The 211,175-nt window shown below is 37.1% G+C and carries 154 protein-coding genes and 2 tRNA genes; 79 read left to right on the top strand and 77 right to left on the bottom strand.

Annotation, left to right across the window (positions count from 1 at the left end):
- Positions 1-503: 503 nt before the first annotated feature.
- Positions 504-1,331 (top strand): methyltransferase domain-containing protein, encoded by an 828-nt coding sequence (locus MR062_RS11625; protein WP_242204414.1) that lies wholly within the window; start codon positions 504-506, stop codon positions 1,329-1,331.
- A 199-nt stretch (positions 1,332-1,530) separates the two neighbouring features.
- On the opposite strand, the gene MR062_RS11620 is transcribed toward MR062_RS11625, so the two are convergent.
- Positions 1,531-1,992: a nuclear transport factor 2 family protein gene (locus tag MR062_RS11620; RefSeq protein ID WP_242204412.1), complete on the bottom strand. Its 462-nt coding sequence runs from the start codon at positions 1,990-1,992 to the stop codon at positions 1,531-1,533.
- A gap of 148 nt (positions 1,993-2,140) precedes the next feature.
- On the opposite strand from MR062_RS11620, the gene panB reads away from it, so the two are divergent.
- The 4 genes from panB to MR062_RS11600 all read left to right on the top strand — a co-directional run bounded on the left by panB (position 2,141) and on the right by MR062_RS11600 (position 5,802).
- Positions 2,141-2,959: a 3-methyl-2-oxobutanoate hydroxymethyltransferase gene (gene panB / locus MR062_RS11615; protein WP_242204410.1), complete on the top strand. Its 819-nt coding sequence runs from the start codon at positions 2,141-2,143 to the stop codon at positions 2,957-2,959.
- A gap of 113 nt (positions 2,960-3,072) precedes the next feature.
- Positions 3,073-3,585 carry a hypothetical protein gene (locus MR062_RS11610; RefSeq protein ID WP_242204408.1) on the top strand — a complete coding sequence of 171 codons (513 nt, stop codon included), beginning with the start codon at positions 3,073-3,075 and terminating at the stop codon, positions 3,583-3,585.
- A 119-nt stretch (positions 3,586-3,704) separates the two neighbouring features.
- The gene (locus MR062_RS11605) at positions 3,705-4,397 is read left to right on the top strand and encodes an RluA family pseudouridine synthase (RefSeq protein WP_242204406.1); all 693 of its coding nucleotides are present in this window, start codon (positions 3,705-3,707) and stop codon (positions 4,395-4,397) included.
- 28 nt (positions 4,398-4,425) lie between these two features.
- A complete protein-coding gene (locus MR062_RS11600; RefSeq protein ID WP_242204404.1) occupies positions 4,426-5,802 on the top strand; it encodes an aldehyde dehydrogenase in 1,377 nt (458 codons plus the stop codon).
- 3 nt (positions 5,803-5,805) lie between these two features.
- Here MR062_RS11600 and MR062_RS11595 read toward each other — a convergent pair whose 3' ends face one another.
- The 4 genes from MR062_RS11595 to MR062_RS11580 all read right to left on the bottom strand — a co-directional run bounded on the left by MR062_RS11595 (position 5,806) and on the right by MR062_RS11580 (position 8,957).
- Positions 5,806-6,606: a sensor histidine kinase gene (locus tag MR062_RS11595; protein ID WP_242204402.1), complete on the bottom strand. Its 801-nt coding sequence runs from the start codon at positions 6,604-6,606 to the stop codon at positions 5,806-5,808.
- Positions 6,607-7,295: 689 nt separating this feature from the next.
- Positions 7,296-7,799: a hypothetical protein gene (locus tag MR062_RS11590; RefSeq protein WP_242204401.1), complete on the bottom strand. Its 504-nt coding sequence runs from the start codon at positions 7,797-7,799 to the stop codon at positions 7,296-7,298.
- A 71-nt stretch (positions 7,800-7,870) separates the two neighbouring features.
- Positions 7,871-8,497, bottom strand: a complete 627-nt coding sequence (locus MR062_RS11585) for a CPBP family intramembrane glutamic endopeptidase (RefSeq protein WP_242204399.1) — start codon at positions 8,495-8,497, stop codon at positions 7,871-7,873.
- 1 nt (position 8,498) lies between these two features.
- Entirely contained in the window at positions 8,499-8,957 is a 459-nt protein-coding gene (locus MR062_RS11580) for an Lrp/AsnC family transcriptional regulator (protein ID WP_242204396.1), read from the bottom strand.
- Between the two features lie 157 nt (positions 8,958-9,114).
- On the opposite strand from MR062_RS11580, the gene MR062_RS11575 reads away from it, so the two are divergent.
- Positions 9,115-10,338: an aminotransferase class I/II-fold pyridoxal phosphate-dependent enzyme gene (locus tag MR062_RS11575; RefSeq protein WP_242204395.1), complete on the top strand. Its 1,224-nt coding sequence runs from the start codon at positions 9,115-9,117 to the stop codon at positions 10,336-10,338.
- Between the two features lie 260 nt (positions 10,339-10,598).
- Here MR062_RS11575 and MR062_RS11570 read toward each other — a convergent pair whose 3' ends face one another.
- Positions 10,599-11,621, bottom strand: coding sequence for a metal-dependent hydrolase (locus MR062_RS11570; protein WP_242204393.1), 1,023 nt, complete (start codon positions 11,619-11,621; stop codon positions 10,599-10,601).
- A 97-nt stretch (positions 11,622-11,718) separates the two neighbouring features.
- Here MR062_RS11570 and nhaC point away from each other — a divergent pair, with 97 nt between their 5' ends.
- Both nhaC and MR062_RS11560 read left to right on the top strand, forming a co-directional pair.
- Positions 11,719-13,206 (top strand): Na+/H+ antiporter NhaC, encoded by a 1,488-nt coding sequence (gene nhaC, locus MR062_RS11565; protein WP_242204389.1) that lies wholly within the window; start codon positions 11,719-11,721, stop codon positions 13,204-13,206.
- 106 nt (positions 13,207-13,312) lie between these two features.
- Entirely contained in the window at positions 13,313-13,951 is a 639-nt protein-coding gene (locus tag MR062_RS11560; RefSeq protein WP_242204388.1) for a peroxiredoxin, read from the top strand.
- Positions 13,952-14,137: 186 nt separating this feature from the next.
- On the opposite strand, the gene katG is transcribed toward MR062_RS11560, so the two are convergent.
- A complete protein-coding gene (gene katG / locus MR062_RS11555; protein WP_242204386.1) occupies positions 14,138-16,315 on the bottom strand; it encodes a catalase/peroxidase HPI in 2,178 nt (725 codons plus the stop codon).
- Positions 16,316-16,513: 198 nt separating this feature from the next.
- On the opposite strand from katG, the gene tpx reads away from it, so the two are divergent.
- The 6 genes from tpx (at position 16,514) to ribB (ending at position 23,695) form a co-directional block, all read left to right on the top strand.
- Positions 16,514-17,017 carry a thiol peroxidase gene (gene tpx / locus MR062_RS11550; protein WP_242204384.1) on the top strand — a complete coding sequence of 168 codons (504 nt, stop codon included), beginning with the start codon at positions 16,514-16,516 and terminating at the stop codon, positions 17,015-17,017.
- A gap of 10 nt (positions 17,018-17,027) precedes the next feature.
- Complete coding sequence (locus MR062_RS11545) at positions 17,028-17,396, top strand: diacylglycerol kinase (protein ID WP_242204382.1); 369 nt, start codon at positions 17,028-17,030, stop codon at positions 17,394-17,396.
- A 94-nt stretch (positions 17,397-17,490) separates the two neighbouring features.
- On the top strand, positions 17,491-19,875 hold the full coding sequence (locus tag MR062_RS11540) for a DNA translocase FtsK (protein ID WP_242204380.1): 2,385 nt from the start codon (positions 17,491-17,493) through the stop codon (positions 19,873-19,875).
- A gap of 3 nt (positions 19,876-19,878) precedes the next feature.
- Positions 19,879-20,520, top strand: coding sequence for a LolA family protein (locus tag MR062_RS11535; protein ID WP_242204378.1), 642 nt, complete (start codon positions 19,879-19,881; stop codon positions 20,518-20,520).
- 9 nt (positions 20,521-20,529) lie between these two features.
- Positions 20,530-22,518 (top strand): LptF/LptG family permease, encoded by a 1,989-nt coding sequence (locus MR062_RS11530; RefSeq protein ID WP_317235814.1) that lies wholly within the window; start codon positions 20,530-20,532, stop codon positions 22,516-22,518.
- Between the two features lie 16 nt (positions 22,519-22,534).
- Positions 22,535-23,695, top strand: coding sequence for a 3,4-dihydroxy-2-butanone-4-phosphate synthase (gene ribB / locus MR062_RS11525; RefSeq protein ID WP_242204376.1), 1,161 nt, complete (start codon positions 22,535-22,537; stop codon positions 23,693-23,695).
- 48 nt (positions 23,696-23,743) lie between these two features.
- Here the strand turns inward: ribB and MR062_RS11520 are convergent, their stop codons facing one another.
- Together MR062_RS11520 and MR062_RS11515 are read right to left on the bottom strand one after the other, a co-directional pair.
- Positions 23,744-24,949 (bottom strand): DegT/DnrJ/EryC1/StrS family aminotransferase, encoded by a 1,206-nt coding sequence (locus tag MR062_RS11520; RefSeq protein WP_242204374.1) that lies wholly within the window; start codon positions 24,947-24,949, stop codon positions 23,744-23,746.
- A 173-nt stretch (positions 24,950-25,122) separates the two neighbouring features.
- Entirely contained in the window at positions 25,123-25,752 is a 630-nt protein-coding gene (locus MR062_RS11515) for an NAD(P)H-dependent oxidoreductase (protein WP_242204372.1), read from the bottom strand.
- 158 nt (positions 25,753-25,910) lie between these two features.
- Between MR062_RS11515 and MR062_RS11510 the strand changes: the two genes are divergently transcribed.
- A tRNA-Ser gene (locus MR062_RS11510) sits at positions 25,911-25,995 on the top strand.
- A gap of 59 nt (positions 25,996-26,054) precedes the next feature.
- Here MR062_RS11510 and MR062_RS11505 read toward each other — a convergent pair.
- From MR062_RS11505 to MR062_RS11490, 4 genes are all read right to left on the bottom strand, one after another.
- Positions 26,055-29,483 (bottom strand): VIT domain-containing protein, encoded by a 3,429-nt coding sequence (locus tag MR062_RS11505; RefSeq protein ID WP_242204371.1) that lies wholly within the window; start codon positions 29,481-29,483, stop codon positions 26,055-26,057.
- A 130-nt stretch (positions 29,484-29,613) separates the two neighbouring features.
- Positions 29,614-29,775 (bottom strand): hypothetical protein, encoded by a 162-nt coding sequence (locus MR062_RS11500; RefSeq protein WP_242204369.1) that lies wholly within the window; start codon positions 29,773-29,775, stop codon positions 29,614-29,616.
- A gap of 125 nt (positions 29,776-29,900) precedes the next feature.
- On the bottom strand, positions 29,901-31,892 hold the full coding sequence (locus MR062_RS11495) for a TonB-dependent receptor (protein ID WP_242204367.1): 1,992 nt from the start codon (positions 31,890-31,892) through the stop codon (positions 29,901-29,903).
- A 165-nt stretch (positions 31,893-32,057) separates the two neighbouring features.
- A complete protein-coding gene (locus MR062_RS11490) occupies positions 32,058-32,435 on the bottom strand; it encodes a hypothetical protein (protein ID WP_242204365.1) in 378 nt (125 codons plus the stop codon).
- Between the two features lie 249 nt (positions 32,436-32,684).
- Here MR062_RS11490 and MR062_RS11485 point away from each other — a divergent pair, with 249 nt between their 5' ends.
- From MR062_RS11485 to MR062_RS11455, 7 genes are all read left to right on the top strand, one after another.
- The gene (locus MR062_RS11485; RefSeq protein ID WP_242204364.1) at positions 32,685-33,989 is read left to right on the top strand and encodes a TolC family protein; all 1,305 of its coding nucleotides are present in this window, start codon (positions 32,685-32,687) and stop codon (positions 33,987-33,989) included.
- A 60-nt stretch (positions 33,990-34,049) separates the two neighbouring features.
- The gene (locus MR062_RS11480) at positions 34,050-35,126 is read left to right on the top strand and encodes an efflux RND transporter periplasmic adaptor subunit (protein WP_242204362.1); all 1,077 of its coding nucleotides are present in this window, start codon (positions 34,050-34,052) and stop codon (positions 35,124-35,126) included.
- A 202-nt stretch (positions 35,127-35,328) separates the two neighbouring features.
- Complete coding sequence (locus MR062_RS11475) at positions 35,329-38,523, top strand: efflux RND transporter permease subunit (protein ID WP_242204360.1); 3,195 nt, start codon at positions 35,329-35,331, stop codon at positions 38,521-38,523.
- Positions 38,524-38,532: 9 nt separating this feature from the next.
- Positions 38,533-38,838: a hypothetical protein gene (locus MR062_RS11470; protein WP_242204358.1), complete on the top strand. Its 306-nt coding sequence runs from the start codon at positions 38,533-38,535 to the stop codon at positions 38,836-38,838.
- 19 nt (positions 38,839-38,857) lie between these two features.
- The gene (locus tag MR062_RS11465) at positions 38,858-39,043 is read left to right on the top strand and encodes a YgaP family membrane protein (protein ID WP_242204357.1); all 186 of its coding nucleotides are present in this window, start codon (positions 38,858-38,860) and stop codon (positions 39,041-39,043) included.
- Positions 39,044-39,218: 175 nt separating this feature from the next.
- Positions 39,219-40,784: a hypothetical protein gene (locus MR062_RS11460; protein WP_242204355.1), complete on the top strand. Its 1,566-nt coding sequence runs from the start codon at positions 39,219-39,221 to the stop codon at positions 40,782-40,784.
- A 121-nt stretch (positions 40,785-40,905) separates the two neighbouring features.
- A complete protein-coding gene (locus tag MR062_RS11455; protein WP_242204353.1) occupies positions 40,906-41,532 on the top strand; it encodes a helix-turn-helix domain-containing protein in 627 nt (208 codons plus the stop codon).
- A gap of 77 nt (positions 41,533-41,609) precedes the next feature.
- Here MR062_RS11455 and glyA read toward each other — a convergent pair whose 3' ends face one another.
- Complete coding sequence (gene glyA / locus MR062_RS11450; protein ID WP_242204352.1) at positions 41,610-42,881, bottom strand: serine hydroxymethyltransferase; 1,272 nt, start codon at positions 42,879-42,881, stop codon at positions 41,610-41,612.
- A gap of 193 nt (positions 42,882-43,074) precedes the next feature.
- Here glyA and fahA point away from each other — a divergent pair, with 193 nt between their 5' ends.
- From fahA to MR062_RS11435, 3 genes are all read left to right on the top strand, one after another.
- Positions 43,075-44,358: a fumarylacetoacetase gene (gene fahA / locus MR062_RS11445; protein WP_242204349.1), complete on the top strand. Its 1,284-nt coding sequence runs from the start codon at positions 43,075-43,077 to the stop codon at positions 44,356-44,358.
- 101 nt (positions 44,359-44,459) lie between these two features.
- Positions 44,460-45,647: a hypothetical protein gene (locus MR062_RS11440; protein WP_242204347.1), complete on the top strand. Its 1,188-nt coding sequence runs from the start codon at positions 44,460-44,462 to the stop codon at positions 45,645-45,647.
- Positions 45,648-45,700: 53 nt separating this feature from the next.
- Positions 45,701-46,756 (top strand): glycosyltransferase family 9 protein, encoded by a 1,056-nt coding sequence (locus MR062_RS11435; RefSeq protein WP_242204344.1) that lies wholly within the window; start codon positions 45,701-45,703, stop codon positions 46,754-46,756.
- A 1-nt stretch (position 46,757) separates the two neighbouring features.
- Here the strand turns inward: MR062_RS11435 and MR062_RS11430 are convergent, their stop codons facing one another.
- Positions 46,758-47,795, bottom strand: a complete 1,038-nt coding sequence (locus MR062_RS11430; protein WP_242204343.1) for a beta-1,6-galactofuranosyltransferase — start codon at positions 47,793-47,795, stop codon at positions 46,758-46,760.
- Positions 47,796-47,852: 57 nt separating this feature from the next.
- On the opposite strand from MR062_RS11430, the gene glf reads away from it, so the two are divergent.
- Complete coding sequence (glf, locus tag MR062_RS11425) at positions 47,853-48,959, top strand: UDP-galactopyranose mutase (protein WP_242204341.1); 1,107 nt, start codon at positions 47,853-47,855, stop codon at positions 48,957-48,959.
- Positions 48,960-49,133: 174 nt separating this feature from the next.
- A complete protein-coding gene (locus MR062_RS11420) occupies positions 49,134-49,862 on the top strand; it encodes a glycosyltransferase family 2 protein (protein WP_242204339.1) in 729 nt (242 codons plus the stop codon).
- A gap of 3 nt (positions 49,863-49,865) precedes the next feature.
- Here the strand turns inward: MR062_RS11420 and MR062_RS11415 are convergent, their stop codons facing one another.
- The gene (locus tag MR062_RS11415) at positions 49,866-50,633 is read right to left on the bottom strand and encodes a Kdo domain containing protein (protein ID WP_242204338.1); all 768 of its coding nucleotides are present in this window, start codon (positions 50,631-50,633) and stop codon (positions 49,866-49,868) included.
- Between the two features lie 51 nt (positions 50,634-50,684).
- Positions 50,685-51,446 carry a DUF5672 family protein gene (locus tag MR062_RS11410; protein WP_242204337.1) on the bottom strand — a complete coding sequence of 254 codons (762 nt, stop codon included), beginning with the start codon at positions 51,444-51,446 and terminating at the stop codon, positions 50,685-50,687.
- Between the two features lie 73 nt (positions 51,447-51,519).
- Between MR062_RS11410 and MR062_RS11405 the strand changes: the two genes are divergently transcribed.
- The 6 genes from MR062_RS11405 (at position 51,520) to MR062_RS11380 (ending at position 56,413) form a co-directional block, all read left to right on the top strand.
- A complete protein-coding gene (locus tag MR062_RS11405; protein WP_242204336.1) occupies positions 51,520-52,080 on the top strand; it encodes an L-threonylcarbamoyladenylate synthase in 561 nt (186 codons plus the stop codon).
- A 29-nt stretch (positions 52,081-52,109) separates the two neighbouring features.
- Positions 52,110-52,484, top strand: a complete 375-nt coding sequence (locus tag MR062_RS11400) for a GxxExxY protein (protein WP_242204335.1) — start codon at positions 52,110-52,112, stop codon at positions 52,482-52,484.
- Between the two features lie 164 nt (positions 52,485-52,648).
- Positions 52,649-54,067, top strand: a complete 1,419-nt coding sequence (locus tag MR062_RS11395) for a CCA tRNA nucleotidyltransferase (protein ID WP_242204334.1) — start codon at positions 52,649-52,651, stop codon at positions 54,065-54,067.
- Positions 54,068-54,526 (top strand): GNAT family N-acetyltransferase, encoded by a 459-nt coding sequence (locus MR062_RS11390; RefSeq protein ID WP_242204333.1) that lies wholly within the window; start codon positions 54,068-54,070, stop codon positions 54,524-54,526.
- A gap of 206 nt (positions 54,527-54,732) precedes the next feature.
- On the top strand, positions 54,733-55,755 hold the full coding sequence (locus MR062_RS11385; RefSeq protein WP_317235810.1) for a COX15/CtaA family protein: 1,023 nt from the start codon (positions 54,733-54,735) through the stop codon (positions 55,753-55,755).
- A 145-nt stretch (positions 55,756-55,900) separates the two neighbouring features.
- Positions 55,901-56,413, top strand: coding sequence for a plasmid pRiA4b ORF-3 family protein (locus MR062_RS11380; protein ID WP_242204332.1), 513 nt, complete (start codon positions 55,901-55,903; stop codon positions 56,411-56,413).
- A gap of 3 nt (positions 56,414-56,416) precedes the next feature.
- Here the strand turns inward: MR062_RS11380 and MR062_RS11375 are convergent, their stop codons facing one another.
- Entirely contained in the window at positions 56,417-57,478 is a 1,062-nt protein-coding gene (locus MR062_RS11375; protein WP_242204331.1) for a hypothetical protein, read from the bottom strand.
- 244 nt (positions 57,479-57,722) lie between these two features.
- Between MR062_RS11375 and MR062_RS11370 the strand changes: the two genes are divergently transcribed.
- The 9 genes from MR062_RS11370 to uvrB all read left to right on the top strand — a co-directional run bounded on the left by MR062_RS11370 (position 57,723) and on the right by uvrB (position 85,337).
- A complete protein-coding gene (locus tag MR062_RS11370; protein ID WP_242204330.1) occupies positions 57,723-58,619 on the top strand; it encodes an ABC transporter ATP-binding protein in 897 nt (298 codons plus the stop codon).
- Between the two features lie 9 nt (positions 58,620-58,628).
- Positions 58,629-59,453: an ABC transporter permease gene (locus tag MR062_RS11365; RefSeq protein WP_242204329.1), complete on the top strand. Its 825-nt coding sequence runs from the start codon at positions 58,629-58,631 to the stop codon at positions 59,451-59,453.
- 26 nt (positions 59,454-59,479) lie between these two features.
- The gene (locus MR062_RS11360) at positions 59,480-62,839 is read left to right on the top strand and encodes a T9SS type B sorting domain-containing protein (protein ID WP_242204328.1); all 3,360 of its coding nucleotides are present in this window, start codon (positions 59,480-59,482) and stop codon (positions 62,837-62,839) included.
- A 3-nt stretch (positions 62,840-62,842) separates the two neighbouring features.
- Positions 62,843-65,317: a T9SS type B sorting domain-containing protein gene (locus MR062_RS11355; protein ID WP_242204327.1), complete on the top strand. Its 2,475-nt coding sequence runs from the start codon at positions 62,843-62,845 to the stop codon at positions 65,315-65,317.
- Between the two features lie 124 nt (positions 65,318-65,441).
- Complete coding sequence (locus MR062_RS11350; protein WP_242204326.1) at positions 65,442-70,352, top strand: T9SS type B sorting domain-containing protein; 4,911 nt, start codon at positions 65,442-65,444, stop codon at positions 70,350-70,352.
- Positions 70,353-70,659: 307 nt separating this feature from the next.
- The gene (locus MR062_RS17685; protein ID WP_242204325.1) at positions 70,660-74,232 is read left to right on the top strand and encodes a T9SS type B sorting domain-containing protein; all 3,573 of its coding nucleotides are present in this window, start codon (positions 70,660-70,662) and stop codon (positions 74,230-74,232) included.
- Positions 74,233-74,341: 109 nt separating this feature from the next.
- Complete coding sequence (locus MR062_RS11340; RefSeq protein WP_242204324.1) at positions 74,342-77,800, top strand: lectin-like domain-containing protein; 3,459 nt, start codon at positions 74,342-74,344, stop codon at positions 77,798-77,800.
- A gap of 266 nt (positions 77,801-78,066) precedes the next feature.
- Positions 78,067-83,184, top strand: a complete 5,118-nt coding sequence (locus MR062_RS11335; RefSeq protein WP_242204323.1) for a T9SS type B sorting domain-containing protein — start codon at positions 78,067-78,069, stop codon at positions 83,182-83,184.
- A gap of 149 nt (positions 83,185-83,333) precedes the next feature.
- On the top strand, positions 83,334-85,337 hold the full coding sequence (uvrB, locus tag MR062_RS11330; protein ID WP_242204322.1) for an excinuclease ABC subunit UvrB: 2,004 nt from the start codon (positions 83,334-83,336) through the stop codon (positions 85,335-85,337).
- 43 nt (positions 85,338-85,380) lie between these two features.
- Here the strand turns inward: uvrB and MR062_RS11325 are convergent, their stop codons facing one another.
- Positions 85,381-85,782 carry a TerB family tellurite resistance protein gene (locus tag MR062_RS11325; RefSeq protein WP_242204321.1) on the bottom strand — a complete coding sequence of 134 codons (402 nt, stop codon included), beginning with the start codon at positions 85,780-85,782 and terminating at the stop codon, positions 85,381-85,383.
- Positions 85,783-86,161: 379 nt separating this feature from the next.
- Between MR062_RS11325 and MR062_RS11320 the strand changes: the two genes are divergently transcribed.
- Entirely contained in the window at positions 86,162-86,404 is a 243-nt protein-coding gene (locus MR062_RS11320) for a DUF1456 family protein (protein WP_242204320.1), read from the top strand.
- A gap of 33 nt (positions 86,405-86,437) precedes the next feature.
- On the opposite strand, the gene MR062_RS11315 is transcribed toward MR062_RS11320, so the two are convergent.
- Together MR062_RS11315 and sucC are read right to left on the bottom strand one after the other, a co-directional pair.
- Entirely contained in the window at positions 86,438-86,782 is a 345-nt protein-coding gene (locus MR062_RS11315) for a hypothetical protein (protein WP_242204319.1), read from the bottom strand.
- Between the two features lie 139 nt (positions 86,783-86,921).
- Entirely contained in the window at positions 86,922-88,112 is a 1,191-nt protein-coding gene (gene sucC, locus MR062_RS11310) for an ADP-forming succinate--CoA ligase subunit beta (protein ID WP_242204318.1), read from the bottom strand.
- A 206-nt stretch (positions 88,113-88,318) separates the two neighbouring features.
- Between sucC and lysA the strand changes: the two genes are divergently transcribed.
- The 10 genes from lysA to MR062_RS11260 all read left to right on the top strand — a co-directional run bounded on the left by lysA (position 88,319) and on the right by MR062_RS11260 (position 102,117).
- Complete coding sequence (lysA, locus tag MR062_RS11305; RefSeq protein WP_242204317.1) at positions 88,319-89,554, top strand: diaminopimelate decarboxylase; 1,236 nt, start codon at positions 88,319-88,321, stop codon at positions 89,552-89,554.
- Positions 89,555-89,710: 156 nt separating this feature from the next.
- Positions 89,711-90,154 carry a MarR family winged helix-turn-helix transcriptional regulator gene (locus tag MR062_RS11300; RefSeq protein WP_242204316.1) on the top strand — a complete coding sequence of 148 codons (444 nt, stop codon included), beginning with the start codon at positions 89,711-89,713 and terminating at the stop codon, positions 90,152-90,154.
- Between the two features lie 12 nt (positions 90,155-90,166).
- Entirely contained in the window at positions 90,167-92,575 is a 2,409-nt protein-coding gene (locus MR062_RS11295) for a 3-hydroxyacyl-CoA dehydrogenase/enoyl-CoA hydratase family protein (RefSeq protein WP_242204315.1), read from the top strand.
- 53 nt (positions 92,576-92,628) lie between these two features.
- Complete coding sequence (locus MR062_RS11290) at positions 92,629-92,979, top strand: four helix bundle protein (RefSeq protein WP_242204314.1); 351 nt, start codon at positions 92,629-92,631, stop codon at positions 92,977-92,979.
- Positions 92,980-93,014: 35 nt separating this feature from the next.
- The gene (locus tag MR062_RS11285; RefSeq protein WP_242204313.1) at positions 93,015-94,205 is read left to right on the top strand and encodes an acetyl-CoA C-acyltransferase; all 1,191 of its coding nucleotides are present in this window, start codon (positions 93,015-93,017) and stop codon (positions 94,203-94,205) included.
- Between the two features lie 33 nt (positions 94,206-94,238).
- A complete protein-coding gene (locus MR062_RS11280) occupies positions 94,239-94,559 on the top strand; it encodes a four helix bundle protein (protein ID WP_242204312.1) in 321 nt (106 codons plus the stop codon).
- Positions 94,560-94,631: 72 nt separating this feature from the next.
- A complete protein-coding gene (locus MR062_RS11275; protein ID WP_242204311.1) occupies positions 94,632-96,443 on the top strand; it encodes an acyl-CoA dehydrogenase family protein in 1,812 nt (603 codons plus the stop codon).
- Between the two features lie 114 nt (positions 96,444-96,557).
- Positions 96,558-98,204: a M1 family metallopeptidase gene (locus tag MR062_RS11270; RefSeq protein WP_242204310.1), complete on the top strand. Its 1,647-nt coding sequence runs from the start codon at positions 96,558-96,560 to the stop codon at positions 98,202-98,204.
- Positions 98,205-98,207: 3 nt separating this feature from the next.
- A complete protein-coding gene (locus MR062_RS11265) occupies positions 98,208-98,777 on the top strand; it encodes a YdeI/OmpD-associated family protein (RefSeq protein ID WP_242204309.1) in 570 nt (189 codons plus the stop codon).
- A 103-nt stretch (positions 98,778-98,880) separates the two neighbouring features.
- Positions 98,881-102,117 (top strand): WD40/YVTN/BNR-like repeat-containing protein, encoded by a 3,237-nt coding sequence (locus tag MR062_RS11260; RefSeq protein WP_394800534.1) that lies wholly within the window; start codon positions 98,881-98,883, stop codon positions 102,115-102,117.
- A gap of 54 nt (positions 102,118-102,171) precedes the next feature.
- Here MR062_RS11260 and MR062_RS11255 read toward each other — a convergent pair whose 3' ends face one another.
- Positions 102,172-102,849 (bottom strand): Crp/Fnr family transcriptional regulator, encoded by a 678-nt coding sequence (locus tag MR062_RS11255; RefSeq protein WP_242204308.1) that lies wholly within the window; start codon positions 102,847-102,849, stop codon positions 102,172-102,174.
- A gap of 108 nt (positions 102,850-102,957) precedes the next feature.
- On the opposite strand from MR062_RS11255, the gene MR062_RS11250 reads away from it, so the two are divergent.
- The 8 genes from MR062_RS11250 to MR062_RS11215 all read left to right on the top strand — a co-directional run bounded on the left by MR062_RS11250 (position 102,958) and on the right by MR062_RS11215 (position 111,679).
- Positions 102,958-105,333 (top strand): heavy metal translocating P-type ATPase, encoded by a 2,376-nt coding sequence (locus tag MR062_RS11250; protein WP_242204307.1) that lies wholly within the window; start codon positions 102,958-102,960, stop codon positions 105,331-105,333.
- Between the two features lie 65 nt (positions 105,334-105,398).
- Positions 105,399-105,584 (top strand): cbb3-type cytochrome oxidase assembly protein CcoS, encoded by a 186-nt coding sequence (gene ccoS, locus MR062_RS11245; protein WP_242204306.1) that lies wholly within the window; start codon positions 105,399-105,401, stop codon positions 105,582-105,584.
- Positions 105,585-105,593: 9 nt separating this feature from the next.
- On the top strand, positions 105,594-107,786 hold the full coding sequence (gene ccoN / locus MR062_RS11240; RefSeq protein ID WP_242204305.1) for a cytochrome-c oxidase, cbb3-type subunit I: 2,193 nt from the start codon (positions 105,594-105,596) through the stop codon (positions 107,784-107,786).
- 4 nt (positions 107,787-107,790) lie between these two features.
- Entirely contained in the window at positions 107,791-107,976 is a 186-nt protein-coding gene (locus MR062_RS11235; RefSeq protein WP_242204304.1) for a CcoQ/FixQ family Cbb3-type cytochrome c oxidase assembly chaperone, read from the top strand.
- Positions 107,977-108,062: 86 nt separating this feature from the next.
- Positions 108,063-108,986, top strand: a complete 924-nt coding sequence (locus MR062_RS11230; RefSeq protein ID WP_242204303.1) for a cbb3-type cytochrome c oxidase N-terminal domain-containing protein — start codon at positions 108,063-108,065, stop codon at positions 108,984-108,986.
- 70 nt (positions 108,987-109,056) lie between these two features.
- Positions 109,057-110,481 (top strand): cytochrome c oxidase accessory protein CcoG, encoded by a 1,425-nt coding sequence (ccoG, locus tag MR062_RS11225; protein WP_242204302.1) that lies wholly within the window; start codon positions 109,057-109,059, stop codon positions 110,479-110,481.
- A gap of 48 nt (positions 110,482-110,529) precedes the next feature.
- Complete coding sequence (locus tag MR062_RS11220; RefSeq protein ID WP_242204301.1) at positions 110,530-110,976, top strand: FixH family protein; 447 nt, start codon at positions 110,530-110,532, stop codon at positions 110,974-110,976.
- A 1-nt stretch (position 110,977) separates the two neighbouring features.
- On the top strand, positions 110,978-111,679 hold the full coding sequence (locus MR062_RS11215) for a sulfite exporter TauE/SafE family protein (protein ID WP_242204300.1): 702 nt from the start codon (positions 110,978-110,980) through the stop codon (positions 111,677-111,679).
- Between the two features lie 514 nt (positions 111,680-112,193).
- Here MR062_RS11215 and MR062_RS11210 read toward each other — a convergent pair.
- The gene (locus tag MR062_RS11210) at positions 112,194-113,024 is read right to left on the bottom strand and encodes a universal stress protein (protein WP_242204299.1); all 831 of its coding nucleotides are present in this window, start codon (positions 113,022-113,024) and stop codon (positions 112,194-112,196) included.
- Between the two features lie 85 nt (positions 113,025-113,109).
- Positions 113,110-114,474 (bottom strand): oxygen-independent coproporphyrinogen III oxidase, encoded by a 1,365-nt coding sequence (gene hemN / locus MR062_RS11205; protein WP_242204298.1) that lies wholly within the window; start codon positions 114,472-114,474, stop codon positions 113,110-113,112.
- Positions 114,475-114,713: 239 nt separating this feature from the next.
- On the opposite strand from hemN, the gene MR062_RS11200 reads away from it, so the two are divergent.
- Complete coding sequence (locus MR062_RS11200; protein ID WP_242204297.1) at positions 114,714-115,301, top strand: superoxide dismutase family protein; 588 nt, start codon at positions 114,714-114,716, stop codon at positions 115,299-115,301.
- Positions 115,302-115,629: 328 nt separating this feature from the next.
- Here the strand turns inward: MR062_RS11200 and MR062_RS11195 are convergent, their stop codons facing one another.
- The 6 genes from MR062_RS11195 to MR062_RS11170 all read right to left on the bottom strand — a co-directional run bounded on the left by MR062_RS11195 (position 115,630) and on the right by MR062_RS11170 (position 119,174).
- Positions 115,630-116,301, bottom strand: a complete 672-nt coding sequence (locus MR062_RS11195) for a Crp/Fnr family transcriptional regulator (protein WP_242204416.1) — start codon at positions 116,299-116,301, stop codon at positions 115,630-115,632.
- Between the two features lie 189 nt (positions 116,302-116,490).
- Complete coding sequence (locus tag MR062_RS11190) at positions 116,491-116,922, bottom strand: DUF5606 family protein (RefSeq protein ID WP_242204296.1); 432 nt, start codon at positions 116,920-116,922, stop codon at positions 116,491-116,493.
- 55 nt (positions 116,923-116,977) lie between these two features.
- A complete protein-coding gene (gene def / locus MR062_RS11185; RefSeq protein ID WP_242204295.1) occupies positions 116,978-117,568 on the bottom strand; it encodes a peptide deformylase in 591 nt (196 codons plus the stop codon).
- Positions 117,569-117,729: 161 nt separating this feature from the next.
- Positions 117,730-118,311, bottom strand: coding sequence for a T9SS type A sorting domain-containing protein (locus MR062_RS11180; protein ID WP_242204294.1), 582 nt, complete (start codon positions 118,309-118,311; stop codon positions 117,730-117,732).
- Positions 118,312-118,407: 96 nt separating this feature from the next.
- Complete coding sequence (gene ruvX, locus MR062_RS11175) at positions 118,408-118,818, bottom strand: Holliday junction resolvase RuvX (RefSeq protein WP_242204293.1); 411 nt, start codon at positions 118,816-118,818, stop codon at positions 118,408-118,410.
- Positions 118,819-118,916: 98 nt separating this feature from the next.
- Positions 118,917-119,174: a hypothetical protein gene (locus MR062_RS11170; RefSeq protein WP_242204292.1), complete on the bottom strand. Its 258-nt coding sequence runs from the start codon at positions 119,172-119,174 to the stop codon at positions 118,917-118,919.
- A gap of 308 nt (positions 119,175-119,482) precedes the next feature.
- Between MR062_RS11170 and MR062_RS11165 the strand changes: the two genes are divergently transcribed.
- From MR062_RS11165 to MR062_RS11155, 3 genes are all read left to right on the top strand, one after another.
- Entirely contained in the window at positions 119,483-120,298 is an 816-nt protein-coding gene (locus MR062_RS11165) for a 2,3,4,5-tetrahydropyridine-2,6-dicarboxylate N-succinyltransferase (RefSeq protein WP_242204291.1), read from the top strand.
- Between the two features lie 429 nt (positions 120,299-120,727).
- The gene (locus MR062_RS11160) at positions 120,728-121,174 is read left to right on the top strand and encodes an acyloxyacyl hydrolase (protein ID WP_242204290.1); all 447 of its coding nucleotides are present in this window, start codon (positions 120,728-120,730) and stop codon (positions 121,172-121,174) included.
- Between the two features lie 37 nt (positions 121,175-121,211).
- Positions 121,212-121,907, top strand: a complete 696-nt coding sequence (locus tag MR062_RS11155) for a phosphatidylethanolamine N-methyltransferase family protein (RefSeq protein WP_242204289.1) — start codon at positions 121,212-121,214, stop codon at positions 121,905-121,907.
- A 62-nt stretch (positions 121,908-121,969) separates the two neighbouring features.
- Here MR062_RS11155 and MR062_RS11150 read toward each other — a convergent pair whose 3' ends face one another.
- The 4 genes from MR062_RS11150 to aroC form a co-directional block, all read right to left on the bottom strand.
- Positions 121,970-122,791: a sulfurtransferase gene (locus tag MR062_RS11150; RefSeq protein ID WP_242204288.1), complete on the bottom strand. Its 822-nt coding sequence runs from the start codon at positions 122,789-122,791 to the stop codon at positions 121,970-121,972.
- A 6-nt stretch (positions 122,792-122,797) separates the two neighbouring features.
- Positions 122,798-124,123: a dicarboxylate/amino acid:cation symporter gene (locus tag MR062_RS11145; protein ID WP_242204287.1), complete on the bottom strand. Its 1,326-nt coding sequence runs from the start codon at positions 124,121-124,123 to the stop codon at positions 122,798-122,800.
- Positions 124,124-124,241: 118 nt separating this feature from the next.
- The gene (locus MR062_RS11140; RefSeq protein WP_242204286.1) at positions 124,242-124,784 is read right to left on the bottom strand and encodes an acyl-CoA thioesterase; all 543 of its coding nucleotides are present in this window, start codon (positions 124,782-124,784) and stop codon (positions 124,242-124,244) included.
- Between the two features lie 129 nt (positions 124,785-124,913).
- Entirely contained in the window at positions 124,914-125,972 is a 1,059-nt protein-coding gene (aroC, locus tag MR062_RS11135; protein WP_242204285.1) for a chorismate synthase, read from the bottom strand.
- A gap of 188 nt (positions 125,973-126,160) precedes the next feature.
- Between aroC and MR062_RS11130 the strand changes: the two genes are divergently transcribed.
- Both MR062_RS11130 and MR062_RS11125 read left to right on the top strand, forming a co-directional pair.
- Positions 126,161-127,012, top strand: a complete 852-nt coding sequence (locus MR062_RS11130) for a UDP-2,3-diacylglucosamine diphosphatase (protein WP_242204284.1) — start codon at positions 126,161-126,163, stop codon at positions 127,010-127,012.
- Between the two features lie 355 nt (positions 127,013-127,367).
- Entirely contained in the window at positions 127,368-127,871 is a 504-nt protein-coding gene (locus MR062_RS11125) for a hypothetical protein (protein WP_242204283.1), read from the top strand.
- Between the two features lie 77 nt (positions 127,872-127,948).
- Here the strand turns inward: MR062_RS11125 and bshA are convergent, their stop codons facing one another.
- From bshA to MR062_RS11085, 8 genes are all read right to left on the bottom strand, one after another.
- The gene (gene bshA / locus MR062_RS11120) at positions 127,949-129,085 is read right to left on the bottom strand and encodes an N-acetyl-alpha-D-glucosaminyl L-malate synthase BshA (RefSeq protein ID WP_242204282.1); all 1,137 of its coding nucleotides are present in this window, start codon (positions 129,083-129,085) and stop codon (positions 127,949-127,951) included.
- An 84-nt stretch (positions 129,086-129,169) separates the two neighbouring features.
- Positions 129,170-132,130 (bottom strand): glycoside hydrolase family 3 N-terminal domain-containing protein, encoded by a 2,961-nt coding sequence (locus MR062_RS11115; RefSeq protein ID WP_242204281.1) that lies wholly within the window; start codon positions 132,128-132,130, stop codon positions 129,170-129,172.
- Between the two features lie 126 nt (positions 132,131-132,256).
- Positions 132,257-133,480, bottom strand: a complete 1,224-nt coding sequence (gene serB / locus MR062_RS11110; protein ID WP_242204280.1) for a phosphoserine phosphatase SerB — start codon at positions 133,478-133,480, stop codon at positions 132,257-132,259.
- Positions 133,481-133,632: 152 nt separating this feature from the next.
- The gene (locus MR062_RS11105) at positions 133,633-134,118 is read right to left on the bottom strand and encodes an ABC transporter ATPase (protein WP_242204279.1); all 486 of its coding nucleotides are present in this window, start codon (positions 134,116-134,118) and stop codon (positions 133,633-133,635) included.
- Positions 134,119-134,215: 97 nt separating this feature from the next.
- Positions 134,216-135,007 carry a (Fe-S)-binding protein gene (locus tag MR062_RS11100; protein WP_242204278.1) on the bottom strand — a complete coding sequence of 264 codons (792 nt, stop codon included), beginning with the start codon at positions 135,005-135,007 and terminating at the stop codon, positions 134,216-134,218.
- Positions 135,008-135,216: 209 nt separating this feature from the next.
- Entirely contained in the window at positions 135,217-136,530 is a 1,314-nt protein-coding gene (locus tag MR062_RS11095) for a (Fe-S)-binding protein (RefSeq protein ID WP_242204277.1), read from the bottom strand.
- A 9-nt stretch (positions 136,531-136,539) separates the two neighbouring features.
- Positions 136,540-137,475: an MlaD family protein gene (locus MR062_RS11090; protein ID WP_242204276.1), complete on the bottom strand. Its 936-nt coding sequence runs from the start codon at positions 137,473-137,475 to the stop codon at positions 136,540-136,542.
- Between the two features lie 52 nt (positions 137,476-137,527).
- Positions 137,528-138,628 (bottom strand): N-acetylmuramoyl-L-alanine amidase, encoded by a 1,101-nt coding sequence (locus tag MR062_RS11085; protein WP_242204275.1) that lies wholly within the window; start codon positions 138,626-138,628, stop codon positions 137,528-137,530.
- 321 nt (positions 138,629-138,949) lie between these two features.
- On the opposite strand from MR062_RS11085, the gene MR062_RS11080 reads away from it, so the two are divergent.
- From MR062_RS11080 to MR062_RS11070, 3 genes are all read left to right on the top strand, one after another.
- Positions 138,950-141,598 (top strand): putative LPS assembly protein LptD, encoded by a 2,649-nt coding sequence (locus tag MR062_RS11080; protein ID WP_242204274.1) that lies wholly within the window; start codon positions 138,950-138,952, stop codon positions 141,596-141,598.
- 77 nt (positions 141,599-141,675) lie between these two features.
- The gene (locus tag MR062_RS11075) at positions 141,676-142,056 is read left to right on the top strand and encodes a RidA family protein (RefSeq protein ID WP_242204273.1); all 381 of its coding nucleotides are present in this window, start codon (positions 141,676-141,678) and stop codon (positions 142,054-142,056) included.
- A 616-nt stretch (positions 142,057-142,672) separates the two neighbouring features.
- Positions 142,673-143,713, top strand: coding sequence for a GMP reductase (locus MR062_RS11070; RefSeq protein ID WP_242204272.1), 1,041 nt, complete (start codon positions 142,673-142,675; stop codon positions 143,711-143,713).
- Positions 143,714-143,812: 99 nt separating this feature from the next.
- Here the strand turns inward: MR062_RS11070 and MR062_RS11065 are convergent, their stop codons facing one another.
- The 9 genes from MR062_RS11065 to MR062_RS11025 all read right to left on the bottom strand — a co-directional run bounded on the left by MR062_RS11065 (position 143,813) and on the right by MR062_RS11025 (position 159,709).
- On the bottom strand, positions 143,813-145,228 hold the full coding sequence (locus tag MR062_RS11065) for a fasciclin domain-containing protein (protein ID WP_242204271.1): 1,416 nt from the start codon (positions 145,226-145,228) through the stop codon (positions 143,813-143,815).
- A gap of 186 nt (positions 145,229-145,414) precedes the next feature.
- Positions 145,415-146,020: a pyridoxamine 5'-phosphate oxidase family protein gene (locus tag MR062_RS11060; protein WP_242204270.1), complete on the bottom strand. Its 606-nt coding sequence runs from the start codon at positions 146,018-146,020 to the stop codon at positions 145,415-145,417.
- A gap of 21 nt (positions 146,021-146,041) precedes the next feature.
- The gene (locus MR062_RS11055; RefSeq protein WP_242204269.1) at positions 146,042-146,989 is read right to left on the bottom strand and encodes an NAD(P)H-dependent flavin oxidoreductase; all 948 of its coding nucleotides are present in this window, start codon (positions 146,987-146,989) and stop codon (positions 146,042-146,044) included.
- A 186-nt stretch (positions 146,990-147,175) separates the two neighbouring features.
- The gene (locus MR062_RS11050; RefSeq protein WP_242204268.1) at positions 147,176-149,725 is read right to left on the bottom strand and encodes a phosphocholine-specific phospholipase C; all 2,550 of its coding nucleotides are present in this window, start codon (positions 149,723-149,725) and stop codon (positions 147,176-147,178) included.
- Positions 149,726-149,864: 139 nt separating this feature from the next.
- Positions 149,865-151,505, bottom strand: a complete 1,641-nt coding sequence (locus MR062_RS11045; protein ID WP_242204267.1) for an alkaline phosphatase family protein — start codon at positions 151,503-151,505, stop codon at positions 149,865-149,867.
- 81 nt (positions 151,506-151,586) lie between these two features.
- Positions 151,587-153,407 carry a LamG domain-containing protein gene (locus MR062_RS11040; protein ID WP_242204266.1) on the bottom strand — a complete coding sequence of 607 codons (1,821 nt, stop codon included), beginning with the start codon at positions 153,405-153,407 and terminating at the stop codon, positions 151,587-151,589.
- A gap of 11 nt (positions 153,408-153,418) precedes the next feature.
- Positions 153,419-154,909 (bottom strand): SusD/RagB family nutrient-binding outer membrane lipoprotein, encoded by a 1,491-nt coding sequence (locus tag MR062_RS11035; protein WP_242204265.1) that lies wholly within the window; start codon positions 154,907-154,909, stop codon positions 153,419-153,421.
- Between the two features lie 5 nt (positions 154,910-154,914).
- On the bottom strand, positions 154,915-158,334 hold the full coding sequence (locus MR062_RS11030) for a SusC/RagA family TonB-linked outer membrane protein (RefSeq protein ID WP_242204264.1): 3,420 nt from the start codon (positions 158,332-158,334) through the stop codon (positions 154,915-154,917).
- A 208-nt stretch (positions 158,335-158,542) separates the two neighbouring features.
- Positions 158,543-159,709 carry a FecR family protein gene (locus tag MR062_RS11025; RefSeq protein ID WP_242204263.1) on the bottom strand — a complete coding sequence of 389 codons (1,167 nt, stop codon included), beginning with the start codon at positions 159,707-159,709 and terminating at the stop codon, positions 158,543-158,545.
- 105 nt (positions 159,710-159,814) lie between these two features.
- Between MR062_RS11025 and MR062_RS11020 the strand changes: the two genes are divergently transcribed.
- Positions 159,815-160,408, top strand: a complete 594-nt coding sequence (locus MR062_RS11020; protein WP_242204262.1) for an RNA polymerase sigma factor — start codon at positions 159,815-159,817, stop codon at positions 160,406-160,408.
- Positions 160,409-160,557: 149 nt separating this feature from the next.
- Here MR062_RS11020 and MR062_RS11015 read toward each other — a convergent pair whose 3' ends face one another.
- The 14 genes from MR062_RS11015 to MR062_RS10950 all read right to left on the bottom strand — a co-directional run bounded on the left by MR062_RS11015 (position 160,558) and on the right by MR062_RS10950 (position 179,892).
- A complete protein-coding gene (locus MR062_RS11015) occupies positions 160,558-161,853 on the bottom strand; it encodes a TRAP transporter large permease (protein ID WP_242204261.1) in 1,296 nt (431 codons plus the stop codon).
- On the bottom strand, positions 161,853-162,317 hold the full coding sequence (locus MR062_RS11010; RefSeq protein ID WP_242204260.1) for a TRAP transporter small permease: 465 nt from the start codon (positions 162,315-162,317) through the stop codon (positions 161,853-161,855). Before MR062_RS11010 ends, MR062_RS11015 begins: the two co-directional genes overlap by 1 nt.
- A 2-nt stretch (positions 162,318-162,319) precedes the next feature.
- The gene (locus MR062_RS11005; RefSeq protein WP_242204259.1) at positions 162,320-163,300 is read right to left on the bottom strand and encodes a TRAP transporter substrate-binding protein; all 981 of its coding nucleotides are present in this window, start codon (positions 163,298-163,300) and stop codon (positions 162,320-162,322) included.
- Positions 163,301-163,319: 19 nt separating this feature from the next.
- The gene (locus tag MR062_RS11000; RefSeq protein WP_242204258.1) at positions 163,320-163,988 is read right to left on the bottom strand and encodes a bifunctional 4-hydroxy-2-oxoglutarate aldolase/2-dehydro-3-deoxy-phosphogluconate aldolase; all 669 of its coding nucleotides are present in this window, start codon (positions 163,986-163,988) and stop codon (positions 163,320-163,322) included.
- 148 nt (positions 163,989-164,136) lie between these two features.
- Positions 164,137-165,183: a PfkB family carbohydrate kinase gene (locus tag MR062_RS10995; RefSeq protein WP_242204257.1), complete on the bottom strand. Its 1,047-nt coding sequence runs from the start codon at positions 165,181-165,183 to the stop codon at positions 164,137-164,139.
- Between the two features lie 582 nt (positions 165,184-165,765).
- Positions 165,766-167,586, bottom strand: coding sequence for a T9SS type B sorting domain-containing protein (locus MR062_RS10990; protein WP_242204256.1), 1,821 nt, complete (start codon positions 167,584-167,586; stop codon positions 165,766-165,768).
- A 283-nt stretch (positions 167,587-167,869) separates the two neighbouring features.
- On the bottom strand, positions 167,870-168,487 hold the full coding sequence (locus tag MR062_RS10985; RefSeq protein ID WP_242204255.1) for a hypothetical protein: 618 nt from the start codon (positions 168,485-168,487) through the stop codon (positions 167,870-167,872).
- 37 nt (positions 168,488-168,524) lie between these two features.
- On the bottom strand, positions 168,525-170,099 hold the full coding sequence (locus tag MR062_RS10980) for a sulfatase family protein (RefSeq protein WP_242204254.1): 1,575 nt from the start codon (positions 170,097-170,099) through the stop codon (positions 168,525-168,527).
- Between the two features lie 251 nt (positions 170,100-170,350).
- Positions 170,351-171,934 carry a beta-N-acetylhexosaminidase gene (locus MR062_RS10975; protein WP_242204253.1) on the bottom strand — a complete coding sequence of 528 codons (1,584 nt, stop codon included), beginning with the start codon at positions 171,932-171,934 and terminating at the stop codon, positions 170,351-170,353.
- A 38-nt stretch (positions 171,935-171,972) separates the two neighbouring features.
- Positions 171,973-172,650, bottom strand: a complete 678-nt coding sequence (locus tag MR062_RS10970; protein ID WP_242204252.1) for a DUF6250 domain-containing protein — start codon at positions 172,648-172,650, stop codon at positions 171,973-171,975.
- A 10-nt stretch (positions 172,651-172,660) separates the two neighbouring features.
- Entirely contained in the window at positions 172,661-174,118 is a 1,458-nt protein-coding gene (locus tag MR062_RS10965; protein ID WP_242204251.1) for a sulfatase family protein, read from the bottom strand.
- Between the two features lie 2 nt (positions 174,119-174,120).
- Complete coding sequence (locus MR062_RS10960; RefSeq protein WP_242204250.1) at positions 174,121-177,201, bottom strand: chondroitinase family polysaccharide lyase; 3,081 nt, start codon at positions 177,199-177,201, stop codon at positions 174,121-174,123.
- A 5-nt stretch (positions 177,202-177,206) separates the two neighbouring features.
- On the bottom strand, positions 177,207-178,709 hold the full coding sequence (locus tag MR062_RS10955; protein ID WP_242204249.1) for a sulfatase family protein: 1,503 nt from the start codon (positions 178,707-178,709) through the stop codon (positions 177,207-177,209).
- Positions 178,702-179,892 carry a glycoside hydrolase family 88 protein gene (locus tag MR062_RS10950; RefSeq protein ID WP_242204248.1) on the bottom strand — a complete coding sequence of 397 codons (1,191 nt, stop codon included), beginning with the start codon at positions 179,890-179,892 and terminating at the stop codon, positions 178,702-178,704. The genes MR062_RS10955 and MR062_RS10950 overlap by 8 nt, the downstream gene beginning before the upstream one ends.
- A gap of 443 nt (positions 179,893-180,335) precedes the next feature.
- Here MR062_RS10950 and MR062_RS10945 point away from each other — a divergent pair, with 443 nt between their 5' ends.
- Positions 180,336-182,222 carry a beta-N-acetylhexosaminidase gene (locus MR062_RS10945; protein ID WP_242204247.1) on the top strand — a complete coding sequence of 629 codons (1,887 nt, stop codon included), beginning with the start codon at positions 180,336-180,338 and terminating at the stop codon, positions 182,220-182,222.
- A gap of 512 nt (positions 182,223-182,734) precedes the next feature.
- Here MR062_RS10945 and MR062_RS10940 read toward each other — a convergent pair.
- The 11 genes from MR062_RS10940 to MR062_RS10890 all read right to left on the bottom strand — a co-directional run bounded on the left by MR062_RS10940 (position 182,735) and on the right by MR062_RS10890 (position 204,375).
- Complete coding sequence (locus MR062_RS10940) at positions 182,735-184,366, bottom strand: RagB/SusD family nutrient uptake outer membrane protein (RefSeq protein WP_242204246.1); 1,632 nt, start codon at positions 184,364-184,366, stop codon at positions 182,735-182,737.
- A gap of 10 nt (positions 184,367-184,376) precedes the next feature.
- Positions 184,377-187,676 (bottom strand): SusC/RagA family TonB-linked outer membrane protein, encoded by a 3,300-nt coding sequence (locus MR062_RS10935; protein ID WP_242204245.1) that lies wholly within the window; start codon positions 187,674-187,676, stop codon positions 184,377-184,379.
- Between the two features lie 156 nt (positions 187,677-187,832).
- Positions 187,833-189,005, bottom strand: a complete 1,173-nt coding sequence (locus tag MR062_RS10930) for a FecR family protein (RefSeq protein ID WP_242204244.1) — start codon at positions 189,003-189,005, stop codon at positions 187,833-187,835.
- A gap of 88 nt (positions 189,006-189,093) precedes the next feature.
- Positions 189,094-189,627, bottom strand: coding sequence for an RNA polymerase sigma-70 factor (locus MR062_RS10925; protein WP_242204243.1), 534 nt, complete (start codon positions 189,625-189,627; stop codon positions 189,094-189,096).
- 145 nt (positions 189,628-189,772) lie between these two features.
- Entirely contained in the window at positions 189,773-191,275 is a 1,503-nt protein-coding gene (locus tag MR062_RS10920; protein ID WP_242204242.1) for a LamG-like jellyroll fold domain-containing protein, read from the bottom strand.
- A gap of 173 nt (positions 191,276-191,448) precedes the next feature.
- Positions 191,449-192,582, bottom strand: coding sequence for a T9SS type A sorting domain-containing protein (locus MR062_RS10915; RefSeq protein ID WP_242204241.1), 1,134 nt, complete (start codon positions 192,580-192,582; stop codon positions 191,449-191,451).
- A 565-nt stretch (positions 192,583-193,147) separates the two neighbouring features.
- Positions 193,148-194,095 (bottom strand): DUF5017 domain-containing protein, encoded by a 948-nt coding sequence (locus MR062_RS10910; RefSeq protein ID WP_242204240.1) that lies wholly within the window; start codon positions 194,093-194,095, stop codon positions 193,148-193,150.
- A 25-nt stretch (positions 194,096-194,120) separates the two neighbouring features.
- A complete protein-coding gene (locus MR062_RS10905; RefSeq protein ID WP_242204239.1) occupies positions 194,121-195,761 on the bottom strand; it encodes a RagB/SusD family nutrient uptake outer membrane protein in 1,641 nt (546 codons plus the stop codon).
- A gap of 10 nt (positions 195,762-195,771) precedes the next feature.
- Positions 195,772-198,960 carry a SusC/RagA family TonB-linked outer membrane protein gene (locus MR062_RS10900; RefSeq protein ID WP_242204238.1) on the bottom strand — a complete coding sequence of 1,063 codons (3,189 nt, stop codon included), beginning with the start codon at positions 198,958-198,960 and terminating at the stop codon, positions 195,772-195,774.
- 223 nt (positions 198,961-199,183) lie between these two features.
- Positions 199,184-203,302 carry a hybrid sensor histidine kinase/response regulator transcription factor gene (locus tag MR062_RS10895; protein WP_242204237.1) on the bottom strand — a complete coding sequence of 1,373 codons (4,119 nt, stop codon included), beginning with the start codon at positions 203,300-203,302 and terminating at the stop codon, positions 199,184-199,186.
- Between the two features lie 50 nt (positions 203,303-203,352).
- Entirely contained in the window at positions 203,353-204,375 is a 1,023-nt protein-coding gene (locus MR062_RS10890) for a LacI family DNA-binding transcriptional regulator (RefSeq protein WP_242204236.1), read from the bottom strand.
- Positions 204,376-204,693: 318 nt separating this feature from the next.
- On the opposite strand from MR062_RS10890, the gene kduI reads away from it, so the two are divergent.
- From kduI to MR062_RS10870, 4 genes are read left to right on the top strand one after another with little or no spacing between them, the layout of a single operon-like run.
- The gene (kduI, locus tag MR062_RS10885) at positions 204,694-205,536 is read left to right on the top strand and encodes a 5-dehydro-4-deoxy-D-glucuronate isomerase (protein WP_242204235.1); all 843 of its coding nucleotides are present in this window, start codon (positions 204,694-204,696) and stop codon (positions 205,534-205,536) included.
- A 20-nt stretch (positions 205,537-205,556) separates the two neighbouring features.
- Positions 205,557-206,348: a gluconate 5-dehydrogenase gene (locus MR062_RS10880; RefSeq protein WP_242204234.1), complete on the top strand. Its 792-nt coding sequence runs from the start codon at positions 205,557-205,559 to the stop codon at positions 206,346-206,348.
- Between the two features lie 10 nt (positions 206,349-206,358).
- On the top strand, positions 206,359-207,534 hold the full coding sequence (locus MR062_RS10875) for a DUF4861 family protein (RefSeq protein ID WP_242204233.1): 1,176 nt from the start codon (positions 206,359-206,361) through the stop codon (positions 207,532-207,534).
- 4 nt (positions 207,535-207,538) lie between these two features.
- A complete protein-coding gene (locus MR062_RS10870; RefSeq protein ID WP_242204232.1) occupies positions 207,539-208,240 on the top strand; it encodes a DOMON domain-containing protein in 702 nt (233 codons plus the stop codon).
- A gap of 164 nt (positions 208,241-208,404) precedes the next feature.
- Here the strand turns inward: MR062_RS10870 and MR062_RS10865 are convergent, their stop codons facing one another.
- Positions 208,405-210,339 carry a DUF4955 domain-containing protein gene (locus MR062_RS10865; RefSeq protein ID WP_242204231.1) on the bottom strand — a complete coding sequence of 645 codons (1,935 nt, stop codon included), beginning with the start codon at positions 210,337-210,339 and terminating at the stop codon, positions 208,405-208,407.
- Positions 210,340-210,608: 269 nt separating this feature from the next.
- On the opposite strand from MR062_RS10865, the gene MR062_RS10860 reads away from it, so the two are divergent.
- The 3 genes from MR062_RS10860 to MR062_RS17750 form a co-directional block, all read left to right on the top strand.
- Positions 210,609-210,693 (top strand) — tRNA-Leu (locus MR062_RS10860).
- Positions 210,694-210,717: 24 nt separating this feature from the next.
- Entirely contained in the window at positions 210,718-210,969 is a 252-nt protein-coding gene (locus MR062_RS10855) for a GIY-YIG nuclease family protein (protein ID WP_242204230.1), read from the top strand.
- Positions 210,970-211,001: 32 nt separating this feature from the next.
- A partial coding sequence (locus tag MR062_RS17750; RefSeq protein ID WP_394800535.1) for a GIY-YIG nuclease family protein occupies positions 211,002-211,175 on the top strand: 174 nt, incomplete at its 3' end.

Below are 211,175 nucleotides of genomic sequence, written 5' to 3'. Positions count from 1 at the left end.
ACAATAATAAAAGAAGGCATTCCTTTTTAGGAAATAAAACTATAAGAGAATTTGAATTAGATATGTATAACCAGAAACAGGCAGCTTAGTCATTCAACTTAAAGTCCATTTTTTTGTTGCAAGTCCACATAAAGAATTGGTAACCAAAGCAAACAACAATTGGGCTAAACTAAATAAAGCATAATAAATACTAATTCTGAAAAGGCATTTGAAAAGGCATCAAGTGCCTTTTCTTATGAAAAGACTTTAGATGACAAATAAATCAGCAAGAACTATATCCATACAGCTGGAGTAAGAATGATTTTTGGAGCAGCTTTTAGCATTGTACTGCTTAAAAAGGAAGCACAGCAGGTAACAGCATATATAAAAAATTGCTTGTAAATGATTAATTCATTGGCATTTTCATATATTTAAGGTCAGCTTGAGGCTGAAAAATTCATTCCATTTACACACAACTTACATATATATAAACGTTGACAACAATTAGCTAAAACAATAAAAACATGGAGAATTTAAACCAAGTCATTGAGAGACATTATCTTAAAGAAGGTCTATTTGAAGATATATTAGGTCGATTAATGGACCAAGGACTTGACCTGAATTCGGTTAACCGGAGTGATATTGCAGGAGTAGATGAATTTCATGTAAGAGGCGCAGCTGTTTCCAAAGAACTTGCGCAAGCAACTAATCTTAACGGACTTGAAGTACTAGATGTTGGATGTGGACTTGGCGGTCCATGTCGTATGATGGCAGATGAATTTAATTGTAATGTCACTGGTATTGATCTTTCTAATGAGTACATTAGAACAGCCAGAGCGTTATCTAAGTTGGTAAAACTTGACCACAGGACGAAATTTGTAGTTGGTAATGCCACAAACCTTCCTTTTGACGATAGCTCATTTGATGTAGTTTGGACACAACATGTTCAAATGAATATCCCCGACAAGAAAAAATTCTATTCAGAGATCAAACGAGTTTTAAAACCCGGTGGACATTTTCTTTACTATGATATATTCAAAGACAATGATATAGAAGTTGAATATCCTATGCCTTGGGCTTCCTCTGCCAATCACAGTTTCTTATTCAAAAGTAATGCAATGAACGACATCCTAAATGAACTGGGATTTGAGAGGTCGGTAATTACAAATCAAACCAAAGCTGGAATAGACTTCTTTGAGGCACTTGTAACTAAGTTAAAAGCGTTTGGACCACCTAAAATAGGATTAAATGTTCTTATGGGTGAAAGTACCAAACCCAAGCTATTAAACCTCTTGAGCCACTTGAAAAGTGAAGCATTAATGCTTGAAAGCGGGATTTATAAAAAAGCGTAACTGTTGGTAATAAGGGTTCCTATGAAATCAAATTGTAAAATGATTTATAGGGATAATGGAATAAGCCCCCTATAGAGTTTATACCCAGATTTGAGGATGAAATAAATTTAATCTCCAAACCTGAACTTAATAACAAATCTTTTTCGAATTTAGTGGAGTCCTAAAATGGGATAGGCTACAGAAAATAGTTAATCAAAACCTACTCCACCCCACAGCCCTTCTTACGCCGTGTATCAATCAAATAAATAATTTTCCATTGTGTGCCGTCCTTAAACAACTGGAAAGAATTCACGCCACAATGGTTAAATTCACCATTAAACCAAAACTCATAAGGTGTCCAGGCATTGGCCATATTGCCATCTACCTGTATGCTATAATCCAACAAACGTTCGTCCCATTTTTGGTCGGCAGGTCTCTTGGCTATAGCATCAACAAGTTTTTGCAACTCATCGGTCACCAAAACATCCTGTCCTTCCTTGTTTCTGTAGGCCGTTTGCAATAAGACCTTATCCATCATAACTGACTTCATTAACGTGGTGTCTCCTTTATGGAAACCTTCAAAAAAAGTATCGACTGTTTTACGAACTTCAAACGTTTCACCTTCCTGACCAAAAACCGCAGAGGTAATAGCCAATATTAAATAAACCAATATACGTTGCATGATGATGTGTTTTTATCTAAAGTAATACAACTGTTCCAACTGCCTTGTGGTTTAAAGAAAAGTTTAACAGTATCTACTTAATTTATTACTTTTACAAACTGAACTCATTTAAACGTTTTGGGTTCTCCATATAAAACTAACTAAGCAAATGTCTACAGCAAAAAAGGAATACAAACGCATTACAGTAAAGTCATTAGTGGATATGAAAGCCAACGGCGAAAAAATATCCATGCTTACCGCTTACGATTACACGATGGCGAAAATTGTTGACGGTGCTGGAGTTGATGTCATTTTAGTGGGGGATTCGGCCAGTAATGTTATGGCGGGACACGAAACCACGCTCCCCATTACGTTGGACCAAATGATCTATCATGCGTCATCTGTAATCCGTGCAATAGACCGGGCCTTAATTGTAGTAGATTTACCTTTTGGAAGCTACCAAAGCGACCCTAAGGAAGCCTTACGTTCTGCTATTCGTATTATGAAAGAAAGTGGTGCCCATGCCGTAAAATTAGAAGGTGGCAAAGAAGTAAAAGAATCCATAAAGCGTATTTTAAACGCGGGAATTCCTGTTATGGGACATTTGGGACTAACCCCACAGTCCATCTATAAATTTGGTACGTATACGGTTAGGGCCAAAGAAGAAGAAGAAGCCAAACGCCTAAAGGAAGATGCTTTAATGTTAGAAAAAGCAGGGTGTTTTGCTATTGTCCTTGAAAAAATTCCAGCTGCTCTTGCCAAAGAGGTTGCCGAAAGTGTTTCTATCCCCATTATTGGTATTGGTGCCGGTAATGGTGTAGACGGCCAAGTATTGGTGCTACACGATATGCTGGGCATGACCCACGAATTCCACCCGCGTTTTTTACGACGTTATATGAACCTGTTTGAAGATATGACCAAAGCCATGCAGCAATATGTAGCCGATGTAAAAAGCATGGACTTCCCCAATGATGAAGAACAATACTAATAGTATTGATCATCTAAAAACCCACTTTTTTCAGAAGTGTAAGCTAGCTAACACTTTAAGAGCATAAGATTTAATAATTTTGAGATTAGTACTAATCTTAAAAGCTATTAATTATGAAAAAAACAATTGCTTCCCTCTTATTATTAGGCATATTTATTGCTTCCACAGGATGTTCAAATGAAAACACGGAAGCTATCCCAACCTCTGAAGCCAATAATTTGGCGCTTCTCCAATATTTGACCGACATATCGTCCAATGCCACAGCCACGAGCAAAACAAATTCCAATGCTAAATCTGAAAATTCACCGCGTCAACGACCTCCAATTTGGGCAGACTGCATAGAATATACAGGTTTGGTAGTACCTGCTACATTTAAACCCAGTAGCGGTAATTTTGACGAGCTCTATATGATGCCGGGCGGCATGTTTTATGGTGGGCTTCCCTTAATTTCAGATTCTAAACCAGGTGACCAAGATTATAATGGCGGCCGTTGGCATATGAACCTTTTAAAAGAAGGAGTTGACGCTAGTAAATATGCTGAAGCATGCAACGAAGAAGCTTTAGATTTAAACGATTTTGAATCTATAGACATGTATTTTGAGTGCCCTTTACTTCCAAAAAGATAAATAAATCATACTTGTAAATTAACGGGAATGCGCAATGCATTCCCGTTTTTGGTTTTATATAACACATAATTGAATCCTAATTGGTAAATTGCCAATAAATTTATAGTCTCATTCTTTCTATGAAAGTTAAATCCAATCCATCTAACCTTCAAATATTATACGAAGACAATCATATTATAATTGTAAACAAACGTGCCGGAGATATTGTTCAAGGCGATAAAACTGGAGACACGCCGTTAAGCGATATCGTTAAGCATTACGTAAAAGACAAGTACAGCAAACCAGGCAATGTGTACTTAGGTGTCGTGCATCGGTTAGACCGCCCCACAACTGGCCTCGTTATTTTTTCTAAGACCAGCAAGGCCCTACCCAGATTAAATAAATTATTTCTTTCGAAAGACATCAAGAAAACGTATTGGGCCATCGTTAAAAACGAACCACCAAAGCCTCAAGGCACATTGGTTCATTGGCTAAAAAAGAATCCCAAGAACAACAAATCCACAGCTTACCAGAATGAAGTTAAGGATAGCAAAAAAGCGGTCCTTCATTATAAAACCCTTAAGCAATTGGATAATTATGTTTTACTTGAAATTAATTTGGAAACTGGCAGGCACCATCAAATCCGTTCACAACTTTCCAGTATAGGATGCCCCATAAAAGGCGATTTAAAATATGGCTTCGACCGAAGTAACAAAGATGCCAGCATTCATCTTCATGCCAGACATATCGAATTTATGCATCCCGTAAAACAAACTCCTGTTAATATTTTGGCTCCGCTACCAAAGGATCCTGTTTGGGATGCCTGTCTGTAAATTTTAGTATCTTTAAAAAAACACCTTGATGACCATACCAGAAATCGTTTCGCTACAAAAAGCGTTTTTTGAGTCTCAAAAAACAAAAGATGTCAACTATAGGCTTCAGCTTCTAAAAACATTGAAACAAGAAATCCTTGTAAAAGAACAGGATATATATAATGCACTATACAAAGACTTTAAAAAATCGCCTTTTGAAGCTTTTCTAAGTGAGTTTGGCTTAGTGGTTTCTGCTTTGGATTTAGCCATTAAAGATGTAAAAAAATGGTCTAAACCTAAACGTGTAAGACCTTCATTATTAACATTTCCTTCAAAAGACTATATTTATAAAGTACCCTATGGAACGGTATTAATAATTGCGCCGTGGAACTACCCCTTTTTATTAGCTCTAGAACCATTAATCATGGCCATAGCAGCAGGCAATACTGTGGTAGTAAAGCCTAGTGAACTTACGGAGCATACTTCGAAAGTCATTACCAAAATTATTGAAAATGTTTTCCCTAAGGAAATAGCCATTTCCATTGAAGGCGGTGTGGAAACCTCAACTGAATTATTAAAACAGCATTGGGGTTATATTTTCTTTACCGGTAGTACTTTGGTTGGAAAAATGGTTGCGGTTGCAGCAGCAAAACACCTAACACCAGTTACCCTTGAACTTGGAGGAAAATCGCCCTGCATTATTGACGATACTGTCGATTTGAAATTAACCGCCCGCCGATTGGTTTGGGGTAAACTCTTAAATGGCGGACAAACATGCATAGCTCCAGATTATGTCATTGTAAAATCCAATATTAAGACCTCGTTTATAGCAGCCTTAAAAGCTGAAATCATTAAACAGTATGGAGAAAACCCAAAAAATTCACCTGACTTCCCCAGGATTATAAACCAAAGGCATTTTTTGCGTTTAAAACATTTACTGGCTGGTACAGATGTTGTTTTTGGTGGTGATACAGATGAAGAAACCCTTTATATATCTCCCTCTTTAGTTAATGAACCAGAACTGGACAGCGCCATCATGTCTGATGAAATTTTCGGTCCCATATTACCCATTCTGTCTTTTGAAACCGAAAAAGATATTGAACGCATTATTCATAAGCTTGAAAATCCTCTAGCGCTATATGTGTTTTCAAAAAACAAAAAATTCACCAAAACCATAATAAACAAATACAGTTTTGGCGGTGGCGTTGTAAACGATGTATTGACACACCTAGGCAACCACAGGCTTCCTTTTGGTGGGATTGGCTCCAGTGGTATGGGGCAATACCATGGCATACATAGCTTTAACACTTTTACTCACCAAAAATCAATTATGAAAAGGGGTACATGGCTAGACCCTGCTTTACGCTACGCACCCTATAAGAACAAGTTTAAAGTATTAAAAACCTTTTTTAAGTATTTTGGATAACACCTAAACTAAAGGATATGTAATCTCAAGAGTAACGCCTCCATGGGGCTTGGAATCGATATCCAAATTAGCATGGATTAAAGCGGCCCTACTTTTCATATTAATTAAACCAGAACCTTTTTCTATTGTATCGACATCAAATCCTTTACCATCGTCTTTGGCTATAATAAGGAGTTCGTTGGGTTGATAATCCAAAGTAATACTTACATTTTTGGCTTCGGCATATTTAACCGAATTCGACAAAAATTCCTGTAAGATCCTAAACAAAATAATTTCGTGCTTGTTGTTATTAAATGCCCTTTTTTCTCCAATAATTTGAAACGTAGCGGTTTCAAACTTCATCTTTTTCAATCGGTTTAACTCATTGGTTATCGATTGCTCAAACCCCAAATTTAAGACCACATCGTTATTCAATGTTCTTGAAAGCGCCCTTACTTCATTAAGACTATCCTTTAAGGCATCTGCAGTATCTTTAAACTTATCCTTAACCTCATCGGCAACCTGCATCTTTAAAATACTCAATTGCATATTGGCAAAAGACAGCATCTGCCCTATATTATCATGCAACTCCCAACCTATATTCTTAAGGGTTTGTTCCTGGGTTTCTGTTTGGGCTTGTGCTATTTCTTCTTCAAATGCTTGTTGTTGCTTGATGCGATCTAATAGTAATTTGTTTTTTCGTTTTTGAAATACAATAAAAAATACAATTACCAGTGTTGTAATGATAACTAAAACAGTAACCATATACACCAACAAATAACGCTCTGAAGCTGTACTTACTAGTCGTTCTCCGGTCTGCACCATATAAAAGCAAAGGTATAAGTTAAATACATGAATATATTAGCAACTAAATAAATCTCCCATTTTAGGAATATGAAGTTCCAATCCCTATGGGAGTTATAAATATCATAAAATACCAAAGGCGTAATTATGAGCCACCAAATAAAGATAGCACTACTAATATAAAAATTCAATGATCTATAGAATGTAAGGATTTTATCGCTCGTAAGTATTTCGATGAAGTAAAAAACGGTACACAAAAAAATAATCATCGCCCCCATCACACTAATAATAGGAAAAAAACGTAAAAAATAATCATCCCAATGACACAATATATATACTAATGAAAACACAAAGAACAAGACAGATATGTACTTTATAATATATTTAAACTTTTTATTGGTTAAAACTATAGTGTAATAAAAAGCAAAAAATAAAATAGCTCCTATTTTCCAATACATTGTTGACCACCAAAAATTCCTGACCAACCGTGTACCCTGTAAAAAATTAAAAAAACCGTCCCCTTTTATATAGTTAACATAACTACCTGCAAAGTCACAAATGGAAAGGTATATCAAAAACCATATAAAATATTTAGCAACTGTATGTCTGTATTTATTATAACATAACAAACCAGTAACAGCTGCTAAAATTTCTATACTAAAAGTAATTGAATTTTTATATGCTAATAAAAAATCGTTCATTTAAAATTTTCAAGGATATCCAGTATCTCCTCCAGTACCATCGTTTAAAGGAGATACAGGCACATCTTCATTTCCCCCTTGTAAACCTATATTTAAACTGCTAGCTTCAGACGTAGATTTTTTACCCGTTGGCACTATAAACATGGTGGTTAAATTTTTCTTGGACTGTCCTGCATTAGATCCATAAACCCCTAAGTACACCCTAATACCAGACATGTTATACCCCAAACTATCCGATTGGGATTTGGCATAGGCTAAATAGTTTTCAATATCGTCCAATGCCCACCACGTAGAGCGGTCGTCATGGTTTCTACCTTGTTGTTTTGCGGCAGAATCTACGGCTGCTTGTCGGTATTTAGTCCAATTATTGTTCAATTCCTTGGCCTCATTGATGGAAATGACCCCGCTGGGCTTCATTACCTTCATTTCCTTTTCTAATTGTCTCGGACAATAAAAATATGTTAATACGGCCCCAATGGCAAACCCTAAAAGTATGTACCCCAATTTTTTCATAATTATAAAGTTTTAAAAAAGATTTTTAAAAGTACTAAAAAAGATTTTAACTGTAAGATTTTATTTTAAACTTAATCAGGAAAGCCTAACATACTTCCCATGCCAACCGTAAATAACCAGCTCCCATAAATAGCATGCTCTATAGAAACCAATAGTGTAGACCTTGTTTTATAGTAGGTTAAAGCAAATAGCAAGCCTCCTAAAAACGTTAATATTAAAACCAAAAGATTTTTAAAAAATACATGTCCTAAAGAAAACACCAAGGCGTTAACCACTATTAAAACGTTTTTATTGGTTAAAATCGTTTTATATCTGTTAAAAAAAAATGTCCTATAAACAATCTCCTGTGGGTACACCGAAAAGACACTATATATAAAAAGGATCAAAAACCAAAATTTAGGTTTTTCTAGCAATACATAAAAAAGTACATCTTTATTGGTAATCCAGACAAAAAAAGTGGTCAGCGCAGAAATAATTATGAGTTTCACTAAGGTTTGCTTCCAAAACAAAATCCAATTTAAACCTATAGCCACTTTAAAGGCTATCTTTTCATGCCTTAAGAGTATATAGCATATATATATAAAACCACAAATACCTATACTTAGCTTAAGCCAAGCCGAATAATTAAAGGTAAAGCCAATGGGCAATACCATAAAAATGATAAAAAACTCTATTATTTTATAGCGTAATGAATCCATCTTAAAAACCAATAACTGTAGAATGTTTTACTTCATTAATAACAAACATGCTATGGGTGCTACCTATATGGTCTATGGTTGTTAGCTTTTTTACCATAAACTCCCTAAAAGCAACCATATCTTTTACTATAACCTTTAATAGGTAGTCGTAATCACCACTTATATGATAACACTCTAAAACCTCATTTAAGCTTGCCACTTCTTTTTCAAACTTTATCACATAATCCTGGGCGTGTTGCACCAGTTTCACATGGCAAAATACCATAAAAGCCTTATCAACTTTCACTTTGTTCACCAATGCCACATAACCACTAATAAACCCCTCCCTTTCTAGTTTTTTTATGCGTTCGTATACCGCTGTAACCGAAAGGTTTAATTTATTGGAAAGTTCCTTATTGGTCTGTTTGCTGTCCTCTTGTAAATATTCCAGTAACTTTTTATCGATAGTATCAAAAACCATAATTGAAAATTTTTCTATTAATCACCTAATTAATCACAAATTACAAAATTTAAATCTAATTTTTAAACATAATATAGTTTTATTATCTACATTATAACAACATTATTGTTTTTTATTCATATTCTAAGGAATTTTGTACTACCTAAACACTTCAATCATGGCTTTTAAACCCGCAAACAGCATTCAGGATTTACAATATTTTGGTGAATTCGGAGGTGTAAATCCTTCCATATCAGATTCATCAACCTATACTTTTTTATCGGCAAAAACCATGTTCGACACCTTCGAGGGCAATGCCGATGGCTGCTATCTATATTCGCGCCACTCGTCGCCTTCCAACTTGTATTTAGGAGAAGCCCTAGCAGCCATGGAAGGCACCGAAACTGCCAATGTATCTGCCTCTGGAATGGGTGCTATTACTCCTGTTTTACTTCAACTTTGCGGTTCTGGCGACCATATTGTTTCCAGCAGAACGATTTACGGAGGCACCTACGCCTTTTTGAAAAATTTCACGCCACGATTCCATATTAAAACCTCCTTTGTTGATATAACCAATCTCGAAAAAGTCGAAGCCGCCATAACCAAAAACACCAAAGTATTATACTGCGAAACCGTTAGCAATCCACTATTGGAAGTAGCCGATATTAAAGGTTTAGCCAACCTGGCTAAGAAATACAATATAAAATTGGTTGTAGACAATACCTTTTCACCCCTATCCATTTCGCCAGTGAAGCTAGGAGCAGATATTGTAATACACAGTTTAACCAAATTTATAAATGGCTCTAGCGATACCGTAGGTGGCGTTGTTTGTGGATCCCAAGAGCTAATAAACCAGTTACGCAATGTTAACGACGGTGCTTCCATGTTGCTTGGCTCTACCATGGATAGCTTGCGAGCGGCCTCTATTCTAAAAAACCTAAGAACATTGCATATAAGAATGCAGCAACATAGTAAGAATGCACTATACTTGGCCGAAAGATTTGAAACGGACGGATTAAAAACCGTATATCCAGGATTGCCATCGCACCCCTCACACGAACTGTTCAAAAGCATGATGAACGAACAATACGGCTTTGGTGGCATGCTTACCATAGATGTAGGATCCCTTGAAAAAGCCAATGAGCTTATGGAACTCATGCAGCATAGAAACCTGGGCTACCTAGCAGTAAGCTTAGGATTTTACAAGACCTTGTTCAGTGCGCCTGGGACTTCAACATCTTCCGAAATTCCAGAAGAAGAACAAAAGGCCATGGGATTAAGTGACGGTTTGATACGCTTCTCAATCGGGTTGGATGCCGATATTGAACGCACCTACCAAGTAATGCGCAACTGCATGGAAGAACTGGGTGTTTTAACCAAACATTCAACATCTAACATTTAACCTTTTTGGGCGTTCCCGTCGCTACATACCTGCAAGGTTAAAAAGATACCTTGCAGGAAACGCTCTGGTCGGGCTTTACGTTATATCCCTGACGAAAGCAAAGCTTTGTCAGGGGATGCCACTGCAATCCCTAACGCAGACCAAAACCACAAAATCAACCCACTAACATCTAACTTAGTACTTGATACTTTGTTCTTTATACTTGATACTTCGTACTTTGTACCATCAAGCATCCAACCTCCAATATCAAGCTTCCATCATCAAATCCCCTTAGCCCGTTTCCAAATAGCTTGCATGGCCTCACTAATTTTTTCAGTATTACGCTCAAAGGGCTTCATGTTCAATCGGTTGTTTTCATGGTAAAGCACAAAACTAAAAACACACGAATTAGGATCGTTTTCATCTAAAAGCGGATACCTTAAATCGCTGTATAGGTAGGCATCAGCACTCACTTTATAAATACTATAATACCCATTGCTAAACCAGGACAAACGCTTAACATCTCTATATTCCGAAGGAACTAAATCGCGTTGCTTAGGCAGTGTTATAAAATGAGCAAACCTATTATTGGTATCAAACAAGGAGTAATTGGCAATAAGGTAAGCCTCTTCAGTTTCGGCTATGCCATACCAAAGTACATTAGTAAAAATAGCTGGTTGCACCGTAAAACGCTTAAAAGACACACCTCTTTCTTTTAAAGAAGCTTTAAACGTATAATCAACATAAAGTTTATTACCTATAGTGAACAGCATATAAACCGAACTTATACCAACACCCAATTTCAACCACAAGCGTCTTCGATTGGAAGACCTTTTAAAAAACATTAAAACAATTACACAAACTAAAAAAGGCAGGGTATATAAGGGGTCAACGACCGCAATATTATTAAAAGCAACCCGATTATTGGAGAACGGCGCCAAAATTTGCGTTCCATAAGGTGTAAAACAATCTAAAATGGGATGTGTAAATAAGGACCAAAAAAATAAAAGTATCCAATTCTTTAGAGTCGTAGTACCCAAACGCCTTCCCGAATCATACAACCTATAAACCAACCACCCCAAGCCAAAAGCGGCTAAAACAGCAAAGAAAAATGAATGCATAAATCCACGATGGAACAACATGGCATCAATATTATTACCATGAATCCAACTGCCCACATAAACATCTAAATCTGGAATGGTCCCTCCTATAGCCCCAAACAACAAGGCTTTGTTCCCTATTTTCTTTCCTAATACAGCCTCGCCACAAGCGGCTCCTAAAACAATTTGGGTCAACGAATCCATATAACACCCTGTAAATTAAGACACAAATGTACACAATAGCACAGCATTTGCATAGCTTATACGAAAATCGTAACATTACCAGATTAAAATTTATTTCATGCAAGACAACAATAACATTTCCTCATTTGAAGCCAACGACCAAAGGATTATTGAGAACAAAGAGCTAAACCTACTGGAAGCTTTAATACCTGTAGTTATTCTTATGGGGTTGCTGGCCTATAACATCTTTTTTGTGGAAGATCAGGAATGGTTCGGCACTTATACCAATCAAATCATTCTTATAATGGGAGGTGCCGTGGCTGCGGTAGTTGGATTTTTCAACAGGGTATCTCTAAGCTTGATAATTAAGGAAATATGGGAAAACCTAAAAAGTGTCTTTGTTCCTATTCTAATTTTGTTTTTAGTCGGGGCCTTGGCGGGCACCTGGCTAGTAAGTGGGGTTATTCCTGCTATGGTTTATTATGGCTTACAAGTGCTTAATCCTGCCATTTTTTTACCTGCTTGCGTTGTTATTTGCGCATTAATATCTATAGCTACAGGTAGTTCCTGGACTACTTCGGCTACGGTAGGCATTGCCTTGGTTGGTATTGGAACCGCATTGGGCATACATACAGGAATGATCGCGGGTGCCGTAATTTCCGGCGCCTATTTTGGTGATAAAATGTCGCCGTTGAGCGATACAACAAACCTTGCTCCAGCTATTGCCGGAACAGATTTGTTTACCCATATAAGATACATGACCATTACCACGGTCCCAACTATTATAATAACACTAATTATATTTGCTATACTAAGTGCTGCAACAGAAACTTCTGGGAGTGCAGATTTAAGTAATATATTGGAAACAATACATAACACCTTTAATATTACGCCTTGGTTATTTTTAGTCCCTTTGGCTGTAATTGCTTTAATTTTAATGAAGACAAAGCCCTTAACCGCCCTTACAGTAGGTGTTGTTTTTGCTGCTATTTTTGCCTTCATCTTCCAAGCTAATATTTTGAATAGTCTGGGGGATTCTAAATTAGGTTCTGTTTTAACTTCAGTATTAACGGATACCCAAATAGCGACAGATAACGAAAAGCTTAACGAACTCTTTTCTGCCGGTGGTATGAAAGGTATGCTTTGGACCATTTACCTTATTGTTAGTGCCATGATCTTTGGTGGTATAATGGATGGTATTGGAGCTTTGGCAAGGGTAACCAAAGCTTTGCTTACGGTGGCAACATCAATATTCGGATTGTTTGCTAGTACCGTAATTAGCTGTCTAGGTTTAAATGCCATTGCTTCAGATCAATATTTGGCCATTGTAATCCCTGGGAAAATGTTTAAAAAAGCATTCGACGATAAAGGTTTGGCGCCAGAAAACCTAAGCAGAACACTTGAAGATTCTGGCACCGTAACTTCAGTATTAATTCCCTGGAATACTTGTGGCGCCTATCAATCTGGTGTTTTGGGAGTAGATACTTTGTCGTATGCCGGATATGCTTTTTTCAATTTTTTGAGTCCGTTTACCACCTTACTCTTTGCCGCTCTTCACATTAAAATTAGGCACCTAAAAGGCGAACTAAAAAGCAAATTGACATAAACTATAACCTCATAAATTTTTAAAATAATAAGTTATTGCCATTCTTTGGGCATTATCTATCTTTGCGGCTGTTTAAAATTTATATAACTTATAAAACAATTAAAAAATGGCAGTATTAGTAGGTAAAAAAGCACCTCAATTTAATGCTCAAGCTGTTGTAAATGGCGGCGAGTTTGTAACTAATTTTTCATTAGATCAATTCATTGGGAAAAAACACGTTGTGTTATTCTTTTATCCAAAAGATTTCACTTTTGTATGCCCAACCGAATTGCATGCTTTTCAAGAAAAATTAGCTGAATTTGAAGCTAGAAACACTGCAGTTATAGCCGTTTCTACAGATACAGAACAATCACACTATGGCTGGTTACAAGTTGATAAAAACCTGGGGGGAATTAAAGGAATTACATATCCTTTGGTTGCCGACACCAATAAAACCATTGCTGCTAATTACGATGTATTAGCGGGTGATACGTTCTACGATGAAGAAGGTTTGCTACAAGCAGAAGGCGAACTAATAGCGTATCGTGGTTTATTTTTAATAGACAAAGAAGGTGTCGTGCGTCATCAAATTGTAAACGATTTACCTTTAGGAAGAAATGTAGATGAAGCATTACGTATGGTTGATGCCTTACAGTTTGTTGAAGAAAACGGTGAAGTTTGTCCAGCCAACTGGAACAAAGGAAAAGTGGGAATGCAAGCTACCCATGAAGGTGTTGCTGATTTCTTAGAAAAACACGTTAACTAAGCTTTCTAAAAACAATAAATGAAATAATTCTTGAAATTATTTTATTTAGATTCCCGTTTTCACGGGAATGACAATATCAACGGAAACCTCAAGGAGCTGCCTCGAGGAATTCTTTTTCAATTAAAAAGCCTGCTGAAAGTTGTTCAGCAGGCTTTTTTTTGTTTAACACAATTTATTAATCAAAACTTAATCTAAGTCAAAACGATCGGCGTTCATTACTTTAGTCCATGCGGCCACAAAATCCTTAACAAATTTTTCTTTGTTGTCGTCTTGCGCATAAACTTCAGCATATGCTCTTAATATAGAATTTGAACCGAATACCAAATCAATTCGCGTGGCCGTCCATTTGGTTGCGCCAGTCTGTCTCTCGTTAATTTCATAAAGGCCACCACCAACGGGTTTCCATTGGTATGACATATCTGTTAAATTAACAAAAAAGTCATTGGTCAAAGCGCCTTCATTATCTGAAAACACCCCATGTTTAGTACCTCCATAATTTGTTCCCAATACACGCATACCACCTAACAAGACTGTCATTTCAGGTGCGGTTAACCCCATAAGCTGTGTTCTGTCCAGCATCAATTCTTCTGGACTAACCACGTAGTCTTTTTTCAACCAATTTCTAAATCCATCTGCTAACGGCTCTAATGGTGCAAATGATTCGGCATCGGTCATAGCTTGGGAGGCATCACCCCTACCTGGAGCAAAGGGTACACCAACATCCATACCTGCATTACTAATAGCTTTTTCAATACCTACATTCCCTGCCAAGACGATGGTATCGGCAACACTAATACCAAATTCAGCAGCAATAGGTTCTAATGCCGAAAGCACATTTGCTAAACGCTCTGGTTCATTGCCTGCCCAATCCTTTTGCGGAGCCAAACGAATACGAGCCCCATTGGCACCACCTCTAAAATCGGAGCCTCTAAAAGTTCGGGCACTATCCCAAGCTGTAGACACCATATCGGAAATAGAAAGGCCAGAAGCGGCAATTTTAGCTTTTACGGCTTCTACATTGTAATCCTTTTTGCCTTTGGGAACTGGGTCTTGCCAAATTAAATCTTCCTTTGGCACATCTGGACCAAACCAACGATCTTTAGGCCCCATATCGCGATGGGTCAATTTAAACCAAGCTCTTGCAAAAGCATCAGAGAATGCATCAAAATCGTCCTTAAATTTCAACGAGATTTCTTTATATACAGGATCCAGCTTCATGGCCATATCAGCATCAGTCATAATGGGGTTCTGAGGCGTTTTCATATCTTCTACATCAACAGGCATATTAGAAGCTTCAATACTAACCGGTTCCCATTGCCAAGATCCTGCAGGGCTTTTTCTGGACTCCCATTCATGATTAAACAACATTTCAAAATAGCCATTATCCCATGTGGTTGGATTTGCGGTCCAAGCACCTTCCAGGCCACTTGTAACAGCATCCCTTCCCTTGCCTGTTCCAGTTGGATTAGACCAACCAAAACCTTGTTCCTCAACAGCAGCACCTTCAGGATCGGCTCCTAAAATACTGGCATCACCATTACCATGGGCTTTACCAACGGTGTGTCCGCCAGCGGTTAAGGCTACGGTCTCTTCATCGTTCATAGCCATCCGTTTAAAGGTCTCCCGTACTTGCGCTCCCGTTTTTAATGGATCGGGATTCCCATTAACGCCCTCGGGATTTACATATATTAATCCCATTTGCACAGCTGCCAATGGATTTTCCATAGTTTCTGGGCTATCTACATTTTCATAACGCTCATCGCTAGGTGCCAACCATTCCTTTTCAGCACCCCAGTAAACGTCTTTTTCTGGCCCCCAGATATCTTCACGACCAAAAGCAAAGCCATAGGTTTTGAGTCCCATACTTTCGTAAGCAATATTTCCGGCCAGAATAATTAAGTCTGCCCAACTAACCTTATTACCGTATTTCTTTTTAATTGGCCAAAGCAAACGTCTCGCTTTATCCAGGCTCACATTATCTGGCCACGAATTAAGCGGCGCAAAACGTTGGTTGCCCGTTCCTCCACCGCCACGACCATCTGAAATCCTATAAGAACCCGCTGCATGCCACGCCATTCGAATCATCAACCCGCCATAGTGCCCCCAATCGGCAGGCCACCAATCTTGACTGTCTGTCATTAAATCATTAAGGTCCTTTTTAAGGGCATCAACATCCAATTTCTTTAATTCCTCATGATAATCAAAATCGTTACCCAATGGGTTGGTTTTGGTATCATGCTGATGTAGGATATCAAGGTTTAATGTATTAGGCCACCAATCTGTAACCGACCTTTCCGTAGCCGTATTTGCCCCATGATGAAACGGGCATTTACCTAATCCATTAGATTGCTTATTATTCTCCATATCTTGAATTTTATTTGTTTGTGAATACCTTAAAAATAACAATTAATCACCAAAGATTTTTTAAAATATATTTTTATATGTTATATTAAAATTGACAAAACCTATTAGGACTTAACTTTTTGAATAATTTTTCAAAATAACCAACACAAACAATTTAATATTCTTATTTTTAAATCCTAATTTTAAATATGTATAGAAATGGCAATATTATCTTTAAAAGGAACCCCAATTAACTCAAAAGGAGAGTTACCTAAGGTTGGGGACAATGCCCCTGATTTTGAATTGGCCGCAGCCGATTTATCAAACAAAACATTAAATGATTATAAGGGGCATAAGGTTATTATGAATATCTTTCATAGTATAGACACTGGTACTTGTGCTGCATCGGTAAGAGCGTTCAACAAACAGGCGAGCGCATTAGAAAATACTAAAATCTTGTGCATTTCTAAGGATTTGCCTTTTGCCATGTCAAGATTTTGTGGTGCTGAAGGCATTGATAATGTAGAGACTTTATCCGATTTTCGTGACGGCAACTTTGGAGAAGCTTACAATTTAACCTATATCGATGGTCCTATTCGCGGACTTTTGGCAAGGGCCATTATCATTCTTGATGAAAACGGGAAAATCATTTATACACAACAAGTTCAAAGTGTAACCGAAGAACCTAACTACAATGAGGCCTTAGAAGCTTTACGCTCTTAATAAGAGATGAATGTCTAAAAAAGAGTCCTTATTAGTTAACAGGTTAAAAAGTATTAAGTATGCCTACAAAGGCGCCTTTTTACTTCTTAAAAAAGAATCCAGCATTAAAATACAGGCTTGTATTGCGGTATTAATGACTGTGCTTGGATTCTTTTTTAATATTTCACCAACCGAATGGATTATCCAGTTTTTAGCTATTGGTATGGTTATGAGTATTGAAGGCATAAACACTGCTATTGAAGAAGTTGCTAATTTTATACACCCAGAATATCATAGCAAAATAGGTTTCATTAAGGATATTGCTGCCGGTGCTGTATTTATAGCTGCCGTTTTTGCTTGTGTTATTGGCTTAATAATTTACCTGCCAAAGATTTTTTAAAATACTAATGCCTTTAGGAGAAACGTTAGTAATTTGTATTTTTGTTGCAGTCTAAAAACAATAGTTTTTAACCCAATTTGAATTGACCCCTTTAATGGCCAAGAAAAAAACTAAAATCAAAAAAACACCTAGAAAAAAACTAAAACTTCCTAGTTTTAAGTTATCCAGTCAGCAAAAACTTGTCTTTGGTAGTTTTTTGGTGCTTTTTGGAATATTGCTCTTTATTGCTTTTCTCTCGTTTTTCTTTACTGGAAAAGCCGATCAAAGTACGATTTCAGAATTTATGTCGCGTGACGCCAAAGCAGAAAACTGGCTTAGTAAAACTGGGGCTTGGTTAAGCGACTTTTTTATACATCGTGGCTTTGGCATAGCTGCCTTTATCTTTTCTGGATTAATCTTTCTATCGGGGGTTTATGTCCTTATGGACATTAACAAAACCAAATTAAGAAAACACTGGTTTTGGGGAACGCTAATAGTCTTATGGCTATCTGTTTTATTTGGGTTCTTCTCCAATGCAAATGATATCCTTTGTGGCACTGTAGGGTATGAAATCAATACCTTTTTACAAGATTATATAGGAAAAATAGGTGTTATCCTCCTGCTCTTATTTGGTTTGATTACTTACCTAGCCATTCGCTTTAAAGTTACTTTTGAAAGCTTTACAAGGCTATTCAAAACTGCAAAGAAGAATATTACAGACGACTTTTCTGAAATAAACGATGATAGCTATGTCCCTATAGATAATAATCTTTCTGAAGAGGCGGAAGCCATTAAATCGGCTTACGAATTAAATTTGGATAATGACAATGCTTCAGTAAAAAAAGAGCCAGAAAGCAAAACCATTGAAGCCCCTCTAGAAGTTAATGTTGCTGAAGAGGAAAGTGATCATGAAGAAATAGAGATTACCGTTGAAAGCGTTAAGGAGGAAAGCTCTGAAACTGATAACCTGGCCAACAAACTGGTTGAGGATTTTGGTCTATACGACCCTACATTGGAACTGGGGAATTACCAATTTCCACCATTGGATTTATTAAAAAAATATGATACTGAAGGCATTAAAATAAACCAGGAAGAGCTTGAGGAAAACAAGAATAAAATTGTTGAAACCTTAAACAATTACAAAATTGGTATTGCGAGCATTAAGGCAACCATTGGTCCAACAGTAACCCTTTACGAAATCGTTCCTGAAGCTGGGGTTAGAATTTCCAAAATTAAAAACCTAGAAGACGATATAGCCCTATCGCTTTCAGCATTAGGTATCCGTATTATAGCACCTATTCCAGGAAAAGGAACCATTGGTATAGAAGTTCCCAATAAAAATGCGACCGTCGTGTCCATGCGTTCGGTGATTGCCTCCAAGAAATTTCAAAATTCCGAAATGCAATTACCTATCGCTTTAGGAAAAACTATTAGTAATGAGACTTTGGTGGTCGATTTGGCGAAAATGCCTCACCTGCTTATGGCTGGAGCTACTGGACAAGGAAAATCGGTAGGTTTAAATGCTGTACTTACCTCCTTACTTTACAAAAAGCATCCAGCAGAGGTTAAATTTATTTTAGTTGACCCCAAAAAAGTAGAGCTTACCCTATTCAACAAAATTGAACGCCATTATTTAGCAAAACTTCCCGATAGCGAAGATGCCATTATTACAGACAATACTAAGGTAATTAATACACTTAACTCCCTTTGTATTGAAATGGACAACCGCTACGAATTGTTAAAAAATGCCATGTGTAGAAACATTGCGGAATATAATGCCAAGTTCAAAGCTAGAAAATTGAATCCGAACGATGGACATCAGTTCTTACCTTATATTGTGTTGGTTGTAGATGAGTTTGCAGACTTGATTATGACCGCCGGGAAAGAGGTTGAAACTCCTATAGCACGCTTAGCACAATTAGCACGTGCCATTGGCATCCATTTGATTATTGCAACGCAGCGTCCGTCTGTAAACGTTATAACAGGTATCATTAAAGCGAATTTCCCTGCACGTATAGCCTTTAGGGTGACATCAAAAATAGATTCAAGAACTATTTTAGACGGCTCTGGTGCCGACCAGCTTATTGGTCGCGGTGACATGCTGTATACCCAAGGCAACGATTTAATCCGTGTACAATGTGCGTTTGTGGATACCCCTGAAGTAGAACGCATCACCGATTATATTGGTGCCCAAAAAGCATATCCAGAGGCCTATCAATTACCAGAATATATTGGTGAAGAAAGTGGCACAAGTCTTGATATAGATATTTCCGAAAGAGATGCGCTGTTTAAAGAGGCCGCTGTAGTTATTGTAACCGCACAACAAGGTTCTGCTTCTTTATTACAACGAAAACTAAAATTGGGATACAATCGTGCTGGAAGACTTATAGATCAACTGGAAGCTGCCGGTATTGTGGGTCCTTTTGAAGGCAGTAAAGCAAGGCAAGTGCTTATCCCTGATTTAGCTGCTCTCGATAATCATTTAGAAAATGAAATTTAAAAAATGAAAAAGATTATAATCGTATTATGTGTAGTAATGACTTCTATTGGTTTTTCACAAACTGCCAATGAAGCAAAAACTTTGTTGAATGACGTTTCAGAAAAAGTAAAAGGCTACGACAATATTTCAATTGATTTTAAATATGTCCTTGAAAACACGGCCGAAAACGTAAGACAAGAAACACGAGGTGATGTGGTCATGCAAGGTAACAAGTACGTATTGAACATATTGGGCATTACCCGTATTTATGATGGCAAAAATACCTATAACATAAGCCCAGAAGATGAAGAGGTAACCATATCTTCATCAAATGGCGATGAAGAAGACAGCATTACACCTAGTAAAATGCTGTCCTTTTATGAAGAAGGATACACATACAAAATGGACATTGTTCAAAATGTAAAAGGCAGGAAAATTCAATATGTAAAATTGTCTCCCATAGATTCCAATTCAGAAATAAAAAGTATCCTGTTAGGTATCGATGCCCAGACCAAACATATATATAACCTTATTCAAATTGGGAATAACGGTACAAAAACAACACTTACCGTTAATTCTTTTAAAACAAATGAACCCATATCAAAAAGCTTATTTACCTTTGACATGAGCAAATACAGCGATTATTATATCAATAAATTAGATTAGGGTTTTCCTGTGAAAATATTAGATCGTTACATACTAACCTCCTACCTTAAAACATTTATCAGTGTGTTTTTAATACTCATACTGATTTTTATTTTACAGACTATTTGGCTTTATATTAAAGAATTGGCAGGTAAGGACCTAGACATCATTGTGGTCATTAAGTTTATTTTTTACTTTTTACCTAAGCTTATTCCTTTGGTACTGCCGCTAACCATACTTTTGTCATCCATAATGGTTTTTGGTAATTTTGCCGAAAACTATGAGTTCGCAGCCATGAAATCTACCGGTATTTCATTACAAAGGGCCATGTCCGGGCTTAGCGTATTTATAGTTATTCTTGGATTTACTACATTTCTCTTTGCTAATAATGTTATTCCTTGGGCAGAATTCAACTCCTACAACCTACGTAAGAATATAGCAAAGCTTAAGCCCGCCATGCTTTTGGCCGAAGGTCAATTTAATGCTGTGGAAGGCACACCCTATAACATAAAATTTGCTAAAAAGACAGACGACAACCACATTGAGGACGTGGTTATCCATATAAAAGGTGGAAACAATAGAAAACTAGCCACTAGAATAAAAGCTAGAAATGGGGTTTTTATTGGAAACGAAAAATCTGAAGTTTTAAAACTTATTTTAAGTGATGGCAACTATTATAATGACATTACAAAGAAAAAAACATCAGAAAATAAGAAGCTTCCCTTTGCCAAAAGCACCTTTGATACCTATACTATTAATATTGACCTAAGCGGAATGAATGATGTGGATATGGAAGACAAATCACTTTCAGACCGATATAACATGCTTAATTTAGGCGGTCTGGACAAAGCAATGGATTCTCTTTCCCAAAAACGTCAAACGGAGCTTAACGACTTTTCCAAATCGCTTTACCAACGTTCCAGCATCCAAAATTTAAACAGGCACTTACCTGATATAGCTAAACAAAAGCAACCTAAAAAAACTATCAATTTAGATAGTTTGTACAGTGGTCCTATTTTAGATTTATTTGATACTAAAGCGAAAAACCAGATCGTAAATACGGCTTTAAACGCTGTAAACAGTACAAAGCAAATAATAACGTCCAAAGAGGTCTTCATTAAAAATGAAAACATCATCTATAAAAAACACATTGTTTCTTACCATGAAAAATTGGCTTTAGGCTTTGCCTGTATAATTCTGTTTTTTGTAGGCGCACCGCTTGGCGCTTTAATTCGCAAAGGTGGTATAGGACTACCTATGGTTATAGCTATACTCTTGTTTTTAACCTATCACTTTATAGGTATTTTTGCTACCAATAGTGCCAAGAGCGGGGAATTCAACCCTATTTTAGGCAGTTGGTTTTCCACCTTAGTCATGCTTCCTTTAGGTGTTTACTTAACCATACGCGCTACTGCAGATAAAGGGCTGTTTGATATGGATAGTATTATAGAGCCCCTAAAGAAAGTATTCAAATTAAAAGAAAGAAACAGCGTAGATTATACGTTTTTGAATAGCTATAAAACCGATCAACTTGTTGATACTATAAACAACTATGAAAGCTTAGGGCACGATGAAAACACAAGATACGAAGCCATTAAAGTGTTTGAAAGCCGAGGGCTAAGCATTCAGGATATTCGTGAGCAAGGAGTAGCTATTGACAAACGCTTTGATACCTCAAAGAACATCATAAAAAATTATAACGAACACTCAAAGTTCACTACGGTGTTATATAGTATTGGTGTTATTTTACTTGTGCTGTTCTTTGTATTTAGAAACAATAAGCTACCATCATTGGCATCGGCTTCCATACAATTAAGTATAATATCTTTATTTCTTTACTTAATTTACTACATTAAAGCCACCTTAAATTTATTTACATTTTACAAGCACATTAACAAAAAAGCACCAAACATTATATTACTCATATTAGGCGCTCCTTTATATATGGTTACTTTTCCATTTAATCGAGTTAAAATAAAAGAGCTCTTAAAATTAAATGGCTTAAATAGTTTAAAATAAGCCATATCTTTGCACCATGATTTTTGAAGACACTATGACCACAAAAGCTACAACCATTAAATTAGATGCTATTCACGATGCCATTGATGATATTAGAAACGGTAAAGTCATTATTGTAGTCGATGATGAAAATAGGGAAAACGAAGGGGACTTTGTAGCTGCTGCAGATAAAGTAACACCGCAGATGATAAACTTTATGGCCATGCATGGTCGAGGACTTATATGTGCACCGCTTACCGAAACTCGTTGTAAAGAACTGGAGCTTGATATGATGGTTAGGAACAATACCGATCCTATGGAGACTGCCTTTACTGTGTCGGTAGATTTAAGGGGTAACGGTGTTACCACAGGCATTTCGGCAAGCGACAGGGCAAAAACCATAAAAGCACTTATCGATCATAGCACCAAACCATTTGAATTGGCAAGACCAGGACATGTCTTTCCGCTGGTTGCTAAAGAAGGAGGTGTATTAAGACGTACCGGACATACTGAGGCCGCTATAGATTTTGCGCGCTTGGCTGGATTAAATCCTGCTGGGGTTATTGTGGAAATCATGAATGAAGATGGTACAATGGCAAGATTACCACAACTTATGGAAGTGGCCAAAACCTTGGATTTAAAGATTGTTTCCATTGAAGATTTGGTAGCCTATCGTATGCAACACGATTCGCTAATTGATAAAAAAGAGGATTTTGAAATCGAAACACGGTTTGGAAGTTTTAGACTAAGAGCATACAAGCAAACCACTAATAATCAAGTACATATAGCCTTAACCAAAGGACAATGGAAAGATAATGAAAAAGTGCTTACGCGGATAAATTCCACATTGGTTAACAATGATATTTTAGGTACACTTACCAATACCGTAGACGACCAATTAAAAGCCATGTTTAAGGTTATAAATGATGAAGGCAAAGGCGCTATTATCTTCATCAATCAAGAATCGCAATCCATGAACATATTAAAGCGTTTGGCTTACCTAAAAGAAAATAAAGTGCCCCATAAGGTTACTAAAGCACCAAGGGTCAATATGGACTCGCGCGATTTTGGTATAGGCGCACAAATACTCCATGACCTTAACATTCATAAACTACGTTTAATCTCCAATACCGAACAAACCAAACGTGTAGGTTTGATTGGTTACGGCTTGGAAATTGTGGAGTATGTGAAGTATTAATTGCATTATAGGTTAATTGTACATTAACAATCAACCTATAACCAATTTTTACCTGCTTTGCTTGAGTACAGATACAATAGCTTCACCCATTTTTACAGCTCTTTGTCTCACTTCCTCTTCGGTCCAAGAGAGTTTTATCAAACAGGAAATGTTTCGGGAGATATAATCATCAGATTGCTTGAACGTCTTGCTCTTTAGATATTCAAGCCCTTCCTTTACTTCTTTTGAAATAGGGAATAATGATTTTAAATCCTTTAAATGTTCCCATTTACGTATGTAATGCCAATTGTTATTATAATAATGAAAGCATCCATCTATCCCAGCTTCTTTAAAGGCCAACATGACTTTATTGGATATTTCCAAATTAGGCAAAAAGAAATTTAAAAAAGCATAACTCTCTTCACCTCCCTCAGGAACAGTTCTAAAAGTAACCTCAGGTATTTGTGACAGGGTCTCCCTTATAATATTGAAATTTCGCTTTTGAATGGCTAAAAACTCAGGTAGCCGTTTTACTTGGGCCAAGCCCACTGCAGCGTGCAATTCTGAAATACGGAAATTATATCCTAAAAACGGATGTGTTTCCGCTCCCCTATCATTTCCAACATGGTCATGCCCATGATCGCTATAATGGTCGGCATTGGTATGATAATTTTCATTATTGGTAATTACCGCGCCACCTTCACCGCAGGTTATGGTTTTTACAAAATCGAACGAAAAACAACCCAAATCGCCAATGCTACCCAAGGGTTTACTGTTATAGGTCCCTCCTATGGCCTGGCAAGCATCTTCTACCAAAAGGAGTTTGTGCCTGCTACAAACAGCCTGCAGAGCATCCATACGCCCCATGCTGCCACACATTTGTACTACCATAACCGCCTTGGTCTTTGCGGTTATAGCCGCTTCAACTGCTTTGGGGTCTAATGCCAAGGTATCATCAATATCCACTAAAACAGGAATAGCCCCCAGCATCATGATGGCTTCAAAACTGGCCACAAAAGTAAAGGTGGGCATAATCACCTCATCTCCAGCTCCTACTCCTGCCGATGCTAATGCCACCGTAACCGCAGCTGTACCACTAGAGACCAGCTGTACGTGTTTGGTTTGCAAAGTGCTTTGCAATTCTTTTTCCAGTGCTTTGGCCTTCCAATGGCCATTGCGCATTCCATCGAACCCGTAACGCATTAATACACCGCTATCTAGAACATCATTAACTTCGTTTCGTTCCAATTCTCCAAATAATTCAAATCCTGGCATAATTTTATGTTGTTATTTTTTTGTGTTAGCCCTCCCTATCGGCAAGCATGGATTGAGGTTCATCGACTGTACTAAGCATAAACTCCAAGCCCTACCTTCTTGGTGCCCGAGGTGTCACACTGAGTTTACAAAAGTGTTCTCGAAGGCACCAAATGAGAGTGCTAAATATTTGTTTATAATTCAATTACAGTTTCCTCTATGGGTTTGCGTACCTTTTTAAATGACGAAAACATATCGTCTTCGGCTCTATAGCCCACCGGCAATAATAATACAGATTTTAATCCAAGTGCCTTTAATTTAAGTGACTCATCAAGCTTATCTGGGATAAACCCTTCCATAGGCGTTGCATCTATTTCCTCTATGGCGCAAACCGTCATAAGGTTTCCTAAAGCAATATAGGCTTGATTTTTAGACCATTGCCGACGCTCTTCCACAGTCATCTTTTGCATCATATCCATAAGGCTTTTTCGGTAGGGCTCTAAAATTTCGCTAGGCGTTTCCCTAATATCCTCTATATTTTTGTAATAGTCGTTCACATCATGATCCTGTATATTATCTTGAATACAGATGACTAATAAATGGGAGGCTTCCAAGACCTGCTTTTGCCCATAAGCATGCGCTACCAAAGGCTCTCGCTGACCTTTATCGCCTACCACTACTAAGCTTATAGTCTGTAACCCAAATGAGGTTGCTGTTAAATTGAAGGCCTCTTTTAATATCTGTAGTTTTTCACTGGACAGGACTTTATTGGTATCAAACTTTTTGGTAGCGTAACGCCATTTTAACTTTTCGATAGTACTCATTTGCTCGGTAAAATTTTTACAAAAATAAGATTTGTAGTTTCTTTTTTCCAAGAATATACTACTTATTAGTGAGTCAAATATTTTTTTTAAAATTTGAACAAAAACTTATCTTTTTATTTGAAAGAATTAAAAAAGGGTTCTATATTTGCAACCGCTTAGGAGGAATGGCAGAGTGGTCGAATGCGGCAGTCTTGAAAACTGTTGAGGGTCACACCTCCGGGGGTTCGAATCCCTCTTCCTCCGCTTAAACCCTAGTAACAATTGTTACTAGGGTTTTTTATTTGGTGAGTGGTATGGTTGCTCTAAATTTTATTAACTATTAAATTTCCAACTTCAATTTCATCTTCCTCTTTGTCCAATCTAATAATAATGGTTTCCTTTTGCTCATTAGGTTTAGCGTAATTGGTAAATAAGGTCACTTTAAGTACAGTTGGCCCAGATATTTTTTGAACGCTATCGGCAAAATAATCCACCATAACTTTGTAATTGCCCTTTATCGCATTTTTGAGTAAGAATGATTCTGGTCCATAACCTTCTGTTAAATCTTCAGACATTCTTCCTCCTATATTGGTTTTGGAATGGCTATAATATGCTTTTTCTCCATTCGGATCAATGACCCACAAATCAATATCAGTGTCATTATGGTTCCAATCAATTACTACCCTTACATCCATTGGCATTTTAGTAAATTCCTTTTGAAGCGCTTCACTCAAATCAAGTTCATTGCCATATTTGGATACCAGCCGATTCAATTCGATAAAAGCAATATGTTCAATCCCATAAAAGCGTTCTTCTTCATCCTTTTCTAATAAGCCTCCATTGTAAATCTTGTACAATAAGTCAAAGCTTTTTTGCACATCTCCCGTATATTCATACGCCAATGCCAAATCCCTGTAAGACTGAGGTTCTTCTGGCCTTAATTCGAGTACTTTTTCATATACAACAACGGCTAAATTATATTGTTTGAAATATTCTAATTTATATGCCAAAGCACGCATTAACTCATGGTTGTGAAACTCTACCTCGATAAGGTTAGTTAATATCCTAATTGCTATTTCTGGTGCTTTTTGTTGATCGAAGAAATCTGCAACATCCAAAAAGAATGAAGGACTATTGGAATATTTGCCGCGTAAATCCAAATATGTTTTATAAGCTGATTCAATTGTTGATTCTTTTTCCAAAATAGGAATATAGGGGGTATCTGGATTCCATGGCTTTAGTTCAATCTTTTCTGAGATTTCCTGATTTAATTTATCAATAGCCTCCCGATTTTTTTCTTTACCATCTTTAGTTACTATGATAATTAAACCATTACTGGCTCTCGAACCATATAGCGACGAAGCTGCTTCGCTATTTAATGTTTGGATGGATTCTATATCCTCGGCCTTTAAGTTGGTTAATGGATTCATTTCTGAAACAACACCATCCATAACATAAAGAGGTGAATTATTGACTATAGACGTATTGCCTCTTATTGTAATTGAAGAATCATTTGATTCTTTTGTTACATCCACTCCAGCTACACGTCCACTTAAAGCTTGTGCAACCACAGTTGTAACTGAAGCCGTAACATTAGATTTTTTTTGAACACCGTAACCTATAATTACAACCTCATCAAGTGTTGCGCTATCCTCTTCTAATTTGATATTAATGTCATTATTATGACCTACTATAATATTTTTTGGTACAAATCCGATATATGAAATTTCCAATTCATCATTTTCTTCAGCATTGATGGCGAAATTACCGTCAAAATCTGTTTGTGCTCCCCGTGAAGTTCCTTTTACATAAATATTTGTACCTGCTAACGGAATTCCAGATGCATCTAAGACTTGCCCCCGAACAACACGCTTTGTAGAATCTACATAAGTTCGGTTTCTTGCTTGATTTGCTGAACCAGTATTTAAAGCATGAGGAACGTCCTGCTGTCTAGTTTGGTTTAGGTTACTATTTCGCTCTACTTGATTTTGCCCAACCTTTGTAACCATTGAAGTCTCTAATGGAAATTTAGAGGCATACCACTTTTTGATGTCTTCATAATCCATGAATAAAGTCTCCCTTCTATCTTGAATTTCAGTTTTTCTTTCTGCTTCAACCATCTCCAATTCTTTAATCCTTTGCTTATACCCTTGCTTGAGCTCCTGTGGTGGTTCTATACGGTAGCGCACATAATCTTCCAATCTGTCCAGAATGAGCATTGAAGTATAATCTGAAATAAGATGGTATTGTTTCGCATGTTTTATAATAAGCTCTTTATTCTGCTTTTTATCATGATTGAGGGCTTTGAGTTTTTGTTTGGCCCATAGTTGTTTTACCAATTTGGAACTTTCGGTTGTTCCTAAGACAACAGGTACTCTCTGCATTATCTTCCCTCCATATCCAAATAATAGCTCTATAGTTGTGTTCTTTGAAAACCTTCCTGTTATAGAAAAATCATTATTGACGTTAGTATTCTTATTTGGGTAAATCTCTGTAATGGATGTATTATCCTTAATCCCCAAAAATTGGAAGGTTTCATGTCTTAAAAGCTTAAGCGCCTCCTGATGGGCAAGTCGGACTAGATTAATATAGCTACCTCCAGTGTTAGTGGCTAAGGAATTAAGATAGCTATGGTTGGCTGAAACTACCGAATTAACAGTATAAATAGTACTTTCATAAGTACTTGATTGTGTCCCTAAATTTGACAAACCATCTGTAAACAACAGAGTTTCACCTACATTAGGCACTAAACTTCCAATGAGGTTAAATGAAGTACCTCCATCATATGTAACAGCTTTGATATGCTCTTTTAGAGCACGCCATTTCCCATTTTTTATATTAAATGAAGTATTTGAATGAACCGCACTACTAAAGCTTACAAAAGTTATATCTACATTTTGAAGGTAGTTGATATAATTACCTAATAGCTTTAATTCTTCTTCTAAATTTCGGTTTCGCATGGAATAAGAAGCATCCCAAAGAATGTTTATGGATTTTGGTTTCTGCTTTAACTTTTGGTTTGAAGTAAGTCTCTTATTGATATAGAAATAATCATTGTAAGTCAGTATAGATTCCTGACCTAATTTACTGGGTATCCCAATAATTACAGGTTTATTTGGGGCGAACTCTTTGTCCTTAAAATGAGCCTTATAAATATTACCCTCTTTTCTGAAAAAGAAATTGTCATAACCCTTATTTTTGATTGTTGGTGTTCTATTGGCATATACGTCAATAGTCATTGAAAATTGATCAATCGTCTCATTGATACCTAAAGGTAATTCATAAATAAGCTCTTCATTGGAAGTGAACAACTCTTGTTCACAGGTAATGACAATATGTTTATATGACTTTGGCAAGATTGGATAAACTCTGGTTTTATAATTATTGCCCTCCGTTTTTTCCAATAAACCGGGATCTATATTTTGCCTCACCCTACTTTCATAAGCTACTCTGGCCAATTCCTTTTCTACGACTACAGCCTCACGCAATTTTCCATTAACATCCATAGCAAAACGTGATACGGCTTGCCCCTCTCCCAAGGGAAATACTAATTCACCTTCTAAAGTTCTGTCCAATCCATTATAATACCTCATGTCGTAGGTTGTGGTCGCAAAATTTCCTGTGATGTTGACTGTGACGGTTAAATGAGATAGCTTTAAACTACTGGAGTCACTTAAGACTACCTTAGGAGATTGTTGGGGAAATGCTAATGTGATTGCAAAGGCAAATAGGAAGTGGACAGTTAGTTTCATAGTTATGTTGATTTATTGAAGTAAATCTCAAAATAACCAAACAGAAAAAAAAGGAATAATGAGTAAAGTGCTTATTTCGATGAGTGAACTAAACATTCCAATTAAATATAAACAATAAGTCTTTAACTTTTTAATTTCCTTTTCTAGAGCTTGAAGTGGGTTTAACCTCTTCGTCTAAAATTTTAAGCACTATATTCTTTAGTAAATCATACTCGAAATTTTCATTAATAAACACAAATGTATAATGCCTTCCATTTTTATCCATGCCCACAGCATATTTTGGTCCACCCATTTCAACAGAAATTGGAGAATTTTCAGTTTGTATAGTAAATTCGGTTTGACCGCTTTCCTTATTATGAGGCTAAAAAAAAGGAACGCGCAGAGCGTTCCTTTCTTAGTTAATCGCAGAACTACAGCTTAAAACATATACTGTAAGAAAGCTGAAAAATTACGACCAGGCTCGGTAATAGGTATCCTTCCAAAATTGGTTTGATTGGTAAACGAAAAGTTTAAGTGGTTGTGATACGCTTCATCGAATGCATTAATAACAGCAACACCTAAAGTAATCCCTTTTATTGGCTTAACGCCCAACCTTACATCTATAGTTTGATAACCATTTGTTTCGGTCTCTCCAAAACTCTTGGAGATGTTTTTTTGCTTAGACACTAAATTATACTGTACATTGGCCCAAAGTTTCTCTTTTTTAAAGCCTAAAATCAGTTTAGAATTAAATGGTGGCGTTAAAGGTAAAGACTCTTTTAAATCGTTATTCTTGGCATAGACGTAAGCGCATTCAGCTTTAAGATAATAATCCTTTAAAACATTAACTTGCATGGTAGCTTCCAGACCGGTTTTATAAGCGTCGTCCAAGTTTTGGAACACTTTTGTATGTCTAGGTTCTGCCATGGGCATATACTTTCGGTTTAAACTTTCGTCAACAATACCAACGATATAATCTTCGAAAAACGCATAATAAAACGATGCAGAATATTTAAAATTATGAGTGATGTCCTTGCCTTTAAACCCTATTTCGAATTGGTTGTTAACCTCAGCCTTTAAATTGGGATTTCCCATATACTCATAGGGGTCCTGCCCTACCGTAAAATGGTTAATAAACCGTTCCACCATATTGGCTGAACGTACCCCCCGGCCATAAGCCGCTTCAAGCGTAAACAGTTCCGAAACCAATGTTTTAACCGATATCGTACCGCTTATATTATGTTCTGTACGTTTGCCTAAGTCATACATCGCTTCAAAATCGGCTTCGGGATCTTTTATATTGGAAGTTACTTGATCATAACGCACACCAGCAGTCATTACTGTATTGGGCTTTATACTATACTTAGCCTCTGTAAAGACTCCTAAATCGGTAATGTATGAATCCTGCCAAACCTTATCATTAAAAGTCATTGGCATCGGTACTGGCATACCGTTCATCATTTTAACCAAACGGGTCCTGCCACCGTCTCTAGCGATATGCAAGGCATCGACACCCGAAAATACATTTAGCTTTTTTAAAGGTGTCCAGTTAAGCTCCATTTTACCTCCAGTGGTTGTGGCTTCAATTGCCGATGTGGCCTCCATCATCATAAATATAGGTCTATAGATATTTGTCATAAAATGATCCACAAAACTGTAATAGGCTTTGGCAGTAAAAGCCTTACCTATATTACCTATATCATTCCATTTATAATCCAATGCTATAATACTGGTATTGTCATATTCTGAATCCATTGGCAAAGCCGCATGAAATATATCACGCCCAAAAGATTGTCGCCAATGGGCTTGCAGACGTTGGTTATCGGTGAAGTTAAGGCCTAGTTTCACGCCATAATCCGTACTTCGGAATGACGACGGAATTTCAATATCGTTACCATCTTTATAATTGCCAAAATCCCTATAGCCTGCATTGGCTATAACATCATATTTAGGTTGAATGTACTGCAACTGAATCATATTGACAAGCGAATTGCCATTGCTTTCGTAACCTACCGAGGCTTTACCATGAAAACCACTAGCTTCATAATCCGGTTTTTGACTTACCATGTTAATAACGCCTCCAAAAGTAGCGCCATAACGCACAGTATAGGGGCCTTTTATAATTTCTATTTTGGTGATTTCTTCAGGTATAATATGGGTGGTAATTGGATCCATGCGGTTGGGACAGGCATGCATTGCTTTTGTCCCGCCATCGTATTGTATGTTTAACTGTTCCGATTGAGCCGCCCTAAACGAAGGGTCTATAGCGTAATTGCCTCGCTTTATCGAAGAAAAGCCGTTGATATTGTTAAACAAATCAGCCACATTTTTAGGCTGTACAACTGCTTCTTCATATTTATTGGAAGTTACCGTGAGCGTAGGATCCGATTTTAAGTTTCCCGTTACAATAACTTCGTTTAGTTTAACCATTTTGTGTTTAGTTGTGTCTTGAGGTGTCGTGTTTCTATTTTGACCATAAGACATCGCTGAAATTAGCACGCACAAATACGCACTATAACATGTTTTCATCTATAGTAATATTATAATTTAACTTAATAGGGTTTAGGTAAAAGTATACCTCGCTAAGATTATAAATTACGCTTGTGGGGGATGGAAACAATCTTCAAGATTGTTATAAGAATACAAATTTTTATAAGCAAAGATGGATTTGCTTTTCACTGCTTCATCAAAATTTATCACAAATTCTGAAGTTGCAAGGTAGTATAAAAGCAGTTCTTTAAAATCTATAATGGACTCTGGTGTTTTTTGGTCTTTGTCTTGCGATTTGGACACTTTCATTAAATGGCATTTTCCATTACAGGCCATCTCTGGCTTGTCCTTGTTCTCACACAAGGCTTCAATAAACCCCATTGGATCAATTTTATAGTATGCATAAGTAATGGACACCCTTAAACTATTACATAGAATAAGTGCGCTTAATCCCATCATCACTATAAAAAGTCCTTTTTTCACGGGGCAAAAATAGGCTATAATATCAATTTAAAAAGTGATGTTTGTCACATTATTAAAATATTTTTTAGGTAACTAAAATGGGGGTTTTGTTTCTGAAATTTATCATGATTTCAAAATTAAGAACTTGTTTTAACAACTACAGATTGCCTTAAATCCTCTAAAATGTAAGACACGCTTCTTCATTGGGTAACATTTGTTACCAAACACTCTAACCGCTAGAACTACTTTTGCTACGTAAAATTTAAAATAATGACTCTTAGAACACACATCATCATATTTTTTATTGGCACTTTGGCATTACATGCCCAAGAGGTTAAACCTATTAGTAAAGCAGAAGTGCTTCATACGGTTTCTGAAAACAATACGGCTATTAAAATCTCCATAGAAGAATTTAAACAAGCCCGTGCCGATTACAGGCAGACCAATGCTGTTTTCTTACCGAACATTACGGCTAGCCATACAGGTATTGCTACAACCAATCCATTAATGGCCTTTGGTTCAAAACTCAATCAAGAAATTGTAACACAAGCCGATTTCAATCCTGCATCATTGAACGATCCATCACAGATACAAAATTTTGCTACCAAGTTAGAGATACAACAACCATTAATAAATATAGACGGTATCTACCAACGCAAAGCCGCGAGGTCTAAAATGGAAGCCATGTGGCTTAAAATAGAGCGTCAACAAGACTATATGGCTTTTGAAGTCGACAACGCCTACATGCAATTGCAATTGGCCTATAAAGCGGTGGATGTATTGGAGCAAGCTTTAGAAGCCGCAAAAGCAAATAAGGACTTAGCTGATAACAGTTTTAAACAAGGTTATTTACAGCACGCCGATGTGTTAAATGTTGAAGTACGGCTAATTGAAGTTAAAAACCAATTGCAAATAGCCAAAAGCAATGTGCAAAATGCCTCTAACTATCTATCGTTTTTAATGAATGATGACTCCTTTGTGACTTATAGACCAACAGACCATTTAAACATCGATACCTCATTAACTGAAAGCAAAACCATTTCGGAAAACCGTAGCGACATTAAAGCCATGCAATTGGCTACCGATGCCTACAAGGCAATGCACAAGGCCGATAACATGGCATTCTTACCACGCTTAAATGCATTTGGCAGTTATGAAATGTACGACCATACTATTTTCCAAGCCAATGCTAATGGCTATCTGTTTGGTGCCAAATTGAGTTGGGATTTATTCCAAGGCTCCAAACGTTTGGGGAAAGCCCAAAAAAGTAAAGCTGAATTTGAAAAATCGAAATTGGAATACAACCAATACCTATCACAGAGCAAACTGGAATTCAACAAGACCAAACGCATGCTTTTTGATGCAGAAAATAAGCTCACCTTATCGGAATTGGCTTTAAAACAATCGGAAGAAGCCTTAAGAATAAGGACCAACCGCTTTAAAGAAGGTTTGGAAAAAACATCGGACCTATTAATGGCCGAAACACAATATGCCCAAAAGCAATTAGAATATTACCAAACCATTTTTGAATACAATTACACACAAGCCTACCTGAAATTTTTAACTAAAGAATAACCTGTCGACCCATTAATCGACATTCACATAAAAACACTTAAAACAATTAAAAATAAACGTATGAAAATAACATATAGCATCTTAACCCTTTCCATAAGCTTAGTTTTAGCCAGCTGTGGTAGTAAAGACCAAAAGTCAGCAAATGATGGTTTGCAAACCATTCCGGTTACCATAAACCAGGTTGCCTCTAATGACCATAGCCCCTTTTTAGTGGTAAGTGGTAAGGTTCTGGCGAAAAACAGTGCCAATCTAAGCACTAGAACGATGGGATTTGTAAACAGTGTTCCTGTTAATATTGGTGATAAAGTACAAAAAGGACAGTTATTGGTGGCCATTAACAATGCCGATTTACAAGCCAAACAGGCACAAGTTAACGCTAGCATTATTGAAGCTACGGCAGCCTTTAACAATGCCGAAAAAGACTATTACCGTTTTAAAAACCTGTTTGCAGAAAACAGTGCCTCACAAAAAGAGCTCGATGATATAACTGCTCATTTTGAAATGGCCAAAGCACGCTTGGAAGCCGCTAAGCAAATGAAAAACGAAATCAACGCCCAATTTGACTACACCAATATAAAAGCGCCATTTAGTGGGGTGGTAACCCATAAAACGGTTAAAAAAGGCGATATGGCCAACCCTGGACAACCTTTAATTTCTATTGAAGCTCCTGGAGAATTTGAAGTAATGGCCCTGGTTCCAGAAACCGAAATTTCTCAAATTACTAAAGGCACTCAAGTAGACGTTTCCATAAAGTCCATTAATGCGACCATTACGGGAAAAGTTACAGAAGTAAGTACTTCGGCCAGTCAAACTGGTGGACAATATTTGGTTAAAATTGATATCGATGAAACCAAGGCCAACTTGTTGTCTGGCATGTTTACAGCGGTAAGGTTTCCTATAGAAAAAAAGGAACAAAACCAGATGGTATTAGTTCCCACTGAAGCTATAGTAACCCAAGGCCAGTTATCGGGTATTTATACCGTAAGCCAAAACAATACAGCCATTTTACGTTGGTTACGTTTAGGCCGAACTTTTGGCAATGACGTTGAAGTATTGTCCGGCTTAAATACCAGTGAAGCCTATATCGTTTCGGCGGAAGGAAAATTGTACAACGGCGTTAAAGTTAGTATTCAGTAAACCATTAAAAAATGCGTTAAGGATAGCAGTGGTATCCCCTGACAAAGCTTTGCTTTCGTCAGGGATATAACAGATAGCCTGTTAAAACGCCCAAAAATAAAGATACAAAATGAAACATCCATGGCTAAAAATTATACCCCTTACCGGAATGATAATTTGGATGTTACATGTAACATTAAAAAACAACAAATAATATTAATACATGAAAGAAGGTATAGCTGGAAAAATAGCCAAAGTCTTTATGAATTCAAAGCTAACGGTACTCTTAATGATTGTTTTTATGGTCATTGGGGTGTACAGTTCGTTTTTAATTCCGCGTGAGGAAGAACCTCAAATTGATGTGCCTATGGCCGATATCTTTGTGGGGTACCCCGGAGCAAGTCCAACCGAAGTGGAATCGCGTGTTATAAAGCCTTTGGAACAATTGATTTCGAATATTAAGGGCGTTGAATATGTGTATTCTACAGCCATGAAGGAACAGGGCATGGTAATCGTGCAGTTTTACGTAGGCGAAGATATAGAGCGCTCTTTCGTTAAACTATATAACGAGATTAACAAGCATATGGACCAAATGCCTGAAGGCGTTACGTTTCCATTAATTAAAACCCGTGCTATTGATGATGTACCTATATTGGGCCTCACACTTTGGAGCGAAACATACGATGATTACCAATTGGGACTACTGGCCCAAGAACTGGAGACTGAAATTAAAAAAGTAAATAACGTTTCCACAACGCACAAAATTGGTGGTAGGGAGCGTCAAATTCGAGTGGTCTTAGACAAGGATAAAATGGCCTCTGCAGGGTTGGATTTTTTATCGGTTTCTGAAATGATAAAAGCCAACAATACCCAATTAAATTCGGGGACTTTCGATAAAAATGATACTGAGTTTATTGTAAATACAGGCAAATTCTTAGAAACACTTACCGATGTAGAAAACTTGGTGGTTGGCACACAACAGAACCAGCCCATTTATTTAAAACAAGTCGCCCAGGTTATTGATGGCCCAGAGGTTCCACAAAACTATGTGAGTTTAGGGTTTGGACAAGCCAGTGATAAAGCCCCTCAATACCAATCGGAATACCCTGCCGTAACCATTTCGGTAGCCAAACGAAAAGGGGCCGATGCCATGAAAATAGCCGATGTTATTATAGATAAAGTCGAGCACTTACGTAAAACCTTGATCCCCGATGATGTCCATGTAGAAACGACAAGAAACTATGGTGAGACGGCATCACATAAGGTATCGGAATTGTTATTGCACCTTATAGGGTCTATTATTGCTGTAACTTTTGTAGTTATGCTAGCTATGGGCTGGCGCGGTGGCTTGGTTGTATTTCTATCTGTCCCCATCACTTTTGCATTAACGCTCTTGAGCTATTACATGCTAGATTATACGCTCAACCGAATTACCTTATTTGCTTTAGTGTTTGTAACTGGTATTGTTGTGGACGATTCCATCATCATCGCAGAAAACATGCACAGGCACTTTAAAATGAAACGCCTACCCTTTAAACAAGCGGCGCTATATGCCATAAACGAAGTGGGGAATCCAACTATCTTGGCAACGTTTACCGTTATTGCTTCTGTTTTACCTATGGCTTTTGTGTCTGGATTAATGGGACCTTATATGGCTCCTATGCCCATTGGTGCTTCTATCGCCATGATATTATCACTCTTTGTCGCCTTGACCATTACCCCTTACCTGGGCTATATTTTCTTGCGTGAAAAAGACAAGAAAGGCGCTGAAGAGGAAGACAAAAAACCCTTGGAAGAAACTCGTTTGTTTAAATTATATGAAAAATTGGAGCGTCCCTTAATTGAAAGCCGTGCTAAACGCTGGTTATTCTTAGGCTCTACATTTGTTTTGTTATTAGGCTCTATGGTCCTATTTTTCACCAATTCGGTGGCTGTAAAAATGTTACCTTTCGATAACAAAAATGAGTTTCAAGTGGTTATCGATATGCCCGAGGGCACAACCCTTGAACGTACTGCCGTGGTTACCAAAGAAATTTCACAATATTTATCCACACGACCAGAAGTTGTTAACTATCAAAATTATGTTGGTACATCAGCTCCCATAACCTTTAACGGTTTGGTACGTCACTACGATTTACGGGGCGGAAGCAATATGGCCGATATCCAAGTTAATTTGATAGATAAAGGTGAACGCTCGGCCCAAAGTCATGATATCGCTAAACTTTTGCGTCCGAACATCCAAAGGATAGCTTCAAAATTCAATGCCAATGTAAAAATTGTTGAAGTGCCACCTGGACCTCCTGTACTGTCCACTATTGTAGCAGAAATTTATGGTCCGGATTATGACAAACAGATTGACATAGCCCATCAGGTTAAATCCATTTTAAACCAAACAGATGATGTTGTAGATATCGACTGGATGGTAGAAGCAGATCAAGTTGAATATCAGTTTACAATCGACAAAGAAAAAGCCATGCTATATGGCGTGGCTCCCAAACAAATAGCCTACACCATGAATATGGCCTTGGCTAACCGCCCCATTACCACGCTTTACGATGAAGATGCCGTGAACCAAATTGGTTTGGTTTTAGCATTGGATGAAAAGGAAAAATCGACCATTACAGATATTTCACAATTAAAAGTAAAATCGCAACAAGGTGGCTTAGTCCCTATTGCAGATTTAGTAGACATTGCAGAAACCACAAGTGCAAAAAGCATTTACAGAAAAAATCAAAAACGTGTGGTATACGTCATGGCCGATATGGCTGGCAAACTAGAAAGCCCTGCTTATGCTATTTTAGGCATGGAAGAAAAGTTAAAAAACATCCCGTTACCACAAGGTTTTACGATTAATGAAATGTATTTGGGGCAACCCGATTACGAAGATAACTTTACCGTAAAATGGGATGGTGAATGGCAAATTACCTTAGAAGTATTTAGGGATTTAGGCATAGCCTTTTTAGGTGCCATCATTCTAATCTACATATTAATTGTTGGTTGGTTCCAAAACTTTAAAGCACCTGTGGTGATGATGGTAGCCATACCATTATCATTAATAGGTATCATTCTAGGTCACTGGTTAATGGGCGCCTTTTTTACGGCAACATCTTTTATTGGTATGATAGCCTTAGCCGGTATCATGGTAAGGAATTCGGTATTGCTTATAGACTTTATCAATCTACGGTTGGATGAAGGCATTCCATTAAAGCAAGCAGCCATAGAAGCAGGAGCAGTACGTACAACCCCTATTTTATTAACTGCAGGAACCGTTGTAATTGGTGCCTTTGTAATCCTTTTTGACCCGATATTCCAAGGTTTGGCCATTTCACTAATGGGTGGCACCATTGTATCTACCGTATTGACCTTATTGGTAGTGCCGTTGGTATATTATATGATTGAACGTAAAAAATATAAATAGATAACAACCATGAAATTAGTACTAGTCACCGCTGTAGAAGCATTTAGAAAAGACGTTATTAAACTCTTTAAAAATGCCAACATAGAATCCTTTAGCGAATCTGAAATAGATGGCTATAAAACACCAAATGCAGTAATGGTATCGTCAAACTGGTTTGGAGGGGAACGCACAGGAAATGAGTCTGTCCTATTTTTTTCATTTACGGATGGAGTTCAAATAGACCGTCTTTTCGAATTAATTAAAGCATTTAATAATGCATTAGAAACTAACAACCCCATTAGGGCCATTGTAGTTCCAATAGAAAAATCAATATAAACTTTAAATATTCAAAATCATGTTAAACAGGTATATCAGAGCCATAGCAGGCACATTTGTTATTATAAGCGTACTATTAGCCATGTTTGTAAATCAAAATTGGTTATGGTTTACACTATTTGTAGGAGCCAATTTATTGCAATCGTCTATTACAAAATGGTGTTTAATGGAAACTATTTTGCTGAAGCTAGGCGTTAAAAAATAGAATTTTACGTTAATAGCTCTTAAAGAGGTTGTTTGATTCTTCAAATGGCCTTTTTTCATTTCTATAAAATAAAACTACTAACTCGAAAGCGACTCTTATACACAAATATCTTCTCTTAAATACTAAATTCTAATCACAAAAGTTATATTTTTAGCCTATAATAAATGCTATTTAAATGAAAAAATACTGCTACGTTATATTCACCATAATATTTTTAACCCTTTGGAGTTCCTGTAGAAAAGATTTTGAATTCTCGCCCAGTAAAGGCAATCTTGGATTTTCTAAAGACACTGTTTACCTAGACACGGTATTTACAAACATTGGTTCGAGTACATACAATTTAAAGGTATATAACAGAAGTGATGAAGATATTTTCATTCCAACGTTAAGACTAGGCTTGGGGGAATCTTCTGCATACCGTTTGAGTGTTGATGGTATTACCGGCAAAACCTTTGAAAACGTAGAAATATTAGCCAAGGACAGTCTATATATTTTTGTTGAAACGACCATAGATATTAACAATTTACCAAACCTTGACGGCTCCTATTTATATACCGACCAAATTGAATTCGATTCGGGTTCCAATCAGCAAAAAGTGGAATTGGTTACCCTAGTAAAAGACGCAATTTTCATCTATCCCAATAGGGATAACACTACCAAAGTTATTGAAACCTTAACGTTAAATATTGGAGGGGAAACCATTGAAACAGAACTTCAAGGACGTGAGTTACTCCCCGAAGAGCTTACCTTTACCAACGCAAAGCCTTATGTTGTTTATGGCTTTGCTACTGTACCCGAAGGCGAAACCTTAACTGTTGAAGCTGGGGCCCGCGTGCATTTTCATGATAATTCGGGCATAATTGTATCCAACAATGCATCGTTGCATATTAACGGCAGCTATAGTACAGACCAAGACCTCTTGGAAAATGAAGTCATTTTTGAAGGCGATCGCCTGGAACCGGAGTTCTCTGATGTTCCAGGTCAATGGGGCACCATTTGGTTGGTTGATGGCAGTGTAAATAATATCATCAATTACGCGACAATTAAAAATGCACTCGTTGGTATTTTAAGCGACGGCAACCCAAATGAAGCCAATAATAAGCTTTCCATTACCAATTCCCAAATCTATAACTCTGGAAGCTTTGGTATTTTAGGACGAAATACATCCATTGAAGCCGAAAATATGGTGATTAACAATGCAGGGCAATCGGCTTTTGCCGGAACATTTGGCGGCAAATATAATTTTACACATAGCACCATAGCTAATTATTGGAACAATGGTTTTAGGAGTTACCCTTCTGTACTATTGAGTAATTTTATTGTAGACGAAGATAATAACCCAATAATTACAGATTTAACCGAAGCCAATTTTAACAATTGCATTATTTACGGTAATGATAACCCCGAAATATTGCTTGATGAGATTGAAGATGATGCCGTAAATTTCAATTTTAAATTCACCAATTGTTTGATTCGTTTTAAAGACGACAACAACAACTTTACAGGGCCTAATTATGATCTTTTGGATACCAACCATTATGAAGGCAATATCTTTAATGAAGACCCGCACTTTAAAGACCCTAGCAACAACCAATTGATTATTGGAGAAGAGTCGGCTGGAATAGGTAAAGGTTTGGCTGCTTTTGCCACACAAGTACCTTTTGATATTTTAAATGTCGACCGAACCAGTTCACCAGATTTAGGGGCTTATCAGCATATCACTTTTCCTAAAGCAAATTAATGCTCTGTAACGTCCTTAAAATCTAATAAAAATCAATGAATGCCGTGTAATTGACGTAAGAAAACCGTTATAAAATTAATCTTCTTTAATTATTTTAGACACCAAACAAAATACTATCAATATGTCCGACATAGGAAATAAAATTAAAGAGGCCAGAAAAAGAAAAGGAATATCACAAGATCAACTAGCAGAATTGACTAATATCAATTTAAGAACAATTCAACGCATTGAAAACAATGAAAGCACTCCTAGGGAAAAAACCTTAAATTTAATATGTTCTGTATTAGATTTAAATATAGCTCAGCTTCTGGATTCTGAAAAGCAAATTGAGAAAAAGCAACTTGTAATACCCGCAATACTGACTTTATTAATATTTTCTAGTTCTTTACTAAAATGGTTTTCTTTTAGAGCTACAACTGGTAATAAAACTGTAATAGGAAAGATTCTAAATACAACTGGATGGGACGGGAGTCTTTCAGTTCGAAATATTGTAATTTATAATTGGCTAGTTAGTATTTGTGCTATTTCCATTGGAGCCATCTTAATATTAACTATCCTAAACATTATAAAAAAAGATATTCTATTTATTACAGGACAATTATTAGTCATCTTAATATATATCATTTTTTATATTCTTGTTAGTATAAATCATAGCAGTCTGCAATTACAATATGGCTTGTTCCTTACTATAGCTGCAACTGTAGGGCTGAGTGTTTTATATTTCAGAATGGAAAAACATATCGCTTAAATATTACACTAATACTTAATAAAAACAAAAATCCTGCAATTATGCAGGATTTTCTATTTTGAATATTTTGAAAGCTGTTAAGCAAACAATGGCTTATCTTTCATCATATCGTTTACTTTCTCTCTTACCGCCTCTAAAACAGCTTCATCTTCATGGTTTGTTACAACCTCGTCAATTAAATCAGCAATAACGCTCATATCACTTTCTTTAAGTCCGCGTGTGGTTACTGCAGCAACACCTAATCGAATTCCAGAAGTTACAAATGGTGACTTATCATCGAAAGGCACCATGTTTTTATTTACGGTGATATCGGCTTTTACCAATGCTTCTTCGGCTTCTTTACCAGAAATGTCTTTATTACGTAAATCGATCAACATACAGTGGTTATCTGTGCCTCCCGAAATAATATTATAATCTTTAGCAACTAAAGCTTGTGCTAAAGCTGCTGCATTGTGCTTTACCTGTAATTGGTATTCCAAGAAGTCGTCACTTAAGGCCTCACCAAAAGCGATGGCCTTAGCAGCTATAATATGCTCTAATGGCCCTCCTTGGTTTCCAGGAAATACTGCGGAATCCAATAACGAAGACATTTTTCTCAACTTTCCGCTTTTTAAGGTAATACCAAATGGGTTTTCAAAATCCTCGCCCATCATAATCAGACCTCCTCTTGGCCCTCTTAATGTTTTATGCGTAGTTGTTGTTACTATATGACAGTGTGGGATAGGATCATTTAAAATACCCTTGGCTATCAATCCTGCTGGATGTGAAATATCGGCCATTAAAATAGCACCTACACTATCGGCGATTTCTCTAAAACGCTTAAAATCGATATCACGGGAATAAGCTGAAGCACCGGCTATAATCAATTTAGGTTGCTCCTTGGTCGCTATCTCTTGTATTTTATCGTAATTCAACACACCTGTTTCCTGCTCTACACCATAAAATACAGGGTTGTACAATTTACCAGAAAAGTTAACGGGCGACCCATGGGTAAGGTGTCCACCATGCGATAAATCGAATCCTAAAATCTTATCCCCTGGTTTTAAACAAGCTGCAAAAACAGCTGTATTGGCCTGGCTTCCAGAGTGCGGTTGTACATTTACATAAGCAGCTCCAAACAGTGCCTTTGCCCTATCTATAGCTATTTGCTCTACTTCATCAACCACTTCACAACCACCATAATAACGTTTACCTGGATAGCCTTCGGCGTATTTATTGGTTAATACCGATCCTGCAGCTTCCATTACTTGGTCGCTCACAAAATTCTCTGATGCAATAAGTTCTATGCCATGAAGTTGGCGTTCTTTTTCAGCTTGGATAAGTTCAAATATTTGTTCGTCGCGTTGCATAAAATTTGATTCTAGTTAAATATTCGGCAAAAATAACAAATAGATTAGTTAAATACATCAAAAAACATATATTTACCCTTAAGTTTTAAACCATTTTATTAACTATTGCATTAAACCTTAATTTTAGCCGTTTTTTTTAAAAAAATTATGTAGGTTTGATTAGAATTTTACAAATACAAAACACTAAATAAATATGCCTATATCAGCAAATAATCCAGATAGAACCTCATGGTTACATGTCGATAAAAATTCAGATTTCCCCATTCAAAACATTCCTTTTGGTGTATTCCTAACACGCGATGACATTATAACCATAGGAACCCGTATAGGAGATACTGCTATCGATTTGGGAGCTTTGCACCAATTAGGCTATTTTGATGGCATTCCTTTGACTGATGATATTTTTCTTCAGGACACCCTAAACGATTTTATTGCCGATGGCAGAAAAACATGGCGAGCGGTTAGAAACCGTATCGCTCAAATTTTTGATGCCGAAAACAACACGTTAAAAAACAATAAACAGCATAAGGAAATTGTATTGTTTAGACTCGATGAAATTGAAATGCAATTGCCTGTGCACATTGGTGATTACACCGATTTTTACTCCAGTATAGAACACGCCACAAATGTAGGCACCATGTTTAGGGATCCAGACAATGCCTTACTGCCAAACTGGTTACATATCCCTGTGGGATATCATGGTAGGAGTTCTTCAATAATTCCTTCTGGAATTCCGGTACATAGGCCACAAGGTCAAACCTTGCCAAATGGTGCTACCGAACCAGTTTTTGGCCCTAGTAAATTAGTGGATTTTGAATTGGAGATGGCGTTTATAACGACAGATGCCAACGATTTAGGTGAACCAATTCCCGTTGAAGAAGCTGAAGAATACATCTTCGGATTGGTATTATTCAACGACTGGAGCGCTCGTGATATTCAAAAATGGGAGTATGTGCCCCTTGGTCCTTTCTTAGCCAAAAATTTTGCGTCTTCCATTTCGCCTTGGATAGTAACCTTAGACGCATTGGAACCCTTTAGAGTTGAAGGGCCTAAACCCATCAAACCACAATTGGATTACTTGAAATATAAAGGCAAGAAAAGTTTCGACATTAATTTAGAAGTCGCCATACAACCCAAAGGCGCTAAAGAACAAACCGTTAGTAAATCTAACTTTAAATACATGTACTGGAATATGGCACAGCAATTGGCACACCATACGGTTAATGGTTGTCCTGTAAACTCTGGTGACATGATGGGTAGTGGTACCATTTCAGGGCCTACTCCAGATTCATATGGCTCTATGCTAGAACTTACCTGGAAAGGTGAAAAGCCCCTAAAAATGAAAGACGGTACCGATCGTAAATTTATTAACGATCATGATACTGTAATTATGAGGGGCTATTGTGAAAAAGACGGTACTCGTATAGGCTTTGGAGAAGTATCAACAAAATTACTTCCCGTTTTTAATAAAAAGTAAACAACTGATTTCCAGTGACATAAACCAAATTTAGTATTTTTTCCTATTTTTGGCATTACTATTGGAATATCTATTCCTATGTAAACCAAAATCCTTAACCTATGCAAAAAATTTTACTTCTCACTTTGTTGGTCTCCCTTTTTGCTTGCAGTACACGTAAGCAAGTCGAAAAGGCGGTTAGTTATGGTAATTATGACGAAGCTATTGCTACCTCAATAAAAAAGCTAAGTACAAGCAAAAATTCTAAAAGAAAGCAAGACTATATCATCGCTCTTCAAGACGCCTATACTAAAGCTACCCAACGTGATTTAAGTACCATAGACCATCTAACTAAAGACAACAACCCTGAAATATACAGGGCTATTTACGAACTTTATTTAGACCTCCATTCCAGACAGGAACTTATAAAACCGCTTTTGCCGCTCTCCGTAAATGGCAAAACCGTATCGTTTAAGTTCAATAACTATAGCAATGATATTATAGCGTATAAAGAAAAAACTTCCGATTATCTATATGAAAAAGGCATTAAACTTCTTGACCAAGAAGACAAAGCTGTTATTCGGGAAGCATACAATACCTTACAATATGTTGAAGACATTAACCCCAACTACGAAAATACAAGGGAATTATTGCTAGAAGCCCATGAACGTGGAACGGCATATATAATCGTGACCATAAACAATGATACACAACAAATTATTCCACAACGGTTAGAAGATGATTTGCTAAGTTTCGATACCTATGGCATTAACAATTTCTGGAGTGTTTATCATGCCCAGCAAGCCGATGACATCAATTATGACTATGCTATGGAACTTAACCTTAAGCGCATCAATATATCTCCTGAACAAATTACCGAGCGTATCTTAGAAAGAGAAAAAGAAATTGTTGATGGGTGGACCTATAAACTGGATGCTAAAGGCAATGTTTTAAAAGACAGTTTGGGCAATGATATTAAAGTGGACAAAATAATAAACGTTAAGTGCCGCTTAAAAGAAGTCAAACAATTTAAATCCTCACAGGTTATAGCCGATGTCGTTCATATTGATTTAAAGACCAAACAAATATTAGATTCTCATACCATAGATAGTGGTTTTGTTTTTGAATATTTTTATGCCTCTGCCCGTGGTGATTTACGTGCGCTCAATAAAGAAGACAAAAAACTATTGGAAAATAGGCGTATCCCTTTTCCCAGTAACGAGCAAATGGTTTATGACACAGGCATGGATTTAAAAATGAAACTTAAAAAACATATCTTAGCTTTAAATCGTAGTTTTTTTAATTATTAAAATGAGCATAGACCTATACTCAAAGAGCTCATCCGTTATTAGGTAATAAACTTGTGAAAATTTTAATTATACAGCAAAAAATGATTGGTGATGTGCTTACAAGCAGCATTTTGTTTGAAGCCATTAAATCACAATATCCTCAATACGAGCTTCATTACCTAATAAACTCCCATACTTATCCTGTGGTACAGCATAACCCTTATATTGATAAGTTTATTTTTTACACCCCCGAAATTGAACAAAGTAAAGTAGCTTTATTAAAGTTTGCCCATACATTACGAAAAGAAAAATATAACGTACTTATTGATGTTTATTCAAAATTATCAAGTAATCTCATTACCCTTTTTTCTGGAGCCGGCACCAAGATATCTAAATATAAACCCTACACCTCTTTACTGTACCATCATGCCATTAAATATGATAAAAGCTCCAATCCCAAACAAGGATTAGCAATTATAAATAGGCTACAATTATTGATGCCCCTAAATATTTCAACCGAAATAAATTACAGTCCAAAAATTTACTTAACACAAACTGAAAAAGAGCAAACAAAAGCGTTTTTGGAATCGCATCAAATCAATATTGATAAACCGCTAATTATGATAAGTATTTTGGGAAGTGGTTTACTTAAAACCTACCCTTTTGAGTATATGGCGAAAGTTTTAGATTTTATTGTAGAAAACAAAAAGCAGGTTCAAATTTTATTTAATTATATTCCTAGGCAAATCGATGAAGCCAAAACCATATACAATTTATGTGAACACAGTACACAAAAAGCCATTCACTTTGATGTATATGGAAAAAACTTACGGGAATTTTTAACCATTACATCTTTTTGTAACATGCTTATAGGTAATGAAGGTGGTGCCGTTAATATGGCCAAAGCATTAAAAATACCAACCTTTGCTATATTTTCTCCATGGATAGACAAAGCAACATGGAACCTTTTCGAAAACAAAAGCAATATGGGTGTTCACTTAAAAGATTTTAAACCGGAACTATATACTGAACCTGAAAAAAAATACAAGAAGAATGCTTCAAAATATTACCAAGAACTTACGCCTGAATTATTCTATCAAGATCTTAAAACCTTTTTAAGCAACAACTAAATCATAAAACTTCTAAAGCTTTCCTTACTGCTGTTTCTACAAACCACCCTTTCTTCACTTTTTCCTGTACTTTTAAAACATTACTTTTCATCTCCCTATACTCTGATTCAGATAAATCTTTTAAAATAGAATTTAAGTCTTTTAAGTCTGATACTACAATACCTAATTTGTTTACCAAAACAAATTGTGCAATAGCTGCTTTATCCCAAACAATAATTGGCAAACCACATAGTAAGTACAATGATGTTTTGTGTGGATTGTTATACTTTAAATACTCTCCTAAACTCCCACTACATGAAACTGTTGACACGCCATCCCATACCAAACCAAAATCTGCTTCTATTTTATAGGCAATTTGATCTGAAGGAAAAGCCCCTTGATAAAAAATAACCGATTGTTCCTCCTTTACTTTTCGCTTATTGGGGTTAAAACCAACACCATATAACTTTAATTTAAATTTACTATTATCCAAACAGTCTAAATCAAACAAATAAGAATTCTTACCATTACCAAAACCTCCAGCATAAGCAATTTCATATTTATCTTTAATGAAAACTTCTTGGTTTTGAAGTGGTTTGTTTTTAGCTACATAATCAAAAACTCCTAAAACGACAATAGGTATATTTGTGCCCTGTTCTAAAAACCAAGTCTTCATAGATTCATTATGTACTACAATAACATTAGAACTTATAATTTTAGACAGCTCCTTTTCAACATCTTTAACTCTTCCTTTTAAAACTCTAACATCATGTACAATGGTAATTATTTTACACCCCTTCAACTTTGAAAAAAATGTAATGTACCTTCTAAATTTATTATTGGGATATTGGGTGCAGATAATCGACTTAAAAGGCAACCTTATTAAGGCCTTTGTAATTCCAAAAAAATTCTTACCTGTTCCTATTGCAGAACTAGGAATAGATGACTGTTCAAAACCTAAATTCTTAAACCCTATATTATTTAAAGAAAATTCACAATCTGTTTTTGCTTTACCAGCTGCGTTAAACAAAGATTTGTAATTTCTAGAGATATAATACATTTGTTTGAAATTTTATGATGTTTTAAAATAGTATAGCTTTGCAAAAAAATAAAATGTATGCAAAAATATGATTTTTTAATTGTTGGCGCTGGTTTATTTGGTTGTGTATTTGCACATGAAGCTAATAAACTGGGTAAAAAATGTTTGATTATCGACAAAAGAGATCATACTGGAGGCAATGTCTATTGCGAAAACGTAGATGGTATTAATGTTCATAAATATGGCGCCCATATATTTCACACCAATGATAAAGCTATTTGGGATTATGTTAACCAATTTGCAACATTTAATAATTATGTAAATTCGCCTGTTGCAATATCTAAAGGGAAACTATATAATTTACCCTTTAATATGAATACATTTTATCAATTATGGGGAACTCAATCGCCTGAAGAGGCCAAAACCATTATCAATAAGCAAATTGAAAAATTTGGTGTTAAAACTCCAAAAAATTTAGAAGAACAGGCACTTTCTCTTATTGGCAAAGACGTTTATGAAGTTTTAATAAAAGAATACACCGAAAAACAATGGGGTACAAAACCTACAAGTTTGCCACCTTTTATTATAAAACGTCTACCTGTAAGATATACGTTTAATAACAATTACTTTAATGACAAATACCAAGGGATTCCTATTGGAGGGTACAATAAAATTATTAAAGGGCTTACAGAAGGCATTGAAGTAAAAACCAATATAGATTTTTTCGAGCAACGTAAAGAATTAGAATCTATTGCAAAAAAAATAGTTTATACTGGTAAGATAGATGAGTTTTTCGATTATAAATTTGGCAATTTGGAATATCGCTCTTTGCGTTTTGAAAATATACGGTTAGAAAAAGAAAACCATCAAGGTAACGCCGTTATTAATTATAATGATACAGACGTCCCTTATACCAGAATTATAGAACATAAACATTTTGAATTCGGAACCCAACCAAACACTATAATAACGAAAGAATATCCCGAAAAGTGGACTCCAGAAAAAGAAGCTTATTACCCCATTAACAATAATGAAAATCAAAAAAAATATGAACTCTATAAAAAGCGCTCCCAAACAGAAACAAATGTAATTTTTGGAGGTCGATTAGCGGAATATAAATATTATGATATGCATCAAATAATTGCTTCAGCATTACAAAAAGTAAAGAAAGAATTAAAAAAATAATAAGTCTTAGTTATATCTCTACCAGGTTTAATTTATTTTATAAAAAACAACTATTTTTACCCAACGTATGTTTACCTTATAGATAATTTTATTTATAATATAGGCCTACCTATTACTTAGCAGACCTTCTAAATCGATTTAAGTTTGAGTACTCCAAAAAAAATTTCTGCACTAATGATTACCTTTAATGAAGTAAACCATATAGATGCTGCTATTGAAACCATAAATTTTGCTGATGAAATCATAGTTGTTGATTCGTTTAGTAATGATGGTACCTACGAAAAGTTAAAATCATATAAAAATGTAAAAACGATACAACGGAAATTTGTCAATTTTACAGACCAAAGAAACTATATATTAAAGCAGGCCAAATATGAATGGGTTCTTTTTATTGATGCCGATGAACGTATTCCTGAAGCTTTAAAAAAAGAAATTATTGAATATGTTAATACGCCACATGAGATAGTAGGTTTTATGTTCAGGCGCCTCTTTTACTTTAAACAGAAGCGAATTCGGTTTAGTGGCTTTCAATCAGATACAACCTACAGATTATTTAAAAAGGATTGCGTAAAGTATATTGAAGACAAGATTGTTCACGAAATGCCCATATTAAATGGAGAAAGCAAAGTGCTTAAAAACAAAATGTTACATTATTGCTTTGATAGTGCTTTACACTACAAGTCCAAAATGGAACATTATGCCAAATTAAAAGCACTTGAACTACACAAGAAGGGAAAGAAAGCCTATACGTTTCATTTTTTGTTTAGGCCCCTTTACAAATTTATAATGAATTATTTTTTTAGGCTTGGGTTTTTAGACGGAAAAGAAGGGCTAACAATATGCTATTTAAGTGCTTATGGTGTGTATTTCAGATACCAAGAATTAAAGAAATTATCAAATTAAAAACTAGTTAGACTTCCAAAATTTTAATTGTTTTTTAAGGCGTTTCTTCCTATGGAACCTGTATTGAAAATCTTCAGTCTCTTTCCACATAAGATCAACTATGGCATTATAATCTTCACCCGTGCATTTAGCATATTCATCACTCATCACCTCTACCATGGATTTGTGAATGGTTAACCTAGAAAAATTCTTAATACGGGTTTCAAAATCTAATGCGCCAAATGTCATTCGATTTAAGTCTACCAGATAAAAATCATAACTATTGCCATTCTTTTTTATTAGGGTATTACCTGGTGAATGGTCTAAAAACAGTACGCCTTTTTCGTGTAGTTTATGGGTAAATCTAGTAAATGCCCTAAGAATGGTCTCATGATCTGGAAAACTTAAATCGGTAGTTAGTTCTCTATAAGTAAGATCGTAGTCCTGATGTTCACTTATATAGTAGCTCTTCCCAAATAAAAAAGGAGACGCAAATTCATAATAAGCTATGGGTTGTGGTGTTCCTATAGTTAATTCTTGCAATTTGTTGGCGTATTCAAAAGAACGCTGTGCTTTGCTTTTCCTAAAAAAATTATAGGCTATTCTGTTTATAATATTTGGAACCTTAAAAGATTTAACATTTATAGTTATTCCTTCCAGTTCAAATAATTTTAAAGCATTCCTATCTTGATTTCCAAAGGGAATGCCTTGAGTTGAAAAGTTTTTAATAATAGCATTTAAAAACTTTTCATTAACAATAAAACGCTTATGTATTTCTTTTTTACTAATCATCTACATTCTGTCATAGTTCATTCGAAGCTTAATTATAAACATGAAAGTGTATTAATTGATTTTTGTTTCCCAAAATTCTTTCACCTTAGGCTTTTCAAAGCCATGGCAACCAAAAGGAAGCATATTATTATTAAGTTCAAAACCTATTTCAGGTTTCCTGTCCACAGCAAAAGCTACCGCTTCTTGATAATTTGGGATTGTAAATTCATCAATTAATGTTGGAACTTTAATCGACCAAAATACATCTTCCATAATCCAAAAATCATCCTTTTTCCTTTTAAGATTTTCCCTTATTTCCTCTTTTAGTTCTTGGGTAACTTCTAAACAACTGCTTATACGCCTTAAAGAAAACCCCCCATTACCAACTTTAAAGAATATTATATTACGCTCCTTTTTTTTCTTTGAATGAAATAGTTTAAAAAATCTATTCAACAATGTATTTCTAGATGCTAACCACGGAGCTCCAATATAATCATACCCTTTCAAACACCACGTTTCTAATTCATCTTTAAAAACATAAGCATCCAATTGGTATATCAAAATATATTCACTGTCCACAAATCGGCTATAAAAATCTTCAGAAAGCATTAATGCATTATAACTAAAAACATCCTTAAAATAAAAGTCATCGAAAGTCTCAACACTTATAAGGCCATTAAAATCAATACTTGAAGAGTCCAGTGCTTTAGGCTGAACAAATACAATAGGATAATCCCCCAATACCTTAACACATTGGTTGAGTGATTTCCGTTCACCTTCGGTTAAATCAGTTTTATAAATTGGGATTACAACTTTTACTAAATTTTTCTCCATTTTCAATTGTAATTTGTTCAAGCTTCTGTATTTATACAGTAAATTTGCAAGGCTGCAAATATAAGGTAAAACTATGCAAAACGAAATTAAAAAAGCTTTAGCCGTACTTAAGGAAGGAGGGCTCATTCTCTACCCTACAGATACCGTTTGGGGTATTGGTTGTGATGCTTCGAATCCTGAAGCCATAAAAAAAGTTTACCAACTCAAACAACGCGAAGACAGTAAGGCTCTTATTTGTTTGGTTGCAGACGACAGAATGCTAAAAAAATATGTAAAGCAAATACCTAGCGCTGCTCTGGATATTATTGATATAGCTGATAAACCAACCACAATAATTTATGACAATGCCCAAAATTTAGCCAGCAATTTAATTGCAGATGATGGCAGTATTGCCATTAGGGTACCAGACGATGAGTTTTGTTATCAACTATCCAGGAAATTCAATGCTGCCATCGTTTCTACATCGGCCAATATTAGCGGTGAGCCTACCCCAAAATCGTTTAAAGAAATAAGTCCGGCTATTTTAAAAGGTGTAGACTATGTTGTAGATTTGCACCGTGAAAAAATGTGTACTAAACCTTCATCTATCATTAAACTAAGCAATAATGGTATTGTGAAGATCATAAGAAAATAAGCTTAGATTAGCCACGAATACACGAATAAATGTCTAAAATTATATACAAGGATGAGAGTTATGCTATAGTTGGGGCTCTGTTTGAAGTATATAATAACTTAGGGAGTGGGTTTTCTGAGATTGTTTACAAGGATGCTTTAGAATATGAATTGAACTTATTGAACATCCCTTTTACTAGAGAAAAGGAATATGCTGTAAGCTATAAAAACTCATTACTGAAGCATAAATTTTATGCTGATTTTGTGGTTTTTGACAAAATAATTCTTGAAATAAAATCTGTTGAAAACATTAATGATAAACATGTTGCACAATGTATAAATTATTTAAAAGTCTCAAATTGTAAACTAGCCATATTAGCTAATTTCCATAAAGACTTACTAGACCATAAAAGAATTGTTTTATAAAGTTAACTTCAAAATGAAAACAGCCTCGAATACACAAGTAATTTATGTGACAAACCAGTCATATTGTTTTGAAAATTATTCGTGAATTAGTGGCCATTGAAAATAAAACTTTGAATTGAAAATAAAAAACAGCCACGAATACACGAATACACGGCAATAAAAAAATGAACCACAAACAAGCCTTAGAACATCCCATATTCAAAATTATTTCCCAATCGGCAAATGCACTTAACGTTGAGGCTTATGTTATTGGTGGATTTGTACGCGATTTTATATTAAACCGTGACAATGCCAAAGATATTGATGTTGTAGCGGTTGGCGACGGCATTCAACTCGCCAAGCAAGTAGCCAAGAATTTACCTAACAAACCCAAGGTGCAGATATTTAAAACTTATGGTACCGCTATGCTTAGGCTTAATGATATGGAAATTGAGTTTGTTGGTGCACGTAAGGAATCCTATACCGAAGACAGTAGAAATCCTGCCGTAGAAAATGGCACATTAGAAGATGACCAAAACCGTCGCGATTTTACCATTAATGCACTGGCCTTAAGCTTAAACCCCTCTAATTTCGGGGATTTATTGGATCCTTTTAATGGTATTCAAGATTTAGAAAGCAAAATCATAAAAACGCCCCTAGATCCAGACATAACCTATAGCGATGACCCTTTGCGTATGTTACGTGCCATTAGGTTTGCTACCCAATTAGGGTTTAAAATTGAAGATAAATCACTTAAAGCTATTACCAAAAATAGTCATCGTATTAAAATAATAACCAACGAACGCATCGTTACCGAACTGAATAAAATACTTGAAAGCCCAAAACCTTCAATAGGATTTTTATTGCTGGAAAAAACAGGGCTTTTACAATATATTTTACCAGAACTTACCGCTTTAAAAGGCATTGATGAAGTTGAAGGCCAAAGACATAAAGACAATTTTTATCACACCTTAGAGGTTGTTGATAACATCGCTAAGCACACAGATAATTTATGGTTACGATGGGCTGCACTGCTACACGATATTGGCAAAGCTCCAACAAAAAAGTTTAGCAAAAAAGTGGGTTGGACATTTCATGGGCATGAGTTTGAAGGTTCTAAAATGGTATACAGACTTTTCAAAAGGTTAAAAATGCCTTTGAATGATAAAATGAAGTTTGTACAAAAAATGGTATTAATGAGTTCGCGCCCCATTATCCTGGCCCAGGACATTGTAACAGATTCTGCAGTACGCCGTTTGGTTTTCGATGCTGGAGATTATGTAGATGATTTAATGACGCTTTGTGAAGCCGACATTACCACCAAAAATCCAAGGAAATTCAAAAAGTACCATAACAATTTTAAGATTGTACGTGAGAAAATTATTGAAGTTGAAGAACGTGACCATGTTCGCAATTTTCAACCGCCAATTTCTGGTGAAGATATTATGAAAACCTTTGGTTTAAAGCCTTCCCGTGAAATAGGCATTATAAAAGAAAGCATAAAAGAAGCTATTTTGGAAGGTGATATACCCAACGAATATGATGCCGCATACCAACTTATGCTTAAAGAGGGTAAACGCTTAGGACTAAAAGTTACAAATTAGATGGTTAACATTGTAAGAACAGATGCTTCGAACAACGATTTTATTTATTTAGTAAAACAACTAAATGAATACCTAAAAGTAGTTGATGGTGAAGACCACGGTTTTTATAATCAATATAACAATATAGACGTTATTAAGCATGTTGTTGTTGCCTATAACAATGGCAAAGCCGTTGGCTGTGGCTCTTTTAAAAATTTTGATAAACAAACCGTTGAAATTAAACGCATGTTTACGCTTCCCGAATCCAGAGGCCAGCAAGTTGCCACTCAAATATTGGGAGCATTAGAACTTTGGACAAAAGAATTAGGCTATAGCCATTGTATTTTAGAAACTGGAAAACGACAGGTGGAAGCGGTTTCTTTTTATAACAAAAATAAATACCAGATTATTCCAAATTTTGGACCTTACAAAGGCATATCCAACAGCATATGCTTTAAAAAAGAACTGTCTGGGGTTTAGTATTGAGAACAAAGTATTTAACGGGATGTTGTTCTTTAACTGATGGGGCCGCGTTAGGGATTGAAGCGGCATCCTTTTTTGAGGAACGAGAAAAAGATATAGCGAAAAGCCCGACCGGAGCATTGGACCTGCAAGGTTTTAGAACCTTGTAGGTTTAATGCGTAGGGAACGCTAAAAAAGTTAGAAAAATTAATATTTGTGAATTCGTGGAAACAAAAAAAGACAACAAAAAAGTAATCTACTGGTTGCTAACGGGCTGCTTCCTTATCTTTATTATGGTGGTTATAGGTGGGGTTACCAGATTGACCCACTCGGGCCTGTCCATTTCCAATTACAAACTCATTTCTGGTGCCATACCTCCTATGAACGAAACCGAATGGCAAGCTGCTTTCGAGCTCTATAAACAATATCCCGAATACCAAAAACTGAACAACCATTTCTCGTTAGAGGATTTTAAGGACATTTATTTTTGGGAATGGTTGCACCGCTTAATTGGTAGGCTTATTGGATTGGTCTTTTTTATACCTTTTTTATATTTCCTAATTAAAAAACAACTCACCAAGCCAACCATAAAGAAAGCCATTATCCTTTTGGGACTAGGTGCTTTTCAAGGATTTTTAGGTTGGTATATGGTTAAAAGCGGACTCGTGGACAGACCAGATGTAAGCCATTACAGGTTAGCCGCGCACTTAACCACGGCCTTTGTTACATTTGCCTATACCTTTTGGGTTGCTTTAGATTTAATCTACCCTGTTAGACAGACCGTTCATAAAGGATTCCGCAATTTAATCCGATTTGGATTGGCCATATTACTCCTTCAAATTATATACGGTGCTTTTGTTGCTGGTTTAGATGCAGGCTTTATCCATAACCACTGGCCTATGATGAGTGAAGGTAAATTTATGCACGAAACCGTATATATCGAGCATGAACCACTCTATAAAAATTTTATTGAAGGCAAAAGTGGGGTTCAGTTTGTGCATAGAATATTAGCCTTTGTCGTTTTGTTTAGCATTTTGTTCATTTGGTTTAAATCGAAAAAATTGCAATTAAACAGTGTACAAAGCAGTGGTTTAAAAGCGCTTCTAGCTTTAGTTGGCCTACAGTTTTTATTAGGTATTTTTACCATATTGTTGCAAGTCCCTGTATGGTTAGGGGTAGCCCATCAAGTTGGCGCATTTTTCTTGTTAAGTGCAATGACATTTACCCTTCACCGCTTTAGTAAATAGTATAAAAAACCTACATTTGCAAAACCAATTCATAGGATAGGATTGGTATAGTAATTAAGCAATAGGTTAGCTAACGTTATTAAGTTTTTAAAGCAATAGAAAAACAAAACAACACTAACAACTTAATAACCAATAACTTTTAATAATGATTTATAGATTTAGGGTAATACTAGATAACGATACAGAAGAGGATATCTTTCGCGATTTAGAAATACGTGAGGACGACACGCTTGAAGATTTGCATAATATCATCACACAATCCTTTGGATTTGATGGTACAGAAATGGCTTCGTTCTATATTAGTGACAACCAATGGAACCAAGGCGAGGAAATATCGCTTTTCGATCTAAGTGATGATGGTTCGGCTCGTTTAATGAATGAAACCAGAATTAATGATGTTGCACACGAAGTATCCCCAAAACTTATTTATGTATACGATTTTTTAAGCATGTGGACCTTTTATGTGGAACTTGCCGAAATCGTTGAAGAGGCAGAAGGCTATGATTACCCTAACCTAATGTTTGTTCAAGGCCAGGTGCCAGATACCGCCCCAGAAAAATCATTTGAAGCCGATGATGATGACGATTTCAATGAGTTTGAAGATGGATTGGATGTCGACGATTACGACCACCTAGACTTTGATGAAAACTGGAATTAAAACTTACCTCAAACTTTCCAGCTTTACATTTTCATAGTTTCTAATTAAAAACTCTAAGGCATGCTTTAGTATTTGCCCCATGTTTTCAGAGCGCTTGAAATTTACATCTTTGGTATACTGAAAAATTTTCATTTTCAATAAATCAACATTGTCTTGAGTAGAAATAGCATCGGTTTCCATACAGTCTATCAACTTGCCTATTCTATTTTGAAAGCTCTTTAAGCGCTTAACCAATATTGAACGCTCTTCTGTTTTATATTGGTCTATAGAAAGTTTCTGTATGGTTGAAGAGACCAATTCTACCATTTTTAAATTTTCTTTAAAAAACTGGGGCCTGTAAATGTTAAATTTACCTTCATAGCTTTGTTGGTCAAAATCGATAGCCCTAATTTTATAAACCACATGGTCAAAATCGTGGGTAGGCACAATGACGTAGTTGTAAGAACGCATATCGCCCAAAAGCCTAATCATACAGCGCTCATTAAACTTAACGAACTCCTTAGCTATTTGTGCTTTTTCGGATTTACTACAATTAGGAAGCATTTTTTTTATAAACTCATCACCAGGCACTCCAGCAATATGCTCTTCGATTAGCGTATTCTTATATACCAAAAAATTTAAGTTATACGGCGAGAGCATATGTTCCAGCTCCAGCCCATAAACCCTTGAAGCATCTGCAGATTTTACATAAAAATAAGTGTAGTTGTCATTTAAAATATTTCTAATCTTAATTCTAAATGGCTTAGAGTTCCCAAACGTGCAAAAATCAATAGCATCAACATTTAAAAACGGAATGGTATTAATATTCCCATCAGAATGCAGTATACTATAAATCTTTTTCAACGATAAGTCAATTTCTTCCCTTTCAAACTCATTATAATACACCCTTAACCAAAGCGTGTCATTTCCCTCTTTATCGTATACCACTAACCCACCTTGAAAGCGCAGTAAGTCATCATAAAAAATAGGTATTCTAACATCCCTATCATATCTTATAAGATAATTATGCAACTTTTGCGAAACAGGGTATGATGGTTTCTTTTTAGATATCTTTAAATCCTCCATAATCTATTGCTTATTCAAATTTACTACTTTTATCATTACTGCTATAGGGGTCTTCTAAAAATCTGAAATACAAGGTTTGCAAAAAATTAAAGACTGAGCTTACCAATTGTAAATGAATATTTTAATTTTGAAACCTAGCAGACTTTGGGTTTTTAAAAGTTCCCTGTAACAAAAACAAGTAACTGTCGTCATACTTTCAAAACCAATCACACTGAATTTACTTCAGAAAAAAATTAAACTACATTTGGAACCCATTCTAACAATCAACAATCTCACCAAAAAATTTGGCTATTTAACAGCTGTTAAAGATTTGTCGTTTACCATAAACAAAGGCAACGTTTATGGCATTTTAGGGCCTAACGGAAGCGGAAAATCTACAACCCTTGGCGTCGTTTTAAATGTCGTAAATAAGACCTCTGGTGATTTCCATTGGTTTGATGGTAACACCACAACCCACGACGCCTTAAAAAAGGTAGGGGCCATTATTGAACGTCCCAATTTTTACCCTTACATGTCTGGATACCAAAATCTAAAGTTAGTTTGTAAAATTAAGGGGGTTGATTATAGTAAAATAGAAGAAAAGCTAGAAGTTGTGGGCCTTTTAGACCGTAAGGACAGTAAATTTAAAACGTATTCCTTGGGTATGAAACAGCGTTTGGCCATCGCCTCTGCCCTATTGAACGAGCCCGAAATTTTAATATTGGACGAACCTACAAACGGTCTGGATCCTCAAGGTATCCATCAAATACGGGAGATTATAAAACAAATTGCTGCCAAGGGCACAACCATTCTATTGGCATCACATTTATTGGACGAAGTTGAAAAAGTATGTTCCCATGTGGTCGTACTTCGTAAGGGCGTTAAATTATATTCCGGTCGTGTGGATGAAATGATTTCCAGTCATGGTTTTTTTGAGTTAAAATGTAATAAACAGGATGAACTACGTACTTTTTTAGAAAACAATCCTGCATTTGGCAAGATCAAAATTCAAGACGATTTAATTACAGCTTTTTTAAATGAACCTCTAAAGTCCGAAGATTTTAACAAACAACTATTCGACAAAGGCATCGTACTAACCCACCTTGTACAACGCAAGGAAAGCCTGGAAGAGCAATTTTTACAATTAACGGACAAAAACTAAACCACCATAATGCTACGACTTTTAAACCTAGAACTACAAAAACTGCTTTTAAACCGAACGAGTAAAATACTCATTTTCATATCGTTTATTTTGCCGTTTTTTGTGATATTACTATCATCATTAAAAATAAATGTATTTGGGTTCTTTACTTTGGAATTGGGGGAATTGGGCATATTTAATTTCCCCGTAATTTGGCATTTAACTACGTTTTTTGCCTCCCAATTTAAATTCTTTTTTGCTATTGTGGTTGTAAGCATGATAGGTAACGAATACAGTAATAAAACCATAAAACAAAACCTAATTGATGGCTTGAGCAAAAAGGAATTTATACTTTCTAAATTTTATACCATCGTTTTCTTTTCATTGGTCTCAACCGTTTTAATTGGCTTAATTTCTCTGTGTATCGGCTTATATTATTCTAGTTATAATGAGTTTGGTATCATCATGCAGGAAACCAACTTTTTACTAGCTTATTTTATAAAATTAGTGGGGTTCTTTAGCTTATGTTTGTTTTTTGGAATGCTCATTAAACGGTCTGCCTTTGCATTGGCGTTTTTATTCATTCTTTATATTTTAGAATGGATAGCTTTTGGACTAATGAGTTGGAAAATGGATTCGGATATAGCTGAAAAAATCCAGAATGTCTTTCCTTTAAAATCCATGTACAAGCTAATAGACCAACCCTTTCAACGAATAGCTATGTCTAAGTTTCCAGACAAGGCCGATTTAGCGTACGACTACGCTGTACATTGGTATGAAATTGCTATTGTACTTGGGTGGACAACGCTATTTGTCTTTTTATCGTATAGATTATTAAAAAAGCGAGATTTATGATATATTTGATGGCTTTGCCATGAAATATGAAAAATATTGCGATATTATTAACAATATGCCTATTTGGCTACTATTCTTTTTCACAGGATGAAGCTTCTAATTGGTACTTTGGTTCAAATGCAGGCATACGTTTTAATCCAGATGGCTCTACCACAAACCTTAACAATGGGCGCTTAAACACTATCGAAGGTTGCGCAACCATTTCAGATAGCAATGGTAACTTATTATTTTATACAGATGGTATTACCGTTTGGAATAAACTGCATAATCCCATGCCAAATGGCTATGGTCTTTATGGTGATCCGTCAAGTTCACAATCGGCTATAGTAGTTCCCAAACCCAATGACCCCAACATATATTATATTTTCACTGTAGATACAAGTAACGGACAAAATGATCCCGACAGAGGGTTTAACTTTTCTACGGTAGACATGAGCTTAAATGGTGGTTTGGGTGACGTATTGGGTACTTCAAAAAATTACAATTTACTTCAGGACAGTTCAGAAAAAATAAGTGCCGTATTAAAAGACTGTGATACCAAGTCTATATGGGTAATTACCTTGGCTTCTTCAACAGGAGCTTCAGAAGAAAACCCTATTTTTAACACATTCTATGCTTATGAGATATCAAGCACCGGTGTAAGCACTTCTCCAGTAAAATCTCAAGTAAATGTACCTATAAGCGATTATAGAGGATATCTTAAATTATCACCAGATGGTACCAAACTGGCTTGTGCCAACGCATCTTCTGGGTTATATATTTTCGATTTTGATACTGCAACTGGCACGGTTAACAATCCAACAGCGTTAACTATTAATTTCAATCCTGGTGGAAAGCCTCAAGTTCCTTACGGCGTTGAATTTTCACAAAGCAATGAGCTTCTATATGTAACGGCCTATTATGAAACACCTAGGGATGAATTCAACAATCCTTCCAGCCAATATGGTTCGTTGTTGCAATACGATTTAACAGCTCCAAATATTAATGCTAGCGAAACCGTTATAGACCACAGGCAAATGTATCGTGGTGCACTACAATTAGGCCCTAACGGCAAAATATACCGATCCATGAGTGCAACCTATGGGCTCGGTTCTCCTTACCTTTCGGTAATTAATAATCCAAACGCTAGAGGTGCAACCTGTGATTATAGACATAATGCCGTTGCGCTAAGTAGGACTTCCAGACAAGGCCTACCTCCTTTTATAGCATCCTTTTTTGCTGAAAAAATAAACATTACACAAAAGACAATTAATATTACGTTTTTACCACTTTGTATTGGAGAAAATTACACACTAAAAGCCGATGATATCCCAGGAGCTACCTATACCTGGACCAAGGATGGGACAATTTTACCCGATAACAATTTTGAGTTAATTATTTCCCAACCAGGAGAATACAAAGTTGTAGTTGAAACTATCGATGGGGATTGTAACGCTTTAGAGGGCGAAGCCCTTGTAAGTTATTTTGACCCTCCCATAGCTAACCAGCCCAACGATGCATTAATTTGTGATGATGACAATGATGACACTTATGCCTTTGACCTAACCACAATAAATTCAGAAATTTTAGGATCTCAAGACCCCACTGTTTATGAGGTTAAATATTTTAGATCACAACAAGATGCCGATTTAAATCAGAATGAAATAAAAAATCTATTCAATGCGACAAGCACCCCTCAAACCATATTCACAAGAGTTGGCCTGTTTGAGAACAATACTTGCTTCGATACATCCATATCCTTTACGGTTCAGGTGTATAAAACACCTATCATAAGCGCGATTAAGGATTTAAAGGCATGCGACAATGAAACACCAACAGACCCAGATACTTCCAATGGATTGACCGATATCGATTTACATCAAATAGATGCTGACATCCTAGGCCCCCAGAATAGTTCAGATTATACCATTACCTATCATAAAACCACAAGCGATGCACAAAACAGAACAGGAGTATTAAACTATGCTTACACCAACCAAACCGCTTTCGATGAAACCATTTATGCTAGAATAGAAAATAAACTGCATACGGACTGTTATTCGATTTCAGATCCTATTCACTTAATTGTGGATCCGCTCCCCGCTTTTTCAAATACGACACTTATACAATGTGATGAAGATGGCGTTGTAGACGGTCGTACAATTTTCAATTTATTTGAAGCAAAAGGGGAGTTGACTAACCAACTTCCCAATAGGTCTGTTTGGTTTTATACAAATATTAAAGATGCCGAAAATGGTACCAATGAAATTCAGAACCCAATTAATTTCCAAAACACAAATAACCCTCAATCAATTTATGTTCAAGTAGTTAATAACACTACACTATGCTTTGAAGTTGCAGAACTTATTTTGGAAGTTTCTACAACTCGAATGGATGATTATGTTGCACCTGCGCTTTGTGATGAAGTTGGCTCTGAAGATGGGATAAACGAATTCAATTTAACCGATATAGAAGCAGACATGCAAGCCCTTAATGGCTTTACCTATCCCATTACCTTTTACGAAACTTATAACGACGCCCTCCTGGAACAAAATGTTTTGGAGATGTCCTATACCAACACCACCCCCTATTCACAGACCATTTATGCCAGAGCCGAAAATAACAATGCATGCTATGGTATTAGTAAAGTCCTGTTAACGGTAAACAAACTCCCCAATATTGAGACCGAGGCGCTCACCTATTATTGCCTAAACACTTATCCTCAAAAAATAACTTTAAATGCTGCTGTATGGAACGATTCACCAAGTAACTATACTTATAAATGGTCTACTGGCGAGGACACCTATGAGATCCAGATCAACGACCTTGGTACCTATAGCGTAACCGTAACCAATGCCAATGGATGCTCCAAGGACAGGACCATTACCGTTGAACCCTCAAACATTGCCACCTTCAATGCCACCCCTTTTGAAGTTAAGGATGCCTCTACAAACAATACCGTTACCGTTTTTGTCTCGGGTGAAGGCATCTATCAATATGCCCTATACGACCAATATAACCAAACCATCTATAGGGATTACCAAGACAGCGACCGTTTTGAAAATGTGTTCCCCGGCATCTATACCGTAAACGTTAGGGACATCAAAAACAATTGCGGAACGGTACAACAACAAGTTTCCGTTATAGGCTTTCCCAAGTTCTTTACACCCAACAACGATGGTGTACACGATACTTGGCAAATCTATGGTATATCCGGTATGTTCCAGCCCAATTCCAAAATCTTGATATTTGACCGCTTAGGAAAACTTATCAAGGAACTGGATCCTTTGGGCGAAGGTTGGGACGGTTCCTTTAAAGGCAACATGATGCCAACCGACGATTATTGGTTTGCAGTGACCCTACAGGATGGACGTATTTTTAAAAATCATTTTACATTAAAAAGATAACTATTGAAGTATTTTCACGAATTTTTATTCTTAATAGCATTCTTAGCAATCCCCAAATCTATCAATGCACAACTTCCAACAGACTGTACAAATGCAGTAATTGCCTGTGGTAATTCAAATATAAATCTCGATGTAAGCGGTGTAGGCACTCAAGAATTAAGTGGTTCAAACACCTGTTCAAGTCAGGAGAACAATAGTGTTTGGCTAAAAGTTACATTAGTTACCAGTGGTACCTTGGGGTTTACGCTTACCCCAAATAGCACAGCAATCTCTGAAGATTATGATTTCTTTGTTTTTGGCCCCAATGCCACTTGCGGTAATTTAGGGCAAGCCATACGATGTTCTACAACAAACCCTCAAGCTGCTGGGCAAGGCAATAACTTAACAGGAATGAATAGTGCTTCTACCGATATATCTGAAGGCCCTGGCGCAGACGGAAATAGCTTTGTAAAATGGTTGGATGTACAAGCTGGTGACACCTATTTTATAGTTATTGACAGGCCTATAGGCAACAGTCCATTTAGCCTTGAATGGACTGGCACAGCTGAGTTTTCAGAAGCACCTACCGATGAATCCATTAATGCTGGTACACCATTAAATTTAGAAAGTTGCGATGTTACCCTGCCTTTTAATGATGGCTTTACAGAATTTAATTTAGAAGAGAATACAAGTACCATTAAAGGGTCGCAAACCGATATAGCTGTGACTTATTATGAATCGGCTAGTGATGCCAATATTGGAATCAATAAACTCAAATCACCTTATATAAACAATAAAAATCCACAAACCATATATGCCCGTATTACAAATACAAAAACAGGTTGTTTTGAGCTAACGGATTTCACCCTAAACGTAAACCTCGGCCCAAGTTATACACCACCTACCGATTATGAACTTTGTGATAATTTAGATGATGGCAATGATACTAACGGTCAAGTGGTATTCAATCTCGATTCTAAAACTCCAGAACTATTAAATGGTCAAGATCCATCAAACTTCAATGTATTCTATTATTTTTCAAAAGCTGAAGCAGAATCAAGAGGCACACCACTCCCTAACATGTACTATAATTCAACCCCATTTAACCAGCAACTATTTGTTAGGATTGAAGATGTCTTAAATCCAGATTGCAAAAGCATAACACCTTTAAATTTAATAGTTCATCTTAACCCCGAAGCTTTTAACGCTAGTTTGTTGCAGTGTGATGAAGATGGCCTAAAGGATGGATTCACTACTTTTAACCTTAGTGAAGCACACGACGACCTAGTTGGCAATTTGCCTAACCATACAACTTTCTTTTATTTGGATAGCAACGATGCTGCCTCAAATAACACCAGTAATGCTCTACCTCCAATTGGTTTCAACAACACCGAAAACCCACAAACAATCTATGTAGCGGTGGTTAATGATGATACTGAATGTTTCTCTACCACCAAATTAGTACTGGAAGTTAGCATCACAGATATTGGCAATACGGCACTTTACGAATGTGATGACGACGGTATTGAAGATGGGTACCATACTTTTAATTTAAACGATGCCATAAATAATCTAACTCTGGGATTGCCTAACAATCTTAATATTACTTTCTTCGGAACACTTGACGATGCCCTTCTGGAACAAAATGTATTGGAGATGTCCTATACCAACACCACCCCCTATTCACAGACCATTTATGCCCGTGCCGAAAATGACAATGCATGCTATGGTATTAGCGAAGTCCTGTTAACGGTAAACAGGCTACCAGACATCGAGACCGAGGCGCTCACCTATTATTGCCTTAACACCTACCCTCAAAAAACAACTTTAAATGCAGCTGTATGGAACGATTCACCAAGTAACTATACTTATAAATGGTCTACTGGCGAGGACACCTACGAGATCCAGATCAACGACCTTGGTACCTATAGCGTAACCGTAACCAATGCCAATGGATGCTCCAAGGACAGGACCATTACCGTTGAGCCCTCAAACATTGCCACCTTCAATGCCCACCCTTTTGAAGTTAAGGACGCCTCTACAAACAATACCGTTACCGTTTTTGTCTCGGGTGAAGGCACCTATCAATATGCGCTTTACGACCAATACAACCAAACCATCTATAGGGATTACCAAGACAGCGACCGTTTTGAAAATGTGTTTCCTGGCATCTATACCGTAAACGTTAGGGACATCAAAAACAATTGCGGAACGGTTCACCAGCAGGTTTCCGTTATAGGTTTTCCCAAGTTTTTTACACCCAACAACGATGGGGTGCACGATACTTGGCAAATCTATGGTATATCCGGTATGTTCCAGCCCAATTCCAAAATCTTGATATTTGACCGCTTAGGAAAACTTATCAAGGAACTGGATCCTTTGGGCGAAGGTTGGGACGGCTCCTTTAATGGCAAGGTAATGCCTACCGACGATTATTGGTTTGCCGTTACCCTACAGGATGGACGCATTTTTAAAAATCATTTTACGCTAAAGAGGTAATAGACACACAAAAACCTTTAAAAAATACTTTTAATCTGATTTTCTTTGCGTTTTATCTATAAAAAAACTACTTTTCGCCTTAGAAAACCAAATCATTTAGTTGTTTTTGCCCAAATAAAACAAAGTGAAAAAGAACCTACAGGCCTATTTTCTTTTAATGCTGCTGCTCTTTAGCGTTAAATCTCTTCTAGCTCAACAAGTTACTATTGACAATAATGTTTCGTTACAAGACCTCGTCCAAAACAATCTTGTAAACGGCTGTGTAGAAATTTCAAACATAAGTTCATCCGTAAATGGAACAGCAGACGGACTTAGTAGCTATGGTGCTTTTCAGCGGGGTAGCTCTAATTTTCCGTTAGAAAATGGTATGGTTTTATCTTCTGGTGATGCAGCTTCTGGAGGCAACACGGTTAATAATACCAATTTAGATGAAGGCACCAATGGTTGGGGAACAGATCCAGATTTTGAAACAGCACTAGGTGTAAACAATACCTTTAATGCCACTTCAATAGAGTTTGATATTACGACCATATCCGGCCAAGTGGTTTTCAATTATATTTTTGCTTCAGAAGAATATAGGGAAACGTTCCCGTGTTCTTCCTCAGACGGGTTTGTCATGCTATATCGTGAGGCAAACACGACAACCCCCTATCAAAATCTGGCTTTAGTTAATGGTCAGGCCACTGTCGTAAATAACATCCATAACGATATCTATACCCCTGGTGGCAATATTGAATGTAACGCCACAAACTCCAATTATTTTCAACAAGGCAATCCTTCGGACACCAATTACAATGGACGCACCACATTGCTTTCGGCCACAGCTAATTTTCAGCCTGGTATAACCTATCATGTAAAACTTATCGTAGCAGATCATATAGATTCCCATTCGGATTCTGCAGTATTTATAAATGCTGAAGCCATCAATACTTTAGAACTTGGTAACGATATAGGCACTTGTGCCCCAAGTGTTACGCTTAATGCAGATATCAACAATAGTAATGCACAATATACTTGGTACAGAGATGGAGGTGTTATTACGGGAGCTAATAATGCCATTTACAACGCCAGCCAAACCGGATTGTATCGTGTAGAGGTAAGTGCCCCTGGCATATCATGTATTCTAGAAGATGAAATTAATGTAACCATTGATACCGAAATCCCCATAAGCATTCCAAATGCCAGATTATGTGATGATGGAAGTGGCAGTGAAACATTTACGCTTACAGATCATAACAACCAGGTTTGGAATGCCATACAACCGCCTCCAGCCTCACTCAGCATACGCTATTATGATGATGTTACCGAACGTAATAATAATACCAATGCTACTATTAGCACTACACAAGTAAATGCTGGAGCTTCCCAAACCATATATGTTCGGGCAGAAGACACTAGCTCTGGCTGTGTTTATCTAGGTGAATTTAACATTACCGTTAACCCAAAACCTGCACCTATAGACCAAAGTGAAGCTATTTGTGACAACGATAACAATCCCAATGGTGAAACACTGGTTAATTTAACAGACTTCGATAATCTGTTTTCCAATTCTACCGATGAAGCAGTATCATACCACAGCAGTAATAATGGCGCTGAAGGTAATTATGGAATCGTGAGTTCTCCATACTTTATGAATACACCCAATGTGACACTCCATGTAAGAGTTTATAATTCGGTGACTGGCTGCCATGGCACGGCTATCTTAACCCTTAACCAATTACCACCGCCCAATACCAACCCAACAACCCAATATTTGGATGGCTGCGATAAACAATACGACGGTTACCACCCTTTTAATCTTGAGGATGTACTAACTAATATTTTGCCTACGCCCTCTACTGGGCTTACACCAACATTCCATACCACATACCAAGACGCCCAAGATGACCAAGACCCAATTACCGACCCCACCAATTATACCAATGCGTCCCAATATGAGGAAATCATTTATGTGCGGGTTGAAAATGACACTACAGGCTGTTTTAGCATAACGCCCCTACGTATTTTCCCTAACCTATTGTTAGATGGTATTAATATTCCCAGTAATGCACCTATATTATATTGTGATAATAATGAAGATGGTGAAGAAGAAATTTTCATAAACAGTTTATCCAACTACATCACCAGTACCGTTCAAGAAATAGCAACGGAAATAAGCATTAAATTTTATACGGATAGCTCAAGAAGTAATGCTAGTGAATTACCTGCAGGTAGCTCGTTCATGCTTACAGGTCTTACCACCTTATACCTCACCCTAGAACGTAACGGTTGTACTGAAGAAACAGAAATAGAATTGGATATCAATCCATTTACGGTTACAGATCCACAAGACACAACCTATTGCGATACCAATAGCGATGGTGTGACCTCTATAGATCTATACACCCTAGATAGCCATGTCACCAATGGCAATACAGGTATTTCTGTACGTTATTTTCAATCAGAAACTTATGCAAATGATGGAACCAATCAAATTTATACGCTAAATAATGTTTCGGGCACTCAAACTTTATATGTGCAATTGGTTAACAATAGTGACATTAGATGTTTTAAGGTAAGATCGTTTAACTTAGAAATCATTCCAGCACCAGATGTCAATCAAGTACCAATACAATACCTGTGTAACGATGGGACTAGCAGTTCTACAACAGTAGACCTCAACGACTATATTGACGATATCATCAATGGCAATCCAGCCGATTTTAGCATTTCATTTTACGATGTAGACCCAAGAGACCCTAACAATACGGCCACGCCACTTAGTAACAGCAATCTAAGCACATACGATACAGCCATTAGAAACCAATTGGTTTTTGCTGAAGTTACCGATAATACCGGTACAACAACATGTCCGGCTTACACCTCCATTCGATTTATAGTGAGCCAAAAACCAGTTCCTGCTACCGTTAGCCAACTACCAATCTGTACTAATACAAATACAGCGCCGACCTATCGATTTGTAGATTTCGACCCTACTATTTTAAATGGAAACAATCAAAATGAAGTCTTATATTTTAAAAACGATGGTACACCATTGGTAGATGCCACGCCTATATATAAATATAGTTACTATTCCCCAGTAGATGGCGAAACTATACAGTTTGTCGTACGTCATATTTCAAATGTTGAATGTAACACCTTGGGAAGCTTTACAGTAACCATTTCATTTTACCCTGAATACAACCAAAACTTTACAAGAAACTTAGTACCGGAATGCCGAAACGGAGACTATGAGCATGAATTTGATTTAATTCCCATACGACAAGATATAGAATCGGGCGCTCCAAACCCGCTTAGCGTTCGATTCTGGGAAACCTTTAACGAAGCCGATAACGCCAGTACACCAGACCTAGGAGATCAGTTTTTTTCAGCAGAAAGACAAGGTGTGTTTTATGCTAGAATTGAAAACGCCAACGACTCTAGATGTCCCATTATAGAAACCATCTCATACGAAATTTATCCTACGCCACTTATTGATGCCGCAAGTATAGCTCCTAGTTGTGCACTAGATAGCAACAGCACAACTGCAATCTTTGATCTAAGTACCGCTTCAATTAATGTGCCCAACGTACGGCAAGGTTTCGATATCCGATTGGAGTATAATTTTTATGAAGGAATGGATAGCAATAACAAGGGTATTGCTCCTATTGCCAGTTCAGATATCAACAACTACTCCAGTTCTGCCAAAACCATTTATGTGGAAGCCATAGCCGTTAGCAATAATTCCAATAATGAACTTTGTAGGTCTAATGAAGTATTCCCATTGCAACTGCAAGTAAATATTCCCCCTTCTGTTTTCTCCTTTGCGCCATATCCGTTTTGTGAAACAGATACCAATAGTGTAGATCTATCGGAAGTCGATACACATCTGGTAAGCAGTGCAATTAATAGTGCCATTGTTTATTATGATAGCAATAATACTGAAATCACCAACAAACAATTTAATTATAATGTTTTAGGCTCCTATACCATTACAGCAGCCATTACAGATAATGATATAGGGTGTACAAGCTATGCCGATTTCGAGATCGTAATCTACCCGAATCCCATAGCCAATATCATTACCAATCCCACTGAATGTAATGACGATTACGAACCAGGACTGGAATTCCAATTGGAAGACTATGATGATGCGATTCGCGGCAGTCAAGATCCGGCCATTTATAGCGTTACTTATTATGATGATATTGATAAAGCCAATACGGGCTATGCAGATGACCAATTAGACAAAACGGCCTATGAAGCCTATAATGGACAAACTATCTATGCCCGATTAGAAAATGAAAACACAAATTGCTATAGTACTACCCAGTTCCAAACCATTATAAACCCATTACCTGTAGTGCCTCTTGATGATGTAATACCATTATGTCATAACGACCTACCAGCAATACTAAATGCAGATACTGGAAACCCAACAGATACCTACGAATGGTGGGATGGACGAACAACTTCAGCAATATCTGTAGACCTAACCGATTTGGGCGACCATTGGGTGACCGTAACTACAGATTTAGGTTGTTCTTACAAAAAAGAGTTTACTCTTATCGAATCTGAACAAGCTACATTAGAAGCTACTGCAACTGCTGACTTTACAGACCCCAATACCATTACTGTTACCGTTAGTGGCCTTGGCGATTATCAATTTGCTTTAGACGGAGGCACTCCACAAGATTCCAATATTTTTAATAATGTAAGTTTGGGTCCCCATATCGTTACCATTATAGACCTAAATGGCTGTGAACCTATTTACACCGATGTATTTGTAATAGACATCCCTAAATTTGTAACCCCAAATAATGATGGCGCCTTCGATACTTGGCACATTGTGGGAATAGACCGTTTACCAGGCACCCAAGTTTATATTTATAATAGACACGGCAAGCTAATAAAGATGTTACCATATACAGCCATTGGTTGGGATGGTACCTTTAATGGACAGCCTATGCCAGCCGATGACTATTGGTTTTCAGCAGACATTATACATAACGGAGAAGCTTTTAATATTAGAGGACATTTTGCTTTAAAAAGATAGCTTAATTTTTTTATTAAGACACCCGTTGTGCATTTTGGGCCAAATAATTCAACAAATGTCGGTTCGAGTGTCCGCCAAAGGCGAGACGTATCGAGAACTATTTCAAAAATTAAAACTCTTTTCTGCCTAAAGGTAAATTCTAGTTAGTTCCGCTGAGTAGAGCCGAAGTACAAATTTTACTCATTTCAATCATAAAATTCAATCAAACCAACCTCCCGAATGGGCAGTTTGACAAAATTTTATCAAAATACACAACGGGTTAAGTACTTAATTATATATTTGTTAGCCAGTTTACTAAAAAAACAATGTGAAACCCAAAGCTATCAACACTCCATTTAAGTCCTTAATAAATATTCTGGTCTTTTTAATTTTTACCCAAATTTCCAATTCCCAATCGACATGTTCTTTAGGAAATCCTGTATTTATTGAAAACTTCGGCTCTGGAACCAATAGATTGGGTCCCTCTTTAAATCAAGACCCAAATACAAACGTACACCCAAATTATAGACCTGCTAGTTTATATACTTATGTAGGGTCTGGGTCTGTTTCATGGGACCAATATGGCATCATGAAAGACCCTAAAGATGCCGCACCTGGAGGTGCTGGGTGGAACGATAGCTTTCCCGATCATACAGGCAACCCCAATGGGTATTTATACTATTGCGATGCCAAGGAAGAGCTTAAGGTATTCTACGCCCAAAAAATTGATGGGCTATGCGAGGATATTGAATACGAGCTGTCTGCCTGGTTTGCCAAAACCAATGGTCCAAATTATTTTTTTGACCCTAATATTAAACTCATCATAGGCTTTACGGATATAAACGATCAAAGTATTGGTAGTATAGTTGACACTAATACCGGCCCTATTGAAGGTGTTGGAGCTAATAGGTGGCACCGCAAAAGCTTGGTGTTTACAGTACCCTCTGGTACAGAGAATATTTACTTTATGTTAAAAAACAATGTCTCGGGAACACAAGGGAATGATTTGGCAATAGACGATATAGAAGTAAGACCATGTGGTCCAAAAATAGACATCACTGATCAATTAACCAACAATGTCATAAACGACCAAAGCTATTGTCTTACAGACACAAATAATCAGCCCGTAAGCCTAACAGCCAATATACCTGCCAGCTTTGTAATGCAATGGCAAGCCTCTACTGAACTTGGCATATGGACAGACATCACAGGTGAAACATCCGGCACACTCAATTACACCATAGATTCGGGTAGCTTTCATCAACTAAGGCTCAAATTTGCCCATAATCCAGATAATTTACTCAACACCAACTGTCATTTCTTTTCAAGCCCAGTGTCCTATTATCGAACTTATGCCAATACTGCTCCTCCCATGCATTTGTGTGATGATGACAACAACAAAACCATGCCTTTCGATCTAACCTCACAAAGCGGCTTTATAAATACAACGGTAGGCATGACCATAAGCTTCCATGCTTCTAAGCCCGAAGCCGAAGCCGGCACCCCAGCCATCCCAACACCAAGTGCTTTTGAAAGCGGTAATGCCACCATTTTTGCCAGGGTACAAAACGATGCCAATACCAGTTGCTATGCCATATCCAGTTTTGGCTTGGAGGTCTATGACTCTGCATTCCCTTTAGGTCCAGATAGCATAGCGCCCATTAGCGAATGTGACGATTCGTCGGTTGGTTCCGATACCGATGGCTATAAGGTGTTCGACCTAACCCAACGGGAAACGGACATCCTTAACAACCAATCGGCCACAGACTTTACCCTATCCTATTTTACAGATGCTACTTTCTCCAGTCCAATAAGCGATCCCGCCAACTTCGAGAATACGGTCCAGGGAGGGCAGACCATCTATGTGCGCATGACCAATAATGCCTTTACCGATTGTTACGCCGATACGTCTTTTGAAATTGAGGTCTACAGCCTGCCCGTAACCTCGCCCCCCAGTACCTATACCCAATGCGATGACAGCAGTAACGATGGCCAGGCATATTTCAATCTAACCCTAGATTGGATCAAGGAAGAGATAAATCCCAATTACATTTCAGAGGGCCTAAGCTTTACCTATTACGAAGACCAAACTGAAGCCGAAAATGGAGGCACCAACATTGCAAACCCCGAAAGTTACCAAGACGGCCTTGGCTTTGCCACGGAAACCATTTGGATTAGGATAGAAAACCCTAACGGTTGCTCGCGTGTGGAGCCGTTGGATTTGGTGGTAAACCCTTCCAGTATTGCATTGGATAACTATAGCCCCAATCCGCTTTACCAATGTGACGATGGTTTGGACCAAAGGGATGGCATTGCCACCTTCGACCTGACCGATATACAAGACCATATCGAGACCACTATTTTTTCTACCATCAACGTAACGGCCCATTTTTATGAAAGCTACACAGATGCCGAACTGGAAATAAATGAAATTACAGATACCGATAACTATGAAAATATCACATCGCCCAGCCAGGACCTATGGGTACGCGTAAAGAGTGATCTGAACAACGATTGCTTAGGGCTAAAGGAATTCCCCGGCCTATTAAACGTAGAAGCCTTGCCAAAGGCCAATCCCGTAACGATAGGCAGACAGTGCGACCATGACACCAGCGATACCGTAATGAGCTATCCCTTCAATACATCGCTAGTGGAAAGCACCGTATTGGGAAGCCAAAACCCAGCAGACGTTAACATTAGGTATTTTGATGAATCGGGAGCCGAATTGTCAAGCCCTTTACCAAATCCTTTTTTGACAGAAGGCCAGACCATTACCATAGTGGTCACCAACAACAATACCCAAGACCCCGATGGCCCCTGTTCTGACGAAACCACACTGGAGTTCATAGTTGACGAACAGCCCATCATAGCAAGTCCTGTCCCACAACAAGTGGTATGCGATGGCGATGCCGGGGATGACGAGAATGATGGGATTTACCCTTTTGACACCTCCAACTTTAAGGGTACCGTACTGGGCTCCCAAACAATGGCTATCTATTTTGATTATATTGATGAAAATGGAACACCTGTAGCGGATAGCCCCTCCCTACCCAATCCATTAAACTCAAGCGACCAGACCATAGCCGTAAGGGTCATAAACCCCAATAACCTAGACTGTATAGCCACTACAACCATTGACCTTAAGGTAAACCCCCTACCCGATTTTTCAATTGTTGAAGAAGAGATCGTATGCACCTCGGATCCATCGTTTACGGTGCTGCTGGACCCAGATATAGCAAATCCATTAGATTACAACTATGAATGGGTTTTCGAAGATGGCATGGTACTTTCAAACGATAAGGCATTGCCTGTCTCCGAACCAGGGGATTATACCATCACCATTACCAACCCAACAACGCTTTGCCCACGCAACAAGACCGTTTCGGTAAAGGCTTCAGAAAAGGCCTCCATCACCCAGGACGACCTGACCATTGTGGATATTTCAGAGAACAATTCGGTGACCATTAACAACCCAGCTAGCTTGGGATCTGGAACCTATCAGTTTGCATTGGGATCCAAGGATGGTGAGGTGGTCTTCCCTTATCAGGACAGCAACGTGTTCAATAATGTAAGGGCGGGCATCTATACATTATTCGTCAAGGACGATATCTGTGGAACGACTGAGCTTGACCTCTATGTGGTGGGCTACAGAAAGTTCTTTACCCCAAATGGAGATGGCAGTAACGATTACTGGCAAATCCAGGGACTGAGTGCCCTACAGGCCAACAGCAATATCCATATCTATGACCGCTTTGGAAAACTGCTCAAACAGCTCGCTCCACTTTCACAGGGCTGGGACGGCACCTTTAATGGCACGCTCATGCCAACGGACGATTATTGGTTCAGTGTTGTACTTAGTGACGGTAGAAATTTCATGGGGCATTTTACTTTAAAGCGATAAAGCTTCATATGACGCCATTTTATAAATCAAGTTTAGTATATCAAAAAACTATTAAATGTTATGGCTTTGGTTTTAAAAACTTTACATTCACATTTTTAATATTCTAATAATGTCAAGAATTGTAATTTTATTCTCTCTTTGCCTCTGTTTTTACAGTCCAAAAGCTTTTGCCCAACTAAATGCCCAACTAATTGGCAATGCTGTTAACCAAGGGAATAATTGTTACCTTATAACGCCTGATGCCGTAAACCAATATGGAGCCGTATGGTATACCAATCAAATAGATTTTACAGAAGATTTTGAAATAGTTTTCGACGCCTACTTTGGTGTCAATAATGATAATGGTGCGGATGGAATAGCTCTTGTTTTTAAACCAAATTCAGTACCTGAATTGGGTGGTCTAGGTGGAGAAATTGGATATGGTGGAATTTCACATTCTCTAGCTGTAGAATTTGATACTTGGCAAAATACAGACTATAACGATCCTGCTGCAGATCATATTGGACTTATGATTAATGGAAACTCCAATCATAATTCAGATTTAGCGATCGCAGAATTACCCAATATTGAAAATGGAAAATTTCATGAAATAAAGTTTTCTTGGAATGCTACCACAAAAACCATAATAATAGCTAAAGATTGTGTTCAAGAAATAACCTATACTGGGGATATTGTCAACCTTGCCTTAAACGGAAATTCAATAGCCTATTTCGGATTTACTGGCTCTACCGGAGGTTTTAGTAATGAACAAAAAGTTTGTTTTAAACGTGTTACCTTTGTTAAACATTTAACCTTACAGAATCAAAATATTTGTATTGGAGATACTATAAATACTATAGATGCCACCGTTTCTGGGGCTGCTTCCTATAATTGGACACCAATTACAGGTGTTAGTGATCCCACATCCCCAAAACCAATTTTTTCCCCAACTTCTACAACAACCTATCAAGTAGAAATTACCGAACAATGTGGTAATATGTATACAGAAAGCTTTACGGTAGAGGTGCAGTCCATTCCTAATGCTGCCACTCCTCAAAATATAAAGGCCTGTGGTAATATTGATGGATTTGCAATATTTAATTTACTGGACAGGTATGATGATATTAAAGAAGCTCAAACAGATGTAACAGTTTCCTATCACACTTCGCTACCAAATGCACAAGCCGGCACCCCAGCCATCCCAACACCAAGTGCTTTTGAAAGCGGTAATGCCACCATTTTTGCCAGGGTGCAGAACGATGCCAATACCAGTTGCTATGCCATATCCAGTTTTGGCTTGGAGGTCTATGATTCTGCTTTTCCTTTAGGTCCAGATAGCATTGCTCCCATTAGCGAATGTGACGATTCGTCGGTTGGTTCCGATACCGATGGCTATAAGGTGTTCGATCTAACCCAACGGGAAACGGACATCCTTAACAACCAATCGGCCACAGACTTTACCCTATCCTATTTTACGGATGCTACTTTCTCCAGTCCAATAAGCGATCCCGCCAACTTCGAGAATACGGTCCAGGGAGGGCAGACCATCTATGTACGCATGACCAACAATGCCTTTACCGATTGTTACGCCGATACGTCTTTTGAAATTGAGGTCTACAGCTTGCCCGTAACCTCGCCCCCCAGTACCTATACCCAATGCGATGACAGCAGCAACGATGGCCAGGCATATTTCAATCTAACCCTGGATTGGATCAAGGAAGAGATAAACCCCAATTACATTGTTGAGGGCCTAAGCTTTACCTATTACGAAGACCAAACTGAAGCCGAAAATGGAGGCACCAACATTGCAAACCCCGAAAGTTACCAAGACGGCCTTGGCTTTGCCACGGAAACCATTTGGATTAGGATAGAAAACCCTAACGGTTGCTCGCGCGTGGAACCGTTGGATTTGGTGGTAAACCCTTCCAGTATTGCATTAGATAGCTATAGCCCCAATCCGCTTTACCAATGTGACGATGGTTTGGACCAAAGGGATGGCATTGCCACCTTCGACCTGACCGATATACAAGACCATATCGAGACCACTATTTTTTCTACCATCAACGTAACGGCCCATTTTTATGAAAGCTACACAGATGCCGAACTGGAAATAAATGAAATTACGGATACCGACAACTATGAAAACATCACATCGCCCAGCCAGGACCTATGGGGGCGCGTAAAGAGTGATCTGAACAACGATTGTTTAGGGCTAAAGGAATTCCCCGGCCTATTAAACGTAGAAGCCTTGCCAAAGGCCAATCCCGTAACGATAGGCAGACAGTGCGACCATGACACCAGCGATACCGTAATGAGCTATCCCTTCAATACATCGCTAGTGGAAAGCACCGTATTGGGAAGCCAAAACCCAGCAGACGTCAACATTAGATATTTTGATGAATCGGGAGCCGAATTGTCAAGCCCTTTACCAAATCCTTTTTTGACAGAAGGCCAGACCATTACCATAGTGGTCACCAACAACAATACCCAAGACCCCGATGGTCCCTGTTCTGACGAAACCACACTGGAGTTCAAAGTCGACGAACAGCCCATCATAGCGAGTCCTGTCCCACAACAAGTGGTATGCGATGGCGATGCCGGGGATGACGAGAATGATGGGATTTACCCTTTTGACACCTCCAACTTTAAGGGTACCGTTCTGGGTTCCCAAACAATGGCCATCTATTTTGATTATATTGATGAAAATGGAACACCTGTAGCGGACAGCCCCTCCCTACCCAATCCATTAAACTCAAGCGACCAGACCATAGCCGTAAGGGTCATAAACCCCAATAACCTAGACTGTATAGCCACTACAACCATTGACCTTAAGGTAAACCCCCTACCCGATTTTTCAATTGTTGAAGAAGAGATCGTATGCACCTCGGATCCATCGTTTACGGTGCTGCTGGACCCAGATATAACAAATCCATTAGATTACAACTATGAATGGGTTTTCGAAGATGGTACAGTACTTTCAAACGATAAGGCATTGCCTGTCTCCGAACCGGGGGTTTATACCATCACCATAACAAACAAAGCTACAGGTTGCCCACGCAACAAAACTGTTTCGGTCAAGGCTTCAGAAAGGGCCACAATCACGCAGGATGACCTTACCATTATAGATATTTCCGAGAACAACTCGGTGACCATTAACAACCCAGCTAGCTTGGGCTCTGGAGCCTATCAGTTTGCATTGGAATCCAAGGATGGCGAAGTGGTCTTCCCTTATCAGGACAGCAACGTGTTCAATAATGTAAGGGCGGGCATCTATACATTATTCGTCAAGGACGACATCTGTGGAACGACTGAGCTTGACGTCTATGTGGTGGGCTACAGGAAGTTCTTTACCCCCAATGGCGATGGCAGTAACGATTACTGGCAAATCAAGGGACTGAGTGCCCTACAGGCCAACAGCAATATCCATATCTATGACCGCTTTGGAAAACTGCTCAAACAGCTCGCTCCCCTTTCACAGGGTTGGGACGGCACCTTTAATGGCACGCTCATGCCAACGGACGATTATTGGTTCAGTGTTGTACTTAGTGACGGTAGAAATTTCATGGGACATTTTACTTTAAAGCGATAGTTTACTGTTAATTGAGAGTTAAACCAATAAATCCTAGGCTTTATTGTAAGAAAAAATAGTCTCAAAGATTCCATAATAACTTTTTTTTACATTTTCATCTAAAACCCTTAAACCTTTTGCTTTTAACCAAGTCAAACTAGTTTAAATATTTTACTTTAGTCTTTATTTCAATACTAAAACCATCCATTTTTAACAACTATTTTTGAGATCCTTAAATGCAACCATTCAAACTATTAAAATATATATCTGTTGTTATATGCCTTTTCATGACAAGTATTGGATTTGCCCAATTAAGTAAAACGCATTATATCCCTCCCTTAACAAGTTCGGAATTTGGTAACGCTAACCCCGAAGATCAATACCTATATATATCTACACCTAATACTTCCCAAGTCCCTTACACCATAATACCTGTCGGGCAACCTACATCCAACTATATCACAGGCATTGTTTTAAACACTACCCCCCAAGTAGAATATATTGGGACTGGTAACACCCAATTATTTGTTTCTTCCAACACGACAAGTACCATAACCAACAATAAAGGCTACATCATAGAAGCCGAAGCCCCTATCTACGTTTCAGTTCGTATGAATGCGGGGAGTGGTTCACAAGCTGGAGCCTTAGTAAGTAAAGGGCTATCGGCTCTTGATACAACATTTAGAGTGGGGACTTATACTAGTGAAAATCCACAAAGCAACTATTTAAGTTTTGTAGCTGTAATGGCTACAGAAGATGACACCGCAGTAACCTTTAGTGACCTTCCAACGGGGTTAATTATAAAAAACTATGCGGGTTCCACTCCTGTTTCCGTTAACCTAAACCGAGGAGAAAGTTATGTTTTGGCCATTAATGTTTTAGATAATGGCCCATCGGTCAACAACTTAATGGATGGCTTAATAGGCTCCCTTGTTTCATCCAGTAAACCCATTGTAGTAAATTGTGGGTCTACCAATGGAAGTTTCCATAACGGAAATGGCAGGGACTATGGAATAGACCAAATTGCTGGGCTTTCAAAAATCGGCAATAAATATATTTTTGTTAGGGGAAGTGGGGCTAATGATTGGGAAAATATTTTAATTGTGGCCCATACAGACAACACATCCATAACAATTAATGGAAGCCCTATTACAACCATAAATAAAGGAGAATACTATGTTATTGAAGGAAACTACTATAATACCAACGGTAACATGTATGTGGAAACCTCTTCAGATGTTTTTGCCTATCAGGGTGTTGGGTCTACTTCAGAAGCTAACCAAGGCATGTTTTTTGTGCCGCCCCTAAGTTGTGAAACTAGAGGAAATATTGATAATATTGCCAACATTGATAACATTGGAAATGTTAATTATACAGGCGGGGTTTCTATAGTCACCAAAACAGGAGCTACCGTTACAATAAACAACCTTCCCATTACCAATTTTTCAACTATCGGGCCAAGCACAGTAACGGGCAATGCAGATTATGTTACTTATAAAGTTACCGGGTTAACAGGGAATGTGTCTGTTCAAGGTGACGATGAATTGTATGTGGCTTACTTTAATGTGAATGGTGCGGCGACATCAGGAAGCTTTTATTCTGGTTTCCCAACAGCCCCAGAAATTAATTTTGATGCCCAGTTTGCAGCCTTGGGCAATTGTATTCCAAACATAACGCTTGAAGCGGCCAACACCCAAAATTTTGATTCCTATGAATGGTTCTTTGACGATGGCTCTGGTTTTAAGGTAATATCTTCAAACGTCCCTTCAATCACACCAAACCAACCTGGAAAATATAAATTAATTGGCACTATAAACTGCACTGGCGAAGTACTCGAATCGGTTGAAGTTCCTGTAAGCATTTGTCCTGATGATGTAGATAATGATGGGATTATTGATAACCTTGACATCGACAACGATAATGATGGGATTTTAAACTGTACCGAATCCAGAGGGGACGTAACCATCAACCTCACCAATTTAAACAACCCCATACTGGAGTTTCAAGATGCGTCTACCAATGCGTCCATAACAACAGGAATCTATACCACAACAAGCAGTTCTGGCGGTAACGTTTCCATAAATGGTAATACTCTAGGTAATTTCACCAGTACGGTAGACCCTGCTGCTAATGCTGAAGGTGACTACACCATGGCATTTACAGAATCAGTAAATGTTAAACTATCCGAAGACACCACCATAATACACACCGCCGTTGATGGCGAATATTTTGTTGTGAAAGTATTACCCGTAAACAAGAACATTACCTTGGTTGATCCAGATGATAGACTATTGGTTGATTCTAATTTTGATGGTCTGTTTGAAACCGGCATCACACAAATTTCGGGCTCTGAGATTCACTTTAAGGTTAATCCTTCCCCTAACGGAAATACGCCATATGCCTTTTATGCCAATCAGGTTGACGGATTTTCATTTGTCCACAGATTATCAAATCCATTAGCAAGTTCGACCTTTGAGGGGATGATATCCTTAACCTGTTTTACAAATGATAATGACAATGATGGTATTAAGGACGAATTGGATTTAGATAGTGATAATGATGGCATCCCTGATTTTATAGAACATACGGGAACCATCATTCCCATTACCCATAACGATATCAATTTAGATGGTTTGGACGATGCCTTTGATCCGCCCCTAACACCCATTGATACCGATGGAGATGGAATTCCAGATTTTTATGACTTGGATAGTGACAATGACGGTATATACGATTTAATCGAATCGGGACAATTAGGAACCTTATCAGATACAAATCTTGATGGTATTGAAGATGGTTCTTCTGTTGGTACAAATGGATGGGTAGATGCTGTAGAAACTAGTCCGGACAGTGGTGAAATAGGTTATACTTTAGCCGATACAGACGGAGAAAATATTTTTAACTACATCAGCTTAGATAGTGATGGCGATGGTTGTAGCGATGTGATTGAAGCTGGTTTTTCTGATGGTAATGCCGATGATTTACTTGGGGATAACCCCGTTATTACAGACGCTAATGGTTTAGTCACCAATCGTGTGGACGGTTATACCATCCCCAATGCAGATTATATAACCATTGCCCCTATTACCATAACAACACAGCCCATTGATACCACCATTTGTGAATCTTCTACTGATGTTATCTATGTGGTTTCTCCTGAAGCTGAAACTTACCAATGGGAAGTGAGTACCGATGGTGTTAGTTGGAATACCATTGTAGATGGTGCCAATTATAGTGGAGCTCAAACTAGCGATTTAAGTATTACAAATACGCCGCTAAGCTTTAATAACTACCTATATAGAGTGAAACTGGACAGAATTGGAAACTCATGTGGGTTATATTCCAATGAAATAGTCTTAACCGTAAATCCGTTACCTATAATAACATCACCCGTTTTATTAGTTCAGTGTGATGACGACAATCCAAGCACGTTAGGCTATAGTGCTTTTAACCTTACCGAGGCGAATGATGAAATTTCTGTCAATGCCGCAAATGAAACGTTTACCTATTTCACAACACAGCCTGCAGCAGAAAATGGGGATATAAATGTCCCTGAGTATATTTCAAACTATACAGCATACGAAAACCAAACCGTTAGCAATGACATAGTTTGGGCTCGTGTTGAAACCATAAATAGTTGTTCCATAGTTGCAGAAATTCAATTACAAGTTTCAACCACAGCCATACCAAACACATTCATTCGTGAGTTTTTTGAATGTGACGATTTTCTCGATACAAACGGCGACGATAATGCCAACAATGATGATAGGGACGGCATCTCCTTTTTCGATTTTAGTAGTGTAACAGCCGATATTTTAGCACAAATACCGCCTGGACAAAACCCTTTGCCACCACGTTACTATCGAAATGAAGCCGATGCCTTGGCCGAAGAGAATGAGATTACAGACATTGCCAATTACAGGAATATAGGATATCCCGGAACGCAACAAATCTATGTACGTATAGATAGTGCCATTGCAAACGATTGTTTGGGCTTAGGTCCGTATATTACATTACACGTAGAAGCCTTACCTGTTGCAAACCCAGTAACGATAGACAGACAATGTGACGATGGCTCTGATGGAACTACAGGTATCAATGACGGTATTCATAGCTTTGATACATCTATGGTTGAACCCTCCGTTTTGGGAAGCCAAAACCCTGCAGATGTAAATATTACCTATTTTGATGAAAACGGTAAGCCTCTTAAAGATTATTATGGTAACGATGTCACAAGTCCGTTGCCCAACAACCTAACAATGGCACCACAGACCATTACCATACTGGTCACCAATAACAACACCCAAGACCCCAATGGCCCCTGTTCTGACGAAACCACACTGGAGTTCAAAGTTGATGAACAGCCCATTATAGCGAGTCCTGTCCCACAACAAGTGGTATGTGATGGCGATGCCGGGGATATCGACAACGATGGGATCTACCCTTTTGACACCTCCAACTTTAAGGGTACCGTTCTGGGCTCCCAAACAATGGCTATCTATTTTGATTATATTGATGAAAATGGAACACCTGTAGCGGACAGCCCCTCCCTACCCAATCCATTAAACTCTGGCGACCAGACCATAGCCGTAAGGGTCATAAACCCAAATAACCTAAACTGTGTAGCCACTACAACCATTGAATTCAAGGTCAACCCCTTACCGGATTTTTCTATCGTTGAAGAAGAAATTGTATGCACCTCGGATCCAACCTTTACGGTGCTGCTGGACCCAGATATAGCAAACCCTTTGGATTATACCTATAAATGGGTTTTCGAAGATGGCACGGTACTTTCAAACGATAAGGCTTTGCCTGTCTCCGAACCAGGGGATTATACCATCACCATTACCAACCCAACAACGCTTTGCCCACGCAACAAGACCGTTTCGGTAAAGGCTTCAGAAAAGGCCACCATCACGCAGGACGACCTGACCATTGTGGATATTTCAGAGAACAATTCGGTGACCATTAACAACCCAGCTAGCTTGGGCTCTGGAACCTATCAGTTTGCATTGGAATCCAAGGATGGCGAAGTGGTCTTCCCTTATCAGGACAGCAACGTGTTCAATAATGTAAGGGCGGGCATCTATACATTATTCGTCAAGGACGACATCTGTGGAACGACTGAGATTGACGTCTATGTGGTGGGCTACAGAAAGTTCTTTACCCCAAATGGAGATGGCAGTAACGATTACTGGCAAATCCAGGGACTGAGTGCCCTACAGGCCAACAGCAATATCCATATCTATGACCGCTTTGGAAAACTGCTCAAACAACTGGCACCACTTTCACAGGGTTGGGATGGCACCTTTAATGGGACGCTCATGCCAACGGACGATTACTGGTTCAGTGTTGTACTTAGTGACGGTAGAAATTTCATAGGGCATTTCTCTTTGAAACGATAAGGCCTAATTTAACAACCTAAGAATTTCAAATCCCAGCAACTTTAAGTAATTTAGTCCTATAAAAGTGAAATGAATTCTAAAAACTTGAAGTGCCTAAAGTTCTAAGTACTTATAACTCCAAGTACTTTAGACACTTAAAACTTAAATGCATGCGATTTAAAATAGAATCAGACTTCAGTCCAACTGGCGATCAACCAGAAGCGATAAAGCAACTCACTGAAGGTATTATTTCTAATGAGAAATATCAGACCTTGCTGGGAGTTACGGGGTCTGGAAAAACATTTACCATTGCCAATGTTGTTGAAGAAGTACAACGACCAACATTGGTTTTGGCCCATAATAAAACTTTGGCAGCCCAGTTATATTCAGAGTTCAAGCAGTTTTTTCCAAACAATGCGGTGGAATACTTTGTGTCCTATTACGATTATTACCAACCCGAAGCTTACATCCCGGTTACCGGAGTTTATATAGAAAAAGATTTGTCTATAAACGAGGAAATAGAAAAAATGCGGTTAAGTACCACGTCTTCCCTGCTTTCTGGACGACGGGATGTGTTAGTGGTAGCTTCAGTATCCTGTCTATATGGTATTGGCAACCCGATAGAGTTTCAAAAAAACGTCATTACCTTAAAACGGGATCAGGTCATTTCAAGAACCCAATTACTGCATCAGTTAGTGCAAAGTTTATATTCTCGAACAGAGGCCGAATTTAAACATGGTAATTTCAGAATAAAAGGCGATACAGTAGATATTTTTCCTAGCTACGCCGACGATGCTTTTCGTATCCATTTTTTTGGTGATGAAATTGAAGAAATTGAATCCTTCAACATCCAAACTAATCAAGTTGTTGAAAAATACGACCGACTGAATATCTATCCTGCCAATATGTTTGTAACATCTCCTGAAGTTTTACAAAATGCCATAAAAGACATACAGGATGATTTAGTAAAACAACACGATTATTTTAAAGAGATAGGCAAACACTTAGAAGCAAAACGCTTAAAGGAACGCACCGAATTTGATTTGGAAATGATCCGTGAATTGGGCTACTGCTCGGGTATTGAGAATTACTCAAGGTATTTAGATGGAAGACCAGCGGGTACACGACCGTTCTGCTTATTGGATTATTTTCCAGATGACTTTTTAATGGTAATAGATGAAAGTCACGTAACCATCTCCCAAGTCCATGCCATGTATGGAGGTGACCGTAGCAGAAAGGAAAACCTAGTGGAATATGGTTTTAGATTACCGGCTGCAATGGATAACCGTCCTTTAAAGTTTGAGGAGTTTGAAGCCTTACAAAACCAAGTTATTTATGTGAGTGCCACGCCAGCCGACTACGAACTACAAAAAACCGATGGTATTTATGTTGAACAAGTGATTCGCCCAACCGGACTTTTAGATCCCGAAATCGAAGTTCGTCCCAGTTTAAACCAAATTGACGATTTAATAGAAGAAATCCAGTTACGCGTTGAAAAAGACGAACGCACATTAGTAACCACCCTAACCAAGCGTATGGCCGAGGAGTTAACCAAATATCTTGAAAGGATTCAGGTGCGCTGTCGCTATATCCATAGTGATGTAGACACATTAGAGCGTGTCGAAATCATGCAGGATTTACGCAAAGGGCTGTTTGATGTGTTGGTGGGTGTTAATTTACTTCGTGAAGGATTGGATTTACCTGAAGTGTCCCTTGTGGCCATTTTAGATGCCGATAAAGAAGGTTTCTTACGATCGGCACGCTCACTGACCCAAACTGTGGGAAGGGCGGCCAGAAACCTTAATGGTAAGGCTATTATGTATGCCGATACCATTACCAAAAGCATGCAAAGAACAATTGACGAAACCAATTATAGACGTGAAAAGCAAATCGCTTATAATACGGCCAATAACATTACCCCTAGGGCGCTTAACAAAAGCTTGGATAATGCCCTGTCAAAAAACTCGGTAAGTACTTATAGTTATGAATTAGTAGCAGCAAAAGCAGCTGAACCAGAGAGTGAGTACCTTACCAAACCAGAATTGGAAAAGAAAATTAGGGACAAACGAAAATTAATGGAGGAAGCCGCTAAAGCTTTAGATTTTATCACCGCAGCAAAACTACGGGACGACATTAAGCTATACCAAAATAAAATAGAAGCGCTAAAAGTTTAAAATCCCTTTAGCGCTTCCAAATTAGAATTCAAACCAATAAATACTAATTATATTGTGTTTTAAAAATATCTATAAGTACGTCTGGTGGTACAATTTTATTCGGAAAACTTTCCATTAAATAAAGTACTTTACTAATCGACTCATGGCTCAACCCCATTCGTAGACCAAAATTATATAGTTTTATTGCTCCAGATCTTGAGCTCTCACTATCTATATTCATTAAAAGTACCAGTCTATGGAACTGTACAATACGTTCGCTATGAGATTTTAAATGAGTATAAGTTACAGGGTGTTCTATTAAATAATCAAAATCTTCGCGGGCAATATCCAACTGTTTTGCTACACCCAAAAGAAAGTTATACTCAATATTATTAATCTCTTTGTCATACTTCGCAAATGCTATCATTTCAGAAAGTAAGCTCAATTTTTCAACTCTATTAATCATTTTGAGGAGGATTAATTAATTATACTATAAAGATACTCAAAACCTTACATTTATAATCGTTGATATAATGTATCTCATCGAAAACAGAGACGCACTTTATCGCCATTTTTTATAACTTTATCAAAGAAAATAAAAATGAGGGCTAGGAAAACCGATATCTTTTTGCTACTTAACACCCATTTCATCAAAACCAAAAGCGTTTTAATTATCTGATTTTCAACAATATAAATATTATTGAATTTTAAATCACTTTAACCTCTTAAATAATTTTATTGAAGTATCTTTGAAAAATTCTAAAAATTCTAAAAATTCTAGAAAGCGTCGATTTTATTCAGATAGTGATAAAAACTCGACATAGAACTAATAGAGGTTCATAAAAATGACAAATAACGATATATTAAAAAAATTGCGTGTAGCGCTCAAATTAAAGGACAGCGATATTGTGGACATTCTAAAGCTTGTTGACTTTAGGATTTCCAAAAGCGAATTAGGTGCTTTTTTTAGAAAGGAAGACCATCCTAAATATGTAGAATGTGGCGATCAAATTTTAAGGAATTTTTTAAATGGCCTGGTTATCCATATGCGTGGCCCCATGCCCAAAAAAGAAAAGCCCTTAAAATAAATTAAGAGCTTCATTTTACTTTTTTTAAATCTTCTATAATTGTGCTTCTAACTTCACAGGAATAACATACCTTTTTCCTTGTTGGACACTTTTCGTTTTTACTTTACTATAATTCAATCTGGATTTTATAAATTCTTCCAATACTAATGATTCAGAGTTTACGGTTAAAACAACAATCTCGTTCTTGGAATTAATAGTAAAATAGACTTTGGCCATCACGTCTTCTTCTACTAACAAATTAGACTTGCTTAAAAGCTGTTGAATTTCAACTGCAATTGTTTTCCCTTTAGGATTTTCATGTTCTGGATTAGTGGATGCTAATCCCAAATTTACACTTGCCAGAATTGCCAGTACCGATAATAATTTAATTGTTTTCATAGTTTTTCGTTTCATTTTTTGTTTAAATAATTACTTATTATTTTCACTCCAAAACTATGCAACAAAAAAGAGTAGTGCTTTACACTACTCTTAATAAAATTGTACTTATATGTTAAGAATCTATAGTCTAATATTAAGCCTAAGCTAATACTTGCTGTACTTTATCTGCAGCTTCCTGGAATTCGGTTGCACTTAGTACATCTAATCCAGAATTGTCAATTAATTCTTTTGCGATATCGGCATTAGTTCCTTGTAACCTAACAATGATAGGCACATTGATGTTACCCATATTTTTGTAAGCATCAATAACACCTTGGGCCACACGGTCGCAACGTACAATACCTCCAAAAATGTTAATTAAAATAGCTTTTACAGCAGGGTCTTTCAATATAATTTTAAAAGCGGCTTCAACTCTAGCGGCATCTGCGGTACCACCAACATCCAAAAAGTTGGCGGGCTCCCCTCCTGCTTGTTTAATTAAATCCATAGTTGCCATAGCCAATCCTGCTCCATTAACCATACAACCTACATTACCATCAAGGTCGACATAGTTTAGGCCAACTTCCTTAGCTTCAACCTCAACAGGATTTTCTTCACGTAAATCCCTTAGTTCGGCATAATCCTTATGGCGGTATAGTGCATTATCATCAATCGTAACTTTAGCATCAACGGCCATGATTTTATTATCGCTGGTCTTTAACACTGGGTTGATTTCAAATAACGAAGAATCCGATTTCACATACGCTGTATATAAAGCGGTAACGAATTTGGTCATTTCCTTAAAAGCCACGCCAGACAATCCTAAATTAAAAGCCACACGTCTTGCTTGAAATGGCATAAAACCGATAGTTGGATCTATTTCTTCAGTAAATATTAAATGTGGCGTTTCTTCAGCAACAGTTTCAATATCCATTCCACCTTCAGTAGAATACATAATCATATTGCGTCCATTCGCTCTATTCAATAAAACAGACATGTAAAACTCACTGGTTTCACTCTCACCAGGATAATAAACATCTTCAGCTACTAATACTTGATGCACCTTTTTTCCTTCAGCAGATGTTTGAGGTGTAACCAAGTTCATTCCTATAATTTGTCCTGCTAACTCTTCTACTTCCTGCAAATTCTTGGCAAGCTTAACACCGCCTCCTTTACCACGTCCTCCTGCATGAACTTGTGCCTTTATAACATGCCAACCCGTACCGGTTTCTTCTGTTAATTGTTTTGCTGCTTCTACGGCTTCACTTGCGTTCTGTGCTACAATACCACGTTGAATACGCACTCCAAAACTACTTAATATTTCCTTACCTTGATATTCGTGTAAATTCATAATTTGCTTAATAATTTAAGATGTGCAAATGTAAATAATAGCTTGTAATTAGACTAATGTTTTTATAAAGAATAAACGCTTTCAATTAATTTGAAAAAAATATTCCTTGTTATATAATTAACATTTTGTTTATTATGTATAATTTTGTGTTATTTATTTTCAATTATAAAGTAAAGAAATATCTTTGCATAAAATTTAAGATACTTATGACTAATAGTCAATTATTACATATAGCGAAGGATTTTGGAAGTCCTGTATATGTTTACGATGCAGAAAAGATTACATCACAATACAATCGTTTAACCAATGCGTTTAAAGGGGTTAAAAAACTAAAGGTAAATTATGCTGTAAAAGCATTATCAAATATATCGGTACTTAAGTTATTAAAAACTTTAGGATCTGGGATTGACACTGTTTCCATACAGGAAGTTAATTTGGGCTTGGCAGCAGGTTTTAAACCAGAACAGATTATTTTTACGCCTAATGGTGTATCGTTGGCAGAAATTGAAGAAGCTTCAAAACTTGGTGTTCAAATAAATATTGACAACCTATCTATTTTAGAGCAATTTGGCACAAAGTATCCAGAGACTCCGGTTTGCATTCGTATTAATCCGCATGTCATGGCTGGAGGCAACAGTAATATTTCTGTAGGGCATATCGATTCCAAATTTGGTATTTCCATTCACCAAATTCCACATTTATTACGTATTGTTGAAAACACCAAAATGACCATTAACGGCATACATATGCATACTGGTAGTGATATATTGGATATTGACGTTTTCCTTTACGCCAGTGAAATTTTATTTGAAACCGCTAAACAGTTCAAAAATTTAGAGTTTATCGATTTTGGATCAGGTTTTAAAGTACCTTATAAAGAAGGGGATATTGAAACTAATATTGAAGAGTTAGGTAAAAAACTGTCTGAAAGATTTAATAACTTCTGCAAAGATTATGGTAAAGAATTAACTTTAGCCTTTGAGCCAGGTAAATTTTTGGTTAGTGAAGCTGGAACGTTTTTAACCCAGGTAAATGTTGTAAAACAAACCACATCTACCGTATTTGCCCAAGTTGATTCTGGTTTTAACCATTTGATACGCCCTATGCTTTATGGTTCACACCACGATATAATAAACATATCAAATCCAAATGGACGTGAACGTTTTTATACCGTTGTAGGTTATATCTGTGAAACAGACACATTTGGCAACAATAGAAGGATAAAGGAAATTAATGAAGGCGATATCTTAGCCTTTAAAAATGCTGGTGCCTACTGTTTTTCTATGTCAAGCAACTATAACTCACGCTATCGCCCCGCAGAAGTATTATGGCATAACAAGAAAGCGCATTTAATTAGAAAACGTGAAACATTTGATGATATTTTAAAAAATCAAGTTGAAATTGATTTTGAAAAAACCAAAGCTCCTATTTTGGCTAAATAATCAAGCTTTTGTTAAATCCAAAAAAATGCTCAATTCATTTAATTGAGCATTTTTTTTTGTCATTATTTTTTAACAAATTTGACTCTCCTTTTTTTAGTAATTTATTATGCATGCATAATAAATTTTATTATATTTGGGCTCACCAACTAATTAAACATGAAAGATAAGACCATAGACTACATATTACGTACAACTTGGCTTACCGTACAAAAAATGTATAATGAAGAAGCAGCTAAATTTGATAGTACCATGGCTACTGGCTTCACCTTATTAAGCATAGATCCCGAAAAAGGTACCCCATCTACAGCCTTAGGGCCTAAAATGGGCATGGAAGCCACCAGTCTATCCAGAATATTAAAATCTATGGAGGAAAGAGGGCTTATAGAACGACGCCCCAATCCAGAGGACGGTCGAGGCGTATTAATATACTTAACCGAATTTGGTAAGGAAAAAAGAGACTATTCTAGAGAAAAGGTACTTACCTTTAATGATGCTGTAAGAAATAACATTTCGGAAGAAAAAATAGAACACTTTTATGAAGTTGCCGAATTGATTGTCGACATGATTGCTAATAAAAAAATTTACGACCAAAATCAATAATTGCTAAAAGAAATGAGCAAACGTAGAATTAAAAAAGTAGCCATAATAGGTTCTGGAATAATGGGAAGTGGTATCGCTTGCCACTTTGCCAATATTGGTGTAGAAGTACTTCTATTGGATATTGTACCAAGGGAATTAAATGAAAATGAAAAAGCCAAGGGGCTTACTTTAAATGATAAAGTAGTAAGAAACCGATTGGTTAATGAGGCCTTGGCAAAAGCCCTTAAATCTAGCCCCTCTCCTATTTACCATCAAAAATTTGCCAGTAGGATAACCACTGGTAATTTAGAAGACGATATCGCTAAAGTTGCCCATGTTGATTGGATTATGGAAGTTGTTGTAGAACGACTCGATATAAAAAAGCAAGTCTTTGAAAAACTGGAACAATACAGAACACCTGGAACTTTAATCACCAGTAATACATCGGGTATCCCTATTAAATTTATGAGTGAAGGCAGAAGTGACGACTTTCAAAGACACTTTTGTGGCACTCACTTCTTCAATCCAGCACGTTACCTAAAATTATTTGAAATTATACCAGGACCTGAAACGTCCCAGGACGTATTGGACTTCCTTAACGGTTATGGCGAGCAATTTCTTGGCAAGACTGCGGTTGTCGCAAAAGACACCCCTGCATTTATCGGCAATAGAATTGGAATTTTTAGCATTATGAGTCTATTTCATATTGTTAAAGATATGGAATTGACCATAGAAGAAGTGGATAAACTTACCGGTCCCGTTATCGGTCGTCCTAAATCAGCCACCTTTAGAACAGTAGACGTAGTGGGCTTGGATACATTAGTCCACGTGGCCAATGGTATCGCCGAAAATTGTAAAAAAGATGAACGTATAGAACTCTTTAACCTTCCCGATTTCATTAATACCATGATGGAAAACAAATGGTTTGGTAGCAAATCTGGGCAAGGATTTTACAAAAAACAAGTTACTGAAGATGGCAAAAAGGAAATACTATCGTTAGACTTAAATACTCTGGAATATCGCTCGGCAAATAAAGCAAAGTTTGCAACCTTAGAATTAACGAAATCAGTCGATAAAGTTATAGACCGCTTTAGCATCCTAGTAAACGGAAAAGATAAAGCTGGCACCTTTTACAGAAAAACGTTTGCGGCTTTGTTCGCTTATGTTTCACATCGTATTCCAGAAATATCAGACGACATTTACAAAATAGACGATGCCATGAAAGCTGGGTTCGGCTGGGAACATGGCCCCTTTCAAATTTGGGATACTATAGGTATTGACAAGGGTATTGAACTCATAAAAGCCGAAAACTTGGAGGTTGCCTCTTGGATAAACGATATGGTTACTTCAGGAAATACGTCATTTTATGCAGTAAAAAATGGCGCTACTTATGTCTATGATATTGCTAAAAAATCGCAAGAAAAGGTTCCTGGTCAAGATGCGTTTATCATATTGGATAATATTAGAAAAACCAATGAAGTATATAAAAATTCCGAAGTTGTTATTGAAGATTTAGGCGACGGCATTTTAAATTGTGAATTCCAGTCGAAAATGAATACCATTGGCGGCGATGTACTTGCAGGATTAAACAAAGCAATAGATTTAGCAGAACAGAATTTCGAGGGATTAGTTGTTGGTAACCAAGGCGCCAATTTCTCAGTTGGTGCCAATATTGGTATGATCTTTATGTTAGCCGTAGAGCAGGAATACGACGAATTGAATGCAGCCATCAAGTACTTTCAAGATACCATGATGCGCATGCGCTACTCATCAATCCCTACCATATCTGCGCCACATGGCCTATCTCTTGGAGGTGCATGTGAGCTTTCCATGCATGCCGATAAAGTAGTTGCTGCCGCAGAAACCTATATGGGATTGGTTGAATTTGGCGTTGGTGTTATTCCTGGTGGCGGAGGCTCGAAAGAAATGGCCTTAAGGGCATCGGATACCTTTAGAAAAGGTGATGTCGAACTGAATGTTTTACAAGAATACTTTTTAACCATAGGCATGGCCAAAGTATCTACATCGGCTTATGAAGCATTCGATTTGGGAGTACTACAAAAAGGAAAAGATGTTGTCGTGGTTAACAAAGATCGCCAAATTGCCACGGCCAAAGCTTATGCCAAATTAATGGCAGAAACAGGCTATACGAAACCTGTAAAACGTAGTGACGTTAAAGTTTTAGGCAAACAGGCATTAGGTATGTTCTTAGTGGGTACCGATGCTATGGAAGCCAGCAATTATATAAGCGAACACGACCAAAAAATTGCCAATAAACTAGCCTATGTTATGGCAGGTGGCGATTTATCGGAGCCAACATTGGTAAGCGAACAATATTTATTGGATATAGAGCGCGAAGCATTTTTAAGTTTATGTACAGAACGCAAAACCTTAGAACGTATACAGCATATGCTGAAAACGGGGAAACCGCTTCGTAACTAATTACGAAGTGTATTTAGTAGAAAGTATTAAGTATAAAGACAAAACTAAAAGTTATGCACAGATTTGAAGAACTAAAAATATGGCAGAAAGCAATGGATATAACCGAAAACTGTTATAGGATTTCTGAAAATTTCCCGAAAGAAGAAAAATACGGATTAACATCTCAATTAAGGAGAAGTGCAATTTCTATCCCCTCAAATATAGCTGAAGGAGCAGGAAGAAACTCCAACGGAGAATTCAAACAATTTTTAGGAATAGCTAATGGTTCTTCATTTGAACTATTAACACAACTGTATTTATCAAAACGACTAAATCTAACAACAGAAGAAAAGCTAAGACCAATAATCAATGAAATAGTTGAAGTCACAAAAATGAACTTTGCACTTCAAAATTCCCTGAAATAGTCATAATACTTCGTACTTAATACCAAATACTTTTTATGAAAACAGCATATATAGTCAAAGCATACAGAACAGCAGTTGGGAAAGCCCCTAAAGGTGTATTTCGGTTTAAAAGAGCCGATGAATTGGGCGCTGAAACCATTCAATACATGATGAAAGAATTACCCAATCTTGAAGTTTCAAGAATTGATGATGTAATTGTAGGCAACGCCATGCCCGAAGGCTCACAAGGCTTAAATATGGCGCGGTTTATTTCACTCATTGGTTTAAATAGTATTGATGTGCCTGGCGTAACGGTAAACAGGTTTTGTTCTTCAGGTATTGAAACCATAGGCATCGCTACTGCTAAAATTCAGGCCGGTATGGCCGATTGTATTATAGCAGGCGGTTCCGAAAGTATGAGCGCTGTACCTATGACAGGGTTTAAACCAGAGCTCAATTACGATACCATAAAAGCTGGTCACGAAGACTATTACTGGGGTATGGGCAATACGGCTGAAGCTGTAGCTAAACAGTTTAAAGTATCTCGTGAAGACCAAGATGCTTTCGCTTATAACTCCCATCAAAAAGCCCTGAAAGCACAAGCTGAAAACCGATTTCAAGATCAAATTGTACCCATTGAAGTTGAACAAACGTACATTGACTCCAATGGCAAAAAAACTACAAAAACCTATACCGTTACCAAAGACGAAGGCCCTCGTGCAGATACAAGCCTGGAAGCATTGGCTAAACTACGTCCTGTTTTTGCTCAAGGTGGTACAGTAACAGCTGGGAATTCATCCCAAATGAGTGATGGTGCTGCTTTTGTTATGGTTATGAGTGAAACCATGGTTAAAGAACTTAACCTGGAACCTATTGCACGTTTGGTAAGCTATGCGGCCGTAGGTGTAGAACCCCGCATTATGGGAATTGGGCCTGTAAAAGCCATCCCCAAAGCCTTAAAACTTGCAGGATTGAAGCAAGATGATTTAGATTTAATTGAATTGAATGAGGCCTTTGCCTCCCAATCGCTAGCCGTTATTAGGGAATTAAATTTAAATCCGGATTTAGTAAACGTTAATGGTGGTGCCATCGCTCTTGGTCATCCGCTGGGATGTACAGGAGCTAAATTATCGGTTCAATTGTTTGATGAAATGCGAAAGCGCAACATGAAAAACAAATATGGCGCTGTTACTATGTGTGTAGGTACGGGGCAAGGCGCTTGTGCCATTTTTGAATTTCTTAATTAGAACCAAGACTTTTAGAAACTAGAACAAAGACAGATGCACAACTTTAAAAAATTAAAAATTTGGCAAGAAGGAATAGAACTAGTAAGAGATAACTATAAGCTTACCAGAACATTTCCAGATTTTGAGAAATTTGGATTAGTAATACAAATGAATAGAAGTGCTGTTTCAATACCCTCAAATATTTCAGAAGGATCAAGTAAAAGCTCAGACAAATATTTTAATAAATATTTAGAAGATAGCTTAGGATCTGCTTTTGAATGGGAAACTCAATTGATAGTAGCCTATAATGAAAACTATCTCAGTGAAGATAAGTTTAACGAACTAGATCAAAAAACAATAAAATTCAAAAAATGATTTCAAGATTTCAATCAGGGTTAAATCTATAAATCTTGGTTCTTGACTCTTGATTCTATTAATTCGAACACCATGAAAGAAACAGAAAAAAACATATTAAGAGGTGGTCAATTCCTCGTAAAAGAAACAACCTGCGAGGATGTATTCACGCCAGAAGATTTCAATGAAGATCAATTGATGATGAAAGAGGCCGTAACCGAATTTGTAGATCGCGAAATTTGGGCCAAAAAAGCGCAGTTTGAACAAAAAGATTATGCGCTAACCGAATCCTGTATGAAAAAAGCGGGCGAACTTGGCTTTTTAAGTGTTGCCGTTCCCGAAGCTTATGGCGGTATGGGTATGGGCTTTGTGGATACTATGTTGGTCTGCGACTATATTTCTGGCGCTACGGGTTCATTTAGTACGGCTTTTGGTGCGCATACCGGTATAGGAACGATGCCCATTACACTTTATGGTACCGAAGAACAAAAACAAAAGTATGTTCCAAAACTGGCCTCTGGTGAATGGTTTGGCTCCTATTGCTTAACAGAACCGGGTGCCGGTAGCGATGCCAATTCCGGTAAAACTAAAGCGGTACTTTCTGAAGACGGTAAAACCTATAAAATTACCGGACAAAAAATGTGGATTTCAAATGCTGGATTCTGTCATCTTATGATTGTTTTTGCCCGTATTGAAGATGATAAATACATTACCGGATTTATTGTAGAATACGACCCTGAAAATCCTAATGGCATTACCTTGGGTGAAGAAGAACATAAACTAGGCATTCGTGCTTCATCTACGCGCCAAGTATTTTTTAATGAAACCGAAGTTCCTGTTGAAAATATGCTTTCAACCAGGGGGAATGGTTTCAAAATTGCCATGAATGCCCTTAATGTGGGTAGGATAAAATTGGCTGTTGCCTGTCTAGATGCCCAACGTCGTGTGATTTCAGAATCTGTTAAATATGCCAATGAACGCATTCAATTTAAACGATCCATTTCCAGTTTTGGTGCCATTCAACAAAAATTAGCCGAAATGGCTACCAACTGTTGGGTTGGTGAAGCTGCTTGTTATAGAGCGGCAAAAAATATTGAAGACCGTATTGAACTCAGAAAAGACAATGGTAAAGATTCCCATCAGGAGGCAGAGCTTAAAGGTGTTGAAGAATATGCTATTGAATGCTCTATGCTGAAGGTGGCTGTTTCAGAATTCATCCAAAAATGTTCAGACGAAGGCATTCAAATCTTTGGAGGCATGGGCTTTTCCGAAGATACCCCAATGGAATCGGCTTGGAGAGATGCTCGTATAACAAGAATTTACGAAGGCACCAACGAAATCAACCGCATGCTTTGCATTGGTATGCTCATCAAAAAAGCCATGAAAGGCCATGTAGACGTGCTCACCCCCGCCATGGCCGTTAAGGAAGAACTAATGGGCATTCCGTCATTTGAGACTGCAGATTATTCTGAGCTGTTTTCAGAAGAAAAAAGTATCATCAAAAATTTAAAGAAACTCTTTTTAATGGTTGCCGGGGCAGCCTTGCAGAAATATGGCGAACAAATAGAAGAACAACAACAGCTTATGTTGGCTGCATCCGATATTTTGATTCAAATTTATTTGGCGGAATCTGCAATTCTACGCGCCGAAAAAATGGCAAAAACCAAAGGAGAAGAAAATGCAAAAGAGCAAATAGCTATGGCAAAACTAAACCTGTTCCATGCCATAGATGTTATTGAAACTGCTGGAAAACATTCCATTATTTCATTCTCTACCGGTGATGAACAACGTATGATGCTTATGGGTCTAAAACGTTATATTAAATATAATAACATGCCCAACATTATCGAATTAAGGCAAATTATAGCTAATAAAGTTATTCAGGAGAATACCTATTGTTTTTAATTTTAAGTGACTAACTCAAATTGTAGGAAGCGTTCTAAAATAAATTTAGAACGCTTTTTATATTAACAAACCCTTAAGAAACATTTTAGTTAACTTTAGGGCAAAATTAGAACCATGATTATCCGTTACAGCTTATTCCTTTTTTTAACAATAGCATTAACCTTTTCAGGGAACTCACAAGGTTTATTACAAGAGAAAAACCACTTTACCAGACAAGACACCTTAAGAGGTAGCATTACCCCAGAGCGTGCTTGGTGGGACCTTACCTATTACCATTTGGACATAAAGGTGAATCCTGACCAAAAACACATTTCAGGAAAGAATACCATTCAGTATAAAGTACTGGAACCCCATACGGTTATGCAAATAGACTTGCAACCGCCTTTAACACTTACCAAAGCGATTCAAAATGGTAAGGAACTACAAATTAAACATGAAGGTAATGCCCATTTTATCAAGCTTGAGGGTGAACAAAATACCAGTGCCACTAATACCATTGATGTTTATTATGAAGGACAACCTAGAGAAGCCGTTAGGGCGCCTTGGGATGGCGGTATATCCTGGAAAAAAGATCAAAACGGTAATCATTTTATAGCATCGTCCTGCCAAGGTTTGGGAGCTAGTGTTTGGTGGCCCTGTAAAGACCATATGTACGATGAGGTAGATAGTATGCTTATAAGTGTTAATGTGCCTTCTAAATTAATGAATGTATCGAACGGTAGACTAAGAAAGGTAGAGCAAATTGGTGATACCAAAACCTACCATTGGTTTGTTAAAAATCCAATAAACAACTATGGTGTAAACATTAACATTGGTGATTACGCTAATTTTTCGGAGGTTTATGATGGGGCAGGCGGAAATTTACTAATGGATTACTATGTATTGAAAGACAATCTAGAAAAAGCAAAAGTGCACTTTAAAGACGCTACAAAGATGATGGAAGCTTTTGAATATTGGTTCGGACAATACCCTTTTTATGCCGATAGCTTTAAACTGGTAGAAGTCCCTTATTTAGGCATGGAACACCAAAGCTCCGTGACCTATGGTAATGACTACCAAAAAGGCTATAAAGGCACCGATTTATCTGGTACCGGTTGGGGGCTAAAATTCGACTTTATAATTATACATGAAGCAGGACACGAATGGTTTGCCAATAACATCACCTATAAGGATATTGCCGACATGTGGATACACGAGAGCTTTACGGCCTATTCTGAAAATTTATTCTTGGATTATTACTATGGAAAACAAGCTTCGGCAGATTACGTTATTGGCACTAGAAAAAACATTTTAAATGATAGGCCAATAATAGGCATCTATAACGTAAACCATGAAGGGTCTGGTGATATGTACTATAAAGGCGCTAACATGTTGCACACCTTGAGACAACTTATTGAAGATGACGAAAAATGGCGAAAGATTCTACGTGGTTTAAATAGAACGTTTTATCATCAAACCGTTACCACACAACAAATTGAAGATTATATAAGCAAAGAAACAGGTTACGATCTAACCGAATTTTTCAATCAGTATTTAAGAACCACTATGGTTCCAACATTGGAATACAAAATCGATGGCAAAACCTTAAAGTATAGATGGAACAACATTATAGCAAAGTTTGACATGCCCGTTGAAGTTAATATCAACAAAAACAAACAATGGTTGTACCCCAATGCCGATTGGAAAACACTTACTCAAGATGAAAATATAAAAGCTTTTGAAGTGGACAGGGATTTCTATGTAACATCAAAAAAAATATAAGATTTGGAAGGTTTCCCAGAACTTTATTTCGAGCGTGACACCGATTGGTACGATTGGCTATTACAAAATCATAAGACCTCAAAAGGCGTTTATTTAATATTCTACAAATTGGAGCTAAATGTACCCACTATGCGGTGGGAAGAGGCCGTAAAAGTGGCTTTATGCTTTGGTTGGATAGATTCTACCGTTAAAAGCTTAGGCAATGGCAAACGCAGGCAATATTTCACGCCTAGAAATCCAAAAAGTGTTTGGAGTGCCTTAAACAAAAGGTACATAGAAGCATTAAAGTTAGATAACCTAATGCATGAGAGTGGATTAAAAACCATTGAAATTGCTAAAGCAAATGGTAGTTGGACGGCTCTAGACGATGTGGAAAATGAAGTGATTCCCGAAGATTTGGAAATGGCCTTCAATACTAATCCCAAGGCCTTAAAGAATTATAAAAATTTTGCACCTTCCTATAGAAAGAGCTACTTATACTGGTTAAACCAGGCCAAAAGGGACGCTACACGAGAAAAGCGAATTAAGGAAATTATTGAACTATGTGAAGCAAATATTAAATCGAGAGGGTAACTTAAAAAGAGATTACCAATATATTTTTTAGGACACCTCATTATTTTTTTTGTATATTCATTCCTACATTAAACTGAAACATCTATAACTTAAATTTAAAAGTGTGAAAAGAATAACTACCCTAACCATGCTATTGTGCATTGCCTTACTTTCTGCCCAAGAATTTACAATGGATATGCTTAAAGACATGCGCCCAAGAAACATAGGCCCCGGAGGCATGTCCGGTCGTGTTACAGCTATAGATGTGGTACATGCTAACCCAGACATCATGTACGTTGGGACTGCTTCCGGTGGGTTATGGAAATCTACTTCAGGAGGTATAAAATGGGATCCCGTTTTCGAAAAGGAAGCTACCGCATCCATTGGAGCAGTGGCTATCCAGCAATCTAACCCCAGTGTGATCTGGGTAGGTACAGGCGAAGGAAACCCCCGAAACAGTTTAAATGGTGGTTTTGGTATTTACCGCTCTTTAGATGCCGGTAAAAGCTGGGCTATTATGGGGCTTGAAAACACTAGGCACATCCATCGTGTAATCATAGATCCTACAAACCCTAACGTTGTTTATGTAGCAGCAATAGGTTCACCTTGGGGAGAACACGCCGAACGTGGCATATTTAAAACAATTGATGGAGGCAAAACGTGGGAACGTATATTATTTGCCAATAACAGAACGGGGGCTGCCGATCTGGTTATGGATCCTTCAAACCCCAATAAATTAATAGCTGCAATGTGGGAACACAAGCGAGATCCTTGGTTTTTTAAATCCGGTGGTGAAGGCTCAGGGCTCCATATTACACATGATGGTGGGAACACATGGAAAAAATTAACCGATGAAGATGGCTTACCCAAAGGAAATTTAGGACGCATTGGTATTGCTATAGCGGCAAACAAACCCAATGTAGTTTATGCACTTATTGAGGCCAAAAAGAATGCTTTATATAAAAGTGTGGATGGTGGATTTAAATGGAAAAAGATTAACGATAAAGAAGACATAGGGAATAGACCATTCTATTACTCCGATATATTCGTGGATCCTCAAAATGAAAACAGGGTTTACTCGGTATTCACCTATATAAATGTTAGTGAAGATGGCGGAAAGAATTTCACGCAACTCATGCCTGCCTATGGCGTTAATAATGGTATTCATCCAGATCATCATGCTTGGTGGATACATCCAGAACACGGCAATTTCATGATTGATGGGAATGACGGTGGCATGAACATTACCAAAGACGGTGGTGCAACTTGGCGTTTTATTGGAAACCTGCCCGTTGCCCAGTTCTACCACATCAATGTGGATAACGACATCCCCTATAACGTCTATGGTGGCATGCAAGATAACGGTTCATGGAAAGGACCATCCTATGTATGGCGTAGCCAAGGTATTCGTAATTCGTATTGGCAAGAAATCTCGTTTGGAGATGGTTTCGATGTTATTCCCGATAAAGAAAACCCTCGTTATGGCTGGTCTATGAGCCAACAAGGTTATGTAAGTCGATACGATGCCGAAACCGGTAACAACTATTTAGTTAGGCCCACACATCCCGACCCAGAAGTTAAACTGCGTTTTAATTGGAATGCTGCCATTAATAGTGATCCTTTTGATAATAGTACCCTTTACTTCGGAAGTCAATTTGTACATAAATCGACAGACAAAGGCTTAACATGGTCCCTTATTTCTGAAGATTTGACCAGCAACGATCCCGAAAAGCAAAAACAAGACAATAGTGGCGGATTGACCCTTGATGCCACTGGAGCTGAAAATCACTGTACCATATTGGTAATTGAACCTTCCCCTATTGAAAAGGACATGATCTGGGTAGGCACCGACGATGGCCGTGTGCACATTACCCGCAATGGTGGCACCTCATGGATCGATGTCTCCAAGAACATAAAAAACTTACCACAAGGAAGCTGGATTCCCCAAATAAAGGCCTCCAACAAACATCGGGGAGAAGCTTTACTGATTGCCAATGATTACAGACGATTTAATTACACGCCCTACGCCTACAGAACCAAAGACTATGGTAAAACCTGGCAACGCATTGTGGACGAAACTGATGTAAAAAGTTATGCCCTTTGCATTATAGAAGACCTGGAAGAACCCAATCTTCTTTTTTTAGGTACCGATGACGGCCTGTATATTTCCTTTGATACTGGAAACAAGTGGACTAAATGGACAGAAGGCTTTCCCAGTGTTTCCGTTAAAGATCTGGTAATTCACCCTAGAGAAGACGATCTTGTTATAGGGACATTTGGTCGCGCTGCCTGGGTTATTGACAATATTCGCCCACTACGAGCTTTAGCTAAAGACCCACAAATAGCCAACAAAAAACTCACTATGTTCCAACCTTCAACTGCTTACTTAGCAGCTTACCAACAACCCACGGGAAGCCGATTTGGCGGCGATGCCATTTTTAACGGGGAAAATAGAAGTTCAGGAGCTATTATCCCATACTTCGTAACTATTGCTAAGAAGGATAAACAAGAAGAAGATACCAATGGTTATAAGGACAAAGACAAAGAGGGTGCCAAGGAATCCGAAGATACTGAGTCTCAAGAGGAACAATCCAAGGCAATTAAATGGGATTCCCTTTTTATGAAGATATATGATGGGGATCGCTTAATAAGGACCTTAAAACAAAAGGCTCCCAATGAAACAGGGTTTCATAAGTGGATCTGGCATCTCAATGAAAAAGGACCCGATCAGGCATCACGTACCATCCAAAAAAACAACCATGAATCCAGTGGTGTGACAGTAAAGCCCGGCACCTATAAATTGGTTATGACCTTTGGAGATCAAACTTCAGAAACCAATGTTACAGTAAAAAGTGATCCGAGGTTAAACAGATCCCAAGAATCTATAGATGCTGTTTACGATGCACTGAAGCAAATTGAAACCATGCAACAAACAATGGCAAATGCTGTTAAACAGTTAAATGAAAGTAAAGAGATTGCAAAAAATTACCAAACCAATTTAACGGATTTAGATAAAATAGGATTTAAAGAAGAAATTAAGCTATCTAAAGACATTATAAAGCAAATAGACTCGCTAATTGATACATATTTAGGAAAGGAAGATAAACGGCAAGGCCTTACCCGTAATTCGAAGCCTCATGTTATACAACGTTTAAACCTAGCAAGTGGTTACGTGCAATCCAGACAAAACGGACTTAGTTCTACAGAAGAAACCTTGATTACACACGCAAAGAATGCCCTAAACGACGCATTAGACAAGACCAACACATTTTTTAATTCAGAATGGAAGTCTTACAAAATTAAAATGGAAGGATTAAAAGCAAATCCATTTAAGGACATCAAGACCTTTCAAAAGTTTTAGATATTGCATAAAAGAGAGGGTATTTAATATTTTTAAAACCTTCTTTTTATTTGCTTACTCCACAAACTTCAAGCCATTCAAATTTTCAATCTTAATATATTTTCCTGTTGTAGATATTAAGCCATCCTTTTTAAACTGAGACAATACCCTAATGGCCGATTCTGTAGCCGTACCAACAATATTGGCAAAATCTTCACGCGAAAGAATAACACTTAATGTACCATCTGGATTTGTACCAAAACTATCGTGTATATAAACCAAGGTCTCTGCCAAACGTTGTCTAACCGATTTCTGGGCCATGTTAACAATAACATCGTCGGCTTCTTTTAAATCGTGTGCCATTTCTTTTAAAATCTCAAACGAAAAGTTTGCATTTTTTTGAAGATCGGCAATGATTTCACTCTTCGGAATAAAACAAACTTCCATATCGTTTAAAGCAGTGGCCTGTAAATTAGAGCTCTCATCTGTAACCAACGAGCGTTGCCCTATCAATTGCCCTTTAACCACCATTTTTACAATTTGGTCCTTACCATTTTCGCTTAACTTGGAAAGCTTACAAATTCCATCCTTAACGCAATAAACCCCATTAATATTTTCTCCTTCTTCAAAAAGAATCTCTCCTTTTTTGATGGTTTTTGAGGTTTTACATTTAGAAATTCGAACTAATTCATCGCTAGTCAAAGCTTTAAGTGAATTAAACTGTTTTATTATGCATTGCTCGCATTTGCCCATACCAAAATTCTTATTTGTTTTTCAAAAATAAGCAAAACATGACATATATCATATTAAAATATATCCAATATACTAACCTTTGCAACAGGTATAATTAGAGCAAATATTATGGAGTATAGAACATGCTTCCACTGTGGATTGGATGCCACATCTTCTGGTATTCTTTATGATGACAAATCGTTTTGTTGCAATGGATGCCAAACGGTTTACGAAATTTTTAGCAGCAACGACTTAACTTGCTATTACGATTTACAACAAGCCCCAGGGACCACTCCCAAAGACATTGAAGGCAAATATAATTTTTTGGATAACCAAAAGATCATAGAACAATTGCTGGAATTTAATGATGACGACATGCAAATTGTAACGCTTTACATACCGCATGTGCATTGCAGTTCCTGTATTTGGATCCTGGAAAACTTAAACAAGTTAAATCCTGCTGTTAGTACCTCTATGGTTAACTTCGGAAAAAAAACAGTTAGGGTTTCCTATAATCCAGAACATCTTTCTTTAAAAGACCTTGTGATAGTATTGAGCAGTATTGGTTACGAACCTTACATTAGCCTAGAGGACTATAGTGTTGGAAAAAAACACGTAGACCGTTCGTTGATTTATAAATTGGGGGTTGCTGGCTTTGCCTTTGGCAATGTTATGTTTTTATCGTTCCCAGAATATTTTCAGGTAGAAGAATTTTGGCTGGAACAATACAAGCATCTTTTTAGATGGTTAATGTTTAGCTATTCGATACCGGTTGTTGTTTACGCCGCCCAAGATTATTTTATTTCGGCTTACAAGGGCTTACGATCTAAAATTCTTAATATAGACGTACCTATTGCCCTAGGAATTATTGTTCTTTTTGTTCGTAGCTCTGTCGAAATTATCCTCAATATGGGATCAGGCTTTTTCGACAGCTTAACCGGACTTGTTTTCTTTTTGCTTTTAGGGAAGTTCTTTCAGCAAAAAACCTATAGCTTCCTCTCGTTTGAACGGGATTACAAATCGTATTTCCCGATTGGCATTACAAGGGTTACACAAGATAACAAAGAAGAATCCATACAGGTTTACGATATTGAAAAAGGGAATCGCCTTTTAATAAGGAACGAAGAACTTATTCCTGTAGATTGTATTTTAATAAAAGGTAAGGCAAGAATTGATTACAGTTTTGTTACAGGCGAGTCCAAAGCCGTTACAAAGCACTCTGGCGACAAACTCTTTGCCGGGGGCAAACAATTGGAAGGCAGCATTGAAGTAGAAGTACTAAAATCGGTAGAACAAAGTTACCTCACCCAATTATGGAGTAATGATGTGTTTAAGAAAGATAAAGCATTGTCTTTCACCAACATTACTAACCGTATTAGTAAAAGCTTTACCATTAGTATTCTGTTAATTGCGTTTGTAGCAACCTCTTTTTGGCTAGTAACAGACTCAAGTAAAGCCCTAAATGTCTTTACATCGGTACTCATTATTGCTTGCCCATGCGCTATAGCTTTGGCCGCTCCTTTTACATTTGGTAACATTTTAAGGATTCTGGGAAAGAAAAAATTCTATTTAAAAAATGCTTCGGTCATTGAAAAACTCGCAAAAATCAATACCATCATTTTTGATAAAACAGGCACCATAACCGCTAATAAAGAAACTGCCATAAATTATGAAGGGCTGCAACTATCTAAAGATGAAGAAACCTTATTAAAAAGCACGTTACGAGGTTCAAACCACCCATTAAGCCGCTCATTATACAGCATCTTAAAATCCAATGATATTATTTCTTTGGATTACTTCGAAGAGCATTTAGGCCAAGGGATTGAAGCCAAACATAGGAATGCCAACATCAAGGTGGGATCTGCCCCTTTTGTGGGACATGCTATAGATACAGCCACATTAAATACTTCGGTACATATTAGCACCAACAATAGTTACAAAGGAAAGTTTACATTCTTCAATAAGTATAGAGCTGGATTGTCCAAATTATTCAATACCCTTAAAAAGGAATACGATTTGGTAATACTATCTGGTGATAATGCAGGTGAAAAAGACAATTTAACCAAATTATTGCCTACTAAAACCAAGTTATTATTTAATCAAAAGCCAGAAGACAAACTGGAATATATCAAATTTCATCAAACCGAAGGCGCTAGGGTATTAATGATAGGTGACGGTCTAAACGATGCTGGTGCATTGGCCCAGAGTGATGTTGGTATAGCCATTTCAGAAAACGTCAATGTATTTTCCCCGGCTTGCGATGCCATTTTAGATGCTTCAAAATTTAACCATTTGCATAAGTATATCAGCATTTCAAAATCAGCCATAAAAATCATCAAGTGGAGTTTTGTATTGTCCTTTGTTTATAATGTCATTGGTTTATATTTTGCCGTTACTGGACAACTATCTCCCGTAGTAGCAGCCATACTAATGCCATTGAGTTCTATTAGTATTGTGGCATTTACTACTGTAACAACCAACCTTTTAGCCAGAAAATTAAAATAACATGACAAAAGTCATTTTTTAACAATACACATGAAACTAATTTTGACCCATAACTTCAAACAGGTATGAGTGTTATATACATTTTATTAGCTATAAGCATTGCTGTGGCTGTTGGCTTCTTTATTGCCTTTGTATTGGCAGTAAGAAGCGGACAGTATGACGACAGCTATACGCCTTCGGTAAGAATGCTCTTTGAAGACGAACTCGTAAAAGAAAAAAACAATAAATCAGTACTAACCAAAAAAGATTAACAATTACTTATGGAAATGCAACAGTTTCATTACGATAACAAAATCGTTACCAAGTTCATTTATGCCACAATAGTATTTGGAGTAGTAGGCATGCTAGTAGGTCTTCTATTGGCCTTTTTGTTCTTATTTCCAAATCTTACCGATGGCATTTCGTGGTTAAGTTTTGGTCGCCTTAGGCCTTTACATACCAATGCTGTTATTTTTGCCTTTGTAGGTAATGCCATGTTTGCTGGTATTTACTATTCCCTGCAACGCTTGTTGAAAGCACGTATGGCAAGCGACCTGTTAAGCAACATTAACTTTTGGGGTTGGCAACTCATTATAGTGGCCGCCGCCATTACCTTGCCCCTTGGTATTACAACTTCTAAAGAGTATGCCGAATTGGAATGGCCCATCGATATTGCCATTGCATTAATTTGGGTTGTATTTGGTGTCAATATGATTTGGACGATCTTAAAACGGCGCCAGCGTCATTTATATGTGGCCATTTGGTTCTACATTGCCACCTTTGTCACTGTTGCTGTACTACATATTTTTAATAGTTTGGAACTTCCTGTAAGTGCCCTTAAGAGTTATTCTGTATACGCAGGTGTTCAAGACGCCTTAGTACAATGGTGGTATGGCCATAATGCTGTAGCATTCTTCTTAACAACACCGTTTTTAGGAATCATGTACTACTTTGTACCCAAAGCAGCCAATAGACCTGTTTATTCCTATAGGTTATCTATTGTACACTTTTGGTCATTAATCTTTATATATATCTGGGCTGGACCCCATCACTTATTGTATACCGCTTTACCAGAGTGGGCCCAAAATTTAGGTGTGGTATTTTCGGTAATGCTGTTAATGCCGTCTTGGGGAGGTATGATCAATGGACTACTAACGCTTCGTGGTGCTTGGGACAAGGTACGTACCGATCCTGTTTTAAAATTTATGGTTGTGGCCATTACCGGTTATGGTATGGCAACGTTTGAAGGCCCTACCCTATCCCTTAAAAACGTAAACGCCATTGCCCACTTTACCGATTGGATTATTGCCCACGTACACGTAGGCGCATTAGCATGGAACGGTTTTATGGCCTTTGGTATTATTTATTATTTAATTCCACGTTTATTTAAAACCAAACTGCATTCTTTAGGCTTGGCCAATTTACATTTCTGGTTAGGCACCTTGGGTATCATTATCTATGCACTCCCCATGTATGTAGCAGGATTTACCCAAGCCAGTATGTGGAAACAATTTAATCCTGATGGAACATTGGTTTATGGTAACTTCTTAGAAACAGTTACCGAAATAATGCCTATGTATGCCATGCGTGCCATTGGTGGTACCCTATACATTATAGGTCTACTTATTTTAGTTTACAATGTTATAGCTACTATTAAAAGTGGCAGTAAAGTGGAAGATGAATTGGCTGAAGCTCCTGCTTTGGAACGTGTGACCAAAAAACGTACCGCCAGTGAAGGATGGCATACTTGGTTGGAAAGAAGACCTGTACAATTAACCTTATTGGCAACCGTAGCTATTTTAATTGGTGGGGTCATTCAAATTGTACCAACTATTATGGTAAAATCGAATATACCAACCATTTCGAGTGTTAAACCTTATACACCACTTGAATTGGAAGGTCGCGACATTTACATACGAGAAGGCTGTGTGGGCTGTCACTCACAAATGATTCGTCCCTTTAGAAGTGAAGTAGAACGCTATGGCGAATACTCTAAAGCTGGTGAATATGTTTACGACCATCCCTTCCTATGGGGCAGTAAGCGTACTGGGCCGGACCTGCATCGTGTTGGAGGTAAATATTCTGATAATTGGCACTTTAACCACATGTACGATCCACAAAGTACCTCGTCGGGATCTATCATGCCACGTTACCCATGGTTAATTACTGGTAAATCAAGTGAGCTTGACAAATCACAAACCGAAGCCAAGATGAGAACCATGGTCTCCTTAGGTGTTCCTTATACCGATGCAGACATAGCCAATGCACAACAAAGCATGCTGGAACAAGGCTCTCAAATTGAAGAAAACCTTTATAGTGATCCTGATTTTGCCAAAAACTATGAGGCCAATAAAACTTATGCTGCTGAAAACGGTGAAGCGTTCGTTGAAATGAAAAACAGGGAAATAGTAGCGTTAATAGCCTATCTACAACGCTTAGGAACAGATATTAAAGTAGAAACTGCGCAAAACTAGTATTATGTTAAAATTTGTAAAAAACCATATGGACAGCATTACAGGTGTAGAGATCTACCCCATCATTTCCCTACTCATCTTTTTTATCTTTTTTGTAGTCCTAACGTGGTGGGTAGTAACCGCTAAAAAAGACTATATAAATAGTGTAAGCAATATGCCATTAGACAACCAAAACGACGATATATTATGAAACCGACTATTCAAAAACATGAATTCATATTCCAACCCTAATAGGAGGTTACATTTGTCCATTAAAAAACAATAAAAAACTATCAAATGAAAAACTTAGTTCCATCCTGGGTAAGAGTACCCATTGTATTCTTCATCATTTTTGGTGCTGTAGAATACTTTATAGACTCTGGAGACAAACCAGCATTTATAGAATACCCCAGTGTATTGCTGTTCCTTTTCTTAGTATTGCTTATTCTAATTGCCATTGAAGCTATTATAAGTGCTCTTGAAAACGTTATGCTACAAAAATTAGATGCAGAAGCCAAGGCACGCTTTTTGGCCGAAAAAGAAAAGTCATATCAATTTACTTGGTTGAAAAACGTTTATAAAAAGCTTTTAAAACAAAAACCACTTGAAGAAGAACACGAAATAATATTAGACCATAATTACGACGGTATTAAAGAATTGGACAACAGCTTACCGCCATGGTGGTTATACGGGTTCTATATTTCCATCATTTTTGCAGCGGTTTATCTCTTGAGGTATCACGTTTTTGATGGCCCAGGTCAATTAGACGAACTGGAAACAGAACTCGCCGATGCAAGAACAGCTATTGAAGAATATAAGAAAACAGCCAAGGACCTTGTAGATGTCAATACTGTAGAACAACTTACAGAGGCTTCAGATTTAAGTGCGGGAAAAGCCATTTATGAAACCAATTGTGTTGCCTGCCATATGATAGATGGCGGTGGTGGTATAGGCCCCAATTTAACCGATAAATACTGGATATTGGGAGGTGATATTAAGAGTGTATTCAAGACCATTTCTGAAGGTGGACGCTCTGGAAAAGGTATGGTTGCCTGGAAACAACAATTAAAACCTTTAGAAATTGCGCAAGTAGCCAGTTATGTTTTAACATTTCAAGGAACAACACCAGCCAACCCCAAAGATCCACAAGGTGATTTATGGGGAGGTGAAGACAATACAACTGAAAGCACCACAGAAACCCAAGTTGAACCTGTTCGATAAGAATAGATTAATAGCTCTAACAGACTCCCTTTATTTTTCATAACAAAGGGAGTCTTTAACCCCTAATCCATTGGAAACACCAAATAACGAAAAATTTAGAGACTCCATAGGTACCGTTACCGAAGAAGGTAAACGTGCATGGGTGTTTCCAAAAAAACCCAATGGAAAGTACTACGACAAACGTAAAATTGTTAGCTATTTCTTATTAGCATTTTTAATCTTATCGCCTTTCATCAAAATAAACGGCAACCAGTTTTTAATGTTTAATGTTTTAGAGCGACGTTTCAATATTTTTAGCTTTCCGTTTTGGCCCCAGGATTTTCACCTGTTTGTCATTTCCATGATTATAGGTGTTGTATTTATTACCTTATTTACAGTAGCCTTCGGACGTATTTTTTGCGGTTGGATTTGTCCGCAGACCATTTTTATGGAAATGGTATTTAGGCGCATTGAATATTGGATTGAAGGTGACAGAAACAAACAACGCAAATTAGATAGGCAAGTATGGGACTCTGAAAAAATTAAAAAGCGGATATTGAAATGGTTTATTTTTTTAGTAATATCCTTTTTAATTGCCAATGTCTTTTTGGCCTATCTTATAGGAAGCGATAAGCTATTACGTTATGTTAACGAGGGCCCGTTACAACATTTAAGCACGTTGTTTCCTCTAATTATTTTTACAGCGGTTTTCTATTTTGTCTTTGCATGGTTTAGGGAGCAGGTTTGCATTATTGCTTGTCCCTATGGTAGACTACAAGGGGTGTTACTGGACACTAAATCTATTGTAGTGGCCTATGACCATAAACGTGGTGAAGGTGAAAATGGCAGAAAAAAGTTTAGAAAAAATGAAGACAGACAGGCCCTAGGCCATGGCGACTGTATAGATTGCCTACAATGCGTACATGTGTGCCCCACTGGAATTGATATTAGAAACGGTACACAACTGGAATGCGTTAATTGTACGGCCTGTATTGATGAATGCGACCATATTATGGAAAGCATCAATTTACCAAAAGGTCTTATTCGTTATGCTAGTGAAGAAAACATAGAGCAAAAAGTACCTTTTAAGCTAACAGCTAGAATGAAAGGCTACATTGCAGTGTTATCTATATTGACAGGCTTATTAATTGGCATGTTATTTTTACGTAACGATGTTGAAGCTACAGTTTTAAGGCTGCCAGGACAACTTTACGAGCATAAAGACAATAATATTATAAGCAATGTATTTACCTATAAATTGGTAAATAAAACAAGCCACGATATTGACAACGTGAGCATAAAATTAATGTCGCATAAAGGAGAATTAAAATTGGTAGCTACAAGTGATACCTTTACTGTACCCAGTCAAGGAATTGCAGAAGGGACGTTGTTCGTAGAGATTAATAATTCTGTCCTATCGGGCGACCGAAATAAAATTAAGATTGGGGTGTATCAAGGCGATACCCTTATTGAAACTACCACGGCCAATTTTTTAGGGCCAAGGAGTTATAAGTAAGTTAATTAGTTATTAAGTTATTGGTTAATAGTTAAAAAAAACGAAGCAATGAAACTAAATTGGGGCACCGGAATTGTAATAGCATTTATAGGCTTTATTAGCTTTATCATGTATTTTATTATAACCATGAACGTGAATGACAAGTATGATCACGATTTAGTTACCGAGGATTATTATGGCGAAGAATTGGCCTATCAAAACGATATTGAAAAGCTAAAAAATGCGAAAACCCTAACCGAAAATATTAGCTATGAAAAAACTGGTGAAGGCTTAAAAATACTATTCCCCAAAAATTTAGATCACAAAAGAATTACCGGAAAAATGTTCCTATACAGACCATCTAACAAACAACTAGACTTTGAAACAGCTATTTCATTGTCTAACACATATTTGCTCATACCTGACAATCGTTTGGTAGATGGTCGTTGGAACATTAAAATAGATTGGCAATATAACGGAATTTCGTATTTATATAAAGAATCCATTAACTATTAACATGCTTATATCGGCATTCATATTAGGTTTATTGGGAAGTTTTCACTGTGTAGGCATGTGTGGGCCAATAGCCTTTATGTTGCCTGTAGACCGAACAAACAACTACAAAAAAATATCACAAATAACCGTTTATCATATAGGTAGATTAATAGCCTATAGTATTATTGGCCTTGCGTTCGGACTTATTGGCAAAAGCTTTTACTTGTTTGGATTACAGCAACAATTATCTATAGCTATTGGAGTAATCATGATTGTTCTGGTCTTGATACCTCAGCATAAGTTAAATAGCTATACCATTTCCAAACCCATTTACCGCATTATTTCGAAAATTAAATCGGCTTTAGGAAATGCCCTAAAGAAAAAAACGGCCGACACCTTTTTAACCATTGGTTTTTTAAACGGTTTTCTACCTTGTGGTTTGGTTTATATGGCTGTTTTTGCTGCCATTGCCAGTGGTAATGCTTTTAATGGCAGTATATACATGTCTGTTTTTGGTTTGGGCACCATACCCCTAATGACAACCGCTATTTACTTCAGTCAATTTTTAAAAGGAAGTATCAGACAAAAAATACAGCGGGCCATACCCATATTTGTTGTTATTATCGGACTCTTGTTTATACTTCGTGGTTTGGGCTTAGGCATCCCTTACCTCTCTCCTGCCCCTGTTTATGATGCTGTTTCCAACACTATGAACTGTCATTAACTCCTGGTAATAAAGTTTAAAAACCTCGGTTGTTCTCAGCTAAGCAGAATAGAAACTAATTAGAAATTCTAATTTTAAAGATCTTTTGTCTGCTCAATAAGAGTCACCTTAACTGGCAAACGAATTGTTTTCGAACAAAAAGTTCCCCTTTTATTAAGGAGGAGTGGATTCATTCCCAATTTAATGGGATGAAGACAAGGAAGTTTATTTGGTAAAGAATCATTTGTTATGATTACACTTAATAAATATATTTTAGTTGAGATCAAGTTTGGACTTTAACCCTTCCGTCTTTGATTTCTCTAACGAAATCAAATCCACCTTCCCTTAAAAAGGGAAGGCGTTGTTTTCGAATAAAAAATTTGGATTTATCTTAGAATGTTCAAGCCACCCATACCTAATAGCATTCATCCATTTAAAAAACATGATTTCACTTTAGTAACTTATCCAATAAAAAGGAGGCTCAATACAAAGCCCCCCTCATTAATTTGCTAAAATCAATTCAAAAATGATAATCTTAAATCTTAAAAGTTAAAACTGGTAAAGTAGCATGGTTGGCAACATCTTCACTTATACTACCTTCAAAAAAGTGGGCAATCCCCTTTTTTCCATGCGTTGATAAAGCTATTAAATCGGCTCCAATTTTATTGGCAAAAGTTAAAATACCATCTTCTATAGTATAGTCGTTTACATAATTAACACAATCCAACCTATCTAAATTACCATCGGCTTTCGTTAAAAAACTAACCACATTACGTTCTATTTCGGCCGAACTTCTAAAGCGATCGTTAGGTAAATTTACGTGTACCATATACAATTTAGCTTTCATTCTATCAAACATCTTTGTTGCCTTAATGAAAGATTCTATGCTTTCTTCTGAAAAATCACAAGCATAGACCACAACATCAAAGTTAACTTTAGGCAAGTCTTTTTTCACAACCAAAACAGGAATTTCAGAGTGACGCACTACCCGTTCTGTATTGGAGCCCACAAAAAATTCCTTAACGCCACTGGCGCCGTGGGATCCCATAACAATAAGATCTGCATTATGTTTTTGGGCAACATCGTTAACTTCGCTAAAAACTTTAAAGTGTTTAATTATGGGAGTTACTTTAACGTTTTTTAAGTAATCTTTTTTTAGGAATTCTTCAAACCGTTGTTCAGCCAGTTTTAAAAAGTAAATCACTTTTTGTGGGTCTTCCCCACTTGCTGTTAGCATGATATCGGACATTTCCAACATATGCAACGCCAATAATTCGGCATCATTCTTTAACGCTAATTTCGATGCTGCTTTCAAGGCATATTCTGAATGCTCTGAAAAATCTATGGGTACAATAATTTTTTTCATCTCTTTAATTTTTTGTTTTCCCTATTAACGGGAATGACAATTTTAAGGGTTTCTTGAAGTAAACTTCAAGACGCTTTTTGTCTAGTTAAACCGTCATAGAAAACAGTTTGGTTTCCGGCTGTTTTCTTTTTAATAATACATCAAACGCCATACAAATATTTCTAACAAACGGACGTCCCTTTTCAGTGACCTCAACATAGTCTGTCCCTATATTGATGAGCTTATCGTTTTCCATTTCCTTTAGTTCTATAAGAATATCGGGGAGCTCCTTAAAAAACAAATCATTTGCATTCCAAATCGTTTTAAATTGGCACATCAAGTTAAGAATATGTTTACGAATAATCAAATCTTCTTTGCTTAAAATATGGCCACGGTAGACAGGAATACTATTTTCATCCAATAATCTGTAGTAGCTTTCAATATCCTTAACATTTTGTGAAAAGCCATACCAACTATCACTAATGGAAGATACTCCCAATCCAATCATAGCTTGTGTTTTAGAAGCTGTATACCCCATAAAATTCCGATGTAGCTTTTCAGAAACCATGGATTTATAGAGTGAATCTGTCTTCAGAGCAAAATGGTCCATGCCTATTTCTTCATAACCCACTTCGGCAAGCAATTGTTTACCCAATTCGTATTGTTGCCGCTTTAACTCGGCCGACGGTAAATCAGAATCCTTAAATCCGCGTTGTCCATTCCCTTTTATCCAAGGCACGTGGGCATAACTATAGAAAGCAAGACGGTCTGGAAGCAACTCTTTTGTTTTTAAGATGGTTTCCTTAATGTGCCCTAGCGTTTGAAAAGGCAGGCCAAAAATAATATCATGGCCTACAGATGTATACCCTATTTCCCTCGCCAGTTCCGTAGCTCTTTTTACATGCTCAAAAGGTTGTATTCTATGTATCGCCTTTTGTACTACAGGATTATAATCCTGTACACCATAGCTTACGCGCCTAAAACCAACATCGTACAAGGCCTGTAAATGCTCGCGTGTGGTATTATTGGGGTGGCCTTCAAAACTAAATTCATAGTTTACGGCTAACGTGGCTTTGTTTAAAATACCTTTTATTAATCGGGTTAAATTTTCTGGACTAAAAAATGTTGGAGTACCTCCACCCAAATGCAATTCCTTAATTACTGGTTTATCACCCAATACATCCAAATACAATTGCCACTCCTTGAGCACCGCATTAATGTATGGAGACTCAACGTTATGCTGTTTGGTGATACGTTTGTTACAACCACAAAACGTACACAAGCTTTCGCAAAATGGCAAGTGAATATAAAGGCTTATACCTTCTTTTGAATTACTTTCTTGAAACGACCTAACCAATGAGGATTTCCATTTCTCCAACGAAAATGTCGTATTATCCCAATACGGTACTGTTGGATAACTGGTATAGCGCGGCCCCGCTACATTGTATTTTTTTACTAATGAACTTAACATACCTAACAATTATAGGACAAAACTAAACTTTCGCTGTCTTTAAAAAAATGACATATGTCATATCTAAAATTTGTTATTGGAATATTATTAGCTTAATTTTAATCAAAATTTCAATTGAACATAGTGATGCTATCAATTCTTTAATAATTCATAAATCAAATAGTCTAAACATGAACCCGACATAATTTGAACAATCAAAAGATCACGTCTAACCATTAAAAAACAATAAAAACAAACAGATGAAAAAACCAATAATCGTAGTCACTACTTTAGCACTAGTTTGTGCTCTTAGCTGTAAAAATGAAAAGAAAGAAAACAAAGAAGCAACAGAAACCGAAGAAGTAGTTGTTGAAAAAGAAGCTCCTGCTAACGAGGGCAAAAAATTAACCATAACACTTGAAGCAAAAAGTGAAAGTAATGTTAGCGGACAAGTAACATTTAAAGAAGAAGATGGTAAAGTAACCATGACGGCTATGATGAGTGGCTTAGAACCTGGCAAACATGCCATTCATTTGCACGAAACTGCCGATTGTTCTTCTGCCGACGGAAAATCGGCCGGCGGTCACTGGAACCCAACGTCACAACCACATGGTAAGTGGGGTGCAGAAGCTGGGTATCATAAAGGTGATATAGGTAATTTTACTGCCGATGAGAAAGGTAATGGTCTTATCCAGTTTTCTACCGATGAATGGTGTATTGGCTGTGATGATGATACCAAAAACATCCTAGGTAAAGGTGTTATTGTTCATGCCGGTGAAGACGATTTAACCTCTCAACCTTCGGGTGCAGCAGGGGCCCGTGTAAGCTGTGCGGGGATTATTGAATAACTTATCCATCTTATAAAAAAAACGACCAATGAATAAAATTTTTATTGGTCGTTTTTTATAATATAAATTAAGAAACTAACTAAAAAACACTTCCATAGCTTAGCTTATGTTCTCTTTAGGTAACCCGTTGTGCATTTTGATAAAATTCTGTCAATTCGAGTGAATTTCAAGATTAAAATGAGTGAAATTTGTATCGAGAACAGGAATTTTAGTCTTTAAAATAGTTCTCGATACAATTTTTCGTTCCTCAAAATCACTCGAACTGACACATTCATTACTGTTTTGACTCAAAATGCACAACAAGTTTTAGGTAATATTTAAATAGACCTTACGCTATTTTCTCATGGATTCTTATTTCCTTTCTGTTGAATTCAATAATGTTTTCTTCTTTAAGTTCATTAAGTAATACATTAAGTGTAGGCCTAGAAGTGCCAATTAAGCAAGCAATATCCTTTTGGGTATAGGGATGGCGTATTACCTTATCTCCTGTTTTTTCACAATCATAGCCATAATCTGCACAAAGCTCATCCAAAAACTCCAACAATCTGGTTTTGGCATCTTTAAACAACAACAATTGCAAGCGTCTTTCCAATCGTTTTAATTTAAACCCAATAATTTTGTATATTTTAAAACTAAAACTTTGGTTGCGCCTCATAAGTTCCAGCATCGTATCGACCCCTATTGGACAAATACTGGTGGCATTGTCTACAGATTGTGCAAACTCTTCCCTTTTAGATTCACCAAAAATAGCCGTTTCACCAAAGAGGTCCCCGCGCGTTAAAATGGCCTTGATCACTTCGGTACCATCTTCATTGTAATAGCCAATCTTTACTTTACCTTTTTCTATAAGGTACACTTTGTTTGCAGAATCGGCTTCAAAATAGATATAGTCCTTTTTTTTATAGGAATCGAAATCATGGGACGCTTTGTAGGCTTTAAACTTGTGTGGGCATAGTACTTTAAAAAGATTAACGTCATCGAAGAACCAAAGAGATTTCACCTGCATATCATATTTGTTTTTCAAAGGTTAGGTGTAATGCCATGATTATTCAACATGCTTGGCTTGTTGCTTACCAATGGGCATTTCATTGAATTTAACTTTTAAAGATTAACAAAAGTTTAAGTCGGCTAATACACCTTGAACCTTACACTAAACCAATAAAAAAACCTCCGTATTGGAGGTTTTTAATTATTCTTCTTCATCTGAAGCCTTTTCTGTTTCCTTTTCTGCATCTAAATTATCGAGCATATTATGTTGCTGCAACAGGTTATACCATTGAATAACTTTTTTAATATCACTGGCATACACCCTATCTTCATCATAATCTGGCAAAATATCAAAAAAGTACTCTTCTAGCTTATCTTTGCTATCTTTAGGCTTAACACTGGTTTGTGAGCCATTTTCCTTTTTCTTAATATTTTCAAAAACTTGTTTTAGAGGCACTTCTTCGGTTAAAGTATAAATGGCTATTTCGCTAAGTAAGCTCACATTTTCCTGTATTCTTACCGAAAGCCTTTTTTTATCTATTAATGACTCTGCTACAAAACCACCTCTTGTTTGGGTTATTAACTTATACAATCCTGGTTTTCCTGAAATTGCTAATATCTTTTCTAAGCTCATAAATTTTATTTTGAAAGGGGCACAAATATATTTTTTTATCTATTGACTACAAACCTTAGCGTTTCTTTTTTTGATTGGGAAATCTCATTTTATAATCCACCCTAATTTTTCCTTTGGAAATATTTAAAAGTTTACTCTTAAGCAATCGTTTCTTAAATCCAGAGAGCTTATCGGTAAACAAAATACCTTCAATATGGTCGTATTCATGTTGAATGACCCTGGCCACCAAGCCGTCAAAAGTTTCGGTGTGCGGATTAAAATTTTCATCTACATACTCTATGGTGATCTTAGGTTGTCTAAGTACATCTTCCCTAACATCTGGAATACTTAAACAACCTTCGTTAAATGCCCATTCCTCACCTTCTTCTGCTGTGATTTTTGCATTTATAAAAACCCGCTTAAAATCCTTTAAAGCATTCTTGTCTTCCTCTGAAAGTTCTTCATCCTCCGCAAAAGGTGAGGTATCTACCAAAAACAACCGTATTGGTAAGCCAACCTGTGGTGCGGCCAACCCAACACCGTAGGCGTTATACATTGTTTCGAACATGTTCCCCAATAGTGTATCTAAATTTGGGTAGTCTTTAGAAATATCGGTTGCCTTTTTCCTTAACACGGGGTCACCATAGGCTACAATAGGTAAAATCATTCTTCTGTTTTGCTTTTAATGGCACAAAAGTACATGAATTTTTTCATTTGCAAGTTCAAATAAAATAAATGGGAAAATACCATACAGTTTATAACTACCCATAAAAAAACTCCTTTTTATCTAAAAAGGAGTTCTTGATATTTTATTATCTATAATAATATTTACTTCATAATAACGATTTTACGGGTCACTAAAGCATCCCCTTTCTCTATCTTCAACATATAAACACCATTTACCAGATTAGTTAAATTAATGTCCTTTTTATCTTGATTATCAATAACTAAATGAGTTACTTTTCTTCCTGTAATACTATAAACACTGGCTTTTGCCGTTATAGGCGACCCAAACGATATGGTTATATCATTACCTGTACGCAATGGATTAGGATAAACACTTAAGGTTCTATTTAAAATAAACTCTTCAACAGGCAAAGTTCCATTGGCTGCAAAATCACAGCTTCCTATAGATCCTCCAAAATCTGCTGTAAAAGCGCTATTGTCTGCGATTGGCGTCCCAGCAGTTGTATAAGTCAATAAGTTTGTTGAACAACTACCTGCATCAAAATTATAAGTTAACGTTCCATTAACTGTAATAGTAGCTGGCCAATCCCCACAACTGAAAGAATTATTATCATCAATAAAATAAATTGTATTTCCACTAGAAAAGCCTTTATCTGGACAGCCTTGTGCAGTAATAAAGTTAAGTCCAAAAACAGTAAGTAGTAGTAAGTAAAAATGTTTCATAAAAATTGCGTTAAGTTTATATGTCTAAAATTAAACAAAATTTTAATACCGCCGTATTTTATTACAGTTTTTTTAACCAATAGAATTTTACTACAATTATTTTGAATACAAATAACTTTGAAGAATTAAGGTCGCACTAATTTCGTCTATTAAGGCCTTGTTTTTACGTTGTTTCTTTTTAAGTCCGCTATCAAGCATTGTTTGAAAGGCCATTTTAGAGGTAAAGCGCTCGTCTACCCTTTTAATTGGTATTTTAGGAAAATGTTGGGTTAGTTTTTCTAAAAAAGGTAAAATCAATGCTTCGCTTTCAGACGGAGTATTATCCATTTGTTTGGGCTCTCCCACTAAAAACAGTTCCACATTTTCATTAGCAACATAATCCTTTAAAAAGGGCAACAGCTCTTTTGTATCGACCGTAGTTAAACCCGATGCGATAATCTGAAGTTCATCAGTAACGGCTATCCCCGTTCTTTTTAATCCGTAATCTATTGCTAAGACGCGTCCCATAGAAGTTCAAAAATAGGCATAAAAGTAGAAAGACCATCTTTTCAGATGATCTTTCTTCAATAGTTTAACCTATATCAATATTTGAATATGCTCTTAGCTTAAGCGATTTTACGTCTGTTTATTTTAGGAAATACCAGTTTAATATTTTCAACTTTACGCTCTAAATTTAAATAACTTCTTATATCACTGGTTTTAGAGATAACTTCTTTAAGTTTTAAAGTATCTATTTCAATAGTATTATCTGTTGAAGATACCACAACTTCTTTAGACTCTTTTTTGTTTGTTTCAACATTACTCTGTGCATTGGTAAGAGTAAAAGAAAGTACTAAGATTAAAGTTATATATAAAGTTTTCATCAGATTTGGGTTTTGATTACTGATTCAAATATAGATCGGAGGAATGCCTCAAACAGAAAAAATTAGTTGTAGCATTTAGTATTTTCGATTATTAGAAAATGTGATTGTTTCTACCGATAAACAGATAAAAAACACAACTTTACCGACCAAAAGGCCACCTCAATGCACTTCATCCAAAAAGTGAAGACGTTCAAAGGAAAAAGCAGCTAATTTTTGTTATTAAATTGCCAATAAACACACAGGATTTTTATAAAAAAATTACCCTTTAAAAAAACTATAGCTAGTATATTTGTGGAAATTTTAGACCAATGACAGAATTACAACAAACAATAGAGAAAGCTTGGGAAGATAGATCCCTATTAAATGATGAAAAAACCACCACAGCCATAAGGCGTGTTGTCGACTTATTGGATAAAGGGGAACTGCGTGTTGCAGAACCAGTAGAAAATGGCTGGCAAGTAAACGAGTGGGTAAAGAAAGCGGTGGTATTATATTTCCCAATTCAAAAGATGGAAACTATTGAAGCAGGACCATTGGAGTTTCACGATAAGATTCCTTTAAAGCGCGGTTATGCTGAAAAAGGTATTCGTGTTGTACCTCACGCGGTAGCAAGACATGGTGCTTATATATCAAGCGGTACTATTTTAATGCCTAGTTATGTAAATATAGGTGCTTATGTAGATGAAGGCACTATGGTTGATACTTGGGCTACAGTAGGAAGTTGTGCCCAAATTGGTAAAAATGTACACTTATCGGGTGGTGTAGGAATTGGTGGTGTATTAGAACCCCTTCAAGCAGCTCCAGTAATTATTGAAGATAATGCCTTTATAGGTTCTCGTTGTATTGTAGTTGAGGGGGTTCATGTAGAAACCGAAGCCGTTTTGGGTGCCAATGTGGTTTTAACAGGATCTACCAAAATAATTGATGTTACGGGCGATACTCCTGTTGAAATGAAAGGACGCGTTCCTGCACGCTCTGTAGTTATCCCTGGAAGTTACACCAAGAAATTCCCTTCGGGAAGTTATAATGTGCCTTGTGCCTTAATTATTGGTAGACGTAAAGAAAGCACCAATAAGAAGACCTCTTTAAATGATGCATTGCGTGAGCATGATGTAGCTGTTTAATAAAACAGTCTTATATATTAGAAGAAGAAGAAACGCCCTCCTAGGGCGTTTTTTTGTAGGTTAACAATGGATAAAAAAATGGGTTTAAAATTATTTGTTGTGATAACTAGTCCATTAGCATAGGATTTCTTATGAAAATTCACTCGAATTGATTAACTTTAAGCTACGATGTAAAATGACGCTAACTTACCCCCTCTCACAAAACCATACAATACCGCTTGCAACCATTAGTTGAAGATGAATATATATTTGCTCATCCTTTTTAATATTATAGTCATTTTCGAAACACATGCTCAAACATTTGAAAAACGCTCTCATTTATTATATCTAGGGTTAAATTATGGGCTATCTTCCCAAAATAAATTTCCGTTCAATAATTCTAACTATTTGTATAATAATAGATATTTCAAAATTCAAATCAACTATCGATTGAGCAATAAAAGAAGGTTTGGTTATGAGATTAATATAGAACCCAGTGTCTATTTTTCCAGGCATCAACTTTTAAACAAATATTACATTCAACCCAATACAGGTTCTAACTATTTAGAACTAAGGGAACAGTTTACCCAAAAAAGATCATTTGAGGAGTATGCCATTAATTTTGGAATTATTTTAAGATATAAACTATTAACCCATTTTAGTACTTACCTATTGGGAAGTGTTGGCCCCATGATTGCAACGCAGGGTACAGAACGGTTAAAAAAGGGGTTTGCTTTCTCAGACATATTGGGATATGGCTTCTCCTATCAACAAAAAAGGTTACTTTTTGATCTACGTTTGACGATTCGACACAATTCTAATTTTGAACTCGCTTCTCCTAATGAAGGTCATAATAGCATAGGCATAGAATCTGGGATCTCGTTTCAAATAAAATAATGTTAATATTAAACCAACATACTCTATATAAATACAATTGAAACTATTAAGACAACAACATTGGCATTTGGTTACGCTCGTAACATTATTAGGTTTACTTTACTGGTATACCACGACCCATGCGAGTATGACAGTAGGTAGACTTTGGGGAGTGAGCACCCCAAAATGGCTTGTTTTTACCTCTTCAATACCAATAATCCATCAGGTTTATGTACTCCTTTGTTGGCGCAGTGAATTATACTATAGAGGTTTATCTAAAGTATTGGGCAAACATAGTTTTAGGTTGTACAAACTGGGCTTTGCTATCCTCATTATTTTACGGCCTTTTTCTATTGTTGTGCTGGCCTTTTCAAATAGAAATACAGTTGATATTGATATAAACACATCTTATGTCTTATCTGGTTTGTTAACCATTCCAGTCCTTTACCTGTTTTATTCTGTAAAAACTTATTTTGGGTTTGATCGTGCTGTTGGTATTGATCATTTTTACCCAGATAGGTATAAACATAAGTCTTTTGTTAAGCAAGGCATATTTAAATACACCTCAAATAGCATGTACATTTTTGGATTCTTAATACTATGGATTCCTGGTCTTTTACTACAATCGGAAGCAGCTATAATATTAGCTTTATTCAATCACATCTATATTTGGGCACACTATTACTTTACGGAACTTCCGGATATTAAAATGATCTATGGTGAAATTAAAAACCGTGAAAAGACGCAACTATAAAACCAATATACTATTGTCTTAAATCGCTTATACATTAAAACAACCGAAATACCTTTCGGTTATCATGCTTCTACTAAGGTTCCCCACTCAGTCCAGGAACCATCGTATACCGAAATATGTTTATAGCCTGAAATCTCTGCCCCTAATGCCAAAATACAGGCCGTAATGCCAGAACCACATGAAAACACAAGAGGCTCATTAGTATCTGCAAGCTCACTAAACAAACCCTGTAGGTCTTCTTTAGGTTTTAATAGGCCATTGTCCAATAACTTCTTAAACGGCAAATTCACAGAATTAGGAATAGTACCACTACGCAATCCCGCTCTCGGTTCTGGTTCCTCACTATTGAACCGCGCTGCGGAGCGCGCATCTATAATTTTATGGCTTTGGTCTTTTGATATGTACTTAACATCGTTAAAAAACTTCATCGTCCCAAGCTGAAGATTTGCTTTAAAATTACCTGTCTTACCTTGGTAAGGTTTCATTGGCTCAATGGGGTATCCGCTTTCCTGCCAAGCTGGAAACCCTCCGCTCAACACGGCTACACTATGATATCCAAAAGTCTTGAACAACCACCAAACGCGGGCACTGGAATAAATTCCTTGATCATCGTATACCACAATGGCACTATCATTTTTAATCCCTAAAGCCCTGGCTTCCCTTTCAAATTGTTCAGTTGAAGGAAACGCATTTGGAAAAGGGTCTGACGTATTGCTAAACTTATTTTTTATATCGAAATAGCGTGCATTGACAATTTGGTTTTGGGATGCATCAAACACTTTATTCATAGTGCCATCAAGTATCACCAAGTTTTCGGCACTTCTATTGTCGTACAACCAACCAACAGAAACTATGGGTTGGGCAAGATGTATTTTAGAGTCCATTATGTTTTATTTTACTTCATCGTAATGGTCGTCCCATTCTTTAGGTTTAGGCTCATGTATTTTGTCTAAAGACTTAGCGACCAACATTGAAACCGTAGCATCTCCAGTAACATTAACCACTGTTCTACACATATCCAATGGGCGATCAACTGCAAAAATAAGAGCCAGACCTATAGGTAACAATTCGGCAGGAAAACCAATAGATTCCAACACAATAACCAGCATAACCATGCCTGCGCTTGGTACAGCAGCACTACCAATAGAGGCCAATAGCGCGGTTAATACAATAACCATTTGATTAGTGAATGTGAGTCCCTCTGGCCAAATCACCTGCATAATAAATACCGCTGCTATACCTTGGTATAAACTCGTTCCATCCATATTAACCGTAGCACCTACAGGCAATACAAAACCAGATACTTCTTTGTCGACACCTAAATGCTCTTCAACGCGTTCCATGGTTACCGGCAAAGTTGCGGCACTACTACTGGTTGAAAAGGCCAATAGTTGTGCAGGGCTAATTTCCTTTAAAAACCATGTGGGTGATTTTTTTACAAAAACCCCAACTAAGGTCAGATAAAATACAATCATTAAAATTAAACCGCCAACAACACACAAAGCATAAAACAGAAGCTTTACGAGTATTTCAGTATCATCGAATGCTATAATTACGTTAGCTAACAAAGCAAAAACAGCATAAGGAGCAAAGAGCATAATTAAATCGACCATTTTCATGACCACTTCATTAAGCGAGTCGAAAAAACTAACCAATGGTTTTGCTTTCTTTTCTCCAATCAACAACAAACAAATTCCAACAAAAAGGGCGAAAAAGATAACTTGTAACATTGAAGCATCGGCAAAAGCCTTGAAAACATTACTCGGAAAAATATCGACCAAGGCTTGTAATGGCCCTGCATCTTTTTGTGCCGTAGCTTTCATTAATTTATCGGTAACCCCAGCATCGTTTTCATACTTCATTTTAATTTTTTCTATAGTATCCTGTGGCATACCTTTACCTGGTTTTACAGTATTCACAATACTTAAGCCAATAACAATGGCGACCAACGTGGTAGTGATATATATCGCTATGGTGCGGAGGCCCATGGATTTGATTTTGGAAATATCCTTTAAATCGGATATCCCTTTAATCAAGGATGCTAAAATTAAAGGCACTGCAATAAGCTTTAAAAGATTAATAAAAATGGTACCAAAAGGCGCAATCCAATCGGTTACAAACCCTTTCCCGCCACTAACGGTATTCATTATGAAACCAAAAATGATCCCTAGAACCATTCCTATAATAATCTTCCAGTGTAATGCCAACTTCTTCACGCTTTAAAATTTTATTGTTTTATGAATTTGAAATTATTTTTGAAGCAATATAATTATTTTTTAATGGTTTAAATGAAAAACTAATAGTTTACCCAATAAAGTGAAGATGCAAACAGCATTATAGCTCCCAGTTTTCAATAATCTTTTCTGTCATTTTATGATTGCTCTCATGAAACTGATCGATCAATTCATGTTTCACTCGGGGAACATTATTAATATCTATCCCCAAAGCTTCTATAATTTTAGCTGTTGGTACGGTTTCCCTCCCCTTTTTTGCCAATCCATTAGCAAAGCAGGCCGCAATAGGCTTTCCTTTTCTCATGATCTTTTGTTCAAAATAAAACCATGTATCGTCCACAAATGACATTTTAGTATAGACTTTTGCCTTCTGAAAAAGTTTTAAGGGCCTATAAAATTGAACGTTGATAGCCTGGTTGGGAAAAAACCACTTATTTTTGATAGCCACCTTAAAAAAATTGGTGCGTACCATAAAATCACCTCGTCCCATTTCGAAAATGGTCATAATAGCCGCATGGTTCATTACAGACACATCTATATCGGTTATCCACACCCTAAAATTTACACAAGTTGTTTCCGAACCGTTGACTTTAGATCGGAATCGGGCTTTTGCAAGCGTTAATAATAGTCTAATCCATCTCATATAAATAAAGCATTATATACCATCCCCAAATACTTTCCCATAAAGTTAAAGCTAGAAACCTATTTATGAAGCACAGATAAGAAGGGAAAATAAACAATGTTATTTACAACAGAAAGATAAGAAAAAGAATTAGTACATCTTATTAATCAAGTAAAAGTCAGCTAAAACCAAAGCGGCCATAGCCTCAACAATGGGTACAGCACGTGGCACTACGCATGGGTCGTGGCGCCCTTTCCCTTGCATTTCTACTCTATTTCCAGACTTGTCTATGGTTTCGTATTTCTGAATTAAGGTAGCCACCGGTTTAAAGGCCACACTAAAATAAATATCCATGCCGTTGCTTATGCCGCCTTGAATACCTCCCGAATAATTGGTTTTTGTAGTGCCATCTGTATTAAAAGCATCGTTATGTTCACTGCCATACATGGTACTTCCGTGAAAACCACTACCGTATTCAAAACCTTTAACCGCATTAATGGATAACATGGCTTTACCTAATTCGGCGTGTAACTTATCGAATACAGGCTCGCCCAAACCTACGGGCACATTTTTTATAACACAGCTTACAACACCTCCAACGGTATCCCCCTTACTACGCACCTCTTTAATATAGGATTCCATTTGCGCCGCTACACCCTGATCTGGACAGCGTACTATATTTGACTCTATTTGTGTTAAATCCAATTCGGTATAAGGCTTATCCAATGCCATTGTACCCACACTTGACACATATGCCTTTATCTCAATTCCTTTAAGTACTTGCTTTGCAATGGCTCCTGCAACCACACGGCAGGCAGTTTCACGTGCCGAACTACGTCCGCCCCCACGGTAATCCCTCAGGCCGTATTTTTGATCGTAAGTGTAATCGGCATGACTGGGTCTGTAACTGTCCTTTATATGGCTATAGTCGTTGGATTTCTGGTTGGTGTTTTCTATAACAAATCCAATAGGCGTTCCCGTAGTCTTGCCTTCAAAAATACCTGAGTGAAATTTTACAGTATCGGGTTCTTTGCGCTGCGTTACAATTGCCGATTGTCCTGGCCTTCTTCGGTCCAATTCATTCTGAACGGCTTCAACATCTAAGTCTATTCCCGGTGGGCAGCCGTCTATTACCCCACCCAATGCAGGGCCATGGGATTCGCCGTATGTTGTTAAATTAAATAGTTTTCCGAAGGAATTTCCAGCCATAATTAAATTTTTTGCTAAAATAAACCTATTCTAAGACATACAAAAGTGAAATTTCCCCAAAAGCTTACTTCCTTAAAAAAGCAAAAACCAGTAACATTAACTTAACAATATACTCATATAGAGATAATTATGAGATAACGGTTTAGTAATACAAAAAGCTGTTATTTACTTCATAAAATTTATTTCCGTTGAAAATAAAACGTAAAGTTGAAATTGCCGTTATTTCTGATATCCATTTGGGCACTTATGGTTGCCATGCCAAAGATTTATTAAGCTACTTAAATAGTATTGAACCTAAAAAGCTTATCTTGAATGGAGATATCATTGATGTTTGGCAATTTACTAAACGCTATTTTCCTAAATCCCATTTAAAAGTCATTAAAAAGTTAATTGACTTGGCATCCCGTGGCGTAGAAATTATTTACATTACTGGCAACCACGACGAAATGCTAAGGAAATTTGCCGGGACCACCATAGGAAACATTTCAATTGTGAACAAAATGGTTTTGGAAGTAGATGGTAAAAAGGCTTGGTTGTTACATGGGGATGTGTTTGATGTATCCATACAAAATGCTAAATGGATAGCTAAACTAGGTAGTTACGGTTACAATATTCTAACACTTTTAAATAGGTTTGCGAATTGGTATTTGGAAAAACGGGGTAAGGAACGTTATTCGTTATCAAAAAAAATAAAGAACAGTGTTAAAAGTGCTGTAAAATATATAAATGATTACGAAACTGTTATCACCGATTTAGCCATAGAAAATGGCTACGACTATGTCATTTGTGGCCATATCCATCAGCCCAAAATGGAATATAAAGAGAATAAGCATGGTAGAACCCTGTACTTGAATTCGGGGGATTGGGTTGAAAACTTTACCGCATTGGAATATCAGTTTAAACGCTGGAAAGTATATCACTTTAATAAGGATAAACTATCTCCCTTTTATGTGAATGAGGAGGAAGAAGATTATGACGACATCGAATTTCAAGATCTCATTGCTGCCATTACTATAGTGGATCAGAATAAAAGAAAGTAAGCAGTTAACAGTTGGTTTATTCAGTGTTCAGTGTTCAGTGTTCGGTGTTCAGTACTGAGACGCAGTCATGGCTTTTATTTTTGTCTATAACATTGTCTTAAACAGTACATTCCTTAACATAACAATAAAAACCACTTATTAAACCCTAAAAGTCAATACAACTATAAGCTTTTTTATTAAGATCTGTAAATGTGCTTTTAAACGATTATTGATTTAAAAAAGTTAATATTTTTATGTCAACGCTCAAGATAATCACATTTTTGGCGTTATTTTTGTTTCATACATCGAAGTTGAAAATGATCTATTTTTAACTATTGAGCGTATATTATTAACGATAACTAGAAACTTTAAACTTATGAAAAAAGTATTTTTATTAGCAATTGCACTTATTGGATTCGCATTTACCTCTAACGCCCAAAGCATTTCTGAAAATGCATTAGGTTTACGACTTGGTGACAGTGATGGGTTTGGAGCCGAAATATCCTACCAACGTGGATTAGGGGAAAACAACAGATTAGAGGTTGATTTAGGATGGCGAGATGGAAACAATTTTGATGGGTTTAAACTTGCTGGATTATACCAATGGGTATTCCCTTTAGATGCCTCATTTAACTGGTATGTTGGTGCTGGTGGAGGTTTAGCTTCTTATGAAGGTAACTATAGCATCCCAGGCGGTGGTACTGTAAGTGACAGTGAAACATTTTTCTTTGCTGCTGGAGATATTGGTATAGAATATAATTTTGATATTCCATTACTTATCTCTCTTGATTTTAGACCAGAAATTGGATTTGGAGATGGTGATTACAATAACGATGATTTAGATTTTGATATCGCCCTTGGTATTCGTTACCAGTTCTAATCTAGCATTCTTATATAAAAGAAAAGCATCCACACTAAAACGGATGCTTTTTTTATGTCTTTATTTTTCAATATTCCTTATGACACCAAACACCTTGCAAGTGTATCCTCATAAATCGCTTCGTATTGTGGTACAATGGCATGTAAGTCAAATTTTAAGGATTCTTTTCTGGCGTTTTCCTTAAATGTCTTTAATCGGTTCTCATCACTTAAAATATGCAATGCATTTTTGGTCATATCGTCCACATCGCCCACATTACTTAAATACCCCGATACACCATGGGCATTTACTTCTGGTATACCTCCGGTATTGCTTGAAATTACCGGAACTCCAGATGCCATAGCTTCTAAAGCCGCCAGTCCAAAGCTTTCAGTCTGGGATGTTAACAAAAATAGATCACTAAAACCTAATATTTTATCAATTTCATTACTTTTTCCAAAGAAAATAACCCTATCCATTATGCCTAATTTTTGGCATTCATATTCAATATTTTCTCGTTCTGGCCCTTCTCCAATAAGCATCAATTTAGCTGGCATTTCTTTTTGAATATTATAAAACACCTTAATCACATCTAATACGCGTTTTACCGGTCTTAAATTACTAATATGCGTAATTATTTTTTCTTCCTTACTTGCCATCATGCTACGCTCACAATCCGTAAATTTATTGTTATGCTTATCTAAATCGATAAAATTTGGTACCACATGAATCTCATTCTTTATGTTGAACAACCTTATTGTATCATCCTTTAGGCTTTTTGAAACAGCTGTTACAGCATCAGATTTGTTAATACTAAACGTAACGGCTGGCTTGTAAAATGGATGACTCCCCACTAAAGTAATATCTGTTCCATGAAGCGTAGTCACTATTGGCACATAAACACCCTCTTCCTCAAGCATTTTTTTTGCCATATATGCCGCATAAGCATGTGGTATCGCATAATGTACGTGTAAAATTTCAATTTCATGGAGTTTTACCATATCAACCAGCTTACTAGATAGTGCCAACTCATAAGGCTGATAATGGAACAATGGATACTCTGGCACGGTTACTTCGTGGTAGTGCACATTATTGCTCAACAATTCCAATCTTACCGGCTGGTTATAAGTGATAAAATGGATTTCATGACCGCGCTTAGACAGTTCTAACCCCAATTCTGTAGCTACTACACCACTTCCTCCAAAGGTAGGATAACAAACAATTCCTATTTTCATTTTTTTAGTTTTAAATGCCTAGCGTTTAAAGTGCTAAAGTAACCTTCAACTTTAAGTACTTTTAACTTTTAAACTTCCAGTATTTTATTCTTCAATCGCTTCATAAATTAAGCGTTGAATTTCAGTTCTAATATTCTCTCTTAACAATACATTATTTTCAGCTTTAGGGTATGTTCTATTCGCCAAAAACACATATACTATTTCTTCTTCTGGGTCTGCCCATGCATAAGTGCCTGTAAAACCGGAATGTCCAAAGCTTGTCATGGATATACATCCACAGGTAGGTCCTTCTTCCCCCAATTGTGGCTTATCGAAACCAACCCCTCGTCTATTGTCATGATCGCAATAGTAGCAAGTATTGAACTTATCTATAGTTTCTGGTTTCAAATACCTTTTGCCTCCATAAAATCCTTTCTGCAAGTACATTTGCATAATTTTAGCAACATCGTTGGCATTACTAAAAACACCGGCATGTCCACCTACGCCATTTTGCATTGCCGCCCCCATATCGTGTACATAACCATGTATTTCTTGGTACCTAAAATAATCGTCAACCTCTGTTGGCACAATCTTTTTACTACTAACGGTATGGTATGGATTATACATGGTATAATTAGCGCCTAGTGGTTCATAAAAATGCCGTCTTACCAGTTCGTCTAACCTTCTGTCGTAATGGTACTCAATAAATTTCTTTAAGATGTAATACGGGAAATCGCTATAGCGATAACGCAACCTAGAAAGTAATTCTGAATCTTTAATTATACTCTGAATCGAATCTTCGTAATCACTTCTTAAGTATAGATTTTTAGCAACTTCTAAATTGAAATCCCTGCTTTTAACCCTTCTATAATAGGTATCGCTAGGTTTTTTAGTTACCGAGTCCAAGGTTTTATAATAAAAAGGTTCCCAAGGACGCAATCTCGCATAGTGGGACAACATACTTTTTAGGGTTATATTTGCTTTATTCGAGTCTTCATATTCTGGCAAGATCTCTGGTAACTTTGTATCTAATGACACGATGCCCTCTTCCACCAATTCCATTAAAAGAGGTAACGTTGCCAGTATTTTAGTTAATGAAGCAACATCGTAAATATCATCAAACCCTACTTTTTCCTTGCCTTTGTAGGTATGCTTTCCAAAATTTTTATTGTAAATCACCTTGCCCTTTCTGGAAACCAGCAGTTGTATGCCCGGTGTCATTTTCTTTCTCACTGCTAATTTGGCCACAGAATCTATTTTACTTAACCTTTCTGAATTCATGCCCACACGTTCTGGCAATCCATAGCTTAAGCGCTCAATAGCATTGTTAAAGATGCCATCGCCTACCTTAAAATAATCTCCTGCAGAAACGGGTAATGTTCCTTTTGAAGGAATGGCCCCAAATAATAACTGTGCCGATTTTTCCTGCGCAATAGCACTGTTTTGATAGCTTACCACAATACTTTCAATATCAGCCACGTCTTTTAAATCTATAAGGGCATATGGCTTTACAAAAACATCCAAAACTACGTCGTGGGTTTTTGCTATTTTTTTTATCCAAGTTAACTCTTCTGCTCTAAACTTGTGTGCTTTCCAAGGGGTCTCATTAGAACGGTGAAATCCAATAATAACAGTATTATAATCCTGTAGCCTATTGGTTAAAGTCTTATAATTATCCGATTCAATTTTATGAACTTTAGTATATTTTTTAAGTTCTTTAAAAAAAGGAGAGCCGGAATCGTCCCCTAACTCAACATAAGCAAAAGTCTTGGTTTCTAGTTTTTGAAAAGGAATGAGGTTTTTATCATTTTTAACAACTGTTATGGCCTCTTCTATAAGTTCCTCATAAAGCAAGTCATCTTTCAACCTGTTTAAATCTTCAACCAAGTGATTTAAGCCAATTGGTTCATAATGATGAAGCCCTACTTTGTATTTTGCTCGAAGTACTTTTTTTACCGAATGGGCCAAACGCGCCTCGGTTATTTCACCACTGCGATAAGCTTCTTCTATTTTTGAAATCCCTGCGGGCACATCTTCAGAAATAAGCAAAACATCATTACCTGCTTTAAATGCCTCTAAATCTATTTCACCACTGGTAGTAATTTTACTGGATGTACTGCCATCTGAAGTAGGCTTAACAAGGTCTGCAACACCTCTCATATTCAAGGCATCTGTAAAAATAAGGCCTTTAAAGCCTAGGCGTTGCTTTAAAATATCTGTAACAATGTGCTTCGACAAGGATGAAGGGTAACCCAAACGCGGTTCTAAACTAGGCACATTTAAATGGGCTACCATAACACTGGACAAGCCTTCCTTTATAAGCTTTTTATAGGGATATAGCTCAACGGAGTCTATACGTTTTTCATCGAAACTAACCGAAGGTAAGGTTTTATGCGAATCTTGGTCTGTATCGCCATGCCCTGGAAAATGCTTGGCATTGGCCAAAACACCAGCACCTTGCATGCCTTTCATGAATGCCGATGCTTTTTCGGTCACATTGTTGCGGCTTTCACCAAACGAACGGTTTCCAATTATTGGGTTTTTGGGATTGGTATTAATGTCTACAACGGGGGCAAAGTTAAAGTGCACGCCCAACCGTTTACAGTGTTCTCCTATTAATTGTCCTGTCCGTTCAACTAGCTTATTATCCTTTATCGCTCCAAGTGTCATATTCCAAGGAAATGAGTAAGTAGAATCCAATCGCATACCCAAACCCCATTCGGCATCCATTCCTATTAATAACGGCACCTTAGATATAGCCTGTAGCTCGTTATTGAGTTTAGCTTGTTTTACTGGACCACCCAAAGAATAAATAACGCCTCCCAATTGATGCTTGCGTATCAATTTTATATTGGCTTGCTTGGTTTTTTCATCCTGATTGGAAAACACCATGATCATATATAATTGGCCTATCTTTTCTTTTAGTGATAAGGAATTATAGGTGCTATCCACCCATTTTTGTTGGCCAATAGCATCATCGGCCAATAAGGGATCGATGTTATTCTGGCTAAAACCAAAGTAGTTTACTAATAATAAAAATATATAAAACAAATAGTGTTGGCGCATAATAATTGGGTTATGTTATTTAGTATTTAGTTTACTAATAACCATGCCAAAATACTATTTTTACCAAGAAGATAAAAAGACTTTAAGATAGATTTATAAAGAAATCATTAACGGTTAAAGTATAGGTTAATCCAACAGATCGATATGCCTGTCGTGATACCCCAATAAATATAATACCCCATCTAAACCTATGCTAGATATTGAGCTTTGTGCATTATTCTTCACTTTAGGCTTTGCATGAAACGCTATTCCCAATCCAGCAAGATTAAGCATGGGCAAATCGTTGGCTCCATCGCCCACGGCTATAGTCTGACTAATGTCTATACCTTCCTTTATGGCTATTTCCCTTAGATATTCTGCTTTCTTGTCGCCATTTACAATATCACCTAGATAATCTCCCGTTAAAACTCCATCTTTAATTTCCAATTGGTTGGCATAAACATAATCTATACCCAATTCCTTTTGTAAATAATGGCCAAAATAGGTAAACCCTCCCGACAAAATAGCGGTTTTAAACCCGTATGATCTTAAGGTATCTATAAGCCTTCTAGCGCCTTTGGTTATTGGCAGGTTTACAGCGACATCGTGGAGTACTTTTTCACTCAAACCTTTTAAAAGCTTCATACGCCTCACGAAACTTTCATTAAAGTCTATTTCTCCTTGCATTGCGGACTCTGTAATGGCCTTTACTTCCTCTCCTACACCAGCCAGCTCTGCTAATTCGTCTATAACCTCGGTTTGTATTAAGGTTGAGTCCATATCGAAACATACCAAACGTCTATTTCTACGATAAATGTTATCTTCTTGAAATGCTATATCGACATCTAAATCATGTGAAATTTGCATAAACTTCTCTGTAAACTCGCTTTTATCACCAATTTTTCCTCTAATGGACAACTGGATTGAGGCCCTAGGGTATTCTTCTTCCTTAACCAGTGATAAACGTCCTGTTAAACGCTTAATGGAATCGATATTGAGGTTTTTTTCTGAAATGACTTTAGTGACTTTCGATATTTGCTCTGCTGCCAATCGTTCCCCTAAAATGGTAACAATATAGCGGTCTTTACCTTGAAGGTTTACCCAATGCTCATAGTCGTTTAATGAAATGGGGGTAAACTTTGCCTTTATCCCTAGTTCATAGGCTTTAAAAAGCAAATCCTTTAATACAGCTGCCGATTTTTTTCCAGATTCAATTTTAAACAATATCCCTAATGATAAGGTTTCATGGATATTGGCTTGTCCGATATCTAACACTTTAGCATCATACTCGGCTAATACGCCCGTTAAACTTGAAGTTAAGCCCGGTTTATCCTGTCCGGAAATGTTCAATAAATAAATCTCACTGGCCATAATATGTATTTCCTATTAGGTAACAAGCTGTAAAAATGAGTATTTTGAATAACATATGAAAGTTTTAGAGAAGTATAACTTCCTCTTTTACGAGTTTTTGAAAACCCTTTAATCATAAAGCAGGAAAACTTAAAAAATCGCAATAAATACCATTACTTAATAAACCTACTGTGCCAACTCTCACTGGCAGGCACTTCCCAATTATCATTAAACTCGGCTATATTGGTCACCAAATTATTAAATACAATGGTATTTTTTGAAACCGCTTTGTCCTTTGCCATTTGTTTAAAATCGGTTAAGGATTTATATGCAATAAACTGGCCTTGTTTATAGGATACATTCATTTTATCCATTAAATCCACATTGTAATCTTTCTCCAATTGCTGAATAAAATTTACCGATGCATCAATAGAACAGCCGGTTGCTTTATTCAAATTTTGATTTAACCCAATTACTATAAATCGTTTGTATTTTATAATATATCCAGACTGCAAATCACTGCCATGAGCGGTCCAGTTTTCAATAAACGTGTTTAATTTTAATTTGATTTCCTCTATCTCTTGCTCTGTAAAAGATCGGTTGGATTGGTAAATCCAAACTCTTGATTCTTCTGGTAACGTATTAAAATCTACTAACATGATATTACTTTAGATTGATTTGAGATTGATTCTCCTTTAGATTGATTTTGAGATTGATGGTTGATACGCTTTAAAACCATAAACCTTGAACTTTAAACTATAACTCTTTCGCATTAGCGATAAGTTCGGCGATATCCATAACGGCTACATCTTCCTCTTTCTCTTTAGCCTTAATACCATCGGTCATCATGGTATTACAAAACGGGCATCCTGCTGCAATAATTTCAGGTTTTGCGTCCAAAGCTTGCTCGGTACGCTCTACATTAACATCTTTATTACCTTTCTCGGGCTCTTTAAACATTTGTGCGCCTCCAGCACCACAACACAACCCATTTTGCCTGCATTTTTTCATTTCTACCAGTTCGGCTTCCAGTTTTTGTATTAGATCACGCGGTGCTTCAAAAACATTATTGGCGCGGCCTAAGTAACAGGGATCATGAAATGTAATACGCTTACCTTTAAATTGTCCTCCCTCAATAGTTAAACGCCCTTCTTCTAGCAAAGACTTTAGAAATTGGGTATGGTGCATCACCTCATAGTTTCCACCTAATTCTGGATACTCATTTTTAATGGTATTAAAGCAATGCGGACAAGCGGTTACTATCTTTTTTACTTCATAAGCATTCAACACCTCTATATTGGTTACCGCTTGCATTTGAAACAAAAACTCATTTCCAGAACGCTTGGCTGGATCTCCTGTACAACTTTCTTCGGTTCCCAAAACCGCAAAGTCAACCTTAGCTTGGTTTAAAAGTTTTACAAATGCCTTGGTTATTTTCTTGGCCCTATCATCAAAACTACCTGCACATCCTACCCAAAACAAGACTTCGGGTTGTTTGCCTTGGGCCATATACTCGGCCATTGTAGGAACTTTAATTGTTTCGCTCATTATTCTTTTTTTGCGTTAGGGATTGAATTAAAAATCTTTTTTTTCATATGGATTCCTGCCTTCCCTTCGACAAGCTCAGGGTAACACGCTGAAATGACAGCATAAAAAGGTTGCTCCTAAAAGCCCGATTCTAAAATCGCGGCTGAGGTTCTCGAAGCCACGATTTTAGAATAACCTACCACTGACAGGCAGGCTTCCCATATAATTTTCTATTCATTCTTCCAGTTTAATCGGTCCATTTGGTTGTATGGCCATGGTGCACCATTGTTCTCTATGTTGGTCATCATGTTGTTCAACTCAACTGGTGCAGCCGATTGTTCCATAACCAAATAGCGGCGCATATCTAAAATTATGGACAAGGGATCGATACTTACCGGACAAGCTTCAACACAGGCATTGCAGGTTGTACAGGCCCATAACTCCTCTCTGGTTATGTAATCGTCCAATAACTGCTTGCCATCTGCTTTAAACTCACCTTTATTGGCATCGATATTTTTACCAACTTCTTCCAGGCGGTCCCTGGTATCCATCATGATTTTTCTTGGTGATAGCTTTTTGCCCGTTTGATTTGCAGGACACTCGCTAGTACAACGCCCACATTCTGTACAGGTGTAAGCATTTAAAAGTTGCAACCAACTTAAATCCTGAACATCACTGGCTCCAAACTTAGCCGGCATTTCTGCTGCTGTTCCTTCAGCTGGTGCAGCAAATGGATCGACGTTGGGATCCATCATCATTTTTACTTCTTTAGTAACAGCATCTAAATTATTCAATTGACCCTTTGGCTCCAGCTTAGCATAGAAGGTATTTGGAAATGCCAATAATATATGCAGGTGTTTTGAAAAATATAAATAGTTTAAAAACACCAAAATACCTAAAATATGCAACCACCAAGCCGTTCTTTCTATACCATGAAGCTGAAGCTCTGGAAGCCCCGAAAACCACGATGCTATGTACTGACTAAAAATATTGCCTGTATTGATCTCCTGAAAATGGACATCGGTAGCATTCATAATCAAAAACAAGGTCATTAATACCATTTCGAAATACAGGATATAATTGGCGTCATTTTTAGGCCAACTGGTCATTTCACTTTTCCAAAAGCGCTGCAGTTTTATAATGTTTCTTCTAATCCAAAATACGGTAACAGCCACAAATACCAAAACCGCCAAAACTTCAAAAGCACCTATTAGAAAACCGTAAATGGAGATTGGCAACACTTTTAAACCTATTCTGTGTGTACCTACCAAACCGTCAATAACAATTTCTAAAATTTCAATATTGATGATTATAAACCCTATATAAACAATAATATGAAGGACACCTGCTATAGGACGCTTTACCATTTTTCCTTGTCCTAAGGCTATCCTAACCATATTTCTCCAACGTTGCGACTTGTTATCACTAACGTCTACATCCTGCCCCAGTTTAATGTTTCGGGTAAGTTTCTTTACATTTTTAGCAAAATAACCTATACCTAAAACAAGGGCTATTGCAAAACATATATTTGGCAAATATTCCATGTGGCAGTATTAATTAGATTGGTCCTCACCGCTATAAGGGATTTCCTTTTTTGATAAAATTCTAAAATAGCGCTTAGGGTGCAGTTTTATATCTCTTAAAAGCGATTCCAGTTCCTTGGTAGCGCCTTCCAGATTAGTATATAATGCTTCGTCCTTAAGTAGTTTTCCCATGGAGCCATTGCCTTGTTCCATATCGTTTAAAATGGCACTTAAAGACGTAAGCGTGTTGTCTAGATTAGATACTGTTTTACTAAGTTCTATATCCTTAATATCGTTGGATAAACTAGCTAAACCTTCACTAGCGGTATTAAAATTATCGATAATCTTAGCCAATTTATCATCATTGCTATCAACCATAGCTTGAGCAGAAACAGCCAATCCTTTTACTGCTTTTAAGGTACTGTTCAATTCTGCAATGGTCGCTTTAAGTCCGTTTTGGGATTCATCTGCCACCAAGGTGTTTAAACTAACCAATAAGGTATCTGCAGAACGTAAGGTACTGTCTAAATTAGTACTAAGACCAGAAAAATTCTGCTTTAAACTGGATATTAGCCCTGGTTGTATTTCTGAAGCAATAAAATCGCCATTTTTAGCCATTTCAGTATCATCGGCCTGGATTATAGCCAATGCATTCCCTCCCATAATACCAGTTTCATACAATCTTATTGTACTGTTCTTGGATAGTTTTAATTCTGGGTTAACGGTAAAGAATACTTTGGTTTTCCCCGATTTAAAGTCATATTCTATGTTGCTTACCTTACCCACTGCATTCCCTTTAATGGTAACAGGTGAAGATGTACTTAAGGCGTTGTAATCGAACTCTGTATAGTATGTGGATTCATTAGAAAAAAGGCTTTCTCCTTTTAAGTAATTAAAGCCATAAATAAGTAGAATGATTCCTGAAATGACAAGTAAGGCAGTTTTAACTTCTTTTGATAGTTTCAAAATCTTTGGTTTTTAGAGAAACAAATTTAAGATAAATTTAAAAAGAATGACTCTAATTAGCTGTAGTTTTTAAAGCTTCGGCCAAGGTTATCTTTTTACCTGATTTAAATGGCACAACAAAACTCGACCCATACCCTTTACGTCTAGCTTCTTCTATTAACGCCTTAGTGGCCTCATAATTTGAGGTTTGCCCATAAAAATATTTATACAGGCTACCTTCTTTTAGCATAGAAATATTATCGAGCCCTTTAAAATTATATGGTTTGGTATCTATGGCATTGGAACTGGCCGCTATTTGAACTTTAAACACGATATCGCTTGAGATTTCTTCTGTAATTTCACTAGCTGTGTCGTTATCTACATAGTAATCTACATTGGTATCAATGCTTTTTTTGTATTCCAATACTGCAGAAACTATGGCCTGGGACATTTCTCCTTGTCCTTTTTTTGAATTAAGATAATTTCCTTCTTTTTTATAAGTTAAAAACCCTGTTTCTACAAGAACACTGGGCATTACTGTTTGATGCAACACAATAAATCCGGCTTGCTTACCCCCCCTACTGTTACGTTTTAACTTGCCTGAAAAATTTTTCTCTATCAAGCTTGCCAGTTGTATACTTTGATCTAAATACTCCTCTTGACTCAGCAAAATACTCATCACCGATTCTGGAGAATTTGGATCGAATCCTGCATAGTTCTTTTCATAATCATCTTCTAGGAAAATAACCGAGTTCTCTTTTTTGGCAACTTCAAAGTTGGTTTTATTACGATGTGTTCCTAACACAAAAGTTTCGGTTCCATGGGCGCTAGAGTTGTGAGAATTACAATGAACCGAAACAAACAAATCTGCATTGGCCTTATTTGCAATTTTCCCTCTTACAAACAAATCCACAAAAACATCTTTCTTTCTTGTATACACTACTTTTATATCAGGATTCTTCTCTAACTCTTTTCCTACTTGCAAAACAATTTTTAAAGCAATATCCTTTTCTTTATAACCATTCCCAAGGTTGCCAGGGTCATGCCCTCCATGACCAGCATCTAAAACCACAACAAATTCATGGTTATTTGGTTGAGCTATTACATGACTAGTCGATAAAATCACTAATGTAATTATAGAACATACTAAGCGTAATACCTTTATCGTTTTCATCCGTTTAAATTTTAGCAATGGCTTAATTTTAAATTAAATTTTGAATATCCGTTATTAGTAACAATTTGTATGCATTTATTGTTTTTAAACTCACGTTATGCACCTTTTAGCCAAAATGGAACAAATATTGATACTTCTATGAGGTTAACAATTTGAATTCCCAGTATATTATAATTTTAAATTTTTCGTGGAATATCAATTAAATCACAGAAAAATATATGTAATTTTGGCAATTCAAAAACCGAGCCATACTTTTACAAAAATACATTAAAAGCGTTGCACACAAACAACTTTAAAATACTTTTTGCCCTAAGTTTTACCATGTTTATCAACATGTTTGGCTACGCCCAAGAACTCCCTGACAATAGAAAGATTATTGGTAACAAGAAAGAAGTTAAAACTGAAAACATTACTATAAAGGCAGACAGTATAATTAACCCTGAGGGCATAATCAAAAAAGAACAGGATTCTACCCAAACCGATTCCATAAAACCAAAGAAAGAGTTACTAGCGGGTATTGTAAAGTATACTGCGACAGATTACACCTCGTTTAATAAGAAGCAACAGAAATTATATCTGTATAATAATGCCGAAATAGATTATGACGGCATGAACATTAAAGCTGGAAGCATTACTATAGATTTAAGCAAGGACTTGGTTTACGCCAAAGGTATAACCGATAGTATTGAAGGCTATACCCAAGCTCCCGTTTTCAGTAAAGATGGTAATGTTGTTGAACCAGACTCCATCTTATTCAACACCAAAACAGAAAAAGCACTCATTTACCGCTCTATTACAGAACAAGGTGAAGGAACCGTTATCGCTAATGTGACTAAACGTGTAAACGATTCGGTATACTTTATAAAAGACGCTAAATATACGACTGCCCAAGATTTAGACGACCCGGAATACTATATCAAACTAAGAAAGGCTAAAATAGTCCCTAAGAAAAAGATTGTTACCGGGCTTGCCAATTTGTTTATTTACGATGTACCAACTCCTATTGGAGTTCCTTTTGGATTCTTCCCACAGTCTGAAAAGCAAACCTCAGGAATTATCATCCCCAGTTTTGGTGAGCAAAACGATCGGGGCTATTTTTTACAAAACTTTGGATATTACTTTGCTATAAGCGATTATTTTGATTTAGCTGTTTATGGCGATTACTATACCAACGGAAGTTACGGTTTTAGAGCAGAAAACTCTTATGCTGTACGCTACAAGTTTAGGGGCAACTTAAGTTTCAGGTATGAAAATTTAATTACTAGCGAACGTGGTTTTCCCGATTATTCAAGAAGTACCATTTACAATTTAAGGTGGTCGCACAGCCAGGATTCTAAAGCAAGCCCCAATTCCCGCTTTTCTGCTTCGGTGAATTTAGGAAGTAGCACTTACTATAGAAACTCGCTTAACCAAATTAATACGGGTAATTTTTTAAGTAACACCTTATCATCTTCGGTATCTTACTCCAAAACCTTTCAAGGGGAGCCTCAAGTAAATTTTAGTCTTACGGCAACCCACTCACAAAATACCAATACACAGCAAATAAATATGACCCTACCTACTTTTCAAGGTAGTGTAGGACGTATATATCCTTTAGCCCCTAAATCAGGATCCAAAAAAGGAATTATTCAAAATATAAACTTACAATATAGCGTAAGGGGTGAAAACAGGATACAAACTACAGATTCCTTATTCTTTAAAAAGGAAATGTTTGATGACGCCAGAGCAGGTTTTCAGCATAACATTCCTTTAAGTACCAACTTTAAACTATTAAAATATTTTAGTGTTAGTGCCAGTACCAATTATAATGAAGTTTGGACGTTCAATACCATAAACAAATTTTACGATCCAGACGAAGGGAAAACCATAACCGAAGACCTAAAGGGATTCGACTCGTATAGAACCTACAATTTTAGCACCAGTTTGGGAACCACCATTTATGGTATGTTCGATTTTGGAGAAGATAAAAAAATACAGGCCATAAGGCATGTTATGCGCCCGTCTGTAAGCTATAATATCAATCCTGCTTTCGATAAATACTATGAGAATGTTGAAGTGGTTACTGCCGATGGGCAAACTGTGGGCGAACTGGAAGATGAATTTTCCAGGTTTGAAGGTGGGCTTTTTGGTGTTCCCGGTAAAACCTTTTCAAGCTCCATAGGAATTTCCGTAGCGAATAATTTGGAAGCTAAGGTAAGAGATAGGGATACTACGGCCACCGAACCTAAAAAGATAACCTTACTGAACAACCTTAATTTTTCTACCTCCTATAATGTGGCAGGTGACTCCCTACAATGGAGTCCCGTTAGAATGTCTGGAGGTACGCAACTCTTTAATAATAAAATGAGTGTGAATTTTGGTGCTTCCTTAGACCCTTATGCACTAGACAACAATAACAACAGAATAGATAAGTTTAATATAGATAACGGAGGAAGCCTATTTAGGTTAACCAGTGCCAACCTAACTATGAGCTATTCCCTATCTAACAAAGGCAAGAAAGATAAAGATGGTGGCCAAGAAGCCAGTAATCGTCCCGAGGATGTCTTGCCAAAAAATTTGGACTTTTCCAATCAGGAAATAAATGCTTCTAAAGAAGAAGACGATGAAGACGAAAAACCCAGTGAATTGTACAATTACAAGATTCCCTGGAACCTTCGCTTGGCTTATGCCGTAAACTATAGCAACAGCCGAAGGCAAAATGAAATTTCGTCACACTCGCTTATGTTTTCGGGAGACGTTGAGCTCTCCCCAAAATGGTCGGTAGGTGTTTCATCGGGTTATGATTTAAAAAATCAAGGATTTACAAATACGCAGTTCAGATTTGAACGTGATTTGCTTAGTTGGCGTATGAACTTTGCATGGAATCCATTTGGATCTCGTGCCTATTGGAATTTCTTTATAGGTATTAAGTCTAGCTTATTGAAAGATTTAAAATACGAAAAACGCAGACAGCCAGATAGAAGTTTATAATGTTAGATAAGAGGAAAAAAGATTTACCTATTGCATTTTAAACACCCTAATAAACCAACAACAAATAAACCAAACCAATGAAAACAATAATAAATACCACAAAGGCACCCGCTCCCATTGGACCCTATAATCAAGCGGTTTTAGTAGGCAACATGCTTTACACGTCTGGTCAAATAGCTTTTAATCCAGAAACAGGAAATTTGGTTTTAGACGATATTAAAACCGAGACCCATCAGGTGATGCAAAACCTTAAGGCTGTATTAGAAGCTGCCCATATGACGTTCGACCACGTAATTAAGTGCTCTATATTTATTAGCGACATGGATAACTTTACGTTAATTAATGAAGCATACGGCAGCTATTTTAATGACGAAAATGCACCGGCTAGGGAAACCGTTGAAGTAGCTCGATTACCCAAAGATGTTAATGTTGAAATTAGCTTAATTGCCGTAAAGTAATTTAGTTTTAAATACCATTTTAGGACATCGCTTTTTCAGGAACTTTTTTGGGCAAATGGCAAGCCACCGTGCTATCCGCTATAGTTTTTTAAAATTTTTGGAATTTTAAAAAAGCTGCCGCTCCTATCACTTTTGCAGGGCTTTATTTGTTAGCTCAGTACATGACAAAACCTTTGTGCTTTTTTTAGTAATACCGTTCCAACTTTAAACTCTTATACGAGTTTAAAACCACCTTCCCTTCATTTCGACAAGCTCAATGACCGGGGAAGGAATTGTGCTTATGGATCAATTTTTAACTCTCATCCTTTTCTAGGAGGAGTGGATTCATTCCGAGTAAACAATATGAAAACAAGGTAGTTAAAAAAGTTAACCCAATAGGATTTGATTTTTTAGTGGTCAATCTATATTAGGGACGTACACTAACTTCCATCTTCAAGCTTCAAGCTTCAAGCCTCAAGCTTCCAACTTCCATCTTCTAGCTTCTAACTTCTAGCTTCTAACTTCTAACTTCCAGCTTCTAACTTCCAACTTCCAGCTTATCCATTCCATCAATTTATTATTTTCTATTCTCAAGTTAAAAAACTAAATTTAGAGTTGTATAATTTTAGTTTAAACCATGCGAATAGAATATGATATTAAGTTGGGGTTTAAGGACGTTATGATTCGCCCCAAACGATCAACAATTAAAAGCAGGTCACAAGTCACCTTAGAACGGGAATTTAAATTTTTGCACAGCCCGCTACTCTGGAAGGGCGTTCCCATTATGGCGGCCAATATGGATACGGTAGGCACTTTTAACATGGCCAAAGCCTTATCCCAAAAAAAGATTTTTACTGCCATACATAAACATTATCCTTTAAATGATTGGAAGGCATTCTTAAGTAATTTTCAAGAAGAAGATTACCATTACATTGCCGTTAGCACTGGTATTGGCAAACAAGATTCAGAAAAGTTAAGTGCCATTATTCAAAATAATCCATCATTACAATTTATATGTATTGATGTGGCCAATGGCTATTCTGAATACTTTGCTGAATTTGTAAAACGAACCCGGGATCAATATCCCGACAAGGTTATTATAGCCGGGAATGTGGTAACGGGTGAAATGGTTGAAGAACTTTTACTTTCTGGGGCAGATATTGTTAAAGTTGGAATAGGCCCTGGTTCAGTTTGTACAACTAGGGTTAAAACAGGTGTAGGCTATCCACAGCTTTCGGCCATTATTGAATGCTCTGATGCTGCTCACGGATTAGGCGGACAAATTATTAGTGATGGTGGCTGTTCCCATCCAGGTGATATCGCTAAAGCTTTTGGTGCTGGTGCCGATTTTGTGATGCTTGGCGGCATGTTGGCGGGCCATGATGAAAGCGGTGGTGAAATTGTTCAACGCAACGGCCAGTCCTTTAGAAAGTTTTATGGCATGAGCTCTGCAACTGCAATGAACAAACATACTGGTGGCATTGCCGAATACCGTGCCAGTGAGGGCAAAACTGTTGAAATACCCTATAAAGGTGACGTTGAGTCAACTATCCAAGATATTTTGGGAGGTTTGCGTAGCACCTGTACCTATGTTGGAGCTGCCAGGCTAAAAGAACTTACCAAACGTACTACATTCATTAGGGTTAACGAACAAGAAAACAGGACTTATTCTGAATAAACCTATCCAATAAATAAGAGGGTATGGCTTCATATAAAAGCCATACCCTCAAACTAACCAATCAAACCAATTAAAAACTTTTCTTTTTCTATTAATCTTTTATGGTACTAAAACGGCGTCTATCACATGAATAGCACCATTGGTGGCTTGCACATTCAATAAGTCTGGTATTAACATTGCTGTCCCGTCTATTGTTAAACTGTTCAAATCCAAATCAAAATCTCCATTTAATGTAGTTACCGAACCGCTTGATAAATCACTTGAATAAACACGCCCTTCAACTACATGGTACAACAAGATATTGGTTAACGCATTAACATCCAACCCATTGATAACTGCTTTAGCAGACTCAACATCACTTTCTCCTAAAAGGCTTAAAAATGCAGCATTTGTTGGAGCAAATACAGTAAGCTGCCCATAAGGGCCTTCACCACTTAACACTCCAGCTAAACCTGCAGCTGTAGCAGCTTCCAATAGTAATGAAAACTCAGGGCTATAACTACTTGCCAATTCTACTAAATTCTGTGTTGGAGGCATTAATACCTTGTCGATAACATGTATAACACCATTTGTAGCTTGTACATTAGCCATCTGTACACTGGAATCGTTTATATATACCATTGGCGCATCATCAAGGTTAACTTGAACTGCAGCACCATTGAGCGTTGGTACAAAGCCATTGCTAAGCTGATTACTAAAGACATAGCCATCAACAACATGATAAAGTAATATTTGTGTCAATAAATCTACTGGTATATCATCTAACGAGGTAAAAGGGGTAGCTTCCAACAAATCCATAAAAGCCTGGTTTGTTGGCGCAAAAACAGTAAATGGTCCAGCATTAGCCAGTGTATCACCCAAACCAGCTTTGGTCACGGCATCTACCAAAATTGAAAATTCAGGATCTTGACTAATGGCTAAATCTACTAAATTAAGAGTGGGTATAGACAACACCTCATCTAAAACATGTATTACGCCATTTCTTGCCTTGATATCTGCAATAGTTACCATTGCATTATTGACCAAAACATTATCACCATCTACATTTACAATTACATGACTTCCCTGAACAGTTTCAACTGATCCTGAAACCAACTGCGAACTATAAACTGGTTGTCCCACCACATGGTACAATAGAATATCAACAATACCAGGAACATCAGCTATGTTCTTTTTGTTTAAACCAATAGCTTCAAAAGCTTTGTCTGTAGGAGCAAAAACAGTCAATCTATTTTTTGAAACCGTACTGGATAATTTTGTTTTTGCTAAAGCCACACTTAGTATCTCAAAGGTTGGCCCATCACTGTAACCATCAGATGAAGTAGTTTTAGCAGTAGAGGCCGTCCGGTTATAAGACTCTAACACTTCTATTATAGTAGGTTCTTGAGACTCAGCATCCATTATTTCTACATCTTCATTACTACAAGAAAGTACTAGTAACAATAAAGCAAACATCAGCATAGGTAATTTTAAAAAGAGACTGGGGTCTTTCAATTTAAGTGTCGTTGCTTTCATAATATTTTGTTTAACTTTTTAATTATTTCTTCAAACATAATAATTTTGTTTAACTTTTAATTCTTTTTATTAAACAAAAAGATGAAATACACAAAATTACCGATGTATGACTATATTTTAGTATAATCAAACATGAATTATTAATGAAGAATAGTTTAGGTTTAAGAGAGTGAATTATTTAAAATCTTACAAATCTTTCTGGTAACGCTTAACCATCTCCTCTCTCGTTTCTGGTAAACCATCAATCTTAAGCTGATCTTTAAGCATTTCACCCATAGTTGGAAATGTGTTCCTATCTATTTGAGCTGAACTGTCCCATAATTTTGAACGCATAAAGGCCTTCGCACAATGTAGAAAGACCTCTTTTACAGTAACAACAATACATGATTTTGGCAAGTGTTTTTCAGAAGCAAATAGCTGTAAGTCTTTTTGGTCTGAAGAAATATAGGCATTCCCATTAATTCTTAACGTTTCATCTACTCCTGGAATTAGAAACAATAAGCCTATTTTGCCAGTTTCAACAATATTAATTAGGCTATCTATTCTATTATTGCCTTTGGCATCTGGAATTACAATTTTGTTATCTCCAATAACTTTCACAAACCCTGGTTCTCCACCTCTTGGAGAAGCATCTAATTGTCCTTGGTTATTAACTGACGACAATACCAAAAAAGGAGCATGTTCAATAAAATTGATACTGTGTTTTTCTAGTTTATTTAAAACCTTATCTTTTGCCCTTCCAGCTGGAAACCCATATAATGCCCTTAGTTGTTCTGTGTTGGTAACCTTCATTTGTTCGTATAATTAATTAAGCTAATCAATCAATTTTTTAATAATGTCCTTAACAGGAAGAATAGCATTGGTATATTCAATACTTGGACCAGCTACCCAAACTGTTTTATAGGTTGCCTTGGTTGCTGCATTTTTTGTGGCATTCATACCAATTTTAAACCTAATCATTTTTACCCACTTCTTCAATTTTCGGTTTTTATTCAATAGCTTCTCAAGCCATGTGGCTTTAGTTCCAATTTTTTGAACATAAGGTGTGTTAATTACAGTACAAGGTGTCCCGGAAATCCGTTCGGTCATAACAATATCATTAGCTCCATAGTCTACACAAGCTTGCTTATATTCCTTTGTAACATTAGCTTCGACCGAAGCAATAAAAGGACTTCCCACCGAAACACCGGCTGCTCCATAACTTAACATTTTATCAATATCGGCTTTGCACCCCACACCCCCAGCAGAAATAATGGGAATATTACAATTGGTTTTTAGCTCTTTAATTAAATGTTCTGGAGACATATCCCCTCTATGTCCTCCTGCCTCATTGTTAACAGCTATAACAGCATCGGCACCTAAATTTTCAACCTTTTTAGCATATTTTAAATCAACAACATCACAAAATACTTTGATGCCCACTTTATGGGCACGATTAATAGTTTCTTCTGGACTTCCCAACGAAGTGATAATAAAGTCACAACCTGCTTCACACAGTACTTGCAACTGTCCTTTATATTTTACATTGGACTTGTTAACTATTAAGTTAAACCCGAATGCTCCTCCTACAGGTTTTGCTGCTTTTAATTCTTTAGCTGCAGCCCTAAGCTCATCCAAGGTTCTATAATTTAATGCTGGAATACAACCCGCTATACCACATTTCATGGCTTCAACAACCATGGCTGTATTGGATACTAAAAACATAGGAGCCTGAATAATAGGATATTTTATATCCAATAACTTGGTGAGTTCTGCAGCCATTTAAATCATATTTCTTCAAAAGTACATGAATTTTTCAGAAGAAATATATTATGCATGCATAAAAAATAAAAACACCTTCTCCTAACTATATAGCTAGAATAAAGAACACTATAATGACACCAATTGAGCTGATTAATAAAACTTCAATACACCCTTAAGAGTAAAGGCTACATTGAGGTTTTATATCTAAATTACCCGCCCCATAAACGGGTCTGTCTTAGAGGCCTTGCCCGTTTCTACACGACCAGCGAAGCGTCTTTCATAAGTGCCGATGCCTACTACCCTTAATGAAAAGTCGTACCAGCCATAACTATCGCTCGATCTTAATACAACCTTGATCGTATCACCTTTGGCAACATCATGACTTACTGTTGGGCTATTATAGGCATGGTCGGTAATTTCTATCCTATAATCCACCCCTGAGGTATTGGCTATTTCCAGCTCCACATTACCCGATAGCTTCCTTAACAAGCGCCCAACACTTTCGAAGTGGCACTTTATCTTAAGTTCTGGATCTGATGCACTTCCCTTGTACTCCCTATAAAAACCATTTGGACCATAGGCCCGTAAATGGTAATTCCCGTTTTCAAAATGGCTTAAGGGCCATGTATCCTCTACCTGTTCTCCCGCTTCTACTGCAAAAGCCCATGCCTTAACTGGCTTGAAATGCTTTATTCTTGAGTGGTCTTCCTGGAGGTAATTACCAGGAGCATAGACATTAAACGGAGCTCCGGAAGCCAAATTCCCAAACACTTGGTTAGCAGCTTGAAACGACAATTTAAAGGTTTCATTTGTCCTGTCAATACTATCTTCTATGTATAGCTCATAGGGCAATGCACAAGAATCCTTGATCCCGGGTTCTTGTGCCGGCATGTACGGGAGATCATGCTCTCCTGACCGCACTTTCTCCATCTCCCCTGCGCTAAGTGGTTTAAAGTTAGACGGCGGGGACTTAAAGCTTGCCCTGTAAATATCCTCCATAAAGGGTGTCCTGTCCACAAACTCCGAGAAATTTAGTGCCGTAGGGTTGAATGGACGAAAAGCAGAGGTCATATCTCCAGAAATAGCCCTGCGCCAACTGCTTATATTGGTCTCCTTAATGGTCTTTCCTGTTTTCTTGGCCAAGAACTTTTCCATGAACTGCAGTGGAGAGGTAAGATCGCATACCTCGGAATTCACCCATCCGCCACGGCTCCACGGTGAGGCTACAACCATAGGTACACGGTACCCCATGCCAACGGGAGTTTCCCGGGCATTTTCAGGTTTCACACCACGCTTTTCGAGCTCGTCTTCCATGGTAATATATTCTGAAGTAACATCAATCCCTTTGGAAGTCTTGTGCTTTTGTTCCGGATGTGGGGCCACAAAAGGCGGCACATGGTCGAAATACCCATCGTTCTCATCATAAGTTAAGATGAATATTGTCTTTTTCCACACCTCTGGATTCTTCGTCAGGATATCCAGTACTTCGGAAACATACCAAGCTCCGAACCAAGGGGCGCTGGGGTGGTCCGAAAATTTTTGCGGAGCCACAAGCCAGGATACTGTTGGTAACTTGTTCGTATTGACATCTTCCCTAAACTGGTGCAAGATGTCTCCCTTGGGCACACGCATAGTCCGTTCTTCACCATTGTCATTAAAGGTAATGGACTCCGTCTCATGGTAATGGGGATCGTTACTATTGGTAGTAAATGCTCTTTCATGAATGTTCTTTTGGAACGTACTAAGCTTTTCATAGTTCTCAGGACTCCATAATTCCAGCTCCTCCTTTATCTTTTTCAGCTGATTCTGCTTTTGCACTAACTGGTTTCTAAGCTTTTGGGTTGCCACCTTAGGCTGTGCTTTGATTTGTTGCTCCAGTTCACCAATCTCATCGGGTAACTCGCTAAAGCGCTTTTTTAAAAAGCTTTGATGGCTTTTACTGAAGCGTACGTTGAACTGACTAAAAAATTCGAAGTTATTATCAGTGAAATTCGCTAACAAAGCTTCGTCCTCTCCCGTGAGTCCCGTTTGAACGCTAATCTCATTCTGATAGACCCGCCAAGAGATACCATGTTCTTCCAGACGCTCGGGATAGGTCTTCCATTTCGCCTCGCTATTGTAGTAAGTATCAGAATTCCAAACACAGGGCTTGGATGTAGGCGTCTCCCTAATTTTGCCCGACCAAAAATAGTTTCTGTTGGGCGTGGTACCCGTTAAACTGGAACAAAAGTGCTGATCGAACACCGTAAAGGCATCGGCAAAGGCATAGTAGAAGGGAATATCTTCACGGTTATAATACCCCATGGTTAAGGGCATGTCCCGGTAAGGCTTACGGTGAGTCCGTTTGGCTTCCAACCAATTGTCGTACTTCCCTTTATTGCGCGCATCAACCTGACTTTCAAAGGAATGTGGTAAATCGCCCATCCAAGTGGCACGGGTCGCCTTCATATCCAGTCGGAAAGGCGCATAAGTCTCCCCCTTTTTATTGGACTGTAACCAGACTGGATTCCTGTTGGGTAGTGTGATCGCTCGGGGATCGTTAAACCCCCTAACGCCCCTAAGGGTTCCAAAGCAATGGTCGAACGACCTGTTTTCTTGCATTAACAAAACTATATGTTCGGCATCCTCGTAGGTACTGCCCTCTTCTGGATCGATTGACAGGGCACGTTGGACTGAGGCCGGTAGACTGCCTACAACGCCCAAGCCACCGGTTAACAACCCTGCTTGTTTTAAAAAATCTCTTCTTGTACTCATTTTATTTTTATTTTTTTTCTTAAATAATACACCATGTTAATATAATGCTATTTGCTCATTATCATAAAAAGCAAGGGTGGTAAAGTTAAACTCCCCACCCCCACTTATCAAAATAAAAAAACTAACTCTATTCAAAATACTAATTATAACAATCTGTACTGATTATGGAATTACCATCTAAATCCCAGCTACTATCTATGGGGATGCACAAATGGTTTAGGGCAGTAACAGCAACATCAACGGTACGCGGTGTATTGTCGTAATTGCTTATGGTTTCAACTGTACTTTGTGTGGCGTCCATCCACGTTCCATTGATTAAGCTGCCATCATATCCTTTTGGACCCGAATCAGCTAAAGTTGCACCTGAACCTTCTGTAAGTTTCCAATGCCCTAAAAGGTTGGCATATTGTGGGTGTGAATTATCCAACACCTTACAATTCCAGGTATCAATAGCATCAGGTTCTAATATACTATTGAACATCCTAACCTCAGCTATATAACCATTATAATGCCAATTTAAATTGCCATCGGCTCCCATAGTAAAAGGAAAATCGTTATCTATATTGCCAATGGCTGTCATAGAGGCACTATTCTTTAAGGCACCATCTACATAAACCTTTAAAAGGTCATCTCTATCAAACGTAGCACTTACCATATGCCATGCGTTATCGGTGATCTCACCGGCCTCTACATCTACTCGATTGGTACCATCCCCTACATTAATCTTAAAGTTCCTGGTATTAGGTTTAAAAGAAAAAACATACCCTGGGAGTAGCCCACTATTCCAATTCTTTTTTGCAATGACGCCTACATCGCCTGGGGATTTTGATCGTATCCTACATTCGATAGAAAAATCCTGATCACTACCAAAGTTAAAATCTTGCTGACTTGCCACTTCCACTACCGCTTCCTCAAATTTTAATTCATAGGCACTGCCCAAGCAATTATCGGCTGGTGGTACGGTGACCTGGGTTGTTTCTTTTTTTATTTCTTTATATGGAATATGGTCACCACTGGCTATTACAAAAATAGTACGTTCTTCATCCGTACCACCTCCATGACTATAGCCAATCCCTCCATGATCGGTACTTGATAAAATCAACCAATTTTCCTTGCTGTAGTTCTCACGGGCCCTTAAAGCTTGCATGATCTCTCCAATGGCCTGATCTACACTTTCAATAGTACTTATATAAGTTGGGTTTTCTGGACTGAATCCGGTGGTATGGCCTGCATGGTCTGGGGCATCAAAATCGACATATAGGGCCGTAAGTTCTTCTATCCCTAATTGGGCTATGACCTTATTCTTTACATCTTCGGTGGTGTTCTCTGTATTTACAATTAGGTCTGCATGGGGTTTTGCTATGATATCATTTATGGGATGCCATTGCGACACGGAAACGGTACGGTATGCGGGGTTACTATCTTCAACATATTTAAAAAAATGTGGGTAATTGCTATAATTATTTCCGTTAAAGGAATTATCGGTTACCCCATGTTTTTCTTCCCATACCCCTGTTAGCATGGCCGACCAGCCTGGTCCACTAACCGTGGTTCTTATATTCCGTGCATCGAGCGAATAGGTTCCGTTAGCCATTAAGGCATCTAAATTAGGGGTATTTGCAGCCGTTATGGCATCTGGTCTACAACCATCCAACCCCAAAAGCAAAACTTTTTTGGTCAATGTCTCTCCTATAGGTTCTGGGTTCGATTCTGGAGAAGAACTACTACAGCCCGTACCCAACAGAATTATTTGTATTAATATAATTTTTATGTATTTCATAAGTATGATATTCAAAAAAAACACCTTCTTTAAAAAAATGAAAAAGAAGGTGCTTTATAAATTAACTCAATTCAAGATTAACTAAAATAAAACGGTGTCTACTGTAGGCAAGCCTTCAATGGTTGCCTTACTAAGTGCTTTGTCGAATAATAAGAAATCGGTAATGCTTATCGGATTGTCTTCGCTAGTACCACTGTTATCTCCAAATATGATGAACTTAGCAAGATCTAACGAGAATATCCCATCTACACTAGCCAATAAATCATCTGTATAAATCTCTACACCATCGACATAAAATCGTACTTCAGGGGCATCAACTGCCAATACAATTCTATGCCATGTGTCTGCCTGAATGGTACCTGAAAATCCACTGGCACCACCATTAAACCAAAAACCACCATTTGGATCAATATATACAGGGCCATCCGAATCATTTGCGGTATTGGTTTGTAATAAATCAATGTACTTTCCAAGGTCTGCCGCAGCTACTTTAACATCCCAGATCATGGTATAGGTGTTTACATTAGCCCCCCCTACAGCTGGCATGCCATGGTCTACTTCGTACCAGGATCCAATATCCACCAAGGCAGCTCCATCTTCGACATTAACACCCGCTACAGCACTATGCGATCCAGCACCTGCAATTACAAGGTCATTACCACAATTGGCCTTTGTTAGATCTGCTGCTGCATCAAACTTCCAACGTCCCACCAAACTTTGTGTAATACTGGGAATGGCTGGCTCGGTGACTGCAGGGAAACTCTGTATTACCGATCCTGCAAATGCCGTATCAAACAACATAAACTCCGTAATACCGATAGGGTTATCTTCTGAAGCGCCACTATTATCTCCGAATATGATAAATTTAGAAAGATCTAAAGAGAATATCCCATCTTTACTAGCCAATAAATCATTTGTATAAATCTCTACACCATCGACATAAAATCGTACTTCAGGAGCATCAACTGCCAATACAATCCTGTGCCATGTGTCTGCCTGAATGGTACCTCCAAATCCGCTGGCGCCACCATTAAACCAAAAACCGCCATCAGGATCAATATATACGGGCCCATCCGAATCATTAGCGGTATTGGTTTGTAATAAATCAATGTATTTTCCAAGGTCGGCAGCTGACACTTTAACATCCCAGATCATGGTATAGGTGTTTACATTAGAGCCACCTACAGCTGGCATGCCATGGTCGACTTCGTACCAGGATTCAGTATCCACTAAAGCAGCTCCATCTTCGGCATTAATACCTGCTATGGCACTATGCGATCCAGCACCTGCAATTATAAGGTCATTTCCAATAGTTGCCTTTCCTAAATTGTTTGGATCGTTAAATCGCCAATAGCCAACTAAATTTTTAGATAAATCTGCATTAGGGTCAATAACTTCTATTTTCACATAAGTTATTTTATAAATAACACTTCCCTGAGCACCATCTAGGTAGTTAAAATCAAATTTTAAAAATATTTTATCTTTTAGTTCCAAAAGCCCTAATTCTGGTAGCGTAGTAGAAATGTTTATTCTAAACTTATCGCCATCAGGCTGTGCTTCAGTAAAGCTATATAATTCATCTCCATTGACCGTATTGGTTACAGAAAGATTCTTTAGTTGCTTGGGTAAAACAAATGATAGAACAACAGGATCCCCTTCTTCAAATTTACCTTCTTTTGAAGGGTCATAATCTAATGCAGCTAGTTCTTCCTCTGTATAGGCAACCCCTGTTTTAGGATTAGGGTTGTCAAAATAATACTCAAAATTAGTAAGGTACCTTTCATCTGCCCAGCCTGCTCCTCTATCGGGTGTACAACCATTAAGCATTGATAGTATGACTGTAAATAGTAACAGGCAAACTATGGCTGTATATGATTTTATTATATTTATTTTTTTCATCATCTTAACTATTTTTAATCTTTTAGTTCCCATATTATTTGATCTCTGTCATCTACTTCTGCTCCAAATTGGGATATTAATGCAGCTCTATAGTTATCGTAGTTATTATCATTTTCAGATTGTGGGTAAGCCCAACGCAAGGGAAGTTTATCTACCAAATTTTCGCCTGAGAACTTATATGCCGGCACACCTGTTCTTCTGTTCAAAAAGAAAGATTCCCAACCTGAGTTTTCAAAAAAGGCTATATACATTTGCTCATGTATTCTGGTTAAACCTGCATCTCCAGTAGTATATGGAGCCTTTGATGCTAAATAGGCATCGGCTTCATCTTCTTCCACTCCAAAGAATTCCATAGAGGCCTTAACCCCATTGTTATAATGGTCTTGGGCATTAGCCGATACCCAACCTCTATGTGCTGCTTCAGCAATATTCAACTCTTGTTCAAAATAACCTATAAGCACTGTAGGTTGCCCTACAAAATTCCAGTACTTGTCTTCATTAGGATTAGAAATACCGCCACTGGACCTAACCAAAACATTATCGGCTGTTGATGCCGACGGATCGCCTCCGTTATATGAATTAAAGTCGTTTCTAACCTCGTCTTCATTAGAATTGGCTTCCATAGCACTTGGCGTAGGATCGGCTACCGCTTTTAACCTTGGATCTTCATAATCCTTAAGCATGTCAACAAAGGTGTTAGCCAGAATGATATCTACTTTGGCTGTTGCATTATTAGGATTGTAATAGCCACGATAACCATCTTCATCCTGATGTGCTAACTGCATGTTATCATTAAGACTGGTCATTAAAGGATAAGTCTGTGGATTATCTAACATGGTCGCCAACCTTCCTTTAATATTTAAATCGGTATCATTTGCTTTTTTACTTAAGGTTAGCATAACCCTTATGGCATAAGCATTAATAACCTTTTGCCACTTGGTTAGATCGCCATTAAAATAAGCATCGCCTTCTAAAACATATACAGGATTATTCGATATGAATTCGCCTAATTCCAAGTTTGCTTCCTCTAACCAATCTAAGCATTGTATATAGACTGTTTTTTGAGTATCGTATTTAGGTCTTGTATTTTCAGCAGCCAACAGTGCCTCTCTAAGTGGGACATCTCCCATAGACCGACACATATCGACAAAATTATAAGCCTTAAAAAACTTAGCCATTATTTTATAAACAGGTGCCCCAACTCTATCGGCTTCTTCTTCCATTTTAAGCACATTCCTTAAAGTTCCATATCTGAACCCTCTGCTACCAAAACGATAGCTTATAGGGTTACCATCGGAATTACTTCTAATATGATATTGCGGATATTCATAGGTATCTGAAAATGCCGATGACGTGGTGGGCGTGACATTGGTAAACAATAAACTGGGTGGAACCATAGTAGGTGCGTTAGGGTTTTCCCTTAATTCATCATAATCCAAACAGCTATTAAATGTTCCTGCAAGCAATACAAAGATTGCAATACTGAATGTTATCTTCTTTATCATAACTCTTAAAATTGTAAATTAATATTAAAGCCGTAAGACCTTTGCGTAGGCATTTGTAGATTGGTGTCTCCAGTACTCACGGTGTAGGTATCTAAATCACCAAAAGTGTCTTTATCCTTAGTCCAATAGAATAAGTTTCTACCAATCAAGGAAATAGAGGCGCTATTAAAAAATGTTTTATCTAAAAGTTTAGACGGGAAATTATAGGTTAATGTTACTTCTCTAAGCTTAGCAAAAGTTTTTTCAATAACATGGTTTTCCCAGGCTGCCTTATAGCGCTGTGCCCAAGTTTGATAGTCTATCTTTGTTGCATTGGGTTCAAAAACACGTGTATCTTCTAGAATGTTCCCTTCTGGATCGTAGGTTACATCACCACTTACCACAGAAACACCTTCTATTAACATGGTTCTGGCATCGCCTCCTGTTGCATAGGCTATGTTAGATAGTTCACGTTCTGGGTGTATGGCATCGGGGTGCGTACCAGAACGCCACATATCGCGTTCGTAGCGATCGTAAGTAATCCCTCCAAAACGTCCGTCGATCAAAAAGTTAAGGGATAAGTTCTTGTAGGTAATCGTATTGCTAATACTACCTTCAAAATCGGGTTGGGTATTTCCTAAATTTACCGTAAACTCTGTTGTTTCTGGCAACCCATTATCTCCTATAATCAACTGTCCGTCGGGCGATCTATCCCAGTCGTACCACCAATAATTATATAGTCGGTCACCTAAAAACGTTTTGCCTTCATTTAATCGTGGTGTACCGTCTTCGGCTGGCGGTAAAGATGTTAAATATTCTTTGTATTTACTGAAATTGATCATGGTTTCCCATTTAAAATCATTCGACTGGAACGGTACGGCGTTAATCGAAATCTCCATACCTCTAGTTTCTGTTACCCTACCATTATATTGTGAACCAGAATATCCAGAAGCTTGAGAAAAAGGTTGTGTAAAAATCCCTGGTCCATCAACATTCTCGTAATATGTAAAATCTACACCAAAACGCCCCTTAAACAATCTCAAGTCTAACCCATGTTCATAAGATGAGGTTGAAGCTGGTTTTAGCCCTGGATTTCTTAAAGTTCCTGGATAACTAGCCGTTGGCAAATCTCTCCAATTACCAGTACTATACGAGCTTATATTCTGATAAGGGTTCTTATTATTCTCATCAGCATAGGTACTCCCTACTTTCGCGTACGAGGTTCTTAACTTTAAATAGCTAATTGGCTTTGGTAAATCGAACAGATCACTTACAATAACACTCAAATAAATGGATGGATAAAAAAAGGTATCATTCACTTCTGGCATAACAGACGACTTATCAAATCTTCCCGTAGCACCAACATATAAATAATCCTTAATCGACAAGTCTACCGAACCATAGGCACTGTAAATGCCCGTGTACTCTTTATAACTGGATGGTGTCACCTTATCTTTAGAATTTTGCAAGGTAAATACCTCTGGCACTACCAGTTGCGTTGTGCTAGCCCATTCCTGCTCATATCTTAAATATCGTTGGTTGGCTCCTAAAGTGGCATCGACTGTAAAGTCTTTGTTAACTTCTTTATTGAACATCAATAAAAAGTCGGTATTGTTTTCAAAATTTCTGGAGGCATTATATCTAAAACGCCCTCCCCTGTCTGGAATTGAATAATCGTAAATATCTTTGGATATTTCTTCATTATCGGTAAGTGAGTAACTGTTTACTGTAGAACGTACATAGCCCTTTAGGTTATCACCTAGCTTAAAGTTTACTTTTAAATAAGCCAATATATCATTTTTGGTCCAAGGCTTTTTCCAGGCATGAGACAGCGCATAGGGATTGTTATATCGCCAGTGCTCTACAAAGTGCTGACGGATTCCTTCTTTACCTGGCTCCCAATAGTTTTTAAAATTTCTAATATCAAAATTGGCGGCGCCCCAAATCGCTAAGGTATATACGGGCGATGTAGGCCCATAAGCTCCTCTTAGTCTGTTATCAGAATATTGGTAGTTGTACTGTAGCGATCCATCTATATCAATAGCATCCGATAGTATTAAATTTCCATTTAACCTTAAGGTATTAATATCCAATCGTTGTCCTGGTGTGGAAGCTTTAGCATACTTATAAGAATTGGAAATAATATAACTACCTTTTTCGCTACTATTTCTTATGGTAAGGTTATTGGAAGTTACTAAACCAACTTCCATAAAATTCTTCAAGTTATCTTTACCTCTGGACACCCATGGCGTTGGTATACGTTCTCCTGTAACAGGATCGATTGGAGAGTCGAACTGTTTTATTAATCTGCCATCAAATTTAGGCCCCCAAATGGAGTAATCGTAATCATTAAGTCCATTACTTCCGGCCTCACCGGTACCAAATTCATAAATACCATTGGAACCTGGACCGTATTGGTATTGTGGTGTTGGAACCCTTAAAAAGCCATTCTGGAACATGGTTGACGAATTGTAACTAACCTCAGTACCATTGGTTCCCCTTCCGGTTTTAAGTGTAATTTGTACGGCCCCAAATTGACCCGCCGAACCGTATAATGCAGCGGCCGAGGTTCCCTTAAGTACCGAAATACTTTCAACATCATCTGATGAAAAGTTCCAGGAGTCTGTTCTTGTTTGTGGTACGCCATCAATAACCAATAATGGGCGTTTTCCTCTTATATACATACTTGGGTCGGAATAGAACTCCCCAGAACTACTGGTTACAATAAGTCCAGCCACTTTACCTGTCATCGATTCCAATACATTGGGGGTAACCGCTTTTTGAAGCGATTCTCCTTTTACTTCCTGAACGGCAAAGCCTACCCGTTTCTTTTCCTTTCTAATCCCAAGTGCAGTTACGACCACCTCCGCTAGTTCTGCAGCATCTTCTTTTAGAACTATCGTCAACTCTGCTTGACCGTTAACGTCTATTTCCTTTTTGGCATAGCCTACATAAGAAACCACCAAAGTAGCTTCTTTACTTGATACATAGATCGTAAAGCCCCCATCAAAATCGGTTTGAACACCATTGGTCGTTCCTTTTTCAATAATATTGGCTCCCAACAAAGGCATTCCTGTTTCATCTTTTATGGTTCCCGTTACTTCATGCTTTTGTTGAATATCCGTCATGTTCACCTCCTTTTTTTCCTCGATAAGAATGGCATTATTTTCGGTTACTCTAATACTCAAATCACCTTGTGACAAACTCTGCTTTAGCAATTTATTTGTACTAATAATTCCTTTCTTTACTTCTACCTTAGGATAATCCTTAAAAATCCCTTCTTCGTAAAAAAACTTATAGTCCGTTTGTTGCATGATAAGATCAAAAACCTCATCCACGGTTAACGTTTTGTTCTCTTCTACTATAACCTTCGAGTTTTGAGATACAATATTATTTGGTGTAAAGGAAAAAACCGTTACGCAACATAAGAATACGAATGTTCTCATAATGATCAGTAAGTACCGTTTTCCTAAAAGGAAACAGCCTTTGGTTAATTTAATTTGCATAAATTTGTTTGTTGTTAATTAGTTAAACATGCTTTAATTGATTGATAATTTTACAAGGGGATAGAGTCCATACTTTGCCGGTTAAACTTTATCCTCCTTTTTTTGGTTATTTGTTAGTTTACTGCATAGGCATACTTTTTTTGGTTATTTACTTTATAATTAAGGTTTTGTCTTTTATTTCGTAATTATTGATCGTACTGGATTTCATTATAGACAGGATTTCATCGATTGGTTGATCTTTAAATAAATTCCCTTTGAATTTTATAGTTTCCAGATCTTTATTTTCAAAAACCACATCAATATCATACCATCTGGATAATACTTTCATAATGGCTTTTAAGGGTTTACCCTTAAAACTGAATATACCATCTTTCCAAGCTATTTCTGCCTTGGCATCCACTACTTCTACCAAAATGCTATTGTTTAGCTTATTGACGTTAGATTGCTCATTAGGCTTTAATATTTGTTTTACTGCCGAAGCATTAACCTCCACTTTGCCTTCAACCAATGTGGTATACACATGGTCTTCATCCTTATAGGCTTTTATATTGAACTCGGTACCCAATACCTCAACTTCCTGGGCCTTATTAATAACCGTAAATTTTGCTCCCTTATGCTCTGTACTGGGAGATACATCAAAAAAGGCTTCACCATAGATCAGTTCAACCTCTCTTTTTTCGCCTTCAACAAATTGTACTGGATATTTTAACTGGGACTCTGAGTTTAACCATATGCGCGTACCGTCTGATAGTTTCACAAAGAATTGTTTCCCTCTTGGAATGGTTAGGTAATTATAAGCAACCTTAGTCGTTGCTTGTTCACTAGGTTTATATTCTATTTGCTGACCATTGCTATTGGCATTTTGGGTTTGGAAAGATTCTCCTTTTTCCAAAGTTACTACAGAGCCATCTTCAAGGGTTAATAGTGCTCCGTCTGTACCTACTTCTATAGTAGTAGTAGTAACTATTGCATCTTGTCTTTCTGTTGTATCGAATATGTTACCCCTAAAAACATAGGTAACGGTTAGCATGCCAATAACAAGTACTGCAGCTGCATATTTAACGAGATTAGATACTTTACTCCCGTTGTAAAAAACACTTTTTTCCTGTCTTATCCGTCGTACTATAGCCGCTTTAGCCGTTTTTTCATCGTACTTATTTACCGAAAAATTTATAAATGCGTTAGTCTTTATATATTCTAAAAACAAACTTTCATTTTTGGGGTTACTAATCCATAGCTCTAACTGCCGTAACTCTTCTAAATTAGCCTCCTTAACAAGAAACTTTGTGATTAAATTTTCTATCTTTTTGTCCATACTTAACTCAACATGTATATTGCTATAACGAAACTAAAATTGTTATACCACCATCTTTTTATAAAAAAAAATTAAATTTGTTTATACTTAAACTCATACTTCCTCTTGAACGCGTCATTTTCAAATCAAAAAAAGTTTATCAAACACCTTAAAAAAGGAAACACTTCGGCCTATACGCACCTTATAGACCTTTACTACAAAAAGCTGTGCGATTATGCCAGTAGCCTTGACAGGGATAGTTTTAAATCTGAAGACATTGTACAGAATGTTATTGTTAGAATGTGGCAACAACGGGAGAAACTGGATACTAATATTTCTATAAAGAATTATCTCTATAAATCTGTTTATAATGAATTTATAGATCAATACAGGAAGACAATTGCTGTTACTACATTAGAGAAAAAATACATTGAAGGTTTAGATCTTATTTTAGAAGAAAAAGAGGAAGACGAAACCAATCGGCTGATAGCTCTTGTTGAAAGAGAAATAGAACAGTTGCCAACTAAGTGTAAAGAAACATTTTTATTGAGTAAAAAAGAGGGGCTCACTTATATTGAAATTGCAGAATTTCAACATGTTTCAGTTAATACCGTTGAAAAACAAATGAGCAAGGCCTTTTCTATTATTCGTAAAAAAATGAAAGAAAAAATGCTTTCTACCCTCTTTATACTGTTCGGATTTAAAGCCAATAAAGTTTAGTTCTTTTTTGAAGGTTTTTGTGGCTTAATTTATAAAACCCCGCGCCAATCCTTTTATAACAAAAAAGTCTTGCATTATAGACAAGACTTTGTGTTTATATTTAAATATTAGGGTCTACAACCAAGCTTTATACTGCTCTTGATTATAGTTTAAAGCCCAAATAAGCTTGGTAACCAAAGTGTTAATTCTGAAAAATACGTTACTAGAAACAACGCAATCACCATAGCAAAAAATAAAGGCAACAATGGCTTAATGACCTTTTCAATTGTTGTATTGGCTATACCAACCCCTACAAACAGAACGGAACCCACAGGAGGTGTGCATAGGCCTATGCTTAAGTTCATGACCATGATAATTCCAAACTGTACCGGATCCATGCCCAGTTTTGTTATAATCGGTAAAAAGATCGGTGTAAAAATTAATATGGCTGGAGTCATATCCATAAAGACTCCTACAAACAATAGCATAAGGTTAATAATCAAAAGAATGATTATTGGGTTATCACTTACGGTCAACAATACAGAACTAATACTCTGCGGGATGTTTTCGTAAGACATTACCCAAGACATACTCATGGATGCCCCTATTAAAAGCATAACAATAGCTGTTGTGCTACAAGAATCCAATAATATTTGTGGCAAATCCTTAGTTTGTATTTCTTTATAAATGAATCCTAAAACAAGGGTATATAACACGGCTACAGCTGAAGCCTCGGTAGCAGTAAAAATTCCCGCTACAATACCTCCAATTACTACAACCAATAGCATTAAACTAGGGAATGCTTTAACAAATGTAATCCACACTTCTTTTAGAGAACTTCGTTTGCCTACTTTATAGCCTTTCTTCTTTGCCCAAAACGAAGCCACCAACATAAGGAACAGTCCCGTTAATATTCCAGGAATATACCCCGCTACAAACAATGCCGCAATAGAAACCCCTCCACTTGCCAGGGAATAAACAATAAGCACATTACTAGGCGGGATAACCAAGCCTGTTGTAGATGATGTAATATTTACTGCTGCTCCAAACTCTTTAGAGTAGCCTTCTTTTTCCATTTCTGGACCTAAAATACTTCCCATAGCCGATGCCGAAGCCATTGCAGATCCGGCAATAGCCCCCATTAACATGGCAGCTATAACATTGATTAAGGCTAAACCTCCTGGAAGAGCGCCCACAATTGTTTTTGCAAAATCGATTAGCCGATGGGCAATGCCCCCTTTGTTCATCAATTGCCCCGATAGAACAAAAAAAGGAATGGCCAGTAAAGCGAAACTATCCAAGCCTGTTGCTATACGCTGCGAAACCGTTGTTAATGCTGGAAGCATTGCAATACTGGTCATCATGGTCAATAAAGATGAGATTGCAATGCTCCATGCCACTGGTACACCTATTAATAGCAAACCAACAAAACTAAAAATTAAGATAAGTATGGGTAAATATTCCATTATAGTAGCTTGTTTATAATATCAGATAGTTTGTAATAAATAATTAAAATCCCACTTATTGGAATTACGGCATAAACCACTGCCAATGGTACTTGTAATGCTGGGGAATATTGCCCTAAGGTAAAGGTGATGTATATTAAACGTAGGCCACCAACCACTAATGCAAAAAAGCAAAAAACAATAATAATCCAATTAATTAATACCTTTAATCTTGTTTGTCCTTCTTTATTTAATCTTGCAGGCAACAAGTCTATAGCTACATGCATTCTCCTTCCCGAAATGTAAGCAGCTCCCAAAACACCAACCCATATCATGAGGTATCTTGCCAACTCATCGGTAAACGGACTTGGTTTACCTACTATAAATCTAGTGAAGACTTGCCATAATACATTTAACACCATAACAGCCATGATTGTTGCTAGTACTATCCCAAGGATACGATCAACCTTTTTTCTTATTTCCATAGTTATTCGGTTTCTTGAATTCTTTTTATAAGATCATATATGGGACCATCGTCCTTATAAGATTCGTATATAGACCTTACTTTCTCCTTAAAAAGTGATTTATCCGGAGTTACCACCTCTACACCTTCTTTCTTAACGGCCTCTATGGCTTCCTTCTCTGATCTTGCCCAGAGCTCACGCTGATATGCAACCGACTTGTCCACAGCTGCCTGTAACCAAGTTTGCTCTTCACTTGACAATGTAGTCCATAAATGGGTACTAATAATTAATACGTCTGGGATTGTAGTATGTTCATCTAAAGCATAATATTTACATACCTCATAATGGCGAGACAAATAAAAAGATGGTGGGTTATTTTCTGCACCGTCTACAACGCCTTGTTGCAATGCCGTATAAAGCTCTCCATAAGAAATGGGTGTTGGCGAACCCCCAAGGCTGCTTACCATGTTCATGGCGGTTACACTCTCCATAACCCTAATCTTCAAGCCATTTAAATCCTCTGGTGTTTTTACAGGCTTTTCCATAGTATAAAAACTACGGCTACCGGCATCGTAATACCCTAAGCCTTTCAACCAATATTTTTGTCCTCCATCCAACAGCTCTCTACCTATATTTCCATCTAAAACCTTAAAAGTGTGTTCTCGGTTTTTGAATAAAAAAGGCAAGCCAAACACTCTCATGTTTGGCGAAAAATTCTCCATTACTGCAGCAGATACTTTAGTCATATCCAAACTACCTATTTGAAGAAGCTCCAAGCATTGACGCTCAGATCCTAATTGTTGGTTGGGATATATTTCTAGTTTTAATTTGCCTTCAGATCTAGCCTCTAATTCCTCCCCCATTAAAACCATAGCTTTATGGACTGGGTGATTGGTATCCAAACCATGGGCCAACTTAATTGTTCTTTGCTTTTCAGTACGATTGCATGATACCAAGGTTATTGATAAAACTACAAGGAGCAGAAAGTTTAAATGTTTTCCCATGTGAAAGAATTGCTAAATACTATTTCCTTAATCCTTTAATAATTGCCAAAGCTTCTTTGACCTTTTGTTCCAATGTAGCATAATCCTTATTTGCCACGATTTCCTTAGAGATCAATTGGGATCCCATACCCACACAGGTTACTCCTGCACTGAACCACCCTTTTAGGTTTTCCTCTGTTGGCGACACCCCACCTGTTGGCATGATGCTGGTCCATGGCTGGGGCCCTTTAACGCCCTTAACAAACTGGGGGCCATAGATATCGCCAGGGAACAGCTTTACGATCTCACAGCCCAACTCTTCCGCTCTGGCTATTTCCGTTAGGCTACCACAGCCTGGTGACCACAGTACTTTTCTACGGTTACAGGCGATGGCGATGTCTTCCCTTAGCACTGGGGTCACTATAAAGTTAGCTCCCAAGGCCATGTATAAACTGGCCTGGGCCGCATCGGTTACCGATCCTACTCCCATAATCATGCCCGGTAATTCCTTTATGGCATATTTGGTGAGTTCTCCAAAAACCTCATGGGCGAAATCGCCACGTGCAGTAAACTCCAACAGCCTTGCGCCACCATCATAACAGGCTTTTAATATGTTCTTACTAAGTTCTAAATCGTTGTGAAAAAACAAAGGAATCATTCCTGTGTCCTTCATGGCTTGTGCCACTTCCAATCTTGTAAATTGTGCCATTGTCCTTTTAAATTAACTTTATTTTATTTTAAACCTGTTCTCGATACGTCCCGACGTTTACTGTCGGGACACTCGAACTGACATGCTGTTGGGCTAAACAAACCAAACTATATAACAGGTTAATTTATGATTGCTCTAAGATTATAACCTATCGTGCCACTCGTCCTGAGGCATCCCCACCCATTAACTTTTCTACCTCTGCTACGGTCACCAAGTTGGCATCGCCCTTTATGGTATGCTTCAAACAAGAGGCTGCTACGGCAAAATCCAATGCGTTCTGGTCGTCCTCTGGGTAGGTCAGCAATCCGTAGATCAAGCCGCCCATAAAACTGTCACCGCCACCAACACGGTCAACGATATCGGTAATCTGGTACTGGCGCGTCTCGTACATCTTGTTGCCGTCGTACAGTACGCCGGCCCATGTGTTGTGCGACGCCGATATGGAGCCCCTCAAGGTCGTGATGACCTTTTTGGCCTTTGGGAACTTCTTCATCATTTGCTGGCAAACCGACAGGAAGGCCTCGGCCTTAACGTTATGCCCTTCGGTCTGTACGCTGATGCCCTCGGGCTTGATGCCAAAGTGCATCTCTGCATCTTCTTCGTTGCCCAATACGATATCGCAATAGGAGGTCAGTTCGGTCATTATGCTTTCGCGGTCCTCATTGCTACAGTACTTCCATAACTTGGCCCTGTAGTTCAGGTCCGTTGAAATGGTGATGCCCTTATCGCTGGCCGCCTTTACCGCTTCCAAGCAGGCATCGGCCGCGCCTTGGGAAATGGCCGGGGTAATGCCCGTCCAATGGAACCACTCTACACCTTCCAATACCGCATCCCAGTCCACCATCCCCGGTTTGATCTCCGACATGGCCGAATGGGCCCTGTCATAAACTACCTTGCTTCCCCTGCTTACAGCACCGGTTTCCAAAAAATATATTCCTAAACGGTCTCCGCCCCATACTATTTTATCTACGCCTACGCCACGCTTACGAAGTTCCATCATGGCACACTCCCCTATATCGTTCTTGGGCAAGCGGGTTACAAAATCTACATCAATACCGTAATTGGCCAACGATACTGCTACGTTGGACTCTCCTCCGCCATAGACCACATCAAAACTATTGGCCTGTGAAAACCTTAAAAATCCCTGTGGGGCCAATCTTAGCATGATCTCCCCAAATGTCACTACTTTACTCACTGTACTTTCTTATTTTATGTTATGCTTAGTTTTATTAAAATATGAGTTACAAATATAGAATATTTTTTAATACAATCGATTGTATTTTTAATTTCAAATTATAATTACCTCTTATTTGTGTTGAGTAAATGTAATAAAAACGACTTTTAATTAGAGGAAATCAAGCCAAATAACGGGGTTACCTATTAAATGAAAACAAAAAAATACAAATTGAAATCTCACACAACCAAACTCTTGCTAGATTGCCAAAAGTCTATTTCTTAATAAACACTATGCTTCCAAGAATGCCTATTATTTACTTGTTTTATTACAGCTAAACAATAGCAATAAAACATTGAGTGCCAATAAGATTAAAATAACGATAGCAAATGTCTCCATTACTCAAGCTTATATATACTGAATTAGCAATTCAACCCAGCTTTTGATTATCAAATATTGCTTTATCATATTGATTCACAATCCAAATCCTTAGATTCAATATTAAGCTAAGTAACAGGTTTTAAATAATATGCTGGGGGGAATAATTGTTCAATAAGAGGGTAATATTTGGGCATTACTTAAATCTCTTTCTTAACAAAGAGATTATCTCCTAAGTGCAAAATGGGATCTATATTGCTTTATACTTTTATCTAAGGGTTCTTCATATTCTATAACAAACCAATAATCGTCACTGGGCATCAACGTTCCATTAAACCTTCCATCCCAACCTTGGCTAGTACCTGGGCTTAACTGCTTCATCAATTTGCCATACCTATCGAATATATACACTTTGGCATTTAATAAGTGCTCCACGCCTACTATATTCCAAGTATCATGGTTATTGTCTCCGTTAGGGGTGAAGTAAAACGGATAATCTATTACAAATACTTTTGTTTCAGAAACTCCACACCCATTTATATCTCTTGCTTTTATAATATGTTCACCATAACTCACATTGTTAAAGGCTCCGTTTGCTTGCCACACCCCAGAATCTATACTAAACTCATAATCCTCAAACCCCTTCCCTATTGCTGTTGCTTCTATTGTATTACTTTGAGTAAAAGCATAAGATGTTACTGAGGCTGAAATGTCTGGAGGTGAGCTTAAATTCACAGTAGTAGACGTACTATTAGAACAACCCGTTAGCAAATTAGTTACTTCTACGCTGTAACTTCCTTCTTCATTTGGTATTAATATACTATCTGTCTCATCTAGCAATACAACGCCATCGAGAGACCATATAAAGCTGTAATTAACAGCATCGAATCCTGTATCTATTATCGGTGGGGCAAGTATTTCTTCTGTGCCATTGGTGTCCACACATAATATGTACTGGTCTTGTAAACTGATTTCAGGAAGTGGTTCTACAACAATTTTAAAACTGCCTGTGTCAAAACATGATATACTACTCGTAGCTATATTATCTATACGGGCATAAATTGTTTTTTCTGAAGATTTGTATAATTCTGGCAATGCCTCTTCTCCCAGATTGGCTTTATCATGATCGTCATAATAAGATACCGAAAACACAGCGGGATCCAAACCACCTAAAACTTCAGAATCCATAGTACTTAAATCGAATAATGCTTCCATACTTCCATCTCCCGATGCATCACACAATGGATAATCCTTTATTGATGAAGGTACTGAAGGGGTTTGGAAAAATAATGCTTCAAAATTATATGTATTCAATAAGTTACCAAAAACATCGTAAGCTTCTGCTTTATAATGGTTAGAGGCTACTGCATTAAAAGTCTTGTTATGTTCTCCTGCTATAACAACAAAATTGCCTGTTCCCCAAGCAACTTCTTCATACCATATATAGCTAGTTGCATTGGGCGTTGTCGCATCCATGGTTATAAAGTCTCCTTCGCAGGCGATATTATCGGATAAAATACTGCAATCTGTAAATCCTGCGCCATCTGTTTGGATTACCCTAATAAAACCTGGTTTTGTTGTAAAATTGGTTATCATCAATAAATAATAGTCTCCTTCTTTTGCATTTGGAATGTTTATATACTCAACGACAGACGGCGAACTTCCACAGTCCACAATGTTTGATGCTGTTAAATCTGATGTGCAAGGTGAACTGGCATCGGCGAACGGCCCATATGCCACGAAATCTGCATCCAAATTTGGAATGCCTGCATAAGCAGAACTTTGTTGAACCGTTAAACCAATGTTTCCGTCTTTAGCTACTTTGAAGTAAAACCAAGAGGGGTTGAATGGATAACCGACACATCCATAATCTGGATCTGATTCAGCAAAAAAAGGGCCACCTGATGTATTAGGATAAGAGAACCGGCCATCACCGCATAAAGGTCTTGCATTAATACATTTATTGGCACTTCCACCTTGTCCATAAATGAAAGAAACGATAAAACAGGATGCTATAAAAGTGATTATTTTTTTTTTGAAATTCATCTTCAGAACAACCATTAATTACACTTCCAATCCATATCAATTGGGTCTTCAATAGGAACCAAACAGGACAAAAACTAAGGGTATCCCCTACTTCATCTCAAGTCATATCTATCCAAAAACGAATTTAGAAACCCATGAAACAACAATAGAGGGACGGACTAGCCAAAAAGAAGGGGATATAAAGCGTAAAAGGCCTGAACGGCCTTATTTAAAGTTAAAAAGCTTTCGCTTTTATAATGAAGTGTTTTGTTTAAACTTTATGCTTTTTGATTATCCTAGATCATCATTCTCTTTTCACTCCAAATATCTTCCCTTTAGTATACATTGCTTTTAACTTTTCTCTTGACATTGAATAAATTTTATCTGAATAATTTTCTTCTTTATTTATTTTATACAATCGAATGAGACTACTAGATTCATAATTGTTAGGAGAAAAGAAAATACTATCAGCAGAAACGTGCTTAACTTTTAAAGTTGAATATTTTCCTGTTCTTATTTCGTATTCGTAAACATCTCCTTTCAAAGGAGATGCAAAAAGTTCTAACTTCTCTTTTTGATATGATTTACTACCAAATTTATTCATTGCAGTTACACCCAATGCTAAAACTATAATAAGAATTATTCCTATGAACTGCCAAATAGGGCCTTTGGTTTTAATTTTTAAATTTTGATATTCAAGTTTTACACTTTCAGGCATCTCTCTATACTTCATTACTTTTTTACAATGGCTACATTCTGAAATACCTTTTTTCCACAAAGGAAATAACGGTATCCAAAAAATATGAGCATGCCTTCTGAATATATTAATAGATAACTCCCCTTTAATTTTACAGTTTGGACAAATTCCAGTTGTGGATTTAACGGTTTTTAAGTGGACATCTTTAGCACCATATATTATCATATTTTCTATTTATTTTACGTTTTATTCTGAAATACTATTATTCTACCTTAGGTTTAAACATGGTAAAGCTTAACCCTTTCCTTGCTTCCATTAAATCTGCTTGAAGGTCTTCAACTTTATCGGGATGGTTCTGGGCGATATTGTTTTGCTCTCCTGGGTCTTCTTGTAAATTATACAATTGAGGAGCTGTTTCAAATCCAGTTTCGATAATAGGCCCCCAAGGCACTAGTTTAGGACCGTCCAAAGGTTCTATATATTTCCAATGACCCTTGACGTACGATAATGGTCCTGCAAAGCTTTCCTGAATTAAGGATGTTCTTCCTACTGTGTCCTCTCCCGTTAAGGTTGCCAACTGATCTTGACTGTCCATAGCATTGTATTGTGACATATCAACACCTGCTAGTTTACCCAAGGATTTAAAAAAATCTACTTGGCTCACCATAGCATTGGAAACCGTTCCTTTTCCTTTTCCATCGGGCCACCTAATAATTAATGGAATTTTACTACCTCCATCGTAAGCACTATACTTTCCACCTCGTAAATTTCCAGCTGGTTTGTGGTCGCCTACTAATTCTCTAGCTTGATCATGATAACCGTCATCTAGTACTGGCCCATTGTCACTAGAGAAAATAATAAGGGTATTATCTAATAGTTGTTGTGCTTTTAAGGCTGAAATGATTTGGTTTACGGTCCAATCTAACTGCAAGATAACATCACCCCTTGGGCCCATACCACTTTTACCCTGAAACATTTTATTTGGAACTCTTGGTACATGGATATCGTGTGTTGAAAGATAGAGAAAGAACGGCTCTTTTTTATTGGCTTCTATAAAACCAATCGATTTTTTTACCAATTCCTGGGCAATGGTTTCATCATCCCAAAGCGCTTCTTTTCCACCTTCCATAAACCCTATACGGCTAATGCCATTTACAATGGTATTGGCATGCCCTTGTGAAGGCTTAATCTTTAATAACTCCGAATTTTCTGAACCTGTTGGCCAGTTACCAACCTTTTCCATATAGTTCACTTGAATAGGGTCGGCAGGGTCTAGATTTACAATGTTATGGTTTTCAACAAAAACACAGGGCACTCTATCTCCAGTGGCTGGAATGAGGAACGAATAGTCAAACCCTATCTCAAGTGGTCCAGGCTTTAAATCTCCATTCCAATCTGGGCCTTCGGGGCCGCCCAGTCCCAAGTGCCATTTACCAACAACACCTGTTTTATATCCTGCCGAATGCAATACTGAGGCCAGTGTTGGCTTTGATGTATCAAACAAAAGTGGTTGATCTCCAGAAGCAATACTATTACCCTTCTTTCTCCAGGCATACATACCTGTTAAAAGTGAATAACGCGATGGTGTACAGGTTGCTGCAGTGGCATAGGCATTATGAAAGGCAATCCCTTCTTTGGCTAGACTGTCGATAGCCGGTGTTTGGATGGTCGTGGCCCCGTAGGCGCTAATGTCTCCATAGCCTAAATCATCGGCATAGATCATTACAATATTAGGTTGCTTTTGTTCTTTTGTGGGGTCTTCTTTTTCTGATGTTTTATTTTTACATCCTATAACCGTTAATGCTAAAAAAGCAAGTAATATGGTGTTATATCTCATTCTATACATGTTTTTCTAATGTTTATTTATTATTGAATATCCGTGCCTAACACAAAGTTTTATCTCCTCGAGCCCGATCGAAAGGTTACTAGACTTAACACATTTAAAATGAGGTCTCGACTTGCTTTGCAAGGTGCTTTCAAAGAAAATATATTCTCTTTTCGACCAATGCTCGACCTGACATATAAATTGTTTTATGGCAGATTACAGACAATCAGTTATTTTTAATACAATTCTTTTCTTTATAATAATTACTCCCATTTATAATCTATAGGGACTTCTTCTAATAGTGCTGGTCCATAATCTATTCCCAATGCTGTTAACAACGGATATTTTTGTTTGACCTTACCATAAAATGTTTCAAAATCCAACCTTGCTCCTTTATGCCACATTTGTTCTGCCAATGAAAATAATCGAGGGAACACACGCTGATCGATCATATGTTCCAAGACATACCAATCTGTCCATATGCAAGCGCCCATACCTAATACCAATTCATTTGGGTTTTCCAAATCGCTGGTGTTCTCTTCATAGGTCTTTTTTATATCGAATGTTCTATTTTCTTTATATCTGGACCAAGGTACCAAAGGGAAATTAAGGTAGGTATACTGATTGGTGTTACAAATAATAGGATGCCCTCTTTTAATAGCATTCTTTAAAGCTAAGTCTCCATGCCCTCTGGAATTCCACCATTGAATGACTACATTATCTGGTAATATGGTACCGTTACCATAAACTACATCTCCCCAAAAAATAACTTTCTTTCCTTTTGTTTTCATATAATTGGCCAACCGAGATGAAAAATAAAGCTGAAGATCGTGCGTGTCGTTCAAATGTTCTTCTTCAATCTTTTTTAGACAGTTTGGACACTTATCCCAATTGGCCTTTGGGGCTTCATCTCCTCCTAAATGAATATATTGTGAGGGAAATAATTCGTTAACTTCATCGAGTATATCTTCAATAAAGGCATAGGTACTTTCTTTACCACCACAAAATAGATTAGAAGAAAAGCCCATAACGGTTTCTGGCGCTTTACCAAAACAGGTCATTTCGGAATAGGCTATTAAAGCCGCTTCAGAATGCCCGGGTACATCAATTTCTGGAACCACCATAATATGCAATTCTTTGGCATAAGCAACAATATCACGAATCTCATCTTGGGTATAATAGCCTTGCTGCTCTTTACCTGTAGCTACTTTCGAGCCAATTTCGGTAAGCTTAGGGTATTTTTTAATTTCAATACGCCAACCTTGCCCTTCTGTAAGATGCCAATGGAATACATTCATCTTCAATATGGCCATATAATTTAAATAGCGCTTGATAAATTCTGGCGATTGGTACTGCCTACCTGAATCTATCATAAAGCTTCTCCAACTATATTTTGGTTGGTCGGCTATAGTAACCCCCTCAATGGTAAATCCTTTTAGGTTGTAGTTTTTTCCTGCCTGCACCTCTACAGGTAATAATTGAAGCAAGCTTTGTATACCATAAAAAATTCCTGTATCTCCATTTGAAGAAATCTTTATACCATCATGATCCACTCGTAACTCATAACCTTCATGACCTAAATCTTTATTAGCTCTTTTACAGCTTAAAACAATATCACCAACAGTAGACTCCTCTTTTTCCACCTGTACATATATCCCCAACTTATCTGCAAGCCATTGGGCAGATTGCAAACAATTCGTATCATAGGCCAATTTTATGGAAGTTTTAAATTCAAATTTTGAATCCAAAGTTTTAACCTCCATTGGTGTTGGCAAAATAGTCTGGGCCAAAGATGTGCTTATGCATATAATGGAAAGAATAAAAAGGTAAGCGGTTTTTAATTTCATGATATTCTTTAATTTAACCATCTATTTAATTTAATGTATTAATTTAATTGAGTTATTTTAAAACTATTGATTTTCATGTGATTATTAACAGTTCTAAATCCAAAGTAACCACTCTTATAAGGTTCGGGATCATTAATTTCAAATAGGATTTCTCCATCTCTGGAATAACTGGTGTAATTTTCTTTTACCACAATTTCAATATGCATTTCTTTATTAGCTGTAATCATAAACTTTTTATCAGACAGATCATGCTCTGGCAATAATGGCCTATCTATATTACCATTATATCTTCTAAACCTTGTTTTGGTATTATTATGCCCGCCATATCCAACATAATATAGTTTTAAATGATGATAGTTTGGAAAACGGCCTGCACGGTTTTTTGAATCCTTAAAAAAGTCATCTGGGTTTTCTGGATCGTTGGCCATCCAAAAGCAGTTCATGTCCGAAACCCTATCATAAGGCCCTCCCTCATCAATAATGGTAATGTGGTATTGAATCTTTATTGGCCCCTCTAGTTCATTTTTAAGCCAGATGGTACAACCTTTTGCATCTATAACTTCTATACTATTACCCTCAAATAACACTTTTCCTCCTGGTTGCTGTTCTACAATCCAGTTATTCGTATCATTTAAAACATCTTTATAAATTGTTTGTGAAGCGCAACTGTTAAAGTATAACAATAGGATAATTAAAACTGTTTGGTACAATTTCATTATAATCAATTTAATAAGATTTATCAAATAATTCGTTTGATTGTATAATACTATTTGATGGCAATACGGTCTGTTTTAAAAACTTGGTATCCTTTGTTTGCTTACACCAATTGATTAATTTGAGTCTAAACTCATCTATATGCTGAATGTATTCCTTAGATTGTATAAGATTATTCATTTCATAAGGGTCATTTTGAAGGTCGAAAAATTGCTCTCTATTTTTTCCCCAATTGTACACAACGTATTTATACTTTTCCGTTATGACCGCTCTTCCTGTAGTTCCATAAGCTTGCTTCCCTTCAAACTTTGTCTCAACAACAATATGGTCATGCTTTTCATAATCTTTTTTGCCTGCTATAAGGGGTTTAATACTTTTTCCTAAAAAAGTATCGGAAACAGAAATACCGGCATAATCCAAAACTGTTGGATATAAATCCAATCCATTAGAAATTAAAGTCGAATTTACAATCTCCCTAGCATTATTTTTTCCTTTATAATTTACAATGAAAGGGACATTTATACTTTCTTGAAACAAGGCCGTTTTCTGATTCCAACCATGTGACGCATTACCATCGCCATGGTCGCTGGTAAATATAATTATAGTATTGTCCCGCAGTCCCAAGTTATCAATAGCATCCATAATTTTGCCTATTTCCTTATCGACCTTTTCAACCAATCTGTAATAGGCATAACGATACTGCCTCCAATCTTCTTCGGTATAATGCTGCGTAGGATAGACCTTTTTATTAGTGGTTTGTTCAATTTGTAATGCTTCTGGAAAGGCATCAGACTTTTTAAAATTAATAGGCAATTCTGGCGTTTCGTTTAAAGCCACTGATGGAACATTACCATATGGCAGGGGTTGATTTCTTGCCCATTCACAAATGTTATGCGGATTATCAAAAGACGTTACCAAAAAGAACGGTTGTGCCTTATCTTTTCTCGACTTTAAATATTCAATGGTTTTTTCTGCTAATGGTATATCACCAAAATCGGCGATTTTTTCAAAACCATTCCCTTCAACCATAGCGGCCTCATGGGCATGCCATTTCCCACCATAGGCACAATGATATCCTGCTTTTGTTAAAACATTACCAAGTCCTAATTCCTTATCTTTTTTATTTAAAGTATTATCGCCTTCTGTATTAGAATTGACTCCTAAGCTATGGGGCATTTTGCCTGTAAATAGACTGGAACGTGATGGCGTGCATAACGGAAAGGTAACATAGGCATTATCAAAACGAATACCTGATTTTGCCAGCTTATCCAAATTGGGCGTATGCAAGTTGGTGTTACCTACTATACTCATGGCTTCGGCTTGATGTTGATCGGTCATGATCAACACAATATTGGGTTGGTCTTGATTTTTATTGATTTGTGACTCAACGACCAAATCTTTTTCGCTTTGCTTACATGAAATTAAAACTATTATTAAAAGAAAAAGTGATTTTATTTGACTTTGCCCCATTTTTATAGTTTCCCCAACTTTAACTTTTTAGAAAATCCATTGATACACTCTAAGGTAATACGTGTACTGTCACCAGAATTATCAACTGTAGTTGTTGGCTCTTTATCAATTACATTCCACTTCCCTTCTAATGTAATGGTTAGCTGAACAGGCTGGCTGTAATTTTTAAACTTTCCCGGTTTGTATTCAGGAAAATTCAAATCTGGTTGCACCACACTAAGTTGCAACATATTTGGATGTTCTTGATTAACCATAATTAGTGAAGGCTCAGATACTTCTTTTAAAACGCCATGACCCAAAGTTTTATTGGCTTCAAAAATAACATAGCCTGTTGTGTTTGTTTCTTTATCTAAAGCTATATGTGCCGTAGCATCTGCCCTTAAAATAGCATAGGTGTCGCTGTTTTTTACTTTATTGGAGAAGGCCTTGATATCATCTTCATCCATAAATGGATAGATAATATATTGGTACGACGCATTTTCTGGTGCCATACCATGGTCTATCCATGCAGCAGCATAGTCGCCTTCGGTTTCTTTAGCTCCTTTTCCCTTTGGGTTCATCCCTCCTGTTCGAAGCGAATATTTATTATGGTATGAGTGCTGTTCTTCTTTTTTAACATGCACCAAACTGTTAGACAGAATGTGATATCCATTACCATAAGGGTCGACTACCCAATTATTGGTTTCTTGGGTTAACTGGGTCTCAAATGGAAACTTAGACAGGTTTCCTGATGATGTATATACAGGTGCTTTTTTATCGGTTAAAGCCGTTTGGAACAAATTGGTCTGTGTTGGGTTTTTAGGGTCAATACTGGAAATATTGGTGCCTATACAAATTAGTTTATCTCCAAATGAAAATACCGATTTTTTGGCTTTTAGTTTTCCAGGGAAGCCAATATTGACTTCTTTACCATCGGCATTTGAGCCTTTATCTTCATTTAAGACCATACCAAAAGCGCCGTTACCATCTAATTCAACTGCTCCGGCAAAGCTTTCGTTGGAACGGAACATGATTAGGAGCATTTCTGGCTCCAATTCTTCAAAAGGTAAATAAATAACTGTAGCGCCTGGATAGCGGTTCCAGTCCCAGCCTTCTTGCTGGAATCCACTGCCTTTTTCACCACCACTGTTAAGCAATTGTATAGTCCCATTAGCAGGATATCTTCCGTACCTATTCTCGTCGGCATAAATTTCAGAAGCCCATACATACTTGCTATAACCTTTCATGATGGCCGCCCAATCATTACGTCTGTGTATGGCTGTTGCCGCATAGGGCAAGGTATAGTATCCAGACAGTCGTTCCTTATGTATGCCATTAACCTTAGTAAATAGGGTGCTGTTAAGCATGTCGTCCTTTCCCCAAAGCCTTAAATAGGCCGCAGCCACGTCTTTATCAATATTTGAAGTCCCCTTCGGGTTTCCTGCATTTGCCATCAACAAATATTGTTCCTTTAAATCCTTTATACCGTTGTTTTCCAGTGGATGTCTCCCTGCATTACCAAAGCCCCAGTTATAAAGTTGGCTGTAAATTCTTGTCGTTAAAAAGGCCCTTTTAAAATTCTCATGGCCTTGAGGTCGTATTCTAAAACGGGTGCCCGATAGGGTACTAATAACTTTTGGTACTGTTTTAAAAGCGCCTATACCATAGGCTGGATAATGCCCGTTATGGTGCCAAGACGTGCCATCTACCTTAAATCCCCAATCCTCATTTTGTTGTGCCAGTGTAATTGATATATATTTTGAATAGGCTGCTAACAAAGCGGCTTGTTCTTCCTGGCTTTCCATTAAAAAGATTAACATTAAATGGTAATAGGACTGGGTGTTTAAATAATCGATATTGACATGAAACTCTTTTTCATCTGCCAAAACCATACCCAAATTATGTAGCCAATGTAAACTGACTCCTATTTGACTTAGCAAGCCTTCTTCCCGCAACGCATGTCTCATTTTATAAAAGGCTTCAGTAATATCCCTAACAGAATAACCTATATGATGCCTGGTTCCTCCTGAAGCTCCGGCCTGCCAACCTTGATCCAAAAAGTATTTAGAAGCCGCCACAAACATGGTTTTGATTTCCTGCTGCTCACTGGGGTTTGCCCTGTTGTAATAATTTGATAGTTTTTTAATTTTCTTCCCAAAATCGGCAATATCATTATAGTTCTTTGCCCCCTGTTGCTTCTTATCGAAGTATTCTTGTTTTAATTGATAGGTTAACGGTGGGCCCGTAACTGTTTTACCATTAACATTTAGCTTTAACGATTGATAGTCTTCTTTTAACGAATTGATATAGACCTTATATTTTTTGGCAATTTCCAAATCATTGTCCAAAGCTTTCTCAACTCGTAATAAGTCTAATTTTATTGCTACCGAAATAGGATTTACCTTTAATGACCTAAGATGATTATAATTACTTATTAAAGGCATCCAGTGGTCGTCGCCAGAACCTCCATCTTTAATGAAGGGTACTTGAAGGTCTGGGTATTGATGGCGATCGTCTTGGTATTGTGAAAAAATAATATCATCAAAATATAAGGTTCCAGACACTGCCGTTGCCTGAACCTTAAAATTGGTATATGAAACTGCAGCACCCTTCTTTGGTGCGTTGCCCTGCATTTCATAAAAAGGTACCCACAAACGACGCCATCCATAAAAGTTTAAATCTAGGTCAAACCAAACGTCTTCTTCACCTACTTTACTAAATATAAATCGAACACTCCCTTTTTGAGGTGTTTCACTATAAACAGAAAATGTAAAAGTAGGACTTGAAGGAAAGTGATCTCCATAAGCCAATGGACTTTCATCATGGCTTAATATTCTAAAGTTTGATGTTTCCACCCAACTGCTTTCTCCATTCCATTCCCATTGCAGTGAAGTCTTTCCAAATCTAAAATGGCTATCACTTATGTTTAGCTTACTGTTTTCAGAATGTTTATAAGCCTTTATTGTGGCCTCTTTTTCGAAAGACTCTACAGCAGGATATTCTTGCCCCTGTACTGTACAATCCAAAACTAAAAATACGACAAAACAAAAAAGACCATTTCTAAGCATTCTTACTGTTTTATATTTTTGCAATTTACGTGTCATTGTCATTATTTTTTATCTTGTACCGATTGATAAAAGTCCAACCATGGATCTTTTTTAGCGTTCAACATATTTAGTAGTTGTATTCGCAAAGAACTTTCTATAGCTGCATCTTCTCCAATTCTATTTGTTAATTGATAAGGATCATTCACATTGTCATATAAAAACTCCCGAACGGTATTATTATCGTCTATGGTTATAACAAAGGTGTGCTCATGGGTTTTCATACCACGATGTCCCGATGCTGGTTGCCCTTCTTTTATATAATAATATAGCGCTGCTTTTGGCTGTTCTCCTTGTCCCTCTAGTATTACTGAAGATAAATCGATTCCATCTAAATCTGCTGGAATTCCTTTAGTGGCCCCCATCATATTCAATAAGGTTGGCATAACATCGGGGACACTTAATAGTAAATCGCTTTTTTGTCCGCCTTTAATTTGTTCTGGCCACTTTAATATAAAAGGGATATTCATGGCCTCGTCGTACCAAATGTTTTTTGACATCAACCCATGGCCACCCATCATTTCACCATGATCTGAAGTAATGACCACGATGGTGTTCTTATCTAATCCCTGTTCTTTTAAAGCCTTTAAAACACGGCCTATTTGCTCGTCGACACCAGTTATCATCGCAAAATAGTTTTTCACTTGATCTTTGGCCAAATGAGTATGATTTCGAGTCGCTCCATTATGAAACGCCAATGAATCTGCATGGGTTTCTAAATCAACATTATCCCTTACCAACAATTCTTCTAAAGACTTATCTTTATATGGTTTTACATATTTTTCCGGGACATATTGGTATGGTGGATGTGGTGGATTTACAGACCAAAATAAGGCAAACGGCTTATCTTTACTTCTGGTTTCTTTTGAAGGGTTCTTGATATAGTCTATAATAACATCGGCTTCATGTTTGGCCGACCATTCTTCTATATAGGTTACTTCATTTTCCTTGGCATCGTTTATCCAATAATGGGGTGTATTATGTTCGTTGAAAGTGCCGTAGGAATACCAAAAATTAAAACCATGACGAAATTCCTTTGGTGTATAGGCATCCCAAAGCACCGAATCTTTTTCGGGTATTGGTGCGGGTGATGTTAAGTGTAATTTTCCAACATAACCAGCATCATAACCATTTTTAACCAAAACATCGGAAAAGCTAACATCTTCCTTTTGCCAAGAATTATTGTATTTATAGCGATTGGAATTGGCATTGGTTAAAACCGAATTGTTGTATGGCAACTTTCCGGTCATTAGCATCCCTCTATACGGACTGCATAACGGAAAATTACTAACGGCATTTGAAATAACCATGCCTTCTTTTGCCAACTGATCTATATTTGGGGTATAGACGGGATCTTCGTTATTAATGCCTATAGCTGCATTTCTAAGTTGATCCGGAAAAATAAATAATAAATTAGGCTGTGTGCTTTTTTTTTCTTCTGGAGCAGACTGGCATGAAACAAAAACAACTGCTATACATAAAACATATAAAATCTTAATATTACTCATTTGTTAAGTTATTTTCCGTCATGTGCTTTAATCTGGATAATGCTTCAATATAATAATAATCTGCATAAATTAAGGCCACATCTATTTCATGTCCTAAAGATTTTGCTCCTGTTGAATGCAATAAAAATGAATCCGCCTTATCTACTCCTGAATAAGCTTCGGAACCTAAAGAGGTTAACATTTTTAACGCCGCATTAAAATAACGGTTTTTATCTTCTTGGTTATCCATATAGGTACTTAGTTCCAACAAAGCTGAAGCGACTACTGCTGCTGCCGAAGCGTCTTTCTCCTCTTTTGGATCGTTAGCGACATCAAAATCCCAACATGGTACATAATCCTCTGGCAACAGGGATAAGTACTTATCTGTTATCTTTTTGGCGAAGTCCAAAAACTTCTTATCCTTGGTTTCCCTGTACATCATGGTATAGCCATAGACGCCCCAGGCTTGCCCTCTTGACCATCTACTATCATCGGCATAGCCTTGCTTGGTGTTTTTATTAAGCACTTCTCCTGTTATGGAATCGTATTCCAAGACATGCCACGAGGTATAATCCTCCCTAAAATGATGCTTCATTGTGGTTTCGGCATGTTTTACCGCTATATCATAAAACTTTTGGTCTCCACCATGCTTGGTTGCCCAAAACAATAACTCTAGATTGAGCATATTATCTATAATAGTAATATGTTGTTTCCAACGTGGATGCATTTTATTGGACCACGATTTAATAGTCCCCACATTAGGGTTAAAACGACTGGCTAGTGAAGCTGCCGATGTTAATAGTATATCTTTATAGGCTTCTTTATGCCCAATAGTATAGCCATTGCCATAAGCAGGAAACATCATAAACCCTATATCGTGGTGTTCTGTTATGGTTTTAAAATCTTCAAATACTTCGGTACGCTTTATAGCTTCGGCCTCCCATTTTTTATCGCCACTAAGGTCGTACATGTACCATAAAATCCCTGGGTAAAAACCAGAGGTCCATACCAATCTGCCATTGGGTACTTCTTTCCATTCGGTTTCATTAGTTTCTATTAGTCTGGGGTGCTTGGTAAGATCGGTTAATTTGGGCACTGCTATTTCTAACTGCGATTCACAATCACTTATTCCTTTACTTAAAATGGCATTTACTGCATTATTAGAAACCTTATTGGTTGCTACTACTTCAACTTCCTGTGCCACTTCTTTCTTATTTTTTTTACAACCAAGCGAACATATTAAAAGAATTGCCAGTAAAAGGCACTTCGAATATTTTCTTTTCTTATTGTGAATAATACTGTACTTCATCGTTTATTAATTTTTTTTTAAATAGTTGACCGACCTTTATTTTTGTTCATATCAAAATTAAGGCTCTGCTCAAAAAAACTACATGGGCTAAAAGTTCATTATAAGGGTGGTTTCTGGTCTTTCCCTATATTTTCAACTCTATTAACGAAGTTTATTTAATTGAATATCAGTAATTAACATAATTCATAAGGATTAAGGAGCTTCTTTTATTATTCGTCAGATTCTTTACCTATGCTTACCTCTACAAAAAAAATGTTAATTTTGCTCCACATAAAACCTTGGTATAACTTACGTAACCAAAAGGTAAAAGCCTACTCTGGCTAAGATAAATTTTAAACATGAAAACATTATTCCTTACTTTCTTTTTTCTAACACTATCGCAAATAATAAATGCCCAACATTCTATTATACCTGAACCTGTAAGTTTTGAGGGTAAAAATGCTTCTTTTGTATTAAGGGACGTATTAAATTTTAATATAGAAACTCAGGATCCACAAACAAACCAATACATCAATCAGTTTAAAACCCTACTGGAAAAATCGGGAATTACTGCGGTTGCCAGCAATAAAATTGTTGAAAATTCGATTACATTTACTTTAAATAAAAAAAAGGACAATGAACTAGGTGTAGAGGGCTATCTATTAGATGTAACAAACTCCGGTATAACATTAACAGCCAATGGGTCTTCGGGAATTTTTAACGGACTACAATCCTTACGACAATTATTACCTCCCCATTTCGAAACAATAACCAATTACGACTCTAAATCAATACAGATTCCTGGATGTAAAATAAAGGATTATCCACGCTTTGGTTGGAGGGGATTAATGCTTGACGTAAGCCGGCATTTTTTTACCGTGGAAGAAGTAAAAAGCTTTATTGACCAAATGTCTCAATATAAATTTAATGTGTTCCATTGGCATTTAACCGACGACCAAGGTTGGAGAATAGAAATAAAGTCCTATCCAAAATTAACCGAAGTAGGCGCTTGGCGGGTTGAAAGACATGGGTATTTTGGAACAGACAGGACAGCTCCTAAAGAAGGTGAAAAAGCAACTTATGGTGGCTATTACACCCAAGAAGACATTAAAGAAGTGGTACAATATGCTTTGGACAGAAATATAACCATTGTTCCCGAAATCGATTTTCCGGGACATAGTATGGCTGCACTGGCCGCCTACCCAGAACTAGCATCCAACAATGATCCTAAATATGTTGAGCCCGGAGGTAAGTTTGTGCAATGGAATCCCGATTTTACCTTTGAAATGTTTATTGAAAACATGCTGAATCCGGCAGACGAAGGTGTATATGATTTTGTTGATAAAATTTTCACCGAAATAGCCGCGTTATTCCCCGGAAAATATATTCATATGGGCGGCGATGAAGCCTACCATGGTTATTGGGAAGAAAACCCAGAGGTTCAAAAGTTTATGAAAGCCAACAAAATTGCCAACGGTAATGAGCTGCAAAGCTATTTTGTAAAGCGTATTGAAAAAATTATCTCCAGTAAAAACAAGAAAATGATTGGCTGGGGCGAGATACTTATTGGTGGCCTAGCAGATGGTGCAACGGTAATGAGTTGGCACGATATGCAAGCAGGCTTAGAAGCTGCTAAATTAGGGCATGATGTAATAATGACTCCCAGAGCATACACGTATTTAGATTTGGCTCAAGGCGACCATAGTGTGGAAACCCAAAATCGTTATGTTAACCTTGAAAAAGTATATAGCTTTGATCCCATTCCAGAATCTATTGATCCTAAATTTGTTTTAGGAGGGCAAGGTTGTTTATGGACTGAAAGAATACCTAATCTACCTTTTGCCTTTTACATGACCTACCCTAGAGCATTTGCCTTATCTGAGGCTTTATGGACTCCTAAAGAAAATAAGGACTGGGAGTATTTTATTCAAAAAACTGAAATACACTTTAAACGTTTCGATTTAAAGTCTCTAAATATCAGCAAGGCAGTATACGACCCCATTGTTAGAGTTTATAAGGACAATGGAAAACTGATGTGTGAATTGACTAACTCAATTCCTGGTACTGAAATTTTTTATACCATTAACAACACCTATCCAGTGCGTTTTGGAAAAAAATATACAGATCCCTTTGAAATTCCCATGGGTGACCTTAGTTTAAGGACTCAAACATATAGAAACGACAAGCCTATGGGCAGAATGTTATTAATTCACCGCACTGACCTGGAAAAAAGAGCTAACAAATAATGTAAGTTATTTAATAGATTTTTATTTTATCTTTTGTAACAGGTTATGTAAATATCCAACATTGAATAACTTGGTTTAGATAAGGTAGGTTCTAACTGAAATAATAGTAATGGTGGATGAAAGTTCTATATTGCAATAAGCAGACATTAAGCGCGAAGACATAGTATTTTAATGCCGTTATAAGAAGAGATCATTTTGTGGTTCATTTCTAGCTTATATCGACAGACTCAAAGCAACACTTTAATGACCTTTTTACAATAAAATGATAAAATTTGTTAGCAACAGAAATGTATAATCATATGATTTATATATCTTGGTAAATCCCCCCTCCTGTTAACCATTTGTTTCTTTAACGACAACAAACCTCTGAATAAAACACAACTTAAAACACAAACCAAATATTGGAATTGAGAAAAAAAAACACCCTGAGCATATAATATACCCAAGGTGTCACTCAAAATCAAGTTAAAAACAACTCAAAAACTATACTTATTTATCTAAATAAACCATGGTTAATAACCAGGGTTTTGAGGCTTTAAATTGGGGTTCTTAGTTATTTCATCTTGTGGAATAGGCAAAAGGTAGTTTTTGTCTTGGAACACGTGTTGTGGTCTATTAATTTCAAAAATTTCATACTCTAACACACCATCATTATCATTATCCTTTACAAGCATACCATGAAACTTATTCCCATCCATAACCTCTTTTGCTATACCCCATCTAATCATGTCAAAATACCTATGGTTCTCAAAAGCCAATTCTATACGTCTCTCATGACGAATACGGTCTCTCATATCGCTTTGTGATAACCCAGATGGCAAGCCAGGTAATCCTGCCCTGCTTCTAAGCTGATTAATAGCATCATAAACCGACGCATCTGGTCCAACAGCTTCATTTTGGGCTTCGGCATAATTCAATAATATCTCACCCAATCTAAATTCCTTCCAACTTGTTCTACTTTGATAATAGGTCTTTCCATCAATATCGGTTGCACTTTCATCAATAAACTTTTTAAGGTAATACCCAGACTGGGTATGTAACCCCGTTTTTAACGGTGCATCTTCACCTCCAGGATATAACAAGTCCAGGTTTTTTCCTTTTAAGAAAGAGCCATGGTATGCAATAGTAGCATAAAACCTTTTGTCCCTCCCCGCATAAGGGTTGTTTGGATCGTACCCTGATGCTGGGTCTGTTATAGGCAATCCTGTAGCTGCCATTTCGTAAGCATCTACCATTTCTTGTGTTGGGTTGGTTTGGGATCCCCAATCTGCTCTTAGGCTAAAGGGTAAATTTAACAAGTCGAAATTATGGCCTTTTTGAGGTAGTTTATTTTCTACTTCAAAAATAACTTCAGGATTTCCTCCATAAGATTGGAACAATAAATCGTAATCTCCCTGTTGCAAGGTAAAACCAGCATCCATTACCTTTTTTGCCGATGCAGCAGCCTTAGCATAGTTTTTAGCGTATAGGTTCATACGGCTACTTAAGGCCCATGCGGTTTCCCTGTTTACTCTCCCTCTTTCTCCAGCAGTATCAACTTCGGCATGTGTTGGCAGTATAGGTGCTATTGCGTCCAGCTCTTCATCTATAAACTTATATATCTCTGCCCTAGGTGTTCTGGGCACCAACAAATCGTCATTTCCTGTTTGAGCCTTTAAAATTAAAGGCACTCCATCATAGCGTCTGGTTAAATCAAAATAAAACCAAGCTCTTAAATATCTAGCCTCTGCGCTAACCCTGTCTCTAAACTCTTGTCGTAAAGGGGCTTCGGCCATACCTTCTATGATGTTGTTTGCTCTTCTTATGCCTTTGTAAAGATGCCCCCAGTTATCCAAGGGATTTTTATCGGGCGTTATAAGTCCTTTAGCTATAACTTTGTTAGACTCTATCCATCCACTTTTAGATCTGGCCTCATCGGTAATAGAAGCCAACATAAAACGCCAGCCATAACCTGGAGAAACATCGCCATAGCCCTGTGGTAAAAAATCGTAAGTCCTATATAGAACGGCTAAAGTAAGTGCTTCGTCTTGGAATACTAAATCTGAATTAAGGTCTGTTAAGGATCCTTTCTCGTTTAAAAAATCTTCACTACAACCAATTAAGGCCATTAAAGCTAACGAGAATAAAATTAAATATTTTTTCATTTTCTTTTTTTTAAAATTTAACATTCAAACCAAACAATACGCTCTTCATTTGCGGATAGAATGCACCTCTAATTCCCGAAGGGCCTTCTGGATCTCTATTATCTATTTTACTCCAGGTTAGCAAATTACTACCAGATACAAATAGCCTTACGTGATCTACCCCAATTTGCTCTAAACCATTTAGTCCCGATAGGGTATATGCCAATTCAATGTTTTTCAATCTAAGGTATGTGGCATCTTTTAGCCAAAATGTAGAATCTTTATGGTTGTTAGCATCTGATCCCACTGATAATCTTGGGTAGGCCGCATCGGTATTGGTTGGCGACCAAGAATCAATCAATACACTTTCGCTATTGGTTTCCAACTCGAACGGTATGTTCATAACATTTCTTTCCAGATTTGTTGCTCCTTGGAAGAATACGTTCAATTCAAAGTTCTTATAGCTAGCTCCTAAATTGGCACCATAAATAAATTCTGGTATCCAGCCTTTGCCAATAACCCCTTTATCATTATCGTTAAGGACACCATCATCATCTAAATCCTTATATTTAACATCCCCAGGTTGTAACGTTGCATTGCTTTGGCCATCTTGATCTACAGACCAACTGTCTATTTCCTCTTGTGTTTGAAATATCCCAAGTGCAGTAAACCCTCTATGTTGTCCAAATGATCGTCCTGTCTGTCTTTGCCAAGGCAACACACCTTCTGGTTCTCTCATTTCAATAACTTCACTTTTAGCAAAAGTTCCATTTAAATCAATATTGTATGAGAAATCCCCAACCGTATTTCTATGCCCTAAGGAGAACTCAACACCATGGTTCTCTACTATCCCAAAGTTTTCATTTGGTAAATCAGATCCAAACGAATCTGGTACTTCTGCTTCATTTGGCAATAATATATCCTCAGTTCTTTTATGAAAATAATCTACCTCTCCATAAAAGGCATGGTTAAGGAGGTCAAACTCCAAACCAATGTTGTATGATGTTGCTGTTTCCCATGTCACGTCCTCATTTGCCGTTTTTTGATCAAACAATCCTACTTGATACTCTCCGTTTATAACATACCCTCCATTATACTTAAAGGTAGCCAGATACTCATAAGTTGGAATTCTATCGTTACCTACTTGTCCCCAAGACCCTCTTAATTTTAAAAGGTTTACAACGTTTGAATCATTAAGAAAGTCTTCTTTGGAAATGACCCACCCGGCAGAAAACGCTGGAAAAAATCCCCAACGGCGATCGGGATGAAAATTATACGACCCATCGTAGCGGGCATTGGCCTGCAATAAATATTTATCGGCAAAACTATAGTCTACCCTTCCTACATAGCCAAGACGCCCCGATTGACTAGCAGAGCCACCGTTGTTTAAATTATCTGTAGCTCCTGCTCCCAACTGTTGCAGTACTGATGTAGCAAATCCATCTCTGTATCCATTTAAGTTATCATTATAGTTATTTGCCTTTTCCACAACTCCTAAAACGGATAACTTATGATCTCCAAACGCTTTAGCATAATTCACTTGAAACGAAGCGACTTCTTGCATACTTTGCTTTCTTACTTCGGTCAAGTTTCTATTTATATCATCTACAATAAAGCTATTGGTCTCCATATTGTAAAATCTATATGTAGTTGAAAATTTACTTTGGGCATCTAATGCATAATCGTAAGCATATCTGGCCGTTAATGAAAGGCCTTCAATTTGTTTAACCAGATAGTTCAACTCAAAGGTACTTTGAAAGATATGAGCCAACCTTTTATCGGTTCCTGAGTAATTAGCATCTCCAATAGGATTACCGCCTAAGCCGTTAAAACCTAAAACGCGCTCTGGTTCCACACCATAAATATATGCTGGGTAAGTAGGTAAAGACTGATCGATCCTATTGAAGACCACTGCTGCTCCATTTTTATCGTCACCGGCTCCGGTTTGCTTTATGGTTTGCTTTCTTCCTGCTAAGTTTACTGATAATTTTAAATTTTCTGCTAATTGGGCATCAAAATTAGAACGTATACTGTATGAAGTATAACCTGAGGATTTAAGCAATCCTTCTTGATTTAAATAGCCCACAGAAAAGAAATACTTTGTTTTCTCACTACCACCGCTGGCAGAGAGGTCATGTCTTTCGGTTATGGCATGCTTTTGAGTGGTTTCATTCCACCAGTCTGTACTGGGCAGTGTTCCATTTTTAAAAGCTGCTACTTCGGCTTCTGTATATTTAGGTTCAGTGTTACCATCGTTAGCACGAGCTATATTAATATTTTCGGCATATTCTCCAGCATTCATAAACCTAGGTCTTACCGTCGGTTTTTCAAAACTATAGCTACTTGTGTATTCAAAGCTGGCCTTACCTGTGGCCCCTCTTTTAGTGGTTATTAATACCACTCCATTTGCTGCCCTTGCTCCATATACAGCAGTAGAAGCGGCATCCTTAAGAATGGTTAGACTTTCTATTTCATTGGGGTTAATTCTGCTAAGTGAACCACCACGTACAATCCCATCGACAACAATTAACGGAGAATTGTTTCCAAATGTACTCTGCCCTCTAATTAAAAATGTAGGATTATCAAAACCTGGTTGCCCACTTACTTGAGTAGTAACAACCCCGGTTAGCTTACCTGCCAGAGAGTTCGCTAAATTGGGTGCAGGCGCCCTATTTAACTCTTCTGTTTTTATACTAGATACCGAACCCGTAACATCAATTTTACGCTGGGTTCCATAACCTACCACGACTACTTCATCCAGGCCTGCGGCGTCTTCTTCTAAAACTATAGCGATATTGGTTTGTTCTCCAACAGTAATCTCTTTGGTGGCATACCCTATATAAGACACCACAAGGATTGCGTTCTTATTGGCCACCGTTAGACTAAATGCGCCATCAAAGTCTGATTGCGTTCCATTGGTTGTTCCCTTTTCAAGGATATTGGCTCCTGGCAATGGCTGACCATTCAAGTCGGCTATGGTTCCATTAATGGAAACTTGTTGAACTGGAGCTACCACTTCTGATGTCTTTATGAAAATGATTTTATTTTTTTTGGTTATATCAAATTTAAAATCAGTTTTAGACAGACTTTCTTCTAATAATTTATTAGCATTAATAGTCCCTTTTTTAAGATGTACTTTAGGCGTGTTTTTAAAGAGATCCTCCTGATAAATAAATGTAAAATCTGTTTGTTCACGTAAAATATCGAAGACTTCATCAATAGTTATGACCTTGTCTTCTTCTATAATGACTTTTTTACTTTGAGAAAAAATATCACTCGAGGTAAAACTAAAGACCGATGTACAAAACAAGAGTATAAAGGTTCTCATCATAATGTGTAGAATCTTTTTCCTATAAAAGGAAAGGTGGTTAATAAATTTAATTTCCATAAATTTGTGGATTAGTTGATTAAACATTTTTAATTAATTGACTTCAAGGGAATAAAGTGTCTTTACTTACCAGGTATATGTCTTTGTTCCCTTTTTATTTTATTTAATAGTAATCTTATTGTTATTTATCTCATAGGCATTTATAAAGTTTGTATTTTTAATTGCATCTAGTATTTCTTCTAATTTATCATTTTTGCTTAGCACCCCATTAAATTTCACTTGTTCAAGCTCGCTATTGGCAAAATGGATTTCAACATCGTACCATCGGGACAACACTTTCATGATATCATTTAAAGGCATTCTTTTAAAGCTAAAGAGCCCTTTTCTCCATGATGTTACACTATAAACATCAACTGTTTTAACGGTTATATTGCTATCCTTAAGATTGATTTTTGATTGTTGCCCTGGCTCTAAGTTTAATTGGGAATCTGCATTACTAACACGCACCTTCCCCTCTACAAGTGTAGTATAAATTTCATTTTCGTCTCCATAGGCCTTAATGTTGAATTCAGTCCCCAAAACTTCTATTTCTTGATGCTCATTAATTACTTTAAAGTGAGCTCCTTTATGGTTTGTACTTGGTGAAACTTCAAAATAGGCTTCGCCATATTCCAACTCAACGACTCTAGTTTTTCCTTCAATAAAACTTACAGGAAACTTTAATTGGGATTCTGAATTAAGCCATACCTTGGTTCCATCGGCTAATGTGATTTGATATTGGCCTCCTCGGGGAATGGTTAATGTATTATAAACCACTTCCTTTTTTAAATTATCGGCCGAATTGTAAACAATCTCTTGTCCATTGCTAACCGCATTTTGTAATTGAAAACCTTCCCCTTTTTCCAATGCAATTTGAGAACCATCTTCTAATGTCAATGTCGCTTTATCTTCCCCTGGAACTATGGGATTAGGGCTCACTACTTTCGGTACTATACCTGTATCTGTTGCAGTATGAAACCATTTGTCCTTAAAGAACAAAGTGGTCGCTAAAAGACCTATAACTATAGCAGCAGCATATCTCCAAATGAACATCTTCTTAACAGGATGGTTAATTTTGCTTTTAACCTGTTGCCAATCGTTTTGCTTATCTATTTGATTTAATAGGTTTAAACGTTCTTTAATTAACGTTTCATCTGTTAGATTGTTTATTATATATTCTTTGTCTTGTTGGTTGAATAATTCTGAATCTTCTAAAGCCTCGGGAGCTTCATCTTTTAACAAGGAAGTCGCAATTTTTTTGGAAAGACTTAATATTTGGTTAAAAATAGACATACAAAAACCTGTTTGTATGCTAAGACGAAAAAAAAAGTATAGGGGGTGAAAAAAGTTTAAAAAAATTACATTTTTTTAACAGGATGCCTTAATCAAAGATAAAAGCAATGAGTATAAAATAATTTTTTAACAAAGGTTTTAATTTTTTGTATGCTATTTTTTTTTGGGTTTTAACCGTATTGATCGAAATCCCTAATTCCTCAGCGATCTGTAAATTGGTGAATTCTTTTATACTCAACTTTATGATTTGAGCACATTTGTGCGGTAAAGTATTGATCGCATTATTAATAATTGAAGAGGCTTCCAAAACGACTACTTCACGTAAAAAGAATGGTTCCTTTACTAATTGCTCCATTTCATTAATCGTAAAATGAGCTGTAGACTTGTAACGCTTACTGTTTAGATAATCAAGAGATTTATTCTTTACCGACGTGTAGAGGTAGGATTTAATGGTATTCTCGTTTTTAAAATCAATTTTATCTTCCCAAACCTTAATGAAAACCTCTTGAACAATATCCTTAGAAACTTCTAAACTTGTTACGTACTTATTAGAAAAAAGACATAAAGATGAGTATAGTTTATTAAAAATGCTTTCATATTTTTTTAAGGTTAAGCTATACATCTCTGTTCTTCAATCTAATTCATATGGAATTATTGATCATTTTGACCCCTTTAAATGTTAAAGCACACCAAATATATACCTTTTTATTTATATAATTTGATGTGCTTTATTTAAAATTTTATAATTAAAACAACATATTTCGTTATTAATTCACTACCACTTTTCTAGTGGCCACACCACCTTCTAGAGATTCAATTTTCAAAACATATATACCTCTAGCATAACGGCTAACATTAATAGGTGCTGCTAAATCATTAGAGTAAATGATCTTTCCGGTAACATCTATAAGGTTTATGCTTTTTATGTTGATACTTGAATCCTGTTTGTTGATATTCAAGATACCTCTTGTTGGATTAGGGTACACACTTATGCCTTTGTTTAAAACATGATCTGCCATGCTTAAAGTATTGGTGTCTATCACCCCTTTATTTATACTGGCATTGTCTATGGCAAAGTTACGTGCCGTATGCCCATCATCAGTTCTAATATATCGCAACTCCAAAGAATCTCCATCATCTGCTGCTGTAGCTGTATAGCTAAACACTACCATTACCACAGGATTGCTATCATTCATAAGAGTCCCTGCATCTACATAATAGGCTAATTCGCCATCGGCACTATTATGTAGTGATACTCTAACTGTGCAGTATGAACCTCCCAAGTTGTACATATAGGAAACTACCGTATAGGTTGTCCCTTCAGTCATGGTTTGGTCAAAAGTAAACTTCACACCTTGTCCAACTACTTGAGACTGTCCATCTACAAATAAGGCACCATCCCCAACACCATCGCCATTATCACCATCGTCGGTAACAATAGACAAGATTACATCGCCAACGGGAGACCAAGCCCCTGCTGGGGAGAATACATCACAATTATCATTAGTTGTGTAAGTTGAAGCGTTAGTTGTTCCTTGAAGTATGCCATCTGCACCTCCTATTTCATCGGCAAAAGTTGTTCCCGCTCCTTCGTTAAACCTAACATGACGATGCAAATTGGTAGTACTTGCGGGATTACAAGCATTATTGGCTATTTCCGATTGACTTAGCGCCCGTTTCCAAGCCCTAAACTCATCTATTTCACCATTATACCAATCTGTAGCTGTTGTACGTGCCGATTCTCTGGCAATTTGCCCTATAACCGAATGATTAATTGCTCCACCATCAGTATTGTCCCAAACTGTTGGTCTCAAATAAGTACCAAAGTCTGTAGCATCGGCCACACCGTCTACATAAAGTACCGTAGAGGTCATCCCTCCCGTGGTAGTACCCACTATGGCTATATGATGCCATGTTCCATCAAATACCGTTGTGGTACTGAATGAATTGTTAGGAATAAGGTAGGCCCCACTATAGGTTCTATATTCAATCTCAAGTTTTCCTGCCCCATTGGCATTGACCCTAAATTGAGACCTATAATTACTTCCACTCCAGCCTTCGGTATATAAAACACCTACGGTAGAGGCATCTCCTTTGATCCACATCTCCCATGTGTGATCTGCACTTGTTCTTAACACTCCATCGGTTTCGGACCAATCAATTACATTGTCGGTACCATTAAATTTAAGTGATGCGCTTTGTGCCATGGCCATTATTCCCAAAAAAGTAAAGAATATCGTAACCAAAAAGTTTTGAGTTTTTGTTTTCATCTTGCTATTAATTATTAAGTTAATCCCTTTTATTTTAACAAAGTAGAATTAAGTTTATAAGAGATTTGGGGAAATCAATATAGTTCTATTACAAGTTGAGAGCTGTATTATTATCTTAGAGAGTAAAAGCAATTGGCTTTTAAAAACCAATTACTTTTATATTATCTTTATATTTAATTTACCACCACTTTTCTAGTGGCCACACCACCTGCTTCCGATTCTATTTTTAAAAGATATAGACCTTTGGCATATTGGCTTACGTTTATGGGCGCCGTACTGTTTTTGGTATAAACGACCTTTCCCGTAACATCAATAAGGCTAATGTTTTTAATATTAATTGTTGCGTCCTGTTTATTGATGTTTAATATGTTGTTTGTTGGGTTTGGAAATATAGAAATTCCTCGACTTAAAATATTATCTGCCACTGAAGCAGTAGGACAGGTATAGTCGTTAAAAGTAAAATTAGTGTAATCTGCTGCCACTAAATTCTGGCCATCAGTACCATCATAATTAGTACCATCATATATAGCAACAGAAATTGACCCCGGGCTATCAACAATAGGTGTTACATCAAAACTTACATACCTATACAAGTCTGTACCAGTTGGCGCGGTGCATCTACCAGTATTAATATCAGCTCTTGACGCAACCTCACCTGCTGACAAAGCCTTTTTCCAAGAAGCAAACTCATCAATTTCTCCATTGTATGCCAAAGCATCAAATCTAAAAGCAGAACCATTATCTTGGTCCATATCAAACACCCTGGCAAATGCTCCAAAAACAGATCTATTAACATTTCCTCCACTACCATTAGTATTATTAACCCAAGTAGTAGGACGTGTATATGATCCTAAAGCCGCACCACCATCTACAACGCCATCTACATATAGCGTAACGGTTGTAACCCCTGCTTCTGTGTCTTCTACTATGGCTATATGATGCCATGTATCATCAAACACAGTTAAACTACCAGTTACATTAAACAACTCCGCTTCCCAATTTCTGTAATTAAGCTTGATTTTACCTGCTTCTGCCAATACCCGATACTGCGCTCTCCAACTACTGACACTAACCCCCTCTGTATATATAATACCTTCTGTTGCCGCACTTCCCTTGACCCACATTTCCCATGTGTGATCTTCATAATCTTTTATTAGTGTACCAGAATTATCCGTAAACTCAACGGCGTTAAAGTCTGCATCTGTATTAAATACAAAATTTTTATTAAATTTTAAAGATTTTCCTTGCCCATGTATTAGGCTAACCGTCAATAATAAAGTTAAAATTAAAGTAATTTTTTTCATCATAAAATAATTTTTGGTTTATAATTAGTTCACAATAAAATTAAGCAGTTATCTTATATATTAAAGGGGGGTATCTAATCTTTAAGATAGGGAGAATAGACCATATTTCATAATTATTTAGGCTAACTACCATATTTATAGCCTAGATGTATAGTGCCTCCTCCTTTTCATGAATAACTAATTTTAACCTCTCTTAATCATTGTCTTTATGAGTATAATATGTTTATTATTAGCAAATTTGATTGGTCATTTAACGTGAGCTTCTTTTAAGAGATTACCTGCATATAGGTTTACCTCCCCTCTACTTTTCTTGTAATGACAGCACGTGCAAAGCTTATTGAAATGAGCGGATACAGGAAATGGAAGAAGCAATCTGTTGTTCGGAATTTTTATATTAGTATAAAAACCAAAAGATTACGTTGCCGCTGCTTATTTCGATAAGCTAAATGCAACACTTTGTTATGTGGAAAATAAAAGTCCTATACCTAGACAAACAAAAAACTGCCCCAACCAAAGGTTGAGACAGTTTCGCTATTAATCTGAATTCCAAATTTTGGTATTATACCATTTATTCGGTTACAGTGATTGTAAATTCCTTAACCAACTCTTTATGCCCATATGCCGTAGTATTGTTTCCTACTAAAGTTACGGTATAGGTTCCTGGTTGCTCGTAAGTATATGTAAATGATTCTAAACTCTCTGGGTACGTTTTTAATGGCATACCTTTATCTGGTTGTATAATTGATAAGTTAATAGCATCGGTAACCAACCAGTCATCATTACCATGTCTGGGGTTTTCACTTCTCATTCTCCAAACCTTTTTCCCTGAATCCCAATACCAATTATGTCCATTCCAATCATAAACACCATCGTCTACAGAAATACTGGTAAAACCAGATTTATTATCTACTGCTTTATTGAAAATTTCAAGGAAATTTCCACTATCATCCAAATCTCGACTAATATTAAAATTATTTATACGCCATTCTGGTTGACGATGTCCATCCAAACTCGTCTTCTCTGCATAAAATCTAATGGCAAAATAGGCTAACCCTCCATTGTCAAGATCGGTAATATCTGCCTCTCCAGAAAAAGTCCAATCATACGTATAAGCTTCTGAAATATTAAACCTATCTGAAATATCGGTCCAAGTTGCTTGCGTTATAGCTTCTTTGGTTCCAGAACCATCATAATCTGAAGAAACGTGAACAGATAGTGTTCCTTTTGCATTTTCACCTAAGCCCCATTTTTGTGCATTATTGAACGACATATAAATAGTCCCTTCGGCTTTAGTTCTTTCTCTATACTTGTACTCATGGCTGAACTCCCCTGAATAAAAATTCAGGAAGTTTGGGGCATTCTCTACTTTAAACTCTATTGGCTCACCAGCTTTTATTGTTTGATTAGTATAAGTAACATTAAAATCTGGAGTTTCTACATCGTTTAAATCTTCACAGGATTGAAACAGTATTGTTACTAGCATTATTCCAGCCAATATATATTTTACATTTTTCATCTTTCTAATATTTTATAATTAATGTTTACCACCCTTGGGTTTGCCTTAAATATGGGTTAACTCCCACTTCTTGTTCTGGAATTGGCAATATGTAATGTTTTGTAATATCAAAATCATTATAACCCTCGAAATGCTCAAAACTAGTGTGCAACACATTTCTTCTTGTTTCTAGTACAGCAGGTTCGTCTCCAGTTTGAGGTAAGCCATCTGGTCCCATATTAGGTTCTCCATAAATTAACCAATCATCATTGTAAAAATTAGGGTCTGCTACTAATTCTTCCATTAATGCTTTCGTTTCATTTACTTTTTCCTCAAGATTTCCCCATCTTACTAAATCGTACTTTCGAAGCCCCTCGAAACATAATTCCAATCGACGTTCTTCTTGTATCAAATCTTCGGTAATTGGTCCTGCCAAAGGTGTTGCCTTGGCTCTATTTCTTACTTGATTAACAGCATCTAATGCTATTGTAGACCCTGGATTTAATTGATTCTCTGCTTCGGCATACATTAACAGGATGTCTGAATACCTTAGTATAGGCCAATGGTGGGCTCCCCAACTGGTATTGGAAGGATCCTCTTCGTATTGTCTACGGTATTTCGATGGACAATATCTAAATTGGGAAACCTTACCTATAGGTCTACAATTATACGTACGTCTTATATAAGTTGGATCTGTATTCCACAAACCACGCTCATCATCTGGATCTGATCTATATTGTAAAACCAAAGATACTGTTGCATAATGCGATTCGTAAGATTTATAACATGCCTCATCTTCACATAAATAGCCCATAGCCGAACCAAGCTTTGAAGCCCTTTGGTTGTTTTGATTCTCATAAGAGAAAGCAAACTGGAACAGGACTTCCTTTCTTTCAAATTCCTCTTGAGCTAACCTGATAAATATGTCCTTATAACTCGGATTTAACTCATTGTAGCCATCGTCAATCACTGCTTTACTCCAATCTCTCATTTTTTCATAAGCACCAGGCTCATTAAACGGTTCTCCCGCCAAGTACATGTATGCTCTTGCAATTAACCCTTTGGCTGCATTTTTACCTGGTCTTCCTTTTACAGCATCTGCATCATCTGGCAAATTCTCTGCTGCAAACTCAAAATCTTTAATAATTTGTTTGTATACATCAATACCTGGTGTTCTAGGTAAAAGTTCCCCACGGTTTTCAACTAAAGGCATAGGGATTCCTTCGATGCCGCCAAAGGCTCTTTCTAAGTCTAAATACATATAGGCCCTAATAAAATAACCATCGGCCAAATACTCTAACCTATCTTCCTCGCTCAAAAAACCGGCGGCCGCAACTTTTTCTAAATAAATATTTGCTGCATTGATACCACTATAAAGTTCTGTCCAAGGTTCTGCCAATTGTGGCGTTGATGGCGTAAAGTTATTTTTGATAAACGATGTTAGTCCCTTTCTACAATAGTGTGCTTCATCTGTAAATGAAGAAGGATAAGAGAATGCAAAGTCCGCTCCTCGATAGGCAAAAAGAATACGGCTATAAATTCCCGCTAAACCTGCTTCAATACCTGCCTCTGACAGGTATAAGTTTTCCGAACTTATATTATCAGTCGGCAATACGTCTAAATTTTTATCGCAACCTGAAAAAATCAAGGCTGACAATATTGCTATAGTTATTAATTTAATTTTCATAGTTGTTTTTTTAAAATGTTACGTTTAAACCAACGCTATAGGTTTTATGGTTTGGATAGGACGAATAATCAATACCTGGTGATATTGGTGTATCACTAACAGATACATCTGGGTCATATCCACTATAGTTAGTCCAAGTCACTAAGTTCTGTGCTGCACAATATAATTTCAAACTGCTAATTTTTAACTTTTTCACAAGGTCTTTAGAAAAGGTATATGAGAAATTAATCGTCTTCAACCTAATATAGGAACCGTCTTCCACTAGCCTTGAAGACACATCTTCAAAACCTTGCCCTCCAGCTCTAGGCACATCTGTATCTTGATTGTCTATGGTCCATCTGTCTAGAACCGAAGTTAATTGGTTTGCCCCACGATTTGAAGCATTCGCTAAAACCAATCTATTAGCATTTAAAACATCATTTCCATACGTCCATTCGAAGAAAGCTCCTAACTCGAAGTTTTTATACTTAAAGGAATTGTTAAATCCACCAAAATACTTGGCTTGACCATTTCCTATAACGGTTTTATCTGCTCCGGTAATAACCCCATCTCCATTTATATCCTTAAATTTTTCGTCTCCAGGTTGATGGCTTCTGTAACTAGGCACTGTTGCTTTTAAAGTATGTTCTGAATCCTCTGGATTATAATTTACAAAATCGTCTATTTGATATACACCATCAGAAAGGTAACCATACATGTTCCCTAAAGCTTTACCTTCTTCTACTATATATTGATTGGTACGTAATCTTTGATAATAATTTGGTCTATAGAAAATAGGTTTTCCACTAGGGATCTCAACAACTTCGTTTTGGTTAAACGTAATGTTAAAATCACTAGTCCATTTAAAATTCTTTGTTGAGACGTTAACTGTATTAAAATTAATCTCCAATCCTGAATTTCTCATGTGCCCTAAATTAACCCAACGGGTTTGAGCACCTTGGGACAAGGCAGCATCGGCATTCATAAGCAAACCTTTGGTATCTTTTTGATAGACTTCTACCACTACATTTATTCTATCATCAAAAAAGCCCATTTCTGCACCTAAATTAACCATTTCTGTAGTTTCCCATTGAAGATCAGGGTTACCTGCAGCACTTGTAGGTCTTTGCCCAGGTACTACTTGACCTCCAAAAAAGTACTCTGCACTATTCCCTGTTAAAAGACTTAAAAACATTGCATTATTACCTACTCTTTCATTTCCGGTTTGACCATAACCTGCTTTAAGCTTAAATTGAGAAAATATATTTAGGTTTTCAATAAACTTTTCTTTATGAACTTGCCAGGCCAATCCCAACGAAGGGAAAACATCACTTCTGTTTCCTCTAGTAAATCTGGAAGAGGCGTCTCTTCTTATAGAACTTGTTAACAAATATTTGTCTTTATAGGAATAGTTTACCCTTCCTAATAAAGAAAATAATTTATTCTTGGCATTACCATAATTATCGTACGAATCGCTAGGAATTCCACCATCTATGGCATTCATTCCTAACTCCTGTAAATATTCCGGTATCCAATTGGAAGCAAATCTTGCGGTTTCGTAGTTTCTAACATCATAGGTTATACCTCCAACCACTTCTAACGAATGATCATTAAATTGCTTTCTGTAGGTTAAGGTATTTACGGTTGAAAAGTTTTTCCATTTATCAAATTGTACAGCAGCATTGATTCCATTAATTGGATTGATCAATCTACCATAAACCGTTTTACTATTATTAAACGATTCTATTTTTCTTGTCGATGAATTATAGCTATTTTTTGTTAAAAAAGTAAGGTTTGGAGAAATCTTGTATTTTACTCCCATATTAGCTGTAAAGCGATCTGTTTCCCTTTTTCTAAATTCGTTCTCCAAAGATACTATTGGATGCCAAACAACAACGTTAACAAAATCTCCCAATTCTTCACTTACATCATCTAAAGGATTAAACTCTCCATAATCTCTATATATGTTCGCTACTGGCCTATAGGTTATAAGGCTACGTAAAAATGAATACTGCCCAGTTCCTAAAACATTTAATCCGTTTTGAACAAAATTTTGATAGTTTACATCTGTCCACAAACTTAGTTTATCGCTAATCTTTTGGTCTATTACCAATCGACCATCTATCCTTTCGTATAAAGAATTTAATAAAGTTCCTTCGTCCTCAACGGAGTTTAACGAAAGTCTAGCCCTTGTATCTTCATTTCCACCACTAACTTTAAGTCTATGTGTTTTAGAAAACGACGTTCTAAACGCTTCGTCTTGCCAATCTCTAGAAAGCACATTTCTATAGTCTTCAAAACTAGCTCCAGGGACTTCCTGTGTTCCTCCTCCTTCGGCTGGTACTCTCAAAAACGCCACTTCGGCACTTGCTGCATCTAATTCTTCCTGTAACTTAACATAATCATAAGCATTAAGTACACCTAAGGTTTTGGTCACATTCTTAACATCCAAACGTGTATCATAAGACACTTTTACTTTTCCTACCTTACCCTTTTTAGTAGTAATAATAATAACCCCATTAGAACCATTGGCTCCATAAATAGCTGTAGCCGAGGCATCTTTTAAAACTGACATGGATTCAATATCAGATGGATCTATTTGTCCTGAATTAAAACTAGGTACTATAAAACCATCTACCACATAAAGCGGTTCATTGGATTGCGTAATAGAGTTCTGCCCCCTAATTACGATCTTTTGCGAACTCCCAGGTTCTCCTCCTCCTGCAGATCTTACTCGAACTCCAGTAACACGCCCGGCTAAAGCCTGATCAAAGTTAGCTACAGGCGCCTCTGTTAATTCGTCTATCTTCACAGATGCAACCGATCCTGTTACATCTTTACGTCTTACCGAACCATAACCAATCACAACCGTTTCTTCCAATTGCTGAAGATCGGGCTCCAAACTTAAGTTTATAGACATTTGCGATCCTACAACCACTTCTTTGGTTTTGTAGCCCAAATAACTAATAGTAATTGTAGACTGATTGGTAACTTGAATGGAGTAGTTTCCATCAAAATCGGTTGTTACCCCATTTTGAGTTCCTTTTTCGAGAATATTAGCTCCAGGAAGCGGTATCCCCACTTCGTCTGTAATCGTTCCCGTTAAGGTTTTTACTTGTGCAAAAGTTGATAAACTGCACAAAGCACTAAATAAAAACACTAAAAGCAAGCGTTTGCTGCTTTTTAAATTAGTGTAAGTTGCTTTTAATTGATTTTTCATAACTGTATGTTAGTTTGTAGTTTTTAATCGTGAGTAAAATTACATTCATACCTAACAATAAGTAGGGGGTATTCCGTTCTTTGGACTGGGGATAGCTATTCATTTCATGGCGACCAATACAGTAAAACCTTGATTACCATACACTAACAGGTATTGAGCTATAAATATTCTTTAGCTTCTTTCTTATTGAAAATTAGAAACGGATATTCTTTAGCCTTCTTAATTAGCTATTATTTGAACGGTACTCCGAAGGTAATTGATTAAACAATTTTTGAAAGGATTGCCTAAAATATTTTAAATCGTTAAAGCCCAAATCGAATGCTATTTCCGATATTGACATATCTGAGGCTACCATTAACTGTGCTGCGCGTTTTAATTTAATCGTTCTAATAAACTCCGTAATGGACTGGTCTGTTAACGCTTTTAGTTTTCTATATAATGCCGAGCGGCTCATACCCATTTCGGTTATAAAATCACTGATGGCAAACTCAGCATTAGACATATTTTCCTCTATTAAACCAATGGCTTTTTCCAAAAACAATTCGTCTGTAGAAGTCACCGTAACCTCTTTAGGCTGTAATATGATATCCTTTTTAAACTTTTCAATAAATTTTTTCCTGGTTTGCAATATATTGGCTACCCTTACCTCTAAAATTGTAGCATCGAAAGGTTTAGTTATGTAGGCATCTGCTCCTATCATATAACCTTCTTTTTGGGCATCATTTGATGTACGTGCAGTCAATAAAATCACTGGGATATGACTCGTTTTGATATTCGATTTAATTTCATGGCACATCTCTATCCCGTCCATAACAGGCATCATCACATCACTAATAATTAAATCGATATGATAGGACTGGGCTATCTCTATAGCACTTTTACCGTCTGGGGCTTCAAAGAGGTTATATTTATCCTTAAAAATATTTTTGATGAATGTGCGTACTTCAACATTATCTTCAACTAATAAAATTGAAAGCATTGACTTATCTGTAAAATCTGCTTTAGCTATATTTTCGTTGTCCTGAAGGATAAGCTCTTTTTCAACATAAGCTGCTTTTTCGATATTAAAATTATCAGTTTCTTCAACCTCTGTACTTTGTTTCACCTTCTGGTCTTCTTGTAAGTGTGCGTCTCCTAAAGGCAACAAAACATTAAAACATGTGCCTATGCCTTCATTACTTTTTACCTTAATGCTTCCACCATGAAGCTTTACCAAATTTTTCGTTAAAGCCAAGCCTATTCCTGTTCCTGAACGCTCGCCTAACTGATAAAACCTATCGAATATAAACTTAATATTCTTTTTAGGAATGCCTTTACCATTGTCCTCTAACTTTATCTTCACATATTTTTTTTGCTGTCCCTTCTTATCTTTTTCATGAATGGACAAGTTTAGGGCAATTTTACCATGCTCGGGCGTAAACTTGAATGCATTGGATAGTAGGTTGAACAACACCTTTTTAAGCTTAGTCTTATCGAACCAGACCTCTATATCATTACTTGAAGTGGTTAAACTAAAATCTATATCTTTAATTTCTGCCCAACCATTAAAGGCCTGCTTTATGTTTTCAACAAAAGGTACTATATTGTTTTTGCTTGCACTTAGTTGTAGTTTCCCCGATTCACTTTTCCTGAAATCCAACAATTGATTAATCAACTCCATAAGCACACTGGCATTTCTGTACATGATTTCATGTTGTTTTTTCACAAAATCATTTACTGATGCCTCTTGTAACAATCGTTCTAAAGGTCCAATAATAAGCGTTAATGGTGTGCGGAAATCATGGGAAATATTAGTAAACAATTGCAGTTTCATTTTGTTAACCTCTTCTATACGCTCTTTTTCCAAACGCTCATGCTTTAATTCATTTCTTTCTTTGATCCGTAACAAACTATACCGTCTTATAACCAGAAATATGCCTATGGCTATCGAATAATAAATGAGATAAGCCCACCAAGTATCCCATGGCGCAGGTAGTATTCTTAAATTAATTGAAGTGCCTTGTTCGTTCCACAAGCCATCATTGTTTGACGCCTTTACTTTAAAAGTATAAGTACCATCATCTAAATTGGTATAGGTAGCCGATTTTTTATTGCCAACATAATTCCAATCTTCATCAAAACCTACCAACTTATAGGCGTATTGGTTTTTATTGGGCTGTAAATAACTCAAGGCAACAAAATCGAAATTAAATACATTTTGATAATGTTTTAAGGTGATTTCTGAAATAGAATCGGTAATATTTAAATAAGGTTTATTGTTAACTTTAAAAGAGGTTATAGAAACCGGTGGAACAAAAGTATTCTCCACAATATCATTTGGATTAAAAATGTTAAACCCATTGGTACCTCCAAATAATAAGTTGCCCGATTTATCCTTTAGATAGGCCCCATAATTAAACTCGTTCCCTTGCAATCCATCTGACTCATAGAAGTTTTTAATTTCTAGCGATTGTAAATTAATTCTGCTTAATCCGTTGTTGGTACTTAACCAAATGTTATTGTTATTATCTGGTACAATACCATATACCACATCGTTAGGCAAGCCTTGCTGTTTTCCATAAGCAATAGTCTCTCCTGAAATTAAATTATAATTATACAAACCATCCCCCTCCGTTCCTACCCAAAGGTTTTGGTTATTAGCTTCAAAAATTGATAAAACCGTTACACTACGATTACCCGAAGCACTATTGGTTCCTATAAAATCTATAGGAGACAATTCTTTAGTAGAAAGGTCTAACTTAGCCAAGCCTAAATTACTGCCTATTAGAAGACTCTTTTTATCCAATGTTTCTACAATAGTAAAAACAATCTGCCCCATCACTTTCGATGGATCGGCAACACGCGAAATAGTCCCTGACGTATTATTTAAAACATTTAATCCGCCTCCTGATGTTCCAATCCAAATATTATTTTCATGATCTTCCAGCAACGATATGATCCTATCATCACTAACACTCGTGGAATCGTTGGGGATATTTCTATATTTTATAAATGCAAATGGAGAAACCCTAGGGTTTAAAAAATTAAGACCGCCATCGTGCGTACCAATCCAAAAATTCCCAGCATGATCCCTAATCATGGCTTTTACATTGTTGGCACTTATACTGTTGGGGTTATCATTGGCTGTATAATATTTAAATGTTCCTGTTTTTTTGTTGTAAACATTAATCCCTCCTCCTTCTGTACCAATCCATAATTCATTGGAAGGAGTTTCTACTATAGAACTAACCACTTTATAATTAAGTTTGGTTCTGTTGGTCCCTGTTGAAATATGCCTAAAAAGGTCATAGCTTCTGTTATAATAATCTATTCCACCTGCATAAGTCCCTATCCAAATATCACCTTTGTTATCTTGAAAAATTTTGTAAATAGAATTTTGGCTTAAACTGTTGGGGTCATTTTCATCATGTACATAATGCGACACCTCATTTTTATTCTTATCAAGAATATACAGTCCTTTATAAGTCCCCACCCATAATTTACCATATTGATCCTCATGTATACTACGAACTTCATCCGTTACTGCTATTTTACCCTTAGACGTTTTATAAAATTGAAAGGCGTCTTCCGCTTCGTTGAAAAAAGCCAATCCGCTTTTAAATCCCATCCACATGGTTCCCTTAGAATCTTTATATAAGGTTGGAGTGTAATTGACATTTACCTCTTTGGAACTGCCTTTCGGATAGGCATAATTTTTAAAGGTCTTATCCTGATTGTTTAAAAAATCTATTCCATTAACCGTTTTAACCCATAAATTACCATTTGTTGTTTTTAAAAGGGCCCTAATTAAATTACTCGACAAACTTGCGGTACCATCTTTATTACTAACATACCGCATAAAGGTTTTTTTATTTGTGTTTAGTTTAATCAAGCCTGCGTTTGTAGCCAACCATAATTCATCTTGTACATTTCCTGCAACAATCCCCCATATCTCATTGAGTTTATCCCCCAATGTTATTTCTAAGGTTTTTATCCTTTCAAAAGAATCTGTCTCAGGAATATATTTATTTAAACCATGTCTTGTCCCCACCCATAACACTCCAGAACTATCTTCGAACAATGCCTTAATAGAACTATGACTTAAACTGGTACTATCTTGCGAATCGTAGCGATAGGTCTTAAAGGTATTACCATCATATTTATTCAAACCGTCTCGGGTTCCAAACCAAATAAAGCCTTCTTTATCCTGTAGAATGCACAATACAGAACTTTGCGAAAGTCCTTGCTTCAATGATATGTTTCTGAATTTTAAGGCTTTATACTCTTCACCTTCCCCTTGACCAAAAAGAGAACCAAAAACTACATGAAAGAAAAGAATTACTATAAGGTTTTTAAACTTCATATAAAACTGTATTAAACCAGATAAAAGATAACTAATTTTTACTACAAAACCTATCGCACCGAAGATTTTCGTTCAATTAAATTAGTCTTTAAAATGATCGTTTCACTTATGGACTTAGAGGTCTTATTATTAACTTTAGACAACAATAATGAGGTTGCTGTTTTACCTATTTCAAATCCAGACTGATTTATTGTAGACAAGGGAGGTTCAATTATTGAAGAGATTGGTTCATTGCTAAAACCTACTATGGCTATATCCTCAGGAATTCTTTTACCTTGTTCTTTTAGGTATTGTAAGGCTCCAATGGCTGCCACATCATTTGCAGAAAAAATACCGTCAATTTTATAAGGAAGTGCTAATATTTTTTTTGCATTTTCCACGCCATCTTCTTTCATTAACTTAGAACTTAAAACAAAGTCTTCCCTAAAAGGAATATTGTGTTTTTCTAGTGCTACTTTATATCCATTGTATCTATTTCTATAAATATCTAAATTTTGTGTTCCTGAAAAATGAACAATGTTTTTGCTTCCATTTAAAATTAAATGCTCTGTCGCATTGAAGCCTGCCTGAAAATCGTCTATAAGCACATTACAAGTATCTGGAATATCACAAAATCTATCAAAAAACACAATGGGTATATTTCGCTGTCTAAGCGCCTGTAAATGCTCATAACTGCTTGTTTCCATAGAAATAGAAATCAAAACTCCGTCTACCCTATTGGCTAATAAAGTCTCTGCAATTTTTTGTTCCCTTTCCAATGCCTCTAAAGATTGGCAAATCACCACATTATACCCTTCTTGATAAGCAGTTTCCTCTATTCCCGCAATAGCGGAAGAAAAGAAATGACGTGATATTCTAGGCACCACAACGCCCAAAGTATAGGTCTTACTTTTTCTCAAATTAGACGCTAAGTGATTTCTTTGATACCCAAGTTCGTTAGCCTTAGCTATAATTTTATCCTTGGTTTTTTGGGTAACCCTAGGACTATCGTTTAATGCCCTTGAAACTGTTGAACTATCTATATTTAACGCTCTTGCTATATCGTGAATAGTCGCTTTATTATTCTTATTCATAAAACCATTCTTACTTTTTAAGATAATTGGTGCCCTAATTTAAATATTCTTCTTGTTTATAGAACACCTTTATTGTAAACATTTTATTAGCACAATTAAAATACATTGTTCTTTACTCCATTAGGTTTTTATTGACTTTACACATATACCCAATCTAACCCACTACCTGTATTTCAAACATCTTATGTTAAATGTCATTACACAAAAATAACAAATTAAAAATACAATCGATTGTATTTTTAATTATTTTTATTACTTTTGTAAAGCCAAAACCTTATTCAGGTTAAAATAATTAATTAAAAATCAGATATTTAAAACATGGCAACACAATACGAAGTTAGATACGCAACGTCTCCTCAAGATGTAAAAGCGTATGATACAAACAGACTAAGAAATGAGTTTTTAATTGACAACTTATTTGTAGCCAATAACATTAACCTAGTTTATTCTCACTTCGACAGATTTATAGCTGGTGGTGCACTACCTGTTGACGAATCCCTTAATTTGGAAGCTATCGATCCGTTAAAAGCAGATTACTTTCTTGAGAGAAGGGAATTAGGTATTATAAATGTAGGGGCAACAGGAACAGTAACGGTAGATGGCACTCAATATACCTTAAAACACAAAGAAGCACTTTATGTTGGACAGGGAAATAAAGAAGTGGTATTTGCTAGTGAATCTGCAGATAATCCAGCCTTATTTTATATCAATTCCACACCGGCACATAAAGCCTTTCCAAATAAAAAAATAGGTATTGAAGATGTTGAAGTGATAGAGCTTGGCGCTCCCGAAACTGCAAACGCCAGAACCTTAAGAAAATACATTGTTAACAGCGTTGTAGATGTTTGTCAATTACAAATGGGAATGACTTCCTTAAAGTCTGGAAGTTCCTGGAATACTATGCCTGCCCATGTACATGACAGAAGAATGGAAGTATACTTCTATTTTGAAGTTCCTGAAGACCAAGCGGTATGCCATTTTATGGGACAACCCCAGGAAACAAGACACATTTGGATGGCTAACAACCAAGCCGTTATTTCACCTGCCTGGTCCATACATTCAGGTTCTGGAACAAGTAACTATTCCTTTATTTGGGGAATGGCTGGTGAAAATTTAGATTATGGTGATATGGATCACTGTAAAATTAACGAATTAAGATAACTATTAAAACCACAAAAAATATGTCTATAAACTTATTTGATTTAACAGGAAAAATAGCTTTAGTTACCGGTGGCGTTCATGGACTGGGAATGGCTATGGCAAAAGGATTAGGAAATGCAGGTGCTACACTTGTAATTAATAATAATACTAGTGATACCTTAGAAAAAGCTCTTGAAGAATACAAAGCTGCAGACCTACATGCCCATGGTTATGTGTTTGATGTTACAGACGACAAAGCTGTAGAAGAAGCCATAGCAAAAATTGAAGCTGAAGTAGGCCCTATCGATATTCTAGTAAACAATGCGGGCATTATTAAAAGAACACCTATTGTTGAAATGGAAACCAAAGATTTTGAATTGGTTGTAAAAGTTGATTTAGTTGGTCCATTTATCGTTTCTAAATATGTTGCCAAGAGCATGATTAAAAGAGGCGGAGGTAAAATCATCAACATATGTTCTATGATGAGTGAACTGGGAAGAGATTCTGTTAGTGCTTATGCAGCCGCTAAAGGTGGCCTAAAAATGTTAACACGTAGTATGGCAACAGAATGGGCCAAATATAATATTCAAACCAATGGTATTGGTCCAGGGTATTTTGCAACTAGCCAAACTGCTCCTATTCGTGTAGATGGTCATCCATTTAATGAATTTATCATTAACAGAACACCTGCAGCACGCTGGGGTAATCCAGAAGATTTACAAGGCGCAGCCATATTCTTAAGCTCTAAAGCCAGTGATTTTGTTAATGGACATGTAGTTTATGTTGATGGAGGTATATTGGCTACCATAGGAAAGCCATCTAATGAAAACTAAACCAATAGCTATGAAACTTAATAAAATAATATTGTTTTTTGTAGCTGTAACTTTTCTTTCGGCATGTACTAAAAAGGAAAAGCATACAACCATTACCATAAAGAACGGGCTTGACATAGCGAGATCATTTGAAACTGTTGAATTAGCTAAGTCTGATTTAAATGTTGAAGACCTTGCCACTGTTGGTATTCGTGACATAAAAACAGGTCAACTCCAAGTTACACAATTGGTAGATAACGATGGTGACGGTACTACGGACGTTATTTTGTTCCAACCGGAAATAGCGGCTAATTCAGAAAGCGCTTTTGAAGTGGTATCAATTACTGCTGAAGAGCAGCCTAAAGCAAAAGCCCTTTGCTTTTCCCGTTTTGTACCTGAGCGTACCGATGATTACGCATGGGAGAACAATAAAGTTGCCTTTCGTACTTTCGGGCCACAAGCCCAAAAAATGGTGGAAGACAGTGTTCCTGGTGGCACCTTGTCCAGCGGTGTTGATGCTTGGTTAAAAAAAGTAGAATACCCAATTATCAATAAATGGTATAAAAAAGAATTGGAAACAGAGGGTACCTATCACGAAGACAATGGTGAAGGTTTAGACAATTTCCATGTTGGTGTGAGTCGTGGTGTTGGTGGTATTGCCGCTAAAATTGACACGACTTATTACATTTCCAAAAACTATGCGAAATGGCGTACCATTACCACTGGCCCCATTAGAACCAGTTTTTATTTAGAATATGAAGATTGGGATGCTGCTGGCCACACCATTGAGGAATCAAGAGTTATTAGCTTAGACCTAAACAGTAACCTTTCTAAATTCACCATCACCTTAGAAGGTATTGATAATATATCGGCTGGTTTAACCTTACATGAAAAGGATGGTGAAGTTAACGGCAATACAGAAAATGGATGGGTAAGCTATTGGCAGCCTCATGGCGATTCTGAACTTGGAACCGCTATCGTAGCAGCTAAAGATACCTTTCTAGACTTTGAAACCTACAATACCGAAGCCAAAGATTTAAGCAATGCTTATGCAAAGCTAAAAGTAAACAACAATCAAGTAGTTTACTATGCTGGATTTGGCTGGAAGGAAAGCGGTCAGTTCAATAACCAACAAGAGTGGGAAGATTACCTTAACCGTTTTTCTAAATGTATTAATAATCCGTTAGAAATTGTTATAACAAAATAATTAGGTGGCTTTACATCTAGTAAACATCAAAAAAAATAGTTTTATTGTTTTATTGTTGATTGCCGTGCTTTCATTTTTATTGAAGGGGCGGCAATTGTTTTTTAAAGCCCCCGATACTTTTCCACAAAACCATATTAAACTTAATGCCTATATAGAAGATTGGCCCTCTTCACCATTAATAAGCTCATTAACCGCACCTTGGAAAAACCATCTCCAAGATGGAACGAAATTCGATTATAAGGTTGCTAACGATTTCCTTTATTTCTATTTTGAAGTTATAGATACAACGCTTATCACGCCCCCTCTTAAAGACGAAATTTCAATCGCTCAGGGTGATCGGGTTGAATTGTTTTTTTCAGCTAATAAAGATCTGGAAAACTATTACTGTATCGAAATCTCCCCCAAAGGATACGTGTTGGATTATCAGGCTAGTTATTATCGAAAATTTGAGCGTACTTGGAATTGCAAAAGCCTTAACATAGCCTCACGGATTACCCAAAACGGATTTATCATTGAGGGGCAATTGTCTTTAAGAGAATTGAATACCTTAGGAATGGGCTCTTCCCTTTACCTAGGTCTATTTAGAGCCGATTTTTATGAGTCCAATAAAACAGATTGGTATTCCTGGGTTATCCCTAATTCCAAAAAGCCAGATTTCCATATCCCTTCAGCATTTCAGGCTATAGAAGATCTTAAAACAAAATAATCTGGATATTGGAGCTTATTTAGATTGAATAGACTATCCCTAAAACCTTACAACCAATTTAGTTTGAATAAACTCTAATGTAAAATGAAAAAAGGCTGGATAAATCTATCCAACCTCTTCTCTTTCTGCCTATTACAGGCCACCTAAACACTAACTAAATAAGATTATTTTTTTATTAATTTATGGGATTCCACAGTAATGTCTCCCACCAATTTCAGGACATAAATCCCTGAACCCTTTTGGTCTAAGGTCGGTAGTACCTTCGCCTCATTCAGGCCTTCTACAGATTGATAATAAACTCGTCTTCCCGTGATATCCATAAGTATCAATTCTTTAAATGCACCGTTAAGGTGGTTTACTTCTATTTCTAAAGTAAACGGATTGGGATACACTCTGGTTTTTTTCACCTGGTAACCCTTATCTTTTATCCCAAGAGTAGCCCAACCCGGCAATGCCCCCAAACGGTAGGCCAATTGTGCTTCGTATAACGATTCTTCATCAACATGAGTACCAGGCGATTCGTTTTCTTGATACTGGTTGGCTTCGCTCGACATGCTAAAGCCCTTCAATCCTGAAATGATTGGCATTAAAAACTTAGCATACTTTGTCTCACTATTAGGCCGCCACGATTTCACCCCTGTACTTTGGTAGGATACCCCTTCAAAATTCCAAAGGACCATATGTCTTAAATGATTGGGCAACGCCCCCGTAGAGCCTCCCATATTAAAAAAGAAACCACCTTTACAAACATCAAATAGATTAGCTCTTGGCTGACTGGCGTGGACTTCCATGCCCGAACTTCCATTCTGTGGATGGTCGCATCTCCAAATTACATTTCCTATTGAAACGGCATTGAGTCCGCATCCATGCCAAATTCCCGTGGTGCTATCTGTATTTCTGCCTATAAGACACCCTGTTGCTGAGTTGGTACTAATATAGTTATGCCCTGGATTTCCAACATATCTATTATCCAAAGCAGAACAATAGGCCGAAAATTTAAATTGTGCCACTTGCGACATATTGGAAAATTCTACATTAGAAATCCATCCATTCACAACATGATTAAACTGAATACCACTCCACCCCGAAGAACTTAAATAGGCATGCGGGCCACTTTTACCTTCACCAGGATACAATTCTTGCGGCGCTTGATGGTGCAAATGTTGCCATATAAAACCTCCCGTATATTTTAAATCCTGAACACCCACTTCTTCAAGTGCCTTAAAATTATTGATTTGCCAATTATAAGTCGCATTAATGGCTCTATGAATGGGTTCCTTAAACGTAATTATATTTCCATTCTTCGCTACCACCTTATGGATTTCCCTAACCTCTACCCCATTTTTTACCATCTTTAAATTTGTAGGGTCATAAAGATCGGCCGTAGTATAAGGTGACAACTCTTCGTTTACAAAGGCAGTAGCCGTGTTTTTAACATACAGTTCTACCCACTGCCCTACTGCAATTCCTGAAGCATTTGCCACCTCTACTGAATACGTTTCCCTTTCGGCATTTCCCGTTACATCCGTGATATAATTATTCGCAGAGTCCTCTCCATTCCAGAACAAAAACAAATAAGGGCACACCCAATCGGAAGTTTCCATACTGGGATGTGTCGTATAATCTATTTGGTACAATTCTGTACCTCCTGAACCAGAACCACTACCTTTAATTACAATATTGCTTTTGGAAATTCGTATTACCTCACTAGGGTCATCGACACTACTGTCATTGACCACAAAACGCCCAGGAGGAAAGAAAACAATTCCGCCATTGGGATTAGCCTCTGCAGCGGCAATAGCCAATTTTATGGCTTCTTTATCTGAAACGTCATCATCGGGAATGGCACCATAGGCTGCATCGGTAACATCATAAACGTCCTGCGTAAACGATGATGGCAGACCAGCCTCTCCATGATGGTATCCTGCAAAGCTAAAATCAGGCAATGTTGGCGTATAATCGTTGTTAGGATCACTATCCTTTAAATTATCTTGTGCCGTTTCCCAATTTTGATATAATGCACTTGGATTTTGAGACAGCGAAGAAATATGAATTAGCAATGCTAACAATAAACAGCTAATTGATAATGGTGGTTTCATATAATAAAATCTAACTTAAACAAAGATACCTATATATGCTGTGCTCTATGGGGGATTAGCTAGTCTATTAAAAGGGTATAAGGGGTTGTGAACACCATATTAATAGCTGGCAAAACCCTATTTATAAGCTATTTAAATGTAAACCAAATGTTTTACCCATTACGCCATGATATAATTACAGGCCTCTAGATACCTATTCAAATGCGATCCTAATAAAAAAGTCAAGCTATATTGCATAACTTTTTATATTTTTGCACACTTCATTAAATGCGCACGTGGCGGAATTGGTAGACGCGCTAGCTTGAGGGGCTAGTATCCGTTTAGGATGTGGAAGTTCGAGTCTTCTCGTGCGCACAAACCTTCAAATCAGTAATTTTCGTGAAATATTTTGTCTATATACTTTATTCTGAAAATCACGATACCTATTACAAAGGGCAAACTAGCGACTTAACCAAACGCCTAGAAAGACATAATTCTGGAAGTGAAAAATCGACTTCTAAATACAGACCATGGAAATTGGTGTGGAAAACTGAAAAGCCAAATCGGTCTCAAGCCCTAATCTTGGAGCGAAAACTAAAAAATCTATCTAAAGAACGCACCAAGGCATTCATAGAAAAATATCAAGAATAAATGGAAGCCATGACGTTTGCATAGGCAAAGTCATGATGCTGATCGTAGCATCAGCATTCGAGTCTTCTCGTGCACAAACCTTCAAATCAGTAATTTTCGTGAAATATTTTGTCTATATACTTTATTCTGAAAATCACGATACCTATTACAAAGGGCAAACTAGCGACTTAACCAAACGCCTAGAAAGACATAATTCTGGAAGTGAA

It is taken from the genome of Aestuariivivens insulae (assembly GCF_022662195.1).
In the GTDB taxonomy this organism is placed as follows: Bacteria; Bacteroidota; Bacteroidia; order Flavobacteriales; family Flavobacteriaceae; genus Aestuariivivens; species Aestuariivivens insulae.
Note: the sequence above shows the minus strand (reverse complement) of the source record. Positions and strands in the feature narration are given on the sequence as shown.

Excerpts from the sequence above, each read along its gene's own strand:
- MR062_RS11625 (WP_242204414.1), top strand. The coding sequence starts at position 504 with ATGGAGAATTTAAACCAAGTCATTGAGAGACATTATCTTAAAGAAGGT.
- MR062_RS11620 (WP_242204412.1), bottom strand. The coding sequence starts at position 1,992 with ATGCAACGTATATTGGTTTATTTAATATTGGCTATTACCTCTGCGGTT.
- panB (WP_242204410.1), top strand. The coding sequence starts at position 2,141 with ATGTCTACAGCAAAAAAGGAATACAAACGCATTACAGTAAAGTCATTA.
- MR062_RS11610 (WP_242204408.1), top strand. The coding sequence starts at position 3,073 with ATGAAAAAAACAATTGCTTCCCTCTTATTATTAGGCATATTTATTGCT.
- MR062_RS11605 (WP_242204406.1), top strand. The coding sequence starts at position 3,705 with ATGAAAGTTAAATCCAATCCATCTAACCTTCAAATATTATACGAAGAC.
- MR062_RS11600 (WP_242204404.1), top strand. The coding sequence starts at position 4,426 with ATGACCATACCAGAAATCGTTTCGCTACAAAAAGCGTTTTTTGAGTCT.
- MR062_RS11595 (WP_242204402.1), bottom strand. The coding sequence starts at position 6,606 with ATGGTGCAGACCGGAGAACGACTAGTAAGTACAGCTTCAGAGCGTTAT.
- MR062_RS11590 (WP_242204401.1), bottom strand. The coding sequence starts at position 7,799 with ATGAAAAAATTGGGGTACATACTTTTAGGGTTTGCCATTGGGGCCGTA.
- MR062_RS11585 (WP_242204399.1), bottom strand. The coding sequence starts at position 8,497 with ATGGATTCATTACGCTATAAAATAATAGAGTTTTTTATCATTTTTATG.
- MR062_RS11580 (WP_242204396.1), bottom strand. The coding sequence starts at position 8,957 with ATGGTTTTTGATACTATCGATAAAAAGTTACTGGAATATTTACAAGAG.
- MR062_RS11575 (WP_242204395.1), top strand. The coding sequence starts at position 9,115 with ATGGCTTTTAAACCCGCAAACAGCATTCAGGATTTACAATATTTTGGT.
- MR062_RS11570 (WP_242204393.1), bottom strand. The coding sequence starts at position 11,621 with ATGGATTCGTTGACCCAAATTGTTTTAGGAGCCGCTTGTGGCGAGGCT.
- nhaC (WP_242204389.1), top strand. The coding sequence starts at position 11,719 with ATGCAAGACAACAATAACATTTCCTCATTTGAAGCCAACGACCAAAGG.
- MR062_RS11560 (WP_242204388.1), top strand. The coding sequence starts at position 13,313 with ATGGCAGTATTAGTAGGTAAAAAAGCACCTCAATTTAATGCTCAAGCT.
- katG (WP_242204386.1), bottom strand. The coding sequence starts at position 16,315 with ATGGAGAATAATAAGCAATCTAATGGATTAGGTAAATGCCCGTTTCAT.
- tpx (WP_242204384.1), top strand. The coding sequence starts at position 16,514 with ATGGCAATATTATCTTTAAAAGGAACCCCAATTAACTCAAAAGGAGAG.
- MR062_RS11545 (WP_242204382.1), top strand. The coding sequence starts at position 17,028 with ATGTCTAAAAAAGAGTCCTTATTAGTTAACAGGTTAAAAAGTATTAAG.
- MR062_RS11540 (WP_242204380.1), top strand. The coding sequence starts at position 17,491 with ATGGCCAAGAAAAAAACTAAAATCAAAAAAACACCTAGAAAAAAACTA.
- MR062_RS11535 (WP_242204378.1), top strand. The coding sequence starts at position 19,879 with ATGAAAAAGATTATAATCGTATTATGTGTAGTAATGACTTCTATTGGT.
- ribB (WP_242204376.1), top strand. The coding sequence starts at position 22,535 with ATGATTTTTGAAGACACTATGACCACAAAAGCTACAACCATTAAATTA.
- MR062_RS11520 (WP_242204374.1), bottom strand. The coding sequence starts at position 24,949 with ATGCCAGGATTTGAATTATTTGGAGAATTGGAACGAAACGAAGTTAAT.
- MR062_RS11515 (WP_242204372.1), bottom strand. The coding sequence starts at position 25,752 with ATGAGTACTATCGAAAAGTTAAAATGGCGTTACGCTACCAAAAAGTTT.
- MR062_RS11505 (WP_242204371.1), bottom strand. The coding sequence starts at position 29,483 with ATGAAACTAACTGTCCACTTCCTATTTGCCTTTGCAATCACATTAGCA.
- MR062_RS11500 (WP_242204369.1), bottom strand. The coding sequence starts at position 29,775 with ATGGGTGGACCAAAATATGCTGTGGGCATGGATAAAAATGGAAGGCAT.
- MR062_RS11495 (WP_242204367.1), bottom strand. The coding sequence starts at position 31,892 with ATGGTTAAACTAAACGAAGTTATTGTAACGGGAAACTTAAAATCGGAT.
- MR062_RS11485 (WP_242204364.1), top strand. The coding sequence starts at position 32,685 with ATGACTCTTAGAACACACATCATCATATTTTTTATTGGCACTTTGGCA.
- MR062_RS11480 (WP_242204362.1), top strand. The coding sequence starts at position 34,050 with ATGAAAATAACATATAGCATCTTAACCCTTTCCATAAGCTTAGTTTTA.
- MR062_RS11475 (WP_242204360.1), top strand. The coding sequence starts at position 35,329 with ATGAAAGAAGGTATAGCTGGAAAAATAGCCAAAGTCTTTATGAATTCA.
- MR062_RS11470 (WP_242204358.1), top strand. The coding sequence starts at position 38,533 with ATGAAATTAGTACTAGTCACCGCTGTAGAAGCATTTAGAAAAGACGTT.
- MR062_RS11465 (WP_242204357.1), top strand. The coding sequence starts at position 38,858 with ATGTTAAACAGGTATATCAGAGCCATAGCAGGCACATTTGTTATTATA.
- MR062_RS11460 (WP_242204355.1), top strand. The coding sequence starts at position 39,219 with ATGAAAAAATACTGCTACGTTATATTCACCATAATATTTTTAACCCTT.
- MR062_RS11455 (WP_242204353.1), top strand. The coding sequence starts at position 40,906 with ATGTCCGACATAGGAAATAAAATTAAAGAGGCCAGAAAAAGAAAAGGA.
- glyA (WP_242204352.1), bottom strand. The coding sequence starts at position 42,881 with ATGCAACGCGACGAACAAATATTTGAACTTATCCAAGCTGAAAAAGAA.
- fahA (WP_242204349.1), top strand. The coding sequence starts at position 43,075 with ATGCCTATATCAGCAAATAATCCAGATAGAACCTCATGGTTACATGTC.
- MR062_RS11440 (WP_242204347.1), top strand. The coding sequence starts at position 44,460 with ATGCAAAAAATTTTACTTCTCACTTTGTTGGTCTCCCTTTTTGCTTGC.
- MR062_RS11430 (WP_242204343.1), bottom strand. The coding sequence starts at position 47,795 with ATGTATTATATCTCTAGAAATTACAAATCTTTGTTTAACGCAGCTGGT.
- glf (WP_242204341.1), top strand. The coding sequence starts at position 47,853 with ATGCAAAAATATGATTTTTTAATTGTTGGCGCTGGTTTATTTGGTTGT.
- MR062_RS11420 (WP_242204339.1), top strand. The coding sequence starts at position 49,134 with ATGATTACCTTTAATGAAGTAAACCATATAGATGCTGCTATTGAAACC.
- MR062_RS11415 (WP_242204338.1), bottom strand. The coding sequence starts at position 50,633 with ATGATTAGTAAAAAAGAAATACATAAGCGTTTTATTGTTAATGAAAAG.
- MR062_RS11410 (WP_242204337.1), bottom strand. The coding sequence starts at position 51,446 with ATGGAGAAAAATTTAGTAAAAGTTGTAATCCCAATTTATAAAACTGAT.
- MR062_RS11405 (WP_242204336.1), top strand. The coding sequence starts at position 51,520 with ATGCAAAACGAAATTAAAAAAGCTTTAGCCGTACTTAAGGAAGGAGGG.
- MR062_RS11400 (WP_242204335.1), top strand. The coding sequence starts at position 52,110 with ATGTCTAAAATTATATACAAGGATGAGAGTTATGCTATAGTTGGGGCT.
- MR062_RS11395 (WP_242204334.1), top strand. The coding sequence starts at position 52,649 with ATGAACCACAAACAAGCCTTAGAACATCCCATATTCAAAATTATTTCC.
- MR062_RS11390 (WP_242204333.1), top strand. The coding sequence starts at position 54,068 with ATGGTTAACATTGTAAGAACAGATGCTTCGAACAACGATTTTATTTAT.
- MR062_RS11380 (WP_242204332.1), top strand. The coding sequence starts at position 55,901 with ATGATTTATAGATTTAGGGTAATACTAGATAACGATACAGAAGAGGAT.
- MR062_RS11375 (WP_242204331.1), bottom strand. The coding sequence starts at position 57,478 with ATGGAGGATTTAAAGATATCTAAAAAGAAACCATCATACCCTGTTTCG.
- MR062_RS11365 (WP_242204329.1), top strand. The coding sequence starts at position 58,629 with ATGCTACGACTTTTAAACCTAGAACTACAAAAACTGCTTTTAAACCGA.
- MR062_RS11360 (WP_242204328.1), top strand. The coding sequence starts at position 59,480 with ATGAAAAATATTGCGATATTATTAACAATATGCCTATTTGGCTACTAT.
- MR062_RS11340 (WP_242204324.1), top strand. The coding sequence starts at position 74,342 with ATGTCAAGAATTGTAATTTTATTCTCTCTTTGCCTCTGTTTTTACAGT.
- MR062_RS11335 (WP_242204323.1), top strand. The coding sequence starts at position 78,067 with ATGACAAGTATTGGATTTGCCCAATTAAGTAAAACGCATTATATCCCT.
- uvrB (WP_242204322.1), top strand. The coding sequence starts at position 83,334 with ATGCGATTTAAAATAGAATCAGACTTCAGTCCAACTGGCGATCAACCA.
- MR062_RS11325 (WP_242204321.1), bottom strand. The coding sequence starts at position 85,782 with ATGATTAATAGAGTTGAAAAATTGAGCTTACTTTCTGAAATGATAGCA.
- MR062_RS11320 (WP_242204320.1), top strand. The coding sequence starts at position 86,162 with ATGACAAATAACGATATATTAAAAAAATTGCGTGTAGCGCTCAAATTA.
- MR062_RS11315 (WP_242204319.1), bottom strand. The coding sequence starts at position 86,782 with ATGAAAACAATTAAATTATTATCGGTACTGGCAATTCTGGCAAGTGTA.
- sucC (WP_242204318.1), bottom strand. The coding sequence starts at position 88,112 with ATGAATTTACACGAATATCAAGGTAAGGAAATATTAAGTAGTTTTGGA.
- lysA (WP_242204317.1), top strand. The coding sequence starts at position 88,319 with ATGACTAATAGTCAATTATTACATATAGCGAAGGATTTTGGAAGTCCT.
- MR062_RS11300 (WP_242204316.1), top strand. The coding sequence starts at position 89,711 with ATGAAAGATAAGACCATAGACTACATATTACGTACAACTTGGCTTACC.
- MR062_RS11295 (WP_242204315.1), top strand. The coding sequence starts at position 90,167 with ATGAGCAAACGTAGAATTAAAAAAGTAGCCATAATAGGTTCTGGAATA.
- MR062_RS11290 (WP_242204314.1), top strand. The coding sequence starts at position 92,629 with ATGCACAGATTTGAAGAACTAAAAATATGGCAGAAAGCAATGGATATA.
- MR062_RS11285 (WP_242204313.1), top strand. The coding sequence starts at position 93,015 with ATGAAAACAGCATATATAGTCAAAGCATACAGAACAGCAGTTGGGAAA.
- MR062_RS11280 (WP_242204312.1), top strand. The coding sequence starts at position 94,239 with ATGCACAACTTTAAAAAATTAAAAATTTGGCAAGAAGGAATAGAACTA.
- MR062_RS11275 (WP_242204311.1), top strand. The coding sequence starts at position 94,632 with ATGAAAGAAACAGAAAAAAACATATTAAGAGGTGGTCAATTCCTCGTA.
- MR062_RS11270 (WP_242204310.1), top strand. The coding sequence starts at position 96,558 with ATGATTATCCGTTACAGCTTATTCCTTTTTTTAACAATAGCATTAACC.
- MR062_RS11255 (WP_242204308.1), bottom strand. The coding sequence starts at position 102,849 with ATGGGCAAATGCGAGCAATGCATAATAAAACAGTTTAATTCACTTAAA.
- MR062_RS11250 (WP_242204307.1), top strand. The coding sequence starts at position 102,958 with ATGGAGTATAGAACATGCTTCCACTGTGGATTGGATGCCACATCTTCT.
- ccoS (WP_242204306.1), top strand. The coding sequence starts at position 105,399 with ATGAGTGTTATATACATTTTATTAGCTATAAGCATTGCTGTGGCTGTT.
- ccoN (WP_242204305.1), top strand. The coding sequence starts at position 105,594 with ATGGAAATGCAACAGTTTCATTACGATAACAAAATCGTTACCAAGTTC.
- MR062_RS11235 (WP_242204304.1), top strand. The coding sequence starts at position 107,791 with ATGTTAAAATTTGTAAAAAACCATATGGACAGCATTACAGGTGTAGAG.
- MR062_RS11230 (WP_242204303.1), top strand. The coding sequence starts at position 108,063 with ATGAAAAACTTAGTTCCATCCTGGGTAAGAGTACCCATTGTATTCTTC.
- MR062_RS11220 (WP_242204301.1), top strand. The coding sequence starts at position 110,530 with ATGAAACTAAATTGGGGCACCGGAATTGTAATAGCATTTATAGGCTTT.
- MR062_RS11215 (WP_242204300.1), top strand. The coding sequence starts at position 110,978 with ATGCTTATATCGGCATTCATATTAGGTTTATTGGGAAGTTTTCACTGT.
- MR062_RS11210 (WP_242204299.1), bottom strand. The coding sequence starts at position 113,024 with ATGAAAAAAATTATTGTACCCATAGATTTTTCAGAGCATTCAGAATAT.
- hemN (WP_242204298.1), bottom strand. The coding sequence starts at position 114,474 with ATGTTAAGTTCATTAGTAAAAAAATACAATGTAGCGGGGCCGCGCTAT.
- MR062_RS11200 (WP_242204297.1), top strand. The coding sequence starts at position 114,714 with ATGAAAAAACCAATAATCGTAGTCACTACTTTAGCACTAGTTTGTGCT.
- MR062_RS11190 (WP_242204296.1), bottom strand. The coding sequence starts at position 116,922 with ATGAGCTTAGAAAAGATATTAGCAATTTCAGGAAAACCAGGATTGTAT.
- def (WP_242204295.1), bottom strand. The coding sequence starts at position 117,568 with ATGATTTTACCTATTGTAGCCTATGGTGACCCCGTGTTAAGGAAAAAG.
- MR062_RS11180 (WP_242204294.1), bottom strand. The coding sequence starts at position 118,311 with ATGAAACATTTTTACTTACTACTACTTACTGTTTTTGGACTTAACTTT.
- ruvX (WP_242204293.1), bottom strand. The coding sequence starts at position 118,818 with ATGGGACGCGTCTTAGCAATAGATTACGGATTAAAAAGAACGGGGATA.
- MR062_RS11170 (WP_242204292.1), bottom strand. The coding sequence starts at position 119,174 with ATGAAAACTTTATATATAACTTTAATCTTAGTACTTTCTTTTACTCTT.
- MR062_RS11165 (WP_242204291.1), top strand. The coding sequence starts at position 119,483 with ATGACAGAATTACAACAAACAATAGAGAAAGCTTGGGAAGATAGATCC.
- MR062_RS11150 (WP_242204288.1), bottom strand. The coding sequence starts at position 122,791 with ATGGACTCTAAAATACATCTTGCCCAACCCATAGTTTCTGTTGGTTGG.
- MR062_RS11140 (WP_242204286.1), bottom strand. The coding sequence starts at position 124,784 with ATGAGATGGATTAGACTATTATTAACGCTTGCAAAAGCCCGATTCCGA.
- aroC (WP_242204285.1), bottom strand. The coding sequence starts at position 125,972 with ATGGCTGGAAATTCCTTCGGAAAACTATTTAATTTAACAACATACGGC.
- MR062_RS11125 (WP_242204283.1), top strand. The coding sequence starts at position 127,368 with ATGAAAAAAGTATTTTTATTAGCAATTGCACTTATTGGATTCGCATTT.
- bshA (WP_242204282.1), bottom strand. The coding sequence starts at position 129,085 with ATGAAAATAGGAATTGTTTGTTATCCTACCTTTGGAGGAAGTGGTGTA.
- MR062_RS11115 (WP_242204281.1), bottom strand. The coding sequence starts at position 132,130 with ATGCGCCAACACTATTTGTTTTATATATTTTTATTATTAGTAAACTAC.
- serB (WP_242204280.1), bottom strand. The coding sequence starts at position 133,480 with ATGGCCAGTGAGATTTATTTATTGAACATTTCCGGACAGGATAAACCG.
- MR062_RS11105 (WP_242204279.1), bottom strand. The coding sequence starts at position 134,118 with ATGTTAGTAGATTTTAATACGTTACCAGAAGAATCAAGAGTTTGGATT.
- MR062_RS11100 (WP_242204278.1), bottom strand. The coding sequence starts at position 135,007 with ATGAGCGAAACAATTAAAGTTCCTACAATGGCCGAGTATATGGCCCAA.
- MR062_RS11095 (WP_242204277.1), bottom strand. The coding sequence starts at position 136,530 with ATGGAATATTTGCCAAATATATGTTTTGCAATAGCCCTTGTTTTAGGT.
- MR062_RS11085 (WP_242204275.1), bottom strand. The coding sequence starts at position 138,628 with ATGAAAACGATAAAGGTATTACGCTTAGTATGTTCTATAATTACATTA.
- MR062_RS11080 (WP_242204274.1), top strand. The coding sequence starts at position 138,950 with ATGTTTATCAACATGTTTGGCTACGCCCAAGAACTCCCTGACAATAGA.
- MR062_RS11075 (WP_242204273.1), top strand. The coding sequence starts at position 141,676 with ATGAAAACAATAATAAATACCACAAAGGCACCCGCTCCCATTGGACCC.
- MR062_RS11070 (WP_242204272.1), top strand. The coding sequence starts at position 142,673 with ATGCGAATAGAATATGATATTAAGTTGGGGTTTAAGGACGTTATGATT.
- MR062_RS11065 (WP_242204271.1), bottom strand. The coding sequence starts at position 145,228 with ATGAAAGCAACGACACTTAAATTGAAAGACCCCAGTCTCTTTTTAAAA.
- MR062_RS11060 (WP_242204270.1), bottom strand. The coding sequence starts at position 146,020 with ATGAAGGTTACCAACACAGAACAACTAAGGGCATTATATGGGTTTCCA.
- MR062_RS11055 (WP_242204269.1), bottom strand. The coding sequence starts at position 146,989 with ATGGCTGCAGAACTCACCAAGTTATTGGATATAAAATATCCTATTATT.
- MR062_RS11050 (WP_242204268.1), bottom strand. The coding sequence starts at position 149,725 with ATGAGTACAAGAAGAGATTTTTTAAAACAAGCAGGGTTGTTAACCGGT.
- MR062_RS11045 (WP_242204267.1), bottom strand. The coding sequence starts at position 151,505 with ATGAAATACATAAAAATTATATTAATACAAATAATTCTGTTGGGTACG.
- MR062_RS11040 (WP_242204266.1), bottom strand. The coding sequence starts at position 153,407 with ATGATGAAAAAAATAAATATAATAAAATCATATACAGCCATAGTTTGC.
- MR062_RS11035 (WP_242204265.1), bottom strand. The coding sequence starts at position 154,909 with ATGATAAAGAAGATAACATTCAGTATTGCAATCTTTGTATTGCTTGCA.
- MR062_RS11030 (WP_242204264.1), bottom strand. The coding sequence starts at position 158,334 with ATGAGAACATTCGTATTCTTATGTTGCGTAACGGTTTTTTCCTTTACA.
- MR062_RS11025 (WP_242204263.1), bottom strand. The coding sequence starts at position 159,709 with ATGGACAAAAAGATAGAAAATTTAATCACAAAGTTTCTTGTTAAGGAG.
- MR062_RS11015 (WP_242204261.1), bottom strand. The coding sequence starts at position 161,853 with ATGGAATATTTACCCATACTTATCTTAATTTTTAGTTTTGTTGGTTTG.
- MR062_RS11010 (WP_242204260.1), bottom strand. The coding sequence starts at position 162,317 with ATGGAAATAAGAAAAAAGGTTGATCGTATCCTTGGGATAGTACTAGCA.
- MR062_RS11005 (WP_242204259.1), bottom strand. The coding sequence starts at position 163,300 with ATGGGAAAACATTTAAACTTTCTGCTCCTTGTAGTTTTATCAATAACC.
- MR062_RS11000 (WP_242204258.1), bottom strand. The coding sequence starts at position 163,988 with ATGGCACAATTTACAAGATTGGAAGTGGCACAAGCCATGAAGGACACA.
- MR062_RS10990 (WP_242204256.1), bottom strand. The coding sequence starts at position 167,586 with ATGAATTTCAAAAAAAAAATAATCACTTTTATAGCATCCTGTTTTATC.
- MR062_RS10985 (WP_242204255.1), bottom strand. The coding sequence starts at position 168,487 with ATGATAATATATGGTGCTAAAGATGTCCACTTAAAAACCGTTAAATCC.
- MR062_RS10980 (WP_242204254.1), bottom strand. The coding sequence starts at position 170,099 with ATGAGATATAACACCATATTACTTGCTTTTTTAGCATTAACGGTTATA.
- MR062_RS10975 (WP_242204253.1), bottom strand. The coding sequence starts at position 171,934 with ATGAAATTAAAAACCGCTTACCTTTTTATTCTTTCCATTATATGCATA.
- MR062_RS10970 (WP_242204252.1), bottom strand. The coding sequence starts at position 172,650 with ATGAAATTGTACCAAACAGTTTTAATTATCCTATTGTTATACTTTAAC.
- MR062_RS10965 (WP_242204251.1), bottom strand. The coding sequence starts at position 174,118 with ATGGGGCAAAGTCAAATAAAATCACTTTTTCTTTTAATAATAGTTTTA.
- MR062_RS10960 (WP_242204250.1), bottom strand. The coding sequence starts at position 177,201 with ATGACACGTAAATTGCAAAAATATAAAACAGTAAGAATGCTTAGAAAT.
- MR062_RS10955 (WP_242204249.1), bottom strand. The coding sequence starts at position 178,709 with ATGAGTAATATTAAGATTTTATATGTTTTATGTATAGCAGTTGTTTTT.
- MR062_RS10945 (WP_242204247.1), top strand. The coding sequence starts at position 180,336 with ATGAAAACATTATTCCTTACTTTCTTTTTTCTAACACTATCGCAAATA.
- MR062_RS10940 (WP_242204246.1), bottom strand. The coding sequence starts at position 184,366 with ATGAAAAAATATTTAATTTTATTCTCGTTAGCTTTAATGGCCTTAATT.
- MR062_RS10935 (WP_242204245.1), bottom strand. The coding sequence starts at position 187,676 with ATGATGAGAACCTTTATACTCTTGTTTTGTACATCGGTCTTTAGTTTT.
- MR062_RS10930 (WP_242204244.1), bottom strand. The coding sequence starts at position 189,005 with ATGTCTATTTTTAACCAAATATTAAGTCTTTCCAAAAAAATTGCGACT.
- MR062_RS10925 (WP_242204243.1), bottom strand. The coding sequence starts at position 189,627 with ATGTATAGCTTAACCTTAAAAAAATATGAAAGCATTTTTAATAAACTA.
- MR062_RS10920 (WP_242204242.1), bottom strand. The coding sequence starts at position 191,275 with ATGAAAACAAAAACTCAAAACTTTTTGGTTACGATATTCTTTACTTTT.
- MR062_RS10915 (WP_242204241.1), bottom strand. The coding sequence starts at position 192,582 with ATGATGAAAAAAATTACTTTAATTTTAACTTTATTATTGACGGTTAGC.
- MR062_RS10910 (WP_242204240.1), bottom strand. The coding sequence starts at position 194,095 with ATGAAAAATGTAAAATATATATTGGCTGGAATAATGCTAGTAACAATA.
- MR062_RS10905 (WP_242204239.1), bottom strand. The coding sequence starts at position 195,761 with ATGAAAATTAAATTAATAACTATAGCAATATTGTCAGCCTTGATTTTT.
- MR062_RS10900 (WP_242204238.1), bottom strand. The coding sequence starts at position 198,960 with ATGAAAAATCAATTAAAAGCAACTTACACTAATTTAAAAAGCAGCAAA.
- MR062_RS10895 (WP_242204237.1), bottom strand. The coding sequence starts at position 203,302 with ATGAAGTTTAAAAACCTTATAGTAATTCTTTTCTTTCATGTAGTTTTT.
- MR062_RS10890 (WP_242204236.1), bottom strand. The coding sequence starts at position 204,375 with ATGAATAAGAATAATAAAGCGACTATTCACGATATAGCAAGAGCGTTA.
- kduI (WP_242204235.1), top strand. The coding sequence starts at position 204,694 with ATGGCAACACAATACGAAGTTAGATACGCAACGTCTCCTCAAGATGTA.
- MR062_RS10880 (WP_242204234.1), top strand. The coding sequence starts at position 205,557 with ATGTCTATAAACTTATTTGATTTAACAGGAAAAATAGCTTTAGTTACC.
- MR062_RS10875 (WP_242204233.1), top strand. The coding sequence starts at position 206,359 with ATGAAACTTAATAAAATAATATTGTTTTTTGTAGCTGTAACTTTTCTT.
- MR062_RS10865 (WP_242204231.1), bottom strand. The coding sequence starts at position 210,339 with ATGAAACCACCATTATCAATTAGCTGTTTATTGTTAGCATTGCTAATT.